This is a genomic window from Agrobacterium sp. FDAARGOS_525 (assembly GCF_003938925.1).
GTDB lineage: Bacteria > Pseudomonadota > Alphaproteobacteria > Rhizobiales > Rhizobiaceae > Agrobacterium > Agrobacterium pusense.
Genome location: NZ_RKIU01000003.1, coordinates 2162622 through 2391164, shown reverse-complemented (window position 1 = coordinate 2391164; position 228543 = coordinate 2162622). Strand labels below are relative to the sequence as shown.

Sequence of the window (228543 nt, the reverse complement as noted above, 5' to 3'; positions counted from 1 at the left end):
TCCGGCAGACCGTTGCAGGGCGCGTCGTTGATATAGACTTCGCCGGCGTCTGGATGTTCGAGAAGCCCGGCGAGATGCAACAGGGTGGATTTGCCGGTACCGGAGGGGGCAACCAGCGCCACCATCTCACCGCTCTTCAACTGGAAATCCGCCTTGCGCAGAATGGAAAGCGACGTCTCGCCCTGACCATAGGTTCTCTCGACGCCGGTAAGCCGCAGCACTGTTTTTTTTGCCATATTGCGAAGCGGTCCTTATTCGTAACGCAGGGCCTGCACCGGATCGAGCTTGGAAGCACGCCAGGCCGGGAAGATCGTTGCCAGGAAAGAGAGCGTCAGGGCCATGATGACGACGGTGATGGTTTCACCAACATCCATTTCGGCCGGAAGCTGGCTGAGGAAATAGAGCTGCGGATCAAACAGCACCGTTCCTGATATCCAGGAGAAGAACTGGCGGATGGATTCGACATTGAGGCAGACGATGACGCCAAGCGCCACGCCAGCGAAGGTGCCGACCGTGCCGATCGCCGCGCCGGTCATGAAAAAGATGCGCATGACGGCACCTGAGCTTGCGCCCATGGTGCGCAGAATGGCGATATCGCTGCCCTTGTCCTTTACCAGCATGATCAGGCCGGAAATGATGTTGAGCGCCGCCACAAGAACGATGAGGGTCAGGATCATGAACATCACGTTCCGCTCCACCTGCAGGGCGGAAAAGAAGGTCTGGTTCCGCTGCCGCCAGTCGACGATGTAGATCTGCCGTTCCGCCGCCTGCTCCACCAGCGGGCGGATGCCATCGACGTCGTCCGGGCGGCTGACATAAAGCTCAATGGACCCGACACGCCCTTCCGTATTGAAATAGAGCTGCGCCTCGGAGAGCGGCATGTAGATCATAGAGGCGTCATATTCGGACATGCCGATCTCAAAGACACCGGAAATCTTGTAGGATTTCACGCGGGGATTGACACCCATCGGCGTCACATCACCTTCCGGTGATATGAGGGTGATATCGTCACCAGCCGTTACACCCAGTTGCGATGCGAGCCTGGAACCGACGAGGACGCCGTCTCCGGCCATAAAGCCAACGAGATCGCCGGTCTTGATGTTGGTCGCTACTTCCTTGACCTTGTCGATGTCTTCCTGGCGCACGCCGCGCACCAGCGCGCCGGAGCCCGCGCCACCGCGGCCGGAGGCAAGCGTCTGGCCTTCCACCAGCGGCAAGGCCATGGTAACGCCGGGGACGGCGGCGAACTTCTTCGCCAGTTCATCGTAATTATTCAAGGGCTGGTCGATCGCATTAACGATCATGTGGCCGTTGATGCCAAGAATGCGGGAGATCAGTTCCGTGCGGAAACCGTTCATGACGGCCATGACGATGATGAGCGTCGCTACGCCCAGCATAATGCCGACAAAGGAAAAACCGGCAATGACGGAAATGAAGGCTTCCTTGCGCCGTGAGCGCAGGTAACGCCAGGCCACCATACGTTCAAAAGCGGAAAACGGCCGGGCGGTCTTTGCCCCGGCGGAAACAGCCGCACCCTTTTCAGCTTCGGCTTGTGCCATGTCGTCTCCCTGATCTCAAACTGCGAGGCCGGTCTTTTACGAAAACCGGCCCAAATTTCTGCGGCATCCACGCTACGAAACGAGAGCGGACTTCGGGTGAAGCCGCCACGCATTTCGCTCGCGCTTAGCCAAGCACCCTGTTCATCGCCGCCTCGATCGTCACGGTTTCCCGCTCGCCGGTCTTGCGCTCCTTGACCTCGACTTCGCCATTCGCGACGGAGCGCGGGCCGACGATGATCTGCAGCGGCACACCGATGAGGTCGGCGGTGGCGAATTTCTGGCCTGCACGGTCGTCCGTATCGTCGTAGAGAACATCCTTGCCGGCGTTGGAGAGCGAATAATACAGCTTTTCGCAAGCAGCATCGCAGGCCGCGTCTCCAGCCTTCATGTTGATGATCACGACGTCGAAAGGAGCGACCGAAGCCGGCCAGATGATTCCGTTCTCGTCATGCGATGCTTCAATGATGGCGGGAACAAGGCGTGTCGGGCCGATGCCATAGGAACCCATGTGGACAGGATGTTCCTTGCCATCCTTGCCCTGCACTTTCGCGCCCATCGGTTCGGAATATTTGGTGCCGAAATAGAAGATGTGGCCGACTTCGATGCCGCGTGCCGAAAGGCGCTCGCCCTCGGGAATGGCGTCATAGGCGGCTTCGTCGTGCATTTCAGAGGTGGCGGCGTAATCAGCCGTCCATTCGTCGAACACGCCCTGCAACGCTGCAACATCGTCGAAATCGGTGCTTTCAGCGGGAATGGCGCGATCCAGGAAGCTCTTGTGGCAGAAGACCTCGGATTCACCGGTGTCGGCCAGAATGATGAATTCATGGCTGTGATTGCCGCCGATCGGACCTGTATCGGCACGCATGGGAATAGCGCGCAGGCCGAGACGTTCGAACGTGCGCAGGTAAGCCACAAACATCTTGTTATAGGAATGGATCGCGTCTTCCTTGGTCAGGTCAAAGGAATAGGCGTCCTTCATCAGGAATTCGCGCGAGCGCATCGTGCCGAAGCGGGGACGCACCTCGTCGCGGAACTTCAACTGAATATGATAGAGGTTCAGCGGCAGGTTCTTGTAGGACTTCACATAGGAACGGAAGATGTCGGTGATCATCTCCTCATTGGTGGGGCCGTAGAGCATCTGGCGATCCTGGCGGTCCTTGATGCGCAGCATCTCCTTACCGTAGTCGTCGTAACGGCCGCTTTCCTGCCAGAGTTCCGCGGATTGCAGGGTCGGCATCAGAAGCTCGATGGCGCCGGAGCGGTTCTGTTCCTCGCGGATAATCTTGTTGACCTTGTCCAGCACACGCTTGCCCAGCGGCAGCCAGGAATAAATGCCAGCCGACTGCTGCCGGATCATGCCGGCGCGCAGCATGAGACGGTGAGAAACGATTTCCGCTTCCTTGGGGTTTTCCTTCAGGATGGGCATGAAATAACGGCTGAGACGCATGACGGCTTCCATTGATGCGGACGATAGCGCGCGAAGCTGCGGGAATCGCCCCGAATAGAGGGATATTGGCGCCGGATATAGCCGTTTCCGGGGCGGATGAAAACCCGCCATGAAAAGAGCGTTTAATGGGCATTTCGTTGTATTTTCGCGATAGCTAATTCGCGTCAAAACGCTTTGGCCGAAATATTATTCTGGATAGGGTGCGACAAAATGCACCACAGGGAATTTTTTGCCGACTGTAACAAATATGCAAAAAATGAGATGACAAGGCTGGGGGTTTGAGCTAGCTTTAGCTTACAAAAGAGGCAGGAAGTTTAAATTCTTGTCATTTTCGCGGTCAGTCTTGGGAGGATCAGATCTTAGGCGCGCTCGTTCGCAGCCCCGGTAACGGTTACAGATCACGCGAAAACTGGAAAACAAGGCTGAAAGGCCTTGTTTTTTTTTGCCCTGGCAAATTGCCCCGCTCGCTTCGTCATTCCGCAGAGCTCCGCGATGAATCGAGATCAGCAAGCTCCTGCTGTTTGCACGATAGATATGACATCCATATGACAGTGTTTGGCCGGATTGATGGCAGACTGCCCGATGCTTAGGCAGTTCCGGGGTTCGTTCTCGGGCCGACCCGTCAAGACGCGACTGGGGCGGATACCGCCCCGCTGTCTTTAGTCGAAAACGGGAATAATTCTCGGCAGATCATCAAGGCTGACACCGAACCACCAGGTTCCGCCATACCATAGGCCACAGATCAAAGCCGAGATCAGGGTCGTCCACAAAACGATCCGCCCGCCCTTGAAGCGGGAGGGTGCGCTGGCGACCGTGCCCAGTGCGACATCTCCGTCTTCATCCTGGGTGCGCAGGCCAATCGGCAACACGATGAAAAGCACCGTCCACCAGACGATGAAATAAACGGCGAAGGCCGAAAGAAGCGGCATGTGATCCTCCTGCGCAATGGGCTTCTTGTAACGCATTCATCCGCAGATCGGAATCACTTCTCCGCAAGAAATCCTAAAAGAAAAGAGAAGAGCCGCGCTTTGCGGCGCGGCTCAGAAATCAGAGAGGAAGAGACAGGGGGCCGGCCAATCGGCCGGACGGCCGGCTCAGACCTTGGTTACAAAAACCGTCACGATCGGCTTCTTGCCCCAGCTCTGGTTGGCGGCGGCGCGTACGGCGCGGCGCACGGCTTCACGCAGCAGTTCCAGATCCTTGCGGCGGGCGCGCGGAATGCTCTCGACGGCGCCGAGCACGGCGTCATAAAGCGTGTCCTCCATCGCCTCATCCTCATCATCGAATTCCGGCAGGCCGAAAGGCACGACATCGGGATCGCCGAGGAAGTCGTAACGGCTGTCCAGCACAACATTGACGGCGACGTGGCCGGCGAAGGAGAGCTTGCGGCGATTGCTGATGCCCATCTCGTCCATGTCACCGACGAGATTGCCGTCCTTGAAGACGCGGCCATGCGGCACGTCATCGATTACTTCCGCCGGGCCGGGTGCAAGGCGCAGAACGTTGCCGTTGCGCACCTTCGGCACCTGCGAAATGCCGGCCTGTTCGGCCAGTTCCTTCTGCGCCACCAGATGCGCCGCCTCGCCGTGCACAGGCACGACGATCTGCGGCTTCGTCCATTCATACATCTTCAGAAGCTCGTTACGGCGCGGATGGCCGGAGACGTGAACGAGCGCCTCATTGTCGGTGACGATGTGGACGCCCTGTTCGATCAGGCCGTTCTTGATATCGATGATCGCCTTTTCGTTGCCTGGGATGGCGCGCGACGAAAAGACGACCGTATCGCCCGAGGCGAGCGCCACATTGCGCATCTCATCGCGGGAAAGCTTGGCGAGTGCTGCGCGCGGTTCCCCCTGCGAACCCGTCAGGATCAGCACCACACGATCACGCGGAATATAACCGAATTCATCTTCAGCGAGGAACGGCTTGATGCCTTCCATAATGCCGAGGTCCTGCGACACGTTGACGACACGCTTCAGCGACGAGCCGAGCAGCAGCACTTCACGACCGGCAGCCTCAGCCGCCTGCGCGATCGAGCGGATACGCCCGACATTGGAGGAGAAGGTGGTAACGGCCACGCGGCCTTCGGCATTTTCGATGATCTGGCGCAGACCTTCCGAAACCTCATGCTCGGAAGGCGATACACCATCACGCACGGAGTTCGTGCTGTCGCACATCAGCGCCAGCACGCCCTCTTCACCGATGGCGCGGAAGCGGGCTTCATCCGTCAACGGCCCAAGTGAAGGCGCCTCATCGATCTTCCAGTCACCGGTATGGATGACATTACCGAGCGGTGTGCGGATGACCAGCGACATCGGTTCGGGAATGGAGTGATTGACGCCAACCGCTTCGATTTCGAAGGGGCCAACATTGATGCGGTCACCCGCCTTGAACGGCGTGATCGGAATTTCCGCGCGGCTGCCCTCATAAGCGCGCTTCGCCTCCAGCATGCCGGCGGTGAAGGCAGACGCATAGACCGGCACGTTGAGGCCGGGCCAGAGATCGTTCAGCGCACCATAGTGGTCCTCATGCGCGTGGGTGATGATGATGCCCTTGAGGTTCTTTTTCTGCGCCTCGATATAGCTGATATCGGGCAGCACGAGATCGACACCAGGCAGATCGAGACCGGCAAAGGTCACGCCGCAATCCACCATGATCCACTGGCGCTTGCTCGCCGGCCCGTAGCCGTAAAGCGCCAGATTCATGCCGATTTCACCCACGCCGCCAAGCGGCACAAAAACCAGTTCGTCCTGTTGAGCCATTGTTTTTCTTATCCATTCAAAAAAGCGCGCAGGACGGCATCACGCCGCGCCATGCCGCTGCTATCAGCATCGGACCTGTTGAACCATCTGATCGACCGGGCCGATGCGGAGCCGGTTTGTCACCCTGCATTTCATGAGCTGCAGGAAAGCTCCGACCTATGGGATCCGGTTCGGCGCGGGTTTTTTACCCGCACCGTGCACCTCATCCGAAAAACACATCGCCAGCGGCAATGGAGCGTCTTGCGCCCTCGTCCTCATCCAGCAGCAGATAACCATTATCATCAATTCCGACAAAACGCCCGCCGATCGAACGATCCGGAAAATTGACGGTGATATGTTCGCCAATGCCGCAGGCCGCTGCCCGCCAGCTGGCGATGATGGCGGATACGCCCCTGCCCTCATCCCATTCGCGCAGAACCTCGGCCGTTTCACGGAAGAGATGGGCAAACAGTTCCTCGGGCGAGCAAGACGCACCATGTTCCGACAGCATCGTAACGGGATAAAGCGGATTATCAGGTTTATGGGCGATATTGATACCAATGCCGATGACGATGGCGCGCCGGCCGTCAGGCAAAAGCTCGGCTTCCATCAGAATGCCGCAGGTCTTGCGGCGGCCGATCAGCACGTCATTTGGCCATTTGATTTCAAGCGCCTCACCGCCCGGCGGCAAAACCGCGCGAATGGCGCGATAGACCGCGAGCGCAAAAGCGAGCGGCAGGGAGCCGATGCGCTCCATCGGCGCAGGATCGATCAGAAGAAGGGAAGCGTAGAGATTGCCGGGCTCTGACACCCAGGGTCGCCCACGGCGGCCCCGGCCGCCGGTCTGGCGGACGGCGGTAACCCACAGGTTGCCGCCATCGCCCGCCCGCGCCCGCGCGAAACATTCCAGATTGGTCGATGGCGTTTCCGCCATCGCCTCGTGCCTGATATCGTCGATGGACATCCGGCCCGTATTCCTTCGTGTACTGCTCAAAAGAAGGTCTTCGCCGCAGCAGTGACCGCGTTGCCAAGTGCACCGCCGAAGACGATGAAGGCGACGGTGAAGAAGGCCGAAAGCGCATAAACCACTTTGAGTTCGCCCGACGGACGCTCGAACTTGTCCTTGGCTTCATCAAACCACATGACCTTGACGACGCGAATGTAATAATAGGCGCCGACAACCGAGCCGATCACACCGATAATGGCGAGCGGATAAAGCTTCGCTTCGATGGCGGCCAGGAACACGTAGTACTTGCCGAAGAAGCCGGCGAGCGGCGGAATGCCGGCAAGCGAGAACATCAGGATCGTCAGCACAACCGCCATGAAGGGATTGGAAGACGAAAGACCGGCGAGATCTTCGACATTCTCGACATTGCCGATTTCCTTGCGGCGCATGGCGAGGATGCAGGCGAAGGTGCCAAGCGTCATGACCATGTAGATGGCCATATAAAGGATAACGCCAGCAACACCAGCCTGCGTGCCAGCAGCAAGGCCGACCAGCGCATAACCCATGTGACCGATGGAGGAATAGGCCATCAGGCGCTTGATGTTCTTCTGGCCGATTGCGGCGAAGGAACCGAGCAGCATGGACGCGATGGAGATGAAGACGACGATCTGCTGCCAGTCGGCAAAGACCGGCTGGAAGGCCTCGATGACGATGCGGACGAGGATCGCCATCGCGCCGATCTTCGGTGCGGCCGAGAGGAAGGCCGTAACCGGGGTCGGCGCGCCTTCATAAACGTCCGGCGTCCACATGTGGAACGGAACGGCGGAAATCTTGAATGCCAGACCGGCCAGCACGAAGACCAGACCGAAAACGAGACCGAGCGAACGGGTTTCGGAGGCCAGAACCTGGGCGATTTCCGTGAAGCCGGTATTGCCGGTGAAGCCGTAGACCAGCGACATGCCGTAAAGCAGCATGCCGGAAGAGAGCGCACCGAGAACGAAGTATTTCAGGCCCGCTTCCGTGGAACGCAGGCTCTCGCGGTTGATGGCGCAGACGACATAAAGCGCCAGCGACTGCAGTTCCAGCGCCATGTAGAGCGAGATCAGGTTATTGGCCGAGATCATCAGCAGGATGCCGAGCGTCGCGAGAACCAGCAGCACCGGATATTCGAAACGGCCGATCGGTTCGAAGCGGCCCTGGCCAACGGCCAGGATCATGGCGGTGATGGAGCCGATCAGCGCCAGCACCTTCATGAAATTACCGAAGGCATCGGCGATGTAGACACCGCCGAAAGCCACGCCCGATGCCGGGGCAAAGATGATCCAGAGACCGACGACGAGCAGGAGGGCAACGGCAAGGCCGGTGACCGTCGTTGTCGACTTGTCGCCCGAGAAGACGCCAATCATGAGCAGCGCCAGCGCGCCGATCGCGAGGATCAGCTCGGGCGTCGCAATGTGCAGACTGGCAAAAAGGATTTCAGCGGTCATGTCCAACGGGTCCTGTCGTCAATTCATAGTGAGCGCAACATTTTGCGCCGCCTGCAATGCAGCCGTATAGTTGTTTACCAGAAGATCGACCGATGCGGCTGTCGCATCGAACACCGGAGCCGGATAGACGCCGAAGAAGATGGTCAGCACAACCAGCGGATAAAGGATGACCTTTTCGCGGGTCGAGAGATCGAGCAGGCTCTTCAGGCTTTCCTTCTCCAGCGCACCGAAGATCACGCGGCGATAAAGCCACAGCGCATAAGCGGCCGAGAGAATGACACCGGTGGCGGCAAACAGCGCAACCAGCGTGTTGGCGCGGAAGACACCGACCAGCGTCAGGAATTCACCGATGAAGCCTGATGTGCCGGGCAGACCTACATTGGCCATGGTGAAGATCATGAAGGCGACCGCATATTTCGGCATGTTGTTGACGAGACCGCCATAGGCCGCGATTTCGCGGGTATGCAGACGGTCATAAACAACGCCGACGCAGAGGAAGAGCGCGCCCGAGACGATACCGTGCGACAGCATCTGGAAGATCGCGCCCTGCACGCCCTGAACGTTGGCGGCGAAGATACCCATGGTCACGTAACCCATGTGGGCAACAGATGAGTAGGCAATCAGCTTCTTGATGTCGTCCTGCATCATCGCCACCAGCGAGGTGTAGATGATGGCGAGAACCGACAGCGTAAAGACGAAAGGTGCGAAATAGTCCGACGCCAGCGGGAACATCGACAGCGAGAAGCGGATGAAACCGTAACCGCCGAGCTTCAGCATGACGCCAGCCAGAATGACCGAACCTGCGGTCGGGGCCTGAACGTGGGCATCCGGCAGCCAGGTGTGCACCGGCCACATCGGCATCTTGACCGAGAAGGCGGCAAAACAGGCGAGCCACAGCCAGGTCTGCATGCCGGCCGGGAAGCCGTACTTCAGCAGTTCCGTCATATCGGTCGTGCCGGCCTGCCAGTACATGGCCATGATCGCGAGCATGGTCAGGACCGAGCCGAGCAGCGTGTAGAGGAAGAACTTGTAGGAGGCGTAAACGCGATCCTTGCCGCCCCACACGCCGATGATGATGAACATCGGGATCAGCGTCGCTTCGAAGAAGACGTAGAAGAGAACGGTATCCAGCGCCACGAAGACGCCGATCATGACAACTTCCAGCAGCAGGAAGGCGATCATGTATTCCTTGATGCGCTTCTCGACCGAATCCCAGCTTGCCAGCACGCAGAAAGGCATGAGGAAAGTGGTGAGGATAACGAAGAGCATGGAGATGCCATCGACGCCGAGATGATAGGCGGCGATGTTGCCGAACCATTCATGCTTCTCGACCATCTGGAAGCCGGGGTTCGAATTGTCGAAACCGATCCAGATGAACAGCGACACGATGAAAGTGAAAACGGTCGTCAGCAGCGAGACATTGAGAATGTTGCGGCGACCATAGGGGCCGTTCTCATTCGTCAGAAGCAGGAGCACCACGCCGACGAGCGGCAGAAAGGTGACCGTTGAAAGAATGGGCCAATCGGTCATCAGAGGGCACTCCCGAGCATCATCCAGGTGACAAGCGCCGCGATGCCGATCAGCATCGCAAAGGCATAATGATAGAGGTAACCGGATTGCAGGCGGACCATGCGGTTGGTCACGTCAACCACACGCGCTGCAATGCCGTTGGGTCCATAGTGGTCGATGACGGCGACGTCGCCCTTCTTCCACAGGAAGCGGCCGAGCGCCTTTGCGGAACGAACGAAGAGGAAGTCATAGAGTTCGTCGAAATACCACTTGTTGAGAAGGAACTGGTAGAGGCCACGATGGGTCTCGGCCAGACGCTTCGGCGTCTCCGGCGACTTGATGTACATGTACCAGGCGGTCACGAAACCAAGGGCCATGGCAAAGAACGGGCTCCATTTCACCCACAGCGGAACGTGGTGGAACTCTTCAAGGATTTCGTTTTCCGGGAGCGTAAAGAGAGCGCCCTTCCAGAATTCGGCATATTCGTGGCCGAAGAAGTAACCTTCGAAGGCAACACCGGCGAAGATCGCGCCAACGGTGAGGATGAAGAGCGGGATCAGCATGACCATCGGCGATTCATGCACATGGTGCATGACGTCGGCAGACGCACGCGGCTTGCCGAAGAAGGTCATGAAGGCCAGACGCCAGGAATAGAAGCTGGTGAACAGCGCGGCGATGACCAGCAGCGTGAAGGCGAAACCAGACAGAACCGAATGCGAGGCATAAGCGGATTCGATGATGACGTCCTTCGAAAAGAAGCCGGCAAAACCGATCATCGTTCCCGGGATACCAACGCCGGTCAGCGCCAGCGTGCCGACAGTCATGGTCCAGAAGGTGATGGGGATATGCTTGCGCAGACCGCCCATGTAACGCATGTCCTGCTCGCCATCGACGGCATGGATAACAGAGCCGGCGCACAAGAACAGCAGGGCCTTGAAGAAGGCGTGCGTGAAGAGGTGGAACACGGCAGCACCGTAAGCACCGACGCCGAGCGCCACGAACATGTAACCCAGCTGCGAGCAGGTCGAATAGGCGATAACGCGCTTGATGTCGTTCTGCACCAGACCGACGGTCGCCGCGAAGAAGGCGGTGATCGCGCCGATCAGCGTCACGACGGTCAAGGCATCATGCGAGAGTTCAAACAGCGGCGACATGCGGGCGACGAGGAAGACACCGGCAGTAACCATGGTTGCGGCATGAATGAGCGCCGAAACCGGGGTTGGGCCTTCCATCGCGTCCGGCAGCCAGGTGTGCAGCAGGAACTGCGCCGACTTACCCATGGCGCCCATGAAGAGCAGCAGGCAGACGCCCGTCATCGCATTGGCCTTGTCCAGCTGCATGCCGAACAGGTTGATGACGGTTTCGGTCGAGGCAGCGCCCTCAGCCGGCAGATAAGTGCCGGCGGCAGCAAAGATGGTTTCGAAGTTGATCGAGCCGAACAGCACGAAGACGCCGGAGATGCCGAGGATGAAGCCGAAGTCCCCGACGCGGTTGACGATGAAGGCCTTCATCGCAGCGGCAGAAGCGGACGGCTTCTTGAACCAGAAGCCGATCAGCAGATAGGACGCCAGACCCACGCCTTCCCAGCCGAAGAACATCTGCAGCAGGTTGTCGGAAGTCACCAGCATCAGCATTGCGAAGGTGAAAAGCGAGAGATAGGCGAAGAAGCGCGGACGATGCGGATCGTGGTGCATGTATCCGATCGAATAGAGGTGCACCAGCGTCGAGACGGTGTTGACCACGACGAACATGACGGCCGTCAGCGTGTCGATGCGGAACGCCCATTCGACGTCGATACCGCCCGACTGGATCCAGCGCAGCACGGTGACCTTGATCACCTCGCCCGGCTCGCCATGGGCGAGTGCGACATTGAAGAACACGATCCAGGACAGGATGGCAACCACGATCATCAGACCGGTGGTGACATATTCCGATGCCTTGGCGCCGATGGAGCGGCCGAAGAGGCCCGCAATCAGGAAGCCGATCAGTGGAAGAAAGACGATAGCCTTGTAGATCATAGCTTTATCAGCCCTTCATCATATTGACGTCTTCCACGGCGATCGATCCGCGGTTGCGGTAGAAGACAACGAGTATTGCAAGACCGATCGCCGCTTCAGCGGCTGCAACGGTCAGAATGAACAGGGCGAAGACCTGGCCGACGATATCGTTCAGGAATGCCGAGAAGGCCACCATGTTGATGTTGACCGCGAGCAAAATGAGTTCGATCGACATCAGGATGACGATGACGTTCTTCCGGTTGAGGAAGATGCCGAAGACGCCGATCGTAAAGAGGATCGCGCTGACCGTCAGGTAGTGGGAAAGACCGATTTCCATATTCTGTTTCCTTGGATCCGTTCGCGCCTCAGATGCCCTGGCCCGGCTTGACCTTGACCGTGGTAACCGCGGTCTTGGGGTCACGGCCGACCTGCGTGGCAATGTCCTGCCGCTTGATGTCGGTGCGATGACGCAGCGTCAGCACGATGGCGCCGATCATGGCCACAAGCAGCACGAGGCCGGCGAGCTGGAAGAAGTAGACGTAATTGGTATAGAGCACGTCACCGAGCGCGGCCGTATTGGTGCGTTCGGCAACCGGCGGGATCGGCATGGTGATGGACTTGGCCGCCTGCGGGTTGAGCACGCTGCCGCCCACGACGACGATCAGCTCAGCCGCAAGAATGACGCCGATCAGTGCGCCAACAGGCGCATATTGCAGCACGCCGGAGCGAAGCTCGGCGAAATCCACATCCAGCATCATGACGACGAAGAGGAAGAGCACCGCCACGGCGCCGACATAAACCACCAGCAGGATCATGCCGAGGAATTCGGCTCCCGTCAGCAGGAACAGCGCAGCTGCGTTGAAGAAGGTCAGGATCAGAAACAGCACCGAATGAACAGGGTTCTTCGATGCGATGACCATGAACGCAGACGCCACGGCGACGAAAGCGAATATATAAAAGAATACAGCGTGCAGACCCATTTTGGTGCCTTCTTGTCCTCATCGGGAGAAATGGCCGGAAGCCCCCTCGCCCGTTTCGTCCCCGCCGGCGAAAACCGCGCAGGCATTTTACTTTTCATCGCTCTCCGGGGTTGCTCCCCGGAAAGACGGTTGCACCTTAACGGTAAGGTGCATCCAGTGCGAGGTTGCGCGCGATTTCACGCTCCCAGCGGTCGCCATTGTCGAGAAGCTTCTGCTTGTCGAAATAAAGCTCTTCGCGGGTTTCCGTCGCGAATTCGAAGTTCGGGCCTTCAACGATGGCGTCCACCGGGCAGGCTTCCTGGCAGAAGCCGCAATAGATGCACTTCACCATGTCGATATCGTAACGCACCGTGCGGCGGGTGCCGTCGTTGCGACGCGGGCCGGCTTCGATGGTGATCGCCTGAGCAGGACAGATCGCTTCACACAGCTTGCAGGCGATGCAGCGTTCTTCACCGTTCGGGTAGCGGCGCAGAGCATGTTCACCACGGAAGCGGGGCGAGACCGGACCCTTCTCGAAAGGATAGTTGATCGTCGCCTTCTGCTTGAAGAAGTGACGCATGGTCAGGAAGATCGCGCCGACGAATTCCTTGAGGAACAGCGAGTTGACGGCTTGGGAGAGGCTTGCCATCTCAGTCTCCAGATCTTTGAGCGAGGAGTTCAGACATCAACCGGCCCACCCCGTCAGCTTCAATACGAATGCAACAATAACGACCATGGCGAGCGACAGCGGCAGGAACACTTTCCAGCCAAGGCGCATGAGCTGGTCATAGCGGTAACGAGGAACGAAGGCCTTCACCAGAGCGAACATGAAGAAGACCATGCAGCCCTTGATGGCGAACCAGACGATGCCCGGCACCCAGTTCAGGAACCATACATCGACGATCGGCAGCCAGCCGCCAAGGAACAGGATGGTCGTCAGGCAGCAGATCAGAACGATCGCAGCATATTCACCGAGCATGAACATCATGTACGGCGTGGAGCCATATTCCACCATGTGACCGGCAACCAGTTCCGATTCCGCTTCCGGAAGGTCGAAGGGCGGACGGTTGGTTTCGGCGAGACCCGAAATGAAGAACACGATGAACATCGGGAACAGCGACAGCCAGTGCCAGTCAAGGAACGATGCCGGCAGGCCGAGCATGGTGCCGAGGCCGGTACGCTGCGCCAGAACGATATCCGTGAGGTTCAGCGAACCAACGCAAAGCAGAACGGTAACGATGACGAGACCGATCGAGACTTCGTAGGACACCATCTGTGCCGCCGAACGCAGCGCGCCGAGGAACGGATATTTCGAGTTCGAAGCCCAGCCGCCCATAATGATGCCGTACACTTCAAGCGACGAGATCGCGAAGATGTAGAGAATGCCGACATTGATATTGGCGACGACCCAGCCTTCATTGAAGGGAATGACGGCATAGGTGGCGAGCGCCAGCGTCACGGCAACCAGCGGCGCCAGCAGGAAGACCGCCTTGTTGGCGCCGGCCGGAATGACGGGCTCCTTCAGGATGAACTTCAAGAGGTCAGCGAAGGACTGGAAAAGACCGAAGGGACCAACGACGTTCGGACCACGGCGCAGCTGTACGGCCGCCCAGACCTTGCGGTCTGCAAGCAGCAGGAAGGCGATGGCCACCAGAAGGCAAACGAGAAGCAGCAGGGACTGGCCGACCATGATCAGCGCGGGCCAGACGTAGCTCCAGAAAAACGATTCCATAATCCCCTACCCTTACTCTGCCGCAGCCTGGAAATTGTTGCGGGCCAATGCGGAGCACTCGGCCATGACGGCAGAGGCGCGCGCAATCGGGTTCGTCAAATAAAAGTCTTTTACCGGCGAAGCAAACGCCGACTTCACGAGCGAGCCGGTTTTAGCAGCCAGAGCCTCGATATCCGAAGCCTTGCCGGCAACGATCTCGTCGGTTTCCGCCAGATGCGGATGAGCGACGTAGAGCTGGCCGCGCAGGGCGGACAGCGAATCGAACGGCAGCTTCTTGCCGAGGACGTCGGACAGCGCACGCAGGATTGCCCAGTCTTCGCGGGCCTCGCCCGGTGCGAAACCGGCACGGTTGCCAAGCTGGACGCGGCCTTCGGTGTTGACCCAGATACCGGACTTCTCGGTATAGGCCGCACCCGGAAGGATGACGTCGGCGTTCATTGCACCCTGATCGCCATGGCTGCCGATATAGACGGTGAACTTCGCGCCCTTATTCGACAGGTCGAGTTCATCGGCGCCGAGCAGGAAGAGAACATCCATCGAGGCGACCATGTCTGCTGCAGCAACACCGCCCTCCCCCGGCACGAAGCCGATATCGAGACCACCAACGCGGGCAGCGGCAGTGTGCAGGACCGAGAAGCCATTCCACTCTTCGGTGACAGCGCCGACGGAGGTCGCGAGCTTGGCAGCGGCGGCAAGAACGGCAGCGCCATCAGCACGGGACAATGCGCCCTGACCGATGATGATCAGCGGATTCTTGGCGGACTTCAGCTTGTCAACGAAGCTGTGCGAACCATTGGCGAGATCGGACAGTGTTTCAGCGCCCGAGCCGAGATATTCGTAATTGTAACGCAGCTCACCGGCTTCACCGATCACACCGATCGGGAAACCGCCGCGACGCCAGCGCTTGCGGATGCGGGCGTTGAGGACAGCTGCTTCGTAACGCGGGTTGGAGCCAACGATCAGCAGGGCGTCCGCCTGTTCGATACCTTCGATGGTGGAATTGAACAGGTAGCTGGCGCGGCCGAGCGACGGGTCAAGCGCTGCGCCATCCTGGCGGCAATCAACATTGGCCGAGCCGAGCGAAGCGAGAAGCGACTTCAGCGCGAACATTTCTTCGACGGACGACAGATCGCCGGCAATCGCGCCGATCTTGTTGCCTGAGGTCGCAGCCACAGCCTGCTTGATCGCACCGAAGGCTTCGCCCCAGGTTGCGGGCTGCAGGCGCCCATCCTTGCGGACGTAAGGCCGGTCGAGGCGCTGAGTCTTCAGGCCATCCCAGATGAAGCGGCTCTTGTCGGAAATCCACTCTTCGTTAATGGCCTCGTTGACACGCGGCATGACACGCATGACTTCGCGGCCGCGGGTATCGATGCGGATGGCCGAACCGAGCGCATCCATCACGTCGATGGTTTCGGTCTTGTTCAGTTCCCACGGACGGGCCGTGAAGGCGAAAGGCTTGGAGGTGAGCGCGCCGACGGGGCAAAGGTCAACGACGTTACCCTGCAGCTCCGAGGTCATCGCCTGCTCGAGATAGGTGGTGATTTCGGCATCTTCGCCACGGCCGATGAGGCCGAGTTCGGCAATGCCAGCCACTTCCGTGGTGAAACGGACGCAGCGCGTGCAGTGAATGCAGCGGTTCATGACCGTCTTGACGAGCGGTCCGATATATTTGTCTTCAACCGCGCGCTTGTTTTCCGCATAACGCGAACCGGCGATACCGAAGGCCATGGCCTGGTCCTGCAGGTCGCATTCGCCGCCCTGGTCGCAGATCGGGCAATCCAGCGGATGGTTGATGAGCAGGAATTCCATCACGCCTTCGCGGGCCTTCTTGACCATCGGCGTGTTGGTGAAAACCTCAGGCAATTCGCCGTTCGGGCCGCCGCGAACGTCGCGCACGCCCATGGCGCAGGAAGCGGCCGGCTTCGGCGGTCCGCCCTTTACCTCGATGAGACACATGCGGCAGTTACCCGCGACCGACAAGCGCTCATGAAAACAAAAGCGCGGAACTTCGGCGCCAGCCTCCTCGCACGCCTGCAACAGCGTGAAATGATCCGGAACCTCGATCTCTTTACCGTCAACCTTGAGCTTTGACATGGTTCTACTTACGTCCTGTTGCCTGTTCGTCCCATGTCTCACACGGTCCGCAACAAATCCTTAATCACGACCGGCACTCTTAATCATCTGCCAGGCGCTTCATGGTGTCGCGAGGCCGGAAATTCCGGCTACGCTCGAAGCCTCAACGCTTATTCAGCGGCTTCCAGAACAGCGCCATCATCCATGGCCCTGTAGGTATATTGGTCGATGCGCTTTTCGATTTCCGGACGGAAATTGCGGATCAGCGCCTGTACCGGCCATGCTGCGGCGTCGCCGAGCGCACAGATGGTGTGGCCTTCGATCTGCTTCGTCACTTCAAACAGCATGTCGATTTCGCGCTTCTGCGCATTGCCCTTAACCATGCGCTCCAGCACGCGCCACATCCAGCCCGTGCCTTCACGGCATGGCGTGCACTGGCCGCAGCTTTCATGCTTGAAGAAGGCAGCGATGCGGGCAATCGCCTTGATGACGTCGGTGGACTTGTCCATGACGATCATGCCGCCTGTGCCGAAGGAGGATTTCACTTCGCGCATGCCGTCGAAATCCATGATGGCGTCCTTCATGTCCTCACCGCGAACGATGGGGCACGATGCGCCGCCGGGGATGACGCCGAGCAGATTGTCCCAGCCGCCGCGAATGCCACCGCAATGGTGTTCGATCAGTTCGCGGAAGGACAGGCCGAGCGCGTCTTCGAAAGTGCAGGGACGCTCGACATGGCCGGAGACCATGAACAACTTGGTGCCAACGTTGTTGGGACGGCCGATGGACGAGAACCAGGCAGCGCCGCGGCGCAGAATGGTCGGGGCAACCGCGATCGATTCAACGTTGTTGACGGTCGTCGGGCAGCCGTAAAGACCCATATTGGCCGGGAACGGCGGCTTCAGACGCGGCTGGCCCTTTTTGCCTTCAAGGCTTTCGAGCAGTGCCGTCTCTTCGCCGCAGATGTAAGCGCCCGCGCCGTGATGCACGTAGATGTCGAAATCCCAGCCATTCTTGTTGTTACCGCCGAGCAGACCGGCATCGTAACATTCGTCGATGGCCGCCTGAAGAGCCTCACGTTCGCGCATATATTCGCCGCGAACATAGATGTAAGCGGTGTGCGCGCCCATGGCGAAACCGGCGATCACGCAGCCTTCGATCAGCGTATGCGGATCGTTGCGCAGGATTTCGCGGTCCTTGCAGGTGCCGGGCTCGGATTCATCGGCGTTAACGACGAGATAATGAGGACGGCCGTCATTTTCCTTCGGCATGAAGGACCACTTGAGACCCGTCGGGAAGCCAGCGCCGCCGCGACCGCGAAGGCCCGAAGCCTTCATCTCGTTGATGATCCAGTCACGGCCCTTTTCGATGATCTGCTTGGTGCCGTCCCAGTGGCCGCGCGCCAGCACGCCTTTCAGGGACTTGTCCTTGAGGCCGTAGAGATTGGTAAAGATGCGATCCTGATCTTTTAACATGCTTCACCTCTTACCGCGGCTTCTTGCCGAAGACCCTGATATACTCGGCTTCGCCACCCTTGGCGAGCGCCTCGGCCTGCTTGACCCAGTCATCACGGCTGATACGGCCCTTGAAATTCAGATATCCATCGACCCAGTCGCATTCGGCCTGCTTCCAGCCGGCGATCTGCGCATAGGTGAAGATGCCGAGCTCGTTCAGCGTACCCTCAATCTTGGGGCCGACGCCGGAAATGAGCTTCAGGTCATCAGGGGCAGCTGGCTTTTCGATGCCTGCCGGACGATCCGCGGAATCCAGCGACGGCTTTGATGCTGCCGCTTCCTTGCCGACCGATTCCTTTTCGCCAGCCTTTGCGTTTTCAGCAGCAGCCTTGGGCTCGTTGGCCGGCGTCTTCAGCTTCGGATCGGTTTCCGGCGCATCCGTCTTCGGCTTGGCGGCGTTGGACGGGGGAACCTGTGCGGCATCCGCTGGCACTTCAGCCGGCTTGTCGAGATTGGAACGGTCAGGCTTGATCTCTTCCGTCAGGGTCGTCAGGCCGCCAACGGGGACGGACTGGTGACGGTCGATCTGGGGGCCGGTCTTGACGGTGTCGCCCTTGCCTGCCTCGAAAGCATCGATGATCTCTTCCAGACGCTCGGGCGTCAGGTCTTCATAGGCATCCTTGAAGATGATGACCATCGGCGCGTTGACGCAGGCGCCCTGACATTCCACCTCTTCCCAGGAAAGCGTGCCGCTCTCATTGGTGTGCAGCGGATCGTGATGGATCTTCTTGCGGCAGACATCCATCAGCGCTTCGGAGCCGCGCAGCATGCAGGGCGTGGTGCCGCAGACCTGAACGTGGGCACGCGTGCCGACCGGCTTCAGCTGGAACTGCGTATAGAAGGTCGCAACTTCAAGAACACGGATATAGGCCATGTCCAGCATGTCTGCGACTTTTTCGATGGCGGCGCGGGTAACCCAGCCATCCTGCTCCTGCGCACGCATGAGCAGCGGGATGACCGCTGATTGCTGGCGTCCCTCGGGGTATTTTTTGATCGTCTTTTCAGCCCATGCGGTGTTTTCCGCGTTGAAGGCAAAAGCCACGGGCTGGAACTGATCTTCGGCTAGTCGACGAACGGACATACTTCCTCACGCCTTTTCAGTTTAACGTCTCACACCGCGATCTCGCCACCGTGACGAATTCGCAGGCATAAGCCGCCTTGTCTTTTTGCATGAACACAATGAACTTGCTGCCATTGGGAACCGAGGCCTTGATCTCGTATCCCGACGACAGAAGCTGCTTGATGGTCGAAGAGCCGCCGCTCGACAGCGCTACAGCACCCTCGTCCGTTGCCGTCTGGGCAAGAACGGGTGCCGTCATCGCTGCGAGAAAAGCCGGTATGGCCAGCGGCAGACGCATCAGCGGTCGACCTCCCCGAACACGATGTCGAGAGAGCCGAGCACGGCTGTAACGTCGGCAAGCTGATGGCCCTTGCACAGAAAATCCATCGCCTGCAGATGGGCATAGCCCGGAGCGCGGATCTTGCAGCGGTAAGGCTTGTTGGAACCATCGGCAACCACATAGACGCCGAACTCGCCCTTTGGCGCTTCGACGGCGGCGTAAACTTCGCCAGCCGGAACGTGGTAACCTTCGGTGTAGAGCTTGAAGTGGTGGATCAGCGCTTCCATCGAACGCTTCATCTCACCGCGCTTGGGCGGAACCACCTTGCCATCCAGCGAGGAGACCGGGCCGATGCGGTGCTTGCCGGACAAAAGCTCGACGCACTGCTTCATGATCTTCACGGATTCGCGCATTTCCTGCATGCGGATCAGGTAACGATCATAGCAGTCGCCGTTCTTGCCAACAGGGATGTCGAATTCCAGATCGGAATAGCACTCATAAGGCTGCGAACGACGCAAATCCCAGGCAGCGCCGGAACCACGAACCATCACGCCCGTAAAGCCCCAGGCAAAGGCATCTTCCAGCGAGACGACGCCGATATCGACGTTACGCTGCTTATAGATGCGGTTATCCGTCAGGAGGCCCTCGATATTGTCGAGGACGGTGATGAAGGGATCGCACCACCTGCCGATATCGTCGACCAGTTCCGGCGGCAGGTCCTGGTGGACGCCGCCCGGGCGGAAATAGGCCGAGTGCATGCGCGCGCCACAGGCGCGCTCATAAAACACCATCAGCTTTTCGCGCTCTTCGAAGCCCCAGACCGGCGGCGTCATCGCGCCCACGTCCATGGCCTGCGTGGTCACGTTCATGATGTGCGAGAGGATGCGGCCGATTTCCGAATAGAGAACGCGGATCAGCTGGCCGCGCATCGGGATCTCGAGGCCGAGCAGCTTTTCGACGGCGAGCGCGAAAGCGTGCTCCTGGTTCATCGGCGCGACGTAGTCGAGACGATCGAAGTAAGGAACGGCCTGCAGATAGGTCTTCGTCTCGATCAGCTTTTCGGTTCCGCGATGCAGAAGACCGATATGCGGATCAACGCGCTCGACGATTTCGCCGTCCAGTTCCAGAACCAGACGCAGCACGCCGTGCGCGGAGGGATGTTCCGGACCGAAGTTGATCGTGAAGTTGCGGACGTTATGCTCAGTCATTCTAGTGCTCCGCCGAGGTGATCATGGCGATGAATTCGGGGCCGGTCATGTTCTGCGTGATCTCAGCGAAGGAATAGCTCGAAGGCTTTTCATCCGTGAAAATCTGCGACGCGAACCTGAAACTGGAAGGGTTGTCAAAAGCCTGCAGCGACACGGCAAAATGCTTGCCATCCTTGGAACGCCACATCAGCGTGCTGCCGCAATTCTTGCAGAAGCAGCGCTCGCCCCACTCCGACGAGGAATAGACGCCGAGGCTCTCTTCGTTTTCGACGGAGATATCAGCGCATTCGACAGCCAGAAACGCGCCGCCGGACCAGCGGCGGCACATGGAGCAATGGCAAACGCCGAATTCGCGGGCGCCGATGACGGCCTCAAGGCCGACGGCGCCGCAAAGACATTGCCCATGCTCTGTCGCGGAGACCTGGCTCATTGCTTGGCCTTTTCGTCGCCAGGAAGAACGTAATCGGTCCCTTCCCAAGGGGAAAGGAAGTCGAAGTTACGGAATTCCTGCTTCAGCTCGACCGGCTCATAAAGCACGCGCTTCAGAACGTCATCGTAACGCGCTTCAACAAACCCGGTAACCGGGAAATCCTTGCGCAGCGGGTGGCCTTCGAAACCGTAATCGGTGAGGATGCGGCGAAGGTCCGCATGGCCCTCAAACGGAATACCATACATGTCCCAGGCTTCACGCTCGAACCACTCCGCACCCATGTAGACGGAGGTCGCAGAAGGAACCCCCTCGTCCTCCTCCACCTGCAGCTTGACGCGGACGCGCAGATTCTGGCGCGGCGACAGCAGGTGATAAACGACATCGAAACGCTTTTCGCGCTGCGGCCAGTCAACGCCGCAGATATCGATGATATTGACGAATCCGCACTGCACATCGTCGCGCAGGAAAGTCAGAAGCGCGATTACGCTTTCAGGTGTCGTGTTCAGCGTCAGCTCGCCATAGGCGATATCGGCCGACACCACGAGTGAACCGCGCGCTTCCTTAACGTAAGCAGCAAGATCGTTGAGAGCTTCGCTCATTCTAAATCCGTCCTTTGCCCTTAGCGCTCGATCGTACCGGTACGCCGGATCTTTTTCTGCAGCAGAAGCACGCCGTAAAGCAGCGCTTCGGCCGTGGGGGGACAGCCCGGAACGTAGATATCCACCGGCACGACGCGATCGCAGCCGCGTACGACGGCGTAGGAATAATGGTAATAACCGCCGCCATTGGCGCAGGAACCCATGGAGATGACGTAACGCGGTTCCGGCATCTGGTCATAGACCTTACGCAGAGCCGGAGCCATCTTGTTGGTCAGCGTGCCGGCGACGATCATCACGTCCGACTGGCGCGGCGAGGCGCGCGGGGCGACACCGAAGCGCTCCATGTCGTAACGCGGACCGGAAGCCTGCATCAGGCCTTCGACGGCGCAGCAGGCAAGACCGAACTGCATCCACATCAGCGAGCCGGTACGGGCCCAGGTGATCAGTTCGTCTGTCGAGGTGACGAGGAAGCCCTTATCGGCCAGCTCGTCGTTGATTTCCGTGAAGTAGGCATCGTTGCTACCAACCGGCTTGCCGGTGGAGGGATCGATGATCCCCTTCGGCTGCGGCGCGACGAGCGTGCTGTTGTTCTGGCTCATGCCCATTCCAGCGCTCCCTTCTTCCACTCATAGATAAAGCCGATGGTGAGAACGAGGAGGAACACCATCATCGACCAGAAACCGAACCAGCCCATCTCACCGAAAGACACCGCCCATGGGAACAGGAACGCGACTTCGAGGTCAAAGATGATGAACAGAATCGACACCAGATAAAAGCGGATATCGAACTTCATGCGGGCATCGTCGAAGGCGTTGAAACCGCACTCGAAAGCAGAGAGCTTTTCCGGGTCCGGCGCCTTGTAAGCGACAGCGAAAGGCGCGATCAGAAGCGCCAGGCCGATGACAAGAGCGATACCGATGAATATTGCGATCGGAATGTAGGAACTGAGGAGTTCAGTCATGGTCTCTTCCCTGCCCGGCCGGGTGCCGGGCCTGCCTTTGTGACCTTAGTCTCAAAGAGCGGACAAATATGTTGCAACGCCAAAGTGGTTAGCGCAGCCGCGCCCTCTCTGCAAGAGTTTAGGCACCATTTCAAGACACCTGCCGCATTGATTGGCAACAATATTGCCGGAATTGACGCAAATTTGGGCCACATTTCCGACCTAAGCCCCTCAAATACAATAATAATCGATTGAAGGACGCAACCGCAAAAAAGTCACACGATTTTTACGCCCAAACGTTGGCGAAGTGACGATATCGGGAAATCGAAACTTGACTAATAAAAGCAGGAAAAATCCCGCGGGAAACGGCCGGAATCAGAGACCGGAATCGCTGAAGACAAAGCCGCGCAGACCGCGCATTGATTGTTCAGATGGAGACATTTCAAGAAGGAGAAATGGCGCGAGTGACGGGGCTCGAACCCGCGACCTCCGGCGTGACAGGCCGGCACTCTAACCGACTGAGCTACACCCGCGCTCCACAGACATTCATCTGCGTTTTTTCCGAGGAACAGGATGGCGCGAGTGACGGGGCTCGAACCCGCGACCTCCGGCGTGACAGGCCGGCACTCTAACCAACTGAGCTACACCCGCTTATCCTGACCGACAGAACCTTGGTTCCGCCGTACGAACCAGCCTCGGCTGTTCGTTGAGCGGCTAACTACGGCGTTCGTGCGGGGGTGTCAAGCAGGTTTCACGACAAAAGAATAAGCTTTTTCATTTTGATCAGGAAAAACCCTGGGGCCTTTTATCGACGCTCCGGCAAATGCCCTGTTTTGCGGGCTTTTCCCAACGAAAACAAAAAACTTGTCCACAGCCAGCCGCTTTATCAACGTCATTTCTACGGGCCGTCATGACGTCATTGGTTTCTGAATTTACCAAAAAGCCCGCAGTTCCCGGCTTTTTACCCCTCCCCTTCGGCGGAGGGAAAAACCTCCCCGAAAAAAAACAAAAAAACTTCACAAAAGCCCTTGCGGTTTTTTTCCGATCCGAATACATCACGGCCACCGACGCGGCGGACATGATCCGCAAGACGCGAAGGGCGATTAGCTCAGTTGGTAGAGCGCCTCGTTTACACCGAGGATGTCGGGAGTTCGAGTCTCTCATCGCCCACCATTCCTTCTCACAGTGATTTAAAGAACCCTTGCCGATTGCGGTTTGACCCGTACGCGGTTGCGCTTCACCATGTATGCTTGGCTTCGATGCGCAGCCCCTGCCCTCGGTGGCATGGAAGGGGCCATGGTCGCGCGCTACTGCGGTGTAGAATCACATTTCCCAGTTGCCGCGCCGTGCCAAACCGGGACTTTCGTTTCAGATTCGCACAGCCGCAGCCACCCCTGTTTCACCCCGCAACATACCGAAAAATAAGCAGATTTAGAATTTTTAAAGAGATTTCGGGCATTGTTTTCAGGCCGTTTCATGATGAGCGGTGGAACTGATGGATGAAACCATGTCACTCGACGCGTTTGTTACACTCGCGCTTATTGCGCTGCCTGTTTACATTTTTTTCCGCTGGGTCCAGCAGGATTCGGAGAAACCAGATATTTCCAAAAACAAGAATTCCATGGGGCGGTGATCCGGGCGCTGGAATCGCACCATTATCCCGGACGACCTCCGGAGAGAAATTTCGATCACCGATGCGAAGCGGCAATGCCTTTTGAGGGCTTGCATATGACGTATCGTATAAGCGCCCGGCATTCAGATCCATACCGCATTAAAAAAGCCGGGCTATGCCCGGCTTTTTCCGTTGCGGCGCTGTCGTGTGCAATCAGTTGATCGCCTTCATCTCGACCTTGAAGAACAGCGTCTCGCCGGAAGAATCATCGACGCCGTCATTATCTGTCACGGCATAGGCCGTTCCCGCCTTGTCGAAGGTGAAGCCTTCCAGCTTGTCGACGACATAGCCGTTGGTCTGGGCCTTGAGGTCCGGCAGGAAGTCATGGGCTTCCTGCTTTGTGACCAGCGGCAATTCGCCACCGATCTTGCCCGGCTTCAGGTCAGCAATCGCCACGCGGTAGAGCTTCTTGATCTTGGCCTTGTCACCGATCTGGTTGTCGCGCTCGACGATATAGACATTGTCGCCCTGTGCGGTGATTTCGGACAGGCCGACCCAACCGGCTTCAGTCTTATCGAGCGGGTAGCGCACGGCGCCCCATTCCTTGGACTTCGGATTATAGGAGACGAGCTTGACGAAGCCCTTCTCGTCGGTGCCCCATTCGCGCTGCACGGCCATCCACAGCGTCGCGTCATCGCCCTTGCCGATCATGGTAACGCCTTCGAAACCGAAGCGGGTATCGCCGGCGAGCAGTTCCTTTGGCAAGGCGATTTCGGCCTTGATTTCGCCCTTGGCATTGACGTTGTAGAGCGCATGCGGAACAAGCTTGGCGCTGTCGCCTTCGGAGGCCAGCCAGAACCCTCCCTTGCCATCCAGCGTGATGCCTTCGATGTCGAGTTTCTGCGCCGCAATGCCGTCGCGCTTGACACGCAGCACGTTGGTGATGGTGGCGGGCTTCTTGGTCGCGTCGATGGTGTAGATTGACGGCTGGTTACCATAGACCGAGTCGGACACGGCATAGAGGATGCCTGGCTTCTCGGCATCGCCTACCAGACCCGAAAGAGCGCCCCAGCCGATGGGCGCGCCATCGACAGTGGCGGATACCAGCTGCGGATAGGCCAGCTCGCCCTCGGCGCGTTCATAGATCATGACATGCGAGCGGGCGCCGCCGTCTTCCACCAGATCAGCCTCATTGGCCGTGACGAGGAGGTTGCGCGCGGGGATGGCGACAGCGCCTTCCGGCGAAATGCCTGAAGGCAGGAGCTGCGTTAGCTGCGGCTCTGCGCCGGTATCCTTATAAACAGCGGCAATGGAAGCGCGCTCGGCAAGCACGAAGAAGTACTTTTGACCATCGAAGGTCGCCGTTTCCAGACCCTCCGGCTCGATGCCCTTGGCCTTAGAGCGTTTTTCCGGATAGTGGCCAATGGCCGCTACCGCGTGCTCGAGCGAAGCGCCGGCTTCATAGAGAAGCTTGCCAGTCTTGTCGAAAATGGTGAAGCCGCGTGCACCGCCCTGCCAGTCGCCTTCATTGGCGATGACGATACGGTCATTGTCCAGCCACTTGACGGCGTCAGGTTCGCGCTTGCGGCCTTCCTGCTTGTCGGTGAATTTCAGCTGGCCATCGGTCTTGGTGTCGATGCCTTCCAGATTGACGGTGCCGGCAGAGAAATGCGTCTTCACCGTGCCGGTCTTGCCGTCGATGATGACGATATGGTTGTTTTCCTGCAGCGTCAGCGCGATCTCGCCATTGGCATTGATCGAAACGAATTCCGGTTCCGGATCTTCAGGGGAAATCTCGGCGAGACCGGTAACGTCGATCTTCTTCAGCGTCGCGCAGTCGGCAATGCCGTCCTTCAGGCCGACAGTGACGAGATAACCGGCTGGCATCTGCGGCAGAGCGCCTTCGTTCACCTCTTCATCACGTTCGTTTTCGATAGCGATGGCGGCAAAGGTTTTATCCGGAGACACTGCGACCGAATCCGGTTGACCGCCGAGATCACAGCTCGCCTCGATCTTCTTGGCAGCGATATCGACAGTCACGAGCTTGCCGGAGGGCTTGGCGCGGTTTTCCGAGGTATTGACGCCGGCGAGAACCTTGAGACCGGCCACGGCAACGGAGGTCGGCTCACCTTCCAGCAGCAATGCGCCGCCGGCCTTGGGAGCCTTGGCATCGGTGATGTCGATGAAGCCAATGCCCCCGAGCGGGCTGTCCGAATAGATCAGCGTCTTGCCGTCTTCGCTGGCGGTGATGATTTCAGCCGAGGTCACGGACTTGGCGTCCTTGTCCGCGGGCAGGTTCTTCGCTACCGGGAAAGAAGCAATGCGGTTAAAAACCGGCTCTGCGGCCGCCGGAAAGGCTGCAGATGTAAGCAGGGCCGCGGTCAAGGCCATCTGAGAAAATCGGAACGCCATTTTATCCCCCTCGGGTTCAGAAATATCCCAAGGCTTCTGCGTCACGGACATGACAGTGGCATGACACTTCATGGCCCGGAATCAAAAAGCCCGGCCGCAAAGGCCGGGCTTTCGTGTTTATTCGCATATTCCGTATATCGAAACGCCGTGTGTCCGGATGGAGGATACACAGGCACGCCCGACTTTCATTCCATACCATTCGGCATAAACGGCGCCGCCCGAAAGAACTTTCGAAAGGCACGCTCCTTAGACCGGTTGATGGCGTGAGCGCGTCAAAACATGCTTCCTCGTGAACCTGAAAAGCCGCCGCCCGCCGCGGGCGTTACGGCTTTCCGGAAACCTTACGAGTTGACGGCGTCCTTCAGGCCCTTGCCTGCGGAGAACTTCGGAACGTTGCGAGCCGGGATATCGACTTCAGCACCCGTGGAAGGGTTACGGCCCTTGGAGGCTTCACGACGGCTGACGGAGAAGCTGCCAAAGCCGGCGAGGCGGATATCGCCACCGTTCTTCAGTTCGCTCTGTACGGTTTCGAATACGGCATCAACAGCGGAAGCAGCATCTGCCTTCGTGAGACCAGCCTTTTCGGCAACAGCAGAGACGAGCTCGTTCTTGTTCATGTTTCCACCCCTTTCAATGGTTTGAAACGACTCAAATTAAGCCGGCGCAGAATACGTTCGTATCCGCGCGCAGCAACTCAAAAGCGCTGGAATCGCCTGAAAAACAAGGGGTCTGCGGCTTTTTTCACAAAAAAGGCCGACATTTCTGCCGGCCTTCCCCATAATCGTGCCAATTTCGCATCACTTGCGCCGACCTGAAGCCGTACCTTCGTCGTGAAGCCTAACGCATTGAATCTACGCAGGACCTGTCGCGAGCACCGATTCCGGCCCTCGCGACGACGCGTCTCAATGCGCGATGGTCTGGCTGCCGTCATCAACACCTTCGACCGTTGCGATCACCGGCGTCTCGATGCTGCCATCCCACTCGATGGGCTCCGGCTGGCGGATGAGGGCGTGCTTGATAACCTCGCCCATGCGCGACACCGGAATGATTTCCATCTCGTTCTTCACATTGTCCGGAATCTCCGCCAAATCCTTGGCGTTTTCTTCCGGGATCAGCACCTTCTTGATGCCGCCGCGAAGCGCTGCAAGCAGCTTTTCCTTCAGGCCACCGATCGGCAGAACGCGACCACGAAGCGTGATCTCGCCCGTCATCGCCACATCCTTCGAGACCGGAATACCGGTCATGATGGAGACGATCGCGGTTGCCATGGCGACACCGGCGGACGGACCATCCTTCGGGGTTGCCCCTTCCGGAACGTGCACGTGGATGTCGCTCTTGTCGAAGCGCGGCGGCTCGATGCCGAAGTCCACGGCGCGCGAACGGACATAGGATGCCGCCGCCGAAATGGATTCCTTCATCACTTCCTTGAGGTTGCCGGTAACCGTCATGCGGCCCTTGCCCGGCATCATCACCCCTTCGATGGTGAGCAGCTCACCGCCGACTTCCGTCCAGGCAAGACCCGTGACGACACCGACCTGATCCTCGCGCTCGGCCTCGCCGTGGCGGAACCGCGGAACGCCCAGATAATCCGGAACGTTTGCTGCGGTAACCTCAACAGACTTGACCTTACCCTTGATGATCTCGGTGACAGCCTTCCGCGCCAGCTTCATCAGCTCGCGTTCGAAGCTGCGCACGCCCGCCTCGCGGGTGTACTGCTGGATGACAACCATCAGGGCATCATCGGTGACCGAGAATTCTTCCGGACGCAGGGCATGTTCCTTGATCGCCTTGGGCAGCAGGTGACGCTTTGCGATTTCGCGCTTTTCGTCTTCCGTGTAACCGGCGATGCGGATCACTTCCATACGGTCCATCAGCGGGCCGGGAATGTTCAGCGTGTTGGCCGTGGTCACGAACATCACGTCGGACAGGTCGTATTCCACTTCCAGGTAGTGATCCATGAAGGTGGAGTTCTGTTCCGGATCGAGAACCTCGAGCAGCGCCGACGATGGATCGCCACGGAAATCCATGCCCATCTTGTCGATTTCGTCGAGCAGGAAGAGCGGGTTTGCCTTCTTGGCCTTCTTCATCGACTGGACGATCTTGCCCGGCATGGAGCCGATATAGGTGCGGCGGTGACCGCGGATTTCCGCTTCGTCACGAACACCACCCAGCGCCATGCGCACATACTCGCGGCCGGTCGCCTTGGCGATCGACTTGGCGAGCGAGGTCTTGCCGACGCCGGGCGGGCCGACGAGGCACAGGATCGGGCCACGGATCTTCGTCGCACGGGCCTGCACGGCCAGATACTCGACGATACGCTCCTTGACCTTGTCCAGACCGAAATGGTCCTGATCCAGAATCTTCTCGGCATTGTTGAGGTCCGCCTTGATCTTGGACTTCTTGCCCCAGGGCAGACCAAGCAGCCAGTCCAGATAATTGCGCACGACGGTCGCTTCCGCGGACATCGGGCTCATCTGGCGCAGCTTCTTCATTTCCGCTTCGGCCTTTTCCTTGGCCTCCTTGGAAAGCTTTGTCTTGGCGATGCGCTCTTCCAGCTCGGCCATCTCGTCACGGCCGTCCTCGCCGTCGCCGAGCTCCTTCTGGATCGCCTTCATCTGCTCGTTCAGGTAATATTCGCGCTGGGTCTTCTCCATCTGGCGCTTGACGCGCGAGCGGATGCGCTTTTCGACCTGAAGAACGGAAATCTCGCCTTCCATGAAGCCAAGCGCCTTTTCAAGCCGCTGCTTCACGCTGACGGTTTCCAGCATTTCCTGCTTTTCGGTGATCTTGATCGACAGGTGCGAAGCGACCGTGTCGGCGAGCTTCGAGTAATCATCGATCTGACCGGCAGCGCCGACAACCTCGGGCGAAATCTTCTTGTTGAGCTTCACATAGCTCTCGAATTCCGAAACGACCGAACGCGAGAGCGCCTCGATCTCGACCGGATCTTCGGCAGGCTCCTGCAAAGGCGTGGCCGAGGCTTCGTAGAAATCCTCGCGACCGGTGTAGCTGTCGATCTGGGCGCGGCCCTTGCCTTCCACCAGCACCTTCACGGTGCCATCGGGAAGCTTAAGAAGCTGCAGGACATTGGCGACCGTGCCAACCTTGTGGATGGCTTCAGGCGCCGGATCGTCGTCGCTGGCGTTGATCTGGGTAACAAGCATGATCTGCTTGTCGGAGCCCATGACTTCCTCGAGCGCACGGATGGATTTTTCCCGCCCGACGAACAGTGGAACGATCATATGCGGGAAAACGACAATGTCGCGCAGGGGAAGTACCGGATAGGTACCGCCAGATGCCGCAGACGTGATGTTCGTCATATCATTTCCTTTCCATGGTCCCTTTCGGGACACTTTGCCGAACGTCTTGGGGGCGTCCGGCATACTCATTTCTCGAGACTGAAAGTGGAGTTTCGAAACACCGATTTCAAGTCGTCGGAGCAGACGGCCTTACGCGACGGCAGGACCGTGAAATTCAACAAAACTCAGCGCTGGCTAATACTACCGACATTTCCGGTTATCCTCGAGGGCTCAGGAACCGGGTCGCCGACGAAATTCACATTTCCGTCATATCGCGCTGCAAATCAGTTGTAAGACTTTATCAGCAAAGCGCAATCCGCTCCAAACGCAAAATCGGGCTTCGTCAAGTTAGCCGCAAGTTTCGTAAGGCCCATCTAATAGAAAAGGCCCGCACGGATGCGGGCCTCAGATTTCATCAAACATCACAGCAGCCGATTACGCGGAGACGTTGGTCTTTTCTTCCTGACGGTCCGCATAGATGTAGAGCGGACGCGCAACGCCGCTGACGACGTCGTTGGAAATGACCACTTCGCGCACGCCCTCCAGCGTCGGCAGTTCGAACATGGTATCCAGCAGGATCTTTTCCATGATCGAGCGCAGGCCACGGGCACCGGTCTTGCGGGTGATCGCCTTGCGGGCGATTTCGCGCAGCGCGTCCTCGTGGAAGGTCAGCTCGACGTCTTCCATCTCGAACAGGCGCTGGTACTGCTTGACCAGAGCGTTCTTCGGCTCGGACAGGATCTGGATCAGCGCATCTTCATCCAGGTCTTCCAGCGTCGCCAGGACGGGCAGACGGCCGATGAATTCCGGAATGAGGCCGAACTTCACCAGATCTTCCGGCTCCAGCTCGCGCAGCACTTCGCCCACACGACGGTCGTCTTCCGCCTTGACGGTCGCACCGAAGCCGATCGAGGTCTTTTCGCCACGGGCCGAGATGATCTTGTCGAGGCCGGCAAAAGCGCCGCCGCAGATGAACAGGATGTTGGTCGTGTCCACCTGCAGGAATTCCTGCTGCGGATGCTTGCGGCCACCCTGCGGCGGAACGGAAGCGACCGTGCCTTCCATGATCTTCAGAAGCGCCTGCTGAACGCCCTCGCCCGACACATCGCGCGTGATGGACGGGTTGTCCGACTTGCGGGAAATCTTGTCGACTTCGTCGATATAGACGATGCCGCGCTGGGCGCGCTCGACATTGTAATCCGCCGCCTGCAACAGCTTCAGGATGATGTTTTCCACGTCCTCGCCGACATAACCGGCTTCGGTCAGCGTCGTTGCGTCCGCCATGGTGAAGGGAACGTCGATGATGCGGGCGAGCGTCTGGGCAAGATAGGTCTTGCCGCAGCCCGTCGGGCCGACGAGCATGATGTTCGACTTCGCCAGCTCGACATCGCCATTCTTGGAGGCGTGCGCGAGGCGCTTGTAGTGGTTGTGAACGGCCACGGACAGGATTTTCTTCGCCTGCTTCTGGCCGATGACGTATTCGTCGAGGATCTTGATGATGTCCTGCGGGGTGGGCACACCCTCGCGCGACTTCACCATAGACGTCTTGTTCTCCTCGCGGATGATGTCCATGCACAATTCGACGCATTCATCGCAGATGAATACCGTCGGTCCGGCAATGAGTTTCCGGACTTCGTGCTGGCTCTTGCCGCAGAATGAACAATAGAGTGTATTCTTAGAGTCGCCGCCGTTGCTGCCGCTGACTTTGCTCATATCTCTTTCCTTCCAGCACGCCGCAGGTCCGTCAAACGGATCGCGGTCAACTTACCGCCCGCAGATACGGCCGCCCTTGGGGTGCATTGCCGTATCCGCCTCGTTTCCCGGGGTACTAACCGTATCAGATACAGGAGCTGATAACCGGCGGCAACGAATTCCCCATTAAACCAAAGGCCGCGTCATAAAAAATCAACATAGCCTTTATATATACTAATATCGCTTTCTGTTCCGGTTGAAAGCCCCGAAATTACTTTTGCGGGGTCAAACAAACGTCAAAAAGCGTCGCGCCTCAATTCGCGACGGCGCCTTCGATTTCCTGGCGCGAGGTCAGAATCTTGTCGATCACGCCCCAGTCCTTCGCCTCGTCTGCATCCATGAAATGGTCGCGATCAAGGGTTTTTTCAACCTCTTCGAGCGTGCGGCCGGTATGCTTCACGTAGACTTCATTGAGGCGGCGCTTCATCTTGATGATGTCGCGGGCGTGGCGTTCGATATCCGAAGCCTGGCCCTGGAAGCCGCCCGATGGCTGGTGCACCATGATGCGTGCGTTGGGGGTGGCGAAACGCATTCCCTTTTCACCGGCAGCGAGAAGCAGCGAACCCATGGAGGCAGCCTGGCCGACGCAGAGCGTGGAGACCGCAGGGCGGATAAACTGCATCGTATCGTAGATCGCCATGCCGGCGGTCACGACGCCACCTGGCGAATTGATGTAGAGCGCAATTTCCTTCTTCGGGTTCTCGGCCTCGAGGAACAGCAGCTGCGCGCAGACGAGCGACGCCATCTGGTCTTCCACCGGGCCGGTGAGGAAAATGATGCGTTCCTTGAGAAGACGGGAAAATATGTCGTAGGAGCGTTCGCCGCGATTGGTCTGCTCAACGACCATCGGCACCAGAGCCATGGCGGTATCAACTGGATTTTTCATGTCCGTCCTTTGTCAACTCTGCCCGTTGCGGAAACCGCCCCGGAATCACTTCTAACCTTCATACTCCCTACATAGAGTGTCCCTGCCCCGTACTTCAAGACACGAAGCCGCATATCCTTAACGGCTCAACAGCGTTTGCAGGGCTTCGGACGCCGGCCGCGGCGGGCTTTTGCACCCGTTCGTCCCGGCCGCAGCCATTTGTCTCCCCGCCATCAATTTTTTACCAAGACTGGCGAGGACCAAAAAAATGTACTTCATGCACAGATATAACTTCTAACCGGCAAGAACTCGTTAGTATTTGCTGCTGATACTGAAAAACGAATTTCGGTTCCCATCGGCGAACAGCCCTATCCGGGCGAAATGGCAGCTCAACAATTCAGCGGGAATAACGCACGTCGTGCGAGCTTCTCCGCTTTTGCCGCATGATGGCGCAGATAGGATTTTGCAATGCTGGATGCAAAGACGAGCACGCTACTATGGGCGGCGGAGACGTTCACCCTTGCCGTGCTTTTGGGAACGCTGTGGCTGCACCGCCCTTCCCGCCGGCACAATCTCTATTTCGCCGCCGGCTTTCTCGCCACCGGCTTCGGCACCGTCATGGTGGCGTTTCGCGGAGATATTTCCAGTTTCCTGTCCATTCAGGTCGGCAACGCGCTGGCGCTTTCCGCCTTCGGCTTCTGGCTCGCGGGCCTCTTGTCCCTGGAGAAGCGCAAGCTCGCTGGCTGGATTGCCATTCCGGCCCTCCTGTGGATCGCCGGAATGTTCGTCCCACCCGTGCGAGAAAACATGGTGGCCCGGATCCTGCTTTATCACGCCAGTGCGGCCACGGGCTATTTCATGCTCGCCGGTGTGCTTCTGGCAAATGGCGAGCGCAGGTCGCGCAGCAGAAAAGTTCTGGCGACGATTCTGACCCTGCAGGCTTTTGCCGGCGCCGTCGTCGCCTCCATTGTCATCCCGGCCAATGCGGCTGCGCCCAACGCCATTCCGCTGACATCGGCGCTCGCTTTTTCCGGCATGCTCGGCTTCACGGCCATCATCATGATCAGCGCCAAGATCATCATGGAGGATACCGAGCTTCGTCTCCACCGGCTCGCCATGACCGATCACCTGACCGGTGTCCTTAACCGGCGTGGTCTGCTGGAGGAGTTCGACCGCATCAAGAAGCGCTCGCACGGCTCCAGCCGATATGTGGCGCTTGTTCTCTTCGACATCGACCATTTCAAGAAGATCAATGACAGATACGGCCACCAGTCCGGCGACGCCGTACTGGTGCATTTCTGTCAAATCGCGCAACGCGCGATCGGCGACCGCGGCCTTTTCGTGAGGATGGGCGGCGAGGAGTTCGCGCTGGTGGCGGAGGTCGAAAGCCCCTCCAGCACCGTCACGCTTGCCGAATCCATCCGTAACAATCTGCTTCTTTCGAAAATCACCTCACGCGGCGAACCCATCAAGGTGACGACCAGCGTCGGCATATCCGAAGCGATGATCAAGGACGCCGAGCTGAATGTGATGATGACCGAGGCCGACCGAGCGCTTTATGCCGCAAAGAAAGCCGGGCGCAATCGGACCGTAATCCACGTAAATTCGGCCAATGTCGTCGTGCCCGCCTCGGACCGTGACGAAAACCCTATGGATAACAATGCCGACCGGCAGGTCGCGGCGCTGAACCGGATATCCGCAATTGCCAGCCGGTGAAGGTGTAACCATTTGGTGACATATGAAGGAACGCCTGCCGCCCTTCCCAAAGCGCCAAGCGCGGAATAAACCATCAGCATGACAGCGACGTTTCCCTTTCTCAAAATCGATTCCGCCACCCGCCACGTTTCACTCGATGCGCGCGACCCGGCTTTTTACAACGATCCGAACCCCGTTTACGCCGCCCTGCACGCGCAATGTCCCACTTTCTACTGGGAAGAGCAGCGACAATGGTTTTTCACCTCTTATGACGATGTCAGCTCGCTGCTGCGCGACCGCCGGTTTGGACGACAGATCCTGCATGTGGCAAGTCGTGAAGAGATCGGCCTGCCAGAGCCGCTTGAGCATGTGAAGCATTTCGACCTGGCCGAGCAGCACTCGCTTCTGGAACTGGAGCCGCCGGAGCATACGCGGCTGCGCACGCTGATCAACCGCGCCTTCGTGTCACGGCATGTCGACAAGATGAAGCCGGAAATAGAGGAACTCGCCAACCGGCTGATTGACGCTTTCGAAGAGAAGGGCGAGACGGAACTGCTTTCCTCCTATGCCGATATCATCCCGGTAACGATGATCGCCCGGATGATCGGCATTCCCGAGGAAATGGGGCCGCAGCTGCTGAAGTGGTCGCATGCCTATGTCGGCATGTACATGTTCAAGCGCACACCGGAAGACGAGCTTCTGGCCGACAGGGCAGCGAAGGAATTTTCGGATTATGTGCGCAGCGTGATCGCCGAGCGGCGGGCCAAGCCTGAGGACGACCTGCTGAGCCACATGATCCATACCGAGCACAAGGGTCAATATCTGACTGACGACGAGCTGGTGTCCACCACCATCGTCCTGCTCAACGCGGGCCATGAAGCGACCGTTCATCAGATCGGCAATTCCGTGCGTATCATTCTGGAGAGCGGGATATCGCCGCAGACCTTGTTCAGCGACGAGGCCGCCACGGAACGCACGGTGGAGGAAACCCTGCGGATCTGCGCGCCGGTGCACATCTTCCAGCGATGGGTTCTGGAGCCGGTCGAGATTGACGGCGTGCAGTTCAAGCGCGGCGACAAGGTAAGCCTGATCCTGGCTGCGGCCAACCTCGATCCGTCAAAATTCCCTGATCCACTGACCTTCCGGCCGGAGCGCAACGAAGGCGCCAATGTCTCCTTCGGCGCCGGCATCCATTTCTGTATCGGCGCGCCATTGGCAAGACTGGAACTGAACCTTGCCCTGCCACTGCTTTTCAAACGCCTGCCGCGCCTGAAAATTGCCGAGCCGCCCAGGGTCAAGGATGTCTATCATTTCCATGGGCTGGAGCGGCTCGATCTCAGCTGGTAGCGTGCGCAGGCCTTAAATCTGGGCCAGACCGCCATCGACCGAAAGCTCGACGCCGGTGATGTAACTGGCCTTTGAAGAGGCCAGAAACAGAACGGCCTCAGCGATCTCGTCGGGGTCGGCCATCCGGCCGATCGGCGCGGCATCCTTCAGATAGGCCTCGAAACCGGCGATCTTTTCTTCATCGAGCTTCAGGCCGTTTTCCATGATCGGCGTGCGGGTCACGCCCGGGCTAACCGTATTGACGCGGATGCCCCGCGCCTTGAGGTCGTTGGCAAAACTGCGGGCGAATGAGCGAACGGCCGCCTTGGAAGCATTATAGGCGCTCAACCTCTCCAGGCCCTTGTTGCCGACGATCGACCCGGTGAGCACGATCGAGCCGCCATCGCGCAGGACCGGCAGCAATGTCTGCACGGTGTAGAAAACGCCCTTGACGTTGATGTCGAAAATCCGGTCGTACAGCGCCTCGTGGGTATCACCGAGGTCATTGTTCTCGGCGATGCCGGCATTGGCGACCAGCACGTCCACCTTCCGGCCATCGGCTTCAATGCGCGCCTTGAGCCGCTCCAGATCGGAGAGCTTGGCAACATCGGACGCGAAGCCGATCGCCCCCTGCCCGAGCCTGGCGACCGCTGCCTCGAGGTTGGCGGTATTGCGGCCCGTCACGTAAACGGCGGAGGCTCCGCCTTCCAGAGCCAATCTCGCGACGGAAAAGCCGATGCCAGTCGATCCACCGGTGACGACCACGACCTGCCCACTGAATAATCCAGACATTGCAAACTCCATGAATGTCGTAATTTCCGAATAACCATAATTCGGTATTTCGGTTTTATTGAAATATTGAAGCTTGTCAATCCATGTGCTAGAGGCGGTCCATGGCTCAGTTTTTTCATCCCGCACGCGAAGACATTTCGCTCACGGCCGTGCTCGCCGCTCTTGGCGAACCGGCACGCATGGGCATCATCCGAAAATTATGGGGCTCCGAGACCGGACAGAATTGTGGAGCCGCGGCACCCTGTCAGGACATGCCGCGTTCAACCCTGTCCAGCCATATGCGGATCCTGCGGGAGGCAGGCTTAATTCGAACCCACAAACAGGGTGTCGAGAATATCAGCGTCGTTCGTATCGACGATTTGGAAGCCCGTTTTCCCGGGCTCCTTCAATCCATCATTTCGTTCGACCAGCAATAGCGTGACCGAGCGGATTTCCGCCGTCACAGCCTGATGACATAGTCTTTTCGTGTTGTCTCCACGACTTCCCAGGTGCCGGTAAAGCCGGGCCGCAGCACAAGCCTGTCGCCCGGTCTGAGGTCACGCGGGGCCCCGCCATCCTCGGTCAGGATGGAATGGCCCTCGAGGATGCTGAAATATTCCCATTCGTCATAGACGACACGCCATTTTCCGGGTGTGGATTGCCAGATGCCGGCATAAATACCGCCCGGCGCTTCCTCCAGATTCCATGTGGTGAATTTGGGGTCGCCGGAGATCAATCGCTCCGGCGCTGGCGCACCATGCTCTGCTTCGAGGGAAGCATCTTCGAATGTCAGTAGGTTGCTCATCGCGACGCCGACCTCTCAGACTTTTGCAAGCGACTGTTCAAGATCGGCAATGATGTCGTTAACGTCCTCGATTCCGACGGACAGACGCACCACATCCGGACCGGCGCCAGCCGCCGCCTGCTGTTCCGGCGTCAGCTGGGCATGGGTGGTGGAAGCCGGGTGGATGACGAGCGAGCGCGTGTCACCGATATTGGCGAGATGGGAGAATAGCTGCAGCCCTTCGACCAGCGCCTTGCCGGCCGCATAACCGCCCTTGACGCCAAATGTAAAGACCGAACCCGCGCCCTTCGGCGAGTAACGCTGCTGGAGGGCGTGATTGTCGCTTTCCTCCAGGCCGGCATAATTCACCCAGCCGACCTTGGGATGTGCCTTAAGCCATTTGGCGACGGCAAGCGCATTGTCTGAATGGCGTTGAACGCGCAGCGGCAGGGTCTCAATTCCCGTGAGAATGAGGAAGGCGTTGAAGGGCGAAATCGCCGGGCCGAGATCGCGCAGGCCAAGCACGCGGCAGGCGATGGCAAAGGCGAAATTACCGAAAGTCTGGTGGAGCACGACGCCGGAATATTCGGGCCGGGGCTGTGACAGGGCCGGAAACCGGTCAGTTGCCGACCAGTCGAAGGTTCCGCCGTCAACGATGATGCCGCCCATGGAATTACCGTGGCCACCGAGGAATTTCGTCAGCGAATGCAGTACGATGTCTGCACCGTGTTCCAGCGGTCGCAGCAGATATGGGCTTGCCATCGTGTTGTCGACGATCAGCGGCAGGCCGTGCCTATGGGCAACTTCGGCTATTGCGGCGATATCCACAAAGGTGCCGCCTGGATTTGCAAGGCTTTCTATGAAGACGGCGCGTGTGCGCTCATCGATCTGCTGTTCGAAACTGGCGGGATCGGTGGCGTCGGCCCAGCGAACCTGCCAGTCGAAACCTTTGAAGGCGTGGCCGAACTGGTTGATCGATCCGCCGTAAAGCTGACGGGCGGCGATGAAATTGTCGCCGGACTGCAGCAGCGTATGAAAAACCAGCAATTGCGCGGCGTGGCCGGAGGCGACGGCAAGCGCTGCGGTACCACCCTCAAGCGCGGCCACACGCTCTTCCAGAACCGCCTGAGTGGGGTTCATGATGCGGGTGTAGATATTGCCGAACTCTTTCAGCCCAAACAGGGCGGCGGCATGATCCGCATCACGGAAAGCGTAGGCCGTCGTCTGATAGATGGGTGTCGCCCGTGCGCCGGTCGTAGGATCAGGCTGTGCGCCCGCATGGATGGCCAGCGTTGAAAAACCGGGATTGCTGCTCGGCATGGTGTTTCCTCCAATGGAATTCTGGAGGGATCATAATGCCTTGGCGCCAAATGATAAGCCCAATCCGTACCAACTATCGTGCGATATTGAGACGCGGATACTCAATTGCCGGGCAACGGTTCATCACCACGTCAATGCCATAAGCCTCGGCCTTGGCGGCGGCATTATCGTCCCGCACGGATAGCTGACCCCAGATCACCTTTGGGCGTTGCGGCAGCAAGATCGCCTCGTCGACAATCGCGGAAAGATATTCCGGCGCACGAAACACATCGATCATATCAACAGCCTCGGGAATATCGGCCAGCCGGGCATAGACCGCCTGTCCCAGTATCTCCTTGCCCGCCTGACCCGGATTGACCGGAAACACGCGATAGCCCTTGGACAGCAGGAAGCGCATGACGCCATGGCTCGGCCGATCCGGATTGGGCGAAGCTCCCAGCAGGGCGATGGTTTTGACATTCGTCAGGATTTTCCTGAGGTAATCCGCTTCGTAAGTATCATGCTGCATGTCAACTTATTCCTTTGGCATACCACCTGATCCAGAGAGGCGCAGGCGTCTGGAGCGTTGCTTTAATGCCCACCAGCCTCTCCTCTCCCGCATGGTTCCAGCGCCGGCAACCTTCACGCCGTTTCATGCGATGCCATTCTCATCTAGGACGCTCCGGTCGTCTCCGGAACCCCGAAAGCGCAAAAATTAATATCTCCGCCGGATCGGCACTCTGCAACCCCGTTTTCATCGACGCAAAATGATTTCACAAAATCGCGCACACACCGGATGTATTGAGTATTTTCATCCACTTTTCAAAAATTGCGCCGAACGGCCATCGAAACAGGCGGAAACAACATTAGCGTGCATTCCATGCGCTCTTCGTCTCCTGTTTGTTTTCATTCCGTTCACCGGTTATTTAGCCGCGACTAATTTTCAAAAAGTTATTTCGTAAACCAACCATTCTATAAGTCTGCAACGTTATAGTGGAGTTTCGATGGGAATTCTGAAATTTATTTTCATTGGTCATCATACGATTTTAGTCGCCCGCACGCTCATTTGAAACGCCAGGCGCAATACCAACAACTGGAATAAATGATGTGCTCGGTCATTTTTCAAGGAACTCCGCAGCGCGAGGCTGATCCGCACGCCGTGCGTCAGGCATTATTTTCCGGATTAAATCAGAAGCAGGAAAGCGTGTCTCATGCGCGATATTGGATCTCGTTTTTTCATGACGCATAGAAATCAAAAATTTGACGCGTGTCATAATCCATAAAAACAAAGCCGGTAGGCACCGGATTGGGGACGGCCTCGGCGAGGCAATTGAAAGCGTACACCTACCCGTCCGGAAAATGACTTCCAGTTTCTGAGGCCAATGCTGTAGATTGCCCGAAAAGCCCGCGAGCGAGTCTCTGACTGTGACATTCGACATTCTTATTCTGGTGCTTCTGGGCGCTATGCTGCATGCCGGATGGAATGCGCTGGTCAAATCCGGTTCCGATAAATCGCTGGACGCCTCGTTGATTGCGGCGGGGGCTGCAGCCTGTTCGCTGCCGTTTCTGCCTTTCCTGCCGTTTCCCTCGCCAGTCGCCATTCCCTTCCTGATCGCCTCAGCCGTCCTGCAATTCGCTTATTTCCGCCTTGTCGCCGCCGCCTATACGATCGGCGACATCGGCCTTGTCTATCCCGTCATGCGCGGCGTGGCACCCTTGATCGTGGCGGCGACGAGCAGCCTGTTCCTGAGCGAGATTTTGAGCCCGCTGGCGATTGCGGGCATCGGCGTCATCTCCGCGGGGATCCTGACGCTTGCTTTCGAGGCAAGGCGCGGGGGCGGAAAGGCGATCATGGTCGCCCTGCTCAACGCTTTCGTGATTGCATCCTACACCTTCGTCGACGGTGTCGGCGCAAGGCTTTCCGGCAACGCCATCTCATACACGCTCTGGATGTCTCTGCTGCCACCCGTGCTGCTGTTCGGTTTCGCGTTTTACCAGCGGGGCGCCGGCCCCGTCGTCCAGCATGTCCGGCGCAACTGGTGGCGTGGCCTTATCGGTGGCGGCGGCTCCATACTCTCCTATGGGCTGGCGCTTTACGCCATGACCAAAGCGCCTGTCGCCGTCGTCGCAGCACTCCGGGAAACCTCCATTCTTTTCGCGCTGGTGATATCAGTGGTGATCCTGAAAGAACGCGCCAGCATCTGGCGCTACCTTGCCGGAGGCATCATTGCAGCGGGCGTTCTGGTGATGCGGCTGGGGTAAAACGAGGTCAGATGATGGGGTAAAATAATACCCCATCATCAACCGTTTGTTTTTACTTGATTATTTTTGCGACCTCCAAAATCGATCATATTGACGCTTTCGTTCGCGCACCGTATAAGCGCGCCAGATCGGATTCCAGCCGGAATAGGGTCATTTGCGGTAGCCCTTATCGGCAACCAAACCAAGCAACAAGAAACGCCCGTATGCTCTTCATGAAGAGGATGACGGGTCCACGTTAGAAAGTGAAATTCATGTCTACTTTCGTTCAGAAGCCCGCTGAGGTGGAGAAGAAGTGGGTCATCATCGACGCCGAAGGCCTCGTTGTTGGTCGCCTCGCCACCATCGTTGCAACCCGCCTGCGCGGCAAGCACAAGGCTACCTACACCCCCCACGTTGATGATGGCGACAACGTCATCGTTATCAATGCGGAAAAGGTTGCCCTCACCGGCAAGAAGTATTCCGACAAGAAGTACTACTGGCACACCGGTCACCCGGGTGGCATCAAGGAGCGTACGGCTCGCCAGATCATCGAAGGCCGCTTCCCGGAGCGCGTCGTTGAAAAGGCCGTCGAGCGCATGATCCCGCGCGGTCCGCTCGGCCGTCGTCAGATGAAGAACCTGCGCGTTTACGCCGGTTCCAACCACCCGCACGAAGCACAGCAGCCGGTCGTTCTCGACGTTGCCGCGCTCAACAAGAAGAACGTAAGGAGCGCCTGATAATGGCCGATCTTTCCTCTCTGAAAGACCTCGCCCCGGCTTCGGAAGCTTCGGCTCCCGTGCATGTCCGCAAGGTTGATACTCTCGGCCGCTCCTACGCGACCGGCAAGCGCAAGAACGCCGTAGCCCGCGTATGGGTCAAGGCGGGTTCTGGCAAGATCATCATCAACGGCCGCGATTTCACCACGTATTTCGCACGTCCGGTTCTGCAGATGATCCTCCAGCAGCCGATCGTTGCCGCTGCCCGCACGGGTCAGTTCGACATCATCGCCACCGTTGCCGGTGGTGGTCTGTCCGGTCAGGCCGGCGCCGTTCGTCACGGTCTGTCCAAGGCCCTCACCTACTTCGAACCGGGCCTGCGCTCCGTTCTGAAGAAGGGTGGCTTCCTGACCCGCGACAGCCGCGTTGTCGAGCGTAAGAAGTACGGTAAGGCCAAGGCCCGCCGTTCGTTCCAGTTCTCGAAGCGCTAATCGCTTCCAGGAACGGTTCGTTCAGAACTTCGAAAGGCGGGGCTTCGGCTCCGCCTTTTTTCATGGCCTCCTCCCTTGTTTTTTCATCAGGAAGACAGCAACCTCGGCGCAAATCGCAATGGGTGATCAATGCCGGCCAAAACCATCGACCATGCCTTCACCGCAATGTCCCTGACATCGGCTGCCACGGACCCGACCCATGCCGGTGTCCTCTCCTTCATGCGGCGCAAATATACCAAGAACCTCAAGGGCGTTTCGACGGCGGTCTGGGGCATTCCCTTTGACGCCGCCACCTCCAACCGGCCAGGTGCGCGCTTCGGGCCGCAGGCGATCCGCCGCGCCTCGGCGATCTTTGATAATGATCCGCAATATCCTTTCGCGCGCGATCTCTTCGTCCATATGCCGACCATTGATTATGGCGACTGCCTGCTTGACTACGGCAACCACTGGAAAACGCCTGACACGATCGAAAAGGAAGCGCGCAGGATCATCTCCAAGACGGATTACCTGCTGACGCTCGGCGGCGATCATTTCATCACCTGGCCATTGCTGAAAGCGCATGTGGCCAAGCACGGCCCACTCGCGCTGGTGCAGTTCGACGCGCATCAGGATACATGGTTCGACGATGGCAAGCGCATCGACCACGGCTCCTTCGTGGCCCGCGCCGTGCGCGACGGGCTGATCGATGCCGACCGCTCGATCCAGATCGGCATCCGCACCCACGCGCCTGACGATTTCGGCATTCGGATTCTCCACGGTTACGAGGTGGAGGACATGCGGGCCAGCGATATCGCGTCGCTGATCGTCAAGCACACGGGCGGTATGCCCACCTATCTCACCTTCGATATCGATTGCCTCGATCCCGCCTTCGCGCCGGGAACCGGCACACCCGTCGCCGGCGGGCCGACCAGCGCTAAAATTCTCTCCGTTTTGCGTGGGCTTGGCCAGCTCGATATTCGCGGCTCCGACGTCGTGGAGGTGGCACCCGCCTACGACCATGCGGATATTACCGCCATTGCCGGAGCGACCGTTGCAATGTATATGCTTGGCCTGCGTGCCGAACGGCTGGCCAAGGCTGGCTGACAAAGACGACGGCACTTGCCAAACTGATTCCGACTACCCTCGCAACCCTCTGAAAAGTCAGGACAAGGACATGACAGCGAAGATCTTCATCGATGGCGAACACGGCACCACGGGTCTGCAGATCCGCACGCGCCTTGCCGGTCGCCGCGATATCGAGTTGCTGTCCATTCCGGAAGCCGAGCGCCGCAATGCGGCGATGCGCGAGGATATGCTCAATAGCGCCGACATTTCGATCCTCTGCCTGCCGGACGACGCGTCCCGGGAAGCGGTTTCCATGGTGGCTGGCAACAATAATGTCCGCATCATAGATACCTCCACCGCTTATCGCGTTCATCAGGACTGGGCTTACGGTTTTGCCGAAATGGATAAGGACCAGGGCGAGAAGGTTCGCTCTGCCCGCCTCGTCGCCAATCCCGGCTGCTATCCGACCGGTGCGATCGCCCTTATTCGCCCGCTGCGGGCCGCTGGCCTCCTGCCGGACGGTTATCCTGTCAGCGTCAATGCGGTCTCCGGCTATACTGGCGGCGGCAAGCAGATGATTGCGCAAATGGAAGACCAGAGCCGCGACGACGCCATCAGCGCCAATAATTTCCTTTATGGCCTGACGCTCAAGCACAAGCATGTGCCTGAAATGACCATTCACGGCCAGCTTGACCGCGCGCCGCTGTTTTCGCCCTCCGTCGGTCGCTTCCCGCAGGGCATGATCGTCCAGGTGCCGCTGTTCGCCGCCGACCTTAAGGAAGGCACTGATATCGAAACGATCCATGCGGCACTCACCGCCCATTACGCTGGACAGGATATCGTCAGCGTCGTGCCTCTGGCCGAGAGCAAGGGGTTGGCGCGTATCGATGCCGAGGAATTGGCTGGCAAGGATACGATGAAGCTCTTCGTCTTCGGCACCGAGGGCGGCGAGCATATCAACCTCGTCGCGTTACTCGACAATCTCGGCAAGGGTGCCTCCGGTGCTGCCGTGCAGAACATGGAACTGATGCTTTCCGCATGAGACGTTGCTCGTGACCATGACCACGCCCTCTTTTCCGGCCTCGTGGAATATCGAGGCCGTAAAGCAGATTGCGGATACGCCTGCCGGGGTGGTCTACGAGCTTGTGCGCGATGACGGTTCCCTTGCGGTCGCCAAGGTTCTGAAGAAGAAAGTATTGACGGACAGCCTTCGCGGCGCGGATTTCATCGAATGGCGCGCCGGGATCGGCTGCGTGGAGTTGCTTGACCGCTCCGATGATATTCTTCTGATGGAACATGCTGGCACGGAGACCCTGCGCGACGTGCTGTTCCGCGACGGTGACGACGATTCCACCACGGAAATCGCAGCGGAGGTCCTGCTTCGATATCACCAGCCGTCCGAGCAGCCGCCGCCCTCAAGTCTGCTGACGCTGCCTCTCTATTTCGAAAGTCTGTTCCGCAAGGCCGAACAGGATCGTTCCGACGGCATCGACAGCGCCTATATCGAGGCCGCCACGCTTGCGCAGGAACTGATCGGCCAGCAGCGGGATATCAAGCCGCTGCATGGCGATCTGCACCATGAGAATATCATGCGCAGCGATCGCGGCTGGATCATCATCGATCCCGCTGGCCTGATCGGCGATGCGGCGCTCGATGTCGCCAACATGTTCTCCAATCCGCTCGACCGTTTTGACCTCACCCGCAGCGAAGCGCGCATCGCCTCCATGGCGGCGATTTTTGCGAAGGCTCTCCAACGGGACGAACGGCTATTGCTGCAATATGCCTTTGCCTATGGCTGCCTTTCTGCCGCGTGGCATGAAGAGGACGAAAATGCGGAAGAACGCGACAACGAACTCGCTGTCGCGGCAACCATTAAGGCCGTCCTGAAACAGTTCTGAGCGAGTTCAGTCCCTGACTTCAACCGCAACTGGCGGCGGATATTCTCCAATGAATCCGCGCCAGTGGGCAACCGCAAAACCGAGCACGACCAGCGCCATGCCCTGATGGGCGAGCGCGACATGAATATCCACATGCATGAGCAGCGTGGTTACTCCCAGCGCCGCCTGAATGCAGACGAGCACGAAGAACAGCACCGAGCGGCGGGCGTGCGGCGTACCGGGCGAGGCGCGCGCCATCGATGCCATATGCCACAGCGTGGCGGCAAACAGCGTATAGGCGCCCAGGCGGTGAATGAACTGCACCGTCTTGGGGTTTTCGAAGAGGTTGATCCACCAGGGCTGCTGCAGGAAGAGATCGCCCGGCACCAGCGAACCATCCATCAGCGGCCACGTATTATAGGACAGGCCGGCATTCAACCCCGCCACCAACGCGCCGAGATAGATCTGGAAGAGACAGAGCACCGTCAACAGCGCGGCAAAGCCCCTGCCCGTCTTTTCGTCGGTGGCCTCGGGGGAATGATGGGACAGGCCGCGCAAAATCCACATGCAGCCCGCAAAGATGAGGCAGGCGATGGTCAGATGTGTGGCAAGACGATATTGCGAGACATCCGTGCGGTTGACGAGGCCGGAAGAGACCATCCACCAGCCGATGAAGCCCTGGAAGCCGCCAAGCGCCAGTAGACCGACCAGTGGTAGCCGGAGGCGCTTTTCGACGCGGCCTGTCAGCCAGAAGAAGGCGAGCGGCAAAGCGAAGATGAGGCCGATGGCGCGGGCAAGCAGGCGATGCGCCCATTCCCACCAGAAGATCGTCTTGAACTCGTCGAGCGACATGCCCTTGTTGATTTCCTGATATTGCGGAATGCGCTTGTAGAGCTGGAACTCCTCTTCCCACTCCGCAACGGAGAGCGGCGGTATCGCGCCATGGATCGGTTTCCATTCGGTAATCGACAGGCCGGATTCGGTCAGGCGGGTTGCGCCACCAACGAGCACCAGACAGAAGAGTGTGAAAAGCACGAGGCGCAGCCAGACGCGCAGCAGGCGGCGGTCCTTTTCCTGCTTCTGCAGGGCAGCCTGCACCACCATTTCCGCGGAACCATTGGCCATCGTCATGCCGCTCGAACTCATCTTTCAGTCTCCTTCATACAGCCATGTTGATTAGCCCCAACCGGCACCACAAAACAAGGCCTCAGGGTTTGCGGCATCCGGTCGCGGCGCTATAGTCATGCACCTGTTCAATCACGGAAGATTTCATGCACCCTCGCCTCAGATCGCTTATCGGCACCATCGTCATCATCTGCCTCGTCGTCGTTTACGCCGTGGTGGCGACGGCCATTGCATCGGCGGCGCTGGCGCAATCGCCCTGGTGGGTGCATCTCGCTTATTTCGTGCTGACAGGAATTTTGTGGATTTTGCCGGCGATGCTGATCATCAAATGGATGGCCGGGCCAAAAAGACAGGGCTAATGCGGGACCACCGCGTGACACCTTAAGGTCGCAATTTTATAAACCGATTGTTTGCCGCTCAAAGATATAGTCCGACCGAAACAACCGGAGAGAGTGGATGGCGGCTGAGGGGCCGGTCTTTACCAGCGACGAGCAAGCGCCGACCGCCGTGCAAAACGAGCGGCGGGGCGCTGACCGTCTGTCGGTCGATCTCGTCGATGACGCTTCCACCATCCATGTCGATTGGAAGCGGCTGGAAAACGATCCGCTCAACTCCCTGCATCAGGGTTTTGGGTGGTGCTCCATCTGGGCACAAACGCAGGACAGCGCGCTCCTGACGCTTCGCGGCCGGCAGGGCGGCAAGACGATCTTCCTGCTTCCGCTTGAAATCGTGTTGGAGGGTGGCATTCGCAAGGCGCGTTTCCCCGGCGGCCGTTTCAACAATATCAATACCGGGCTTTTCGACCCCTCCTTTGCCGAACAGGCCGGAGAGGAAATCGCGGCGGCGATTGCCCGCGAGGCGCGGAAGCTGCTGCATGGCCGGGCCGACATTCTGGCTTTGCAGAACATACCGCTGACGTGGCGCGGCAGGACCAACCCCCTGTCGCATCTAGCTTCGGTCGAAAACCAGAATCCGGCCTTCCAGCTTCCGTTGCTCGAAAGTTTCGAGGCCACGCTCCGGCAGGTCAATGCCAAGAGACGGCGGAAGAAATTCCGGATCCAGAGCCGGAGAACCGAGGAAATGGGCGGTTACAGCCATGTGATCGCGCATTCTCCACAGGAAAGATGTGAATTATTGCAGGCCTTCTTTCGGCAGAAAGCCGCCCGTTTTGCATCGCAGGGCATTCCGGATGTCTTTCGCGACCAATCGGTAAAAGATTTCTTTTACGACCTGGCCAATTTTCCCGAGACGGGCACAGACAGTCTGCTGGAGCTGCATGCCATTCGCCTGCACGGCGAGAACGAGGGCGTCATCGCCGCAATAGCCGGTCTTTCGCGCAAGCAGGACCACATCATCTGCCAGTTCGGTTCGATCGATGAATCCGTTTCAGAACTCAGCCCCGGGGAATTGCTGTTCTGGCTGATGATTGAAAGGGCGTGCCACCAAAGGGCTGCGATCTTCGATTTCGGGGTCGGCGACCAGCTCTACAAGCGCAGCTGGTGCCCGCTTTTCACCGTTCAGCACGATATATTCCTGCCGGTAACGGTGAAAGGTCGCGTCGCCGCAGCAGCCTATGTCGCGATCGCCCGAACGAAAAGCCTGATCAAATCCAATCCGGCTCTCTATGCGCTCATTCAGCGTTTCCGCGCCGGCCGGCCGACAGCAGCTTCGACAAGGGGTCTCGACTGAACAGCCGTTCAGGCCGCGCTCAGGTGGTCCGGCTTTCGCATGCCGGTCATCGGCAGAGCCTGCTCGTAGCCATGAGCAACCAGTTCTCCGAGCGTTTTCTCCAGCATCTCCCCGTCCTTGCCTGGAACCGAGACAATGATTTCTGCCGGCAGATTGCGCAGCATTTTTTCGAGGCTCGAAATCTGCACCGCTCCACACTCCACAAGCACCGTGTCGTAAGCGTCGGAAAGCGCACCGAGGATCATCGTCAGGCGGTCCAGAGCACGCATCGCCTCGCGGGGCTGCGCATTGCCGCGTGGAACGATATGCGCATCTGACAGACGGTCGCCGTGAATGGTTTCACCGAAGGCGGCCGCTCCTGCCAGAAGGTCCATGACGCCGGGAAGTCCGGCCTCGGGCGACATCAGCCGCGTCGGGCAGGCAGATGCCGTCATGTCGACGAGAACGACCGAACGCCCCATTTCAGACAATGCGCGCGCCAGCATGACGCTCGTGGTCGAACCGCTGTCACCGGCCGGAGATACAATGGCGGCGACGGGTTTGGCGAGCCGTGTGGACAGAAAGCCCGCCACGGCGTCGATCGAAAAGTCACTGGCGGCATCGGCATCCTCATCCACCACCGCCTCTTTCGCAGCCGCGACATCTTCTGCCGCCAATGCCGGCGGCATGGCAGTGGCTGCGGGCGGGTCACGCCGTTTCTCTTCTACGGCGACGGGCTGTTGTGCCGCAACCGGCATGGCGCGGACGCCCGGCGCCACATTTTCAGCAGGTGCCGACGCCGGCTGCTCAGGCGCATCCGTCGTCTCATCCGCTTCAACCGGCCCGCGTGCAGGTGGTGGCGGATCGGAAAGCGGTGGAACCTGACTTCTTCCGACCGGTTTCAGCGCCCTACCCGTAAAGAGTTCCACCAGCATGACGACAATGCAGGACAGCAGAAATGCTGCGAGCGTGACAACGATGGTGATGGCACCGGTTTTCGGGAAATAGGGTTCGCGTGGCTCAACTGCCGTCGAAATCACACGCGCATCGGCCGGCGTGGAATCTGCAGAGCCAGCCCTCGACGTCGCCTCGCGATAGCGGGCGAGATAGGTTTCCAGAAGCTGCCTCTGCGCGGATGCTTCCCGCTCCAGGTCGTTAAGGCCCACCTGCTGCTCACCGGCACGCACGCTTTCCGATTTCAGCACGTTCAGTTGCTGCACCAGTTGCCGCTCTCGAAGGCGTGAGACATTGGCCTCGTTTTCGAGACTTGCCAGCACCTTGCGGGTTTCTTCCTGAATTTGCCTTTCGATGCCATCGAGCTGGTTGCGCAGCGCCCTTATGCGGGGGTGGCCTTCCAGCAGCGAAGACGAAAGATCGGAAATCTGGCTGCGGATGTTGGTTTCGTTTTCCTTCAGCCTCTGGATGGTGGGAGAAGCGACGACATCGGGAAAGGTATCGAGAGGACGACCGCTGGCAAGCGCGTTGCGCACGCCTTCTGCGCGCGCCTCCGCATTGGCGCGCTCGCCGCGGATACGGCCGAGTTCCGTGGAGATGTCGCTCAGCTGACGTGTGGCGAGCGTCTCGCCCTGCCCGGCCGACAAGAGATCGGAGGAGGCACGATAATCCGCGACCTTCTTGTCCGCCTCCCGCACCTTTTCCCGCAGCGTGGCTATTTCCGGCTCAAGCCAGCGCGCTGCTTCCGTGCTAGTATCGAGCTTCGCGCCGCTTTGCAGCGCGAGATAGGCCTTCATCATCTCGGTCGGGATGGCTGCAGCGAGCTTCGGGTCCTCTGAAGAAAACTCGACCGTGATGACACGAGAACTCTCGACCTGATAGACCTGCAATTTCTCGCGGAACGCCTTCAGCACCCGCTCTTCAGGCAGAACCTGAAGTGGATCCTTCTTGACGCCGACGGCAACCAGCAGGCTCGAAACCAGCGAAGGATGCGCCTCCGGATCGAATTCCTCGAGTTCATAGAGCTTCATGTCCCTGGCGACCTGCTTGATGACGTCGACGGACTGCAGGATCTGCACCTGGCTGGATACTGTCAGTTCGTCCAGCACTGGCTCGGCCGGCGCGTTGGACTGCTGGGAAGCGCCAAAGGAAGCAGCACGGGATTCAATGAGCACGCGCGCCTCGCCCTTATAGGCGGGCGACATCATGCTGGAAACGACAAAGGCGCCGCCGCCGGCCAGCAGCGTTATGGCCGCGATTCTTCCCCGACGCCGCCATATGGCCGCGACGAGTTGCGCAAGATCAATATCCACATCCCTGTCGTCAATGCGATCGCCGTTCATACGGGCTCCGTAACCGAGATAAACCTCGGGCGCTCAAATAAAGATGGTCAATTTTCGCGAAGTTTAAGTCTTGCGGGTAACACAACCGTTAATCACCGAGACTCCGACGAAATAAAGCCGATATTACCAGGCCTGACGCCGCGCGTTTACCGTGCATTAACCCTAACAGAACGATAAGAATGATCAAAGTTCGACTCGGAGCCAGATGAGATGCCGCTCGCCGGATCACGACATGTCACCGCACTGACGTTTGCCGTTCTGACGGCCCTTTCCGGCTGTTCGGCCTATCAGCCTGCGCCGCGGTCATTCAATGAGGCCGCACTGCAACCCTATCACGTCGACAGCGGCGACAGACTGCGTATCAACGTGTTCGAACAGGCCGGGCTGACAAATACCTATACGGTCGATCAGGCGGGCTATGTCGCCTTCCCTCTCGTCGGCCAGGTGCCCGCGCGGGGCAAGACGCTGCCACAGCTGGAAGCCGCGATCGCGGCCAAGCTTCGGCAGGGATATCTGCGCGATCCCGATGTCACGATCGAGATAGATCGTTATCGCCCCGTCTTCATCATGGGCGAAGTGGGCCGTCCTGGCCAATATTCCTATGTGCCGGGCATGACGGTGCAGAACGCCATCGCCATTGCCGGCGGCTTCAGCCCGCGCGCCAATCAGGCAGATGTCGACGTCACCCGCAAGATAAACGCGGAAGTGATGACGGGCCGGATCGGTATAACCGCACCCATTCTTGCGGGTGATACCGTCTATGTGCGTGAACGATTCTTCTGAAGGGGCGCGGCGAACGTGTCGGACGACGGCCCTCCCCTGCGCATCATTCACTGTTTTCGCTCGCCGGTGGGCGGCGTTTTCCGCCATGTGCGTGATCTTATCGAAGAACATGTCAGGCAGGGCCACAAGGTTGGCATCGTCTGCGACAGTTCCACCGGCGGCGCGCATGAGGAGAGGCTTTTCGCGCAGATTGCGCCGATGCTGGAGCTCGGCCTGACGCGCCTGCCCATCCGGCGCTCCATTACCCCGGGCGACCTGCTGGCGCTTTGGAAATCCTACAAACACATCAAAAGTTTGCGGCCGGACATTCTGCACGGGCACAGCGCCAAGGGTGGCGCTTTGGCCCGGCTGATCGGCTCATTGCTGCGGGCGAACAGGTATCGCGTAGCCCGCCTCTATTCACCGCACGGCGGAAGCCTGCATTATGCCCGCAACACCCTGAAAGGACAGCTCTTCCTGCGGCTGGAGCGGTTTCAGGAACGGTTCACCGATGCGCTCTGTTTCGTCTGCAAGTTCGAGCAGGCGGCCTATGAAGCCAAGGTTGGCAAACCGCGCACCCGTACCGCGATGATCTATAACGGCGTACAGGAAAACGAGTTCGAGCCCGTCCCCGCGCAAGAGGGCGCGGCGCATTTTCTCTATATCGGCATGCTCCGCGACCTTAAGGGGCCTGACCTCTTCATCAAGGCCTTCGCGGAAATGGAGCGCGGCATCGGCCGGCCGATGTCCGGTGTCATCGTCGGCGACGGGCCGGACAGGGACAAATACGCGGCGATGATCGACAAGGCCGGTCTTTCCCGGCGCATTTCCATGCATGCCGCCATGCCCGCCAGACAGGCCTTCGCCCTGGCCACGACGGTGGTAGTCCCCTCGCGCGCGGAGGCCATGCCCTATATCGTGCTGGAAGCACTTGCGGCGGGGAAAACGGTCATCGCCTCCCATGTCGGCGGGATTCCCGAAGTCTTGGGAGAAGAAAGCGACGCGCTCGTCCCGGCCGGCGACGTCGAGGCGCTGGCGAGGGCCATGGCCAGGGATGCTGAAGATGCCGGTTGGGCGAAACGGATCATGCCCCACCCCGACAGCTTCAGGGCGAAGTTTTCGACGCCGGTCATGGCGGATGACATGATGAAGCTCTATCGCGACCTGCTGTTGCTCTAAAATCATTTCAAAAACACGATTTTTGATTGTATATTCCGTCATCCTCAAGAAACCCATCATAAACGTTTCTTAGCATGTTTCGGCTAGTTTCCAGATCGTGGAGCGCCGTGCGTCCGTCCGGATGCATCAGGCCCGCTCCACCACTTTGAAGTTGCGTATCGTCCGGTCGGAAATCGATGCCGATTTTCGCGCCGATGCGCTGGAGGGTGCGGACCAAGCAATGACCAAGGCTGACAAGGATAGACTGCAATTCGATCTGGCGTCGTTGCGCAAACAGATTTCCGAGCAAGAGGCCAACGGGCCTTCGACATCGGAAGCCGTCGTTCTCAACCCTCTCGCACGGCAGATTGCCAACCAGCTTCGCGGCGGCAATCACTCCCCGAACATGGTGATAGGCCAGTTGCGGCTTCTGGAATTCACCATGCTCGTGGTGATCGCCGCCATCATCAACGGCGTCGCCGCCGATCGGGGTATTGAGACCTTCTTGGCGGTTTTTGGCGGCGGCGTACTGGGGGCCGCGCTCTGCGTCTTTCTTCTTCAGGCCGGCGACTGTTATCAGTTGCCGACGCTACGCACGCCACTGTCGATGTTCGCTCGCATTCAGGGCGCGGTCTGCCTGTCCTTCGTTGGCACAGCCTGTTTCCTTCTCCTCTTTTTTCCCGATGCGCTGCATTCCTGGCAAGCCTTCGGCATCTGGTATGCAATTGCCGCGATCGCCATTTTCACCGGACGACTGATCCTTGGCTTCGCCATCCGCCACTGGGGCCGCAATGGCGTCATGGAACGCCGGGCGGTCATCGTCGGCGGTGGTGATGCTGCCAAGGATCTCATTCGCTCGCTCGAGCAGCAATCCGACAACGACATCCGCATCTGCGGCATTTTCGATGACCGGCAAAGCGCGCGCTCTCCCGACGTCGTCGCGGGTTACCCCAAGCTCGGCACTTTCGCCGAACTGGTGGAATTCGCCCGCCTGACCAAACTGGATATGCTGATCATTGCCCTGCCGTTAAGCGCCGAGGCACGCATTCTCCAGCTTTTGCGCAAGCTTTGGGTGCTCCCGGTCGATATCCGCATTGCGGCGCATGCCAACAAGCTGCGCTTTCGCCCGCGTGCCTATTCCCACGTCGGCAAGGTGCCGATGCTTGACGTTTTCGACAAACCGATCCGGGACTGGGATTCCGTCGCGAAGCGGCTGTTCGACATCACCTTCAGCCTCATCGGCATCGCCCTTCTGTGGCCGGTCATGGTGGGCGCGGCAATCGCCGTCAAAACGACGTCCAAGGGGCCTATCCTCTTCAAGCAGAAGCGCCATGGCTTCAACAATGAAACCATCAACGTCTGGAAGTTCCGGTCCATGTATACGGAACTCAGCGATCCGACCGCAAAAAAGGCCGTCACCAAGAACGATCCGCGCGTAACGCCCGTTGGCCGCTTTCTGCGCAAGTCCTCGATGGACGAGCTGCCGCAGCTTTTCAACGTTCTTCATGGCGACCTGTCGCTGGTCGGGCCCCGCCCGCACGCGGTTCATGCCCAGACCGGCGACCTGAAATATACCGAAGTGGTGGAGCATTATTTCGCAAGACACAAGGTCAAGCCCGGCGTAACCGGCTGGGCCCAGATCAATGGCTGGCGCGGAGAAATCGACCATGGCGACAAGATCAAGTTCCGCACCGAATATGATCTCTATTACATCGAGAACTGGTCGCTGTTTCTCGATCTCAAGATCCTGTTCCTGACGCCGATCCGGCTGCTCAAATCGGAAAACGCCTATTGACCCACACCGGTTACCAGCACGCCCCGGATTTCGATGCGCCTTTGGCTGCCATGCGGCTCATAGGTTCGTTCTTCATTGCCTTCGGCGTGTTTCTTTCCGGCTTCGTTATCTCCGAGCCAGCGCCCTATGAGCTGATGATGGTTGGGCAAGTGGCCCTGTGGTTTCTGCTTGGCCTGCGACTTTCACGCACCGTCGTCCTGCTGCTGTGCCTGTTGCTCGCCTTCAATATCGGCGGATATCTCTCGCTCACCACCATGGCCGACCTGGATGAGGGTCCGCTTTATCTCGCTGTTTCAACATTTCTGGCGCTGACTTCGGTGTTTTACGCGGCAATCATCGAGGACCGATACCAGCGGCTGCTTTTGATTTTCCGGGCGTGGCTGGCGGCGGCGGTGATCACCTCCCTGCTCGGCATCATCGGCTATTTTCACGCCATTCCGGGCTTCGAAGTCTTCACCCTTTACGATCGCGCCAAAGGCGCCTTTCAGGATCCGAACGTCTTCGGTCCCTTTCTGGTGACACCATCGCTTTATCTCATCTACGGCCTGCTGACCGGCAAGACGATGCACGCACCCTGGCGAATCCTCGGCCTGCTGATCCTGTCGCTTGGCGTGTTCCTGTCGTTTTCGCGTGCGGCCTGGGGGCTGTTTCTGTTTGCCACCGTACTGCTCGTCTTCGTCATGATGCTGAAGGAACGTACGGCGGCGTTTCGCCTGAAAATCCTCGTGCTGTTTCTCGTCGCCGCCGGACTGATGGTAGCGGCTGTCCTCATCGCGCTGCAGTTCAAACAGGTGGCCGATTTGTTCTCCAGCCGCGCCTCGGCCGTGCAATCTTATGATGGCGGCCATCTGGGACGGTTCGCCCGCCATTATCTCGGTTTCCTGCTGGCGATGGAACATCCGCTCGGTATCGGCCCGATGGTGTTCGACAATATCTTTCCCGCAGCCGAGCACAATATCTGGCTGAAAAGCCTGACGACACATGGCTGGTTCGGCTTCGTCATCTATCTCGTCCTGATCTGCTGGACCATCGCCGCCGGTTTCAGACATCTCTTGCGCCCGCGCCCGTGGCAGGCCTTCCTGATCATTTCGTGGGTGGCTTTTGTCGGGCATGTGATGATCGGTGCTGTCATCGATACCGACCACTGGCGACACTTCTTCCTGCTGCTCGGCATATTGTGGGGTTGCATGGCACTGGAAAAACGCGAAGGCCGGCGCCGGCGCGCGGTTGGCGCATAAACAGCTGACCTTACGGAACCTTCCACGATTTCATGCGTTTAGCCCCCGATTCTGATTGTCAAACGGGGAGACATCTTATGACGCAGACCAATAATCTCTATCTCATCATCGGCGCGCTGATTGTCGTCATCGCAGGCCTTGGCATTTACGTCTGGCATGAAGAAAGCAAGCCCAAGGGAATCGAGATGAATATCGGCCCGAATGGTGTTTCCGTTCAGGAAAACTGAGCCGCAAGCGTCGCGCAAAGTCCGACCATTAAACCGGGTGCGTTCCAGCCAAAAACGGCCGGAACGCACCCGGTCTTCTTATGAAAGAGGACAAATGGCAGGAATCGCAGATTCACGCCGCGCCGGCCCGGTACGGATGATGCGTATCTGGTCCGATCATGGACAACCCGCACAATGGTCTCCTCCATCGACCTTTCCACACGTCTCACCGCCACCAAACTGGCCCTCAAGGCCATCAGGGAACAGGAAGACAACTCCGCTGCGACTTCCACATCATCACGGACGACGCTCCTCAATTCCTATGGCATCGACACCACCACCTCCACCTCGTCCAGCAATACGCGGCTGACGCAGCTTCTGGCGCAATATGCGCAAACCTCGGGCAATGAGGCGGAGAGCGGTGATACGGACAAGACGGCCGCTTCCGGGGACATCACCCAGGCGGATTTCATGAAGGATCTGAAAGCGACGCTCGAAGAACTGTCCGGGGATCCCGCCAAGGCAGCGCAGGCCAAGGCGATGCTGGAAGCATTGGCTGCCGGCACGCTGACGGTGTCCAACCCGGCGGACGGCGTAAAGATCAAAGCGTGGGATGTGACAGACGACCCCAACACCGCCTCGAAACCCGCCACAGCGATCGCAACGGCGGGCTGGAGCGACTTCCTGAAGGATCATCTGAAACGCGATGGAGCGGCCTATGCAAAGGGCGCCAACGGGGCTTATATTGATGGTATTTCCGGCGACAACGCGTTTTTTGGCAGTGTCGGCAGCCGTTATTATTATCTCACCTGGCCGCAGGCTAAGGACGGCACACTCACCGTTTGACAGCAACGGCTGACGCAGAAGCGCTGCGACATCGATGATGCCGCAGCGTTGCTTTTATCCGTTTCAGGCAACCGGTGTAGCAGGCTGATGGCTCCCGCCCGAAAGTGCTTTCTGTAGTTCGGCTTCCTGCTCCGGCGAGAGCGATGTTTTGATAACCCTGCCGCGCAGCCCTTCCAGTTCCGCCAGAACCTTTTCCGGCTGCACCTTTCGGATCAATACGAAAAGAGCCGACGACCCGTTTGGAATGGTCTCGCCCAGGGATTTGATGAAATCGTCATCGATGCCGTAATCCGTGAGCGAGCCCGCAAGCGCGCCCGTTCCCGCGCCGATGGCACCGCCGATCGCAAATCCCGCCAGCGGGTTGAGGAACAGCAGGCCGACGAGGCCGCCCCACAGGCCACCGGACAGAAATCCGGAACTTGCACCGATCGCTGTCAGGTTGACGCTCTGCTTCATATGAACCTTGCCATTTTCATCGCGAACCACGACAACGGCATCTTCCAGATCGACCAGATACTCCTTCTTCAGGCTCGCAAGCTTCAGAAGGACCCGGTCGGCCTCTTCCGTTCCGTCAAAACCGACAACGACAAGTTCGGACATTGTTTGTCTCCCTGAGTTTCAATTCCGCTGCGAATGAACGTTAAAGATCGCGGCAGGTTCCGGCCATGATGAAAAGATGATGTGTCAGGTGTTTGACAGCCACGCAGCCGGCAAAACGCGGTGCTCCATTGATCCCATTCCCGCAGTCCACATCCTTTGTTCGTTTTTTTTAGAAAAGGCCATTTTCCGCTTGCGCCCTAACAGGCTTCTATATAAACGGCTTTCAGGTTCGGAGCGTAGCGCAGCCCGGTAGCGCACTTGACTGGGGGTCAAGGGGTCGTGGGTTCGAATCCCGCCGCTCCGACCATTAAATCAGATAGATAGCCAGTTCCCCCAGAGCTGGCTATATTTGTTTTAGCGCTCCAGTAGCGAGCGTTTTGCGCAGGTTTCAAACATCCTGTTCGGGTGTGCATTTATTCAAGCCTTGAAAACGAAGTGTGCTGAGATGGCAAAAAAAACGAAAATAGAACACTCGGAATTTTCAGGCGAGTTTGAAGACGAGGGTATCACTGTCCTTGTTGACATCTATCGGCCCGCGGGCACCCAGCAAGACTGGACCCTGGAAGTTATCAGCGAGCACGACGATGTCACCACGTGGGACGAACCTTTCGCAACCGATAAAGACGCATGGGAAGAATTCCTGGCTACCTGCGAAAAAGACGGTATTCGCAGCTTTCTGGATAGCGAGGATCCTTCGGTCCATTAACCCAACGGGCGACGCCGCGCTTGGGTTGGGTTAAAGCTCCTGTAGGACCCCAGGCCCACCGGCCCATTTTGCTTAGGTGCTCACCGGCAAATTCTACAAAAAAAGCGGGCGCGATATGCCGTCGCCCTCCGTCAAACGACGATGTGCATTGCCGTGTTGACTCTCTGCTAAAATTAGAACATTTAGTGAACAAAAGAGAGGTCACCTATACCATGTCCGACGCTAAAAAGATCACTCCCATACGGCCTGACGACATAGCGGGATACGTCATCCAGTGTCATGACGGTGATGCAAGGGCGGCCGTCGAGGCGCTACTCGGCGAAATCGAGCATTTGCAGGAGCAGCTGTCCCTTGCTGTCGCCATCATGGGAAAAGGATATACGCGCGGGTGGATGCCGGACATGGAGCGCGATTAGAAATCGCCTTATCCACAGCTGGTCTCCGATACCCATGACGCGGTCAAGTCGCACAGATTCCACGCTCCGATAAAAGCTTCCCCTGCCGACAGAGAGCCGAAGCGCGGGTGGACAATTCACAGAAGCATTACAGCCAATGGCGCTTCAGAAACGGGGCGTTATCAGTTACTTCCCGACCGGTCGAAGCCTTGCTCAATATTCATTGGAAGCGATGGCAAAGTCGTCAGTGATCGGCATATCCTCCACATTTTCCCAGGTCCGGTCCATGGCATAGGTTTGCGAGAGATAGGGAATGCCGATGTGGCCATAGCGAACCGAGAGCTGACTTTCTGCTTCCTTTTCTCCAAGACGCGCGACGCGACTGAGATAAAGCGCGGTCGCGAGGCCCGTCCTGTCCGCACCCGCCTTGCAATGAATGAGAATCGGTTTCGGCGCGTCGCGCATGATCGCGACCAGCTCGTTTACCTGGCTCATGTTGAGCTCCTGGCTCGCGGACATGCCAAAATCAATGTGATTCAATCCGAGTTTGCGCGAGGTCTCGACCTCATCCCGGTACCACGCCTGGGATTCATTTGACCCGCGCAGATTGATCACAGTCCTTATTCCGTGATCCTTGGTGTAGCGAACAAGTTGCTCGCTGCTCGGCTGGTTGGAGCGATAAAGCTGCCCGGCCATCACCTCGTGGAAGTTGCCGAGGAGTTGAAGGGCATAGAGATATCCGCCTGCCGCAAGCACGACGAGGCCCATGCCCCCAAAAGGAGCACTTCCAAAATCTTCGCATAATAAAACGGTTCCTGATTGGACAGGGGAACCGATACAGGTGGATTCTGACAGTAGGCTGAAAGTTATGCGACAGTATTATAAGAGTAGAACAATTGCTTTCGATCAACGCACGAAAACGTAAACCGCGTAGATGGCGATAAGTGCCGCCGCCGCCGCGGCCGTGATGGCGCCGAGGCGTTTTTCGATGAAATGGCGGACCGATTCACCGTATCTCTGCAGCAAACCGGCAAGGATGAAAAAGCGTGCGCCGCGCGTGACGACCGCCGACAGAATGAACAGGCCAAGGCTGATATTGGCCGCGCCCGACAGAATGGTAACCACCTTGATTGGCGGCAGGTGCGCAAGGCCAGATGTCACCAGCAGAAGAACGATGGTTTCATAATCCACCGAGTTCTTCAGATGCTCGAAGCTGTCGAGCTTGCCGTAAAATTCAAGAATGGGCCGGGCAATGCTCTCAAATGCATAATGACCGAGGAACCAGCCCGCTATGCCGCCCAGAACCGAGGCGACCGTGGCCACGAGCGCGTAAAACATCGCTTTTTTCGGCTTCGCCAATACCATGGGCAAAAAAAGCACGTCGGCGGGAACAACGAAAACGGAGCTTTCCACGAAAGCCACGATTGCCAGCCACCACACGGCGGTTTTGCGCGCGGCGAGCGCCATCGTCCAGGCATAGATGTTTTTCAGCATTTTCATGTCCCCGGGGAAGAATGGTCAGGAGGCAGACGGAGGCAAGACACAGGCGGAATTTCACCCGGTCAATCAACGGCAGGCGGCGGGTCCGGAAACCCTTCACGAAGCAGGATTAGAGACAACTCAAGAGAATGGCAAATGTTGGAAGATTTATTTTTGCATCGCGGAAAATGAAAAAGTCCCACGATTCCAATCCATACCGGAGACCGGTTGCTGCGATGCGAAATTTCATCTCTAGGTAGATGAACTCGCCTTTTTGCTGTAGAATAAGAGGTGGCGGGAAGAGGAGGAAGTTATCATGGACTATGTCAACTTCGTTACATCAATCAATCCGGTCATACTTGTCATTCTGCTGGTGGTTCTTCTTGCAGGTGCCTATAGCAACTGGGTTTCGCATTAGATCTTTCGGACGGCATGACCAAATGTGAAGAGGCCCGTTTCCATCTGTGATAGGCATCGGGCCGGAGGAATGGTATCAATCCCGGAGTTGAACAACTTCCGGGAAGCGGCATGTCGAACGAATTCGCATTCACTGATACGTCTGAAAAGCTCAGCACCACGCTTGAAAAGCTGATAGGAAAACTACAGGGCCAGACGATCACATTGCGCGAATTGATGGAAGCGATCGGTGAACAGGGCCTGCTGCTCATCTGTGCCATAGCCTCCCTGCCCTTTCTGATCCCGGTTTCCATTCCCGGAGTCAGTACCGTTTTCGGCGCCGCAATCATTCTCGTCAGTCTCGCGATCACGCTGAATCGCCTGCCATGGCTGCCGGCAAAAATTCTCGACCGGCAGATGGAAACGGCAAAGCTGGTCCCGGCGTTGCAAAAGGGTGTGGCGATCGTATCGAAGCTGGACCGCTTTATCCGTCCACGCGTTCCGGCGCTGACGACGGGCGTCATCGCCAACAGGATAAATGGCCTCGCCCTGATGACGGCGGGCGTGCTTCTGATGATGCCGCTCGGCTTCATTCCCTTTTCCAACACCCTGCCGGGCATTGCGATCCTGCTTTTCTCAGCGGGCATGATTCAGCGGGACGGCGTCACGGTGCTGGGCGGTTACCTCTTTCTGGGGCTGACGACGATTTATTTTGCTGCACTCGCCTATGCCGCCTTCTGGGCAGGCCAGGGCATCAGCAGCTCCATCGGGGCGTAGCAGGATTACTGTCGGTCCCGGTCGCGGGGCTCCCGCCGGTTCCGCCGCGATGCCCACCAGATCACCAGCCTTCGCCGCTGGCGACGAACAGCCGGCAGGTCGTGGGAAAGCACGACAAGGCCGACGGGAACCATCCAGAAACCCAGAATGGGCAAAAAGCCCAGCGTACCGCCCACGACCAGCGCCGAACCCGTTGCGATCCTGCCGACGCGCGAACGCGGCATGGCAAGGCTCCATTTTCCGAGATTGAGACGACCCGTTCTATGGTCGATTCCGAATTTCATTCCAATCCGCCCTTTAGCATCTGGCCTGTGGATAATTTTTTCAGCGTCGATAAGCCCGGAAAATCGGGACTCCGGAGGGATAAAACAAGAGGAATGCGTTTTTTTTGAAAAAAGCGCTTGGCAAATCGGAAAAGCATTTGTATTACCCCGCTCACACCGCGCCAAGCAGCGCACGTTCCCTGGTAGCTCAGCGGTAGAGCATTCGACTGTTAATCGACAGGTCGCCGGTTCGAATCCGGCCCGGGGAGCCATTTTTCTCAAAAGCGCGTCAGCCGAGCGAAGTGCAGCTGCAATTCGCCCGACGCGACCTGGAAGTTTTCGTGACTTCCTGCTGTGCGGCCGTCAGGCCATCAGCTTTTCTTGACCGCCCGTTTTGTTGCCTTCGTGGCGTTGGTCAATGCCGGTGGATCGCTGGCCGGAAAACTCTCCTCAAGGCTTTCGGTCAAATCGTCTTCCTTGTTCTTGTCCGTGGATTTCTGCTCTTTCTCCAGCGATTTTACCGCAGGAGATTTCATCTTTGTCGAATTGGCTTTTTTCGTGGGCGACTTTTTTGCAGGCCCCTTCTCCCCTGACGCGGTGGCGGAAGCGGACTTCTTCACGCCATTTCCGCTTTTGGGTTTTGCCGGTTCCGCCTCCGCGGAGATTTCCCGTTCCGCCTCGATCCAGTGTCTTTCATGATGCCCGTCGGGTCTTCCTTCCCTCTCCCATATTGCGCGCGCTTTTTCACGGATTGCGGCTTCGCGGTCGTGGCTCATAACGGACCTCCCTCTTTGCGTTGCACCAGCTTCAATTGTGCCATTGAAAAAACAAAAAAAGCCAGAGTTAGTTCCGCATCGACCTGCGACGAATGAGCATTTTGGCAAGAATGGGAACCGGCATCGGCTGCCGAGCGTTTGGCCTGCAGAAACCAGCAGGAGATCGCTTCATGAACACCCCGCAGAAGCCGAAAACCGAACCGCTTGATATTGAAGACGACGACGTTGCGCGTTTCGAGACAGACAGCGAGTTGAAAGACAAGGAAGGCGAGATTTATCCGGACGAGAGCATGAACCTGCGTGCACGCCGGCAGGCTGCAAGGCAGCACGAGGATGCTTTCATTGTCGCCACCGATCTGGAGGACGACGACCAGCGCGAGGCGGCGCCAGGCACGAGAGAACAGCCTTAAAAGGAAAAGGCGGGTCGAGGCCCGCCTTTATCAAGGGAATGCAGGGAATTTATCGCCGAACCGAAACGATGGCCTTGCGGTTGAAATTCGAGACCTGCACCCTTCCCGATTGGTTGCCGCCCAGGATTTGTGCGGTCTTGCCGCTCATGCTCTTTAGAATGCCAGCATGATATCCCCGGCCGTTGCGGATGACGACGACATCACCGGGCTTTGCCTGGCCAACCGGGACGGCATAACCGAAGGAACTCCAGGATTTCGCAAATCCGTAGGATTTGGGTGATTGCCGGCCGGCCTTGCTGGCTACGGCATGCAGGAAAAGGCCGCACCACGGCGTACTTCTCGGATTTGCCCCAAGAATGTTCTTCAGGCTCTTGTTGTTCTTGGACTCATGCAGCCCGGTGTATTTCTCAGCCTGGTTCAGCATGCCAGCTGAGGCCGGTGCCACGACTGTAAAAGACAAGGCAACGGATAGAATTAACGCGGATACTCTCAAACGTCTCGCCCTTATGTTAGCGGGCGTTCGTGTATTGTGACAATTTAGCGACAATTTGACGAGAAATTGGCAGAAATCAGACGCCTATTCATGCGGGCTGATCTGTTATTGCTTCAGAACAGGCTGCCCTGCGCATCATCCGCACGGCTACTGCCGGCATTTTCAAGGTCCAGCATCCGCAATTTGGTAGTGGTTCCGCCCGGTGCGGAGAAGCCGCCAAGCCTGCCACCTGCGGCAAGGACCCGGTGACACGGAATGATCAGCGGCACCGGATTTTTCGCCATTGCCTGGCCGACGTCACGTGCTCTCTCCATGCCAAGACCGAGTGTCTTCACGATGCCGCCATACGTCGTCGTGTTGCCCCAACCGATCTGTCGCGCACCGGCATAGACGTCGAGAAAAAATCGTTCCTGCCCGGCGAGATCAAGGTCCACGGCCTTAAAATCGATTGCCTCACCGCCGAAATAACGGGTGATCATCGCAATCACCTCACGTGTCCGCGTCTCGGGAACGGCGATGGAGGCGGACGGCAGGCGCTTCTGAAGGAGCTTTTCCGTTTCGCCGGCGTCCGCTCCCGGCAATTGCAGACGCACGATACCTCGCCCCGCCCATGCGAGGCCGCAGTGGCCAAGCGCCGTTGGAAAAACAATATAGCCGTAGTGGCTGCCCATCACCGTCACTCATTCGCCTTTTCGCCTGCACGATGCCATATCCCGCATTCGAAACAACCCGTTTCCTGCCGCACAACAAAAAAGGCCACCCGTTTTAGGCGGGTGGCCTTTCACACGTCAGTTCCAAAATCAGCTCAGGATGCGATTTTTTCCGGCTCCTCAACGAGGCAGCGCGCCTGCCGGCTGGCGGCGACGAAGGCCGTGCGGGCTATCTCTCCCGCCACGTCGCCCATGAGCGAGGCGCGGCACAGGCGAAGCGCCTGTTCGTGCGCCTTGTCTCCCCGCTCGGGCCACTCATGCTGGAGAAAATCGAAGGCTTCGTAAACGCCTGTGAAAATTCGAGGGGCACCGTTTTCAAGGGAGATGGTAACGGGCTTTTCCCACTTAACGTCATTCAGCAACATTGATTGCACTTCCATGCTCTATTAACCCGCGACAAACGCCGGCTCCTCCAGTTGGTTCCCTTCACCTGCGGTTTCAAGAGCGAAAAAATAACCCTCGAGAAACCATGTGCCCCATCTTTCCATTCTAGCCGATTTGCGGAACAAAGCGTTTCAACACTCGTTCAAACGGAAGTGAACCGGGCCCTCCCATGCAGACAAAAGCCTCTCCCGTCATCGTGTGGTTCCGCAAGGACCTGCGCCTTTCGGACAACCTCGCTTTGCTTGCGGCGGCCGACCATAAAGGTCCCGTCATCCCCGTCTATATCAGGGAAAAATGTTGCGGCGCGCTGGGGCGTGCGCAGGAATGGTGGCTTCACCACTCGCTCACTGCGCTTCATGCCGCGCTCAAGAAAACAGGCAGCCGCCTCGTGCTCGCCAGCGGCGACGCCGGGGAGGTTTTGCGCAGGCTGATCGCGGAAACCGGCGCAGACACCGTATTCTGGAACCGCCGCTATGATCCTGAAGGTATTTCGACCGACAAGACCTTAAAACGCGCGCTCCGGGATGAAGGCCTGACGGTACGGAGCTTTTCCGGACATCTGCTGCATGAGCCATCGAAGCTGCAGACCAAATCCGGTGGTCCCTACCGGGTCTATACACCGTTCTGGCGCGCCCTGGAGGGCGGCGAAGAGCCCCACGCGCCTGCGGATGCGCCAGACAGACTCAACGCGCCCAGGAACTGGCCAAGATCGGAAACGCTCGACGAATGGCAGCTGCTGCCCAAAAGGCCTGACTGGGCAAGGGAGTTTAGCGATATCTGGACGCCTGGCGAAGACGGGGCGCGAGAGAAGCTCTCCGATTTCATTGACGGCGCACTGAAAGGTTATGAAGAGGGCCGCGACCTGCCGGCGAAGGACGCGACTTCCCGGCTTTCACCGCACCTCGCATTAGGAGAAATCTCACCCGCCACCGTCTGGCATGCGACGAAGGGACTTTCCCGCCACATCGCCTCAAACGATATCAGCCGTTTTCGCAAGGAAATCGTCTGGCGGGAATTCTGCTATCACCTCCTGTTTCATTTTCCCGAGCTGGACGAAAAGAACTGGAACGACAGTTTCGACGCCTTCAGCTGGCGGGACGATGACAAGTCCTTCACGGCCTGGACGCGCGGCATGACCGGCTATCCGATCGTGGATGCCGGGATGCGGCAACTATGGCGCCACGGCACGATGCATAACCGCGTCCGCATGATCGTGGCGTCCTTCCTCATCAAGCATCTGCTGATCGATTGGCGCAAGGGTGAGAAATGGTTCCGCGATACGCTCGTGGACGCCGATCCGGCCTCCAATGCCGCCAACTGGCAGTGGGTGGCGGGTTCGGGAGCAGATGCCTCGCCATTTTTCCGCATCTTCAACCCTATCCTGCAAGGCGAAAAATTCGATGGGGACGGCGATTATGTCCGCCGTTTCGTACCGGAGCTTGCAAGGCTGGAGCGCAAATATATTCACAAACCATTCGAGGCCCCGAAAGAGGTGCTGACCAAAGCGGGCATCACGCTCGGGGAAACCTACCCGAACCCCATTGTTGACCATGGCAGGGCGCGGGAGAGAGCACTTGCTGCCTATGCCAGAGTGAAGAAGAAGACATAAAACTGGGTATCGGCAAAATTTTGCGTGGCGAAGCCGAAGCCGGGAAGATAATTTCTTGCCTTGAAGCGGTTGTAACGGGACATAACGGCACCTAATTTCCGCTCAGACAAGAAGGCTCAATCATGACCATTCACCCCTCTGCGCTCAGTGCCATCGGCAATACGCCGCTCATCCGTCTGAAAGCTGCTTCTGAAGCGACGGGGTGCGAAATCCTCGGCAAGGCGGAATTCCTTAATCCTGGCCAGTCCGTAAAGGATCGCGCCGCGCTCTACATCATCCGCGACGCCGAAAGGCGCGGACAATTGCGCCGGGGCGGCACCATCGTGGAAGGCACGGCGGGCAATACCGGCATCGGCCTTTCGCTGGTCGCCAATGCGCTCGGTTACAGGACGGTCATCGTCATTCCCGAAACGCAGAGCCAGGAAAAGAAGGACGCGCTGAAGCTTCTCGGCGCAAAGCTGGTCGAAGTCCCGGCAGCTCCCTACTCCAACCCGAACAATTACGTGAAAGTCTCCGGCCGGCTAGCGAGACAGCTTGCGGCGACGGATGAGAACGGCGCGATCTGGGCTAACCAGTTCGACAATATCGCCAACAGACAGGCTCATATCGAGACCACTGCTCCCGAAATATGGGACCAGACGGATGGCAAGGTCGACGGTTTCATCTGCGCGGTCGGCTCCGGCGGAACGCTGGCGGGTGTGGCGGACGGCCTTCGCGATTTCAATCCCGACATCAAGATCGGCCTTGCCGATCCCGAGGGAGCGGCCCTCTACGAATTCTATAAGAATGGCGTCCTGAAATCGGAAGGCACCTCCATCACGGAAGGCATCGGGCAAGGGCGCATCACCGCCAATCTCGAGGGTTTCACACCGGATTTCTCCTATCGCATTCCGGATGCGGAAGCGTTGCCCATCCTTTTCGATCTGGTAACGAAGGAAGGCCTGTGCCTCGGCGGCTCCACCGGCATCAATATCGCCGGCGCAATCCGGCTTGCCCGTGAGCTTGGTCCGGGGCATACAATCGTGACGATACTTTGCGACTACGGCAATCGTTATCAGTCGAAGCTCTTCAATCCAGAGTTCCTGCGGTCCAAGGGCCTTCCCGTTCCGCAGTGGCTGGCGACGAAAACCGATATTTCGGTTCCGTACGAAACCGTTTGAGGACATGCCGAAATGCCTGTGAATGCCCTGTTCCGTGACGATTTTTATCTTTCCACCGCAGAAGCGATCGTCACGGCGGTGCATGAGGACGGCGGCATCGAGTTCGACCAGACCTGTTTTTACGCCACCTCGGGCGGCCAGCCTGGCGATACCGGCTTTCTCGAGCGCGCTGATGGTTCGCGCATCGCGGTCGGCATTACAAAGCATGGCGCCGACAAGAGCGTCATCATCCATGTCCCGCTTGAGGATCAGCCGTCTCCTGAAGTCGGGGAAAAGCTGACGCTGCATGTGGACTGGCCGCGTCGTTACAAGTTGATGCGCATGCACACGGCCTGCCATCTGCTCTCCGTCGTCTGCCAATGGCCGATCACGGGAGCAGCCGTTGGTGAGGACGAGTCGCGTGTCGATTTCGACATGTCGGAGACCATTGACAAAGACGACGTAACCGCCAGGCTGATGGAACTGGTGAGAGCCAATCATCCCGTTTTCCTGCAATGGATCACGGACGAGGAGCTTCAGGCCAATCCCGGCATCGTCAAATCCAAGAACGTGCGCCCGCCAATGGGGCTCGGTCGGGTCAGCCTCGTCTGCATCGGCGAAAATTCCAGCATAGACAGCCAGCCCTGCGGCGGCACCCATGTATCCGAAACGCAGGAAGTAGGCGATATTCACATTGCCAAGATAGAAAAGAAGGGCAAGGAGAACAGGCGGTTCCGCATTCGTTTCGGCGCGCCTGAAGCTGTTGCCTGAGATCGGGAGAGACATCGTGAGCACGGATAAGAGCCGTTTCGTCGTTTCGGCGGACTGGGTTGAGAAACAGCTCGGCACGCCCGGGTTTCGCATCGTCGATGCCTCCTGGTATCTGCCGGCGCATAAGCGCAACGGCGCAGAAGAATATGCGGCAGGTCACCTTCCTGGCGCCGTGTTCTTCGATCAGGATAAAATCGCCGATCACACGACCGGCCTGCCGCACTCCCTGCCCTCGCCTGAATTTTTCGCGGAACAGGCCGGCGCGCTCGGCCTCAGCGAGACCGATACGATCGTGGTCTATGATGGTCCGGGCTTCTTTTCCGCACCCCGCGTCTGGTGGATGCTGCGGGTAATGGGCGTGCGCAAGGCCTATGTGCTGGATGGCGGCCTGGACGGCTGGAAGCGCGAAGGCCGGCCGCTGGAAACCGGCGCGCCGGAAATTAAGCCCACAACCTTCACACCCGATTTCAACGAAAAACGTGTGACCTCGCTTGGCACCATGCGCGGTATTGTCGACAGCGGCGAAAAGCAGATTGCAGATGCCCGCGGTGCCGGCCGCTTTACCGGCGAGGAAGCCGAGCCGCGTGCGGGCATGCGTTCGGGCCATATGCCCGGTGCACGCAGCCTGCCGGCGACAGCCTTTTCCGAAAACGGCCACTTCAAGGACCTTACGGCAATCCGCAAAATGGTGACCGATGCCGGCATCGATCTTACGAAGCCCGTCGTGACGAGCTGCGGTTCGGGTGTGACGGCGGCCGTCATTACCCTGGCGCTGGAATCGCTCGGTCATCAGGACAATTCTCTCTATGACGGCTCATGGTCGGAATGGGGCGGATTACAGGACACGCCGGTGGTTACCGGTCCGGCGGATGCGATCCCCACGCTGTCGCACGGCCCATTGAAGGCGCACGTGACGCAGCTCGAAATGACGGCACCGCCGAAGGTCAGCCTGCCGATCCCCGTCAACATCCAGACGGCGCTGATGCGGGTCAACAATATTCCCCTGCACTTTTACCGCTATCTGTACTGGCGGGTTGGAAAGCGATGGCATTGGCAAAAGCGCATGCGCATGAGCGATGCTGAACTTTCCGCCATCCTACGCGATCCGAAAAACAGCGTTACGGTTCTTTATATGAACGGTGCACCCGCCGGTTTCTTCGAGCTGAACAAGACAAGCGACGAGGTGACAGAGATTTCTTATTTCGGGCTGCTCGAAGAAGCGATCGGCGCTGGTGTCGGCAAGTGGTTCCTGTTGCAGGCGCTTTACGCCGCCTGGCAGGACAATCCGCAGCGGGTGACGGTGACGACCAACACGCTCGACCATCCGCGCGCCTTGCAGCTCTACCAGATGATGGGCTTTTCGCCCGTGGGCACCTATGAGGCCTGGGTGGAGCCGTTGGCCGATACGGAGCTCCTGGAGATATCGCTACGCAATTGAGGGGTAGCGGTTTACGCGCCTTATCATCCCGTGTCGTTCACGGGAGGGATGGTAAAAAGGGACGCGGCCCTCACGCTTTGTCGATAATTAGATGTGTCGCGCCCTCGCCCGCCACCGCTCCCGTGCAGCGGTAACCGAGGGCGGCAAATCCATGCCTTCGAATAATTGCTCGCCGCGCCCGAGAAAAACCGGCGCCAGCGCCAGATGCATCTCATCTATCAGGCGCGCCGTCACATATTGCCGGATAGTGGAAACCCCGCCGCCGATGCGGACATCCCTGCCATTTGCCGCCGCCAGCGCCATGTCGAGCGCCGCCTCGATGCCGTCGGTCACGAAATGGAAGACAGTACCGCCCTGCATCGTGAAGGACGGTCGCGCGTGATGCGTCAGGACGAAGACTGGAACATGATAAGGCGGCTCGTCGCCCCACCAACCTTTCCAGTTTTCATCCGGCCACGCGCCGCGCACCGGCCCGAACATGTTGCGGCCTAAAATCCATGCTCCGATATTTTCAAAGCTCTTTTCGGAAAAATCCTCGTCGGTGCCGGTCGAGCCGCCGTCTTTACCGAACATGCGGTGAAAGGTGCGGGTCTTGAAGGCCCATTGGTGCAACTCTTCACCCTTCACACCCAGCGGGTTCTGCAGACTTTGATCTGGTCCTGCCCCATATCCGTCAAGCGAGATGGCGAAATTGCGAACGACAACCTTCGGCACGGCACTCTCCTCCATCATGAGGAGGCCAGGCTATCCGCGACTGCAACCCTGGCCTCAGATTTCCCGTTCCAGATTAACCGCGGCAGTCGGGATCTGCCCGCCGGCTGCGCCCTTGTCTTCGGTGACCGTGTTCAATAGATGATCGGCAATGAGTTCCGCCTGGAACTTGCCGAGTTCATAACAATAGGTGATCTCGCGCTTTTCCGCCGACCAGTAGACATCCGGGCGACCGCAGGACTTGGCCGTCAGCTTCACGTCCCCTTTCAGGCCATAACCGCCAAAGCTGCGGCTGATGAGATCGAGGACCTTCGATTCCTTGATCATGATGGCATAGGGTTCAAGTTCCGGATCGCGCGACGGCACGTAGCTGACGGAGAACCTGGAAGGCGTCTGACTACGGTGGGGCGCGAGAAAATTCTCCCAGGCCGAAGCGACCGCCGGATAGGCCGCGGCGCATTTGTCAAATTCGGCATTGGGAAGCCCCATCATGGCGGCGAGATCGCCATAACCGTCCTTGTCGCGGCCCACCATCAGGCAGGCCATGTTGCGGTCGCGGCTCCTGTCGGGCACCAACGCGGAGAAGACAGGGGCTTCGTGCTCAGGAAGCGTCTCCGCCTCACGTGCGAGATACCAGCTGTCGGTGGCGTTCACGAGCGCGGTGTCAAGCCATTCTTCATTGGCCTGCAGGATCAGCGTTCCTGCCAGTTGGTCGGCCGGGGCCTGTACACTTCCCGTGTCCGCCGTGCCGAAATCCGAGATCAGCATGCGCGCGCCCTCATGGTAGAGCGAAAAAATCGCGTTGCCGATGACGAAATTGACCGCCTGCTGGAGCTGATCGTCGGACAGGCCGTCGAGACCGGAGGCGACCTGCGCCTCAGCATCAATCGGAGCCGTCAACGATACGAAAGCCAGCGGAACGGCGGCCAGAAAACGACGGAACATAAAATCAGACCTTCCGGGAACGAGGAGCGTCACTGATTCCCGAACCTAACGAGTCACGCAATGGGCTGGTTGCATCAGCTGTCAAGAATCGGGTGGATAGCAGCGCGTTTCGGGACCATAGCTGCAAAGAAGCAACGCCGATCCCAGCCAGAAGAGGCCGCCATGACCAATATCGTTTTCACCGCAATGCCGGCTAAGGACGCCGAGGATTTCCGCGCGGGCGCCGCCGATGCCTATGGCAATCGACCGGAAACAGCCGTGTCTCCCGGCGGCATGCCGTGTCGCCACTGCCTCGACCAGATCGGCGCGGGTGAAGTCATGCTCGTACTCGCCTACCGGCCGTTTCCCTCGCTGCAGCCCTACGCCGAGACGGGGCCGGTCTTCCTGCATGCCGAAGCCTGCGATCGTTATCCACTGACAGATCTCCTTCCGCCGATGCTGGACAGCCCCGACTATATCGTGCGCGGATATGGCGACGATGACCGTATTGTCTATGGCACGGGTGCGGTAACGGCCACCGGCGAGATCGTCTCGCGGGCGCGGGCACTTCTGGGGCGCGAAGACGTCGCCTATGTCCACGTCCGTTCCGCACGAAACAATTGTTACCAATGCCGTATCGCCAAAGCATAATCACAGCATTGTCTAGAATTTTAACCGAACGGCTAAACGGGTTTCAAACTTTTACAGGTTAATCTGCACCCATCGGAAACAATTGATTTGAGTAGCAAAATGACAAACAACCTCAATATGGCGACCCGGACCGCGCCTCGCAGCAAGACAAGGATCTTTGCGACTGTGCATTATTTCAGCCAGTCGACCAGAGGACGTGTCGTCGATCTGTCGGCAACCGGAATGGCGCTCGAGCTGGACGGGCCTTTCGCTGCCGCCAAGGGTAGCCGGGTCAAGGTGCAGAGTGAGGATCTGGGCTTCATCGAGGGCGTCGTGCAGTGGCAGCACATGAACCGTCTTGGCCTGCAGCTCAAGCTTTCCACCAACACGCTGGCGCAGCTCTCTTCCTACTTCCGTTTCTTCCACGAAGACGTGAAACCGACACTGGCCCGCTGATCCGGAGCATTACAATGCGCGGAACAAATGACGCGCATTTTCCAGTGCGGCGGAACCTGCGCCGCACGTTACTGACAAAAAATTTATCAAACGGTTGAAAACCGGCCCATCTGTCATGGGCCTGTCATTTTGGTGATGGACTCCTCTGCGATTGCTTCTACCCTGTCGTTTTTAAAGACAGAGCAAGCTTCATCCGAAGGAGTTCCCATGTCGTCGCTTCTCGCCCTCCACCCCATTACCCGGCGCTCGCTTCTGGGTGGCATTGCAGCCACTTCGGCGCTCGTGATGTTGCACCCTTTTGCTGCGCGTGCGGCGGCCAACCAGGCGCATCTGCGCATCATGGAAACGACCGACATCCATGTTCATGTCTTTCCCTATGATTATTACGCCGACAAGCCGAACGACACGATGGGTCTGGCGCGCACCGCCTCGATCATAGACACCATCCGCGCCGAAGCCGGGAACTCGATGCTGGTGGATAACGGCGACTTCCTGCAGGGCAACCCGCTCGGCGACTATATCGCCTATGAGCGCGGCATGAAGGCCGGCGACAAGCACCCTGTCATCAATGCCATGAACGTGTTGGGTTACGATTGCGGCACGCTCGGCAACCATGAATTCAACTATGGCCTCGACTATATGTCGAACACGCTTGCGGGCGCCGGTTTCCCCTATGTGTGCGCCAACCTCACCAAGGGGCAGCTGGCTTCCGATCCGAAGAACGACGAGCTGTTCTTCAAGCCCTATGTCATTCTGGAAAAACAGATCCGCGATGGCGGCGGCGTCACCAGCCCGGTCAAGGTCGGCATCATCGGTTTCGTGCCGCCTCAGATCATGATGTGGGACTCCAAGAATCTCGAGGGCAAGGCGCAGACGCGTGACATCGTCGAGGCGGCGAAAGCCTGGGTGCCTGTCATGAAGGAGGAAGGCGCGGATATCATCATCGCCCTTTCCCATTCCGGCATTGACGGCAAGGGCCAGACCGAGCGCATGGAAAACGCATCGCTATATCTCGCAGCCGTTGAAGGCATTGATGCGATCTTCACCGGCCACCAGCACCTCGTTTTCCCCGGTCCGAAGACTTGGGACGGCATCGAGGGTGCGGATGCGGTCAAGGGTACGCTGATGGGCAAGCCGGCGGTCATGGCCGGCTTCTGGGGCTCACATATGGGCCTTATCGACCTGCTGCTTGAAAAGGATGGCAAGAGCTGGAAGATCGTCGACTTCACCTCAGAAGCCCGCCCGATCTACCATCGCGATGAAAATCGCAAGGTCGTTGCTGACTATACCGACAAGCCGGAGGTTCTCGCCGCAGCCAAGGTGGATCATGAAGCGGCCCTTGCCTATGTGCGCCGCCCGGTCGGCAAGACATCCGCGCCGCTCTATTCCTATTTCGCGCTGGTGGCAGACGATCCGTCCGTGCAGATCGTCTCCAACGCCCAGACCTGGTACATCAAGGACATGCTGAAGGAAGGGCAGTATAAGGATCTGCCCGTGCTTTCGGCAGCAGCACCGTTCAAATCGGGCGGTCGTGGCGGCGCGGATTATTACACCGATGTCCCCGCCGGTGACATCGCCATCAAGAACGTCGCCGATCTCTATCTTTATCCCAACACGGTGCAGGCAGTGCTGATCAACGGGGCGCAGGTGAAGAACTGGCTGGAAATGTCCGCCGGCATGTTCAATACGGTTGAGGCCGGTGCCAAGGATGCGCCACTGCTCAACCCAGACTTCCCGTCCTATAATTTCGACGTGATCGATGGCGTGACTTATCAGATCGACATTTCCAAACCGGCGAAATTTGACAAGGACGGCAAGGCGGTCAACCCGGACAGCAACCGCATCGTCAATCTGCAGTTCAATGGCAAGCCGATCGATCCCGAACAGAAATTCGTGGTTGCGACCAATAATTACCGTGCAAGCGGCGGCGGCAAATTCCCCGATATCGCCGGCGACAAGGTGATCTTCGTCGCGCCCGATACAAACCGCGACGTGATCGTGCGCTATATCATCGATCAGGGCACCATCAACCCGTCCGCGGATGCCAACTGGTCCTTTGCACCGGTGGAAAACACCACCGCCGTCTTCGAGACCGGGCCCAAGGGACGCCATTACGCAGCCGACATCAAGGGCGCCAGGATCGAGGATGCCGGCGACGGCGCGGAAGGTTTCGCGAAGTTCCGCCTGATTCTTTAACGACCGTGCCCTCCCGGCGACCTGTCGCCGGGAGGTATTTTCCTAGTCGCGCCCAGCCAACGCGCGTAACAGCATCGGCAGTTCCTGCGGCGGCTTCTGTTCGATACGCCGATAGTCGCTGCCGTCACGGTTACGGCGGATGAGTCTCAGGCCAACCATGTCGCGCCTCAGCATGGCCGCATCCCCGAACAGGTGCAGGCTATCCAGAAAGCTGCTGAATTCCCGCTCGGAAAAACTCTGCCCGGCGGGAATTTTTGCCCAGAGATACCAGAGGCACAGTTCCTGATGCGACCGGCGGGCCGGCCATTGCATCAGCCGGCCGGCGGCATCAAAGACACGAACGGTCTTCAGCACCCTGCCCCCATTGACGGCTGGCAGCAGCTCAGGCTGAGCGGTTGCGCTTTCGGCGGAAGAGATGCAGTCAGCGCGCAGATGCTGGAAATTTCGAAAACCGGCGGCCCGGCTCAGAAGATTGAGCATCTCCACATGGCTCGGCTGGCGGTCCAGCCTGCCGATCTGCTCGCGCACGGATTTGGCAAATGTCGAGAGATCGGCGATATCAATGGAAAGGATCGAACGTGGCATGACTTACCCTCAAGTGCCATTCCGAAAAGGTGTCGCTGATCGCCGGCTTCCGACAAGGCACGGGATAAGTGCTGTCAAACCATAAATATGCAGGTTTAGCTTCCCATGCGGGACGGCGATGCCTCGGTGAACTGCAGACCGTGATTAGGTATAGGCAGGCGATCCGCCCACGTCAATTGGCCTCTGCGGCATAGCGCCTAGGTTGCCGCGCGTTTCCTCTCCCAGCCGGGGCGAAGAAGCAGGCCCGGCCGGTCCACATATAATTAGCCAATATCACTCAGCGGCGACAGCAATGGACCTCTGTTTGCTGGCAGCAAGCATACCATTGAAATCCTTATGATTCGGGCAGGCGGACAGGCGCTGCTGAAAAGCCTCGGCGAGCCATTGCCCCGCCGGGCCCGCAGGCGAATCCACCCGTCGCAGTGCAAACAGCGGATATTCCCCCTGCTCATAGGCCTCGAGTTCGAGCGCCTTGAGGCTGCCATTGGTAAGATCGTTGCGGACGATCGATGCGGGCAGACCGCCCCAGCCGAGACCGCCCTTGATAAGCTGGTATTTGGTGGCGATGTCGCTGACCCGCCATGTCTTGTAGGAGAGAACATTGAAATCGCGGCCCTTGGTCAGGCCGGAGGCATCGGTGACGACAAGCTGAACCTCCTCGCGCACGTCGGCGAGAACCAGCGGGCGTTCGATCTGCGCCAGCGGGTGATCCGACGCGACGACCGGCAGCATGAAGGAATGGCCCACCTTTTCGACGACGAGCTCATCATCCTGGCGCAGCATCGCCCCACCAATGCCGATGCCTGCCTTGCGGGAGAGCACCATGTCCATGACCATGCCCAGCTCGCCAACATTGAGGCTGAGGGCTACGGTTGGGAACTGCGTGCGAAAATCCCGCAGCACAGCCACCACAGCCTCCGCCGGCACCATGGTGCTGATAGCTACAGAAAGTTCCGCTTCCAGCCCCTGTTTCAGCCCCTTGGCGCGGGCACGCATTTCCTGCAGGCCAGCGACGATGCGCCTTGCATCCTCCAGCATGGCGCGCCCTTCGTCCGTCAGCTTCGGCTGGCGCACCCCGTTGCGCTCGAAAAGCGTAACCTCAAGCTGCGCTTCGAGATTGGCGATGGTGTAACTGACCACCGACTGCGCACGATTGAGCGCCCGCGATGCGGCGGAAAAACTGCCGGTCTCGGCAACCGTCAAGAATACCTGCAATTGATCGAGCGTTGGGTTCGCGTCCATGTCCCATCCATTTCATCGATAGATTGCTTCCACATTATCACAGTTTTCTTGATGGCAGTAATTTTTCATATAGAGCGCAAAGGCAGGGCATCGTGCTCTCCCGCCCTCCCAAGGCGCCCGTCAATTCATCGCATATGCAAGGAAAAGACCATGTCCAACATTCTTCTCATCACCTCCAGCCCGCGCGGCGACGAATCGGTTTCGAACAAGTTCGCCGGTGAGCTCGCCAGCAAGCTGAAGGCCAAGTCGGCTTCCAACACCCTTGTCCACCGCGATCTCGCAGCTGACCCGATCCCGCATCTCGACACCGTCAAGACAGCCGCAATCCGCAAGGCACCCGATCAGCGCACGGCTGAAGAAGCGGTTGCAGCCGATTATTCCGACAAGCTCGTTGCAGAGCTTCTGGCCGCCGACACCGTCGTCATCGGCACCGGCCTCATCAACTTCAACATCTATTCCGGCCTGAAGTCGTGGATCGACAACGTCGCCCGCGCTGGCCAGACCTTCAAATACACCGAAACCGGCCCGGTCGGTCTCGCCACTGGCAAGAAGGTGTACATCGTCCTGGCGGCTGCCGGCGTTTACTCCGAAGGCCCGGCCGTTTCGATGAACCATGCCGTTCCCTATCTGAAGACCGTTCTCGGCTTCATGGGCATGACCGATGTGGAAGTGATCTACGTCGAGGGTCTGGCTTTCGGCCCCGAAGCCGTCGAGAAGGCTGTAGCGGCTGCCGAAGCCAAGGTGGAAGAACTGGCACAGGCCGCCTGAGGCATTCATTCAAAGGCAATCCCGGCATGACTGCCGGGTATTGACCGAGCTCCGTTCCGTAACGGCCGTGGACCCTGTCCCGGCCGTTATTCTTTGCCACGTAGGCCACGCACCTGATTCAGATAACAAAGCACAGAAATACTGCCCGTCCCTGAAGGCCGTAGCGTTCAGGCACTCAATGCAGCCGTCATCATTTTCCTGGGAAGAGAGATGAGCCGTTCTGATCGATAATCAGCTTCGCCTTGCGGATGGTGAACTCCACCGCATCATCGAGGCTGGTGAAGACGTCGGCCCGCACGAATTCATGCACCAGCACCTCGTCACCGGCCTTTTTTTCAATACGGCCAGCCAGGCGGAACTGGCCACCTTCCTTTATCGGGGTCGCATAGATCAGATAGTCGCCATGCGCATGCGGTTCTGCCTGCGCCGTCTTCTGCGGGGCGTCGGAAGACGGCTGGCCGGAGCCGAAGGCCGAGAGGATTTTGGAAAAAAACGATGCCATGGCTTGCACTCCCTCAATTCGTGTCACGTTTGAAGGGCGGATGACACCCGCCCTTCCCTGCCTCTTCCGATCAGATGATCAGGTTTGACAGGATGTCATTTTCGGTGATGTCCTCATAACCGAGACCGGCCGCTTCGAAGCGCTCCAGCAGGCCGGCGAAGTTCTCCTTCGCGCTGGTTTCGATGCCGATAAGGATCGAGCCGAAGTTGCGGGCCGATTTCTTCAGATATTCGAAACGGGCGATATCATCATCCGGGCCAAGCAGGTTGAGGAAATCACGAAGCGCACCGGGACGCTGCGGCAGGCGCAGGATGAAGTATTTCTTCACGCCCGTGTAACGCATGGCGCGCTCCTTCACATCCGGCAGGCGCTCGAAATCGAAATTGCCGCCGGAAACCACGGCGACGACCGTTTTGCCTTCCAGCTTTTCGCGGCCGAGCTTTTCTAGCGCGGCGATCGAGAGCGCGCCTGCGGGCTCCAGCACCACGCCTTCGAGATTCAGCATCTCGATGATCGTCACGCAGATGGCATTTTCCGGGATGAGCTGGACCTGATCGGCCGGGAAATCCTTCAGCGCCTTGAAGTTGAGGTCGCCGATGCGGGCGACGGCGGCGCCATCGACAAAATTATCGATCTTGTTCAGCGTCACCGGTTCGCCACGTTCGAGGCTTTTCTTCAGGCTCGGTGCGCCTTCCGGCTCGCAGAACACGAAGTTTTCCTTGCGGACCGTCCCGGCCAAAAATCCGGACAGGCCAGCCGAAAGACCGCCACCGCCGACAGGCATCACGACGATGTCAGGCTTAGTGCCATCCGGGAGCTGGTCCATGATCTCGGCGGCAACCGTCGCCTGGCCCTCGATGATATCCTCATGGTCGAACGGCGGCACCATGTAGCCGTCATTGTCCTGCACGTGCTGGCGGGCAGCAGCGTAACACTGGTCGAATATATCGCCCACCAGACGGATGGAGATGAACTCGCCGCCGAAGATGCGGGTCTTTTCGATCTTCTGCTGCGGTGTGGTCACCGGCATGAAAACAACGCCATGAACGCCGAAATGGCGGCAGGCGAAAGCAAAGCCCTGGGCGTGGTTTCCAGCCGAAGCACAGACGAAAATCTTGCCCTTGCCGGCCTTGGCCACCGCCTTGCGAAGAAAATTGAATGCGCCTCTAATCTTGTAGGAACGAACCGGGGACAGATCCTCACGCTTCAGCCAAATCGACGCGCCATACCGACGGCTGAGATGTTCATTCAACTGCAGCGGCGTTTCCGGGAATATTTCCCGCACTTCCCGCCGCGCTGCTTCCACAAGCTGCTTGTCCACGATAGTCAATCCATTGAAATTCATAATGGCACCCGCTATGCCATAGGAAGGCGTCCGAGACAAAGACTCATTTCAGCGCGGCCACGAACTCCGGGTTTCATTTCTTGAACAGTAACCTTCTGCGCTCGGTCATATATGTAGCGTCCATCTTCGGGCTCTATCTCGCCACGGCCATGTTCCTGCCCGCACTGACGGATCTTTATTACGGCAATGACGACTGGATGGTGTTCGCGCTTTCCGGCTTCATGTGTGGCGGGTTCGCGCTTGCCTGCGCGCTCGCCACGCGCGGGCCGATCGCTTCGTTCAACAAGCGTTTCGGCTTTTTGCTCGTCAACCTGCTCTGGCTGGTGTTTTCCATCGTCGGTGCAGTGCCGCTTTATCTGTCCGAACTCAACCTGACGCCGGGCCAGGCGCTTTTCGAGTCCGTCTCAGCCATCACGACGACCGGATCCACCGCCATTTCGGGTCTCGACAATGCGCCGCAGGGTATTCTCCTGTGGCGGTCGCTACTGTGCTGGCTCGGCGGCATCGGTATTGTCGCACTCGGCCTCTTCATCCTGCCGCTGCTGCGCGTCGGCGGCATGACCTTCTTCCGCATGGAATCCTCCGACACCGGCAACGACCGCCCCTTCGCCCGGCTGGCAAGCTTCACCCGGGCTTTCGTGGCGATCTACATCGTCATGACGCTCGCCTGTACCATCGCTTATGATTTTGCCGGCATGTCGCATTTCGATGCGCTGAACCATGCCATGTCGACGGTTGCGACGGGCGGCTTCTCCACCCATGACGCGTCCTTCGCCTATTTCAACAATACGGCCCTGCTGTGGATCGCCACCATCTTCCTCATCTTCGGCAGCCTGCCGTTCTCGGTCATGATCCTGCTCGCCGTGCGGCGCCGGCTGGAGACGCTGCGCGACCCGCAGATCGCCGTCTTCCTCGGCTACCTCTGTGCGATCTCGGTTGCCGTTGGTGTCTACCACCATTTCAGGAACGGCGTGCCGCTGGATGATGCGCTCAGCCACTCCTTCTTCAACATGACCTCCATCCTGTCGACCGGCGGCTTTGCCAGCGATGACTACACGCTGTGGGGGCCCTTCGTCGTCGTCGTCGCCTTTTTCGCCACTTTCATGGGCGGCTGCTCGGGCTCGACGGCCGGCGGCATCAAGGCCTATCGTTTTCTGATCATCTTCAACGTGGCGCGGGCCGGGCTCAAGAAGCTGATCTATCCGAACGCCGTCTATTCCGTGCGCTACGGCCAGCAGGTGGTCGATCCGGAAACCATCCGCACCATCTTTCTCTTCATCAGCTGTTTCATCGCACTTTGGATTGCCGGCAGTCTGGCCATGAGCCTGATGGGCTATGATTTCCTCACCGCCACCTCGGCTGTGGCGACCTCGCTTGCCAATGTCGGCCCCGGCATCGGCCCGATCATCGGCCCGGCAGGCAATTTCTCCACGATAAGCGAACCGGCGCTCTATCTCCTGTCGATCCTTATGCTGCTGGGGCGTCTGGAAATCCTGACGGTTCTGGTGCTGCTGATGCCGATTTTTTGGAAGAGCTGAAATCACTGGCTTTGGGCGAATAAAGCGCTTGACCTTCCCACGTTGGAATAGTCCAGGCTCTCCCTGTTACGAATTCCCAATCACGGAGAACCGCCTATGTGCACCGCTCACCAGCATCACCCGGAAACCACTGCCGCACCTGTCAATGCCGACCTTTCTTTCCACGTTGAAGACATGACCTGCGGGCACTGCGCCGGTGTGATCAAGGGTGCGATCGAGAAGACCGTTCCCGGCGCTGCCGTACATGCCGATCCGGCAAGCCGCACAGTCGTGGTTGGCGGCATCTCCGATGCGGCACGTATCGCAGAAATCATCACCGCGGCTGGGTACACGCCGGAAGCACGCGCCTGATCAGACGAGATACGGCGGCGCTTTCATACAGCCGCCGCCGGATCGCACTGCTGCCCCGCTTCGCGCTGAATTGTGTGACGGGTTTGGACGGCATCCATCCCTCTCTCCTCCCGGACGGCAAACGCCCTCTCCCTTTCAATCAAGGGTGACGGAGGAGGTTTTCCCAGCTTAATGAAACGAATCCGCCCTCCTCCGTCGTTCCGGCACAGGGCCGCAATGACGGCGGAGAGGTTCAGGGGCCTTCTCATAAAAGAGACCCGGCTCTTGCGAACCGGGCCACACCTCGTCAGCAACGTCACATTGGCTTATTTCACCGCCAGATCCTTGGTCATGATGAAGTAGTTGATCGGATGCGGCTTGAAGTTCTCGACCTTGTCCGAATAGGCATCGAAAGCCGTCTCGTGGATGAGGTAGACGGTGACCGCTTCATCGTAAACCCTCTTCGCCGCCTCGGCATAGATGGCGTAACGCTTGGCCGGCTCGGCCACCGCATAGGCCGATTTGATCAGCTTGTCCGTCTCTTCGCTGCAATAATGCGAGATGTTGTAACCGCCTGTGCAGGTGTAGTCGGCGTTCAGGAAACCGATCGGCTCTGCAACGTCAGTGGCGTAACCGCGCGACAGAAGAACCATGTCGAAGTTGCCGGACAGGAGATCGGGCTCGATCGCTGTGTAATCGGCAACGCGAACATCGACCTTGATGCCGATTTCCTGCAACTGGGCCTGGATAACAGCGGCAACATCCTTGAGTTCGGTTCTTTCCGTGTAGGCGAGAAGCGTCAACTTCAGGCTGCCGGGAGCAACTCCGGCCTCTTTCAGCAGAGCCTTTGCCTTCTCCAGGTCATAAGCGGGTGTGACGTCTTGCGGCGCCCACGGCTCACCCGGTGCGAAGGGCATCGTTGCGGGCTTTACCACGCCTTCATAGATGCTGTCGGCAATACCGGCGGTATCGATGGCAGCCCGGATCGCCTGCCGAACCTTGATATCCTTGAAAGGCGCCTTTGAATTATTGAGCAGCATTTCGGTGATCCGCGGCACGGTGATCGGCGCAACCTTGACGCCCTTGGCCGCTTCAACGGTCTTCACCGTCCAGGGCGGGATCATGCGCGAAATCTGCACTTCACCGCTTCTTATCTGGGTGGCGCGCGTATCGGCGTCCGGGATGAAGTTCACGCGGCCGCCCGAAAGCTTCGGCATACCGGCCCAATAGTCATGGTTTGCGGTCAGCTCCATATACTGGTTGGCATCGACCTTGGTAATCTTGAAGGGTCCGGTGCAGGTTCCGATCGGATCGACCTTGCCATCCTTATAGGCTGAAGGCGCGAGGATCGACGTTGCCGGACTTCCCATTTGCGCCGGCAGCAGCACCGATGGCTCGATGGTCGTGATCTTCACGATATCGTCACCATCGGCATCAACAGCGGCGATCAGCTTGGGCGAGAAGGCGCGCGCCGGAACAGGCGCTTTCAGAAGATTGGTGAGTGCATTGACCGCGGCTGCGGCATTGAGCGGCTCACCATTCTGGAATTTCACACCCTTGCGCAGCTTGAATTCCCAGACCTTCGGCGCGGTCTGCGTCCAGGATTCGGCAAGGCCAGGCTCCAGTGTCGCGTCATAACCGACACGAACCAGACTTTCGAAACATCCCGCCCGCGAGCCGAGATAGGCATCGTCGGAAGCCATCTGCCAGCCGGTCTTGACGCCGGTATAATCGTCATAGGTGATCGTTCCGGCTGTCGCCGCATGTGCCCCGAATGAGACAACAACGGCGCACGTCGCCAAAAGTGCGTGCTTCATCATAGAAGATTCCCCTTTTATTTTTGATGACAACGCTCACATCTCTTACATTTTCTCGAAAATTCGCTTATTCCATAAAATTACAACAATAATACCCTATGGATATCTTTCGATTATCCATTCGAATATCATCTATTTTACGTTTTATACTCGGAATCTTATTCCGATATTAAGCTTCAAACACACAATTCATCTGTTTTTACAGCACCAGAGAACTGTAGCTGCGTCGTCCTTCAACCCAGTTCCTGCCAGCGGTGGCAACGCGCGAAATGCTCGCCGGAAACGCCTTCCAGAACGGGTTCTACCTCTCCGCATATTGCGGTCGCGTATTTGCAGCGCGTGTGGAATTTGCATCCGTCGGGAGGATTGAGAGGGCTCGGCAGATCACCGTCCAGGAGCATTTCCGGTGCATACAACCCCGTCTCGTCCAGCATCGACGATGCAATGAGGGCCTTGGTGTAGGGATGCTTCGGCGCCCGGAAATGCTCTTCACGGTCAGCGATTTCGACGACGCGCCCGAGATACATTACCGCGATGCGATCGCACAGATAACGCACCACACGCAGGTCATGGGAAATCATCAGAACCGTCAAACCGTGGCGACGCTTCATGTCCATCAGGAGGTTCAGTATCTGCGTGCGCATGGAGGCGTCGAGTGCCGATGTCGGCTCATCGCAAACGAGGAAACTCGGATTGAGAAGAAGTGCGCGCCCTATGACGACGCGCTGCAGTTGCCCGCCGGAACACTGGCTGGGATAACGATCGTAAAATGAGGCATCAAGACCGACCTCCTCCAGCATCCGGAAAACCCGCGTCGCGCGTTCCTCGCGAGAGCCGATGCCGTGCTGGGCAAGCGGTGCTTCCATGCTTTGCCCGATGCGCATACGGGGATCGAGTGCCGAATAGGGATCCTGAAACACCAGTTGCACGACCCGACGCATCCGCCGAAGCTCTTCGCCCTGGATTTGCAGTATATTATGATTACCGATGCTGACCTCGCCTTTCGTCGCGTTCGTCAGCCGCGTTATCAATCCGGCGACGGTGCTTTTGCCGCAGCCGGATTCGCCGACGAGGCCCAGAACCTCGCCTTCGCCGATCGTCAGCGACACGTCGTCAACGGATTTCACCACCCGGTGACCAAAGCCTGATATGGGGTAATATTTGCAAAGATTTTTGGCAATCACATAGGGTCGGCTGTCGCTGCCGGCCGATGGCGTGGCCTGTTTCATCGTTGGCGATAACATCGTCACCTCCTTCAGCACATTGCGTGGCCAGCATGATCATGGTTGACCTGCTCGTCACCGACTGCCCAGCACCGGGCCTTGCGTCCTTCCGGCAGGGCATTCAGATTCGGTTCAGCTGCCATGCAGCGGCTGCCCATGCCGGCGGATTTGGCGAGCGAGCAGCGCGGGTGAAACCGGCAGCCGCAGGACATGTCGTGGGCCTGCGAACTGGAGCCGGGGATTGTCAACAACTGCCCCTCGCCGTCAGTGGTCAGAAGCGAGCAGCTGATGAGTGCCTTGGTATAGGGATGCTGCGGCGCCTTGAGAATCGCCTGGGTGGGCCCTTCCTCCACGATGCGGCCGGCATACATGACCGCGATCCGGTCCGCGAATGCGGCAACAACCGAAAGATCATGGGTGATGAGCAGCGTGGCCAGCCGGCGCTTGCGGCGCTCGTCATCAAGCAGGCGCAATATCTGTGCCTGAACGGTGACATCGAGCGCTGTCGTCGGCTCGTCGGCGATCAGCAGTTGCGGATTGCCCGAAAGTGCCGCGGCGATCATGACACGTTGCGCCATGCCGCCGGAAAGTTCGTGCGCGAAGCATTGCGCCCGTGCAGACGGATCGGGAATACCGACATCGGACAGAAGGCCGACGACCCGATTGAGAGCGGCGTGCCGGCTCATCTTGCGATGGACCCATAGCGGTTCGGCAACCTGCGTCCTCACCCGGCTGGTGGGATCCAGCATGGCCTGTGGCTGCTGAAACAGCATACCGATATCTGCGCCGCGCAACGCGTCGAGTTCGGCGGATGACAGGGCGAGAATATCACGCCCGGCAAAGGAAATTCGGCCGGAGTTGATTTCCGCACCCTGTGGCAGGAGCCGCATCAGCGATAGCGCCGTCATGCTCTTGCCGGATCCGGACTCGCCGACGAGAGCGACAACTTCCCCGGCATTGACGGAAAGCGTCAGCCCGGAGATGACGAATTTCCGGCCATGTTGCGCCGGCACCGAAACGTGCAGGTCCTCAATTTCCAGAAGCGGTGCGCATTCGGAAGACATGGCCGTACTGGCATGCGTGTGTCCTTCGATATTCATAAGAGTTCCCCTTATTTTTATTGAATCGGAGGCATTTACGGATTTTCATGCGGCTTCAGACGATATTACTCTCCTTCATTGTTCGTGGCGTCATCTATGTTTGACGGCAGTCAAATCGACCATTGCCCCTTCGCGGGCGTCAATGACCGCTCGTTTTCTTGGTTTCAAGGTTGAGGCCATGGCCGATCCAGGTCACGCTGAGCGCCGCCAGGAAAATCGCCAGACCCGGTGCGATAACCAGAACGGGCATGCGTTCGGCGTAGGCCTGCGCATCGGACAACATCAGCGCCCAGTCGGCGGCCGGCGGTTGTACGCCGAGCCCCAGAAATGACAGTCCGCCCACCGTGATCAGCTTGTGGCCGAACCGCAGGAACGCGACAGCGGCAATGGGCCAGATCGTGTTGGGAATAATATGCCGGAAGATGATGAAGCTCCGCGTACATCCAAGCACCTCTGCCGCGCGGATATATTCACGGGAATTGATCGAAAGCGTCAGTCCCCGTGCCAGCCGTGCGAAAGGCGTCCAGCCAACGATGGTCAGCGAGGCGATCAGTGTGCCGTATCCGGGCCCGAAGATGGCGACGAGGAAAATCGCGATCACGACATCTGGTATGGCTATGAGCAGGTCCACGATGCGCATCAAAATCTGATCGACTATGCCGCGGCTGCGGCCGCTGACGATGCCGATCAAGGCTCCTATCACGACCGAGAGAATGACGGTGATCGCGGCGATGGTAACCGTGAAACGGCCGCCTATGAGCAGACGGCTGAGCACATCACGCCCCAGATGGTCCGTTCCGAGCCAATGGGCGGCGCTCGGCGCGTTCAGCCGCAGGCGAAGGTTCTGCTGCGCCGGATTATAAGGCGAAATCCACGGCGCAATGATAAGCAGCAGGATGATGGCGAGAAAGATCGCCGATCCCGCATAGAAGGTCCAGTGCCGCCGGCGAATGAAATCCATGAACCGGTTGAGTGTCGAGGGGCGTCTGGGCGCGGTCATCGTCATGGCGGCAGCCTGTGGAAAGTGACTAATGGTCATGGCGACCTCGCATTGCCGGATTGATCAGGACATAGAAGCTGTCGGCCAGGGTATTGATCAGGATGGAAAGAGCGACGATGCAGATGAAGCCGCCCTGCAGCATCGGGATGTCGCGGTTGACCACCGCATCGTAGAGAAGCCGACCCATTCCGGGGATGGCGAAGATCACCTCCACCACCACCGATCCGCCCAGCAGGCCCGCAAGCCACAGGGCAAAAAACGTGACTACCGGAAGCGAGCCGTTGCGGATGCCGTGCCGCATGACCGTGCCATGCATGCCCAGCCCGCGGCTGCGCGCCGCCGTGATATAAGGGGCGCGTAAAACTTCGGCCATCGCCGCGCGCGTCACCTGCGTGAAATAGGCGAGCGGTCGCAGGGTCAGCGTCAGCGCAGGAAGGACCAGCGAACGCCAGCTGTCCCATCCCGCGGAGGGCAGCCAGCCAAGATAGAGGGCAAAGACGAGCGCAGACATGGGCGCGAACCAGTATTCGGGCGTGGCGACGAAGGTCTGGATCATCAGCGTCGCGAAATTGTCCAGCCTTCCGCCGGGACGCATTGCGGCAAGCGTGCCGAGCGGCAGGGCAACGGCCACCGCTATTGCCAGCGCCGTCAGCGCCAGTGTCACCGACACGCCGAGGGAACGCAAAAGCTCACCGGCGACGGGTTGGCTGCTGGTGAAGGAGAAGCCAAGGTCACCGCGTAACGCGTTCGACAGCCAGGCGAAATATTGCACATAGAGCGGACGGTCGAGCCCGAGGCTGGTTCTCAGCGCTTCAACGGCGTGTGGATCAAGCGCCGTATCACGCATGCGCGAAAACAGGATGGTACGGGCCGGATCGCCACCGGCCATATAGGGCAAAAGAAACGCGATGACGGAGACGATCGCCAACATCAGGCACAGGATAAGGAAGCGCTGTAATATCTGTATCCACATGGCTGGTCTCCTTCACCGCATTGGCATTTTTACCGCAATCGACGACGTCCACGATTGGAACGGCCGCTCATTTCGCAAGGCGCTGTAGTTCCGCTACCGGGCCGGACGTGCCCTTCAACATGCCCGACCGTTTCGGCACCACCGCCGCCGGGACGAAATCGGGATCTTCCGATTGCGCCAGATCCTGAATGATCGGACACTCCGGCTCGCCATTATCGGGGCAGTAGGTCGCCAGATGGCGGAGCGTATCGGCCATGTCGCGAAGCGTTTGCATCTTGGCTTCGAGATCGACGACGTGTTCCATGACGATGCGTTTGACGTCGCAGGAGGCGCCGCCGGGATCACGCCACAAGGTCATGAGCTGCCTTATCTTTTCGATTGAAAAACCGAGGTCGCGGCCGCGCCTTATAAAGCGCAGTGTTTCCAGATCATTGGCGGTATAGACCCGGTAGCCGGAATCGGTGCGGCTCGCCGATTTGATCAGGCCGATCGTCTCGTAATGTCTGATCATCTTTGCAGAAACGCCGGATGCGGTAGCGGCTGTGCCGATGTTCATGGATCCTGCTCCTATCTTTCCGAGGTGGACAACAGATCTGCATCACTGTCGGAGAGCGCGTCAGCGCCATTCAGCCAGCCGATCACCACGTCGCTTAATGGTATGGCTCGGCATGCAAGCGTCAGGCCATCTGCTTTCTCTTCCTCAGTCAGCGAAAAAGGCGTGTGCTTGAGAAGGTCGACCTCACCGGAGACCAGCCTCGACTTGCAGGCCCCACAGCGGCCCATGCGACAGCCGTGCGGGTAAGCGATGCCTGCTGCCAGGGCGGCCTGAAGGACAGTCTCGCCCTCCGCCACCGCGATGCTGCGGTCGATCTGCGGCAAGTGGATGGTCCGGGGGAGTGCCATTGTGTCCCCTTCTATTCCGCTGCTGCGAGCTGCAAGCCCGCGGGTCTGTCCGTGAGCGGCGCACGGAAACTTTTCAGGCGCAGCGCGTTTGTCAGGACGAAGACGCTGGAAAGTGCCATTGCGCCGGCAGCAAGGACGGGTGACAGCAACACGCCGTTGACAGGATACAATATTCCGGCCGCCACGGGAACGAGCGCGGCGTTGTAAGCGAAGGCCCAGAACAGGTTCTGGCCGATATTGCGGATCGTGGCCTTGGACAGGGCGATGGCATTGGCCACACCGCGCAGATCGCCCGACATCAGCACCACATCGGCGCTCTCAATCGCGACATCCGTGCCCGTTCCGATGGCGAGGCCGACATCGGCTGCCGCAAGCGCCGGTGCATCGTTGATGCCATCGCCTACGAAGGCGACCCGGCGCCCACCGGTGGCAAGCCTTTTGACGGCTTCCACCTTGCCGTCCGGCAGCACTTCCGCCACCACCTCGTCAATGCCGAGGCGACGGGCGATGGCCTCTGCGGTGCGGCGATTGTCACCCGTGATCATCGTGACCTTGAGGCCGAGCGCATGCAGCGCCGCGATCGCCTCCGGGGTCGTCTGCTTCACCGGATCAGCCACTGCGATAATCGCGGCCAGCCTGCCGTCGACTGCAGCATAAAGCGGCGACTGCCCTTCCCTGCCCAGCCGGTCTGCTTCATGCGCAAACATCGCGGTATCGTAACCGAGCTTCGCCATGAACCGGTCCGCGCCCGCTTCAACCCTGCGCCCTTCAACCACCGCCCCCACGCCAAAACCCGGCGTTGCCTCGAAACCTTCCGCATCGGCAAGCGCCAGGCCGCCATGTTTCGCGGCTTCGACGATCGCCTCCGCAATCGGGTGTTCGGATCGGGTTTCGAGGGATGCGACAAGGCGCAGCACCTCATCGGCACCGAAGCCCTCGGTCGTTGTAAAATGCACCAGTTTCGGCCTGCCGAGCGTCAACGTGCCGGTCTTGTCGACGGCGATCACCTCGGCATCGCGGAGCGTCTGCAACGCATCGCCGCGCCGGAACAGCACGCCCATCTCGGCGGCGCGGCCAGTGCCGACCATGATCGAGGTAGGCGTGGCAAGGCCCATGGCACAGGGACAGGCGATGATGAGAACCGCAACCGCATTGACGAGCGCGAAGGTCAGAGCCGGATCCGGCCCGAAGACGAACCACACAAGGAAGGTGGCGGCTGCGGCCAGCATCACCGCCGGCACGAACCAGTTGGTGACCTTGTCGACCAGCGCCTGAATGGGCAGCTTGTCGGCCTGTGCGTCCTCGACCATGCGGATGATCTGGGCGATCAGCGTATCGGCCCCCACCTTGGTGGCGCGGAAGGTGAAAGAGCCGTTGCGGTTCACCGTACCGCCCACGACCTCGGAACCCGCCGTTTTCGTAACCGGCACGGGTTCGCCGGTTATCATCGATTCATCGACATAGGACGAGCCACTGAGGATCACGCCATCGACCGGCACTTTCTCGCCAGGACGGACAATGATCACATCACCGGCGCGCACATCCTGCAACGGCACATCCACGGTTTCACCGTCGCGCAACACCCGCGCCGACTTGGCCTGCAACCCGAGCAATCGCTTTATCGCCTCGCTGGTGCGGCCTTTGGCGCGCGCTTCAAGGAACCGGCCAAGGAGGATGAGCGTGACGATGACAGCAGCGGCCTCGTAATAGACATTCGCCGTGCCGCGCGGCAATATTTCGGGCAGGAAGGTTGCGACAACCGAAAATCCCCAGGCGGCGGCGGTGCCCAACACGACAAGCGAGTTCATATCCGGCGCGAGCCGCAGAAGTGCGGGTATGCCCTTTTTGAAGAAACGCAGACCCGGTCCAAAGAGTACCAGCGTCGTCAGAACGAATTGCAGATACCAGCTTTCCCGCATGCCGACCGTTTCCATCACGATGTCGTGGATCGCGGGGACAAGATGCGACCCCATTTCCAGAACGAAGACTGGCAGGGTCAAAGCAGCGGCCACGGCCAGGTTGATTTTCAGGCTGCGCAACTCCACGGCGCGTCGGTCCTGCTCCACTTCGCCGGCGCTGTCGGCGACGATTTCCTTCGCCGTGTAACCCGCCCGTCTGATCGCCTCCCCCAAGGTGGCGGTAGAGGCGGCATTGCCGGCGACGCGGATGGCGGCGCGCTCGGTCGCCAGGTTGACGCTCGCTTCCGAAACACCGGAAACAGCCTTCAGGGCCTTTTCAACACGGCCCACACAGGAGGCGCATGTCATACCCTCAATATCAAGCTCTATGGTTTTTTCTTCTACGCCATAGCCGGCATTCCGCACCGCCGCGATCACGGCCGGCACGTCGGGCGATCCGGAAAAAGAGATGTCAGCGCGTTCCGTCGCAAGATTGACCGAAGCCTTGAGAACCCCGGGCACCCTGGCGATCGCCTTTTCAACGCGGCCGACGCAGGAGGCGCATGTCATGCCATCGATCGCAATCTGATGGCTCGCCCGGATCTCCATTTGTGACATGCGTATGACCCCTCTTTTCTCATTTAAAAAAAAGATAGGGCTTCCCATCGTGGCAAGGTCAATAGGTTCTTTCGGGTGTTTTCAACGGAAAAATGCCGCCTGCGTGATCAAGCACACTTTTAAGGCAATCCTGCAGATCTCAGCGCCGCCCGTGCTGAAAACCTTGAAAATTCGGCATAAAATCCTTCCAGACGCCGGGAAACCGCAGGGAAGCAAAAAAGAAAATTTAATCGGTGGTATGGTGCGGACGGCGGGACTTGAACCCGCAAGACCAATGGTCGGCAGATTTTAAGTCTGCTGCGTCTACCGATTTCGCCACGTCCGCATTGCGGCGCCATGAACCGCTCGGGGTCAAGTCGCTGCAAATATGCTGTCATCGTTCAGGTGGCCGGCGCAAAGGCCGATCTTAAACGCGACTGCGCCTCATCTACACAGTCCGGGCCGTTTCGGTCAACGGGGCCTCAGCCACACCAGGACTGATTTTTTCCCGAGAGCGGATGGGCCAGACCTTCGCGCACAAGCTGATCGGCGAAGGAGACGCCTGAACGCGAAAGGCGTGTCCGTTCCGTAGCTTGCCCGCCCGCAGCACCGGTAGATGCGACATCGAAGGCGCCGGCGTTCAGCATTTCGCGAAGCCTGACTTTCGCAATGAAACCGCGCTGGCGTTCTTCCATGCAGCGCGCCCGGTCGATCTGCGGAACCTCGATGCCGGCGAGCTGCATTTTGACGCCCTTCATCCAGAAGGTGTTGCCATCGGCCACACAATTGTTGAGGCCGGAGCGGCCGCAAAAGGCAAAAGTTCCGCTTTTTTCGCCGAGCGAGACCTTTTCGACTGACGGGCGGGTTTCCGGCAGGATAGCTGCGACCTTGTTCTGAGAGGCCGTGGGTGGCATGGCGACGGGGCGTGGCGGAACCGGTGCGTTGCCGGGCAGGACGGGGGCAGCAGGGCGCATGGCCGCGACTTTCTCGGAGGTAACCGCCTCGCGCTTGGCCGCCGTCGTGACTTTAGGAGCGTTGGCTGCCGAAGACGTCGCCTTCGCAACAGCCCGCTGCGGCAAAAGACTATCGCGATGTTCGTAGGCCTGAATGCCGCCGGCAACCACACCCAGCATCAGCACCCAGGGCCAAACGCTACCGCCACTCGATTTCTTCGCCGTGCGGCGTCGCGCTGTCGATTTTCGGTTGCTCACGGTCGGACTCCTTTTTACGGAGCCGCATTATCGGCCAAAGGGGTTTCTGAAAGGTTGGCGTCCCGAAACAGCTGTGGAAAAGGTTTAGCGAACCTGATCCAGCAGGCGCTTGCATTCGAGCAGATCAAACAGGGCCTCCTGCAAAAGCGCCTGGTCATCCTTGCCAATGCCGGACTTGCCCACCGATATTTCAGCGTCGCTGCCGCCACCGCCAAAACCGAAAAACCGGCCGCTTGGCTTCGCCTTCGGACGGCCGACGACCTCATCGCCATCGGTATCGATAACCCGCGGCTCGTTGACTTCCTTTTCGCCGCTCGCCGCCATGATGGCTTCCATGGTCGCGAGATCACCGGAGGCAATGGCAGCCACGAAGCGGTTGCCATTGGCTTTCAGCAGCTTTTGCACGCCCTTGATAGTGTAGCCGTGGTCATAAAGAAGATGGCGTATGCCTTTCAGCAGGTCGATGTCATCAGGGCGGTAATAACGGCGGCCCCCGCCCCGTTTCATCGGCTTGATCTGCGGAAAGCGCGTTTCCCAGAAACGCAGCACATGCTGCGGCAGGTTCAGCTCATCCGCCACTTCACTGATCGTCCGAAACGCGTCGGGGCTTTTATCCAAATTTCCACTCCCATCCGAACCGGAGCGCCATGCATCCGGCCGGACACTGAACGAGAACGCTTTTCACCCGCCGGCCCGCATATCACGCAAGGTCAGGTCCGACCTTCGCGCCAACACCGGTTGCGGCAGGATACAAATCACTAAAATTGATTATGATGTGAGTCGACCGGATTTCAACGGCTTGCGCGTTGAAATTCAAGCATGTTCACAGGAAGAATGGGAAAAAGGGCTTACGGAGGCGCAAAACCGCGCCATGGCGCTGCTTCGCGCGCAGGCTTAGGTACCGGACTTCTGGCCCTTCTGCTTGGCTTTACGAGCGGTATGCGCTTTCAGAATGCGCTGCTTCAACACATTCGAAGCCTTGAAGGTCATGACGCGACGTGGGGAAATCGGAACTTCCTCCCCCGTCTTCGGGTTGCGGCCAATGCGCTCGTTCTTTTCCCTGATCTGAAACGTCGCGAAAGAGGAGAGCTTGACGACTTCACCGCGGGTGATCGCATTGCATATTTCGTCGATAATCGTTTCGACCAGCTCAGCGGATTCGGTGCGGGACAGCCCGACTTTACGAAACACAGATTCTGCAAGATCTGCGCGTGTCACTGTCTTCCCGGCCATTTTTCCCCACAAACCGTGTCTGAATTCTTCTCTAGGAGACGCCGAGATTATTTCCCTTGTGGCGGCCGGTCAAGGGACTGTTCCAGATTCATTTGCGGCTTTCGGCAATCGCTGCAAGGGCTTAGAGCAACTGATACGGTTTTGACACAGGCCGAGCCGTCAAGACGCGCCTTATCGGGGCGTGAGCGCGAAAATCACAGCGGATTTCGCTTCACCGCCCCGGCAAACGCTGAAATCGCGCCTTTACCAGCGCAGCAACACCGCACCCCAGGTGAAACCGCCGCCCATGGCCTCCAGCATGACAAGATCGCCCTTCTTGATGCGGCCATCGCCTGCGGCAACGGCAAGCGCCAGCGGAATGGAGGCCGCGGAGGTATTGCCATGCTGATCGACGGTAATGACGACCTTTTCCGGGTCGATGTTGAGCTTTTTCGCCGATCCGTCGATGATGCGCTTGTTGGCCTGATGCGGAACGAGCCAGTCCAGATCGTCTGCCGTGGTGCCCGTGGCTTCGAATGCCTGTTCAATCACGTCGGTGATCATGCCGACGGCGTGTTTGAACACTTCACGGCCTTCCATGCGCAGATGACCGACCGTGCCCGTTGTTGAGGGCCCGCCATCGACATAGAGCTTTTCCTTGTGCGAACCGTCGGAACGCAGCTGCGCCGTCAGGATACCGCGATCGGCAGAGGTACCCTCGCCTTCCCCAGCTTCCAGAACAAGCGCGCCGGCGCCATCGCCGAAGAGAACGCAGGTGGTGCGGTCCTTCCAGTCAAGAATGCGCGAAAAGGTCTCGGAGCCGATTACAAGAACGCGCTTGGCCATGCCGCCGCGAATATAAAGGTCGGCGGTAGAGACGGCATAGACAAAGCCGGAGCAGACAGCCTGCATGTCGAAGGCGAAGCCGTGGGTCATGCCGAGGCGGTTCTGGATGTTCACTGCCGTCGCGGGGAAAGTGTTATCCGGCGTCGAGGTGGCGAGGATGATGAGATCGATATCGTCGGGCGTCAGACCGGCATTGTCGAGAGCCGCACGCGCCGCCGCTTCGCCGAGAGACGCGGTGGTTTCACCTTCGCCGGCGATGTAGCGCTGCTTGATGCCGGTTCGCTGCACGATCCATTCGTCGGACGTCTCCACGACGCCTTCGATTTCACTGTTGGTCATCACACGCTTCGGCAGCGCTGCCCCGAAACCACGAACTATAGAGCGGATCATTCCGTTATTCCTCGTCAGCCACGAGTGCTTCGGGCGCCGGGGGCGGAAGCCGTCTTGCGTGGTAAATCTTGAGATCGTTTTCTATCTTGGCCGTCAGGCCGTTATGAACCATGTCGTAGCCGACATCGACGGCGGAAGCAAAACCGATGGCATCCGTACCGCCATGGCTCTTGATGACAATGCCGTTCAGGCCGAGAAACACGCCGCCATTGACCTTGCGCGGATCCATCTTTTCACGCAGCACGTCGAAGGCGCTCTTTGCGAGAACATAACCGATCTTGGCGAAGAAGCTGCGGGAGATCGCCTCACGCAGCAACGTGCTGATCTGGCGGGCGGTGCCTTCGGCCGCTTTCAGCGCGATATTGCCTGTGAAACCTTCGGTCACCACGACATCAACCGTGCCCTTGCCGATATCGTCACCCTCAACGAAACCGCGATAATCGATGGTGCCGAGATCTGCCTCGCGGATCAGCCGTCCGGCCTCGCGAACCTCTTCCTGACCCTTCACCTCCTCGACGCCGACATTGAGCAGGCCGACCGTCGGACGGTCGATATCGAAGAGCGCGCGCGCCATGGCGCCGCCCATCAGGGCGAAATCCAGAAGCTGCTGTGAGTCGGCGCCGATCGTCGCGCCTATGTCGAGCACGATGCTTTCGCCCTTCAGTGTCGGCCAGATACCGGCGATTGCCGGGCGCTCCACCCGCGCCATGGTGCGCAGACAGAATTTCGCCATGGCCATCAACGCACCGGTATTGCCCGCGGAAACGGCGACGTCAGCCTCGCCGAGTTTCACGGCCTCGATGGCGCGCCACATGCTGGAGACGTAGCGGCCGCGGCGCAGCGCCTGACTGGGCTTCTCGTCCATGCTGACAGAGACTTCACAATCGTGAAAGACCGACTTTTCCCGAAGTGCGGGATATTGTGCCAGAATGGGGTCGCATTTGCTCTTCTGCCCGTAGAGCAGAAAAGTTACATCGTTGTGCCGTTCGAGCGCCTTGGCGGCACCCGGGATGGCAACATCTGGGCCGAAATCGCCGCCCATGACGTCAATTGCAATTCTGATCACTCGTCCCTTATCCTTACTTGCCGCCAATCAAGCGGATTTTGCGCGAAAATACCTTTTCCGGCCTTCGTTACAATAAAATTATTTCAGCCCGGCTGGGCCATTCAGTCTTTTTTCCAATCTTTCAGCACGGCAAAGGGCGATGGCCGCTTCTCTTCTTCAGGTTCTTTTTCGGCCGTTTCGGGGAACGCCGCATCCGGTTTGCGCGGATAGGGATCGATGGCAAGGGCGGCAAATTCGGCAACGACAGCGCCGACATCGATGCTGTCGCCGGTGAACTGATCGGGAATGTCGGGACCATCGGGATCGAGCACGATTTCGCCTTCTTCGTTCGTGACCATCCGCGCCAGTTTCGAACCTTCCGGCACGAAAATCTGCTCGACAGTCTCGTCGATCTTGCTCGACACCGGCTCCAGCGTCACGACGCAGGACTGGGTCACGGCCGCATGCACCTCGCCTTTTACCTTCACGCCATCCTTCTTCCAGCGGGATACCTGCAGCTCTGCCTTCAGATATTCGACGGAAACCACGTCCCAGAATTTCGCCAGCGCCTTGAGCTCCTCGGCATCGGCTTCGAGACCAATCCTGACGGGATTGGCGGAAATATGGCCTACCTTCACGGGATAGGAGAAAGGCAGGTCGTCATTTGCGGCGTGTCGCGCGTTCATGTGAACCTCATCGTCCAGGCAAGGGCAGCGTCAGGCTTCCGGTTGCAATTGTTTCTTCGGAACAGGCGGCAAGGACGGAAGAAGCCTCCATCATCCAGCCCGCCAGCCCATCCAGCGCCGGCGCGTTCTCGTTTGCCTGCGGATATATATTGCGCCGGAGTGCCGCGGCAAGGGCCGCAAGGTCGGACGTATCCAGCGCCGCCGCGTAGGATTCGAGACGGCCATAAAACATGCCGGCGAATTTCTTCATGCGTTTTGGCACGCCCTGATCGCCAATGCCAAGCTCACGGATGGAGTGATCAAGGTCCTGAAAGAAGGCGTCGACAATCTCCTGGGCAATCTCCTGCCCGCTGACACCGGAGGATTTGGTGCGGCGGAAATAGAGAATCATCATGACTGACAGCATCTCGAAACGGCCCATTACAGTGTCCGGTACCCCGAGATCGAGATAAAATTCGGGTGTGCGGGCTGCTGCCGTCAAGGTCGCATATTGCCTGTCAACTATGGCGCGATTGTTGTTTTTCTTCTTGAACAGCCCGAATATCATCGTTTTTTTTCCGAACGGGACGGGTGAATGCGCTTACCGCCCATCGCACTTGTTGCATGATCGTCAAAGCTGGTTTACCGAAGCATCCACGAATTGCAATGCTGTCGCGGTCACGTTCGTCTTTGCGCTGAAACAGTCGAAGAGAACCGGAGGAGTTCCAAAAGGCCGGGAAAGCATTGAATTTGGGGGGTGATCGGGATTTTCCGTCCCCGGATTGACACAATCATGTGCACAGACACTGTGCACCACGCAATGCCGGAAGGTGCCATTCATGATCGCAGTCGGGGAAAAGCAGTTGAGCAAGCAGAAATCCGCAAGTCACGGCAAAATTCTGAGCAAGACCGCCATCGCAATCGTGCTCGCATCCAGCCTGCTTTCCGCCTGCACCAGCACGACAGATGTATTCCATAACGGCTATGTCATGGACGAGCAGTCGCTCCAGCTGATCCCGGAAGGCTCGAGCCGTGAGCAGGTTCTCCTGACCATGGGCACGCCCTCCACGACCGCGACCTTCGGCAATGAAGTGTTCTATTACATCTCGCAGAAGCGTGTGCGCCGTGCGGCCTTCATGAAGCCGTCGCTGGTCGAACAGAACATTCTCGCCATTTATTTCAACAAGGACGGCGTCATCGAGCGCAAGGCCAACTACACGCTGCAGGACGGCAAGGTCTTCGACACGATTTCGCGCACCACGCCGACAGGCGGCAAGGACCTCACCTTCCTGCAGCAGCTGCTTTCCGGCGGCACCTCGGGCGCCAATATCGCCAAGAGCATTCTCGGCCAGGGCGGCAATACGCCCTGACCTCAGCAGGAACGGAAAATTCAAGGGCCCGGGGATCGCTCCCCGGGCCTTTTCAATTTGTCGAAACGGTAGCCTTCAGTGGGCGAGAACCGCCAGCAGCAGCAGCGCCACGATATTGGTAATCTTGATGGCCGGGTTGACCGCCGGACCCGCGGTATCCTTATAGGGATCGCCAACGGTATCACCCGTCACCGACGCCTTGTGCGCCTCCGAACCCTTGACGTGGCGCACGCCATCCTTGTCGACGAAACCGTCTTCGAAGCTCTTCTTGGCGTTATCCCACGCACCACCACCAGACGTCATGGAAATCGCCACGAAGAGGCCGTTGATGATGACACCGAGCAGTGATGCGCCGAGTGCGGCAAAGGCCGAGGCCTTGGAACCGGAAATCAGCAGCACACCGAAATAGACCAAGAGTGGCGCCAGAACCGGCAGAAGCGACGGGATGACCATTTCCCTGATCGCCGCCCTGGTGAGCAGGTCCACGGCCTTGCCGTAGTCAGGCTTTTCCGTGCCGGCCATGATGCCGGGTTTTTCGCGGAACTGGCGACGGACTTCCTCAACGATGGCGCCTGCCGCCTTGCCCACCGCCGTCATGGCAATGCCGCCGAAGAGATAAGGAATGAGGCCGCCGAACAGCAGGCCGGCAACCACGTAAGGGTTGGCGAGGCTGAAGGAAATCTCGCCTATATCCTTGAAGTAGGGATAGGTGTCGCCGTTGGCTGCGAAATAGGAAAGGTCGTTGGCATAGGCGGCAAACAGAACCAGCGCGCCGAGACCGGCTGAGCCGATGGCATAACCCTTGGTCACGGCTTTCGTGGTATTGCCGACGGCATCCAGCGCGTCTGTCGCCTTGCGAACGTCTGGATCAAGACCAGCCATTTCAGCAATGCCGCCGGCATTGTCCGTGACCGGCCCGAAGGCATCGAGCGCGACGATCATACCGGCGAGACCAAGCATGGCGGTAACGGCAATACCGGTGCCGAACAGGCCACCGAGCTGGTAGGTGCCGATGATGCCGCCGACGATGACGATGGCCGGCAATGCGGTCGATTCGAGCGAAACGGCAAGCCCCTGGATGACGTTGGTGCCGTGGCCCGTCACCGAGGCCTGGGCGATGGAATTGACCGGGCGCTTGTTGGTGCCGGTATAATATTCGGTAATGACGACGATCAGCGCCGTCACGACGAGACCGACAAGGCCGCACAGGAAGAGATTGGTGCCGGTGATTTCCGTGCCGGCCACCGTGCCCACCGTCCCCCAGCCGATCGTCGCATAAGTGGCGACGGCAAGACCCGCGACGGAGAAGATACCGGTGGCGATCAGGCCCTTGTAGAGCGCGCCCATGATGGAATTGTTGGTGCCGAGCTTCACGAAGAAGGTGCCGGCAATCGAGGTCAGGATGCAGGCGCCGCAGATCGCCAGCGGATAGACCATTGCGCTTTCGAGTATCGGCGTTCCCGCAAAGAAGATCGCGGCGAGAACCATGGTGGCCACCACCGAAACGGCATAGGTCTCGAAAAGATCGGCCGCCATGCCGGCGCAGTCACCGACGTTGTCGCCGACATTGTCGGCGATGGTTGCGGGGTTGCGCGGGTCATCCTCAGGAATGCCCGCCTCGACCTTGCCGACGAGATCGCCGCCGACATCGGCGCCCTTTGTGAAGATGCCGCCGCCGAGACGTGCGAAGATGGAGATCAGGGAAGCGCCGAATCCGAGCGACACCAGCGCATCGATCACTTCCCGCGAGCCGGGCGCATGGCCCATCACCGAGGTGAGGATGAAATAGTAGATGGATACGCCGAGCAGCGCGAGGCCCGCCACCAGCATGCCGGTGATGGCGCCTGATTTGAACGCGATGTCGAGTCCGGCGGACAGGCTGTGCGACGCGGCCTGCGCCGTACGCAGATTGGCCCTGACGGACACATGCATGCCGACGAAACCGGCAACACCTGAAAGGACAGCGCCGATGATGAAACCGATCGCGGCCATGGATGACAGGAGATACCAGGCCAGAACGGCGACGATCAGGCCGACGATGGCGATGGTGAGATATTGGCGGGTGAGATAAGCTTGCGCACCTTCACGGATATAACCTGCTATTTCACGCATGCGCTCGTTGCCCTGATCGGCATCGAGGACGCTCTTGGTTGCCCATACCGCGTAAACCACGGACAGGACACCGCATAAAATGACTATGGGTATTACGGTCATGCGCACTTACCTCCCAAAAGGCCGGGCCTCACTCCCACCCCGGCGTGGCGAAACCATGTGCAGCGGGACGCGGACGGCCTGTCCGAAGTCCCCTATTGGGCATTTGTTCCCCTCCCAAGGAAAAATGTCCTCGACGGGAGATTGCGTTGGCGCGACGTCTCGCGTCAAGCCCACAAATTTGCCTGAAACTTGAAAGGCGTAGCGCCGACTATGCGACTGAGGCCGCTTTTCTGCGTCCCGTGAAGATGAGCGACAGCACCAGCAGGAGGCAAAGCCCTGAAACGGGCCAGATGACGAGGTTCATGACCGACCAGCCCCATGCCGTGAAGACCTTGCCGGAGGAGAAGGATGACAGGGCAACCGTGCCGAACAGCACGATATCGTGAAACCCCTGCACCTTGTCCGCTTCATGCGGGCGGTAACTTGACGTGATGATGGCGGTCGCGCCGATGAAACCGAAATTCCAGCCAAGCCCGAGCAGAATCAGCGCCGTCCAGAAATTCCACAATTCGATGCCCATGTGGGCGACGATGGCACAGGCCATCAGCACGATGAGGCCGGAAGCGACAATCTTTTCCGCGCCGAACCGGGAAATCAGCATCCCGGTGAAGAAACTCGGGCCGAACATCGCAAGGACGTGCCACTGGATGCCGAGCGTGGCGAGTTCGGTCGGGAAACCGCAGCCGACCACCATGGCAAGCGGTGCGCCGGTCATCATGAAGGTCATCAGCGCATAAGAGCCGATGCCGCAGATCATGCCGGTGACGAAACGCTGCGTGCGGACGATTTCAGAAAGCGGCCTTGCCGATTCAACATGGGTGGCGGCCTTGGGATCGGGCAACTTCAAAAACGCCAGAATGGCGATCGAAACGAGCCCCAATGGCACGAGCGCCATGAAAGCGCCGGCAAAGGTGACCGGCGCCAGCAGGTCCTTGCCGAAGATGGCGAGCTGCGGCCCGACAATGGCGGAGATGATACCGCCCGCAAGTATCCAGGAGATAGCCTTGGGTTTGTAGAAGGACGGCGATGCGTCGGCTGCGGCAAATCGGATCTTCTGCGTAAAGCCGCCGGAAATGCCGATCAGCAGCAGGCCGACGGCAAAAAGCCAGAAATCCGACCGGAAGAGCGCGACCGCAGCAACTCCGCCGCCGATCGAGCACATCAGTGCGCCGACCATGAAGCCAGCCTTGCGGCCGAGGAAACGGGATGCGGCCGCCACGCAGATCGCGCCAAGCGCCACACCGATATTAAACCCGGTAAGCGGTGCGGTCGCCAGCGACTTGTCGGCGCCAAGCAGTTGGTACCCTGCGAGCGCGCCGACGGAAAAGCTCATGGGCGCGGCCGATCCCATGATCGCCTGCGCCATGGTGAGGAGGAAGACGTTGCGCTTCGCCTCGTCCAGTTGACCTTCAAGTCCGGGGACGGAAACGGCGCTCATCTCTTCCTCATCTGCTTTTAGTTCAGCGTTTTGCCTCGCCGCGCACCTGCTTGGCAATGCGGTCAAGAACCGCATTCACCAGCTTCGGCTCGTCATGCTCGAAGAAAGCGCGGGCGATTTCAACATATTCCGTGACAATGACGGCGACCGGCACGTCCTTGCGCTCGAGAATCTCGAAAGTTCCTGCACGCAGGATAGCGCGGACAGTGGCATCGAGTCGCGACAGCGGCCAGTCTTCTAGAAGGGCGGAGCGCACCAGCGGGTCGATCTTCGTCTGGTCACGCACGACGCCCGAGACGATCGAACGGAACCACGACGGGTCGGCCTTGAGATAGGTATCGCCATCGACTTCCTGGCCGAGACGATGCGCTTCATATTCAGCGACGACTTCCATAACGCCGGTTCCGCCGACATCCATCTGATAAAGCGCCTGCACGGCCGCAAGGCGGGCTGCGCCGCGCTGATTGGCGGGCTTTACCGAAGGCTGGCGCGGTTCACCGCCATTTTCCACATTAGACATGCGTTCAGCCACCCAGTTTTTTCTTCAACTCGATCATCGTGAGCGCCGCACGGGCAGCGAAACCACCCTTGTCCTTGTCGGAGCGGCGCACGCGCGCCCAGGCCTGCTCGTCGTTCTCGACGGTGAGGATGCCGTTGCCGATCGGCAGCGATTCGCTGACGGCCAGATCCATCAGGGCGCGGGAAGATTCGTTGGCGACGATATCGAAGTGATAGGTCTCACCACGAATGACCATGCCGAGTGCGACAAAACCGTCATATTCGGTGCCGTCATTGTCGGCGCCATCAAGCGCCATGGCGATGGCGGCCGGGATTTCGAGCGCGCCGGGAACGGTGATGACGTCATAGGTGGCGCCGGCTTCATCGAGCGCGAACTTCGCGCCTTCGAGAAGAGCGTCGGCCATATCATCGTAAAAACGTGCTTCCACGATAAGAAGATGGGGTTTGGACATGTGAGGGTTCCTGGGGATTTTCCCGAAAAGCTTGACGCCGGATCACACCGGCATTTGCGGCGGTCAAACCACGGCTGGCCGTTTTTGGCAAGTAATTTCATGTGTCGGCGGCGCAATCGGCCGCGTTTGCAGGGCATTTGGCCGGGTTTTGCGCTCCCGGTGAATCAGGTTTTCTGAAAGGCAAGATGGACGCCGAGCCCCATCAGCACCGTTCCGGCAGCGCGGCGGGCAAACACCTGCACCGCGCTGGAACGCTTCAAGCGCCCGATCATCGCGCCCGTAAGAAGCACGCCGACGAGATCGGCGGAGGAGAAAATGAAATTGACGGCGATGCCAAGGATCAGGAACTGCAGCCAGACGGGAAAGGCGGCGGCCGGATCGACGAATTGCGGCAGGAAAGCCAGAAAGAACAGCGCTGTCTTCGGGTTGAGTATATCAACGATGATGCTGTCGATGAAGGCGCGGCGTGCCGATTTCGGCTCGATGGTCAGATTGACCGCCTCGCCTTCCATCTTGCTGCGCAACATCGAGAAGCCGAGCCAGACGAGATAAAGCGCGCCACAGAGCTTCACGGCGAGATAGAGCCACGGAACCGCCTGAAACAACACCGAGAGACCGGCCGCAGAGGCGAAGATGTGGACATAGCAGCCGACATGGATGCCGAGCACTGCCATCAACCCGGCAAACCGGCCGCGCGCCATGGTCTGCGCCGCCGCGTAAAGCATGGCCGGACCGGGGATATAGGCGAACAGGGCGGTGGTTATGAAAAAGGCGGTCAGCAGTTCGAAGGAAGGCATGATGTATTTCCCCTACCCCGTTTGGCTCGCGGTCGATTTCAAACGGCCAAAAAGTCCTATAGCGTTTCCAGCTTCATCGGAAGCGGGTGCTTGAGAACAACTGCTATAGGCCGCGATTTCAGGTGTTGGCCACTCCCCTTTTCGTCATTCCGGCCTTGAGCCGGAATCAGTCGACGCGCGTCTGCGCGGCGGGAAAAGTTCTTTCAGCCCAAAGACTTGAGCTGACTGGATTCCGGCTCGAGGCCCGAATGACGGAGGAGGCGTCGGTGCGTCCTCCTCTCCAAAGCATCGTCACATTACGCCGAGGGGAATTCCGCAAGCCGCGCGGCGTAACGCGCCATGGTGTCGACCTCGAAATTGACGAAATCGCCCGGCTGGCGCTCACCCCAGGTGGTGACGGAAAGCGTGTGGCGGATCAACAGCACGTCGAAATCGGTGCCATCAACGGCGTTCACGGTGAGCGATGTGCCGTCGAGCGCCACGGAGCCCTTGGGGGCAACGAATTTCGCCAGATGTTCCGGCGCGCGCAGGCGGATACGCACCGCCTCGCCTTCCGGCTCAACCGACAGGATTTCCGCCTTGCCGTCCACATGGCCGGAGACGATATGACCGCCAAGCTCATCGCCGATCTTGAGCGCCCGCTCCAGATTGACGTGCGTGCCCTTTTGCCAGCTGGCGATCGTCGTCAGGCGCAGCGCCTCTTCCCAGGCCTCGACCTCGTACCAACGCTCATTGCTGCCGTCTTCCGGCAGTCTCGTCACCGTCAGGCAGACGCCGCCATGGGAGATGGACGCGCCCATATCGATGGTCTTGGGGTCGTAATTTGTAGCCACCCGCAGACGCACGCCTTCGGCCAGAGCTTCCAGCTCGGAAACGGTTCCGACGTCGGTGACAATTCCGGTAAACATCAAATCGGCCTTTCATAATTGAAGCAGCGATCCGGCCCGTAGGCGGTTTCACTGATCAGAGCATAGTCGCCCTTGATGTCGGCACGGCTGAGCGGCGTTTCAATGCCGCCCTTGCCGATCACGACGGGGCTTTCAAACAGCATGATACGATCCACCAATCCAGCTTCAAGGAATGATTTTGCGGCAAAAGCGCCGCCTTCAACCAGAAGTTCCGACATGCCGCTTTCGGCAAGGATGTGGAGGAGGTTTTCGAGCGTAGGGGCTTCGAGGATTTCGACGCCGGCGTTGGTCAGGAGTTGGCGGCGGAGGTCGAGGTTACCCCCCTCTGCCCTGCCGGGTATCTCCCCCTCAACGGGGGAGATCGGCAAGGGGCTGTCCGCTCGGTCAAATTGCGCCCTAGACGCACCCTCTCCAGCCGTCGATGCAGGGCGAAGCAGCGCTCCATCGATCTCCCCCCTTGAGGGGGAGATGCCCGGCAGGGCAGAGGGGGGTAAAGCGGCAACCATCACCGGAACTTCCCGCGCAGTCCGCACCAGTTTCGACGCCAATGGCAATTCAAACTGCCGATCCAGCACGATCCGCACAGGCGAGCGGTTTTCCAGACCGGCAATGCGCACGGTCAGCTCAGGATCATCCGCGATAGCGGTCCTGATACCAACGAGAATGCAGTCGCAGCGCGCCCGAAGTTGGTGCACTGCATGGCGTGACTCAGGGCCGGTAATGGCAATCTGCCCCTCACCTTGCCTGCCGATCATTCCGTCAGCAGAAACCGCAAGCTTCAGAATCACATGCGGGCGTTTTTTCACCTGTCTTGTGAGGTAACCGGCGAGCGCCCGTTGGGCTTCGGCACGCAGCAGACCGGTTTCCACCACGATACCAGCATCGCGCAATATCTGATAACCACGGCCGGAGACGCGCTCGTCCGGATCGTCCACCGCGACCACGACACGGGCAACGCCATATTCCACAAGCGCGTTGGCGCAGGGCGGGGTTTTACCCCAGTGTGAACAGGGTTCGAGCGTCACGTAGGCGGTCGCGCCGCGTGCCGTCTCTCCGGCCAGTTCCAGCGCCTGGCGTTCGGCATGGGGGCGTCCGCCGATGGCGGTCACGGCTTCGGCGATGATTTGTCCGTCCTTGACGAGAACACAGCCGACCGAGGGGTTGGTCAGCGTCTGGCCCTGGTGGCGAAGCGAAACCTCGATGGCCCGCGCCATGAACCTTTCGTCATCGGCACGGCTCATCACGTCTATGCTCCAGCGTCGGTATCGCGCGCGATCTTGGCGTTGATTTCGGCAATCACGTTCTCGAAATCCTCGGCATGGCTAAAATCGCGATAGACCGAAGCATAACGAACGAAGGCGACGTCATCGAGGCTTTTCAGTGCTTCCAAAACCTGAAGGCCGATTTCTTCCGAGGGGATTTCCGTCTCGCCGGAGCTTTCGAGGCGACGGGCGATACCCGACACGGCGCGTTCGATCCGGTCACGATCGACCGGTCGCTTGCGCAGCGCGATCTCGAACGAGCGCACCAGCTTTTCGCGGTCGAAAGGAAGCTTGCGGCCGCTTTTCTTGATGACCATCAGCTCGCGCAGTTGCACGCGCTCATAGGTCGTAAAGCGGCCGCCGCAATCCGGGCAGATGCGCCGCCGGCGGATGGAGGTGTTGTCCTCCGCCGGACGCGAGTCCTTGACCTGTGTGTCTTCGGAACCGCAGAATGGGCAGCGCATCGTCTTCTTTCCTTACATGTACGGATACATCGGGAAACGGTCCGTCAGGCCGACGACCTTTTCACGCACCGCAGCCTCGACGGAGGCATTGCCTTCATCCGAATTGGCGACCTTAAGACCATCGAGAACCTCAACGATCAGCTTGCCGATTTCGCGGAATTCCGCTTCCTTGAAACCGCGCGTCGTGCCGGCCGGCGTGCCGAGACGGACACCAGAGGTAACGAAGGGCTTTTCCGGGTCGAAGGGAATGCCGTTCTTGTTGCAGGTGATGTAGGCGCGACCAAGGGCTGCCTCCGCACGCTTGCCGGTGGCGTTCTTCTTGCGAAGGTCGACCAGCATCAGGTGGTTGTCGGTGCCGCCGGAAACGACATCAAGACCGCCTTCAACCAGGGTTTCGGCCAGCGCCTTGGCGTTCTTCACGACCTGTGCGGCATAGTCCTTGAACTCGGGCTTCAGCGCTTCACCGAAGGCAACAGCCTTGGCGGCGATGACGTGCATCAGCGGGCCGCCCTGCAGGCCGGGGAAGACGGCGGAGTTGAACTTCTTCGCCAGATCCTCGTCGTTGGTGAGGATCATGCCGCCACGCGGGCCGCGCAGGGACTTGTGCGTCGTCGTGGTCGCGACGTGGCAGTGCGGGAATGGCGACGGGTGCTGGTCACCAGCCACTAGACCGGCGATGTGAGCCATGTCGACCATGAGGTAAGCGCCGACTTCGTCAGCGATTTCGCGGAAGCGCTTCCAGTCCCACACGCGCGAATAGGCGGTGCCGCCGGCGAGAATGAGCTTCGGCTTATGTTCTTTGGCCTTGCGCTCCACTTCGTCCATATCGAGCAGGTTATCGCCTTCGCGCACGCCGTAGGACACGACGTTGAACCACTTGCCGGACATGTTGACCGGGGAACCATGCGTCAGGTGACCTCCCGAATTCAGATCGAGACCCATGAAGGTGTCGCCCGGCTGCAGCAGCGCGAGGAACACGGCCTGGTTCATCTGCGAGCCGGAATTCGGCTGAACGTTGGCGAAGTTGACGCCGAACAGCTTCTTGGCGCGTTCGATGGCGAGTTCTTCAGCAATGTCGACGAACTGGCAGCCGCCGTAATAACGCTTGCCCGGATAACCTTCCGCATATTTGTTCGTCATGATCGAACCCTGTGCTTCGAGCACGGCACGGGAGACGATGTTTTCCGAGGCAATCAGTTCGATCTCGTGGCGCTGGCGGCCCAGTTCCTTCTCGATCGCGCCGAAAATTTCCGGATCGACATCGGCAAGCGGACTGGAGAAGAAAGCATCTGTGTTCGACATGGTGAAGGCTCCTGAAACAGTAATGCGATGGCGTCTTAGCGCCCTGCCCGAACAAGAGCAATACGGAGAGCGAGATTTGCCCGTCAAACTGCGACGTCGCGACGAAAAGTGGCAGTTGTTTTTATGAAAGCAGCGATGAGAGGAGAAAAAGCCGCACGCAGCGGGAGGATCAGACTTGTGAGGAAAGGCGACAAGCTTTGCTCCCGTCATGCCGGACTAGATCCGGCATCCAGCCACGGCGCGTCTGCGCCGTGAAAGGACTCTCTCGCGATCAAGGACTTGATCGCACTGGACCCCGGATCAGGTCCGGGGTGACGGCGTATGAGGCTACGCCGTACTCGGCGAAGCGCGGCCTTCATTCGTGATAAGAAACTGACAGCAATGCCCGATCAGTTGCGCGGCAGCAGATCGTCGTCCACGGCACCGGCAGGCTGTTCCATGCCCGCCGTCGTGTTCAGCGCCAGTTCGGCATTGCCGTCCTTGCCGTAGATATCGTCGCGGAACTGAACCACGCCGTCCTTCGCCGACCATGCGGTGATGTAGACGAAGTAGACGGGCACTTCCTGTGCGAGCTTGATCGGCGTGTTGACGCGCGAGGCGATGACGCGTTCCATTTCCTGGCGCGACCAGCCGGGCGTGTCGCGCAGCAGCCATGACGTCAGGTCGCGCACGTTCTGCACGCGGACGCAACCGGAGGACTCGAAGCGCATCAGCTTGTTGAACAGGCCCTGCTGCGGCGTGTCGTGCATGTATTCGTTGTTCGGATTGTGGAAGTTGATCTTCGTCGAGGACATGGCGTTGATCTTGCCGGGGTCCTGGCGAAACATCAGGTTCGGCGCTTTCGGCGCGAACCAGTCGACCGTGGTCGGCGAGACTTCCTGTCCCTTGCCGTCGATAAGGCGGATATTGTTCCGCTCCAGATAGGTCGGGTCCTTCTGCATCAGCGGCACGATGTCCTTTTCGACGATCGAGCGCGGTGCGGTCCAATAGGGGTTGAGGATGACTTCGTAAATCTTCGAATTGATAACGTGCGTCGGACGGCTGGCGCGGCCGACAACGGCAGTGTTGCGCAGCACGACGCGTTCGTTTTCAACGGCTTCAATGGCGGCGGCCGGAATGTTCACCATCAGGTGACGCTGACCGAGATCGCCGGACATGGACTGGATGCGCACGAGGTTGGTCTGCAGCTGCGCGAGACGGATCTGCGCGGACACATTGAGAGCCTTGGTGGTATATTCGCCGCTGACGCCGTCAGCCGGAAGGCCATGACGGGCCTGGAAACGCTTCAGCGCGCCATCGACATAGGAGTCGAAGGCGCTGGAAATGCCGGCTTCACGCGGCAGGTCGCCCGATACCATCAGTCGCTGGCGCAGTGCCTGAACGGAGGGATCGGAGACGCCGATCTGCAGACGCTGCTGCGACGCCGGAACTTCCGGCCAGCCGCCATTCTGCACGATCTGCTGATATTGCATGATCGCCTGCTGCATATAGACGGGGGCTTCGCGGCCGAGGACCGGATTGTTGGAAACGACGCCCACAGCCGAACGCGACGTATTGGCGTCGAACTGGTCATCCCAGTTGCCGCGGCGCGAGGAACCCATGAGATCGTTAAGCGCGTCCTGCGCCAAGGCCGGCGCAGCGAGCGCGGCGACACCAGCGGAAACGGCCGAGCGCAGAAGCGTGCGGCGCGATACGGAATTGGAAACGGATGTCTTTGTCATTCTACCTACCAGCCACTCTATTCGGCATTCTCTATAATGCCTAAATCAATATGATTAACAAACACGTACAACGTGCCTGCCGGCCTGGAATACTCGACACCCATCGCCTGGGCGCTATTGTCTGGCAGAACGGTCGGGACTTGCCGCGACAGCAGGAGAAACAGCCGGCTCCTCAAGCTTTGCGGGTCCCATATCAATATGGCCAATTCGTGTCACGGGCCATTTCTCACGAAGCTGTGTATGCCCCACAAAACAGGGTTCCTACGAGCTTTGCAGGTTGGGCTTGACATGAAGAAACGGCAGAGATGTAGCCGCCGAATCCGCAGGCCGGGAGCAAGAATGCCCCCGGCCTAAACAGTGAAACCGTCGCGGCATTACAGGCGGTAAGCGATCGAGTCGTTCCAGAAGCGATCGAGGCGCTGCAGCAGCTTGTTCATTTCGGAGAACTCACCGGTGCCGATGCCGCCGACCTTTTCGATCGAGCCGACGTGGCGTTCATAAAGGCGGGCAACCGTTTCGGCGATTTCCTGGCCCTTTTCGGTCAGGCTGATGCGAACCGAGCGGCGATCGACGCGAGAGCGCTGGTGGTTGATGAGACCAAGGTCGACCAGCTTCTTGACGTTGTAGGAAACGTTTGAGCCGAGATAATAACCACGCGAACGAAGCTCGCCGGCGGTCAGTTCAGAATTGCCGATGTTGAACAGCAGCAGGGCCTGAACGGCGTTGACGTCATCGCGACCCTGGCGGTCGAACTCATCCTTGATGACATCGAGGAGACGGCGGTGGAGACGTTCCACCAGATGCAGCGACTCCATGTAGAGCGAGCGGATGGTATCTTCATGTGCATCGGCAACAACGGCCTGGGGCTTAACTTTGCTATTGATCATGACTGCCTCACTGTTTTGTTTGGCGGTGTGTTTGTTTGTCTCCCGCCTTGAGTGAGAACCTAATCAATGCGCATAAAATTCTACTTAAAAGCTACGATTAACAAATGGTTACCTGCATTTTGCCTGGAGGCCCCAACTTGTGGCGAAGCGGGAATGCCTGACAGGCGATCGTTATAAATCAATGGGTTAGATATGAAATTCGGCCGCAAATCAGGCCGAATTGCTTTATTCTTATGGTAAATCAATTCTTGCCCGTTCTTCATTCTGCCGCTGATCCAGCCAGAAAGCGACCAGGAATAGTATATAAATGGTTGCCACGAGACCGTGCATGACGGGCACCAGCGTGTTGGCGCCGAAGATGTGGGGCCACACCTTGTACATCGCGATCTGCGTGCCCGCGCCCATCACCCACATGACAGCGCCCCAGGAGGCGCCGAGCCAAAGGCCGAGGGCGGCGACCGGGAAAATGACGGCAAGCGCGCTGCCGGCCACACGCCAGGGCAGGTTCAGCATATCGAACCTGCCGTGACCGCCCAGAGAATAGCCCGTCAGCATTGCCCAATATTGCAGCCCGAACCAGAAACACGAAACCGCGACCAGCCTCATGAAGACCAGAAACAGGATTTCAGTGAGCGGGCGCTTCGGCAGAGGTTGAGAATCAGGTTCCATGGCCGGAAGATACGGTCTCGACGAACGGGCGACCAGCCCATACTGAATTCCGCCGCCTGCCTTGTCAAAGCATCATCGTCATTGCCGGACGGCAATGAGGGAAGATTGTCGCATTCGCATGCGCCGCGCTTCATGGTATGCAGCCTTCCAAATTTGATCGAAGGACATTCTGACATGCAGGACAAAACCCACCTGGTCGACGAAATCACCGGCCATCGCCGCATGCGTCGCAATCGCAAGGCGGATTGGACGCGCCGTCTGGTACAGGAAAGCCGCCTCACTGTGGACGACCTGATCTGGCCGGTCTTCATCGTGCCGGGCAGCAATATTCTGGAGCCCATTCCGGCGATGCCTGGCGTCAACCGTATGAGCATCGACAGACTGGTCGAAGCGGCGAAGGAAGCCGCCGATCTCGGCATTCCGGCAATCGCCACCTTCCCGAATGTCGAGATGGAATTGCGGGACGAGACCGGCTCGAACGCGCTTGAGGCCAATAACCTCATCAATCAGGCGACTGCCGCCGTCAAGAAAGCCGTTCCCAATATTGGCATGATCACCGACGTGGCGCTCGACCCATTCACCAGCCACGGGCATGACGGCATTCTGCGCGGCAACGAGATCGTCAACGATGAGACCGTGGAACAGGTCGTCAAGGCGGCGATCCTGCAGGCGGAAGCCGGATCGGACATTATTTCTCCTTCTGAGATGATGGACGGCCGTATCGGCGCCATCCGCCGCGGCCTTGATGCGGCCGGGCACCAGAATGTCGGGATCATGGCCTATGCGACAAAGTTCTCATCCGGCTATTACGGCCCCTATCGCGAGGCGATTTCCACCGCCGGCCTGCTGAAGGGCGACAAGGCAAGCTACTACATCAGCCCTGCCAACGGCATGGAGGCCATCCGCGACGCGGCGCTCGATGTGGAAGAAGGCGCGGACATGCTGATGGTCAAGCCCGGCCTGCCCTATCTCGACATCTGCTGGCGGCTGAAGGAGAATTTCGGCCTGCCGACCTTTGCCTATCAGGTCTCCGGCGAATATACCCAGATCAAGGCTGCGGCGATGAACGGCTGGATCGACGGCGAGCGGGTGATGATGGAAACGCTTCTCTGTTTCAAGCGTGCAGGTTGCGACGGCATTCTGACTTATTTCGCCATCGAAGCCGCACGCAAACTCAACAGGGGCTAAGGCCAGCGCTTATTGTATTCGGTGGTTCCTTACCCATATTGTTGCTGACACGGCACTCATGCCGAGCTGTCAGTTCTTTCAGGAGAAAACGACCGATGAGCCTCGACCAGAACCCCACCTATGCCGCACCGGATGACTGGCGCGCCTATAGCGGCGTCCTGAGCCGGCGGGTCTTCGCGTTCCTGATCGATTACGCAATCGTTCTCCTCCTGTGCATCCCGGCCGCCGTGATTGTCTTCTTTCTTGGCGTGATCACGCTGGGTCTCGGCTTCTTCCTCTACCCGGCGCTGTTCGTCATTGTGGCAGTACTCTATTTTGGCATGACGCTCGGAGGCCCGTCGCAGGCGACCCCCGGTATGCGGGCGATGGGGATTGCGATGGCGCGCATGGACGGGCGGCGAATCGATTTCCTGCTGTCCACCGTTCACATCGTGCTTTTCTGGATCATCAACTCGGTTTTGACGCCGCTGATCCTGCTTGCCGGCCTGTTTACGGAGCGCTCGCGCCTCGTTCACGACTTCCTGCTCGGCACCGTCATCGTCAGAACACGCTAATATTACGGAAAGCCACGGAAACGTGGCTTTCACCCCGCCAAATACCTCATCCCGCAGTTGACGTTTTCCGTCATTTTGCCATTCTGTGACATTATGCATGTCGCTTGAAGCGCCGCCGTCAGCCCCGTGAAATCGCGGCGCGCTTTATAACAGACGCAGGAGGCGATCACGGTTCGATGAACACGCAGGCGACGCCCTCTCCACAATTCTATCTTACGGCGCCGGCCACCTGCCCCTATCTGCCGAACCAGATGGAGCGGAAGGTCTTCACCCATCTGGTTGGCCCGCGCGCCTCGGAAATGAACGACCTTCTGACCCAGGGCGGTTTCAGGCGCTCGCAGAACATCGCTTATCGTCCGGCCTGCGAAAACTGCCGCGCCTGCGTTTCCGTGCGGATCCTGACCGAGCAGTTTCAACCGACGAAATCGATGCGACGCGTTCTTGCCGCCAACAAAGATGTCGTCGCCACGGTGCATGCGGCCGAACCCTCCACCGAACAATTCGCCCTGTTTCGCCGCTACCTCGACCACCGCCACCAGTCTGGCGGCATGTCCGACATGTCGGCTCTGGATTATGCGATCATGGTGGAAGACACACATGTGAACACCCGCATCATCGAATACCGCGTCCGCGAGCCCGGCTCCGGCATCGATTCCAGCAAACGCGGCGAGCTTCTGGCCGTGGCGCTCAGCGACGTGATGAGCGACGGCCTGTCGATGGTCTATTCCTTCTTCAATCCGGAACTCGAGAAGCGCTCGCTTGGCACCTACATGATCATCGATCATATCACCCGCACCCACGCGCTCGGCCTGCCACACGTCTATCTCGGCTATTGGGTCGATGGCTCCGAAAAGATGGGCTATAAGACCCGCTACCACCCGCAGGAGCATCTGACGCCGCGCGGGTGGGAGGTTTATACGCCGGAAGATAAGTAACCCGCGTTTGGAAGTGTCATACCGAGAACCTCCGGAAATCGTACATTGTGTACGAATTTCAGCCATGTTATAACCACTGTTATAACAGGAGTTACTACCATGAACATTACGATCCGCAAAATCGGCAATTCCGAAGGCATCCTCATTCCGAAGGAAGTTCTGGATCGCATGGGTCTCAAGGCCGGCGACGCGCTGGAACTCAGAGAAACTGCCGGCAATATCGAACTCATTCCCGAGCATGCGGAAATGAGAGAACAGCTTGAAGCCGCCCGGCGTGGTATGAAAAAATACCATAAAGCTCTGAGAGAACTCGCTAAGTGAGCAATATAAAGTGGCTCTCCCGTGTCGCCATCGAAGTTATACATCAAGAGCAATTAGCCGAACATGGTGGCTTGCCGGGCCTTAAGGATGAAAACGCACTCGAGGCAGCTTTGGCGCGTCCATTGCACAAAGCTGCCTATGGAGAAGAGGAACCGCTGAAAATCGCCGCCGCTTATCTTTACGGTATAGCGCGCAACCATCCCTTTTCCGACGGTAACAAACGGACCGCTTTTCTTGCCGCCTACACCTTCCTTTTTATCAACCGACTTGAAGTCGTTGCCGAACAAGCGGAGATCGTGGCTTTTGTTCTTGATGTCGCGGCAGGTGAGATCGATGAGGACGGCGCATATCTGTTCCTCAAGGACCACGTCATCCCACTCGAATAGACAGAAACGCCGCACATCTTTCCGATGCGCGGCGCTTCATCGATAACCTGTCAATACCAGGCGGCTTTACCCACCAAATTTCCCGCTGCGCGGAAAGCCCTTCGGCACGGTGCGGCCTGCCGTTGCACGGTCGGCCAACCATTCGCGCAGTTCTTCACCCACCTTGTTGAAGAGACGCCCGGCCGTGTCGGACCAAGACAAGCCTTCGGCAAGCGCGAAACATTTCACATCCACGACGCCGCCATCCTTGTAACGCTGCAGGCGCACGCCCTTGCCGCGCGACATTTCCGGGACCTGAGCCAGCGGGAACGCCAGGAGCTTGCGGTTTTCGCCGACGACCGCGACGTGGTCGCCGGTAACGGGAACCGCCAGCTTGGCCTCATCGGGCATGGATACGTTCATGATCTGCTTGCCCTTGCGGGTATTCGCGACCATTTCGCTTTCCGCCACGACGAAGCCGTTCCCGGCCGTCGAAACGAGCAGCAGCTTGCGCGACGGATCATGCACGAAGGCGGTGAGGACATCCTGATCGTTTTCCATATCGACCATGATGCGGATCGGCTCGCCATGGCCGCGTCCGCCCGGCAGCTTGTCGGCGCCGAGCGTATAGGCCTTGCCGCCCGTCGTCAGCAGCAGGAGCTTGTCGGTCGTCTGCGCCGGGAAGGCAAGCTTTGGACCGTCGCCTTCCTTGAAGGTCAGGGTCGAGGTGTCGGACATGTGACCCTTCAGCGCCCGGATCCAGCCCTTCTGCGAGATAACGATGGTGACCGGTTCCTTCTCGATCATCGCCTGCTGAATGGCCTCGATATCGGCATCCGGAGCGTCGGCAAACTGCGTGCGACGGCGGCCGAGTTCGGTCGCCTTGGCATATTTCTTTTTGACCTCGCCGATTTCCCAGGCGATGGTCTGCCACTGTTTGTCATCAGAGGCGATCAGCGCTTCGATCTCGGCCTTCTCATTCGTCAGTTCGTCGAATTCCTTGCGGATTTCGAATTCCTCGAGCTTGCGCAGGTTGCGCAGCCGCATGTTGAGGATGGATTCGGCCTGCAGGTCCGTCAGCGACCATTTCGCCATCATCACCTGTTTCGGCTCATCCTCCTCGCGGATGATGCGGATCACCTCATCAAGATTAAGATAAGCGACGAGCAGGCCGCCCAGAATTTCCAGTCTGCGATCAATTGCCGCCAGACGATGGCGCGAGCGGCGGACCAGCACGTCCTTGCGGTGCGCCAGCCACTCCGTCAGCACCTCGTTCAGCGCCATCACCTTCGGCACCTTGCCGAGCGACAGCACGTTCATGTTGAGCGGCAGGCGGCTTTCAAGATCGGAGAGACGGAAGAGCGATTCCATCAACAGCGTCGCATCGACGGTGCGGCTCTTTGGCACCAGAACGATACGCACATCCTCGGCGGATTCGTCTCTGACATCCTCCAGAAGCGGCAGCTTGCGGGCAATCAGCAGCTCGGCGATTTTCTCGATCAGCCGCGATTTCTGCACCTGGAACGGAATTTCGGTGATGACGATCTGATAACCGCCACGGCCCAGATCTTCCGTTTCCCACTTGGCGCGCACGCGGAAACCGCCACGTCCCGTCTTGTAGGCATCGAGAATATTCTCGCGGCTTTCAACGATCACGCCGCCGGTCGGCAGGTCGGGACCGGGAATGAATTCCACCAGCTTTTCAACGGTCGCATCGGGATGCTTGATGAGGTAAAGCGCCGCGTCACACAGTTCATGCGCATTGTGCGGCGGGATCGACGTCGCCATGCCCACAGCGATGCCGGAAGCACCATTCGCCAGCAGATTGGGGAAAGCGCCGGGCAATACCACGGGCTCGGAATTGGATTCGTCATAGGTGTCGCGGAAATCGACCGCGTCTTCCCCGATACCCTCCAGCAGAAGCTCGGCCACCGCCGTCATCTTGCTTTCGGTGTAACGCATGGCGGCGGGGCTATCACCGTCAATGTTACCGAAGTTCCCCTGCCCGTCGACCAGCGGATAACGCAGCGAGAAATCCTGCGCCAGACGCGCCAGCGCATCATAGATCGCCTGGTCGCCGTGAGGGTGATAGTTACCCATCACCTCACCGACAATCTTGGCACATTTGCGGAAGGCGGAATTGGGTCTCAGGCCCATTTCGCTCATCGCATAGACAATGCGGCGATGGACCGGCTTCAGGCCGTCGCGAACATCCGGCAGCGCACGATGCATGATCGTGGACAAGGCGTAAGCGAGGTAGCGCTCTTCGAGCGCTGCCTTCAAATCGACCGGATGAATATTATCGTCTCCGCCGGACGGAGGTACAAGATTTTTTCCCATGGTGCTTGACTAGCGGAAATGGCGATTCCCGGCAAGAAACACAGGGGTCGCGGCTGTGGATGAAACCATCCCTTCCATGCGGTTTTTTGTTAACCGCGCTGCAAATGCCGCAATGCCGCCGTCATGGGAATCGATCTAAATACCCTAGACCTTTGATTATCAGCGAATATAAGTATCACCATTAGCATTAAGGCTCGGTTTGCAGCCGTACGTTGAGGGAAGAAACATCATGAGACTGAAATCCACCCGGCAGGTTCTTTTTGCGAGCGCCGCGCTTCTTGCCCTTTCCGCGCCGGCTTTCGCGCTGGATGGTGGGGATGTGCTGAAGAAGATCAATGCGGCCTATGCCGCGCAGGGCGGTCAAATTGATGCAGGCTCCGTCGCCGTCAACGGCTCGACGGTGACGCTGAACGACGTGACCCTCAGTGCCGCTGCCGACCCGGCCAAGAAAATCCCGGTTGGCAATATCACGCTTGATGGCGTCGAGGAAAACAACGGCGGCTACAAGATCAAGAACGCCCGCTTCGACAATATCGACTACAAGCAGGACAAGGTCGAGATCAAGGCCAGCGACATCTACATGTCCGGCCTCGTCATCCCCGCTGATGCCACCACCGGCACGGTCGATGCGCTGATGTTCTACGACGAAGCCCATAGCGGCCCGATTACTGTTTCCGTCGACGGCAAGCAGGCTTTCTCGCTTGAGGAAACCAGCGCGACGATGTCGGTCAGCGACGACAAGAACTCGATCGGCTTTGACCTCGACGCCTCCGGCTTCAAGGCCGACCTCAGCGACGTCACCGACCCCGCCACCAAGGATGCAATCGAAAAACTGAAGCTGCAGGCGCTTTCCGGCGACATGACCATGAGCGGCAGCTGGGAAGTGGCTTCCGGGACTGTCGATGTCGAGGAATACGCGATCGACCTCGATGATGTCGGCCGCCTGAACATGTCGTTCGGTTTTTCCGGCTATACGCTCGCCTTCATCAAGTCGATGCAGGAAACGGTGAAGGCGCAGGCTGCCAACCCGAACAAGGAACAGGCAGACCAGGCCGCGAGCCTTGCCATGCTCGGCCTGATGCAGCAACTCTCCTTCGTCAACGCCGAGATCAGCTTCGAAGACGCCAGCATCACCAAGCGCGCGATCGATTATGCAGCGAACCAGCAGGGTATGACGGGCGACCAGCTTGCACAGACCATCAAGGGCATGGCGCCGATCATGATGGCCTCGCTCAACGTTCCCGAATTGCAGAACATGGTGTCGGCGGCGATCAACACCTATATCGACGATCCGAAGAACTTCTCGATCACGGCAGCGCCGGAAAAGCCGGTCCCCTTCCCCATGATCATGGGCGCTGCCATGGGCGCGCCGAACACCCTGCCAAAAATGCTCGGCGTCACGGTGACGGCAAACGAATAAGACCACATACGCAAAACGCAGAGGCCCCGGTCATCGAACCGGGGCTTTTCTTTTGGGCAACTCTCTACGGTGGAGACGGCGTCATATCTCCTGCACGGGGAGTAGAGTTGACCGGTAAAAGCTAGAGTTTCAGCCGCTCGCGAAAGAAGACCAGCGCTACGGTGACACCGGTCGCGACACCCACGATCACGTCGATGAAGCGGACAAGGCCGGCAACCTGCGGCCCCATGAGGAGCACGAGCATGGCGGAAGCACCAGCCTGTATCGGTACGACTGGCGGCAGGCCGAACATGGAGGCGAGGATCATGGCGATGAAGGTCGCCGAGGCCAGCCTGATTTCGGCGAAATCATGCGGAACCAGGAGGGCTATTTCCCCGACGAGAATGCCGACGGTGACGCCCACCATCAAGCCGAGGCCCTGACGAACATGGCTTGGAATTCCCGGCGCCAGACAGATGAGCGCGCTGATCGCCGCGAAGACGGGTTGCGGATGGCCTAGCCAGCGATGCGCGACCCAGAACGCAAAAGCGGCCGCAAGTGCGGCCGCCAATGCACGGGTGAAGGCTGCGCGAACACGGTCGAGCAGCGTCTTCAACACGATCAGTCTTTCTTGGACGGAACGACGCGCAGCGCCAGTTCGCGAAGCTGCGTCGGCGTTGCCGGCGACGGCGCGTTCATCAGGAGGTCCTGCGCCTGCTGGTTCATCGGGAACAGCGTGATTTCGCGCAGGTTCTTCGCACCGACCAGCAGCATGACCACACGGTCGATACCGAAAGCGCAACCGCCATGCGGAGGCGCGCCATACTGGAAGGCGCGGTAGAGACCGCCGAAGCGCTCTTCAACGTCGGTCTGCGACAGGCCAACCTTTTCGAAAGCCTTGACCATCAACTCGGGCGACTGGTTACGGATCGAACCGGAGGCGATTTCGAAGCCGTTGCAGACGGCGTCATACTGGAAGGCCTTGATGGAGAGCGGGTCCTGCCCTTCCAGCGCTTCCAGACCACCCTGCGGCATGGAGAAGGGGTTGTGGGCGAAGTCGATCTTCTTTTCTTCTTCGTTGTATTCGAAGAAGGGGAAGTCGACGATCCAGCACATTTCGAAGCGGTCGCGATCGATCAGGTTCAGTTCATCGGCAGCGCGGGTGCGCGCCTCACCGGCAAACTTGTAGAACTTGGCGGGATCACCGGCGACGAAGAAGCAGGCATCACCTGCCTCGAGGCCGAGCTGCTGACGCAACGCCTCGGTGCGTTCCTCGCCAATGTTCTTGGCGAGCGGACCGGAACCGCCGACCTTGCCGTCTTCTTCCTTCCAGAAGATGTAACCGAGGCCGGGCTGACCCTGAGACTGCGCCCAGGCGTTCATGCGGTCGCAGAATGCGCGCGAACCGCCGGTCTTGGCCGGAATTGCCCAGACCTGAACCTTCGGGTTGGAGGCGATCATGTTCGCGAAGACCTTGAAACCCGAACCATCGAAATGCTCGGTCACGGCCTGCATGACGATCGGGTTGCGCAGGTCCGGCTTGTCGGAGCCGTATTTGCGGATCGCTTCATCATAGGGAATGCGCGGCCACTCTTTGGTGACAGGCTTGCCTTCGGCAAACTTTTCGAAGACGGCAGTCATCATCGGCTCCATCGTGGTCCAGACATCTTCCTGGGTCACGAAGCTCATTTCGACGTCGAGCTGGTAGAATTCGCCCGGCAGGCGGTCGGCGCGCGGGTCTTCATCGCGGAAGCACGGCGCGATCTGGAAGTAACGGTCGAAACCCGCCACCATCAGAAGCTGCTTGTACTGCTGCGGCGCCTGCGGCAGCGCGAAGAACTTGCCCTCATGAATACGCGACGGCACGAGGAAGTCGCGTGCACCTTCCGGCGAGGAGGCCGTGAGGATCGGCGTCGTATATTCGGCAAAGCCGGCATCGGCCATGCCGGTGCGCATGGCGGAGATGATCTGCGTGCGCTTGACAATGTTCTTGTGCAGCGTTTCGCGGCGCAGGTCGAGGAAGCGGTACTTCAGGCGAACGTCTTCCGGATAGTCAGGCTCACCGAAGACCGGCAGCGGCAGTTCCTTGGCGACGCCGAGAACCTCGATCTCCTGAGCGTAAAGTTCGATCTCGCCGGTCGCCATGCCCTTGTTGACGGTGTCTTCCGAACGCGCCTTGACGAGGCCGTCGATGCGGATGACCCATTCGCCGCGCACGGTTTCCGCAACCTTGAAAGCCGGGCTGTCGGGATCGGCAACCACCTGGGTGATGCCGTAATGGTCGCGAAGGTCGATGAAGAGAACGCCGCCATGATCTCGCACGCGATGAACCCAACCGGAAAGGCGAACGGTTTCGCCGACGTCGGACTTGCGGAGAGCGGCACAGGTGTGGCTGCGGTAACGATGCATTTTTTTATCCTGGAACGTGTCGTGGGCCCGTTGGAGGCCAGATGGGCGGCACTGTCGAAATTTGCCGGAAAAGCGCATGGCCAGCCTGATTTGTCAAGGCAAAGCGCAACAATGTCGCCTTCAGCCTGTCCTTTCCCCCGCCTTGGCTTTAGATAGTGCATATTCAGCCCGCCAAACCGAGTCGGCCCGCAATGAGCCAGATCAGACCCCTCATCCCGCTTCTCGTCACCGCCGGCATCCTGATCGGCGGCAACGGCCTGCAGGGAACCTATATTGCCCTGCGCGGCATCTCCGAAGGTTTTTCCGCCAGCACCATCGGCGTCATCAGCGCCGCCTACAGCATCGGATTCGCACTCGGCTGCATTTCGGTGACGCGGCTTCTGCGAAAGATCGGCCATATCAGAACATTTGCCACCATGGCAGCGGTCGCCTCGGCCGCTTCCATCGCCATGCCGCTCATCATCCACCCGCTATTCTGGATGCTGATGCGTTTCGTCATCGGCATTGCCGTCGCCTGTCTTTTTGCGGCCATCGAAAGCTGGATCAATGCCCAGGTGACGAATTCCAATCGCGCGCGCACGCTTTCCATCTATCGTTTCGTCGATCTCGGCTCCGTGACGCTGGCGCAATATGTCATTGCCGTGATGGGTGTCGAAGGCCCGGTGGTGTTTTCGCTGATCGCGATAGCGCTCGTGCTGTCTCTGGTGCCGATCTCGCTTGCCGACAAATCCAACCCTGCCCCGCCGAAGCAGATTCCCTTCGACCTTTTCGCCGTCTGGCGCATTTCCCCGCTTGCCGTCGTCGGTTGCGTGGCAGTCGGCCTCAGCATGGCGGCCTTCCGCAACATTGGCCCGATCTATGCCGAACAGATCGGCTTTTCCGTTACCGCCATCGCCACCTTCATGAGTGCGGGCATTATTGGCGGTGTGGTGCTGCAATATCCGCTTGGCGTTTATTCCGACCGTTATGAGCGGCGCATCATCATTCTCGCCACCACGGCCGCCTCTGTCATCGTCGGGCTGTTTCTCGCTTTCTTCGCCGGCACGGACGAGTGGAGCAATATCATCGGCGTCTTCATCTTCGGCGCCTTCGCCCTGCCGCTTTATTCGCTGAGTTCGGCGCATGGCAACGACCACGCCAGGGAAGGCGAACATGCGATGATGTCAGCCGGACTGCTGTTCTTCTGGTCGGTGGGCGCAACCGTGGGGCCGCTTCTCGCCTCCGTCCTGATCGATCAGTTCGGTCCGAAGGCGCTGTTCAGCTATACCGCCGCGATCCAGATCGTTTTCATCGCCTACACCATATATCGGCTGCAGGTGCGCGAGGGCGTTCCGCTTGAGGAGAGGAACTGGCGGTTCAGTTCGCTGTTGCGCACCTCGGCCTATTTCCAGAAGCTCGCCGCACCCACACCACCTAAAAAGAATGGGTCGGAGCCCAATCCGCCGGAGAAAAACGATCGTTAGGCCTTCAAAAACGGGCTTTGTATTGACATGCGCCCGGCAAAGGGAAAGTAAGACGGATAATTTTCACGAGTGGCCATTTGCAATGATTGAAACGACTGCCGCCCTCGCCGAGGCCTGCACGGAACTGGCGAAATCGGAATTCATCACCATCGACACCGAATTTTTGCGGGAAACCACCTTCTGGCCGGAACTCTGCCTCGTGCAGATGGCAAGCCCGACTCTCGAGGTGCTGGTCGATCCGCTGGCGAAGGGCCTCGATCTTACGCCGCTTTTCGAGTTGATGGCCAATCCCGACGTCGTGAAGGTTTTCCACGCGGCGCGACAGGACATCGAAATCATCTACCATCTCGGCGGGCTTATTCCGCATCCGATCTTCGACACGCAGGTCGCCGCCATGGTCTGCGGTTTCGGCGATTCGATCTCCTACGACCAGCTGGTGCAGAAGATCAAAAACGTGCAGATCGACAAATCCTCCCGTTTCACCGACTGGAGCCGCCGCCCGCTGACCGAAAAGCAGCTGGATTACGCGCTGGCCGACGTGACCCATCTGCGGGATGTCTATCTCTCGCTGAAAGCCCAGCTCGAGCGTGAAGGCCGCTCGCTGTGGCTGACCGAAGAGATGGATATTCTCGAGTCTCGCGACACGTATGACATGCATCCCGACGATGCCTGGCTGCGGCTGAAATCGCGCCTGCGCAAGCCGACCGAGCTTGCCATCCTCAAATTCATCGCCGCCTGGCGCGAGCGGGAGGCGCGCTCCCGCAACGTGCCTCGCTCGCGCGTGCTGAAAGACGATGCGATCTTCGAAATCGCCCAGCAGCAGCCAAAGGATGCCGAGGCGCTGTCGCGGCTTCGCACCATTCCCAAGGGCTGGGAACGCTCCGCGTCCGGCAACGCCATCGTCGAGACGGTGAATGCGGCGCTGGCGCTGCCGAAAGAAGAAATGCCGAAGGCACCGCGTCACAGCCACGCGCCGGAAGGTTCGGGCGCTGCCGTGGAACTGTTGAAGGTTCTGCTGAAGCTGACGGCTGATAAGCACGGCGTCGCCGCCAAGGTCATCGCCAATAGCGACGATCTGGACAAGATTGCCGCCGAGGGCGAAAAGGCAACGGTGGCGGCACTGACCGGTTGGCGGCGGGAGCTTTTCGGCAATGTGGCGCTGAAGCTCATCAATGGTGAGGTCGCCCTGCGTTTTGCCGGCAAGAAGGTCGAAGCTGTAGAGGTTGCGGCGAACGAGTCGTAACCCTCGCTCTTTCCGCGACCTTCTCATACCGCGTATCGCCTCATTCGCTAGCGCTGCATCTGAATGGCGCTGGCCGAACACCCGAATCGCCGACAGCGCGTCGGGCGACAAAATCGGTGAAGCCATCGACTATACGATATCAACTTAGGCGGGGTGCGGGCCCCGTCCGTTGCGGCAACCGGGCAACAGGCTTTCCGATCCTTTATGCAACCTTACCGATTGCTCACTTTTTCCAGCGCTTTTTCCACATTAATGTCGCATATGACCTGAACAGAAGCTTTGCCCGCAAGGAGCGACGGGCCTGCCCTTCCCGAGATCAAGAATCGACATGAGAAAATTGCTGCCCATTCTGGATTACGTGGTGCTCTTCGTTGCCGTGGCCGGCAGCGGCGTGGCCTACGCCTTCCTGGAATATGGCGGTGGCGCGCTCATCGGCGCGACCTATGCGCTGTTTGCCTGCGCGCCAATCCTCGCCTTCGAGCGCGGTTACATCATGCCCGGCCTGTCGCGGCAGGTCAGCGCCCTGCCGACACCGGTTTACATTGCCGTCGGTCTTGTCATCTATGCCGTTCTCGTCTTCTGCGGCTTCGGGCTGGGCGGCACGATCCTGTGGCTGAGCGGCATCTTTCCCGGCACCTGGAAACGCGCCGTTCATGCCGAAGTACAGACGCTGGTCTTCACGCTCATCGTCTGCGGCATCATCGTCTTCATCATGCGTGTGCGTGAACTTCTTGGCCGCGATATCTTCATCGACCTCATTCTCGGGCGCTATCGCAGACCGGTGAGCGAAGACCGCGTCTTCATCTTCATAGACCTTGTAGGCTCAACCTCCTTCGCCGAAACCCATGGCGACCTGAAGGCACAGGAATTTCTGGGCGAAATCTTCGCGAGCTATGCCGCACCGGTCAGGAAACACGGCGGCGTCATCGACGATTACATCGGCGACGCCGCGATCATCACCTGGCCATACCATAGGGCGATACGGCGCGCGGCCTGCGTGCGCTGCGTTTTCGATATTCAGGCGACCATCGAGGAAAAGCGCGACATGTGGCTTTCCCGCTTCGGTGAAGTGCCGCGCCTGCGCTTCGCCATTCATGGCGGACCCGTCATCACTGCGGAAATCGGCGTAGACCATCACAAGATCACCTATTTCGGCGATACGGTGAACACGACCTCCAGACTCGAATCGCTGAGCAAGATGCTCGGCCATCCCGTGCTGATTTCCGCCGACCTCGCCCATCAGCTGGTGCTTCCCAAGGGCGTGCGCAGCGAATATCTCGGCGAGCACGCGGTCAAGGGCCGTGGTCAGACGCTCGGTGTCTGCACGCTCAGCCAGTATCAGGCCCCCGCCGCTTAGGGCGGAGCAACGTCGCCGTCACCTTTGCCAGCGGCCGCCGTCATCAAAATTCATCAAAGCTTCAAACGGCAATCACCTCTCTGTCATGTGCTGCCCCTATCGCGTCAATCCTGTCTTCAACAGGTACTGAGAGGGGTCTCAACATGAAGCACGTTCTTTTCGCCTCTTGCGCGGTTCTCGCGCTCGCTTCCGCATCGCAGGCAGCGGAAAAGGAGTTTCCGGCAAAGCTGGTTTCACATGCCATTCTGCCGGCCAACACCATCATCGCCGCGCCTGCCGATGCGCCGGCACATCTCAAGACCTCCGCCAAATTCACCACAGCCGACCGCAAGCGCGCCGAAGGCCTCGGCACCGTGCCCGGCAAGGACGGCGTGCGGCTGACGGGCCTTTCCATGCCGTTCAACGGCCAGCCCATGCAGGGCTTTTCCGGCATCAAGGCCATGCCGGACGGCAGCTTCTGGAGCCTTTCCGACAACGGTTTCGGCTCCAAGCTCAATTCGAGCGACGCCATGCTGATGCTTCACCATCTGAAGTTCGACTGGGAAGCCGACAAGGTCAATGCGCTTGAAACCGTGTTTCTCTCCGACCCTGACATGAAATCGCCCTTCCCCATCGTTCTGGAAGGCACGGAAAAGCGCTACCTGACGGGCGCCGATTTCGATGTCGAATCCATTCAGCCTGTTGCCGACGGTTTCTGGGTGGGTGAGGAATTCGGTCCTTACATCCTGAAATTCACCCGCGACGGCAAGCTGACCGATGTGATCTCCACCAAGGCCGGCGATATCGAGGTGAAGTCTCCCGACCATCCGGCTCTCGCACTGCCTGGCAACCCGACTCAGAAAATGCCCGCTTTCAACCTGAAACGCTCCGGGGGTTATGAAGGCATGGCGCTCTCCAAGGACGGCTCAAAGCTCTACGGCCTTCTCGAAGGACCGCTTTATATGGCGGACGGGCAGGTAGAAAAGACCGAAGACGGCGCGACCGCGCTGCGCATCATCGAACGGGACACCGCCAGGAAAGAGTGGACCGGTCGCAGCTGGCTTTATCCGCTGGCGGAAGGCGGCGAGGCGATCGGTGACTTCAACATGCTGGACGAGACCACTGCCCTCGTCATCGAACGCGACAACGGCGCCGGCACGGCCGACAAGGCCTGCGCCGACCCGAAGGCTCCCACCGCGGACTGCTTCGCCCGCCCAGCCAAGGTCAAGCGCATCTACAAGATCGAATTCAACGACGCCAATGTCGGCAAGGCCGCCCGCAAGATCGGCTACATCGACCTGATGAAGATCTCCGACCCTGATAACAAGAAGCGCCAGGGCGGCGGCAATGGTTTTTACGACATGCCTTTCGTCACCATCGAGAATGTCGACCGCGTCGATGCCACGCATATCATCGTCGGCAATGACAACAACCTGCCTTTCTCTGCCGGGCGGGCGCTGGACAAGGCTGATGACAACGAATTCGTTCTGCTTGAGGTCAAGGACCTGCTCGAGGCGAAGTGAGGCCACGGCTGCCGTCATTTGCATTGACGGTCACCAATGATCCGGACGGAGCGCCGGCAGACACGAACGTCTGCGCGGCGTTCCTTTCCGATTTTCCGGCCGCGACAGAAACATGCTTGCGGAAAAGAAGACGTTTCATGCAGGACCATGCCGAAAGACTGTACTACGCCCTGAAGAGAAGCTGGTCGGGCGAGACCAGCGGCCTCTGGTCGCGCGAAAATCCAGCCAGGGGGCAAGGAAGCGTCACTGCCCTGGTGGTTCAGGACATTTTCGGCGGCGAAATTGCGAAAACCGCTGTCAGCGGCGCGCAACACTTCTACAATATCATTGATGGCGTCCGCTGGGATTTCACCTTCACCCAATTCGATCTGCCGGTGGGTTATCAGGATCATCCCGCCAATCGGACGGAAGTCATGGCGACGATAACGCCGCTGCAATATGCCTATCTCAGCGCCTGCATTCGAAAGGCACTCGGCCACGGCTGAACGGCTTGCAAAAAGGACAGCCCATTGCTGTTCGATCCGCACGGCATGGAGGTCAACCGGCGCGCTACACTTCAAGACCAAGATTTATGTTTCCCGCAAAGCGGACACAATCCACGCGATGATATTGCTTGGCGAAATGGTTGTACCCACAGGAGAGACATTTAATGAGCGAGAGTTGTCCGGTTCTGACACCGGCAGAACGGCAGGTTCAGGATATATTGGAACGCAACGAAGCGGCGATGATGGCGAGTGTTCATGCAGCGGTTGAGCGCGCCAGCAAAGAAGTCGCCGAAGCATTCGAGGCGGCCGGGTCAGACATGCAGCCACCACCCCGGGATTATTTTGCCGCGGTCGCGCATCAACAGCTCTTTTTGTTGTTATGCGGGGCCGACCCGCAGACCTTCGAGGGCGGCGACCCAGAAATCGCCGGTCATATCATTCGGAATGCTCAAAACATAACGGAGCACTACTGGAAACGATAATGCGCCCGAATGTCGCCGGCAGGTGACGCCGATCTGTAAGGAGAGAATGTCACACGAAGCAAGAGACGTGTTCTGTACTTGACAGGGTATGCCGGTCACGGATGGAATGCTCCGCCGTCTCGCGTCATAGGGCCTTCATCATGCCCGGTTAAGCAGGCGCAAAATCGGGAGACTGCAATGGATTCGACCGCACAGATCAAGCGCCCTAAGCTCGCAGAGACCGTCATTCATGCAACAGCCAGCGTAAGAGACTCGAGCATCGGCAGATGCTGCGAGATTTTGGCCGATACCTCGCTGCATAATGTTGAGCTCGGAGACTACTCTTATCTTGGTCCCCGCTGCATGGTGGGGGATGCGATCATCGGGAAGTTCTGCGCCATCGCCGCGGAGGTCAGGATAGGCGCTCCCAACCATCCGATGGACCGGCCATCCATGCACCGTTTCAGCTACTGCCCTGAATATTACTCTGCCGATGCGGTGCGCGACGATGCCTTTTTCGCGCAGCGGAAGCAGGATCGCGCCGTTATCGGTCACGATGTCTGGATCGGACACGGGGTCATCGTCCTGCCGGGCGTCAAGGTGGGAGACGGCGCGGTGCTGGCCGCCGGCGCCGTGGTGACCAGGGACGTGCCGCCCTATACCATCGTCGGCGGCGTACCTGCAAAAATCATTCGCGAGCGCTTTTCACGATCAATTGCGCAGAAGCTTACCGCTATTGCCTGGTGGGACTGGCCCTTCGAGACGATCATGGCGCGGCTTGGCGACTTTCAGTCAAACGATATCGAAGCGTTCTGCGAGCGCTGGTCCTAGCACGGGGCCAATGTCGTTTCTGTCGTGAACAGAAACTCCGCCGCTCCTTATTCGAACACGAAGGCCAGCCGCTTGCCCGTCAGCTTCGCCAGTTGCTGCAAACGTCCGTCCAGCCGCTCGCCGGCAAAATCGCAATAATCATGCGGCACCACAAATTCCAGATCGAGATCCGGATTATCTGTCTTGCGGAATTTCAGGTGATCCACGACACCCGGCATGGAGGCTGAAAAAAGATATACGACGCGCAGCAGGCCGCCCAGCAGTTTGGCGAGTTCCTGCAGACGCTCCCCCGCCATGGCGGCAAGCGGCTCGGTGGTGCCGTTGTCGTTCAGGCCTTCAAAGCGGTAATAATTGGCAAGTGCAATATAGGCGCGCCCGGGATGGGTGATCGCCACGAAGGACGAGTGGGCGATGATATTGAGCGCCTGCAGACCGCGGTAATCGGGATGCGCGCGCCAGCTGATGTCGGCCAGCAGGCAGGCGGCCTGCCGATAGCGGCTTTCCTCTTCCGTCTCGTCAATGCCGAAAACCGGGAAGGTGCGACCGCTCCAGTCCGCCAGTTCTCGCGCATGCTCCGGAGAACGGGCGCGCAGAATGGCAAGTTCGTCGGCGGCAACCAGCAGCGGATCGGATTCGCGCTCCGCCTCCGTCAGCAGCGAATAAAGGTAACCCTCGCGTACGCCCTGTGCGGAAAAAGCGATCCTGGCCGGCTTCATCATCTTCAGAACTTCGCGCATGGCGATGGCACCGAATGGCAGGAGCGAGCGGCGGTTCTTGGAGACCGCCTGCCAGGCGGGATCCTTGCTATCCCGGGAGACGATGACCTCCTCGAGGAAATTCAGCATTTCCTCCAGCGGCAATTCATAGCCCTGCATCATGTGCAGGGGATAACCGGATATCTCCATATGCAACTTGGCGATATTTCGCCAGGTGCCGCCGACGGCGTAAAAGGTGCGCCCCTCACCCGCCGCCAGAAGTTTGGCGAAGGATTTGACGTGCTTTCTGGCAATGGTCGCCGCTTTTTCCAGCGAGCCGTCCGATTGCTCCGAAAGCCGCAGACCGCCAAGCGGCAGGGTGATGCCTTCGCCGCAGCTCTTGCCCTTGATGTCGATCAGTTCCAGCGAGCCGCCACCGAGGTCGCCGGCGATGCCATCAGGATCATGGAAACCGCTGATCACGCCATAGGCCGAATAAAGCGCTTCCTTCTCACCCGACAGAACCTCGATCTCGCAGCCGAGGATGGCTTCGGCCTCACGAATGAAATCGGGACCATTTTCCGCTTCTCGGGCCGCGGCCGTGGCCAGCACATAAAGCTGCTGCGCCTGCGCCTGCTCGGAGAGGGCGTGAAAACGCCTGAGCGCCAGGAGCGCGCGGCTCACACCTTCCTCATGCATGCGCCCCGTCAGCGCCAAACCTTTGCCAAGCCCGCAAAGCACCTTTTCGTTGAACAGCACCGCAGGCGCGCGGGAAAGACCTTCATATACGACAAGACGAACGGAGTTCGAGCCAATATCTATGACGGAAACGGGGGCAAGGCCGGTCAGCCGCCCCTGTGCTTCTGATCGAGTCATTCAGCCTGTTTCTTGCGGGACGAAATCAACCCGGCAATCAATTTGGGCGCACTGGATTTCAGGGCTTCACCACGTCCGGAAAGGCTGGGATTGGTCATGAAATAGTGCTGCGCGTTGAACGGTTCTTCGCCTTTACGCACCTCGATGCGCCTCGACGTTCCGTCCGCAAGTATCTCGTAGCTCTGCTGGTTGTCAATGAGATTGCCCAGCATAATCTGTGAAAGAACCTGCTCATGCACGGTGGGATTGGTCAGCGGCACCAGCGTTTCCACGCGGCGGTCGAGATTGCGCGGCATCATGTCGGCGGAGCCGATATAGACCAGCGCCTTGTCCGACGGCAGGCCGAAACCATTGCCGAAGCAGAAGATGCGGCTGTGCTCCAGGAAGCGGCCGACGATGGATTTGACGCGGATATTGTCCGACAGGCCGGGCACCTGCGGGCGCAGGCAGCAGATGCCGCGCACGACGAGGTCCACCTCAACACCGGCGGCGCTGGCATGGTAGAGCGCATCGATGATCTCCGGATCGACAAGCGAATTCATCTTCATCCAGATTGCCGCCGGCGCGCCGCGCTTGGCGTGCTCGATTTCCTCGTGAATATGCTTGAGGATGCGCGCGCGTAGCGTATAGGGCGAGACGGCCAGCTTCATGCCCTCCTCCGGTTCGCCGTAACCCGTGATGAAGTTGAAGATATTCGCCATATCGTGGGCGATCTTCGGGTTGCAGGTGAAGAAGGACAGGTCGGTATAGATCTTCGCCGTGATCGGGTGATAGTTGCCCGTGCCAAGGTGGCAGTAGGTCCTGAGCTTGCCATCCTCGCGGCGCACCACCATCGACATCTTGGCGTGGGTCTTGAGTTCGATGAAGCCGAACACGACCTGCACGCCGGCGCGCTCCAGATCGCGCGCCCAGCGGATGTTTGCTTCCTCGTCGAAACGCGCTTTGAGCTCGACCAGCGCGGTGACGGATTTACCTGCTTCCGCGGCGTCGATCAGCGCGCGAACGATCGGGCTGTCGTTGGAGGTGCGGTAAAGCGTCTGCTTGATGGCGAGTACTTCGGGATCGCGCGCAGCCTGCAGGAGGAACTGCACCACCACGTCGAAGCTTTCATAGGGATGGTGAACCACCATGTCCTTTTCGCGGATAGCAGCGAGGCAATCGCCGGCATGTTCACGAACGCGCTCCGGGAAACGGGCATTGTAGGGCTCGAATTTCAGGTCGTCGCGCGGGGCGCGCACGATTTCCGAGATAGTGTTGAGCGCGAGAAGACCGGGCAGAACGGCAACGCGATTATCCGGCACACCGAGTTCATGCACCACGAACTGCCTGAGCGACTGCGGCATTTCGCTGTCGGTCTCGATGCGGATGACGGAACCGCGGCGGCGGCGTTTCAGCGCGCTTTCAAAGAAGCGCACCAGATCTTCGGCCTCTTCCTCCACCTCGATATCGCTATCGCGGATGATGCGGAACGTGCCGGAACCGCGAACGGTATAGCCGGGATAGAGCCGGTGAATGAACAGACCGACCACATCCTCGAGCGTGATGTAGCGGATGGCGTTCTTTTCATCCGGCAGACGCACGAAGCGGTCGAGCGCCGGCGGCAGGCGCAAAAGCGCCGTCATCGGCTCGCGGCCGTTGACGCTGTCCAACTGCAGGCCCATGGAAAAGCCGAGATTGGGAATGAAGGGGAACGGGTGCGCCGGATCGATGGAGAGCGGCGTCAGCACCGGGAACATGCGTTCCTCAAACTCGGTTTCCAGCCAGTTGCGATCCTCATCCGAAAGCGCAGCCGGGCGTACGATGTAGATTTCTTCCTTGGCAAGATATTGCTGCAGAACGGCAAGCGAGGCCTGCTGCTCCATCTGCAGGTTGTCGATTTCCTTCAGAATATCTTCGAGCTGTTCTGCCGGAGTCTTGCCGTCCGGGGTCCTGACGGTGATCTTCTGGCGCACCTGACCTTCGAGGCCGGCGACGCGAACCATGAAGAACTCATCGAGATTGGCCGCCGAGATGGACAGGAAACGCAGCCGCTCCAGCAGCGGGTGATCGGTGTTCAGCGTTTCCTCAAGGACACGGCGGTTGAACTGGAGCCAGGAGAATTCGCGGTTGATGAAACGCGCGGGGCTATCCCAGAGGTTCTCGCCCTCAGTCTGCGGCTGAACCTTGTTGAAATCTTCCTGCGCGACAGCGTCCATGCCCTGTTCCATCCCCTGACCAATTTCCAATCCGTGATCCTGCTGCATCCCGCGATCGTCCTTCTTGCCCGTATAACAGTTTGACGACGGAACTGTGACAGTCAATCGTCGTCCGGTCCGTTATGTCTCTCGGCATTGTCCATCGCGTTGAGGACTTCCGCCACCAGTGGGCGGGTGATCCTCGTTCCGCGCGAAAGCGCCAGCCTGTCGATCCGCTCTACGATCGTCTGCGCCGTATCGAGCGAACGTTCCATTCTGTTGACGATGTAGCCTATAAGTTTGTCATCCATGTAAAGCTGCCGGTCAGCGAAGAGCTTCACCAGCACCTGCGCCAGCAACGCCTCGTCCGGTTCACCCGTTTCCACTACCGTCACGGCCTTGAGGCGCGAGCGCAGATCCGGCAGCGTGACGGGCCAGGCCGACGGCCATTGCCGGCTGGTCATCAGAAGCGTCGTGCCATTCTGGCGTACGCTGTTGATGACATGGAAGAGTTCGGTATCGTCAAAACCACGCCGATCGGCGTCCTCGAACAGCACCGCCCCCCTTTCGGCCGCGCGCGCGGCATCCGCGCCCGCTTGCGGATGAATCTCGCGGGCCTCGCTGATATTTTTCCAGATATTGGCAAGGTGCGATTTTCCGGAACCGGGCGGCCCTGCCAGCACGACCACCGGCGAGGGCCAGTGCGGCCATGCGTCAACGAGGCTGACGGCGGCCTCCAGCGAAGCCGACACGAGGAGATCCTCCCGGCCGGAGGCGGACGGATGCGAAAATGCGAGCGGCAGCTGCTCGGCCTTCGACCGGGCGTTGTCGGTTTTGATTGGGTCAGTCATTGTCAGCTCTGAGAGTCAACCTTGCCGGAGGACGTTTCCCTTTCTTCCAGGGTGAGGTTGGCTTCCCAGGGAAGGTTGGCGGCGTGCCCGTGGTAAAGATCGCTTTCAAGATACCGCGACAAGGCGAAGCGGACAAGCACGCCGACCGCCGCCGCAGCCGGCACCGCGACGAGAAGCCCGACGAAGCCGAAAAGCGCGCCGAAAGCGAAGAGGGCAAACATCAGCCAGACAGGATGCAGGCCGACGCTGCTGCCGACAAGTTTCGGCTGCAGGATGTTGCCTTCGATGAACTGGCCGGAAAAGAACACGACCAGGGTCAGTACGACATAGAGATAATCCGGCCAGAACTGCACGATGGCGACGCCAACCGCCAGGATCAGGCCGACCATGGAGCCGATATAGGGAATGAAGCTGATGAGGCCCGAAAAAAGGCCGATCAAAAGGCCGAAATTCAGCCCGACCAGCGACAGGCCGACGGCGTAATAAACCCCGAGAATGAGGCAGAGCGAGCCCTGCCCACGCACGAAACCGGCAATGGTCTTGTCCATGTCGCGGGCGATCTGGCGCACCGTGTGCACGTAATCGCGCGGTATCCAGCTGTCGACCTTGTCGATCATCCGGTCCCAGTCAAGCAACAGGTAAAAGGCGACGACGGGGGTGACCACCAGGAGCGACACGACATCGACCAGCGATTTCCCGGAATTCCATATCTGCGTCAGCAATGTGCCGATGAAACCCGCACCTTCGGTGAGGAGTTTCGAGAAGTTCTCCTTTACCGCGTCGATCTGGCTGCTCACCCAATCCGGCAGGAGATTGGTATCGGCGCCGGCGATCAGCTGCTGCAGCGACGAGATATATTGCGGGATGCGCGTGATGAATTCCGAGGCCTGGGCGGCAATGAGCGGAATGATGATGATGAGCGACAGCGCGAAGACCAGCACGAAGGAGATGAGAATGACGACTGTGGCCATCAGCCGGCTGAGGCCGCGCCTCTCCAGCCAATCGGCCACCGGATCGAGAAAATAGGCTAGCGCCATGCCAGCCACGAAAGGCAGGAGAATGGAGCTGAAGACCATCAGGAAGAGGATAAAGACGGCAAGCACGCCGATCCAGAAAAACACCTGCCGGCGCAGGCTGGTACCGCTTACATGGGGTTGCATCCGTTCATCCTTCTGTCACCGCATCGTCGTCCCGCATCATGGAGATAGGATGGGCGTGGGCACATGGTCAAGACTGCGTCGGCAAAGGGATAAGGGGGGCTGAAAAAGCCGGCAACGCAGAATATCCGGTCCCACCTTCGCCGCATTGCGGCAAATGCTGCCGAGAGCGGCCATCGCGGAACGTCAAAGCCGTTAAAAACCGGAGGTTTTGCCACTCAAACCCTTGCATCAGGCCCCGTCCCGTGCGAATGGCGACGCCAAAGGAACCAGCGGAGACGAGAGCCATGAGCCAGTCGGGCAAGAACGGTCTTACCTATAGTGACGCAGGGGTGGATATCGACGCCGGCAATCTGATGGTCGAGAAGATCAAACCGGCGGTGCGTTCCACGCGACGTCCCGGCGCGGACGGCGAAATCGGCGGCTTCGGCGGCCTGTTCGATCTGAAAGCCGCTGGCTTCACCGACCCGGTTCTGGTGGCCGCCAATGACGGCGTCGGCACCAAGCTGAAGATCGCCATCGACGCAAACTATCACGACACCGTCGGTATCGATCTCGTCGCCATGTGCGTCAACGATCTCGTGGTTCAAGGTGCAGAACCGCTGTTCTTCCTCGATTATTTTGCCACCGGCAAGCTCGATCCCGACCAGGGCGCTGCGATCGTTTCCGGCATCGCCGCCGGCTGCCGCGAATCCGGTTGCGCGCTGATCGGCGGCGAAACCGCTGAAATGCCGGGAATGTACTCAGATGGTGATTACGACCTCGCGGGCTTTGCCGTGGGCGCGGCCGAACGCGGCCAGCTTCTGCCCGCCGGCGACATTTCCGAGGGCGACGTCATTCTTGGCCTGTCCTCATCCGGCGTCCACTCCAACGGCTTCTCGCTGGTGCGCAAGATCGTATCGATCTCCGGGCTCGACTGGGATGCACCCGCTCCCTTCGCCGATGACAAGAAGCTGGGCGAAGCGCTGCTGACTCCAACCCGCATCTATGTGAAGCCGCTCCTGAAGGCGATCCGCGAGACCGGTGCGCTGAAGGCACTGGCGCATATTACCGGCGGCGGTTTCCCGGAGAATATTCCGCGCGTTCTGCCCAAACATCTCGCCGCCGAGATCGATCTCGAAGCGATAGAGGTTCCCGCCGTCTTCTCCTGGCTTGCGAAAACCGGTGGTGTCGAAGCAAAGGAAATGCTGCGCACCTTCAATTGCGGCGTCGGCATGATCGTCGTGGTTTCGGCTGAAAATGCCGAAAAGGTCACCGAAGTTCTGACGGCCCAAGGCGAGACCGTCTTCCCGCTCGGCCGCATGGTCGCCCGTGAAGAAGGCGCGCATGGCACGATCTACAAGGGCGCCCTCGCCCTATGATGCCCGCCGCCCTGTCGTCCGGCCGCAAACGTGTCGTCGTTTTCATCTCCGGCAGCGGCTCCAACATGGTGTCGCTGGTAAAGGCCTGCCAGACGGCGGATTTTCCGGCGGAAATCGCCTGCGTGATCTCGGACAAGGCAACTGCCGGCGGGCTGGAAAAGGCACGGGGTTTCGGCATTCCGACCCTCGTCTTCGAACGCAGGACCTATGCGAGCAAGACGGAACATGAGGGCGCCATTCTGGCCGCTCTTGGGGAGATTGCGCCTGACATCATCTGTCTCGCCGGCTATATGCGGCTGATCTCGGGGGATTTCATTGCCCCCTATGAAGGCCGCATCATCAATATCCACCCTTCCCTGCTGCCGCTTTTCCCCGGTTTGCATACGCATCAGCGTGCCATCGACAGCGGCATGAAGATTTCCGGCTGCACGGTCCATTTCGTCACCGAAGGCATGGATGAGGGCCCGACGATTGCGCAGGGGGCTGTGCCGGTTCTTTCCGACGACACGGCAGATACCCTGGCTGCGCGGATCCTCACCGTCGAGCACCAGCTCTATCCACTGGCGCTGAAATTACTCGCCGAAGGCAAGGTACGGATGGAAGGCGGAAAAGCCGTTTTCGACAAGAGCGAAAGTAAAACCGAGTATTCCATCCTTGTCTCTGCCTCGTGATGTAGCTATTCCTAAAGTACATAGATAAATCAGAATTGGTATCTTCGGTGAAATAAACCGATCATTTACCATAATCGTCTTTAATGACCGCAACGGCCTCTACTTCAGGCCCTCCGGACGTTCAGGAGCGATTATGCGATTTTCGAGATTTCCCCTGCCGCTTTCTGCGGCTTTACTGATGGGTACCTGCCTGCCACTGGCCGCCGAACAAAACGGCATTACGGCTTCACTGGATGCCGGCGTTCTCAATCTCCGGGCGACGGAAACTGTTCATCTCGGTGGCCGCAAGGTGAGCGAACTGGAATGGGAAACGAAAAACGCCGTGGCGTTGCGCGGCTCGCTCGGCCTTGAACTAGCGCCCGGCTGGCGCGTCAAGGCGGAAGGCCGCATCGGTTTTGAAGGCGATGGCTACATGACCGACTACGACTGGGTATGGCCCTTTTCGAAAGACAGCTCCAAGGAGAATTGGAGCGATCGCTCCCAGCATGATGACACACGGCTCGACCATTATTTTTCGGGAGGCCTCGAACTCAATCGCACATTGCTGGAGGATCCGCAGCAATATCTCAGCGCGGGCGTCGGTTTTCGCTACACCGATGTGCAATGGTCGGCCTATGGCGGCAACGCCGTTTACAGTGTTTTCTCCCGCCGCGATTTCTCAGGCAAATTCAAGGATGGCCTCAAGGGAATCACCTATCGCCAACAGATACCGGTTTTCTACGGCAACCTGACGGGCGGCCAGAGATTCGGCAACTGGTCGCTCAATCTCGGTCTCGAAGGTGGCGCCATGGTCTACGCCAAGGCGACTGACGATCACTGGCTGCGCGACATGCGCTTCACTGACAAATTCGACGTTGCCGGCATGTTCGGGGTGAAGGCAGGCGTTGCCTATGACGTGACGGAAAACGCCTCGATCTACCTCGACGGCGCTTACGACTATACCAGCCTCGGGCGCGGGAACACGCATTATAGCGGCGCGGGCGCCGGAAGCCTGTCGTCGGAGAAGAACGCTGGTGGCGGCGACTTACAGTCGATTTTCGTGGGTGCCGGCGTCAGAGGGCGATTTTAGCGTCGATGGCCGTATCCGTGGGTTAGTTCACTGGATATGCTCAAGCCGCCCCGCCTTTAAAGCCGGTCGCGATTCAACATCGCCCATTGCAGCAGAATGATCGTCTTCGAATCCGTAATTTCACCCGAGGCGATCATTCCGAAGGCTTCGTCGAGACCGTAGGTCAGAACCTCGATATCTTCGCCTTCATCCTCCAGTCCGCCACCGCTGCCGGCCTGCACGTCGAGATCGATGCGGGCGACGAAGAGACTGACCTTTTCCGTCAGCGTGCCAGGGCTGGCATACATGTCGAAGAGGTATTCAACTTTTTCGACGGCGTAACCGGATTCCTCCATCGCCTCGCGGCGGATTGCATCAGCGGCATCGTCGCCATCGAGAAGCCCTGCCGGAACTTCGATAATGAAGTTCGGGTCGCCGTTGACGAAGGCGGCGGGGCGAAACTGGCGTACCATTACCACGCTGTCGCGTTTCGGGTCATAAAGGAGAATGGCGGCGGCGAGGCCGTGATCATGGACCTCCCTCACAATACGGATCGTCTTGCCGTCAGGCATGCGCTGGTCAAAAACGAGCTTCTGCAGATGCACGAAGCCCTTCCAGACGGTTTCCTTTTCCACCAGCCGGATCCGGTCAGTCCCGGCAGCGGGCGACTTTAAGAGCGACACGTTCATAGGAGTCTCCGAAAGATGATGAAATCTCAGGCGGTCAGGGAGGCGCGGTTCAACGCCGCCCATTGCAGCAGCATGATCGTCTTGCCATCGCAGATCTCGCCCGTCTCGATCATCTTCATGGCGTCGTCCAGCGGGATTTCCACGACCTCGATATCCTCGTCCTCATGGGCCGCACCGCCGCCTTCTTCGACACGATCCGAAGATTCGACAATCGCGGCGAAGAAATGAATGATCTCGGTGACAGAACCGGGCGACATGAACGATTTGAACAGGAACCGCACGTCCCTCACGACGTAGCCCGTTTCTTCCGTCACCTCGCGGCGAATGGCTTCGGCCGGGTTATCGCCGTCCAGCAGGCCGGCCGGGGCTTCGAGGAGCCAGCCGTGATGACCGTTCACATGGGCCGGCATGCGAAACTGCCGTACCAGGACAACCGTCTGGCGTCGTGGATCAAACAGCAGGATCGTCGCGCCGTTGCCACGGTCATAGGCTTCGCGCCTGATGACTTTCGTTTCGCCACGGGAATTGGTGTAATTGTAGGTTACGTTGCGGAGGTGATACCAGTTCTTTGAAAGCGTTTCGTCTTTCAGAATTTCAATTTTCACGTTGTCGAACTTCGTCATTCAAAATCTTCCGTCAGCTTTTGCGCAGCCAAACCTTGTTGTCGTGAAATGCCGCGCCGCCATAGGGAGCGACGGCGTCGGCACCGGTCAGCACGTTGATGCCCTCGCCGTCCAGATGCGCCTTGTTCGGCCATAGCCCTTCGGCAATGAGCACTCCCGGCCTAGCACCTTCCACGATTTTCGCGTGGAGCCGGACCTCGCCTCGCCCGTTGCCGATGCGGACGATATCGCCATCAGAAATGCCGTTGATGGCGGCATCCTCAGGACAGATCATCAGTTCCGGGCGCCCTTCCTTCTGCACGGAGGTTTTGGTTTCCGCGAAAGTGGAATTCAGGAAGTTGCGCGCCGGCGATGTCGCCAGTCGGAAGGGATGGTCAGCATCCGCAACCTCGATGACATCGACCTGATCCGGGAATTTCGGAAATTCCGACACCGGCCCCATCACGCCGATGTTCTTCGGCGGCTTGTTGGGAGAAGGCCCCGTTGCCCAATCGGGGCTGAAACGGAACTTCCCGTCACCGTAACCGAAGCCTTCAAGATAATGCGCGACCTCGAACGGTGGCTGCGCATCGATCCATTTCTCTTCGGCGAGCGTATCGAAGTCGCCCCAGCCACTGACTTTCAGCATATGATCGACATGATCGCGCGCTGAAAGGCCAAAGCCCGGCATGTGGTCGATCCCGAGACGCTTTGCCAGCTCCTCGATGACGAAGAGGTTGGTACGCACCGTTTCGGGCGGCTCCACCAGTTTAGGACCAAGCAAGATGTGATTCTGGCCGCCGGCGCGGTAAATGTCGTCATGTTCGAGGAACATGGTGGCGGGCAGCACGATATCGGCAAGCTCGGCCGTTTCCGTCATGAATTGCTCATGCACGGCGACGAAGAGATCATCGCGCAGGAAGCCCTGCTTCACCAGCCTCTGTTCGGGAGCGACATTGACCGGATTGGTGTTCTGGATGAGCAGCGCCGTCACCGGACCGCCATGGCGCAGCGCTTCGGCGTTCCCCGTCAGCACGCGGCCGATCTGCGACTGGTCGAGCTGGCGCACGTCGGGGTCGGCATAGGCCGTGCCCATGAGCTCCGCCTTGTTGAGCCGGAAGATGTCGCCATTATTGTGGAACGCGCCGCCGCCCTCATATTGCCAGGAACCGAGCACCGTGGCGATCGAAAGCGCTGCATGCATGGCGACCGCGCCGTTGCGCTGTCGGGCAAACCCATATCCGAGCCGGAAGAAGGTCTTTTTCGTGACGCCAACCAGCCTCGCGAAATCCTCGATCTCGTCGACCGAAAGGCCCGTGATCTCTGATGCCCACTGCGGCGTCTTCGTCTTCAAATGCGCCTCGAGCCCGGCCGGGTCGTCGGCGAAGCGCGCCATGTAACCACGGTCGGCGTAACCGTCGCGGAAGGCGATGTGCATCACGGCGCAGGCCAGCGCCGCATCCGTGCCGGGTCGGACGACGAGGCGCATATCCGCCTGTTTCATGGTCGGATTGTCATAGATGTCGACCACGACGATCTTCGCGCCGCGTTCCTTGCGGGCCTTGACCGCATGGGTCATGACATTGACCTGCGTGGCGACCGCATTGGTGCCCCAGATGACGACGACATCGGCCTTGCCGATCTCGCGCGGATCGGGGCCGCGCAAGGCGCCCGTGCCCATCACATAGCCGGTCCAGGCCATGTTGGTGCAAATCGAGCCGAAGAAGCCCGAATATTTCTTGGCGTGGCGCAGCCGCTCGATGGAGTCGCGCTGCACCTGCCCCATGGTGCCCGCATAGAAATAAGGCCAGATGGCCTCCGCGCCGTGCCGGGCTTCTGCCTTCACAAAAGCGTCGGCGACCTCGTCCAGCGCCGCTTCCCAGGAAATTTCCTGCCAGTCACCCGCCCCTTTTGCGCCCTTGCGGCGCTTCGGGGTCAGCAGACGACCGGGATGATAGATGCGCTCGGAATACCGCGCCACCTTGGCGCAGATCACGCCGGCGGTGTAGGTGTTGGCATTGGCGCCGCGCACACGACCGATGCGGCCATCGGCATTGATATCGACCTCCAGCGCGCACGCGCTCGGACAGTCATGCGGGCAGACCGTGTGTCCGATACGGACTTCGGCCTTCAGGGCGGCTTTTTCAGCGGAAATCGGGGTCGCAACGTTCATGTCTTTTGTATATTGCATCAACGATGCGGCAAAAAGGCCGAAGTGACGTCCATCAAGAATATTCATCCTGACCATTCATCCGGATAAACGGCAAGCGAGACACATCCATGAACTACCGCCACATTTATCACGCCGGCAATTTCGCGGATGTCCTCAAACATGCCGTTCTCGCCCGCCTCGTGCGTTACCTGCAGAACAAGGACAAGGCCTTTCGGGTACTGGACACCCATGCCGGCATCGGTCTTTACGACCTGACCTCTGAAGAGGCGCAGAAAACCGGCGAATGGCAGACCGGCATCGGAAAGCTGATGGAGGGTGATCTGCCCGACCCTATCGCCGAGCTGCTGGAACCCTATCTTGCCGCAGTAAAGGAACTCAATCCTGAAGGCGGTGTCAAATTCTACCCCGGCTCACCGAAACTCGCGCGTATGCTGTTTCGCCCGCAGGACCGGCTTTCGGCCATGGAACTGCACCCGGATGACAGCCGCGCGCTCGCGCGGCTATTCGAAGGTGACTATCAGGTGCGGGTGACCGAGCTCGATGGCTGGCTGTCGCTTGGCGCGCATCTGCCGCCGAAAGAAAAACGCGGCCTCATCCTCGTTGATCCGCCATTCGAGCGGGAGAATGAATATCAGCGCCTGGCCGATGGCCTGAACAAGGCCTATCGCCGCTTTTCCACCGGCACCTATTGCCTGTGGTATCCGCTCAAGAAAGGCGCGCCGATCAAGGATTTCCACGAGCGGCTGCAATCCTTCGAGATTCCGAAGATGCTATGCGCGGAACTTTCCGTCAGGAGCGACCGGCTGGATGGGCTGAGCGGCTCCGGCCTCATCATCGTCAATCCGCCCTACACGCTGAAAGAAGAGCTGCACACGTTGCTGCCTTACCTCAAGACAAGGCTGGCGCAGGACAGGTTTGCCTCGCAACGCGCCTTCTGGCTGCGCGGCGAGGAAAAGCCGGAAGACGGCTGAGTTACCTCAACCCTTCCCTTTTCTGCGCCGCGGCCAGCTGTGATCTTTCGAAGAAGAGGATCACGAACAGCGCCATGATGAAGGGGATGATGAGGTAAAACAGGCGGAAGACCAGGAGCGCCGCGATGACATCGGCCGGGTTCATGTCCGGCAGGCCTGTAACGAAGACGAGTTCCAGCACGCCCAATCCGCCCGGCGCATGCGAAATGAGCGCTGCGGAAAACGACACCAGAAATATGCCGAGAATAACCATATAGCCGGGATTGCCGGCTTCCGGCAGCGCGAAATAGATGATGCCCGCCGCGCCGATCAGCTCGATGGGGCCAATGACCAGTTGCTGCGCCACAAGCTTCGGCGCCGGGTATGGCAACACGAAGGAGCCGATCTTCAGAGGCTTCAGCCTGAGCAGGCTGCCGAGAACATAAAGGCTGACGAAAAAGAGCAGCACGACGCCTGTCGTGGTCGAGGCTTCGACCGGCAGTATGCCCGTGAACCGTTCAGTGATGTCAGGCTCGTAAAGCAGCACCAGTCCGATGAGCATGATCGTGCCGATGAGGAAGGTGAAAGAGCAGAGGCCGACGAGAACGCCCACTTCCGCCACACTTAGTCCCTTCGACGTATACGCCCGATATCGCACCACGGCGCCCGAAAACACCGACGCGCCGACATTGTGGGACAGCGCGTAGGTGGTGAAGGAGGTGAGCGTGATGAAGAGCCAGTTCACCTTGCGGCCAAGATGCTGCAACGCGATGCGGTCATAACCGGCAAGCGCCGCATAGGCCAGCAGGGTGGAGAGACCCGAACACAACCAGTCCCGCACCCGAATGGCCTTCAGGCTGTCCCAGAGATCATCAAGCGACAGGCCGCGCAATTCGTGAAAGAGCAACCAGGCGGAAAAGCCGATCGTCGCAAAGCCAACGACGGGCCAGATATATTTCTTGAATTTCATGCGGTCATGCCCGCCTATTTCCTCCAGCTTCACCCCAGCCTGTTCCGTCTTTTGCGGAGATTCGTTCGACTCTATTCGTTATGCGGCGAAGCTTTCAACCTTTTCATCAAAGATTGGCGGTTTGCCCCGTTCACAAGTTGATGTAAGACCGGATCGTCGCCTGCCGGCGATATGAGGTCGTCCATTTTCCGGGGAACGTACACGGAATGAAGCGTTATGCCGGTTTCATCGCCCTGGGCCTTCTGTCGCTCGGCGCCTTATGGTTCGCGCAGCAAAATCCGGCCCCAACCACACCGGCCGACCGGCAGACACAACCCCAATCGCAGACCGCCGGCAATTCCTGGCCGGATGCTCCAGGGCGCGTGGTTTCTCAAGCGAAGCCGGATAAGAGGCCTCCGCCGCGCGGAAGCGGCTTCGATTTTTATGTGCTCTCGCTTTCATGGTCACCGGCATTCTGCGCCAGTTCCGAAGGCTCGGGCAACCGACAGCAGTGCGGCAGCGACAGGCGTTACGGATTCGTGGTGCACGGGCTATGGCCGCAGAACGAAAACGGCTATCCCGAATTCTGCCGAAGCGACGAGCCTGAGCGCGTGCCGGACGCGATCGGCCGCACCATGTTCGACATCATGCCCTCCATGGGCCTGATCGGCCATCAGTGGCGCAAACACGGCTCCTGTTCCGGCCTGTCGCAGCGAGACTATTTCTCGGCGACGCGGGCCGCCTTCGAGGCCATCCGGCTGCCGGAAAGAATCGCTTCCGGCGCCGAAACAGCCGCGCTTTCCGCCGATGCGATAGAAACCGCCTTTACCGATGCCAATCCCGGCCTGTCGAAACGCGGCATTTCCATCAGCTGCGACGGCAAGCGCCTCGAAGAAGTGCGCATCTGCCTTAACCGGGACATGACATTCCGCGATTGCCCGGAGCTTGACCGCAAGGGCTGCCGCGCGAGTTCAACCGAAATCATCCCCATTCGCTGATCAACCCACAGGGACCCAACCATGGAACTGCTCTATTCGCCCGCCTCCCCCTACTCCGCCAAGGTGCGCATGGCGGCCCGTCATCTCGACATCGACATAACCTCCGTTCGCGTTGACACCAACGCCGAGCCGGCCACGCTGATGGACAATAATCCGCTGGGAAAGATTCCGGTGCTGCTGCTTGATGATGGCGGATCGGTCTACGACAGCGTGGCCATCATGCATTATCTCGACCGTCTTTCAGGCGGCAAACTCTACCCCAAAAAGAGCGGCAAGCGCACGGATGTGGAAATTCTGGAGGCACTGTGCGACGGCATCATGGATTGCCTGCTGGCCATCGTCTACGAGCGCCGTTTCCGACCGGAAGAGAAAATTCACCAGCCCTGGATCGACAAGCAGTGGAGCAAGGTGGTGCGCGGGCTCGACCATCTCAACGCCAACCTGCCGAAGACCGGCAAGAAGCTGCACGGCGGCCATTTCGCGCTGGCTGCGATGATCGGTTATCTAGACCTGCGTTTTGCGGGCGAGTGGACCGAAGGACGCGATGCGCTGGCGGCGTGGCCGGAAACCTTCGGCAAGCGTTTCGAGGCCTATACGGAAATGAAGGCCGCCGCCTGACGTGACCGCGCAGAACACCCGGCTTTTGGCCGGGCGTTCAACGGCAAATCACAGACACAAAAAAGCCGGGGCATGACCCCGGCTTTTCTTTGACCGATCCGGAAAGGATCAGAACTTGACGCCGATACCGGCCTTGACCGAGTGGTCGTCATAACCGCGCGAGAAGGCGTCGTTGCCGAGCGTATAGTCCTTCTTCTGGTAATCGCTGTAGCGATATTCCAGACGGGCGGTGATATTGTCGGTCACCATGGCTTCCACACCGGCACCAACCGTGTAACCGAGAGCCGTGGCGCTGTCCTTGTTGACGCCGTCACGAACCTTGTTGTCGGAGACAGCAAGACCGGCCGTACCATAGAGCAGGAACGGGTTCATGTCGTAACCAACGCGGCCACGCAGCGAGCCGTTGACGCCCTGCTTGCCTTCGACCGAGCGACCTGCAACCGTACCGGCGGAACCGCGCTCGTCACCCATGTTGACGTCAGCTTCGGCACCGTAAACGATCTGGCCATTCTGCCAGTTGTAACCGCCGTACAGACCGCCGCCGGCGCCCTTGGCGTCACGGCCGTCGTTGCTGGAGCTGAAACGGCCCCAATCGTAGTTGACGGTACCACCGAGGTAAGCGCCGGACCAGTCCTTGACCGGTGCTGGCTGGTCGTAGGAAACCGGTGCCTGCGGCACTTCGTTTACGGCGTCAGCGGCGTGAGCAGCCGAAAAGCCAGCGGCGGCCATGGTCGAAGCCATAAGAGTTGCTACGAAAATACGCATGTTATTCTCCTTTCAGGACCGCTCTGCACTCAAAACATTGTTTTCAGACGCGGCATAATTCGTCGGGTTGATCGCCCCTCTGGAAACCAAATTTGATGGGAGAATGCGGAGATCAAAGAGCCAAAATGTGAATTGTTTGGGGCAGACGCGTGACTAGAATTAGACGTTGCCTAATTGCCACAAGGGTTTTATTAACCCTAACAGAAGGCTAAACAAAAATAGATCGCCTTTAAACTTCGTTATATTAAAATTAAACCGAAATTGCATTGTGAATAAAAAATCGCCCAATTCTTTTCGGGCCGAGTGACAGCTTGCGATTTGCATTTATATCCAGCAAATAGGGCGTGTAAGAGCAAATGCAGGTCCGCTGTGAAAGAAGATATACCGAAGACAGTCTTGATTACCGGGGCCGCGCGGCGGCTTGGGCGCGCTATCGCCACCGATCTGGCCAGCCACGGCTTTGCGATCGCGGTCCATGCCAATGAATCGATCGCGCAGGCGGAGGAATTCGCTAACGAAATAAGGCAGAAAGGTGGCAGGGCTGCAGCCGTTCAGGCGGACCTGACACAATCAGCCCCGACAGCGGCGCTCATCGAAAAGGCGACTTCCGCCCTCGGCCCCATCGGCGTCGTCGTCAACAATGCGTCTGTTTTTCTCGGCGACACGGCGGAAGCGCCTGACCCTGATATCTTCGATGCGCATTTTGCCGTTCATGTGCGGGCGCCTTCCCTCATCGCCGCCGCCTTTGTCGAACAATTGCCCGCCGATAAATCCGGGCTGATCGTCAATATCATCGACCAGCGTGTGCTTGCGCTCACGCCACGCTTTTATTCCTACACCCTTTCGAAATCAGCGCTTTGGACCGCCACACGGACGATGGCGCAGAGCTTCGCGCCGCGCGTCAGGGTGAATGCCATCGGGCCTGGGCCCACCTTCAAAAGCGAAAGACAGGCGCCCGAGGACTTTCAGGCGCAGATCGACGGCCTTATATTAAAGCGTGGTCCTGCGCCGGACGAGTTCGGGCGGACGATTCGCTTTCTTTACGACACGCCGTCGGTCACCGGACAAATGATCGCGCTCGACGGCGGCCAGCACCTTGGCTGGGAAACCCCTGACGTGGCGGAGATACCTGAATGAACGGAAAGAAGCTGCCTGATGGCGGTATTCTCTTCGATGACACCGACGACGAAGATGACGATGCAAGCCTTGCCGCAACGGAAACGGCCGAGGCTCCGCGCGACGTCGCCGGCATGGACTGGAATGCGGGATGGAAGAACGAATCCGGCCTGAAGGGCATGGACCTCATTGGCGAATTCGTCAAACACCTGCCCAATGCGCCGGGTGTCTATCGCATGTTCAACGAGGCGGGCGACGTGCTTTACGTCGGCAAGGCACGCTCGTTGAAGAAGCGCGTCGGCAATTATGCGCAGGGCCGCGTGCATTCCAACCGCATCGCCCAAATGGTGCGTCACACCACGCACATGGAATTCGTCACCACCCGCACGGAGACCGAAGCGCTTCTTCTGGAAGCGAATCTAATCAAGCGCTTGCGGCCGCGATTTAACGTACTTCTGCGCGACGACAAGTCCTTCCCCTATATTCTCATCACCGCCGACAACCGTGCCCCAGCGATCTTCAAGCACCGGGGAGCAAGGGCGCGCAAGGGCGACTATTTCGGACCCTTCGCGTCCGCCGGCGCGGTTGGCCGCACGATCAATTCGCTGCAGCGCGCCTTCCTGATACGCACCTGCACAGACAGTGTGTTCGAAACCCGCACCCGTCCCTGTCTTCTGTACCAGATCAAGCGCTGTTCCGGGCCCTGTACGCATGAGATCAGCGACGAGGGCTACGCGGAGCTGGTCAAGGAAGCCAAGGATTTCCTGTCCGGCAAGAGCCAGAGCGTCAAGACCGCAATTGCGCGACAAATGAACGAGGCTTCCGAAGACCTCGATTTCGAGCGCGCCGCCATCTATCGCGACCGGCTGGCGGCACTTTCGCACGTACAGAGCCACCAGGGCATCAACCCCGCCGGCATTGAAGAGGCGGATGTCTTCGCCATCCACCACGAAGGCGGCATTTCCTGCATTCAGGTGTTCTTTTTCCGCACCGGCCAGAACTGGGGCAACCGCGCCTATTTCCCCAAGGCCGATCCGTCCCTGCCCGGCTCGGAAATTCTCAACGCGTTTCTGGCGCAGTTCTACGACGACAAGCCGGTGCCGAAACAGATCCTGCTTTCCGAAACGGTGGAGGAACAGGAACTGCTGGCGGCCGCCCTCGGGGAGAAAGCCGGGCACAAGGTCACGATCAGCGTACCGCAGCGCGGCGAAAAGAAGGACATTACCGATCACGTGCTTGCCAACGCCCGCGAGGCGCACGGCCGCAAGCTCGCGGAAACATCGTCTCAGGCGCGGCTGCTGAAGGGCTTTGCCGAGACTTTCGGCCTTGCCTACGTGCCTCGGCGGATCGAAATCTACGATAACTCGCACATCATGGGCACCAATGCGGTCGGCGGCATGGTGGTGGCGGGGCCGGAAGGTTTCGTGAAGAACCAGTATCGCAAGTTCAATATCAAATCGACCGACATCACGCCGGGCGACGATTTCGGCATGATGCGGGAGGTGATGACCCGCCGCTTCTCACGCCTGCTGAAAGAAGAAGGAAAGCCGGATCGCGAGCGCATACCGACAGCAGAAGAAGCTGCCGACATGCCCTTCCCCGCCTGGCCGGACGTGATCCTGATCGATGGTGGTCAGGGGCAGATGACGGCGGTGCGGGCCATCCTCGACGAACTCGGCATTCGCGACTGCGTGACCGCCATCGGCGTCGCCAAAGGCATGGACCGCGAGGCGGGCCGTGAACGTTTCTTCGCGGACGGGCGCAGCGATTTTTCCCTGCCGCCACGTGATCCCGTGCTCTACTTCATTCAGCGCATGCGTGACGAGGCGCACCGTTTCGCGATCGGATCGCACCGGGCCCGGCGCAAGAAGGAAATGGTGCGCAATCCGCTGGACGAAATCTCGGGAATCGGACCGGGGCGCAAACGTTCGTTGCTGCAGCATTTTGGAACCGCCAAGGCGGTTTCCCGCGCGGGCCTCAATGACCTGATGGCCGTCACCGGCATTTCCGAGACGGTGGCGCGGCAAATTTACAATCACTTCCACGAGAGCGGCAGCGATTGACGCAGAACGGCGGGGCTGACCTGCTAAAAAAACATAATCACGTGTTGACGCTATGCCCTAGCGGCGGCATCAAGGCAGCTGATCTCAGACTGACAGGTTTCCCCATGGCTTCGCGCGCATACAGCATTCCCAACCTCCTCACCTATGGCCGGATTCTCGCTGTTCCGGTCATTGTCCTTTGCTTTTACGTTGAAGGAAAACTGGAGAGTTCGGATTTTGCGCGCTGGACGGCACTGTGGCTGTTCATCATCGCCTCGCTGACCGATTTTCTTGACGGTTATCTGGCACGCATCTGGAACCAGACTTCGAATATCGGCCGCATGCTGGACCCGATCGCTGACAAGCTGCTGGTCGCATCCGTCCTGCTTCTGATGGCGGCCGACGGCACCATTGCCGGCTGGTCGCTCTGGGCGGCCATCACCATTCTCTGCCGTGAAATTCTTGTTTCCGGCCTGCGCGAATATCTGGCGGCGCTGAAGGTCAGCGTTCCCGTCACCCGCATCGCCAAATGGAAGACCACCATCCAGATGGTCGCCATCGCTTTCCTGCTCGCGGGTCCTGCTGGCGACAAGGTTCTGCCATACACGACCGAGATGGGCATCACGCTTCTCTGGCTGGCCGCAGCGCTCACCATGTATACCGGTTATGATTACTTCAAGGCTGGCCTCAAGCACATCGTGGACGAAGAATGATGACACGGATCGTTTATTTCGCCTGGGTTCGCGAGAAGATCGGCACGGATGAAGAGGAGCTGGACCTCCCTTCCTCCATCACTACGGCCGGCGAGCTGATTGCCTGGCTTGCGACACGCGGTGAAAATTACGAGGCTGCCTTCGAATTTCCCAATGTCATCCGCGTTGCGGTCAATCAGGAACACGTCGAGCATGATGAAAGCATCGTCGGCGCGCGCGAGATCGGCATATTCCCACCGATGACGGGGGGATGAGCGAATGCAGCCGACCGTCCGTGTCCAGGCAGAGGATTTCGACGCTGCGGAAGAAACCCGCCGGCTGACGGAAGGTGACAGGAGCATCGGCGCGGTTGTCGCCTTCACCGGGCTCTGCCGGGATGATGGCGGCACGCTCGCGGCGCTGGAACTGGAACATTATCCCGGCATGGCGGAAGCGGAAATGACGCGCATCGCCAAGCTCGCGATGGAACGCTTCGGCCTGCTTGGCCTCACTGCCATCCATCGCCACGGCAAGATCGCCACGGGCGAAAATATCGTCCTCGTCATCGCCGCTTCATCGCATCGACAGGCGGCCTTCGATGGCGCGAATTTCGTGATGGACTACTTGAAGACATCTGCGCCGTTCTGGAAAAAGGAACATGGCAAGGATGGAACGGCGGGCGAGTGGGTTGCGGCAAAGACAACCGACGATACGGCCAGGGAAAAGTGGCGATAATGCCTTGTTCTTCCCGCATGGTCCGGTGGAAGCGGGCACCGCTTTCGTCAATGCCCTAAGGCGCTTCAACCCTGCTGCGCATGATAACCAGCCAGCCGACCAGCATCGCGAGAACCATCGCATCCCGCCAGGCGGCCGGTCCGTAACCGACCCAGAAAGTTTCCGCAAAACCGACGGCGGCGGCCCCCAGCCCACAGATAAGCGGACTGGTATAACCGCCTGCCGCAGAAATCAGCACCACCTTCAGGCCAAAGACCAGACCGGCCCCGAAATCCATGGTGCCGTAATAAAATGTGGCCAGCACGCCCGCGATGGCGGCGACGAGACCCGCCGCGCAATAGGACATGAGAAATATCCGGCCTGCATTTACCCCGCACAAGGCTGCAGCAAAAGCATCGTCCGACACTGCCTTCCAGCGCCTGCCGAAAGCGGAGCGGCCAAGATAAAACGATCCGGCGAGAATGAGCAGGCTGAAGGCCATCGTATTCAGCATTTGCATCGGCGTCAGCGTCACGGCGAAGCCGCTATCGGCCCAGAAACGTATCGGCTCCGACAAAAGCGGCGGGAGCCATAATTGCCGTGTATCGGCGGCCAGCCTTGCACTTTCCGTCAGCGCTATCAACACCCCGATGGAAGCGACCGTCACCGCGTTGGGAGAGGCTTTCGCTAACGGCCGCATCACCACCCTGCCGATGAAACCCGCCGCCCACAGCCCGCCGAACAGGCCCGCCCCTGCCCCCAGCGCCAATGTCGCCGGCAGAACAAGCCACAGGCGGTTCCAGCCGAAATCGGCAAAAAGCAGGCAGGTCTGGCCAGCAAAGGCGAATATGGCGCCATAAGTGACATCGGCGCGTCTGGTGACTGAAAAGGCGATGGCATAACCAAAGGCCAGAACCGCATAAAGCGCGGCGACCGGCACGGCATTCAGCAATTGTTGCAGGAAATAAGCCAAGTGCGTCCTCCCGCTGTGATTATAACTATTAAAACCTGTTTTGATAGTTATAATGTGCGGCATGACCTTTCGCTGGACAGAACATCGTTTTGCGGGCGGCGCATTGGCGCTGGATGTTGCCAATAGCGTGATCCTGCGTTCAGACGCCGCTAGATCGGTAGACCGCTTCGCCGTGGCCGGGCAGATCGCCACCTTTGCCGAAGCGGCGACACGGCTTGGTGCGGAGCGAGAAAGATTTCCCGCCCTCGTCGCGCCCGACGAAGAGAGACGGCCGGTTCTTTTCGATCTGCGCGAGGCAATCGACGATTATTTTCGCTCGTCCATCGCCGATGGCGGCGAGGACGACGGGAAACTGGCGCAGTTTCTCTTCGCTTGCGGCGCCGCCCTGCGCATGTTCCCGAAGGCAGAACATCTCGCCAATGCCACCGCCCACTCCGCACTGTCGCTGCTTGCGGACGAACCACGGCAGCGGTTGAGGATCTGCGGCAATTGCGGCTGGCTGTTCATCGACCGCAGCAAGAACAGAAGCCGGATCTGGTGCGATATGGCGGTGTGCGGCAACCGGCAAAAAGCCAGCCGGCACTATCACCGCACGAAGGAGACGCGGTCATGAAAAGAACCGGCCTGCCATTGCTGGCAATGGTGGCGATACTCACCCTTTCCGGCTGTCAGCGCGAAGAACCGCGCGAGGTGGCAAAGGTTTCCGGCCGCATGTTCGTCTTCAACTATCGCGTGGCCATTGCCACCTATCTGGTGACGCTGCAGCGTATTGCCCCCATTCGCGACGGCAGCAGCGTTGAAGCAACATTCGAAAACCCTCGCGGAGGGCCCGACCTCACCACCCGCGAGAAGATTTTTCCGAAGGACGAAAAGATCACCGTTCAGAGCCCGCCGGTCGAATGTGTGAAGCAGGATCGGCCCTACAGGGTCACCGTCCGCATCAAAGGGCCGGATGGCGATATTCTGCAGACGATCGAGACCACCATCCGCTCCGATACCGACCAGTCAGCTCTCCCCGCCAAGCCGCTGGTCGTCGGCCCGCTCTATACGCCCAATCCGGAGGTGTTTAAACCTGACGGAACGATTGATATGCGGCCGGCTCAGGGGTGCCCGGTGTCGTAGGGACTGACGGAGCGAGTGCAACCTCTCCTTGTCCCTGTGCTTGTCACAGGAATGATGATGAAGGCGGGTGCGGCGTCCCCTTATCGCAACAAAAAACAAAAAAAACGGAGCCTTTCGGCTCCGCTTCTTCGAGTCTTTTCAGCGGCTTCGAGCAATCGCCTGATAGAGCGATTCAAGCCGTTGAGACTTTGAATCAGCCGACGATTTCGGTTTCGGCGAACCAGTAGGCGATTTCCTGAGCGGCGGTTTCCGGAGCGTCGGAACCGTGAACGGAGTTTTCGCCGATGGAAAGCGCGAAGGTCTTGCGGATGGTGCCTTCAGCGGCCTGGGCCGGGTTGGTGGCGCCCATGATTTCGCGGTTCTTGAGGATGGCGTTTTCGCCTTCCAGAACCTGAACGATGGTCGGGCCGGAAGTCATGCCTTCAACGAGTTCGCCGAAGAAGGGGCGCTCCTTGTGGACGGCGTAGAAGCCTTCGGCTTCGCGCTTGCTCATCCAGACGCGCTTGGAGGCGACGACGCGCAGGCCGTTGTCTTCAAATACCTTGGTGATCGCGCCCGTGAGGTTACGCTTGGTTGCGTCCGGCTTGATCATCGAAAATGTGCGTTCAATCGCCATGTGTCCGTTTCCTTTTCCTTCAGAGAAAGTGGGCGGTCTTTACCCGCCCAAAGGCCCGAAAACAAGGGGGATCAATGAGATTGCGGCACTGACGGCAGACATTTCACGCCGCTGTCACACTGCGACCCCTTGCATCGTAAAGATCGAGGCACCCTTCGAACCAGTCGCGCACAGGGTCATTATCTGAAAACAGATCAGCACCGGTGGTGATCCTCGCCCATTGCAGCGCGCCAAAAACGATGTAATCCGAAAAAAGCGGGGACGTGCCGCCGATGAAGGGCTGAAAACTCAGCATCCGGCGGATGGGAGCGAGCAAAGCAGGAAAGGCGGCGATCTCGTCTTCGCGGTTGGCGACGACATCCTCGAGCGGGCGGCCAAGCGCCCTTGTCCGGCTTTCGCGAAAATAACGACGATCCGGCTCATCCAGCATATTGTGGATATCCAGCACGGCGATACGGACGATGGCCGGATGCAGCTGGGTTTGGGACCAGCTTTCGACAAAGCGCGCCATGGCCTTGCCGCCTTCCCCATCGAACAATGACGGCCGCTCCGGGTAGGCCTCGTCCAGATAAAGGGCAATCTCGAAACTGTCGCTCACCAGCCGGTCGCCGTCCCGCAGGATCGGCACCGTCTTCGAAAAACCATCCTCCACGGTCGGGATGACGGTGAAGGGCAACGGACGCTCTTCGAAATCCAGTCCCTTATGCGCCAACGAAAACACGGTTTTCCAGCAATGGGGGGAAAATGGCCTGGAGACATCGCTTCCGCAGAGCGAATAGAGGGTTCGGGAATTCGTCATGGGCTGCACCTTCTCTGCAATAGCGACCAAGCGATATAAAATCGGCGGGAGCCGGAAATCAAATCAGCATTTGTCATGTTATCAATCAAAGGACGTTTGAAAGGTTCCGTTCGCCACGGGCCGAAATAAAACCTGGAGGTGATGAATTTCGCTCGCAGGTTTAGCCAATTTTAAGCCGTCTCGCCTATGATTTGGCCATTCCGAAAACGGTTATTTCGTTCGATTGATAAGACCATCGATACTGGAGCTGACAGCGATGACATCTGCTGGCGATAAAAAACGCGAACAGGCGAGAAGTAGTCTTGTCCTTACCAAGGTCGCGCAGTTCATCGCCAGGATGAATATTGCACCATTGCCGCGCAATTACGAATTGATCTATGAAATATTGTCGGGCCATAACCCGGCCATGGGCCGAGACATCCTGGCGCTCGGTAATGCGCCGCAACAGCACGAGATCGATCTGGTTGGCCAGAGGCACAATTTGCCCGGCTTCTCCCGCATCGAAGCGGAACAGATGGCCAGCGAGGCCTTTGAAACGCTGAAACAGATTTCCGCACGGCTGGAAGCTGGCCAGAAACGCACGGAAGCCTTCATCGGACGCCTTGGCGAAGACGAAACTGTTGGGTCCCCGGCCACCGACCGCGTCGCCCGATTGCTGGACGACATCCACGAGGAACAGACCAGCTTAAGGCATTTCATCTCCATGGGGCTGATGAAAATACATGACGTCGAAAGGCGACGCGCCGAACTGCAGGCCGGTTCCCTGCGCGACGTGCTGACGGCGCTGCCCAACCGGGCGGCTTTCCTCGAAAAACTCGGAGAGCTTTTTGCCGGAGACAGGGCCGCCTCCGCGACATCGCTGATGCTCCTCAATATCGACCATTTCCGCGAGATCAACGCCAAATACGGCCCCGCCGCCGGAGACAAAGCCCTGCGGCGGCTTGCTGGGCTCTTTCGCAAGACGATCAAGAAGGATGATTTTGTCGCCCGCATCGGCGGCAACGAATTTGCTTTCCTGTTTGCAGGCGTTGCGCAAAACACGGCTGAGGCGATCGCTGAACGTCTGCGGCAAAGCGTCGAAGCCTTGCGCTTCGTGACGAGTGAGGGCGGCGGCGAGCATCTGACGGTTTCAATCGGCGTCGCCTCAGTGGACGGCACGGCAACGCCCGCGGAATTCTTCAGCCAGGCTGAATTGGCCCTGCTTTGCGCCCGGTGCGGCACCCGCAACTGCGTCGTCGGTTATTGCAGGGACCTCGCGCAGCACAATCGCGACAGCTATCTCGCGCAGTTGGGTTGCTAGGACATTTCGGCAAGCCTTCAGGATGGGCTTATATCCGGAAAACGAGCTGCCATCCCGCGCCTTGTCCCCGTTTGCCGCCTCTTCATTTCCGACCTCATAACTGCCGCGGTGTGGCGTGCCTGCTCTTGCCTTGGTCACACAGTTCGGCCAAAACGACGCCATGATTACGATTACCGATCTTTCGGCCCGCATCGCCGGGCGTCTGCTCCTTGACCACGCCAGCGTGACGCTTCCCGCCGGTGTGAAGGCGGGCCTCGTCGGCCGCAACGGTGCCGGCAAATCCACCCTTTTCCGCATCATCACCGGCGATCTCGCGGCAGAGGGCGGTTCGGTGACCATTCCGAAACAGGCCCGCATCGGCCAGGTGGCGCAGGAAGCGCCGGGCACGGAGGAATCTCTCATCTCCATCGTGCTTTCCGCTGACAAGGAGCGCAGCGCGCTTTTGGCGGAGGCGGAGACCGCAACCGATCCGCATCGTATCGCAGAGATCCAGATGCGGCTTGTCGATATCGATGCCCATTCGGCGGAAGCGCGTGCATCGAGCATTCTTGCCGGTCTCGGTTTCGATCATGAAGCGCAGCTCCGCCCCGCCTCCTCCTTTTCAGGCGGCTGGCGCATGCGTGTGGCGCTCGCCTCGGTGCTGTTTGCCGAGCCCGATCTGCTGCTGCTCGATGAGCCGACCAACTATCTCGACCTTGAGGGCACGCTGTGGCTGGAAGAATATATCCGCCGATATCCGCACACTGTTATCATCATCAGCCATGATCGCGATCTGCTGAACAACGCCGTCAATTCCATCGTGCATCTCGACCAGAAGAAGCTGGCCTTTTATCGCGGCGGCTACGATCAGTTCGAGCGGCAGAAGGCCGAGGCCGACGAATTGCAGATGAAAGCCAAGGCGAAAAACGACGCCGCGCGCAAACACCTGCAGAGCTTCATCGACCGTTTCCGCGCCAAGGCCACCAAGGCCCGTCAGGCGCAGAGCCGCATCAAGGCCCTGGAGCGCATGGGCACCGTCGCCGCCGTGATCGAAGATCATGTGCAGCCGATCACGTTTCCTGAGCCGGAAAAACAGCCGGCCTCGCCGATCGTTGCCATCAATGGCGGCGCGGTCGGCTATGAACCGGGCAAGTCCATTCTGAAACACCTCAACCTGCGCATCGACAATGATGACCGCATTGCGCTGCTCGGCTCCAACGGCAACGGCAAATCCACTTTTGCGAAGTTCATTTCCGGCCGTCTCGCCCCGCAGGCGGGGGATCTTCGCGTCGCGCCCGGCCTCAAGATCGGCTTCTTCGCGCAGCATCAGCTCGACGATCTGGTGCCGGATGAAACTCCGGTCGAACATGTGCGCAAGCTGATGCCGCTTGCACCGGAGGCGCAGGTGCGGTCACGCGTGGCGCAGATGGGGCTTGCGACGGAAAAGATGGCGACGGCTGCCAAAGACCTTTCCGGTGGCGAAAAGGCTCGCCTGCTGATGGGCCTTGCGGCCTTCCACGCACCCAACCTCTTGATCCTCGACGAACCGACCAACCATCTCGATATCGACAGCCGCCGGGCGCTGATCGAGGCGCTGAATGATTATAATGGCGCGGTGATCCTCATTTCCCACGACCGCCATCTTATTGAGGCGACCGTTGACCGGCTGTGGTTGGTGGCCGACGGGACGGTCAAGACGTTCGAAGGCGACATGGAGGAATATCGCGATCTCGTCGTTTCCTCCGGTAAAAAGAAGGACGACAAGAGCGACGCCGTTGCCGATCAGGCTTCCAAGGCCGATCAGCGCAAGGCAAGCGCGGAAAAGCGTGCCCAACTCGCGCCGTTGAAGAAAAAGATCAACGAAATCGAATCCCTGACGGCAAAGCTTGAGGAACTGGTTCAGACGCTCGACACCGAACTGGCCGACCCGGCACTATATGAAAAAGCCCCTGCCAAAGCCGCTCAGAAAGTCAAGGAGCGTGGCGAAGCCGCTGCCAGGCTATCGGATGCGGAAGAGCAATGGCTGATGCTATCCAGTGAATACGAGGAAGCAATGGCCGGCTGATGCGCAACGGCACAGGAGCGGCGGCCTCTTGCGAAGCCGCCGTATCGCATTGACGAAACTTACTTCGCGCCGATCGTGTTCAGACCTTCACGCGCACATTCGGCATCGATTGCACCCGACGGCGCGCCTCCAACGCCAATACCGCCGACGAGCGCGTCGCCGATCTTGATCGGCAGCCCGCCTGCCTGAATGACCATGCGCTCATCCATGTTGCGGAGGCCATCATTGGCGGGCTTGGATGCGATGAATTCGGCAATCTCGCCAATATCACGGCCGAGCGATGCGGCAGCGAATGCCTTGCCGGTGGCGCTGGAGACCGTGTGCGGACCCGAACCATCTGCTTTCAGGACCGTCTTTACGGCGCCGTCGCGGGCGACGATGGCAACGGTGACAGCGTTGCCCTTGGCCGAGCAGGCCTGAAGTGCTGCACTGGCAGCCTTTTCCGCCAATTCGAGTGGCAGGTAAGGTGCAGTCGGCAGCGTCTGCGCCGGGGCGACCGAAGGAGCGAGCAGAGTGGAAACAACGAGAAGGTTGCGGATCATGAAAAGGTCCTCTTGCTTGATGAGGACTGCAGTTTAAGCGGATGGCGTTGAGCCGCGAATCCGTAAGACTTTCCGGCTGCTCGGTAGTTCTACCGATCCGCACCCGCTTCCAGCCAAAGCCTTGTCATTTCCGCCTGCGAGGTTGTGCCGAGCTTCAGGCCAATGGCGGCGCGATGGCTGTCCACCGTGCGTGGCGACAGACCAAGTCCGTCTGCAATCTGGCGCGAAGTAAAACCGAGCGCGATGCGTTCAAGTATCTCCCGCTCCCGCGCGGTCAGCAGCGACAGGAGCGCCAAATTCTCCGCCTGCAGCGCTTTTGCGTCAAGCGTGCGGGCCAATATCCGGTGCGCTTTCTGGATCGCATCGATGAGATCCTGTTCGTCGACCGGCTTGGAGAGAAAATCCACCGCCCCATTATGGAAGGCCCGGCGGCAGGCTTCGATGTTGCCGTGACCGGAAATGATGATGACCGGCCAGTCTATCCCCTCTTCCGTCAGTTTCTCCTGCAATTTCAATCCGGTTATGGCGGGCATGCGGATATCGAGGATCAGGCAGCCCGGCTCGAGGGCGGCAAGCTGGCTGAGAAACGCCACGGGATCAGCAAAGCCCTTCGCCTTCATGCCGACGGTGGAGAGAAGCAGGATGAGCGCCTTGCGCACGGCGTCATCGTCATCAACCAGATAGACGGGCAGCGTCATGGGTCCCGTGCCTCCGGTGCAAGCGGAAGGACAACCCGGAAATGGGCACCATTCTCACTCGCGACGTATCGGATTTCACCGCTGGCGCGTTCCACCAGCCTTTGGCTGAGGGCAAGCCCCAGCCCCATTCCGTTGTTTTTCGTGGTGGTGAAAGGTGTGAACAACCGGTCGCGCAGCTCGGGCGCTACGCCGGGGCCGTTATCGGCAACATCGAGAACGGCGAAATCACCGTTCCGGCTCAATCTTGCCGTGATCGCACGTCTGCCTTCAATGGCAGTGAGTGCGTCAAGCGCGTTGCGCAGTAAATTGAACATGACCTGTTCTATTTCGACGGGATCGACCCGCACCGGAAGCGGCACTTCCGGCATCGCGATATCAATGCTGGCCTCATGCCGGGCGGCTTCGCCGGCAAGCAGCGCATCGACATTGCGCAGGGCGGCGCGCAGGTCATGCGCCGCGACCGGCTGGCGGTGCGGCAGCGACCAGTTGCGGAACCGGTCGAGCATATTCGCGGCGCACCGCGCCTGATCGATCATATCCTCGAGAGCACCGGAAAGAGCCGTGACATCCTGACGGGCAAGCAGCCGCCTCCCCGCCTGCGCCTGCGCCAATATCGCCGTCAGGGGCTGGGTAAGCTCGTGGGCAAGGCCGCTTGCCATTTCTCCTAGAGCGTTAACCCGCGAGGCGTGGGTCAGTCTCGCTTCCATGCCGCTCAGTTCGGCGCGTCTTTCGGCGGCGCGCATGCGCGTCCTCTGTCTTGTCATGACAATACAGAGCAAGAAAACGACGCTTGCGCCAGCCACGCCCGCCAGCAGGGCGCGGCCGGGCAAAAGGTCCCGCCAGGTGATTGCGAGCACGACCTCCAGCGTGAGAGGCTGGCTGGCGCTGCTGAGCTGCCGGACATATTGCGGCGCTTCCGGCATCGTGGGTGGGCCGAGAAGGACTGTTCCGCCAGGCATTTTAAGACGGATCACCGCCTGTTTTTCCGACCAGAACGCAGCGTCGGACGCGAGAAGCCGCCCGGCATCGACGGCAAGCACCAGCACCTTCGAGGCCGACCCGCTATTGGGGCTGCGCTTGACGATCATGTAATGGCCGGGTCTGAGATCGCTCGCCACCAGAGCCGGCCGGCCGGTAAAGACCGATGCCGCCTCGCGGATCGTCGCTGCCAGCTCGCTCTCCAGCGGCCGTGTGCCGACAACAGGCCCCGCCTCGTTGAGGGAAACCAGCTGGACCTCGTCAATACGCGGGTAAAATTGCAGAATGGGTGCCGCGACATCGAGCAGGAGGCGATAATCCGCCCCCTGCTGCGCCTGCGCCACCGCCGAAAGCGCCGTTACATGGGCATCATGCTGATCGGCCCGGCGGGATGCCTCAGCCTGCAACGCATCGCTCTGCCGTCCCAATTCGCCGAGCAGGCTGACATATTGATAAGCCGCCAGTGCGGACACGACGGCTGCCATAAGCAGTGCCCAGACCAGAAACAACTTGAGAAACGGCCGCCCCGTCAGCGGCCACGGCCCGTCTGCCATGCGTCGGCTGCCTGAAAGGGAATGGGCGGTGGCATCAAGTGAGCGGCCGGCCGCAGCAGCGCCCCTGGCCGCTTCGTTCGGTCGGCGCTCGACCGGCGTTCCGGGCATGTCGTTCCATGCATCGTTTTTTTCAAGCATCGGCTCGCCCGCATGACCGACCGAGCGGATCATGACATTCGTTCAACAGGTGACTTTTCTCAGCACAGACAGTGAAAACATTCAATCCGGCCCCAGCCGAATTTACTGCTGATCCATCATTGGCGCGGGAAGATGTGAGCGGTGCCCTTGGCGCTAGGCACACGCCCTGCGGGACTGCAGCCGTGCGAGCGGCACGGCGGGAGAATAAAGATAACCCTGCCCGAAGCGAATGCCCATCTGCATGAGAAGCCTGCTCTGCTCCTCGGTTTCTATACCTTCCGTCACCAGCTTAGCGCCATAACGCTCCGCGCTCTCGAAGGCGAGCGCAATGGCCTCCCGGAACCGCGATTGATCCAGCCTCGACGTCATCCAGTGATCGATCTTGACCTCTTCGAACGGGAACCGCGCCAGCAAAGTGAGCGCGGCATAACCGGTCCCGAAATCATCGAGCGCCAGTCGCACGCCGGCGGCGAACAGCGCATCGAAATTCTGCTGCACGACGTCGTTGGTCGGAATCCTGCTCATCTCCGTCACTTCGATCGCCAGGCGATGCGCCGGCACCGCCATTTCCTGCAGCAGCGCCACGACCCGGTCAGCAAAGCGCACGGTTGCAAAGGACGAAGCGGAAATATTCACCGCGAGATGAAAATCCGCATCGAAATCATGCAGATCACGAAGGTCGTGCACCACGGCTTCGATCGTCGACCATTCGAATTCCGCCAGCAATCGATGACGTTCGGCGATCTCCAGCACATAATAGGGCGAAAGCGCCTGCCCCCGCGCATCGACCGCGCGCAGCAACGCCTCAGCACCGATCATGCGGCGATTGCGCATTTCGAACTTCGGCTGATAGCAAATGGGCGGCCTGCCGGATTTGATCCAGTTGACGAGCATCTGCCGCACCGTCTCGTCCCGTGTCGCCTTCTCGGCAAACGAAAAGGGGAAAATCTGCACGGGATGATCGCTTCCCTTGAGCGCCAGGCTGAGATGTCTGAAGAACGAGGCCACGTTCTGCCGGGAAAGCCTGTCCAGACTTGCAGCGCCTATTTTGAGATGCGGCACCGGCCCCGCTTCCGCCGAGCGGCAAAAGGTGCTCAACCCCTCATGCAGATGCATCATGAGTTTCGTACCTTCGGACTTCTCCAGCGAAATCTCCCGCATGACAACTGCAAGTATCGTATCACCGAACATGAAGCTGCAAGGTGCATGGGCGCTGCACAGCAGGCCGTATTCCCCATCGCAGATTTCCCGCGCCAGCCTGGGCCAGAAAATATCGCTCCAGTCCTCCCCCTCGCAGGCGGCGACATCGGCAATATTGACGATCTCGATCAGAACGAGGGCGTGCGAAACGGCCGGCTCCTGCCGCATGACCGTTTCCATATGGTCCTTGAGGGCGCGCCTGTTGGGCAGTCCGGTCAATGAATCCGTCCGCGCCGCCACCTCGCGTTTCTTTGCCTCGTCGCGCGCGCGCGCCTCGCTGCGCAGCAGGATGAACAGGCAGACGATCATCGGCAGGCCAACGGCGACAGCTCCCAGCGTTCGGCGGCCTATTGCGCTCAAGAACAGCGTCTGGTCGATCAGACCAAACACGAAGGAGATTGTGATGGCAAGCAGCGCGGCCATGAATCTGACGGCGAAGACGGTGAGAATATCCCGAGTTCCCAGATCGGCAAGGCGTCGGTCGCGCATCCAGCCATACATGATGATGCCGCAGGCCGAAATAACGACCATGTCCTGCAGAGCCGCAAAAAACAGCACGGGGCCGCCGAACACGAAACGCCCGGCTGCGACGAGGGACAGGCTGATAAGCCCGCCCTGCCATGAGCCCAGCACCCCCGCGAGAAACAGCAGATCGGAGCGGATGTAAGGCTTGGAGGGCAGCTTGATGAATTCGGAAACAAGCAGCGTCAGCAGAAAACCTGTCATTCCGAAGACGAGGCCATAGTAGATTTTATAGCGGGGATCCTCGAGGGCGATGTTCCGCCGCAGAAGGATCAGCACGGACACCATGCCAACCACCGCGGCCGCCTGAAGCAGCAGGAATGGAAGTTCGGCAGCGGACGCTGCCGCTTGTGCGGCGATCAATTCCATCATCTGCATTCCCCGATTATTATATGTTCTTGCCCCGGAATTCCGGTGGCCGGTCTTCAACAATCCCGCTTGCGCGGGGCAGAATTTATGGCGCCGCCAAGCCATCGGCCCTATCCGGACATCATGGCCTCGACCCCGTACAGCTCCGCCGGCATTCCCATATGCCCGGAGGCCAGCACCAGCCGGTCGCGGCCCTGGCGCTTTGCCTCGTAAAGCGCCATATCGGCCCGGTTCACCATCTCGTATATGATTTCCCTGCCGTCGCCGGAAACGGCAATGCCGAGGCTGACCGTGACGATTTTCTGTCTGTCTGGACGGTTGAGATGGGGGATGGCCTCGTCGATTACGGCCAGTCTCAGTCTTTCGCCAATGGCAAGCGCAGCGGAAGCGGTACAATCGGCAAGCAGAACGACAAATTCTTCCCCACCGTAACGGGCTATGAAACTTCTGTCGCCATCGTCCCTGCGCAGGGCGCCACGCAGCCTGCCGGCAATCCTGCGCAGGCAGTCATCGCCGGCGACGTGGCCTTCTGCGTCATTGTAGTTCTTGAAATAATCGACATCGAGAAGGATGAGCGCCCGCGGCCGGCCGCTACCGACCGATGCCTCGTTCGCCGCCTCGTCGAAGCTGCGGCGATTGCGAATTCCGGTGAGCTGGTCGGTATTGGAAAGCTGCTGAAGCTCGTGATTTGCACTTTGAATCCGCTGCAGCAGGGTCTTCTCACGCAGAGAGGCCAGATAGTCCTTTCTTTCCACCTGCTCGATGCGGTAGGCCGCAAACAGCGAGACGGCGCTGATGCCAGCGGAACACATGATGGCCGGTAGCTTGGCCACCTCGCTCGTGACCGTGACATATTCCATGCCGACGATGAAAACCGCCATGCAGCCAACCGTGCCCATGACCGCAAGCGGAAACGGTTTGCGATGTATCGTATTCATATAAAGGACGACGGTGACGATACCCACGTAATATTCGCTCGCCGACGAGGTTTGCGCATTGGCATAGATGAACATGATCGAGGCGACGACCAACATGCAACCCAGCCCGTGCAGGACCTCATGCGCCACGCCGTCCGGCCGCATCCTGATCGCATAATTTCGGGCGGGGAAATAAAGAAAGAGAAGCGGTGTGATGATCATCAGGCGGACTGTCAGATCCAACCAGATGATTTCCGGCACCAGACTGATGTCCACGAATACGTAGAGATTGTAGAGGATGACGCCGAAGATCAATCCGTATGTATTGAATTGCCGGCTGCTTTCGTTGACTTTCTGAACGAAGCCAGACAGACGGTCAGCCTTGAATAAAACCACCACGACCCGCTCTTTAAAATATACTCAAGTTAAAAATACATAAAACTCCAACAAAATCAGAATATACCTAAAAAATTGAATTAAGACAGCCCGGCCATCGAAAACATCACTGAAAATCACAAAGAAATATTTTCATGATCAAGCATTACACGATCGATAATGTGTATCGAAAATTTCGGTGAAGTCATCGTCTGGAAAAGACGCGTCGCGCCGAAACGATCACCTTGCTCCTGCGGGCGTTTCTGCTAAAAACCTGTAAAAATCACACTTTATCTTAGGCAGCACTCACACACGGGTTCCACTTCATGTCAGCCACCAAGCTTGCCATCGTCGGCGTCGGAAAAATCGTTCGCGACCAGCATCTTCCCGCCATTGCAGGCAATCCGGATTTTGAATTGATCTGCACCGCAAGCCGCCATGGCACGGTGGATGGCGTCGCATCCTACGGCACCATCGAGGCGATGCTCGAGGCCGTACCCGATATCAACGCCGTCTCCCTGTGCATGCCGCCGCAATATCGTTATGAGGCAGCCTATGCGGCACTGAATGCCGGCAAGCACGTCTTCCTCGAAAAGCCGCCGGGCGCGACGCTTTCGGAGGTACAGGACCTCGTCCGCCTCGCGGATTCTAAAGGCCTGTCACTGTTTGCAAGCTGGCATTCGCGTTATGCACCTGGCGTGGAGGCTGCCAAGGCGTTTCTAGCCTCCACGACGATCAACAGCGTTCATGTGATCTGGAAAGAAGATGTGCGCCACTGGCATCCGAACCAGGAATGGATCTGGCAGGCGGGTGGTCTCGGCGTGTTCGATCCCGGCATCAATGCGCTTTCCATCATCACCCATATCCTGCCGCGCGCGCTGTTCCTGACCAGGGCGACGCTTGAATTCCCGGAAAACCGCGACGCGCCGATCGCGGCCGACCTGCATTTCTCCGACGTGACGAAAATGCCCGTCCATGCCGAATTCGACTGGCGTCAGACCGGCAAGCAGAGCTGGGACATCGTGGCCGAGACCGCCGCGGGGCGGATGGTGCTTTCGGAAGGCGGGGCGAAGCTTTCGATCAATGGTGAGGAAAAACTATCCCAGCCGGAACGGGAATATCCGGCCCTTTACGAGCGCTTCGCCGAGATCATCAGGTCAGGCCGCTCGGACGTCGATCTTGCGCCGCTGACCCATGTGGCCGATGCTTTCCTGCTCGGCCGCCACAAATTCGTGGATTCTTTCTACGACTGAGCAGCGAAACGCTTCTCAAGGCAATCTTTCAGAGGGCGCGGCTGACAAACCGGTCGCGCCCCGATTTTTTGGCCTGATACAGGGCTTCATCGACGCTCCGCAGCAGCGTCGCGCGATCCGCGCCCGCCTGCGGCGCGATGGCGCCGCCGATGCTGAGGCGCGCAAGCACGCTCTCACCCTCCACATGAAACGGTTGCCGAAACGCGTGGAGCAGTTTTTCCGCAAGGCCACTGATGAGCGTGGATGAATCCGGACGCGGCACGAATATTGCGAATTCGTCGCCCCCCATGCGCACCACCACGTCATCTTCTCTTACAGCATCGCGGATTCGGGTGGATGCCTCGACCAGCACCCTGTCTCCTGCCGCATGGCCAAGCGTGTCATTGATGGTCTTGAAGCCGTCGAGATCGAGATAGAGAACACCGAAAGTGTCTTTCTCGCAAAGCGCGGCGCCAAGTTCCAGATCAACGATCGCGTCCAGAGCCTTGCGATTATAAAAGCCCGTCAGCGGATCGGTCATGGCCGCATCGCGCAGTTCCCGGGCGGCAAGGCTCATGGTGAAGTTCGCTTTCTGCAATCTCAAAAGCGCGCCCGCGAGTGTCGCAAAATACTGGAGATTATCGACCTCCGCAGCGGTGTACTCCCGAACGTGCGGGTCAAGCAGACAAAAAGTCCCGACCACCAGACCGGGTTCGAGTTCGATCGGGGCGCCCGCGTAGGACCGCAGGTCGGGCGCGCCCCTTACATAAGGCAAAGAGCCGAATTCAGGATGAGCGCTCAGATCCGTAACAGTCAGAATATTCTGCGTGACGACCACACGGTCGCAGATCGCAATGTCACGGGGGCATTCCTGGAACTGCAGCCCCGCCTGCTCGGCAATGTGGAGCCAGTCCTCATCCAGAATATGCACGGCCGCGCGTGCCACCCCGAATACGCCCTGCGCCAGTTGCGAGATCGCCTTCAATTCAGCGGTTTCCGCATTCTTGAAAGCCACAACGGACCGCACTGCTACCAGTCGTTCCAGCTCCAGATCCGGTCGTGGCATCATCTGTCCCATCGCATATCCCCTCTGTCTGCTGATAACGCGTCTGAAAGCGTACATGTTGCATGCGTTCATAAAACAACCGCCACGGGCGACACCACATGCGATTTCTTACCGGCCATTTTCCCGTTGCAAAGGTAGTCAGACGGGGGACGGGTCATGCCTTTTTCTGCCAGCGCCCTTCCGGCGATTGCTGCCAGTAGGTCAGCGAATGCCCCTCCGGTTTCAGCCTTTTCCAGTGGTTTCGCGCCATTTCGGTTTGGTAGGCATCGTATCCGTCGAACATGAAGACGATGCGTTCATAAGCCTCCACTGCCGGGGGCTCGGCGCCATCGACGAGAAAACGAACACTCGCTGCGTTGGCGTTCCCGTCCGATGCCGTCAGGAGAATCGGCTGGTTTTGCGGTACTGGCGAAGTGTCGGTGGCGTGCGGAAGGAAGCTGTCGTCGCGGAACGTCCAGAGATGCGTGTCGAGGAAGTCCCGGCGCTCCTCGCCCACTGTCTGGACCGCGACCTTCCAGCCGCGTTCCAGCGATTTCTCGAGCAAGGGCGGCAGCGCGTCCTCCAGCTTCGATTCCGTCAGGTGATAGAACAGAATTTCAGTCATGCGCTGGCGTGCCGCTCCGCTCGTCTCAATCTTCGTAATGGGCGCGAACGAGTTCGTTCAGAAGACGCACGCCGTAACCCGATCCCCAGGACTGGTTGATCTCGGTCAGCGGCGAGCCCATGGCTGTCCCGGCGATATCGAGATGCGCCCACGGTGTTTCACCCACGAAGCGCTTGAGGAACTGCGCAGCGGTGACGGAGCCCGCCAGGCGGCCCGAGCTGTTTTTCATGTCGGCAAATTTGGAATCGATGATCTTGTCGTAATCCTTGTGGAGCGGCATGCGCCACAGTTTTTCAGCCGTCACCTCGCCGGCCTGCGAAAGCCGCGTTGCCAGTTCATCGTCGTTGGAGAACAATCCGGCCTGCAGATTGCCGAGCGCCACGGTGATCGCGCCCGTCAGTGTTGCGAGATTGATCATGAATTTCGGATTGAAACGCTCCTTGGTGTACCAGAGCGCATCGGCCAGAACCAGCCGGCCTTCGGCGTCGGTATTGATGATCTCGATGGTCTGGCCGGACATGGAAGTCACGATGTCGCCGGGGCGCTGGGCGTTGCCATCAGGCATGTTCTCGACAAGGCCGATGACACCGATAACGTTTGCCTTGGCCTTGCGGGCCGCAAGCGCATGCATCAAGCCGGTTACGGCTGCAGCACCACCCATGTCACCCTTCATGTCTTCCATGTTGAGGCCGGGCTTCAGCGAAATGCCGCCGGTATCGAAAACGACCCCCTTGCCGACAAAGGCAACGGGTTCATCCTTTTTGGAGCCGCCGTTCCATTGCATGACCGCAAGCCGCGGCGGACGGGCCGAACCCTGCGCCACGCCGAGAAGGGCATTCATGCCAAGCTTCTTCAGTTCCTTTTCGCCAAGGACCTCCACCTCGACGCCGAGCTTGCGCAACTCTTCCGCCTTTTCGGCGAATTCGACCGGGCCGAGAACGTTCGGAGGGAGGTTGACGAGATCGCGCGCCAGTATAACGCCGCCCGCAACCGCCTCGGAGACGGCAAAAGCCTTTTCCGCATCCTGATGGGCGGCCGTGACGATGATGATCTCCACCTTCTTCGGCGTCTTTTCGTCCTCGGACTTTTTCTTGGTCTTGTATGCATCGAAGCTGTAGGCGCGCAGCAGAAGACCAAGCGCGAAATCCGCCGCCGCCTGAGCGCCAACCTCTACGCCCGGCGCATCGAGATAGACAACGACCTTGTCCGCCTTCTTGAAATGGGCAGCCGCCGTACCGCCGGCACGCAGCCAGTCATGGGCGACCAGCTTCGACGGCTTTCCGATTCCGATGACCAGCAGCCGGTCGGCAGCGGAACCCTGCGGCGCGATAACATCGAGCGTCGTCATGGATTTTGCGGAAAAGCCCGCGATCTTCGCCGCCCTTTCGATCACACCACCCGGATCGGCTTCGGAAGCACCGGCGACGGCCTTCGCATCACCCGAGGCCTGCAGCATCACGGTCAGGGCATTTTCCAGCGAGGCGGAATTGGCGAAAGATATATCGAATTTGGCGGACATGTTTTCCTGCTCTTCTTCTACGACTTGCACGATGCGCATGATCATGGCCTTTTCGGCCCCGGGCGCAACCCCGCATTCTTTAAAGCCCCACAGCCGTTAAAGGAAATGCATTTTTAGTGAATGCGAACTCACGTTATGAAACCGACAGCTTGTTCCACAAAAAGACACAGGCGGCGGAAAAATTGTCGCGCAAAACATATTTGTGAGCCTGCCGGAATAGCCAATTGCAAACGATGCGATTAGATAGGCGGAAACTCGGCGAGCGATCGCAGGGAAAAACAATGTCGAACAGGGCCGTATGAAGCTTCTCGAGAACTATATCCTGCGGCGGACAACGCAGATGTTTCTGGTCGCGCTGTTGCCGGTGCTGGCCATCATCTGGACCATCCAGGTTCTCCAGAGAATCAATCTCGTGACCGATACGGGCCAGTCGATGGGTTCCTTCATGGCGCTCGCGACGATGATCCTGCCGACGCTCATTCCCGTCGTGCTGCCTTTCGCGCTCGTCATCGGCATCACCCAGATTTTCACGACGATGAACAATGATTCCGAGCTCGCGATCATCGATGCGGCCGGATCTCCGCGTTCGATCATGTATCGCCCGGTTCTCATTCTGGCCGCCGTCCTGAGCGCGCTTTCCTTCACCATCACCAATTTCGTCGAGCCGCCTGCCCGCAGTTCGGCGCGACAGATGGTGGCTGCGGCCTATGCCGACCTTCTCTCCTCCGTGATCGAGGAGAAGACGTTCCGTACCATCCAGGACGGCCTTTACGTGCAGATTGCCCAACGGCAGGGCCGTATTCTCAAGGGACTGTTCGTTGCCGACCGCCGCGATCCGAATTTCGATCTCATTTATTATGCCAAGGAAGGCATGATCGACGAAAGCGGTACGTCGCTCACCATGCGCGACGGCGAGGTGCAGCAGAAGACGCCTGACGGCAAGGTCTCGATCGTCAAGTTCCTGTCCTATGCCTTCGACCTTTCGACCATGTCGGAAAAGCAGGATTCGGAGCCTTCGCTCTCTCCGGGCGACGCCAGCCTCGGTTTCCTTCTCTCGCCCGATGAAAACAATGCGAGCTACAAGCGCTCGCCGGAGACGTTCCGCAGCGAATTGCACAAGCGACTGTCGGACTGGATGTTCGCCTTTTCTTTTGCGCTGATATCGCTGGTCATCGCCGCCGACGCCCGTTCGCACCGCGAGGCGCGCATGCATCCGATGGTCGCGGCGCTGGTGACGGCTTTCGTGCTTCGCTGGCTCGGTTTTTACGTTACGAACCAGGTGAAGCAGAGCGCAGCCTTCATTCCTCTGGTCTATGCCGTTCCGGGCCTCAGCGGTGCTGCGGCCGCCTTCGTGCTGATCACCGGCCGTAAACCGAAAATGCCGAGGATGGTAACCGATGCGGCGGGCCGGTTGCGCCGTCTCTTCTCCAGCCGGCTGGCGCGCAATTCGGGGAGCGGCAACGCATGATCTTCAACACGCTCGCCCGGTACTTCCTGAAACGATATCTCATCACGGCCATCTGGTTCGTGATCGGCGTATCCTCGATCATTTACCTTGCCGACTTCAGCGAAACGGCGCGGCGCATGTCCGGCCTGCCCGGCTATTCCGTTCCGGCCGCGCTTGGCCTGACAGCGCTTCGCCTGCCGTTGATCCTGCAGCAGACCATACCATTCATTGCGCTGTTCGTCGGCATGACGACGCTGATCTCGCTCAACCGGCGCTACGAACTGGTCGTGACGCGCGCCGCCGGCATTTCCGCCTGGCAGTTCATTCTCCCCTTCGTGCTCGGCGCGGTCCTCATCGGCATCCTGTCGGTCACTGTCCTGAACCCCATCGCAGCGTGGGGCCAGAACAAGTCGCTCGCCATGGAGGCCGGTCTGCGCAACGAAGCGGGCGGCGGACGCCAGCAGCAGATCATTCCGTGGATGCGCCAGTCGAGCGGCGGCCAGGATACGATCATCGGCGCCAAGAGCTTCGAAGACAACGGAACGATGCTTCTCGACGTGGTTCTCATCGACCTCGACAAGGACGGAAACATCGTCTCACGGAAGGATGCGAAGTCGGCTAAATTGGAAGATGGTTACTGGCTTCTTAACGGCGTTTCTGAAACGCGGGCCGGACATGTGCCAGTTCGGCAAGAGAGCATGCAGATCAGTACCAATCTGAGACGGGAATTTGTCCAAGAGCGCATGACGCAGACGGAAACCGTTGCTTTCTTTGACCTTTCTCACAAGATCGAAGTTGCAAAGTCCTTTGGACTATCTTCAAAGGCGCTTGAGACGCAGTATCATTTCCTGCTATCGACGCCCCTGCTTCTGGTTGCGATGACCTTGATCGCCGCGACCGTTTCATTAAAGTTCAGCCGCTTCGCCCAGTCGCGCTCCGTGATTCTGGGTGGAATCGTTTCCGGCTTCGTGCTTTATGTAGTAACCGTGCTCGTAAGGGCATTCGGGAGTGGTGGTGTTGTCCCTCCCACCGTCGCGGTCTGGGTTCCAGTCATCGTGGCGTTGGCTTTGGGGGCAACCATTCTGCTTCATCAGGAGGACGGCTAAGTGGCGGTAATTGACCGCGGGAATATCAGGCGGCTTTGGACGGCCCTTCTGACAGGTGCCGCTGTGTGCGCGTATTTGGCATCCAGCCCGGTCGCTTTCGGCCAGGATGGTTTGCTTGCGTCGGCAAGCCAAGACGATTCGAAACTCCTGCTTACAGCAAATGAACTGACCTATAACCGCGATTCCCAGCGCGTCATCGCGAAGGGCGTGGTTCGCATGAAATATTCGGGCTACCGTATGGTGGCCCAGCAAGTGGAATATAACCAGCAGACCGGTCGCGTGGTCGCCCATGGCAACATCGAGCTGATCGAGCCGGGCGGCAACAAGATCTATGCCGACGAGATGGACGTGACCGACGACTTCGGTCAGGGCTTCGTCAACGCATTGCGCGTCGAGACCACGGACAATACCCGTATTGCCGGGGAAAGCGCCGAGCGCCTTGAAGGCGACCTGATGGTCCTCAACAACGGTGTCTACACCGCGTGTCTGCCCTGCGCCGAGCGCCCGGAAAAGGCGCCGCTGTGGCAGGTAAAGGCCGAGCGCGTCATTCAGGACGGCAAGACCCATACGGTGCGGCTGGAAAAAGCACGTCTGCAGCTTTTCGGCCATTCGATCGCCTATATCCCGTTCCTGACGGTGCCGGACAATACGGTGAAGCGGAAGTCGGGCTTCCTGTTCCCGCAGATGAGCATGACCAACAAGCTCGGCTTCGGTATCGGTGTCCCCTATTTCCAGGTTCTTTCCGATACGTCCGACCTCACGGTCACACCGACCTACTACACAAAACAGGGCCTGCTTCTTCAGGCCGAGTTGCGCCAGCGTTTCGAAACCGGCATGCACACGCTGACGATCGCCGGCATCAGCCAGCAGTCCTCGGATACGTTCATTGCCGGAACGAGTGACGCGCTGAACGATCAGCGTGGCATGGTTGCCAGCAAGGGCGATTTCAGCATCAACCCGCGCTGGGCCTTCGGCTGGGACGCCATGGTGCAGTCGGATAACAATTTTTCGCGTACCTACAGCCTGAAAGGCTACAAGAACGACGTCCAGACCAATCAGATTTATCTGACAGGCACTGGCGAACGTAACAGCTTCGACGCCCGCGGTTATTACTTCAACGTTCAGGACACGGATAATTCAGAGCTCAAGGAACGTAAGCAGGCGATCGTTCATCCGGTCGTTGACTATCGTTACTTCCTGCCGGATCCGATCTATGGCGGCGAGCTCTCGCTGACCACGAACTTCACGAGCATCAGCCGTTCGACGCAGGATTCCTACGCGATGGGCGGCTTCCCGCGCTTCAACGGTCTGGAAGGCTCTTACACGCGCTGGACCACGGAAGCGGAATGGAAGCGCACCATCACGATGGATAGCGGTCTTCAGATCACGCCTATCCTCGCGGCGCGCGGCGACGCGTTGTGGACCGACATGACTGCGGCAAGCTTCACCTCCGGCGGCACATCCTATGCCTATGAAGGCATGATCCATGACGATGCCGCCTTGCGCGGCATGGTCACCGGTGGCCTTGAGGTGCGTTATCCCTGGCTGTTCACGGCTCTCAACAGCAGCCACGTGATCGAGCCCATCGCGCAGATTTTCGTGCGGCCGAACGAGCAATATTCCGGTCGTTTCCCGAACGAGGACTCACAAGCCTTTGTGTTCGACGCCACAAACCTGTTTGAGCGCGACAAATTTTCGGGCTTCGACCGGATCGAAGGCGGCACACGAGCCAATCTCGGCTTCCGTTACAACGGTACTTTCGACAATGGTTACGGTGTTCGCGCCATTGCTGGCCAGTCCTTCCATCTCGCTGGCGATAATTCCTTCGCCTCCTATGATCTTCTGAATGTCGGCGCCGATTCCGGCCTCGAATCCGATCGTTCGGATTATGTCGCCATGGCTGCATTCGATGCACCCATCGGTCTTTCGCTGTCCTCGAGCCTGCGTCTCGACAAGGACAATTTCGAAATCAACCGGTCTGAAACGGGCATCAGCTATTCGGATCGCCGCATCAACGGCAGGCTCAGCTATACGCAGGTCAAGGCGCAGCCGAAATACGGCTATAACGAAGACCGCGATATCATCCAGGCATCCGGTTCACTGCGCATGGACGATAACTGGTCGCTGTTCGGCTCGATCAACTACGATCTGAACGGCAAGTTTGCCGCCGAACGCCGGATTGGTATCGCCTATCAGGATGAATGCACGATCTTGACGGTCAGCTATTCCGACGAAGGCAACATCAACTCCAGCCGCCAGGCCGCCAATGACTGGTCGATCAACGCCCGTCTTGCCTTCCGTACCCTTGGCGATATCAGCGTCGGCTCCGCGAACGAAGACTGGAACGACATGGATATTGGCTGGAAGCCGAACAATTACTGAGTTTAAAGGCGGGCCGCACAGCATTGTGGCCTGCCTTTTTGCTATCAGACCAGTAGTAGTCACGGTTTTGCCGCAACAACGCGCCAGTGTCGACCCGGCATGACAGTATCGGGTTTCTTTCAACAAACCGACACATTGCCGTTTTGCGGATCACGATGATATATACGTGGCAAATTCGCGGTGCGGATGCACATGTGCAGGTCTGAAAGGCGGGGGAAGGCAAAATCCCTGTTACCAGACGAACAGATTGGCGGGACAGGGCAACAGGACCCTGCCTGACGAAAGGGAGAAGGATATGATGAATTTCGGAAAGTCGGCTTTGCGTGGCGCTGCTTTTGCCTTTGCGATATTCGCCGTTCCCATGGCCATCGTGCCTTATGCCGGTCAGGCCTTTGCCGATAACACCGTGAAGATCGTCGTCAACAAGACCCCGATCACCAATGACGACATTTCCAAGCGTGTCGCCTTCCTGAAGTTGCAGCGCCAGTCCGGCAACCTCAATGAAAAGGCGCGTGAGCAGCTTGTCGATGAAGCGCTGAAGCGCGAAGAAATCGCCCGCGTCAAAATGTCGGTCAGTACGGAAGATGTCGATGCTGCCTTCGCGCGATTTGCCGGCAACAACAAGATGAAGCCGGAGCAGTTGACGAAGGTGCTGGCGCAGGCGGGTGTTGGCGCGGACCACTTCAAGGCCTTCATCGCCGTTCAGATGAGCTGGCCGCGCCTTGTGAACGCCCGTTATGGCGCGCGCGGCAAGATGTCAACGCAGGATCTGGTCACCCGCCTGAAGGAGCGAGGCGACAAACCGGTCACCACGGAATATTTCCTGCAGCAGATTATCTTCGTTATCCCGGAAGCAAAGCGCAACGCCATCACCGGCAAGCGCAAGGCTGAGGCTGAAGCCTCGCGCAAACGTTATCCCGGCTGCGACCAGGCGATGAGCTTTGCCGCGACCATGCGTGATGTGGCAATCAAGGACCTCGGCCGCATTCTGGCGCCTGAGTTGCCGGAAGACTGGAAGGCTCTGGTAGAAAAGACCAAGGAAGGCGGCACCACCGGCACACGCGTGACCGAAAAGGGCGTCGAATATCTGGCCATCTGCAAGCAGCGCCAGGTTTCCGACGACTATGCGGCGGAAATGGTGTTCAAGTCCGAAGACCTGATGAAGGCCAAGGAAGGCGAAAACCCGAACGAAAAGAAGTACATGGATGAGCTGCGCAAGAAGGCGCAGATCGTCAACACCTGATATTGATACAAGAGCCGGGTCTTTCCGTGACATATGCATCCCTGCCGCTTGCCCTGACACAGGGAGATCCAGCCGGTATCGGCCCCGATATCGCCATTACCGCCTGGGCGAAGCGCCGGGAAAACGGTGTGTCCCCCTTCATCTTCATCGGCGACCCCGATGTGGTGGCAAGCCGCGCGGCGCTGATCGGCGTGCCGCTCAATATCGAGACCTGCGATGCGGACAGTGCCGTTGGCCTTTTCGAAAACGCGTTTCCGATCTTACCTCTTCCCGTCGGCTTCGACGTGCAGGCGGGGCAACCGCATGTCGGCGCTGCCCATGCCACGATCAAGGCCATCGAAACCGCCGTTTCGCTGACGGTCGAGGGAAAGGCTGCGGCCGTTGTCACCAATCCCATCGCGAAATCGGTGCTTTACGAGGCTGGCTTCGGTTTCCCCGGTCACACGGAGTTTCTGGCTGATCTCGCCTTCCGCCAGACCGGTGAACAAGTCACGCCTGTCATGATGATCGCCGGCCCCAAGGTCCGTGTCGTGCCGGTGACGATCCATATTCCCGTGAAAGATGTGCCGGCCGCGCTGACGGAAGAATTGATCGTCACGACCTGCCGGATCATCGATGCCGATCTGCGACGGAAATTCGGCATCGAGGCTCCGCGTCTGGCGGTTGCCGGGCTGAACCCGCACGCGGGTGAAGACGGCGCACTCGGCACGGAGGATCGCGATATCGTTCACCCCGCGACCATGCGGCTGCGCAAGGATGGGATCGATGCGTTCGGTCCCCTGCCCGCCGACACCATGTTCCACGATGCCGCCCGCAAGCGTTATGACGTGGCAGTGTGCATGTATCACGATCAGGCGCTCATTCCCGCCAAGGCGCTGGGCTTCGACGATTCGGTCAACGTCACACTCGGGCTGCCCTTCATCCGCACCTCGCCAGACCATGGCACTGCCTTTGGTATTGCCGGCCAGGGCATCGCCAATGAGGCGAGCCTCGTGGCGGCACTCAAGATGGCGGCGGACATTTCCCTCCGCAGCCGGGCCGGCGCATAATGGCGGCCATCGACGGACTACCACCGCTACGGGACGTCATCCAGCGCCACGGGCTCGACGCGAAGAAATCGCTCGGACAGAACTTCCTGTTCGACCTCAACCTTACCCAGAAGATCGCCAGAACGGCGGGACCGCTCGAAGGCGTGACTGTCATTGAGGTCGGGCCCGGTCCCGGCGGCCTCACCCGCGCTATTCTTTCGCTCGGGGCGAAAAAGGTCATCGCCGTCGAACGGGACAGTCGCTGCCTGCCGGCACTGGCGGAAATCGAGGCGCATTACCCCGGACGGCTTGAGGTCATAGAGGGAGACGCCCTGCAGACCGATTTCGAGGCTCTGGTCCCCGTCGGCGAGCCGGTGCGCATCATCGCCAACCTGCCTTACAATGTCGGCACGCAATTGCTGGTCAATTGGCTTCTGCCGAAGCAATGGCCGCCCTTCTGGCTCTCCATGACGCTGATGTTCCAGAAGGAAGTCGGGCAGCGCATCGTGGCGGAAGAAGGCGACAACCATTATGGCCGCCTTGGCGTTCTCGCCGGCTGGCGTACGGTTGCCGAAATGGCCTTCGATGTCCCGCCACAGGCCTTCAGCCCGCCACCGAAGGTAACCTCCACCGTCGTGCATCTGCTGCCGAAGGACAAGCCGCTGCCCTGCGACGTCGCCAAGCTCGAAAAAGTGACCGAAGCCGCCTTCGGTCAGCGCCGCAAGATGTTGCGCCAGAGCGTGAAAAGCCTTGGCGGCGAGGCGCTGCTTGAAAAGGCTGGGATAGACCCGACGCGGCGGGCGGAGACGTTATCGGTCGAAGAGTTCGTTACGTTGGCGAACTGCCTGTAATATCTGGCAGATGTTCGCCGTTCCGAACGGAAGCAACGGTTCCTGGACACCTGCGAATGGAGGAGCAAGTGCGTGGAGAATGCCGGTTTTCACTATAAGCTTGATACTCCCGCTGAAACGCCGGATTGCGCTGTCATCTTGCTGCATGGATCGGGACGAACGGAAGACGACCTCATTTCTTTTGGCCGCGCCGTCTTTCCCAAGGGTGCGTTATATGCGCCGAGGGGCGCGGTTCCCTGGGAGAATGGTTTCGCATTTTTTCGCAGAAAACCCGACAGAGAACTCGATATCGACGATCTGAAACATCAGGCAACCAGACTGTGCGGCTTCGTTGCCTTTGTATGTCAGCAGACGGCGCAAGAACCCCTTCTCGTCGGATACTCGAACGGCGCGATCGTCGCGGCTGAAACCATGTGCCAGGCGCATCATCTGTCGAAAGGCGCCATCCTGCTTCGTCCGTTGTCTCCGAGAAAAGACCAGCCTCTTCCGAACCTCGCGGGGTACCCCGTACTTCTGCTTGCAGGCGTCAACGACGACCGGCGTCACCCCTCCGACGCTCCGCATTTGGCCGAGCAACTGGTCTCAGCCGGCGCTGATGCCGTGCTCGAAACGATCAATACAGGTCATGGCTGGGCGGAAGACGCGGCGGACGAGCGATTGTCACGGCGATGGCTGGCGCGCGGACTCATCGCATAAATCAGAGCTTCGGCTCTTCCTCCAGCAAAGCCCGCACGAAATCGAACATGCCATGGCGGCGGTCTCGGCGGACGCGTTCGGCTTTGACGATTGCTTCGACGGCCTCGAAAGCGGCCTGAAGGTCGTCATTGAGGATGACGTAGTCATAGTCGCGCCAGTGCTCGATTTCGGCGCGGGAATTGAGGAGCCGGGTCTTGATCACCTCTTCGGTGTCTTCGGCGCGGCGGTGCAGGCGCGATTGCAGTTCGGTCATGGTCGGCGGCAGGATGAAGATCGAGACCACGTCTGCCTTCATCTTGTCCTGCAACTGCTCGGCACCCTGCCAGTCGATGTCGAACAGCATGTCGCGGCCGGCGGCCATGGCATCTTCCACCGGCTCGCGCGGCGTGCCGTAGAAATTGCCGTGAACCTCGGCCCATTCCAGCAATTCCTCATTATCACGCATGCGCTCGAAATCGCGCTTGGAGATGAAGTGGTAGTGAATGCCCTCGATCTCGCTCTGCCGTCGAGCGCGTGTGGTGACGCTGACGGAAAGGCTGATATTCTTGTCTTTCTCAAGCAGGTTGCGCGCGATCGTGGATTTGCCCGCGCCGGAAGGCGAAGAAATCACCAGCATCAGCCCCCTGCGGGCGATCGTGACGGGAGAAATATTCACCGGGGCCATGCGTCTACTCCAGATTTTGGACCTGCTCGCGGAACTGGTCGATAACCACTTTCAGCTCTATACCTGCTGCGGTTACCGCACTGGCGTTCGATTTGGAACAGATTGTATTCGACTCACGGTTAAATTCCTGTGCAAGAAAATCAAGCTTGCGGCCAGCCGGACCGCCATTGGCCAAAAGCTCCCGAGAGGCCTGCACATGGGCATGCAGCCGATCGATCTCTTCGCGCAGATCCGCCTTGGTGGCGATCAGCGCCGCCTCGGCATGAAGGCGGTCACGATCAAGCCCGTGCATGCCATCGCCAATCAGCGCAATCTGCTGAGCAAGCCTCGCCGCGATCTGCTCCGGGTGACGGGAGGGATCGCTTTCAATGATGTTGACAAGCTGCTCGATCCGGTCGATATGACCGGAAAGGATGGCGAACAGAGATGCCCCTTCCCGCTCGCGCATGTCCTTCAGCTTTTCGACTGCAACAGCGAAGCCAGCCAGCACATCGCCGTTGCGCGCAGCCAGCGCCTCCGCATCGTCTTCCGCCTCGCGAAAATCGACCAGACCGCGCAACGTAAGCAGCGTATCGAAGCTCAATGGCTTGTTGTCGACGACATCGCCCAGTTCCTTCTTGAGCGCCAGAACCGCGGCGAGAGCATCGCGATTGATGACAGCCTCGAGCCGGTTCTCGGCAACTGAGAGCGCCAGTCCCGCCTGGATATTGCCGCGGGAAAGATGCGCCCCCGCGATTTCCCTCAGCCCGGTTTCCAAGGCTTCCAGACCGGCAGGCAGACGCAGGCGCAGATCCAGCCCCTTGCCGTTTACCGAGCGTAATTCCCACGCCCAGCGGTAGCGGCCGGTGGTGCCTTCGCTGCGCGCGAAGCCGGTCATCGATTGCAACGTCATATATGGAATCCCCCCGTCACGCCGCACAAAACCGGGCCTTGTGGTCACAAGGCCCGGCCGTGATTTATCAGTTAGTTATTGGCCGGTTTTTCCGCCTCTGCACCACCAGGCTGACCATCCACGACAACTTCGGGATTTGCTCCGGCAGCCGCCTTTTCGGCCTCGATTTTGCGCCACCGGCGCACATTGGCATTGTGCTCATCCAGCGTCTTTGCGAACACATGACCGCCCGTACCATCGGCCACGAAATAAAGATCATCCGTGCGCCATGGGTTGGCAACCGCCTCCAGTGCGGCCCGGCCGGGATTGGCGATGGGCGATGGCGGCAGGCCCTTGATCACGTAAGTGTTGAACGGCGTCTGTTTCTGGAGATCCGATTGATAAATCGGCCTATCCGAAGGTTTGCCGTCGCCGCCGAACAGACCATAGATGATCGTCGGGTCGGATTGCAGACGCATGCCCTTTTTCAGGCGGTTGTAGAAGACCGAGGCAACATGGGCGCGCTCGTCATCCTTGCCGGTTTCCTTTTCGACGATCGAGGCCAGCGTCACGAACTCCTCGACGGTCTTGATCGGCAGGTCGGGATCACGCCGTTCCCAGATCATGTCGATCAGCTTGTCCTGCGCCGCGCTCATCTGATTGATGATTTCTTCGCGCTTGGTGCCACGGGTGAAGCGGTAAGTATCCGGACGCAGACTACCCTCCGGTGGCAAGGTGGCGGGAAGTTCACCATCCAGAACCTCGTCGGCAGCAAGGCGGGCGAACATCTGCTTGACCGTCAACCCTTCAGGCAGCGACACGGAATAAAGGATCGACTTGCCCGATTCCAGCAGCATCAGGATGTCCTTCATCGATGCGCCGGCCTTGATCTCATATTCGCCGGTCTTCAACGTCTGGTCCTTTTGCAGATAGCTGCCGGCCATCAGACGGAAAACGCGTGCGTTGGAAATGATGTCGTTGCGCTCGAGATTATTGGCGATCTCAATGAGACCGGCACCATTACGCACGGTGAAATGTGTATTCGTTTCAAGCGGCCCTGGCTCCTGAAACGCATTGATCATGTAATAAAAGGCGGCGATCGCCAGGACGCAAACGGCAACGGCAAGCGTCATCAGGAAGTTCAGGAAGATGACAAGCTGGCCATGGGCCTTGCGGGAGCGCTTCGGCGGTGCCGGCACCTTTTCCGGCCGCAAGGCTTCCGTCGGGGATTTCGGAATGATCGGACCGCGATTGCCTTCGCCCGCGCCGTTTTGTCCGTATGGTCCCTGGCTGTTCTGGTTCGTGTCGCTCACCGTCGGTCCTTTTCAGTTCGGCGTTGTCAGCGCTTTTTGCGCAGGTAATGCGGCAAAAACAGGTTCGGAATGGCTTCCTGCACCACATAAAGACACCGTGAAGCCTTCTTGTTCTGCCTCACGAATATCACCTCGAACAAAGCCGATGGGGGAAAGATACCTGTGGTCCGAAATCGAGCAGACCGGCAAACTCTCCCAATCAATGACTACAATATCGGCGCGAAAACCGGAATGGCTTTCGCAAGCCGAACCACGTTCTTCTAAGGAAAGAACATTCTTTTAAAGCGTCCGGCAGGAGAGCGCCGCACCGCCGGGGACGGTATGCGGCGCGGACGCCATCGCGACGGCCACAGCCGCCGCGACTTACGCTTCGTAACGGCGCAGCACGAGGGAGGCGTTTGTGCCACCGAAGCCGAAGGAATTCGAAAGCGCCACATTGACCTGCCGCTTGCGCGCCTTGTGCGGCACAAGATCGATCTTGGTCTCGACATCGGGATTGTCGAGATTCAGCGTCGGCGGAACGATGTTGTCGCGGATTGCAAGCGTAGCGAAGATCGCCTCTATGGCGCCCGCCGCACCGAGCAGATGGCCGGTGGCCGACTTGGTGGAAGACATGGAAATCTTCGAGGCCGATTCGCCGACAAGACGCTCGACAGCTCCAAGCTCAATGGTATCGGCCATGGTGGATGTGCCGTGGGCATTGATATAGTCGATATCGTCAGGCGTCAGGCCCGCCCGCTTCAGCGCCATCGACATGCAGCGGTAGGCGCCTTCGCCATCTTCGGACGGTGCCGTGATGTGATAGGCATCACCAGAAAGGCCGTAACCGACCACTTCCGCATAGATCTTCGCGCCGCGCGCCTTGGCGTGCTCCAGCTCTTCCAGAACGACGATGCCAGCACCCTCACCCATGACGAAACCATCGCGGTCGCGGTCATAAGGGCGCGAGGCTTTTTCCGGGTGGTCATTGTGCTGGGTGGAAAGGGCCTTGCAGGCCGCAAAACCGGCAAGCGCGATGCGGCAGACCGGCGATTCGGCACCACCGGCGACCATGACATCGGCATCGCCGAGGGCGATCAACCGGGCGGCGTCGCCGATAGCGTGCGCGCCGGTCGAGCAGGCCGTCACCACGGCATGGTTCGGTCCGCGCAGCTTGTGGCGGATGGAAACCTGGCCGGATACGAGATTGATCAGGCGGCCGGGAATGAAAAACGGGGAAATGCGACGCGGGCCCTTGTCGCGCAGCGTATAACCGGCCTCGACGATGCCTTCCAGACCACCGATGCCGGAGCCGATCAGAACGCCGGTTGCGATCTGGTCTTCGTCGGTTTCAGGATGCCAGTCTGCATCAGCAAGCGCCATGTCGGCGGCAGCCATGCCATACAGGATGAAGGGATCGATCTTGCGCTGTTCCTTGGGTTCCATCCAGTCATCGGCATTGAAGGTGCCGTTGGAACCATCGCCCACGGGAATGCGGCAGGCGATCTTTGCAGGAAGGTCTTCGACTTCGAATTCAGTCACGAGACGGGCGCCGTTCTGGCCGGCCAACAGCCGTTCCCAGGTCACTTCCGTTCCACATCCAAGAGGAGATACCATGCCGGTACCGGTGATAACGACACGCCTCATCGCCAATGCTCCGCCCTTATCCAAATCATCGGTCTTCTGCGACATCGGGCACCACGGGGTGTTCACGCAATGGCGCAGCATTTCAAAATCACGGCATGAGAATCGCGGCTACCGTTCCGGGCCGTAACCTCATGCATCGCCGGAAACGAGCACCTGTCGGAGCACGTGCCACCGGCCGATAAAACATTGGCCCGGACAAGCCGGGCCAAGACGGGAGGATATTGCACCTCCCCATGCGGGTCGATCAGGCCTGGGCCTTCTCGATGAACTTGACAGCGTCGCCGACGGTCAGGATCGAATCCGCAGCGTCGTCGGGAATTTCAACGCCGAATTCTTCTTCGAAAGCCATGACCAGTTCAACGGTATCGAGCGAATCAGCGCCCAGATCGTCAATGAAGCTGGCGCCTTCAACAACCTTGTCGGCGTCAACGCCAAGATGATCAATTACAATTTTCTTTACGCGTTCTGCGATATCGCTCATGTCGGTTTCCTCGACCTTTATTTTGAAGGGAATGCCTCGCGGCACCCTGCCCTGTTAGAAGCCCTCATGCGCCGTTCAAATCCGGCACTGCGGGCAAACCCGTTCAACCCGGTCCAAGCTAGACATCGTCACGCAAAATCGCAACGGCTTCCTGTCTCTCCGGGACGACTGTTCACAGTCTTGGCCCGCTTAACATGGTTTCAATCGGTCGAAAAGCCTGAAAACGCGCTAAGCACAGCGTATGACAGGCAATTTCGCCGAAAACCGGTCAGCGCGGCCTTGCGGCGCCAGCTACCCAAGAAGGTGCTTAAACAGCGCCGCAATCCTTTTCATGACGGACTTGCGTGTCGTCAGATCATCGCCATGCCGCCGTTGACGTGCAGGGTCTGGCCGGTCATGTAGGCCGCCTCGTTGGAAGCGAGATAAAGCACGGCAGAGGCGACTTCGGCACCCGTGCCCATGCGCTTCATGGGAATGGCGCCCATGATGGCGTCTTTCTGCTTGTCGTTGAGCTTGCCGGTCATCGCGCTTTCGATGAAGCCCGGGGCTACGCAGTTGACGGTAACGTTGCGGGTGGCGATTTCCTGCGCCAGCGACTTGGAAAAGCCGATCATGCCGGCCTTGGAGGCGCAATAGTTCGCCTGGCCGGGATTGCCGGTAACGCCGACGATGGAGGTTATGTTGATGATGCGGCCAAAACGGCGGCGCATCATCGGATGCGTCAGCTCGCGCGTCAGGCGGAACATCGCCGTCAGGTTCACTTCGATGACGTTATCCCAATCCTCGTCGCTCATGCGAACGAACAGGCCATCCTTGGTGATGCCGGCGTTGTTGACGAGGATATCGACGCCTTCCAGCTCGGCTTCAGCCTTTTCACCGAGCGCTTTGACTTCAGCGCGGTCGGCAAGGTTGGCCGGGAAAATCTTGACGCGGTCGCCAAGTTCCGTCGCCAGCGCCTCGAGCTTTTCAACGCGGGTGCCGTGCAGGCCGACAGTTGCGCCCTGTTTGTGCAGAAGGCGGGCGATTTCTTCGCCAATGCCGCCGGTCGCGCCGGTTACGAGGGCCTTGCGGCCTGTCAGATCAAACATGTCCTATTCCTTCTTTAGAGCTTCGGACTGAAAATGTTGAGCGTTGTTGCGCCCTGAGGAATGCGGCTGCGGGAGAAATCCCGCCTCAGCCGATAAGCGTGGCGAGAAGCTGATCGATATCGGCAGCACCGTTGACGGCAACGCCATTCACCGTCTTGTCGATACGGCGGGCAAGGCCCGTCAGCACCTTGCCGGAACCGATTTCGTAAAGCTGGGTCACGTTGTTGGCGGCAAACCATTCCACCGTCTCGCGCCAGCGCACCTGGCCCGTCACCTGCTCGACCAGCAGGCCGGCGATCTCATTGGCGTCGGAAACGGGGGCGGCACGCACATTGGCGATGACAGGAACGACCGGATTGTGCTTTTCGACTTTGGCCAGCGCCTCGCGCATGGCTTCCGCCGCCGGCGCCATCAGCGCGGAGTGGAAGGGAGCGGAGACCGGCAGCATGATGGCGCGCTTGGCACCCTTTTCGGAAGCGATTGCCGCTGCCTTTTCGACAGCCGCCTTGCTGCCTGATATAACCAGCTGGCCACCGCCATTGTCGTTGGCGATCTGGCACACGCCGAGAATGCCAGCCTCGTCGCAAATGGCGGAAACGGCATCGTGCTCAAGCCCGATGATTGCGGCCATCGCGCCCTCACCCACCGGCACGGCGGCCTGCATGGCATTGCCGCGGATGCGCAGAAGACGGGCGGTATCGGCAACCGAGAAAGTACCGGCGGCACAGAGCGCCGAATATTCGCCGAGGGAGTGGCCCGCGACATAAGAAACGGTATCGGACAGTTTTAATCCGCGCGCCTCAAGAACGCGCATGACCGCAATCGAGACGGCCATGAGGGCCGGCTGGGCATTGGCCGTCAGCGTCAGCGTCTCTTCAGGGCCGTTCCACATGATGTCGGAAAGCTTCTGGTCGAGCGCTTCGTCGACTTCCTGAAACACGGCGCGTGCTTCCGGATAGGTATCCGCCAGCTCCTTGCCCATGCCAACAGCCTGGCTTCCCTGACCGGGAAATGTGAATGCAATACCCATGGGATGTCGTCCTTCTTGTCTGGCCTTGCCTTTATTCTTGTCGACTTCCATTCACATTCCCGCCAGCGAAGTCAAGGCTTGAGGCCGCCTGCCGGCCCGGTGTGAGGGGTTTTGTCGTGCTGTTTTCCCCTTTCTTTTCATCATATTTTTTCTTGCACTGCGGCAATTCCCCATTACTTTCACACCACCTTCCAAACTATCTGGCCAAGCACCGGGACATTTCCATGAAACAGAGACTATTGGGCCGCACGGATATTTCCGTGTCTGAAATCTGCCTCGGCACCATGACATGGGGCACACAGAATACCGAAGCCGAAGCGCATGCGCAGATGGATTACGCCGTCGAGAACGGCGTGAATTTCTTCGATACGGCAGAGCTTTACCCCACCACGCCCGTTTCCGCGGAGACCCAGGGCCGGACGGAAGATTATATCGGCTCGTGGTTTGAAAAGACCGGAAAGCGCGATCAGGTCGTGCTCGCGACCAAGGTTGCCGGCTCAGGACGCGATTACATTCGTGGCGGTCGCGATATCGACGCAGCCGCAATCCGTGAGGCTGTCGATACCAGCCTCCAGCGCCTCAAGACCGACTATATAGACCTCTACCAAATCCACTGGCCGAATCGCGGCACCTATCATTTCCGAGGCGCATGGAGCTTTGACGCTTCCGGTCAGGACACGGCGCGCACGCTTGCCGAAATCACCGAAAAGCTGGAAACGCTCGGCGAACTGGTAAAGGCCGGAAAAATCCGCGCCATTGGCCTTTCCAACGAAAGCGCCTGGGGCACGCAAAAATATATCGACATCGCCGAAGCCAAGGGCCTCCCGCGCGTCGCCACGATCCAGAACGAATATAACATGCTCTATCGCAGCTTCGATCTGGACATGGCGGAAGTCGCCCACCATGAAGATGTCGGCCTGCTCGCCTATTCACCGCTGGCAGCAGGGCTGCTGACCGGCAAATACCAGAACGGCGCTCGTCCCGCCGGTTCACGCGGAACCATCAACAAGGATCTCGGTGGCCGCCTGCAGCCGCTTCAGGAAGCACCGGTAAAGGCCTATCTGGAGCTTGCCGCCGCGCATGGTATCGACCCCGCAAAGCTCGCCATTGCCTTCTGCCTGACGCGCCCCTTCATGGCCTCCGTCATCATCGGCGCCACCACGATGGAGCAGCTGAAGGTTGATATTGCGGCAGCGGATGTCACTCTTTCCGAGGACGTGCTGAAGGGCATCGCAGCCATTCACCGGCAATATCCAATGCCGATCTGATGATCGAACGGCGCGCTTTTTCGCCTCTGCCCTTGCATTCCGGGCAAAAATCCGTATAAGCGCACTGTTCACAACACCCGGTCCAATTGGCTGGTGGCTGAACGGAGGGCTGGTTCCGGTGACGGAACAGCAGGAACCATAAGGTTTTTCCGGCCTCCCGTGTCTCCGCTCTCGACCGTCTCGAACAACGCTTTTCTTGCTTTAAGGCTCACGCCTTTTCAGGAGCAGTCGTTGAGGCTTAGCGCCGTTGCCGGGTGAAGGACGAAACGCAAGAAAGGCAAAGCTTAAATGGCTCTTTACGAACACATCTTCCTTGCCCGGCAGGATATTTCTGCCCAGCAGGTCGACGCACTTGTCGAGCAGTACAAGGGCGTTATCGAATCGTTCGGCGGCAAAGTCGGACGCATCGAGAACTGGGGTCTGAAGTCCCTCACCTACCGCATCAAGAAGAACCGCAAGGCTCACTACGCTCTCATGGACATCGACGCTCCGGCGGCCGCCATCCATGAAGTCGAGCGCCAGATGCGCATCAACGAAGACGTTCTTCGCTACATGACCATCGCCGTCGAAGCCCACGAAGAAGGCCCGTCCGCGATGATGCAGAAGCGCGACCGTGACGACCGTCCGCGCCGCGATGGCGACCGTCCGGACCGTGGCCCGCGTGAAGATCGTGGTCCCCGCGAAGACCGTCCGCGCCGTCCGCGCGAAGACCGTGCATAAGGAGAATTGACCAATGGCTGACGCATCCTCTTCCCAGGCACGCCGCCCGTTCCACCGCCGTCGCAAGACGTGCCCCTTCTCCGGCGCCAACGCTCCGAAGATCGACTACAAGGACGTACGTCTCCTGCAGCGCTACATTTCCGAGCGTGGCAAGATCGTTCCTTCCCGCATCACGGCCGTTTCCCAGAAGAAGCAGCGCGAACTCGCCCAGGCGATCAAGCGCGCCCGTTTCCTCGGCCTGCTGCCCTACGTTGTAGCTTAATGAATTGAAGCGAGGCTGCGTTTAGCGCGGCCTCGCTTTTCCAGATCCTTCCGCGTTGGGCGCGGATCGATACTCTAAATCCCATGTTGGGGATGAGGCTCTCACGAGCGATCCTCTAACTGCTTAGTTTCAGCAGGACAGCGAAGTGCAAAAGTTGAACCAGACAGTGCTGATCTCCGGCGTTCTCGCCGGCATATGCGCCGCGTTTTTAACGCTTGGCGCAACGGCACAGTCGTCCTTTTCCTTCCTGCTCTATGCCGGTTCCGCCATGCCGATCCTGATCGCAGGCATGGGCTGGGGTAATCGCGCCGCCATCGTCGCCATCATCACCACCGCCATCATCGGTGCGCTGGTCATGTCACCGCTGTTTGCACTGACCATCGCGATCTTCACGCTGATCCCGGCGGGCTGGCTTTCGCATCTCGCCAATCTGGCGCGCCCGGCTTCCGAAATCGGCGGCCCGGATGATCTGCTTGCCTGGTATCCGCTCTCCGGCATCGTACTGCACCTGTGCATTCTGGTTTCGGTCGCCGTCGTCATTCTTGGCTGGATGATCGGTTACGGCCCTGATCTGGTCGCGCGCATGGTCGATATCATGATGACCTCGGTGCAGAACCGCGAACCGCTGTTCGAACCCAATGCCGAAGCGCTCGCCCAGACGAAATCGCTGCTGGTGCTGATGCTTCCCATTGTTCAGGGTGGTCTCTGGGTCATCCTTCTGTTTGGGGCCTATTATTTCGCGACCCGGCTGGTCGGCTCTTTCGGCAAGGGCCTGCGCCCGCGTGAGGACATTCCCTCGGCACTGCGCATGCATCGCAACGCGATCTTCATTTTTCTGGCCGGCATTCTCGCCATGTTCCTTGGCGGCGTGGCGGCCATGATCGGCGCGGTCATCTGCGGCACCTTTGGCGCGGGCTTCCTGATGGCGGGTTATGCCTCGCTGCACAAGCGCGCCCGCGGCAAGGACTGGCGCCTGCCCGTACTCATTCTCGCATATCTCTCGGCGGTCTTTGTCTTTCCGCTGTTCATCATTCTCGTGTTCGGCCTCAGCGACGTGCGCAACACGATCTCCCTGACGCCGGCGCGGAAAACCGACACTACGAACGAAACCAAACCATAGAAAGGATCAAGAAGATGGACGTTATTCTTCTCGAACGCATCAACAAGCTCGGCCAGATGGGCGAAACCGTCAAGGTTCGCGACGGCTATGCCCGTAACTTCCTGCTGCCGCAGGGCAAAGCGCTGCGCGCCAACGCCGCCAACAAGACCCGTTTCGAAACCGAGCGCGCAACGCTCGAAGCTCGTAACCTCGAGCGCAAGTCGGAAGCCCAGAAGGTTGCCGAAGCACTCGAAGGCAAGTCCTTCATCGTTGTCCGTTCGGCTGGCGAAACCGGTCAGCTGTACGGTTCTGTTGCTGCCCGCGACGTCGTTGAAATCCTGGCTGCCGAAGGCTTCAACATCGGCCGCAACCAGGTTGAGCTGAACACGCCGATCAAGACCATCGGCCTGCACAACGTTACCCTGCACCTGCACGCCGAAGTCGAGCTGCAGGTCGAGCTGAACGTTGCCCGTTCGGCTGAAGAAGCAGAGCGTCAGGCCAAGGGCGAAAGCCTCACCTCCGCTGACGCCATCTACGGCGTTGACGAAGACGCGCTGCGTCCGGAAGACTTCTTCGATCCGGAAGCTGACCGCGACGGCGACGACGAGTAAGATCTGGCCTAACGGTCAAAGGAAAACCCCGGATGGCGACATCCGGGGTTTTTTGTTTGCGTGGTCTGAGTTTGCAGAGGGGTTATCCCTCCGCAAACTCAACGCCAGACTACCTCGCCGCCGTCTCCGCCCCATCGGGCGCCTTGCTCTTGTCCACATGCACCACCACAGACATGCCCGGCGAAAGTTCTGCCGCCAGCGGCTGATCCGCGTCGATGGTGATGCGCACACCGAGACGCTGGGCGATTTTCACGAAATTGCCGGTCGCATTGTCGGGCTTGATAACGGCGAATTCCGAACCCGTGGCGGGCGAAAAACGCTCCACATGGCCGGTCAGCTTCCGGCGATGCAGCGCATCGACGGAAATCGTCACAGGTTGGCCGACCTGCATGCCCGCAAGCTGGGTCTCCTTGAAATTGGCGATAACCCAGACATCATGCGGCACAACGGCCATCAGCTGCGTGCCGGCGGTGACATATTGGCCAGTGCGCACGCCGATTTCGCCGAGCCTGCCATCCACGGGCGCACGGATTTCGGTATTGGCGAGGTCGATCCGGGCAAGCTCGACGGCCGCTTCGGCATTTGCGACCGCAGCCTGCAGCGAACTGCGGTTAACGATGATGGTCTGCAGATCCTGCCGTGAAACCTCAAGGGCGGCTTTCGCCTGCGAGAGCGATGCCCGCGCCTTTTCCAGTGCGGCATGGGCTTCTTCCTGAAGGCTGGAAGTTCCCACGCCGCTTTTTATGAGATTATCCTGCCGGTCGGATGCCAGTTGAGCCTGTTTCAGCGAGGCTTCGGCGCTGTCGACCGCGGCCTGGCTGGAAAGAATATGGGCGTTGGCTGCATTTTCCTGCTGGCGGGAATTATCGAGAGCCGCCTTTTGCGTACCGAGCGTTGCTTCCGCCTGCGCCTGTTTCTGGCGATAGATGCGGTCATCAATCTTCGCCAGCAAAGCACCCTGCTTCACCTCCTGATAATCCTTCACCGGCACATCCACGACATATCCGCTGACCTGCGGGCTCATGGTCGTGACGTAACCGCGCACGAAGGCGTTGTCGGTCATTTCCACGGTGGAGAGAAAGGGCGGCAGCCGCCAGGCGTAAAGCACGAGCGCAACACCGGCGAAACCGCCGAGCAGCACGAGAATGGAAACGGGAGTAAAAAACTTCTTCAACATTTTGGCACTCTTGGAACGTTCAAGACTGGGGGGCCGGTGCGGCATCGATATCCTCCCGGAAAAGGAAGGGGCGGATGCGCAACCATGCGAGGTGGATCAAAAGCGCGGCCAGCGCCAACGCGGAAACGACGGAGATGAGCAGGAACGTGTCATTATAGGCAAGCACATAGGCTTCCCGGCTGACCTGCTGGCCAAGCAGCGACAACCCCTCCGCCTTCAGCAATGCCGGATCGGTGATGACATGGCTGTAAGCACCGGAAAGCTGGGAGACACGCTGGGCAACGAGAGGGTTGGTGAGCAGGATGTTCTCCACCAGCACATTGGAGTGGAATTTCTCCCGCAGCGTTACGAAACTGCCGAGCAGCCCCGTCATCAGCATGGAACCGGTGATCTGCGTAAACAGGAAGATGGTGATGAAGTTCACCAGATAAGGCGCACCCCGGGCCAGTGCTGCGCCGAAACCCTTCGCCATGACAGGCGGCAGGAACATGGCCGCACCGAAGGCGATCATCATCTGGCTGAGATACATCTGTTCGGGGCGGGTGAGGTTCGTCGACTGGCTGTCCATAAAGGAACCAGCCGCGATCAGTGTCAGCGCAATGACATGGGCGGTTTCGACATATTTCGTCAACATCAGCCATGCGCAGGCCGCCCCGCCAAGAATGGTGGCAAGCAGCACGAGGGCATAAAGCATGGTGGTCTGGTCGTTGAGCAAGCCAAGCTGCTGATAGAAGCTGACCGCGGTGGAGGATTGTTCCGACGAGACCGCCCGGTAGACAAGCAGGACGGCAATGGCGTGCAGGTTGGTTTTGGAGAAAATCCAGCGCAGGTCGAGCAACGGGTTCTTACGCGGCAATTCGATGAAAGCCATCAGTGTCAGAAGCGCGATGGATGTCGCCAGCAGCGCGCCAAGCCACCAGGTTTCGAACCACCAGTAGAACCGGCCGAGCGTCAGCATGACTGCAAGGCAACCGAGACCGCCCGCAAACAGGAGATAGCTGAGGATATCCATACGCTCGATCACCTTCGCACGCGGCGGCGGTGTGACCTTGAGGACGTAAATCATGGCGAAGGAAATCAGCGCAAAACCGACCTCCATCGAATAAAGGGCATTCCAGCCATCGATCGCCAGCAGCGAGGGTGACACCATGCGCGCAAGCGGCGCCGACAACAGCGTACCTGTCAGTGCAATGCTGAATCCCAGCGAGAATTTTCGCGCGGGCGGAAAGGCCTCAAGAATATAGAGAAAGCCGAGCGAGGAAATCGGCGCGGCGGCCATGCCGCTGACGAAGCGGATGACGATGGCCGAATGCAGGTCCGTCACGAAGAGGTTGAGGCAGGAAGCAACCACGAAGGCGATGATCGAAAGTTCGGCGAAGGGCCGCAGGCCATATTGCGCGCGCACCTTGAACAAGGCGATGGAAAAGGTGGCATAGGGCGCCATATAGGCAGCGGATAACCAGGCGACCTCGGCCACCGTCGCCGAAAACTCGCCCTGCAGCTGGTAGATATTGGCCATGACGAGGTTCATGCCGAGGCCCTGCGTAATGAAAAACGACAGGCCTGCAAAAATGAAACACAGCCGCAGCCACAATGGCCGCTCCACCGGCTGAGGTGCAGCTGCGGCAGACGGAGCCTGCGTGCCGCTGCCGGCGCCGGCGTCCGGTGATTGAGCCGGGCCCGTCGTTTCTATGGGGCCATTGGCGGGCCTGTCCTTTTCGGCGGCGTCCGACGCTGCCGTTAGCGGTAAAGAGGTGCTCACGATTGCGCCCTCCCCGCTGCAAGATTTTGCAGATTGGCCGAAAGCCGCCGCATGACATCCAGCGCCATTGCCAGCTCCTGCGAGGAGATATCGGCGGCGATTTCCGAACGCAGCGACTTTGCCATTTCCTGCACCGTCTGCGAGGTTTCTTCGCCCTCCGCCGTCATGTGAATACGTTTGGCACGCCGGTCGTTCTCATCGGATCGGCGTTCGATGAGGTTCTGCTTCTCCATGCCATCAAGCACCCGCACCAGTGTCGGTGTCTCAATTTCCATTTCCTCCGCGAGCTCCGTCTGCGTCAACGGTCCGCGCCGCGAGAGCGCGAAAAGTGCACGCGCACGCGCCAGCGTCAGCCCGCTTTCCCCTACCCGCGCATCGAAAAACGCGCGCAGTTTGCGGGTGAAAGCGGAAACTTCATCGAGAAGCTGTTCCTTGTCGGTCTCGCGGGACATGTCAGCAAGCCTTATAATTAGTACACTACTTATTTTCTGCCTATTTATTCGTAAGGCTGACGATTTTCAAGTTTCTTTCGTGCCGGGTCTGCCATGCGGTAAACTCATGGCGGCGAATCACGTTGCCGGGAAATTTCCCGCTTTGTCCCCATCCCGCCTGTGGATTGCTGGGGACAACTGAAGATGTGATCTGACTTCGCTCAGCGGACGTCGGCCTGCCATGGAGTGTTGCAACAATATCATTGACTGCAATGGCACAGAAAGCCAAACCCGAGGTGTAAGAACAGGCAAAGGGAGATCGCGCAAACCATGAACGACGCTGTGAGAAAGATCACCCCCGCGCAACCGGCGGAACCGCATTACCGCGAAGCGCCGAACAATATCGAGGCCGAACAGGCGCTGCTCGGCGCCATCCTCGTCAATAACGACGCCTATTACCGCGTATCGGACTTCTTGAAGCCCGTGCACCTCTACGAACCGCTGCACCGCAAGATTTTCGAGGTGGCAGGCGATATCATCCGCATGGGCAAGACCGCCAATCCGGTGACGATCAAGACCTTCCTGCCGGCCGACGACAAGATCGGCGACCTGACGGTGGCGCAGTATCTCGCGCGCCTGGCGGCAGAAGCCGTGTCGATCATCAACGCGGAAGATTACGGCCGGGCGATCTATGATCTGGCGCTGCGCCGCGCGCTGATCCAGATCGGCGAGGATGTCGTCAACATCGCCTATGACGCGCCCTTGGACATGCCGCCGCAGGCACAGATCGAAGACACCGAACGGCGCCTGTTCGAACTGGCGGAAACCGGCCGTTACGACGGCGGCTTCCAGTCGTTCAACGACGCGGTGGCGCTGGCGATCGACATGGCGGGCGCAGCCTTCGAGCGCGACGGTAACCTCTCCGGCATCTCAACCGGCATCCACTCGCTTGACGCCCGCATGGGTGGCTTGCAGCGTTCCGACCTTATCGTGCTTGCCGGTCGTCCGGGTATGGGCAAGACCTCGCTTGCGACCAACATCGCCTACAATATCGCCGCGTCCTATGAGCAGGAAGTGCAGCCGGACGGCTCGTTCAAGGCGAAAAATGGCGGCGTTGTCGGTTTCTACTCGCTCGAAATGTCCTCCGAACAGCTGGCAACGCGTATCATTTCAGAGCAGACCGAAGTTTCCTCGTCGAAAATCCGTCGCGGTGACATCACCGAGGCCGATTTCGAAAAACTCGTCGCCTGCTCACAGATGATGCAGAAGGTGCCGCTTTACATCGACCAGACCGGTGGTATCTCGATTGCCCAGCTTTCCGCGCGCGCCCGCCGCCTGAAGCGCCAGCGCGGCCTCGATGTTCTAGTGGTCGACTACGTTCAGCTGATGACCGGCTCCGGCAAGAGCGGCGAAAACCGCGTGCAGGAAATCACCCAGATCACCACGGGCCTGAAGGCGTTGGGCAAGGAACTCAATGTTCCGATCATCGCGCTGTCACAGCTCTCCCGTGCGGTGGAAAGCCGCGAAGACAAGCGCCCGCAGCTTTCCGACCTGCGTGAATCAGGTTCCATCGAGCAGGACGCCGACGTGGTGCTGTTCGTGTTCCGCGAGGAATATTACGTCAAGAACATGGAGCCGCGCGATCCTGCCGATCCGAAATATGCCGAGTGGGAAGCGCTGTTCGACAAGGTAAAAGGCACGGCTGACGTCATCATCGCCAAGCAGCGTCACGGACCGACCGGCACCGTGAAGCTTGCCTTCCAGTCCGAATTCACCCGCTTTACGGACTTGGCCGATCCGAGCTTCAGCCAATACGAAGAACATTGAGGCGAGGCAGCCTTCTATCAATAACGCCCCGTCCTGTTTCAGGGATGGGGCGGAGTCTTTTCAACGGCTTGGAACTGATCCCTCAGAACCCGATTCATCGATTATCCCTTTAGGCAATGTAATGACCTGATCGCCGGCGCGAATGCTGCTCTGGCGGTGGGTGATGGCAATGATGGTGATATCGCTGTCGATCCGTCTCAGCTGTTCCATGATTTCCCGCTCCGTCTCCTCGTCCAGCGCCGAGCTTGCCTCATCGAGCAGCAGAATGGCCGGTTCGCCGTAGAGCGCACGGGCAAGGGCAACCCGCTGGCGCTCGCCGCCGGAAAGCTTCAGCCCCCTTTCACCGACAATCGTATCGAAACCCTCCGGCATCGCCTCAATCCTGTCGAGGATGGCGGCCCGCTCGGCGGAGCGGCGCAGTTTTTCCTCATCCAGCGCCCGCCCGAGCACGATATTGCTGCGCAACGTATCGTTCAGCAATTGCACCTCCTGCGGAACGATACCCGCCGCGGCGAACCAGTCGTCCCGGCCGATGGCTGTGAGATCGGCGCCATCGACAGTGATGCGCCCGGATTGCGGCACCACGGTTTTCTGCAAAAGCCGGAAGAGTGTCGATTTGCCGGAGCCGGTCTCGCCGGTAATGAAGGTCAGACGTCCTGGCGTTGCGGTGAAAGAGACGCCTTCAACGCCGCGACCGTTTTCGTAGCGAAAGCCCACCTGATGAAACTCTATCACTCTGCCCGACAGCCGCAACGGGCGTGTATCCGCAGACTCCTCCTGCTCTTCTGGCTCATTCCACATGCGGGCATAGGGCGCGAATTGGGCGAAGGATCGTAGCGCCTCACTGATGGATTGCCCGATCAGTTCGAAAGGCATGTTGAGCTGAAGCAGAAGCGTGTTGAAGAGAACGATATCGCCGATCGAGAGCTCTCCGGTCTCGTAGCGCGGCAGAAGGAGATAAAAGCCTATGATCATCTGCACGGCCAGAGCGAGGGAGATGGTAAAGACAAAACCAATACGGCGCAGGGAATAAAGCCGCCAGTTCCGGTAGATCGAGCCCGCATTCTCCGCAAAGCGACGCTTCATCCACGCCGTGCTGCCCGTGTGCCGCAAGGGCTCGATCATGCTGATGGCGTTTCCAACAAAAACCGGCATTCTGCTGTCCGGCTTCGATGGCCTTTTCCAGAAATGGCGAGGTCAGCCGGTTCGAGGCAAGGGTGAGCGCGATGAAGGCCGCACCATAGAGAATGACGATGGCCACCAGATCCGCACTGAGGACCGCCCCCAGCAACAGGGTGCTGAACAGAAACGTGGCGAGGCCCGGAACGAAATAGATAAGACCGATCTGCATGATTGCAGATGCGGCCGAAGCGCCCCTTGTCTGTGCGGCCTGAATTTCCGCCGGGTTGTGATCATTGAAGAATGACGCGTTTTTATGGACAATGCGCTCGAAGAAGCGCGTCGTAGCCACATATTCCAGCCGTTCCGAATGGATGACCGACATATATTGCGTGGAGCGCTGAATGGCCGTCGCCAATGCCGTCAGGCCGGCATAAAACGAAAATCCAAGCATCCACTGCCGCGGAGCGTCCGGCAGATCGTCGATCAGGCGGGAAAACACATAAGGACCGGCGGAAGCGAGAAGAGACCCGCACAGGATCGTCAGCAGCAAAAACGTGATCGACGGCCATGAGGACTTCAGGTCTTCGGCATAAATCCTGGAAAGCGGCTCGAATGCAACTTCACGAATGCCCGTCATCTCTCTCTCCCGCCGGCCGCTGCGTGACAAATGCCACAGGCCATTGGATAGCCGCCAGATGCCACCTCCTCAACCCCGTCTCAGGGGCTGAGATCTGGATTTGATAGGATGCTGAGACGATATTCTAACGGGCCGGCGCTTCCTGCGGCCCTTTGGAGAGAGTCTTTTCAGCCGGTTGAGGGGATCGCTTCACAAACCGATTCCGCGCAGCAGCGCCACGGCCGCCACGCCGACTGTTGCCGCCGGCAGAAGGCTGAGGCGCAGCGCCGCAACCGCGGTGATTGCGCAGGCGATGGTTTCCGCCGGCCCGCTGGCGAGCGCCGTCGGCGTCACCACGGCCATCAGGACGGCGGGCGGCACTACGCCGAGGGCCTTTTTAAGGCGCGCGGTCAGGGTAAACCGACTGACAAGCAACAGGCCGCCGAGGCGTGTTGCGACGGTTGCCGCCATCATGGCGAGAATCGTCAGCAGCGTATTCGGGTCGAGCGTCATGCCGGCTGCTCCGCCTGTTTCTCGTGGCCGAAGGCCGCGACGGCGAGGCCCGCGAGCGCACCGGCGGCGATATACCAGGCTCCGGGCACCAGCGCATGGGTGAGACAGGCGGCGGAAGCGCTTGCCAGAAGCACCAAGCCGGTTTCCCGGCCCTTCCAGAACCCCATGAGCAGCACGATAAAGACGGCGGGAAAGGCGAAATCCAGCCCGATGACCGACATGTCGCCCATGACCGAACCCAGCAAAGCACCGGTGAGGGTGGCCAGGTTCCAGACGATATAGATCGACAATGCAGCGCCGGTGAAGAAACCTGCCGTTAGCCTGTTTGCAATGACACGAAACTCCGACAACGCCCAGGATTCATCCGTCAGCACCAGCATGGCCGCATATTTCCGCCAGCCCCGGAAATCGTCCAGCTTGCCGGCGATGGAAGCGCTCATCAGCACGTGGCGCAGATTGACGAGCAGCGCCGCAAAGCCGAGCGCGCTCCAGCTAGCCGGATGGGTCCATAAGTCCATCGCCACGAATTGCGAGCCGCCGGCGAAGACCAGCAGCGACATCAGCGAGGCTTCGAGCGGCGACAGGCCCTTGCCGATGGCGACCGCGCCAAACACGACGCCGATCGGCACCATGGCCACGAGCAATGGCGCGGCGGCCCGTAATCCCGCGACGAATTCCGTCCTTTTGTCCCATATTGACATCGCTTTCTCCCTTTCAGGAGAGCGATTACGCGTAAGACATCCACCGGTCTTGTACGAAAGTGACGTCACACAGGAATGCGTGTGCCGGCATCACCCCATGCGAAACTGGCCCGGGGTAATGCCGGTGCGCGCCTTGAAATGCCGGGTGAAATGCGCCTGGTCCGCAAAACCGCACATCGCCGCCACCTCGGCCGGCATCTCGCCGGCGCGCAGAAGCCGACGCGCCCTGCGGATGCGGACGTCAGTCAGATAGGCGTGCGGGGTGATGTGGAACTCTTTCCTGAAAGCACGGATAAGGTGCGCGCGGCTGAGACCGGCAATGGAAGCCAGTTCCTCAAGGCCGATATCGGTCTCGTAATTGTCGGAAAGATAGTCGCGGGCGGTGTAAACCGCCGTTTTCTCGCGCGTTTCGACCGGCAGGATAATGGCGCTGCCATGCCTGCCGAAAAGGGCGGCGAGAACCGAGAACATGCCCTCATCAGCCTCGAGGGCACCGGATTTCTCCTCCAGACGCCGGTGCGCCATCTGAAAGGCGGCCGCCATCTGCGGATCGCGCGGCAGAAACTTCGGGAATGACGGCGTACCGTGGAAGGCCCTGCCCGTCACATCCTCGATGATATCGCGCAGCAGTGCGGTGTCGGGATAGATCATCCGGTAACGGTAACCGCCGCCGCCTGGTGCACCATCGTGAATCTCGTCCGGATTGATGAGATAGAGATGCCCTGGCCCTGTCTGTTCGGTGGTGCCCTGAATGGTGGAAATCTGCGAGCCGCTTTCGATGGCGCCTATCGAAAACGTGTCATGGGCGTGGGGCGAATATTCATGGGTGAGAAACGTAGCACTCAGGCATTCCATGCCGCCAAAATGTCCGTCCCGCCAGAAACGCGTGGTTTCCGTCGTGGCGACGGGCATGAAATCGAGGGCCTGTTCCTGCGAAACATTGTGCATGAGCGAAGTTTAGAGCATTCGATCCTTACCGTCTTGAACAAAAGTGCTAGGGTCTGGCCGGTTCCAAAATCAACCGGACGCATGGCATGACAGACGACTTCGAGGATACATTCGCTGAAACCGAAACCGACGCTTTCGAACACGCGCCACTGCGGCTGACCGTCGATCTCGGTGCGCTGGCCGATAATTGGCGGGACATGAGGAGACGCTCCGGTAAGGCGCGGACAGCGGCCGTCGTGAAGGCCGATGCCTATGGCCTCGGCATCGAGGATTGCGGCGCAGCGCTCTACCATGCCGGCGCGCGCGACTTCTTCGTGGCAACGGTTGCCGAGGGTGAGACCCTGCGTTCCTATGCACCTGAAGCACGCATCTTCGTCCTGTCAGGCATCTGGCAGGGCCAGGAACGGCAGGTCTTCGACAATGATCTGGTGCCGGTTCTCGCCTCCGAGGAGCAACTTTCCTTCTGGATGGCGACGGTGGCCGAGCGTGGCGATCACCCCTGCGCACTGCATGTGGACACCGGCTTCAACCGTCTCGGACTGCCGCTCGACGATGCGCTGTTTCTGGCCGACGACGTGACCCGGCCGGCAAGTTTTGACCCGGTTCTGGTGCTGTCCCATCTCGCCTGTGCCGACACGCCCTCCTCGCCGATGAACAGGGCGCAGCTCGAATCATTCCGGACGGTTAGCACTGCTTTCGAAGGTATCGAATCAAGCCTCTCGGCTTCCGCCGGTATCTTTCTCGGCCCGGATTATCATTTCGACCTTACCCGTCCCGGCATATCGCTCTATGGCGGAGAGGCGGTCAACGACGTTGCAAATCCCATGCGGCCGGTCGCCAAAGCCGAAGCGCGCATCATCCAGATCCGCGATGCGGGCGAAGGCCAGACCGTCAGTTATGGCGGCACCTTTCTGCTGAAACGCGCAAGCCGCCTCGCCATCGCGACTGTCGGTTACGCGGACGGATACCAGCGTTCGCTGTCCGGTTCCGGCATTCCGCTGCGCGAAATGGGCCATGGCGGCGCATACGGTGTCGTCAACGGCTACAAGGTGCCGGTTGCTGGCCGCGTCACCATGGACCTCACCATCTTCGACGTGACGGATGTTCCGGCCAATGCCATTCGAACCGGAGACTATGTCGAGCTTTTCGGTCCCAATGTGCCCGTAGACGAGACTGCACGGGCGGCAGGAACGATCGGCTATGAGATGTTGACAGGACTTGGTCTGCGATATGAGCGGCAATATCTGATGGCGGATGACTGAGACGCGCCTTTAGCGCTTGGAAAGCTCACGCGACCTGTGTTAAAAGAGAACAAAAGGAGATCGAAATGCCCGAAATCCATTTGAGCGAGCAGGACGAGAAGTTCATCGAGGAGCAGGTGGCGGCTGGAGTCTATAGCGATGCGGATGCAGTGATTTCTGCTGGACTTCGTTTGCTGGGCAGCGATGAGGGAAAGAAAGCGGCACTCAAGCTGCTATTGCAGGAAGGAATTGATGATGCTGACGCCGGCCGTGTTCACAGCTATCGGTCGCGAGATGCTTTCCTGAGCGACATCAAGAACCTGTCCGCGCAACAAAAAACGGGGACCGATCATTAATATCCGGACCGTTATCCGGACCGTTATCTGGACCACGCGGGCAAGGCAGGACGTCGCTGAAGATCACGCCTATATCGCAGTGGAAAATCCGGCCGCGGCCGACCGTCTCGCGCTTGAAATTTTTGACAAGGTCGAATCGCTAGCGGCGCTCGGCCTGTCCGGCGTCTCACGAAGCAGCTATGGAACAGGGCTTCGCAGCATTGCCTATCGGGACCGCGTGATTTTCTTCCGCGTCAACGAGAATGAGCTTACGGTCCTGCGCGTCCTCCACGGCCACCAAGACATCTCCGCAGATCATTTCAAACAAGAAGAAAACTGACATAGATGGCCAAAGCCAAAACTCAATTCGTGTGCCAGAACTGCGGCACGGTTCATACCCGATGGGCGGGAAAATGCGAAGGCTGCGGCGAGTGGAATACCATCGTCGAGGAAGACCCGATGGGCGGCATCGGATCCGGCCCGGGCAAGGCTCCCAAGAAGGGCCGACCCGTGACGCTCACCTCACTATCAGGTGAAATCGAAGAAGCCCCCCGCATCCCAACCGGCATCAGCGAACTTGATCGGGCGACCGGCGGCGGTTTCGTGCGCGGTTCCGCCGTTCTGATCGGTGGGGATCCCGGTATCGGCAAATCGACGCTTCTCATGCAGGCGGCTGCCGCCCTTTCGCGGCGCCGCCATCGCATCATCTATGTCTCCGGCGAAGAGGCGGTGGCGCAGGTGCGTCTGCGTGCGCAACGTCTGGGGGCTGCGGAAACCGATGTGCTTCTGGCGGCGGAAACCAATGTCGAGGATATTCTGGCGACGATTTCCGAAGGCAAGCGGCCCGATCTCGTCATCATCGATTCCATCCAGACATTGTGGAGCGATACCGCCGATTCCGCCCCCGGCACGGTGACACAGGTGCGCACCGGCGTGCAGGCGATGATCCGTTTCGCCAAGCAGACAGGCGCGACCATGGTGCTTGTCGGCCATGTCACCAAGGAAGGCCAGATCGCTGGCCCGCGCGTGGTGGAGCACATGGTCGATGCCGTCCTTTATTTCGAAGGTGACCGCGGCCACCATTACCGCATTCTTCGAACCGTCAAGAACCGCTTCGGGCCGACCGATGAAATCGGCGTGTTCGAAATGTCGGATCGCGGCCTCAGGGAAGTGTCCAATCCATCCGAACTGTTTCTGGGAGAACGCAACGAAAAATCACCGGGCGCTGCGGTTTTTGCCGGCATCGAGGGGACACGCCCCGTGCTCGTTGAAGTGCAGGCGCTGGTCGCGCCCACCTCGCTCGGTACACCGCGCCGCGCGGTGGTCGGCTGGGATTCGTCGCGACTCGCCATGATTCTCGCGGTACTGGAGGCCCATTGCGGCGTGAAGCTCGGTCAGCACGATGTCTATCTCAACGTCGCCGGAGGCTACCGGATTTCCGAGCCGGCCGCCGATATGGCTATTGCTTCTGCGCTGGTTTCCTCGCTTGCCGGTCTTGCCCTGCCCGCCGATTGCGTCTATTTCGGCGAAATCAGCCTGTCGGGCGCGGTGCGCCCGGTCTCGCATACGGGCCAGCGATTGAAAGAAGCTGAAAAACTCGGCTTTTCCGCCGCACTTCTGCCTTCTGCTTCGGCTGAATTGCCGAAAGGCGGCAAGGGGCGCTGGACGGAAATCGAAAGCCTTCCGGACCTCGTGGCCCGCATCGCCGGCTCCGGCAACCGGTTCAAACAGGTTGAGGACGACGAATATTGATCCTTTCGCCAAAGGAAACAGTGGTGTAAGAGGATCGCAAAATTGGCAAGGCAGCGCCTGACAGGGCGTCGCACCTCCGGAGTTGGTATATGCCCATTACAATTTTCGACGGCATCGTCATCGCCGTTGTTCTTTTCTCCGCCATTCTCGCGATGGTCCGCGGTTTTTCCCGCGAAATCCTGTCGATTGCGAGCTGGGCCGGTTCGGTCGCCGCCGCCTATTATCTTTATCCGGTCCTGCTGCCCTATGCGCGCAACTATACCGATGACGACAAGATCGCCATTGCCGGTTCCGCAGGCGTCGTTTTCCTCGTCTCGCTGATCGTGATTTCCTTCATCACCTCGCGTATTGCCGATTTCATCATCGACAGCCGCATCGGCGCACTGGACCGTACGCTGGGCTTCCTGTTCGGCGCGGCGCGCGGCATTCTGCTTCTAGTGGTTGCGGTCGCCTTCTGGAACTGGCTGGTGGATGTGAAGACGCAGCCGGAATGGGTGACGCAGGCGAAGTCCAAGCCCTTCCTCGACGGGCTGGTGGGCAAGCTGGAGGCGGTTCTGCCTGACGATATCGAGCCGCAGATTCGCGCTCGCATCCTTGGAAAACCGCAGGAACAGACGACCACGCAGGCGCCTGCCGAAGATGTGCCGGCAACAAATCCGCCGGCAACGAATAATTGACACAGTGTCGCGTCTTGCAATGCATGCAAGGCGCGCTATTTGTGCTAAATATCAAGCACGACACAGACGGACCGACCGGGGGAAATACTCACCGGAATGGTCTTTCTTTTTTCTCGGTAGAGAGCAAGGGCAAGCCGGATGATTGAGCCGCTTTCGCATTCCACATTCCATGGGACCACTTTCAAGGAAGAGATCGACGGCGATACGCTGCATGAAGAATGCGGCGTTTTCGGCATTCTCGGCCATGCCGACGCCTCGGCGCTGACCGCGCTTGGCCTGCATGCGCTGCAGCATCGCGGCCAGGAAGCAGCCGGCATCGTCTCCTTCGACGGCAAGCGCTTCCATCAGGAACGCCATATGGGCCTCGTCGGCGATCATTATACCGATCCCGCAACGCTTGCCCGCCTGCCCGGCTCCATCGCCATCGGCCACACCCGTTATTCCACCACCGGCGAAGTGGCGATGCGCAACGTACAGCCGCTGTTTGCCGAACTGGAAGAAGGCGGTATTTCGATTGCCCATAACGGCAACTTCACCAACGGCCTGACGCTGCGCCGCCAGATCATTGCGACGGGCGCCATCTGTCAGTCGACCTCGGATACCGAAGTCGTGCTGCACCTCATCGCCCGCTCCCGTCATTCCTCCACCGCCGACCGTTTCATCGATGCCATCAGGCAGATGGAAGGCGGTTACTCGATGCTGGCGATGACCCGCACCAAGCTGATTGCCGCGCGTGACCCGATCGGTATCCGCCCGCTGGTCATGGGCGAGCTGGACGGCAAGCCTATCTTCTGCTCGGAGACCTGTGCTCTCGATATCATCGGCGCGAAATTCGTGCGCGACGTTGAAAACGGCGAAGTCATCATCTGCGAGATCCAGCCTGACGGTTCGATCACCATCGATGCGCGCAAGCCCTCGAAACCGCAGCCCGAGCGTCTCTGCCTGTTCGAATATGTCTATTTCGCCCGCCCCGATTCCGTCGTTGGCGGCCGCAACGTCTACACGACGCGCAAGAACATGGGCATGAACCTTGCCAAGGAAGCGCCGCTCGACGCCGACGTCGTGGTTCCGGTTCCCGATGGCGGCACGCCGGCAGCGCTCGGTTTTGCGCAGGAGAGCGGCATTCCCTTCGAATACGGTATCATCCGCAACCATTATGTCGGCCGCACCTTCATCGAGCCGACCCAGCAGATCCGCGCCTTCGGTGTCAAGCTCAAGCATTCCGCCAATCGGGCGATGATCGAAGGCAAGCGCGTGGTGCTGGTGGATGATTCCATCGTGCGCGGCACGACCTCGGTCAAGATCGTGCAGATGATCCGCGAGGCTGGCGCCAAGGAAGTGCATATCCGCGTCGCCAGCCCGATGATCTTCCATCCGGATTTCTATGGCATCGACACGCCTGATGCCGACAAGCTGCTGGCGAACCAGTATGCGGATGTCGAGGCGATGGCGAAATATATCGGCGCCGATTCGCTGGCGTTCCTGTCGATAGACGGGCTTTATCGCGCGGTGGGCGGTGAAAACCGCAATCCGGCGCGGCCGCAGTTCACCGACCACTATTTCACCGGCGATTATCCGACCCGCCTCCTCGACAAGAACGGCGAGGCGATGGGCAGCAAGATTTCCATGCTGGCCAGCAACGGCTGATAATCCCGACAAAACAAGCGGCCACCGGTCTCCGGCGGCCGCTTTTTTCTTGCCTTTTATCAGCCCGAGAGCTGCGGCAATTTAATTGCTTGCAGCAGGCGGCTGCGGCTTCGTACAAGGAAGCGCAATCATTTCGGGGGAGACCATGACTATCGATCTCAAGGGCCGCATCGCTCTCGTCACCGGCGCGTCGCGCGGCATCGGCTATTTCACCGCGCTGGAGCTGGCCAAGGCCGGCGCGCATGTCATCGCCTGCGCCCGAACGGTGGGCGGCCTTGAGGAACTGGACGACGCCATCAAGGCCGTCGGCGGCACCGCGACGCTGGTTCCCTTCGATCTCTCCGACATGAAAGCCATCGATGCGCTGGGCGCCAATATCTACGAGCGCTGGGGCAAGCTGGATATTCTGGTCGCCAATGCCGGTGTCCTCGGCGTCATCTCGCCGGTCGGCCATATCGAGGCAAAGGTTTTCGAAAGGGTCATGACCATCAACGTCACCGCCACCTGGCGGCTGATCCGCTCGGTCGAGCCGCTGCTTCTCAAATCTGACGCCGGTCGGGCATTGATCCTGTCCTCGGGTGCCGCTCATAGCTGTCGTCCCTTCTGGGGCGTCTACTCCACCTCCAAGGCAGCTGTGGAAGCACTTGCCCGCACCTGGGCGGCGGAGACGCAGAAGAGCGCGCTTCGCGTCAACAGCATCAATCCCGGCGCCACGCGCACGGCAATGCGCGCGCAGGCCATGCCCGGCGAAGATCCCGCCACCGTGCCGCATCCGTCAGAGGTGGCCGCTGCCATCCTGCCGCTTGCTTCGCCCGATCTCAAAGAGACCGGCAAGCTCTTCCTGGTCCGGGAAAACCGGTTCGTGGATTACCGTCCGCCGGAGTGATGCCGGTCGGCGGGTCAGCCAACGTCACGAGAGAAACGCTTGACCGCGCATGACCGCCGCGCCATAACGCAAGTCATGAAAACGACGATTTGCACCTGCTGCTGAAATAATTTTGCTGGTTCGCCACCGGCCGGCTCGTTTTCGTCTCCCGCAAGGTCTTACAGACAAACGGCCCGGTCAGGACAACTGACTGCCTTTAGGGAATTGCCGCATGTCCTTGCGCCTGAAACTTCACAACACGCTGACCCGCGAAAAGGCGGAATTTGCGCCCATCGATCCTGAAAACGTGCGCATGTATGTCTGCGGCCCGACGGTCTATGATTTCGCCCATATCGGCAACGCGCGACCCGTCATCGTGTTCGATGTTCTCTTCCGGCTGCTGCGCCATGTCTATGGCGAAAATCACGTCACCTATGCCCGCAACATCACTGACGTTGATGACAAGATCAATGCGCGGGCGCTGCGGGACTATCCGCATCTGCCGCTCAACGATGCCATCCACGCCGTGACGGAAAAGACGGCTGACCAGTTCCATGCGGACGTCGCGGCGCTGGGCTGCCTTCAGCCAAGTGTCGAACCGCGCGCGACCGACAATATCGCACAGATGATCGACATCATCGAGAAACTGATCGCACGCGGCCACGCCTATGTGGCCGGTGGCGAGGTCTTGTTCGACACTCGCTCCATGGCCGATTACGGGCAGCTTTCGAAGCGTCCGCTGGACGAGCAGCAGGCGGGCGCGCGCGTGGCGGTGGATGCCCACAAGAAGAACCCCGGCGATTTCGTGCTGTGGAAGCTTTCCTCCCACAACGAGCCCGGCTGGGAAAGCCCTTGGGGCCGCGGCCGTCCCGGCTGGCATATCGAATGCTCGGCTATGTCCGGCCGCTACCTCGGTGACGTTTTCGACATTCACGGCGGCGGGCTCGACCTCATCTTTCCACATCACGAGAACGAAATCGCCCAGTCCCGTTGCGCACACGGCACGCATGTCATGGCGAACGTGTGGATGCATAACGGCTTTGTGCAGGTGGAAGGCCGCAAGATGTCGAAGTCCGAGGGCAACTTCGTGACGATCTATGAATTGCTGCACACGGAGAAATTCGGCGGCCGGAAATGGCCGGGCGAGGTTCTGCGTCTTGCGATGCTGATGACGCATTATAGAGAGCCGATCGATTTTTCGGTAAAGCGTCTGGAAGAGGCCGAACGCCTGCTCGCCAAATGGCCGGCGGCGGAAGCCTCCGATGCCGCGCCGGATGAAACCGTGCTCGAGGCGCTTGCCGACGATCTCAACACCGTTGCGGCCGTGCAGGCGCTGCATGCATCGGCACACGCGGCCAATGTGAACCCATCCAAGCTGCCGGCCTTCGCGGCGAGTGCTGCCCTCTTGGGCGTGCTGCCGAAGACAACTGAAATGGACGAGGCCATCGTTTCGGCGGTCAACGCTCTGGTGGAATTGCGTCTGGAAATGCTGAAGGCGAAGAACTTTGCAGAGGCCGATCGGTTGCGCGATGAGCTTTCGGAGAAGGGCATTCAGTTGAAGGATGGCAAGGACAAGGAGACCGGGGAGCGGACGACGACCTGGGAGTTGAAGCGGTAGGGCTTGCGTCCAGCGCTTGAGGCTGCGGCTTGCGGTTTACCCCCCTCTGCCCTGCCGGGCATCTCCCCCACAGGTGGGGAGATCGACTCGTTGTTAGGCCCCGCATTTCTCTTCGGTCGAAATGGAGCGACGCAGGCGCGTCATGCCGATCTCCCTCCTTGTGGGGGAGATGCCCGGCAGGGCAGAGGGGGGTATCCTCGCCCACCACAATACGCTTGCGATTTTAAGTTCCCTCAACCAATCTAAGGCGAGGCACTAAACGGCGAGCCAGATCATGCCGCATGCAGATGTAGACCCAATGCATCGCAAATACGCGAAGCAGATGCGGAAAGTAATGACGGATGCCGAGCTGAAACTCTGGAACGCAATTCGCGCCCATCGCCTTGGAGGCTTGAGTTTCCGCAGACAAATGCCGATTGCCGGTTTTATCGTCGATTTCGCCTGTTCCGATCATCGACTTATTATCGAGATCGATGGCTCTCAACATACATCCGAGGCAGCATTACACTACGATCATGAAAGAACCGCGCGGCTTGAAAAAGACGGCTGGACCATCCTCCGCTTCTGGAACCATGACGTCCTCACAGACTTAGATAATGTCTGTCTCCACATTATCAGAACGATCCGGGAGGACCGAAGATGACCACATATACCGGCGGATGCCAATGCGGCGCGGTCCGTTTTCGCGCCACTGGCAACCTGAAAGACAGTTCCATCTGCCATTGCCGCATGTGCCAGAAGGCTTTCGGGGCTTATTACGCGCCACTGGTTTCAGTTCGCAATGTGGAGTTCACATGGACGCGCGGCGAGCCGAAACGCTTCCAGTCCTCCAGCGTCGTGAAGCGCGGCTTTTGCCCCGAATGCGGCACGCCGCTAACCTATGAGGCCCCGGATGGCATTGCGGTGGCGGCCGGCGCCTTCGACGATCCCGCCGCGCTGCCGCCAACCATCCAGTGGGGCGTGGAACGGAAGATCGGTTTTGTCGACAACCTCCACACCCTGCCCGCCGTTGCGACCGAGGACGACCTGACGCAGGTCGACTACCTTGCCAATCTCGTTTCCTATCAACACCCCGACCACGACACCGAAAACTGGCCACCGGAGAACAGACAATGAGCGAAACGGGTTTTTCCGGCGGCTGCCAGTGCGGCGCCGTGCGGTTCCATGCGGGCAAGCTCGGCAGGGCCTCCATCTGCCACTGCCGCATGTGCCAGAAACATTTCGGCAATTTCTTTGGCGCACTTGTGACTGCCGATCAGGCACATCTGACCTGGACACGCGGCCAGCCTGCCCTCTTCCGCTCGTCGCAGAAAATCCATCGCGGTTTCTGCAACAAGTGCGGCACACCGCTGACCTATCATTATCCCGGCGGCGTGGAGATCGCGATCGGCGCTTTCGACCATCCCGAGAAGATAGAGCCGCAGGTGCAGGTGAACATCCACAAGCGTATGCCGTGGATCGAGCAGCTCTTCGCCAAACCGGCAGTCGAACAGGGCGTCGATGAGGCCGAGATCACCTCCTACCAACATCCGGATCATGACACGGCCGAACGGCCGCCTGAGGAACGATAAAACATGACTGAAGAACTGCGCGGCTTTTATCCAGAGATCGAACCCTTCGAGACCGGCATGCTCGACGTGGGTGACGGCCACACGATCTATTGGGAGCGGGTGGGCACACGCGGCGCTAAGCCGGCGGTCTTCCTGCACGGGGGCCCGGGCGGCGGGGTAAATCCCACCCATCGCCGGGTATTCGATCCCGATCTTTACGATGTCATCCTGTTCGATCAGCGCGGCTGCGGTCGCTCCACGCCACACGCGGAACTCGAAGCCAACACCACATGGCATCTGGTTGCCGATATTGAACGGCTGCGTGAACTCTGCGGCTTCGAGAAATGGCTGGTGTTCGGCGGCTCCTGGGGTTCGACGCTGGCGCTCGCCTATGCCGAAACCCATCCGGACCGCGTCAGCGAACTGGTCCTGCGCGGTATCTACACCGTCACCCGGCCGGAACTCGACTGGTACTACCAGTTCGGCGTCTCTGAAATCTATCCGGATCAATGGGAAAAATTCATCGCACCCATTCCCGAATCCGAACGCGGCGAGATGATGCAGGCCTATAATCGCTATCTCACAGGCACTGACGAAACGAAGAAGCTGGAATGCGCGAAAGCATGGAGCCAATGGGAGGGCGCGACCATTGCACTCGTCACCGATCCCGACCGCGTCGAGGATTTCGGTGAAGACAAATACGCGATTGCCTTCGCCCGCATCGAAAACCACTTCTTCGTTAATGGCGGCTGGCTTGAGGAAGGACAATTGCTGCGCGATGCCGGCAAGCTCAGGAATATTCCCGGTGTCATCGTGCATGGACGTTACGATATGCCCTGCCCGCTGAAATATGCCTGGCAGCTCGCCAAGGCCTGGCCGGACGCGGATTTCCACATTATCGAGGCCGCGGGACATGCGATGAGCGAGCCCGGCATTCTCGATCAACTGATCCGCGCCAACGACCGTTTTGCCGGGAAATAGTATTTATTTCAGCACGTTGTGGCGGCAGGATAAGATGATGATTCACGCAGGGGTTTCCTGCGGGGATCATCTACCCGGCGCTGATCAGCACGTTTGAAAGGCAAAGCGCCTGTTATTCATGCAGTTTTTCTCATGAACCCTTCACGGAAATGAATTGGCCGCCATTGTGCCGATCCGTTATAAAACGCCATCCGAACAATTGGCGGTACTCCCATGGCACTCGACAAAACGCTTCCAGCCCAAGAGGGCGGCGACAGCGCGCGCGGTTTTGCTTTCGCGCTTTCCGCATATCTTTTGTGGGGTTTCCTGCCCTTCTACATGAAGGCGGTTGCACATATTTCACCGATCGAGGTCATCGTGCATCGCGTCGTCTGGTCGGTGCCGATCGCAGCGGTGGTGCTGATCGTGCTCGGGCGTACGGCTGAAATCCGTACGGCGCTGAGGAGTCCGAAGATGCTTGCGATGGCGAGTCTTACGGCTGCGCTCATCAGCATCAACTGGGGCGTCTACATCTGGTCGATCGGCGCAGGCCGCGCACTTGATGCCGCGCTCGGCTATTTCATCAATCCGCTGTTCAGCATCTTCCTCGGTGCCGTACTGCTGAAGGAAAAACTCTATCCGGCGCAGATCGCCGCCATCAGCCTCGTGGCGGTTGCGGTGGCCATCCTAACCTGGCATGCGGGCAGCCTGCCATGGGTTTCCATAGCGCTCACCGTTTCCTGGGGCTTTTACGCCTTTTTCCGCAAAACCCTGCCCATAGGCGCGACGCAGGGCTTCCTGCTGGAAGTCATGCTGCTGTCTATTCCCGCCGTGCTGGTCATGATCTGGCTTGCGTTCAGCGGACAGGCGCATTTCATGGGCGGCAATTCCGCCGATACCTGGCTTCTGGCGGCAAGCGGTCTCATCACCGCCGTTCCCCTCATTCTCTATGGCAATGGTGCGAAACTGCTGAAGCTCTCCACCATCGGCATCATGCAATATATCGCGCCGACGATGATCTTCCTGATAGCCATTTTCATCTTCAAGGAACCGTTCGACATGGTGCGTCTGGCGGCTTTCGCAATGATCTGGGTGGCGCTTGCGATCTACACCGGCTCAAGCCTGCTGCGGCTCAAGCGATGACCAAATCCTTTCTCACTCCTGCTCCCTGAACAGGAGTGAGGTAGCCAGGCGTCAGTAATCCACCAGCAATTGCGGGTTTCCCTCATAGCCGAAGCGCGGCTTGACACCGAGGAGGCCCGCCGTCTGGGCGATGATCTCGCGCGTCATGGGGGCCGCTGTCGAGGCTGCCGTGCGGCCGCCGTTCACGCCGGTCCTTGGCGCATCGATCATGGTCAGCACGACATATTTCGGCTTGTGCATGGGAAAACCGGCCACGAAGGCGTTGAAATTGATGTCCTTGGCGTAACGGCCATTGATCACCTTGTCTGCCGTCCCCGTCTTGCCGCCGACATGAAACCCCTCCACCTGTGCGCCACGGCCGGAACCCTTGATGCCGTTCCAGTTGAACAGGTAACGTATGTCGGCGCTCGTCCTGTCGTTGATGACGCTGCGCGCAAGCGATGCCGCAGTCTCTTTCGAACGCGGCAGAAAGGTCGGAGAGATCAGGCTTCCGCCATTGATAAGGGCTGCAGCGGCCACCGCCGTCTGCAACGGAGTGGTAGCAACGCCATGGCCGAAGGAGATGGTGACGGAATTGATTTTCTTCCAGTTTCTCGGCTGGGTCGGCGTGGCAACGCCGGGCATTTCCGTGTCCATTCTGGTCAGCAGACCAAGCTTCGTCAGGAATTGTTGATGGCCCTCGACACCGACCCTGTCAGCCACCGCAGCCGTGCCGATATTCGATGAAAATTGAAACACTTCCGGAATGGAGAGCGGCCGGTTTCTTCCCTTGAAATCCCTGATGGTGAAGCCGCCCATGCGGATCGGCCGCGACGCATCCACCACCGAATTGAGCGTAATCGCCCCGGCATCCAGACCCATGGCGAGCGTGAAGCTCTTGAATGTGGAGCCCATCTCGAAGGTGGCGTTGCTCATCCTGTTGAACCAGCCTTTTTCATACTCCTTGTCGACGCTGCCATCGGCGAGGGTGCGGGAAGGTTCGTTCGGATCGTAATCCGGGACGGAAGCCATGGCCAGCACTTCGCCCGTCTCCACATCGAGGATCACCGAACCGGCGGCTTCGGCCTGATAGGCACTTTTCGCCTTCACGACCACGTCGCGAACGATGTTCTGTACCCTGAGATCGATGGACAGCCGCACCGGTTCCAGTGGCGTGCCGCTGGCAAGACCCACAGCGCGCAGATCGGCCAGCCCCTGCTGGTCCAGGTAACGCTCCATGCCGGCGAGACCCTGATTGTCGACATTGACGTGGCCGATAATATGCGAAGCGGTTGGGCCGCCCGGATAAAACCGCCGTTTTTCCGGGCGGAAACCGATACCCGGTATGCCGAGATTGAGAATATCCGCCTGCTGCCGCGGTGTCAGCTGGCGTCGCAACCACTGGAAGCCTGTATCCGAACGCAATCTACGATGCGTCTCGCGCCAGTCCAGATTGGGAATGACGGTCGCGAGTTTTTCCACCACCTCGTCCGGATCGACGATCCTGCGCGGATCCGCATAAAGCGATACCATGTTGAGATCGGTCGCCAGAAGCGTGCCGTTGCGGTCGATGATGTCAGGCCGTGAGGCGATGGCGTTGACGCCGGAATTGATCCATGCGGTGGAAACGGGTTCGGCGAGCCCATATTGAACGAGGCGCGCCGCGGCAACGCCATAGATCGCAATGAAGACGGCGATGACGATCGCAAGCCGCGTCTTTGCCTCCGCCCGGCGGCGGGCGACCGAACCGAACACGACCTCCCTGCCCCGCAGCGGGTTTCTCTTGATAATGAAATGCGTCCGGCTCTTCAGCCGCATCACGAAAGCAATCATTGCCGATGACACCCACCCGAGGCGGCGGAGCAAAATTCCGCGATAACCAACGCCTGGGAAACGGTGACACAGGATCAGTCGCCGGGCCACGAAAAGGACGGGCGGAAGGATGCCGCCGTTAAATCTACATTAATATACATTTAAAATTGTAACGAGCCGCCCGAGCGGCCGTTAACAATCGCCGGGCCTACAGGCGCGAAATCACCGAAGGGTCGCCTTCAGGGTTCTGCTGGGCCAGCGCGCGGTCGATGATGGCGGGGACGATGTCCTTCACCTCGTCAATGATGAGCGGATTGAGAAGATGCGCACGGTGGATGAAGCCCTGGTCGCGCATATGTTGCACGAGTTCTAGCATCGGGTTCCAGAAACCGTTGATATTGGCAAAGACCATTGGCTTCGCGTGACGGCCGAGCTGCGCCCAGGTCATGATCTCCACGATCTCTTCCAGCGTGCCGACACCGCCCGGCAGGGTGACGAAAGCATCCGAGCGCTCGAACATCATGTGTTTGCGCTCGTGCATGTCCTTGGTGATGACAAGCTCGTTCAATTGTCCGAGAGAATGGCGTGTTGCCTCCATGTCGACCAGAAATTCCGGTATGATGCCCGTCACTTCGCCGCCATTGGAAAGAACGCCGCTGGCAACTGCGCCCATGATGCCCTTGGTGCCACCACCATAAACCAGGCGAATGCCGTTTTCGGCAATGGATTTCCCAAGCGCACGGCCTGCTTCCATGTGGGCGGGATCACGTCCGGGCTGGGAGCCGCAATAAACGCAGATGGATCGAATCGCTGTATTTTTGTCCGTCATGAAGGGAAGGAACTATGTGCAATGCGGCACGTCAAGAAAATTTGGGAAATCCCTTGCAAATATGGCCTTTTGGCCACTCACCGCTTGTCTGGCGCTAGGTAAGACGCTAGCAATCTCAACTCGTGTGAAAAGCTTGAATTATCCGGAGCACCCAGGATGAAAAACAATAAAGCCGGTTTGCTGGCGCTGATCGTGTTGGGGATTGCATCCCTGCTCATGATCTTTTTCGTCCTGCCGCGGATTTCAAACGACGGCAAGCCGATCGGCGACGCCATCAACGAGGCGGGCAACGCCGTGAAGAACAGCGTGGAAATGGGCGCCGACAAGGCGGGCGACATCCTGTCCGATGCGGCAGAAGAAACCGCCAATATCGCCGACAAGGTCGGCCGTCTGGCGGCTTCCGCCACACAGTCGATCAAGGATCTGACCACGCTTTTCGCCGACAGCAAGGTCCCCTCCGACGCCGATTTCGCAGCGGCGCGCAAGAAGGTCGAGACCTCGCTCAAGGAACTGACGAATATCGAAATTCCCGAGTCGCTGGATGAAACGACGTCGCGGCTCATCACCACGGCCCGCACCGCCGCCGAGCGCACCACGGCCTTCCTGCGCGGCCTGCCTGACAATGCGGCGGCAGCGGCGGCGCAGGTGCGTCGTCTCGCGGGCGTCTTCGCCGGCACCGACGATGGCGCGCCCGAAGCGGCGAAGCCGGCGGCGGCGCCAGCCGATGCCACGCAGACCTCTTCCGGCGCGCCGACTTTCGACGTCCTGCGCGTCGAGCCTGATGGTTCGGCGGTTGTTGCCGGCAAGGCGCAGCCGGGTGCGAAACTTGAAATCCTGAGCAACGGCAAGGTCGTCGCCCAGACAACGATCGACGGCTCCGGCGATTTCGCAGCCGTTTTCGACAATCCCCTGCCGCCCGGCGACCATGAACTGGTGCTGCGTTCGACCGATACCGCCGGCAAGGCGACGCAGTCTGAGGAAGTGGCGACGGTTTCCGTTCCGGAAGGCAAGGCCGGCGAGCTTCTGGCCATGGTTTCAAAGCCCGGCAAGGCAAGCCGGGTCCTCGCCATGCCGGAGGCGGCCCCTCCGTCGCTTCAGCCGCAAACGCCATCACAACAGCCTGCGGCAACGGCTGCGACCAACGCCAATGCGGCCTCCGTACCGCTTGCCGGCGCTGCCGCCGCTCCGTTGACGTCGAGCGTCCAGGTCACTGCCGTCGAGTTCGAGGGATCGAAGATTTTCGTCGCGGGTTCCGCGCCCGCCGGTTCGATGGTTCGCGCGCTGGTCGATGACAGGGAAATCGGCAAGGCCACGACGGAAGCCTCCGGGCATTTTGTCATCGAAGGCGACGTCGATCTCGCCGTTGGCAGCCACATCATCACCGTCGAGGAGCTGAATGCCGACGGCACCGCGAAAGTGCGCGTGCGCGTTCCGTTCGAAAGGCCGCAGACCGACCAGGCAACCGTCGCGATGCAGACGCCGTCTGCTTCTTCGTCAGCGGCAACGACTGCAGTGCCGGCCGAAAACCAGAGCACGGCAAGCGACCGCGCCGCTTTCGAAAAGCTGCGCACCGATGTCGCCAAGGCCTTCGGCATCCTCTCCAATCTCTACAGGGACCAGCCGACACCGGCACTCGATCAGGCAATAGCCGGCCGCTCTGCCGTGGTGATTGCGCTGAAATCGCTTTCGGAGTTCCGCACCGCGGCAGCCACCGAGCCGGACTTCACAGCCTTCGCCGGCGACATCGCCGCCAAGGCGCGCCAGCTGCTGACATCGGTCGAAGCCTGGCCGAATGACGTGGCGGCAATCGGCAAGGGGCTGGCTTCGCTGGCCAGCAGGCTTGCCGAACTCCACATCACCGCGCCGCCCGCTCCCACGCCACAGGCGCCAGCCGGTCCGCAGACCTTCGAGCAGGCGCCGCTGGCCGAAAGCCAGAACAGCGTCATCATCCGCCGTGGCGACACGCTGTGGCAGATTTCGCGCCGCGTCTATGGTCAGGGCGTCCGTTATACCACGATCTATCTCGCCAATGAGGACCAGATCAAAAACCCTGACCTGATCGAGCCCGGCCAGATTTTCGGCGTGCCGAAAGAGGCCCTGCCGAATGCGGAAGAACTTCACCGCAAGCGGCTGAAAGGTGGCTCTTGAGCAACTGAACCGTTGCGGTAAATCCGCAACGATCCTATCTGTGACGCGCGCGGCGGCTTGACCAAAGCCGCCGTCATGCTGTCGGCTTCCGGCAGTGACCGGAGAGTATGATGGCCACGAAGAAAAAAACCATTTCTGCGGATTCCAGCAATCCCACCCAGACGCTGATCAATCTCTGGCCCTATATGTGGCCGGAGGGGCGGTGGGATCTGAAGATGCGGGTGGTCTGGGCCACCGTATACCTTGTTGTCGCCAAGCTGGTCCTCATCTCCGTCCCCTATTTCTTCAAATGGGCGACGGACGCGCTGAATGGCAAGCTCGATATGGCGGGGCTGGTCCCGGCCTTCCTGCTGGGCGCGGTCGCCCTTGTCATCGCCTATAATCTGACGCGGCTGATACAGGTCGGGCTTAACCAGCTGCGCGATTCGCTTTTTGCCAGCGTCGGTCAGCACGCGGTCCGCCAGCTGGCCTACAGAACATTCGTACACATGCACCGGCTTTCGCTGCGCTTCCATCTGGAGCGCAAGACCGGCGGGCTCTCGCGGGTTATCGAGCGTGGCACCAAGGGCATCGAAACCATTGTCCGCTTCACCATCCTCAACACCGCACCGACCTTCATCGAATTCCTGCTGACGGCAATCATCTTCTGGGCGTCCTACGGCTTTTCCTACGTTCTCGTCACGGTCATCACCGTCTGGGCCTATATCTGGTTCACTGTCCGGGCCAGCAACTGGCGAATCTCCATCCGCCGCGCGATGAACGACAGCGACACCGATGCCAATACCAAGGCAATCGACTCGCTGCTGAATTTCGAGACCGTCAAATATTTCGGCAATGAAGAGATGGAGGCGCAGCGCTTCGATGTCGCAATGGCGCGTTACGAAAAATCGGCGATCTCGATCTGGACCTCGCTCGGCTGGCTGAACTTCGGCCAGGGTGTGATTTTCGGCCTTGGCTCCACCGTCATGATGGTGATGTCGGCGCTTGCCGTGCAGCGCGGCGAACAGACGATCGGTGATTTCGTCTTCATCAATGCACTTTTGCTGCAGCTTTCCGTGCCGCTCAATTTCATCGGTTTCGTCTATCGCGAAATCCGCCAGGGCCTCGCCGATATCGAGCAGATGTTCGAGCTTCTGGAAGTGGAAGCCGAGGTTACCGACAGGCCGGGTGCGACGCCGCTCGCCGCCGGTCCCGGCGCGATCTCGTTCCGCGACGTGCATTTTGCCTATGATGCCGAGAGACCGATCCTGAAGGGCATTTCCTTCGACGTGCCGGCGGGCAAGACAGTCGCCATTGTCGGGCCTTCGGGTGCAGGAAAATCAACGATCTCGCGGCTGCTCTACCGTTTCTACGATATCCAGGAAGGGGCGATCACGATTGACGGACAGGATGTCCGCGACGTGACGCAAAAGAGCCTCCGTTCCGTCATCGGCATGGTTCCGCAGGATACGGTGCTGTTCAACGATACACTGGCCTACAATATCCGTTACGGCCGCCCTTCGGCGAATGACGAAGACATCACGGCGGCAGCGGATGCAGCCCAGATCAGCGCCTTCATCGGAAAGCTTCCGGATGGCTACGCCACCATGGTCGGGGAGCGCGGGCTGAAGCTCTCCGGTGGCGAAAAGCAGCGTGTGGCGATTGCCCGGACGATCCTCAAGGCACCGCCGATCCTGATCCTCGACGAGGCGACCTCGGCGCTCGATACGCATACGGAGCAGGAAATCCAGAGCGCGCTTGATATCGTTTCGAAAAACCGCACCACACTGGTCATCGCCCACCGGCTCTCGACGGTGATCGGCGCAGATGAAATCATCGTGCTGAAGGAAGGGCTGATCGCGGAGCGCGGCACGCATACATCCCTGATGGCCCAGAACGGTCTTTACGCCTCGATGTGGAGCCGCCAGCGCGAAGCTATCCGGGCCGAAGAGATGCTGCGCCATGTTCGCGAAACCGACGATCTCGGTGTCGTGGACCGCGGCGAACCAGCGCATTGAGGCGCATAAACGCCTGATAACGGCCCCCGCATGGCAAGGGGACCATTGCCGGGCGGTCCGTTTGGCTGTAACCAGCTAGGCAAAATTTGTCGCACGTCCGTATGGATCATGTCGTATCACGACCACATATAGACGCGACAGACAAAACCGGAGCAAGGAACCATATGAATCTGTTCGACACCATTCGCAACACCATCGTACCGATCCACAAGGAAGGTTATGTCTTCGTAGCCGCTTTCTTCGTGGCATCGCTGGTGCTCGGCTGGATCGCCGAACCGCTGTTCTGGGTCGGCCTGGTGCTGACGGCCTGGTGCGCCTATTTCTTCCGCGATCCCGAGCGCGTGACGCCGCAGGATGACGACCTGATCATCAGCCCCGCCGATGGCAGGGTTTCCGCCGTACAGACCGTCATCCCGCCGCTGGAACTGGAGCTGGGCAAGGAGCCGATGGTGCGTATCTCGGTGTTCATGAACGTCTTCAACTGCCACGTGAACCGTTCGCCGGTCCGCGGCCGCATCGTCAATGTTGCCTACCGTCCCGGCCTGTTTCTCAATGCCGAGGTGGACAAGGCTTCCGAGGACAATGAGCGCAACGGCCTCGTCATCGAAACGTCGCATGGCAAGGTCGGCGTGGTGCAGATCGCCGGCATGGTCGCTCGGCGCATCGTCTGCTGGGTCAAGCCAAACGAGCCCGTCGATGCCGGCGAGCGTTTCGGCCTTATCCGCTTCGGCTCGCGCCTTGACATCTTCCTCCCGGAAGGCTTCCAGCCGCGTGTATCCGTGGGTCAGACGGCAATCGCCGGCGAGACCGTGCTGGCAGAGTTCGGTTCCGCCAAGGGTCCGCTCCTCAGCCGCCGCGGCTGATGACGATCAGGAAAGACATGCGCCATGGAAACGCCGATCGCCGAACCGCCGCAGAACGGAAAACATGAGGGCAGAAAGGATAGCGGCCGCGGGCCGCGCCTGAGAGAAATTCCCTTTCGCCTGCTTGTTCCCAATCTCATCACCGTTCTGGCCATCTGCGCCGGCCTCAGCGGCGTGCGGCTGGCCATCGAAGGGCGTTTCGAACTCGCCGTTGGCATGGTGCTGCTCGCGGCCTTCCTCGACGGCATAGACGGGCGCATCGCCCGCATGATGAAAGCGACGTCCAAATTCGGCGAACAGATGGATAGTCTGGCCGATATCGTCAATTTCGGTGTCGCGCCCGCGCTGGTGGTCTATGCCTATCTTCTCGATCAGGCACGGTCGATCGGTTGGATCGCCGCCCTCATCTATGTCATCGCCGCGGGTCTGCGCCTGGCGCGCTTCAACGTGATGATCGAACGGCCGGTCAAGGCGCCATGGCAGAACGAGTTTTTCGTCGGCGTCCCTGCCCCGATGGGTGCCATGCTGGTGCTGCTGCCGGTCTATCTCGGCTTCCTCGGCGTCGAGCCGGACAAGCCATTCGCTTATGTCGCTGCCGCCTATACCGTGCTGATCGGTTATCTCCTTATCAGCCGCCTCCCGGTCTGGTCGGGAAAATCAGGCACAAGCCGTATCCGCCGCGATCTCGTGCTGCCGATGATCCTCGTCGTCGTTCTCTATGTGGCCATGCTGATGAGCTTCACATGGGAGGTGCTGGTTCTCACCGTTGCCGCCTATCTCGTCTTCATTCCCATCAGCGCGCGGCTCTGGCACCGCCGATACGGTACGCTTACGATCGAAGAGGACGCGCATGACGACGGAAATGGCGGCAATGGCCTCGATCGCAGCATTTAAAACCGCAGGTATCATTTTTCTTGCTTCACCTATCTGCGCCGTGGCGCAAAATGTCGCACCCTGAACGGCCGGCTTCGCGTTTTCCGCCTCGAATCCGTCAAGATTAGCCGCGAAAGAAGGGGCTCACACGCATCGCAACGGCGTTTGGCGTGAATTGTGGAGAGAGAAAATGACGAACGAGACGAAGGCACAGCCGCAGGCAAAGCCGGACCTCAAAAGCCACTACCGCCCGCTCGGACTGAAGGCCGTCGCGGCCGCAGCGCTGATGTTGAAGCGCAAGCCCGCAGCCAAAACCGCTTGAAAATAAACGATTTTTCTTAAATCGGACAGGTCGGCGCCTGATAGGTCAGCTGACCGAAGACGGTCAATCCGGGATAACCGAGCACAACACGGCGCTATGAATGGCGCCGTTTTCTTTTGCTACCGTCATGCGCCATTCCGGCCAGGACCATGGAGCCGATCCGTTATAGTGTAACGTGACTGCAACAAAACCATGCTAAAGTATTCGACTTCCACGAGACGACTGTACGGACAGTCTCGCATCAATTACTGAGAAATTACAAATTTTCTACTTTAGAGATTCATTCCTTTGCGGTTACCAAGATTTTCAATACCGTGACGTGCGGTGGCGAAAGAATGAAGTTTCGTGGAGACATCATGAAGACGGCCATGGGGGGCTTGGGCGGCATGCAGGATAAAATCCTTCTGATTGAAGATTCCGTTGCTCTGTCCATGCTGCTGAAGACGCGCCTTTCGGAAGAGACGCAGGCCGAGGTGATCCACTGCGACAGCATGGCCGCGGCCGATACCCTGCTGCGCGCCCATGATTTCACGCTGGCGCTGACGGGTCTCAATCTTCCCGACGCTCCGAAGGGTGAAATTCTGGCGCTGCTCTCCGAACGCAAAGTGCCCGCCATCGTCTTCACCGCGACAGTGGATGAGGAGGCCCGCAAGCGTTATGCCGAGAAGAAGATCATCGACTATATCGTCAAGGACGGTCACCGCACCGTCGACGCGGTGGTCAAAACCGTCGACAGGATTCTGACCAACAGGCAGTTTTCCGTTCTGGTGGTCGATGATGCGCGGACCGCCCGCTCCGGCCTCGTGGAAATTCTGGAACGGCAGAACTTCAAGGTCAGCGAGGCGCATTCGGGCAATCGCGCGCTGGAAATCCTGGCGCAGGACCCGTCCATCCAGCTCGTCATCACCGATTATCACATGCCCGATATGGACGGCTACGAACTTACGCGCCGCATTCGCGACAGCCGCTCCTCGGAGGATCTGCGCGTGATCGGCATATCATCCTCCACGGACCGGCTGCTTTCAGCAAGCTTCCTGAAGGCGGGCGCGTCGGATTTCGTCTATCGCCCCTTCGTGCCGGAAGAGTTGCAGTGCCGTATCGACAACAACATAGAAACGCTGAAACAGCTCAAGCGCCTGCGCGAACTGGCCGAGCGCGATCATCTGACAGGCTTGCCGAACCGCCGCTCCTTCTTCGAGCGCACCCGTGCACTCATGGACGTTATCAATGACAATGACGAAAATGGCGCCGTCGCCATCCTCGACATCGATCACTTCAAGAAGATCAACGACACGCTGGGGCACGATGCGGGCGACCGGGCTCTAAAAAAGCTGGCGGAGCTTCTGCATGACAAGTGCGACGCGCACCGCCACATTCCCGCCCGTCTGGGCGGCGAGGAATTCGCGGTCTTCCTGCGCGGCCTGGATGCCCACGCCGCCTATGCATTCTGCGAAGAATTACGCGCCCATGTGGAAAAAAGCGGCCGACAATTGAGCGGCAGCAGCCTCGCACTGACGATTTCGCTCGGCGTCGTAGAGATCGAGAAGGGCGAGCCCTTCGACAACCAGTTGAATGCCGCCGATCAGCTGCTCTATCTCGCCAAGGCGAACGGCCGCAACCGCGTCTATTCCGATATCATGATCCAGGAAGGTTTGCAGAAGATCGGGCGGAACGGCTGAGTTCCTTCCGGAACTGAGGCATGGGGAGCGAGCGGATGAGGCTTGTTCTTCTCCCCGCCGGGGAGAAGCCCGCGGCAGCGGGATGAGGGGCAAGTCCACCGTATATCTCTGCCGTAGCCCCTCATCCGACCCGTCGGCCACCTTCTCCCCCTCGGGGAGAAGAATTGGCGGCAATGTCAGAGCTTAGATAACCAGCCTCACACGCTGCGCAAAGACGTCAAAACAGCGACATCTGCCCCTCGTCCTTCGCCGGTTTGATCTTTGCCAGCGGCACGCTTTCCGGCACTGGCTCGATGAGATCGGCGCCGACATTGGCGACCTTGTTGACCTTGTCCGAGACGGGAATCATCTCAAAGAAATCATCCTGAACCGGCCGCATCAGATCGGCGACCTCGCGTGGTTCCTGGGTCTTGCAGTCGAGCCAACGGCTGAAATCCTCAGGCGCGATGACAACGGGCATGCGGTCGTGAATGCGCCCGATGGCGGCATTGGCGGCCGTGGTGAGGATAACGCCGGTATCGACCTCCGAACCATCGGCCGAAGACCATGTCTCCATGAGACCGGCGAAGGCGACGATGCCGCCTTTCTTCGGGCGAATGAAATAGGGCTGGGGTTTGCCGCCCTCTTCCTTCGGCGGACGTCGCCATTCATAAAAGCCGGTCGCAGGCACGAGCACACGGCGATGGCGCATGGCGGCGCGGAAGGAGGCCTTGCCGATTGCCGTTTCCGAACGCGCGTTGATGAGCAGCGGAAAATCCTTCGGGTCCTTGACCCATCCGGGCAGGAAACCCCACCGAACCAGCACTGCCCGGCGATTGGGCAGGTTGCTGCCGCGCTCCTGCCGTTCACCCTCCATGACAATCAGTATCGGCTGCGTGGGCGCGATATTGAAGCGGGCGGGGAAATCCTCTAGCCCGATCAGGTCAAGATAATCGGCAATCTCTTCCGGCGTCGCTTTCAGGACGAAACGTCCGCACATATGTTTCTCCTCAACCCCGCGGCCCGAACAGGATGATGGTGGCCCCTGCGAGACAGACGGCGCCGCCGGCGATATCCCATTTGTCCGGCGCGTGGCCCTCGACGCCCCAGAGCCACAAAAGCGAAGCGGCAATATAGATGCCGCCATAAGCGGCATACGCCCTGCCTGCGGCCTCCGCTGGCACCAGCGTCAGGAGCCAGGCAAAGGCGGCCAGCGACAACATGCCCGGCAACAATATCCACGCCGTTCTGCCAAGTTTCAGCCAGGCCCAGAAGGAAAAACAGCCGGCAATTTCGGCAAGAGCCGCCAACGCATAGATAAGATAGATCTTCATTCCACCGTCTTCTGCCTGCACAATCGAACCGATTCTGGACTATAACATCGGCGCAGAAACCGGAATCGATTTTTCCAGACCGTCCGACCGAGACACGCGAAACCTTACATGACCGTTCGTATCAAGCCCCGCCTCGCCTCCTCCGCCATCGTCAGAAATGGCGACCGGCTTTTGCTCGTGCGCCGCATCAATCCGCCCTCGAAGGACATGTTCGCCTTTCCCGGCGGACGGGCCGAGGAAGGCGAAACGCCGGCCGAGACGGCGCTACGTGAACTGCACGAGGAAACCGGCATTGTCGCACGCCATCCGCAACTTTTCGCGACCTACGATCTTCCCTCGCACGATGCAAATGGGACCCTGACGAGCCATTTTTTGCTCTCCGTCTTCACCGTGGAAACGGATGCCGATCCGCTTGTGACCGTCGGTGATGACGCAGCGGACGCAGGCTGGTACACGCTTGCGGAAATCCGCCGGCTGCCGGCCCCAGAAAGCGTGGTGGATTGCGCCGAGCGGCTGCTAGCATGATTGCCAGCAGGGCAGAATCGCGATTATCTAGACCCGTCCGCCCGCCGGATGTTCACGAGTATGTGTGGGGCAGAATAAAATTTTGATACGACCAACCATTTTCCTGTCTCTTTTCCTGACCATGCTGCCGACCGGGCAAAACGGCGCCGTTTACGCGCAGCCTTCCAAGGCAGCATCCGAGGCACGTCCTGCGGAAACGGCACCTCCCAAACCCGCGCCCTATGACGACAAGCTGGCACGGCTGTCGGAAATATTGGGTGCGGTGCAATATCTGAGAACGCTGTGCCCTTCTTCCGGACCGGAGGACTGGCGCAAATCGATGGGCGACCTTCTGGCTGCGGACACGGCCAACGAACCCGAACGACGTCAGCGCATGACGGCTGCATTCAACCGTGGATACCGCTCCTTTGCGGCCATCCACACCAGTTGCACACGCGCCGCCATCATGGCAGAAGAGAACTACCGTAACGAAGGGGCAACACTCGCTCAGGAAATCGCGTCCAGGTTCGGAAATTAGAGGATTATTAACCTCTTTTCGCCGCAGCCCGTGCCGTTTTGATAAAAGGCTGCTAGTGTTGTTAACAGGGTGGTAAGGACTTGCCCGCCCTGTCGAGGATGAAAAATGCAGACAAGCCGTAACGAAATCGACGATATGATCGTGCATGAAAAGATGCAGGTCGCTCTGGAACACCAGAACGAGGCATGGGCTGACGGCATGGCCGACGGCATCGAGCCGGAGATCATCGCCGATGCTGCAATCGCTCTGGCCATGCGCGAAACCATCCGGATCCACGGCGAGGCTGGCGCGGAAGCAATGCTGGAATCGCTGCGTCAGCGCATGCTTCAAGGCGAATTTTCTCCGCAGCGGGTGATACAGTAAAGCCGGGGTCTATCATGTCTTGCCTGAGCAAGGGGCTTTTGCGCTCTTCCGCCCTGCTATCCATCGTGCTCGCTCTGACCGCCGGGTCGATTGGCCTGCCGGGCCAAGCCTTTGCGCTTTCCGAGCTGAAGCCGGCCCAGAACAACGAAGGCGAGCCACAGGCTCAGAAGGGCGAACAGCCTGAGCAGACCGCGCCCGCCGAGCCGGACGAAATCGAGGGCGATTCGGAAGGCATTCCCCTGCCCGACCCTCTGGTCGACCGATCTGCCGCCCAGACGAACCAGCAATCGTCCAAGCCGGACAATACCCCCGAAATGTCAGTGGTCATCGAACACGATATTTCCAAGGCACCGGAAGCCGTACGCAAGCTGCGCCAACAGATCATCGACGCGGCAGCGACGGGCGATATTGAAAAGTTGCGGCCATTCATCGCTGCCGGCCAGAAAGAATTCCGCATCGACGGCAATGACGGCGAAGACCCGATCGCAGCACTGAAAAGCTATTCAGGAGATACCGACGGGCTGGAAGTGCTGGCGATCATCATCGACCTCCTGTCGACCGGTTACGCCCATATTGATGCCGGCACGCCGGACGAAGCCTATGTTTTCCCCTATTTCGCCGGAAAGCCGCTCAACACGCTGACGCCGCCGGAAAAAGTGGAGCTGCTGCGCATCATCACCGCCGGCGACCTAGCGGATATGCAGGAATACGGCAATTACAGCTTCTATCGCATCGGCATCTCGCCTGATGGCAAGTGGAAGTTCTTCACCGCCGGCGATTGATCCTATCCCGGCGCTTGCCGTTCTTTTGCAAAAATCCTAACTGTGCGGAATGAGCGTCCGGCACCGGTACATGTGCTGTTGCCCAGACGCATAGTCTCTACGAACCGAACGGTGACGCCATGCCTTCCGCTTTTCTTGCCGACCGCCGCCTGATCCGGGTTTCCGGCACCGGCGCCGAGGAGTTTCTGAACAATCTCATTACCACCGATGTGGAGCATCTGCCTGTAGGGGAAGCCCGCGCCAGCGCCCTTCTGACCCCTCAGGGCAAGATTCTGTTCGATTTCCTCATCGCGCGCGACGGAACGGACTATCTCATCGAGATCACCGCTTCCGAACAGGAAGCGCTGTTGCGCCGCCTGACGATGTACAAGCTGCGCGCTCCCGTCGATCTGAAAGCGGAAGCCGCCGAAGGTGTGAGCGTTTTCTGGGGAGAACAGGCACCTCAGCCGGCGTTAAGGGACGGCCGTTTCGCCAAGGCGGGTCTCGATCTATTCCGCATTCCGGGCGCAACTGCCGCTGGCGACGCAGCCGTCTATGATGTGCTGCGTGTCGAATACGGCATTGCCGAAGCTGGCCGCGACTATGCGCTGCAGGATGCTTTTCCGCATGACGTGCTGATGGATGTGAACGACGGGGTGTCATTCAAGAAGGGCTGCTTTGTCGGCCAGGAAGTTGTATCGCGCATGAAACATCGCGGCACGGCAAGGCGGCGCGTTGTCCTTGTTTCAGCGCAGGACGCCCTCCCCGGCAGCGGCGTGGACATTACCGCACAGGGCAAATCCGTCGGCACGCTCGGCACCGTGTGCGGCAACAAGGCACTCGCCATCGCGCGCATCGACCGCATTGCCGCGGCGCTCGCGTCCGGCACGCCGCTTCTCGCGGAAACTGTTCCCGTCGCCGTTGCCCTGCCCGCCTGGAGCGGTCTTTCCTTCCCGGCGGCCGATCCGGCGGCACAGGCGGAGGAATAGAGGTGGCCTCCGTCAAAGGCCCGCGCGCCTGGCAGCGCATGCTGTCCGGACGGCGGCTCGATCTGCTCGACCCTTCGCCGCTCGACGTGGAAATCGCCGATATTGCCCATGGGCTTGCCCGCGTTGCCCGCTGGAACGGCCAGACGCGTGGCGACCACGCCTTTTCAGTCGCTCAGCACTGCCTCATCGTCGAGACGATCTTCTGCCGCATGTGCACGGCCGCGACCCCCGATGAAATGCAGATGGCGCTTCTGCACGATGCGCCGGAATATGTGATCGGCGACATGATCTCTCCGTTCAAATCCGTGGTCGGCGGCGGTTACAAGACGGTAGAAAAGCGGCTTGAGGCCGCCGTGCATCTGCGCTTCGGCCTGCCGCCGCATGCATCGCGCGAGTTGAAGGACCGCATCAAGAAGGCCGACACGGTCGCCGCCTTTTTCGAGGCGACGGAGCTTGCCGGTTTTTCCACGGCCGAGGCGCAAAAATTTTTCGGCCTGCCACGCGGTATTACCCGCGACATGTTCGACATCACGCCGCTTCCCTCCACGGAAGCGCAAAAGCTGTTCATCCAGCGTTTTGAGGCCATCGAGGCCATGCGCGGGACGAACCCCGGGGGTGCCAAATGACGGCCATCGTGGTTTCACCGCTCGGACGGATCGCGGAAATGGCCGTGAAGCACAAGGCCCGGGAAATGGTGACATTGATCGCCAGGGAGCAGACATTTCACCGCCCCGCGGTCATTGCCGCCGAACGGCATCTGACGCTTGCGATGAACGACATCTCCTTCAAGGGCACCGGCAATCTTATAGCCCCTGACGATGCGCATGTGCTGAAGCTCATCGAGTTCGCGCATGAATGGGATCAGACGGCTCCGTTGCTTATCCATTGCTGGATGGGCGTTTCGCGCTCGCCTGCGGCTGCCGTCATCGCCGCGCTCAGTCTTTACCCTGATCAGGATGAGACTGAACTTGCGCTGCGTCTGCGCGCCGCCTCGCCCTATGCCACTCCGAATGCCCGCATCATCGCCATCGGCGACCGGCTGCTCGGCCGGAAGGGTCGTCTGGAGGCGGCTATCAAGGCGATAGGAAGGGGCGCGGACACCGACGGCAATGTGCCTTTCGTGCTGCCACTTCGCAGTTGACAACCGGTTTTGGCGGAACCCCTTCGGAACGCAGTCGTTACCAACCCTGAACGCAAATAAAATCACGGGACGATTCATGGAACAACAGGCAACGGATATCATTGTCGCATCGCAAGCGGCCGTAAGACAGGCGAGCGCACTGGCGGTGCAATATTCCTTTTCGGTGATCGGTGCACTTCTGCTGTTAATCGTCGGCTGGCTGGCCGCTGCCTTTCTTCAACGCTGGGCCTTTCAGGGCCTGTCGCGCATTCGCGGCTTCGATGCGACGCTCGCCGGATTCTTCGCGGGCGCCATTCGTTATGTCGTCCTCATTCTCGTCATCGTGATGGTGCTGGGCCAATTCGGGGTGCAGACGGCCTCCATTCTGGCGGCCCTCGGCGCCGCCGGTCTTGCCATTGGCCTCGCGCTGCAGGGAACGCTGCAGAACATTGCCGCCGGCATCATGCTGCTGGTGCTGCGTCCCTTCCGGGTCGGGGAATATATCGAAACCAGCAGCGTCAGCGGGACGATCATCGAGATCGGGCTGTTTGCGACCGAGCTGAAGACCAGCGACGGCCTTTACCGTCTGGCGCCCAACTCGACGCTCTGGAACGTGCCGATCACCAATTTCAGCCGCTTTCCTTCTCGCCGACACGAATTGAGCCTGACGGTGAAAAACGATGAGAATCTCGCCGCTGCGCAGGACATGCTGATGAATGTCGTACGCTCGGAAAGCCGGGTGCTGCTTGACCCAGCCCCTGTCACCTTTGTCGATTCTGTGAGCGCCGACAGCGCCACCGTCAAGTTGCGTTACTGGGTGCGTAGCGACAGCTATTTCGCGACGACCCGCGATGTGACGAAAGCGATGAAACTCGCGTTCGACGAGCGTAAGGCGGAAGTGAGCGCACAGCCGGCCTGAGACGTCACCCCCATTTTGCTGCAAGCGCGATGGCTGCAAGAGCCGTCGCGCTTTTTCGTTGCCTCGCCCTGTAGCGCACTTGCATCCGGCTGATGCGATCTCTATAGCTTCATACGTAATGTTATTACGTAACTTGTCTTAGGAGAGAGCCGAAACAATGCAGAAGACAATCACCCGCCTCACCGGCGCTGTCGCACTTGGTTCCATGCTGTTGGCGGCGACCACGGCAATGGCTGCCGGTGGCGACAAATCCGCAGCCCACAGCCATGAGCACGGGCACGATCACGGCCATCAGATGACCGAAGCTGAAAAGCAGATCTACAAGGGTTATTTCGAGGATGCCCAGGTGAAACCACGCACACTTTCCGATTGGGAAGGCGACTGGCAATCCGTTTATCCCTACCTGCTGAACGGCTCGCTCGATCCCGTCATGGCGGAAAAGGCGGCTCATGGCGACAAGACGGCCGCCGAATACCGCGCCTACTACGAGGTCGGCTACAAGACTGACGTGAACCGTATCGTCATCAAGAGCGACAGCGTGGCGTTTTATAAAGATGGCAAACCCGCTGAAGGCACCTATGTCAGCGACGGCCACGAAATCCTGACCTACAAGAAGGGCAATCGTGGGGTCCGCTACATCTTCAAGAAAACCGGCGGCGATGAGGCCGCACCGCAATTCATTCAGTTCAGCGATCACTCCATCGCCCCGGTCAAGGCCGGCCATTACCATCTCTATTGGGGCAACGACCGCAAGGCATTACTGGACGAAGTGACCAATTGGCCAACGTATTATCCGTTCCTGATGGACGGCGCCGATATCGTAAAGGAAATGGCGGCGCATTGAACTATAGCAGGCTCGCGGCTTTCCGGAGCGTGAGGAATGCCGAGCAAACACGTCTTTCGCCTTCTCCCCGCCGGGGAGAAGGTCGCGGCAGCGGGTTGAGGAGGCAAGCTCTCCGCATATCTCTGCCGTCGCCCCCTGATCTGGCCCTTCGGGCCACCGTTTCCCTGGGGGAAGAAGAAAGATTCACTGCCCCATGGTGGAGCGATGCGCCCAGCCCGTCATGCGCTTTTCGAGCCAGGCCATGATGGCATACATGACGATGCCTTCCACCGCGAGCATCAGCAGGCCGGCAAAGACCAGCGGCACATTGAACTGGCTCTGCGCCGAACTCATCATGTTGCCGAGGCCATAATTGGAGGCGACGGTTTCCGAGACGACCGAGCCGACGAAGGCGAGCGTGATGGCGATTTTGAGCGAGCCGAAGAAATAGGGCATGGACCGCGGAATTCCGACCTTCAACATGATGTCCATCTTCTTGGCACCGAGTGCCCGCAGCACGTCTTCGGTTTCCGGCTCGATGGTGGCAAGCCCGGTCGCCACATTAACGACGATCGGGAAGAAGGAGATCAAAAAGGCGGTCAGAACGGCGGGAACCGTGCCGATGCCGAACCAGATGACGAGGATGGGCACCAGCGCCACCTTGGGGATGGCGTTGAAACCGATCATCAGCGGATAAAGCCCGGCATAGATGGTTTTCGACCAGCCAATGAACAGGCCAATAGCAAGACCGGCGACCACGGCAAGGGCAAAGCCCAGCGTCGTCGTATAAAGTGTCTGCAGCGAGTTTTTCCAGATCGGCGACCAATATTGCATGATGGCCTGGCCCACCCTTACCGGGGATGGCAGGATCGTGGGCGGCATTTTCAGCGCATGGACGAGCAGTTCCCACACCACGAAGAGCGCCAGCGTATAAAGCCAGGGAGCGGCTTTCACCCAGTTGACGCGGGCAATCAGCGGCTTCGGCGGTTCGGCCGCCACGGTGCTTTCCACGATCGCGCTCATGCCGCCACCCTCGCCTGCGCGATTTCGCCATGCAGTTCCTGCACCATGTCGTTAAAACCCTTGTCATACATGATGTCGAGCTGGCGCGGGCGTGCAAATGGCACGCGGTGTTCGGCGAGCACCCGGCCCGGCCTCGCACTCATCACGAAAATCTTGTCGGCCAGAAATGTCGCCTCGCGCAGATCGTGGGTCACCAGGATGATAGTGACGCGCTGCGCGGCGTGCAGGTCGCGTATGACGCACCACAATTCCTCGCGGGTGAAGGCATCGAGCGCACCGAAAGGTTCGTCCAGCATCAGCAGTTCCGGTTCGTGAATCAGCGCACGGCAAAGATTGGCGCGCTGCTGCATGCCGCCGGAAAGCTGCCACGGATACTTCGAGCCAAAACCTTTCAGGCCGACGATTTCCAGAAGGCGCTCGGCTTTCGCGACATATTCCGCCTTGTGGGCGCGCAGACGACGGCGATGTTTTTCGACGATCTCCAGTGGCAGCAGGATATTTTCGAGCGTCGTGCGCCAGGGCAGCATCGTCGGGTTCTGAAACGCCATGCCGACAATGGAAACCGGCTCCGTGACCTGCCGTCCGGCGACGATGACATTGCCCTTCTGCGGAATATGCAGCCCCGTCACCAGTTTCATCAGGGTCGACTTACCGCAGCCAGACGGGCCGACCACGGCCGCGAATTCACCCTTGTCGACCGTCAGGTTCAAGCCGGAGACGGCCAGCGTGCCGGCCGACCCGCCGTAGCGCATGTCGACATTATCTATTTCCACGAGATGTGACATCGCGATCCCCATTTTCAGGCTGGAACGGGCGCTTATGGCCTTCGTTACTCCCGCCGCAATTCCTTAGGCTGCCGGCCATACCCGGCGTTGCCGCTTGTTTCTTCTCCCCGAGGGGGGGAAGGTGGCCCGAAGGGGCGGATGAGGGGGAAACGTCAGCGGTAGACCGAGAGCTTGCCTCCTCATCCCGCTACCGCGGACTTCTCCCCGGCGGGGAGAAGAAACCTGCGGCACCCACTCATTTTACCCATCAGGGAAGCATGCGTTCTGCCTTGGCCGGCAGGTAGGTCGCGTCGAAGACCTGCTCCGCCTTGACGTTGCCCTTCAGGCCCATGGACACCTTGAGCGTCTCCAGCGAGGCGGCAAGCCGGCTTGGCTCGACGCCGCCCATGCCGTTTTCCACCACATAGGGCGTCTTGATGTTCATGCTGTTGGCCATGTTCAGGCGTTCAAGCTCAATGGCGCTGTCGAGTGTCTCGTTGCGCTTGAGAACAGCAGCCACGCCCTCTTCGGGGTTCTTGACGGAATCAGCAAAGCCCTTGGCCAGCGCTTTCAGGAAACCTTTCACCGCTTCAGGGTTTTTCTCAGCGAAATCAGTGTTTACCAGCACTGCATTGCCATAGAGATGCAAGCCGTGCTCGGCCATCAGAATGGTCGAGATATCATCGTCACCGATGCCCTGCTTCTTGAGATTGAGGATCACCGAAAAGGCAAAACCGAAAACGGCATCGACATCACCCTTGGCGAGCATCGGCTCACGCACCGGGAAACCGATCGATTCGATCTTGATCTTGCTGTCATCGAGACCGGCGACCTGCTTGAAAGCCGGCCATTGCGCAAAAGCGCCATCCGGCGGCGGGGCGCCGAGCTTCTTGCCTTCCAGCGATTCGGGATCGCCGGTGACGCCAAGCGACTTGCGGCCAACAACGGCAAAAGTGGGCCGCTCATAAACCATATAGACGGCCTTGACCTTCTGGCTCGGATCCTCATCGAGGAACTTCATCACCGAGTTGATGTCGCCGAAACCCATCTGGTAAGCGCCGGTCGCGACACGCGGAATGGCTTCGACCGAGCCGTTGCCGCTGTCGATGGTGACGTCGAGGCCCTCGGCCTTGAAGTACCCCTTGTCGAGTGCCAGCAGGAAACCGGCGGCCGGACCTTCGAACTTCCAGTCGAGCGTGAATTTCACCGGCGTTTCTGCCCGCGCCTCCCCCGCTGGCAGCGAAAAGCCGGCGGATACACCGATGGCGCTAATGGCCAGAGCTCTGGTCAACAACCTGCGCGTTAAAATCATCTGTTCCCCCTGATGGTTTTGTTGGATTGGTTGCATAAGACCCAATTCCGACCTCCAAGGCAAGACAAAATTGCATACAAAATAGCCGTTATTTTGTATGCTTATTTTATATGCACAATTACTCGCGAGCCAGGCAAAAAGCCGGCATTCTGCACATCGCGCATGCAACGAAGCGAGAGCAGCATCGTTCACGCAGAGAACACAGCGTTCTCATTTGCCGGGGTTGCGGATCAGGGGCAGCGTGAGACAAATAGGCCACGAACAGCAGGCGGCTACAGCGGGGGCAAGATGAATTCTGCACTGGGCATACACCACATCACGATGATCACCCGAAAGGTGCAGGCGAATGTGGATTTTTACGCCGGCTTTCTGGGCATGCGGCTGGCCAAACGCACGGCGGGCTTCGAAGACGCCATGCAGCTTCATCTGCTCTACGGCGATGATATCGCCTCGCCCGGTTCCCTGCTGACTTTTCTGGTGTGGGAGGATGGTGGCCAAGGCCGTGTGGGTTATGGCCAGACACTGGAAATTTCCGTGGCGATCGATCCTGCCGCGATCGGCTTCTGGCTGACGCGGGCGCTGAAATTCGGCATCCGGGCGGAAGGTCCCTCCGACGAATTCGGCGAGCCCGTCATTCGGCTGAAAGACCCTGACGGCCTGATCGTCAAGCTGGTCGGCACTCAGGCGTTTGACGACGCCACGCCGCACGTGACGAAAGACATTACCGAAGATGACGCCATTCGCCGCATCTACGGTGCAACCGTGCTGAGCGAAGTGCCGGAAGAAACCGTGGCTTTTCTCGAAAAACACTTCGGATATAGGCAGGTAAGCCAGACGGGCGCAATTCGCCGGCTCGTTTCCGGTAGCGGCGACATTATCGATGTGCGCGACGCCACGGGCTTCTGGTCCAGCGCGCCGGGCACCGGCACGGTTGATCACATAGCCTTCCGCGCAAAAGACATGGATGAGTTGAACTCGGTTCTAACCGGGCTGAAATCACTGAACTCCAGCACCACCAACGCCCATGACCGTAAATATTTCCATTCGCTCTACGTCCGCGAACCGGGCGGGGTATTGATCGAAATGGCAACCGACGGGCCGGGTATGACGGTGGACGAACCGCTGGAATCGCTCGGCGAAAAACTGTTCATCCCGCCGCTCTTCATGAAGGATGAGGCGGACGTGCGTGTCGCCCTGCCGCAATTTGCGATGCCTGGCGAAGAGCGCATCGTCTATCGCGACCTGCCCTTCGTACACCGTTTCTACACGCCCGAAGAGCCTGATGGCAGCACCATGATTCTGCTGCACGGTTCCGGCGGAAGTGAAACAAGCCTGATGCCGCTGGCGCACCGGGCAGCACCGGGCGCAACGCTTCTCGGCGTCCGCGGCCGCAGTACGGAAGAAGGGATTGCCCGGTGGTTCCGGCGTTATCCCGATTTCAGCTTCGACCAGAAGGATATCGTCTCGGAAGCGGAAGCCTTCGCCGCATTCGTGGAAGGGGCAATCCGCTCCTATGGGCTCGATCGTTCGAAACTGCGGTTTATCGGCCATTCCAATGGGGCGAACTTCTATGCGGCCTTTGCCGCGCTTTATCCGGAGCTTGCCGGGGACGCCCTGCTGTACCGCCCGATGCCTGTTCTCGAAACATGGCCGGAGAGTGATCTTTCCGGCCGCAGCTTCCTGCTTGTTGCGGGAGAACGCGACAAATACCGCGACGGGGCGAGCGTGCTGCATGACAGGCTTGCGGCAAACGGCGCAAGGGTTGAGGTGGAAACGCTGGAGGACGGGCACGAACTCGGACTCACGGATATCGAAGTGGCGCGGCGCTGGCTGGCGTATGTTCCCTGATTTTCGGGGGATGCGCATGAGGCGAGCGGATGCCGCCCATTTCTTCTCGCCCAGGGGAGAAAGTGGTCTGAAGGGTCGGTTGAGGGGGCAAGCTCTCGGTTTATTTCTACCCTCGCCCCCTCATCCCACTGCCGCAGACTTCTCCCCTCGGGACCCGTTGCAAAATTCCGCGGTTGTGATTCACTCGGTCGAGGATGGCGGGCGAGGTTACGATGTCGGTGCGAGACAACAGGCAGTTCAGTTTTGTCGAGGCTTTGATGCCGCAGGCGAAGGGTTCCGGTCGGCTGGAGCGCTTGTCGGGCGTTGTGAAGTGGTATCGGTTCGAAAAGCTTCTGTCGCGTCTTCGTGATGAGAAGAGCGCCGGTCGCCCGGCCTATGAACCGCTGGTGATGTTCAAGGCCCTGCTGTTGCAGTCACTCTATGGGCTTTCCGACATGGAGCTCGAGGAGGCGCTTGGCGACCGGCTGTCGTTCAAGCGTTTCGTCGGCCTTACGCTTGAGGAGGCCGTTCCGGATCATTCCACGCTTTGCCGTTTCCGTAACCTTTTGATTGGCGAAGGTCTGCTGGAGAGGTTGTTTGGAGAACTCGACCGGCAGCTCGATGCCGCGGGCCTGATCCTGCGGCGCGGCACGATGCTGGATGCGACGATCATCGAAACGACGGCGTCGCGGCCACCCAGGGGCGCAATGGTGACTTCGACGCGGCCGCTGGATTTGCAGATGGGCGCAAACCGGAAGAGCCGGATCATTATGGTGCTGCCGGGAGCGATGAGCGGACAATCGATCCGGATGCCCGCTTTGTCCGGCATAAGGGCAAGCACGGCTCGGCCTATGGCTACAAGGCGCATGTCGGTGTCGATGAAGGGTCTGGCCTGATCCGCAGGATTATCACCACGCCTGCCAATGTGAACGATACGGTCGTCGCCGATCGGCTGATCGTCGGCGACGAGGCCTGCGTTCTGGCAGATGGGGCGTATCATACCCATGCGCGGGAGAAAGCCTTGAAGGCGAAAGGCATCAAGCCGCGGCTGATGCGCCGTCCGAACCGGCATCACCGCGTTCTGTCGCCCCGGCTTGCCCGGCTTAACCTGTTGATATCGAAACGGCGGGCGGCCGTCGAAACGACGTTTGCCACACTCAAGAACCGCATGGGGCTTGACGTGATCCGCTACCGTGGGCTGATCAAGGCCAGGGCGCAGGTGCTACTGGCAGCCATGGCCTTCAACATGCGCCGCTGGGTGACTTTGACAACACCTGCAAGGCTCCACTGCGCCTGAAAACCACCGAAAACATCCCCAACCCACCCAAAACCCGCC

At 59.3% G+C, this 228543-nt stretch carries 221 protein-coding genes, 6 tRNA genes and 3 pseudogenes (1 of these 230 cut by a window edge); 108 read left to right on the top strand and 122 right to left on the bottom strand.

The annotated features are described in order from the left end of the window. The 24 genes from EGT36_RS13110 to EGT36_RS12990 all read right to left on the bottom strand — a co-directional run. Positions 1 to 236 carry the beginning of an ABC transporter ATP-binding protein gene (locus tag EGT36_RS13110; RefSeq protein WP_004441345.1) on the bottom strand. It extends 448 nt beyond the left edge of the window, so only the first 236 of its 684 coding nucleotides appear in the window; its start codon is at positions 234 to 236; its stop codon lies off the left edge, out of view. Positions 237 to 251: 15 nt separating this feature from the next. Further along, positions 252 to 1559 carry a lipoprotein-releasing ABC transporter permease subunit gene (locus EGT36_RS13105; protein ID WP_037089082.1) on the bottom strand — a complete coding sequence of 436 codons (1308 nt, stop codon included), beginning with the start codon at positions 1557 to 1559 and terminating at the stop codon, positions 252 to 254. A gap of 124 nt (positions 1560 to 1683) precedes the next feature. Beyond that, the gene (gene proS, locus EGT36_RS13100; RefSeq protein ID WP_037089248.1) at positions 1684 to 3006 is read right to left on the bottom strand and encodes a proline--tRNA ligase; all 1323 of its coding nucleotides are present in this window, start codon (positions 3004 to 3006) and stop codon (positions 1684 to 1686) included. Between the two features lie 659 nt (positions 3007 to 3665). Further along, a complete protein-coding gene (locus EGT36_RS13090) occupies positions 3666 to 3971 on the bottom strand; it encodes a DUF1467 family protein (protein WP_006697998.1) in 306 nt (101 codons plus the stop codon). Positions 3972 to 4100: 129 nt separating this feature from the next. Then, positions 4101 to 5768 (bottom strand): ribonuclease J, encoded by a 1668-nt coding sequence (locus tag EGT36_RS13085; protein ID WP_035207842.1) that lies wholly within the window; start codon positions 5766 to 5768, stop codon positions 4101 to 4103. A 202-nt stretch (positions 5769 to 5970) separates the two neighbouring features. Further along, positions 5971 to 6711: a biotin--[acetyl-CoA-carboxylase] ligase gene (locus EGT36_RS13080; protein WP_037089081.1), complete on the bottom strand. Its 741-nt coding sequence runs from the start codon at positions 6709 to 6711 to the stop codon at positions 5971 to 5973. Between the two features lie 26 nt (positions 6712 to 6737). Next, entirely contained in the window at positions 6738 to 8180 is a 1443-nt protein-coding gene (gene nuoN / locus EGT36_RS13075; RefSeq protein WP_125270452.1) for an NADH-quinone oxidoreductase subunit NuoN, read from the bottom strand. An 18-nt stretch (positions 8181 to 8198) separates the two neighbouring features. Further along, the gene (locus EGT36_RS13070) at positions 8199 to 9710 is read right to left on the bottom strand and encodes an NADH-quinone oxidoreductase subunit M (RefSeq protein WP_004441333.1); all 1512 of its coding nucleotides are present in this window, start codon (positions 9708 to 9710) and stop codon (positions 8199 to 8201) included. Further along, the gene (gene nuoL / locus EGT36_RS13065) at positions 9710 to 11707 is read right to left on the bottom strand and encodes an NADH-quinone oxidoreductase subunit L (RefSeq protein WP_004441331.1); all 1998 of its coding nucleotides are present in this window, start codon (positions 11705 to 11707) and stop codon (positions 9710 to 9712) included. Before nuoL ends, EGT36_RS13070 begins: the two co-directional genes overlap by 1 nt. Before the next feature lie 7 nt (positions 11708 to 11714). Next, positions 11715 to 12023: an NADH-quinone oxidoreductase subunit NuoK gene (gene nuoK / locus EGT36_RS13060; RefSeq protein ID WP_003521516.1), complete on the bottom strand. Its 309-nt coding sequence runs from the start codon at positions 12021 to 12023 to the stop codon at positions 11715 to 11717. A gap of 28 nt (positions 12024 to 12051) precedes the next feature. After that, positions 12052 to 12666, bottom strand: coding sequence for an NADH-quinone oxidoreductase subunit J (locus EGT36_RS13055; protein ID WP_004441329.1), 615 nt, complete (start codon positions 12664 to 12666; stop codon positions 12052 to 12054). A gap of 136 nt (positions 12667 to 12802) precedes the next feature. Next, the gene (nuoI, locus tag EGT36_RS13050; RefSeq protein ID WP_004441327.1) at positions 12803 to 13294 is read right to left on the bottom strand and encodes an NADH-quinone oxidoreductase subunit NuoI; all 492 of its coding nucleotides are present in this window, start codon (positions 13292 to 13294) and stop codon (positions 12803 to 12805) included. Positions 13295 to 13330: 36 nt separating this feature from the next. Next, positions 13331 to 14377, bottom strand: a complete 1047-nt coding sequence (gene nuoH, locus EGT36_RS13045) for an NADH-quinone oxidoreductase subunit NuoH (protein WP_004441324.1) — start codon at positions 14375 to 14377, stop codon at positions 13331 to 13333. A gap of 12 nt (positions 14378 to 14389) precedes the next feature. Next, entirely contained in the window at positions 14390 to 16471 is a 2082-nt protein-coding gene (gene nuoG, locus EGT36_RS13040) for an NADH-quinone oxidoreductase subunit NuoG (protein WP_125270451.1), read from the bottom strand. A gap of 149 nt (positions 16472 to 16620) precedes the next feature. Beyond that, positions 16621 to 17925: an NADH-quinone oxidoreductase subunit NuoF gene (gene nuoF / locus EGT36_RS13035; protein WP_004441321.1), complete on the bottom strand. Its 1305-nt coding sequence runs from the start codon at positions 17923 to 17925 to the stop codon at positions 16621 to 16623. Between the two features lie 10 nt (positions 17926 to 17935). Then, entirely contained in the window at positions 17936 to 19045 is a 1110-nt protein-coding gene (locus tag EGT36_RS13030) for an NADH-quinone oxidoreductase subunit E (RefSeq protein WP_037089078.1), read from the bottom strand. Between the two features lie 16 nt (positions 19046 to 19061). Next, positions 19062 to 19322, bottom strand: coding sequence for a hypothetical protein (locus EGT36_RS13025; RefSeq protein ID WP_006697991.1), 261 nt, complete (start codon positions 19320 to 19322; stop codon positions 19062 to 19064). Continuing rightward, the gene (locus EGT36_RS13020; protein WP_037089075.1) at positions 19322 to 20512 is read right to left on the bottom strand and encodes an NADH-quinone oxidoreductase subunit D; all 1191 of its coding nucleotides are present in this window, start codon (positions 20510 to 20512) and stop codon (positions 19322 to 19324) included. The genes EGT36_RS13025 and EGT36_RS13020 overlap by 1 nt, the downstream gene beginning before the upstream one ends. 1 nt (position 20513) lies before the next feature. Beyond that, positions 20514 to 20942 carry a GFA family protein gene (locus EGT36_RS13015; RefSeq protein ID WP_004441314.1) on the bottom strand — a complete coding sequence of 143 codons (429 nt, stop codon included), beginning with the start codon at positions 20940 to 20942 and terminating at the stop codon, positions 20514 to 20516. Next, positions 20939 to 21541, bottom strand: a complete 603-nt coding sequence (locus EGT36_RS13010; protein WP_125270450.1) for an NADH-quinone oxidoreductase subunit C — start codon at positions 21539 to 21541, stop codon at positions 20939 to 20941. Before EGT36_RS13010 ends, EGT36_RS13015 begins: the two co-directional genes overlap by 4 nt. Before the next feature lie 20 nt (positions 21542 to 21561). Further along, positions 21562 to 22146 carry a NuoB/complex I 20 kDa subunit family protein gene (locus EGT36_RS13005; protein WP_003496467.1) on the bottom strand — a complete coding sequence of 195 codons (585 nt, stop codon included), beginning with the start codon at positions 22144 to 22146 and terminating at the stop codon, positions 21562 to 21564. Next, positions 22137 to 22502, bottom strand: a complete 366-nt coding sequence (locus tag EGT36_RS13000) for an NADH-quinone oxidoreductase subunit A (protein WP_003496469.1) — start codon at positions 22500 to 22502, stop codon at positions 22137 to 22139. The genes EGT36_RS13005 and EGT36_RS13000 overlap by 10 nt, the downstream gene beginning before the upstream one ends. 435 nt (positions 22503 to 22937) lie before the next feature. Further along, a tRNA-Asp gene (locus tag EGT36_RS12995) sits at positions 22938 to 23014 on the bottom strand. Positions 23015 to 23055: 41 nt separating this feature from the next. Beyond that, positions 23056 to 23132: transfer RNA gene (locus EGT36_RS12990), tRNA-Asp, on the bottom strand. Between the two features lie 446 nt (positions 23133 to 23578). On the opposite strand from EGT36_RS12990, the gene EGT36_RS12985 reads away from it, so the two are divergent. Together EGT36_RS12985 and EGT36_RS30505 are read left to right on the top strand one after the other, a co-directional pair. After that, positions 23579 to 23654: transfer RNA gene (locus EGT36_RS12985), tRNA-Val, on the top strand. Positions 23655 to 23976: 322 nt separating this feature from the next. Beyond that, positions 23977 to 24114: a hypothetical protein gene (locus EGT36_RS30505; RefSeq protein WP_006697989.1), complete on the top strand. Its 138-nt coding sequence runs from the start codon at positions 23977 to 23979 to the stop codon at positions 24112 to 24114. 192 nt (positions 24115 to 24306) lie between these two features. On the opposite strand, the gene EGT36_RS12980 is transcribed toward EGT36_RS30505, so the two are convergent. The 5 genes from EGT36_RS12980 to clpP form a co-directional block, all read right to left on the bottom strand. Continuing rightward, complete coding sequence (locus EGT36_RS12980) at positions 24307 to 26505, bottom strand: esterase-like activity of phytase family protein (protein WP_052114176.1); 2199 nt, start codon at positions 26503 to 26505, stop codon at positions 24307 to 24309. A 341-nt stretch (positions 26506 to 26846) separates the two neighbouring features. Continuing rightward, positions 26847 to 27122, bottom strand: a complete 276-nt coding sequence (gene hupB, locus EGT36_RS12975) for a DNA-binding protein HupB (protein ID WP_003502360.1) — start codon at positions 27120 to 27122, stop codon at positions 26847 to 26849. A 285-nt stretch (positions 27123 to 27407) separates the two neighbouring features. Beyond that, positions 27408 to 29825: an endopeptidase La gene (gene lon / locus EGT36_RS12970; RefSeq protein WP_004441301.1), complete on the bottom strand. Its 2418-nt coding sequence runs from the start codon at positions 29823 to 29825 to the stop codon at positions 27408 to 27410. Positions 29826 to 30239: 414 nt separating this feature from the next. Beyond that, positions 30240 to 31517, bottom strand: a complete 1278-nt coding sequence (clpX, locus tag EGT36_RS12960; protein ID WP_003521528.1) for an ATP-dependent Clp protease ATP-binding subunit ClpX — start codon at positions 31515 to 31517, stop codon at positions 30240 to 30242. A gap of 292 nt (positions 31518 to 31809) precedes the next feature. Further along, positions 31810 to 32442 carry an ATP-dependent Clp endopeptidase proteolytic subunit ClpP gene (gene clpP / locus EGT36_RS12955; RefSeq protein WP_004441299.1) on the bottom strand — a complete coding sequence of 211 codons (633 nt, stop codon included), beginning with the start codon at positions 32440 to 32442 and terminating at the stop codon, positions 31810 to 31812. Between the two features lie 447 nt (positions 32443 to 32889). Here clpP and EGT36_RS12950 point away from each other — a divergent pair, with 447 nt between their 5' ends. Together EGT36_RS12950 and EGT36_RS12945 are read left to right on the top strand one after the other, a co-directional pair. Beyond that, on the top strand, positions 32890 to 34137 hold the full coding sequence (locus EGT36_RS12950; RefSeq protein WP_037089064.1) for a GGDEF domain-containing protein: 1248 nt from the start codon (positions 32890 to 32892) through the stop codon (positions 34135 to 34137). A gap of 78 nt (positions 34138 to 34215) precedes the next feature. Beyond that, positions 34216 to 35463 (top strand): cytochrome P450, encoded by a 1248-nt coding sequence (locus EGT36_RS12945; protein ID WP_037089062.1) that lies wholly within the window; start codon positions 34216 to 34218, stop codon positions 35461 to 35463. 12 nt (positions 35464 to 35475) lie between these two features. On the opposite strand, the gene EGT36_RS12940 is transcribed toward EGT36_RS12945, so the two are convergent. Continuing rightward, on the bottom strand, positions 35476 to 36246 hold the full coding sequence (locus EGT36_RS12940) for an SDR family NAD(P)-dependent oxidoreductase (RefSeq protein WP_162471989.1): 771 nt from the start codon (positions 36244 to 36246) through the stop codon (positions 35476 to 35478). An 89-nt stretch (positions 36247 to 36335) separates the two neighbouring features. On the opposite strand from EGT36_RS12940, the gene EGT36_RS12935 reads away from it, so the two are divergent. Continuing rightward, on the top strand, positions 36336 to 36650 hold the full coding sequence (locus EGT36_RS12935) for an ArsR/SmtB family transcription factor (protein ID WP_037089060.1): 315 nt from the start codon (positions 36336 to 36338) through the stop codon (positions 36648 to 36650). A gap of 23 nt (positions 36651 to 36673) precedes the next feature. Here the strand turns inward: EGT36_RS12935 and EGT36_RS12930 are convergent, their stop codons facing one another. The 3 genes from EGT36_RS12930 to EGT36_RS12920 form a co-directional block, all read right to left on the bottom strand. Continuing rightward, on the bottom strand, positions 36674 to 37018 hold the full coding sequence (locus EGT36_RS12930) for a cupin domain-containing protein (RefSeq protein WP_037089057.1): 345 nt from the start codon (positions 37016 to 37018) through the stop codon (positions 36674 to 36676). 15 nt (positions 37019 to 37033) lie between these two features. Continuing rightward, entirely contained in the window at positions 37034 to 38317 is a 1284-nt protein-coding gene (locus EGT36_RS12925; protein WP_037089054.1) for an O-acetylhomoserine aminocarboxypropyltransferase, read from the bottom strand. A 73-nt stretch (positions 38318 to 38390) separates the two neighbouring features. Beyond that, positions 38391 to 38825, bottom strand: a complete 435-nt coding sequence (locus EGT36_RS12920) for a CoA-binding protein (protein ID WP_022556028.1) — start codon at positions 38823 to 38825, stop codon at positions 38391 to 38393. An 896-nt stretch (positions 38826 to 39721) separates the two neighbouring features. On the opposite strand from EGT36_RS12920, the gene EGT36_RS12915 reads away from it, so the two are divergent. The 6 genes from EGT36_RS12915 (at position 39722) to EGT36_RS12890 (ending at position 44686) form a co-directional block, all read left to right on the top strand. After that, a complete protein-coding gene (locus EGT36_RS12915) occupies positions 39722 to 40558 on the top strand; it encodes an EamA family transporter (RefSeq protein WP_004441289.1) in 837 nt (278 codons plus the stop codon). Between the two features lie 251 nt (positions 40559 to 40809). Next, positions 40810 to 41274 (top strand): 50S ribosomal protein L13, encoded by a 465-nt coding sequence (gene rplM, locus EGT36_RS12910; RefSeq protein ID WP_004441288.1) that lies wholly within the window; start codon positions 40810 to 40812, stop codon positions 41272 to 41274. 2 nt (positions 41275 to 41276) lie between these two features. Further along, entirely contained in the window at positions 41277 to 41744 is a 468-nt protein-coding gene (gene rpsI / locus EGT36_RS12905; protein ID WP_003521540.1) for a 30S ribosomal protein S9, read from the top strand. 129 nt (positions 41745 to 41873) lie between these two features. After that, complete coding sequence (speB, locus tag EGT36_RS12900) at positions 41874 to 42827, top strand: agmatinase (protein WP_022556026.1); 954 nt, start codon at positions 41874 to 41876, stop codon at positions 42825 to 42827. Positions 42828 to 42897: 70 nt separating this feature from the next. Next, entirely contained in the window at positions 42898 to 43830 is a 933-nt protein-coding gene (gene argC, locus EGT36_RS12895) for an N-acetyl-gamma-glutamyl-phosphate reductase (RefSeq protein WP_004441284.1), read from the top strand. A 10-nt stretch (positions 43831 to 43840) separates the two neighbouring features. After that, positions 43841 to 44686, top strand: a complete 846-nt coding sequence (locus tag EGT36_RS12890; RefSeq protein WP_086133883.1) for an aminoglycoside phosphotransferase family protein — start codon at positions 43841 to 43843, stop codon at positions 44684 to 44686. Between the two features lie 6 nt (positions 44687 to 44692). On the opposite strand, the gene EGT36_RS12885 is transcribed toward EGT36_RS12890, so the two are convergent. Continuing rightward, positions 44693 to 45796 carry a COX15/CtaA family protein gene (locus tag EGT36_RS12885; protein WP_169692051.1) on the bottom strand — a complete coding sequence of 368 codons (1104 nt, stop codon included), beginning with the start codon at positions 45794 to 45796 and terminating at the stop codon, positions 44693 to 44695. 140 nt (positions 45797 to 45936) lie between these two features. On the opposite strand from EGT36_RS12885, the gene EGT36_RS12880 reads away from it, so the two are divergent. Together EGT36_RS12880 and uppA are read left to right on the top strand one after the other, a co-directional pair. Then, positions 45937 to 46149, top strand: coding sequence for a DUF2842 domain-containing protein (locus tag EGT36_RS12880; protein ID WP_004441278.1), 213 nt, complete (start codon positions 45937 to 45939; stop codon positions 46147 to 46149). A gap of 97 nt (positions 46150 to 46246) precedes the next feature. Then, entirely contained in the window at positions 46247 to 47479 is a 1233-nt protein-coding gene (gene uppA, locus EGT36_RS12875; protein ID WP_037089046.1) for a polysaccharide biosynthesis GNAT family N-acetyltransferase UppA, read from the top strand. An 8-nt stretch (positions 47480 to 47487) separates the two neighbouring features. On the opposite strand, the gene uppB is transcribed toward uppA, so the two are convergent. Beyond that, the gene (gene uppB, locus EGT36_RS12870; protein WP_125270449.1) at positions 47488 to 49755 is read right to left on the bottom strand and encodes a polysaccharide biosynthesis protein UppB; all 2268 of its coding nucleotides are present in this window, start codon (positions 49753 to 49755) and stop codon (positions 47488 to 47490) included. 210 nt (positions 49756 to 49965) lie between these two features. Between uppB and uppC the strand changes: the two genes are divergently transcribed. From uppC to EGT36_RS12840, 6 genes are all read left to right on the top strand, one after another. Continuing rightward, positions 49966 to 50538, top strand: coding sequence for a polysaccharide export protein UppC (uppC, locus tag EGT36_RS12865; protein WP_004441270.1), 573 nt, complete (start codon positions 49966 to 49968; stop codon positions 50536 to 50538). Between the two features lie 15 nt (positions 50539 to 50553). Next, positions 50554 to 51696, top strand: a complete 1143-nt coding sequence (gene uppD / locus EGT36_RS12860; RefSeq protein ID WP_035207901.1) for a polysaccharide biosynthesis type 4 glycosyltransferase UppD — start codon at positions 50554 to 50556, stop codon at positions 51694 to 51696. Between the two features lie 220 nt (positions 51697 to 51916). Beyond that, complete coding sequence (uppE, locus tag EGT36_RS12855) at positions 51917 to 53470, top strand: polysaccharide biosynthesis glycosyltransferase UppE (protein ID WP_004441267.1); 1554 nt, start codon at positions 51917 to 51919, stop codon at positions 53468 to 53470. Further along, on the top strand, positions 53467 to 54708 hold the full coding sequence (uppF, locus tag EGT36_RS12850) for a polysaccharide biosynthesis O-antigen ligase family protein UppF (RefSeq protein ID WP_037089043.1): 1242 nt from the start codon (positions 53467 to 53469) through the stop codon (positions 54706 to 54708). Before uppE ends, uppF begins: the two co-directional genes overlap by 4 nt. Positions 54709 to 54785: 77 nt before the next feature. Beyond that, positions 54786 to 54935, top strand: coding sequence for a hypothetical protein (locus EGT36_RS12845; RefSeq protein WP_003521552.1), 150 nt, complete (start codon positions 54786 to 54788; stop codon positions 54933 to 54935). Positions 54936 to 55109: 174 nt separating this feature from the next. Next, complete coding sequence (locus EGT36_RS12840) at positions 55110 to 55760, top strand: hypothetical protein (RefSeq protein WP_052114174.1); 651 nt, start codon at positions 55110 to 55112, stop codon at positions 55758 to 55760. Positions 55761 to 55823: 63 nt separating this feature from the next. Here the strand turns inward: EGT36_RS12840 and EGT36_RS12835 are convergent, their stop codons facing one another. Continuing rightward, a complete protein-coding gene (locus EGT36_RS12835; RefSeq protein WP_037089038.1) occupies positions 55824 to 56360 on the bottom strand; it encodes a DUF1269 domain-containing protein in 537 nt (178 codons plus the stop codon). A 230-nt stretch (positions 56361 to 56590) separates the two neighbouring features. On the opposite strand from EGT36_RS12835, the gene EGT36_RS12830 reads away from it, so the two are divergent. The 3 genes from EGT36_RS12830 to EGT36_RS12820 all read left to right on the top strand — a co-directional run bounded on the left by EGT36_RS12830 (position 56591) and on the right by EGT36_RS12820 (position 57482). Beyond that, positions 56591 to 56667: transfer RNA gene (locus tag EGT36_RS12830), tRNA-Pro, on the top strand. Positions 56668 to 56805: 138 nt separating this feature from the next. After that, positions 56806 to 57066, top strand: coding sequence for a hypothetical protein (locus EGT36_RS12825; protein WP_037089037.1), 261 nt, complete (start codon positions 56806 to 56808; stop codon positions 57064 to 57066). Between the two features lie 212 nt (positions 57067 to 57278). After that, entirely contained in the window at positions 57279 to 57482 is a 204-nt protein-coding gene (locus EGT36_RS12820) for a hypothetical protein (RefSeq protein WP_125270448.1), read from the top strand. 192 nt (positions 57483 to 57674) lie between these two features. Here EGT36_RS12820 and EGT36_RS12815 read toward each other — a convergent pair whose 3' ends face one another. After that, a complete protein-coding gene (locus EGT36_RS12815; RefSeq protein ID WP_125270447.1) occupies positions 57675 to 58229 on the bottom strand; it encodes a dual specificity protein phosphatase family protein in 555 nt (184 codons plus the stop codon). Positions 58230 to 58367: 138 nt separating this feature from the next. Further along, positions 58368 to 58955 carry a YqaA family protein gene (locus EGT36_RS12810; RefSeq protein ID WP_004441250.1) on the bottom strand — a complete coding sequence of 196 codons (588 nt, stop codon included), beginning with the start codon at positions 58953 to 58955 and terminating at the stop codon, positions 58368 to 58370. Between the two features lie 513 nt (positions 58956 to 59468). On the opposite strand from EGT36_RS12810, the gene EGT36_RS12805 reads away from it, so the two are divergent. Continuing rightward, a complete protein-coding gene (locus tag EGT36_RS12805) occupies positions 59469 to 60113 on the top strand; it encodes an exopolysaccharide biosynthesis protein (protein ID WP_037089036.1) in 645 nt (214 codons plus the stop codon). A gap of 5 nt (positions 60114 to 60118) precedes the next feature. On the opposite strand, the gene EGT36_RS12800 is transcribed toward EGT36_RS12805, so the two are convergent. Continuing rightward, on the bottom strand, positions 60119 to 60397 hold the full coding sequence (locus EGT36_RS12800) for a hypothetical protein (RefSeq protein WP_006697967.1): 279 nt from the start codon (positions 60395 to 60397) through the stop codon (positions 60119 to 60121). 176 nt (positions 60398 to 60573) lie between these two features. Here EGT36_RS12800 and EGT36_RS12795 point away from each other — a divergent pair. After that, positions 60574 to 60648: transfer RNA gene (locus EGT36_RS12795), tRNA-Asn, on the top strand. 99 nt (positions 60649 to 60747) lie between these two features. Here EGT36_RS12795 and EGT36_RS12790 read toward each other — a convergent pair. Next, positions 60748 to 61152 (bottom strand): DUF2934 domain-containing protein, encoded by a 405-nt coding sequence (locus tag EGT36_RS12790; protein WP_037089035.1) that lies wholly within the window; start codon positions 61150 to 61152, stop codon positions 60748 to 60750. Positions 61153 to 61322: 170 nt separating this feature from the next. On the opposite strand from EGT36_RS12790, the gene EGT36_RS12785 reads away from it, so the two are divergent. Continuing rightward, the gene (locus EGT36_RS12785; RefSeq protein WP_004441242.1) at positions 61323 to 61562 is read left to right on the top strand and encodes a hypothetical protein; all 240 of its coding nucleotides are present in this window, start codon (positions 61323 to 61325) and stop codon (positions 61560 to 61562) included. A 49-nt stretch (positions 61563 to 61611) separates the two neighbouring features. Here EGT36_RS12785 and EGT36_RS12780 read toward each other — a convergent pair whose 3' ends face one another. The 3 genes from EGT36_RS12780 to EGT36_RS12770 all read right to left on the bottom strand — a co-directional run bounded on the left by EGT36_RS12780 (position 61612) and on the right by EGT36_RS12770 (position 63130). Beyond that, positions 61612 to 62055 (bottom strand): TIGR02594 family protein, encoded by a 444-nt coding sequence (locus tag EGT36_RS12780; RefSeq protein WP_004441240.1) that lies wholly within the window; start codon positions 62053 to 62055, stop codon positions 61612 to 61614. Positions 62056 to 62168: 113 nt separating this feature from the next. After that, a complete protein-coding gene (locus EGT36_RS12775) occupies positions 62169 to 62726 on the bottom strand; it encodes a methylated-DNA--[protein]-cysteine S-methyltransferase (RefSeq protein WP_037089034.1) in 558 nt (185 codons plus the stop codon). A 134-nt stretch (positions 62727 to 62860) separates the two neighbouring features. After that, positions 62861 to 63130: a DUF982 domain-containing protein gene (locus EGT36_RS12770; protein WP_006697962.1), complete on the bottom strand. Its 270-nt coding sequence runs from the start codon at positions 63128 to 63130 to the stop codon at positions 62861 to 62863. Positions 63131 to 63318: 188 nt separating this feature from the next. On the opposite strand from EGT36_RS12770, the gene EGT36_RS12765 reads away from it, so the two are divergent. The 4 genes from EGT36_RS12765 (at position 63319) to sseA (ending at position 68106) form a co-directional block, all read left to right on the top strand. Beyond that, positions 63319 to 64758, top strand: coding sequence for a cryptochrome/photolyase family protein (locus EGT36_RS12765; RefSeq protein WP_037089033.1), 1440 nt, complete (start codon positions 63319 to 63321; stop codon positions 64756 to 64758). Positions 64759 to 64880: 122 nt separating this feature from the next. Beyond that, complete coding sequence (locus EGT36_RS12760; protein ID WP_006697960.1) at positions 64881 to 65918, top strand: cysteine synthase A; 1038 nt, start codon at positions 64881 to 64883, stop codon at positions 65916 to 65918. A gap of 12 nt (positions 65919 to 65930) precedes the next feature. Then, on the top strand, positions 65931 to 66668 hold the full coding sequence (locus tag EGT36_RS12755) for an alanyl-tRNA editing protein (RefSeq protein ID WP_125270446.1): 738 nt from the start codon (positions 65931 to 65933) through the stop codon (positions 66666 to 66668). Between the two features lie 16 nt (positions 66669 to 66684). Then, complete coding sequence (sseA, locus tag EGT36_RS12750; protein ID WP_125270445.1) at positions 66685 to 68106, top strand: 3-mercaptopyruvate sulfurtransferase; 1422 nt, start codon at positions 66685 to 66687, stop codon at positions 68104 to 68106. Between the two features lie 70 nt (positions 68107 to 68176). Here the strand turns inward: sseA and EGT36_RS12745 are convergent. Both EGT36_RS12745 and EGT36_RS12740 read right to left on the bottom strand, forming a co-directional pair. Continuing rightward, a pseudogene (locus EGT36_RS12745) lies at positions 68177 to 68820 on the bottom strand (dihydrofolate reductase family protein). A 54-nt stretch (positions 68821 to 68874) separates the two neighbouring features. Next, entirely contained in the window at positions 68875 to 69762 is an 888-nt protein-coding gene (locus EGT36_RS12740; protein WP_037089030.1) for a DUF4344 domain-containing metallopeptidase, read from the bottom strand. 162 nt (positions 69763 to 69924) lie between these two features. Here EGT36_RS12740 and EGT36_RS12735 point away from each other — a divergent pair, with 162 nt between their 5' ends. The 3 genes from EGT36_RS12735 (at position 69925) to EGT36_RS12725 (ending at position 73023) form a co-directional block, all read left to right on the top strand. Further along, positions 69925 to 70392, top strand: coding sequence for a DUF1203 domain-containing protein (locus EGT36_RS12735; RefSeq protein ID WP_037089028.1), 468 nt, complete (start codon positions 69925 to 69927; stop codon positions 70390 to 70392). A 99-nt stretch (positions 70393 to 70491) separates the two neighbouring features. Next, on the top strand, positions 70492 to 70827 hold the full coding sequence (locus EGT36_RS12730) for a PilZ domain-containing protein (protein ID WP_004441225.1): 336 nt from the start codon (positions 70492 to 70494) through the stop codon (positions 70825 to 70827). A 207-nt stretch (positions 70828 to 71034) separates the two neighbouring features. Continuing rightward, positions 71035 to 73023 carry a bifunctional 2',3'-cyclic-nucleotide 2'-phosphodiesterase/3'-nucleotidase gene (locus EGT36_RS12725; RefSeq protein WP_037089026.1) on the top strand — a complete coding sequence of 663 codons (1989 nt, stop codon included), beginning with the start codon at positions 71035 to 71037 and terminating at the stop codon, positions 73021 to 73023. A gap of 42 nt (positions 73024 to 73065) precedes the next feature. Here the strand turns inward: EGT36_RS12725 and EGT36_RS12720 are convergent, their stop codons facing one another. Together EGT36_RS12720 and EGT36_RS12715 are read right to left on the bottom strand one after the other, a co-directional pair. Further along, positions 73066 to 73608 (bottom strand): DUF2087 domain-containing protein, encoded by a 543-nt coding sequence (locus EGT36_RS12720; RefSeq protein ID WP_125270444.1) that lies wholly within the window; start codon positions 73606 to 73608, stop codon positions 73066 to 73068. 273 nt (positions 73609 to 73881) lie between these two features. Beyond that, a complete protein-coding gene (locus EGT36_RS12715) occupies positions 73882 to 74850 on the bottom strand; it encodes a LysR family transcriptional regulator (protein WP_006697950.1) in 969 nt (322 codons plus the stop codon). Between the two features lie 150 nt (positions 74851 to 75000). Here EGT36_RS12715 and EGT36_RS12710 point away from each other — a divergent pair, with 150 nt between their 5' ends. Next, the gene (locus tag EGT36_RS12710; RefSeq protein ID WP_006697949.1) at positions 75001 to 75618 is read left to right on the top strand and encodes an FMN-dependent NADH-azoreductase; all 618 of its coding nucleotides are present in this window, start codon (positions 75001 to 75003) and stop codon (positions 75616 to 75618) included. Between the two features lie 190 nt (positions 75619 to 75808). Here EGT36_RS12710 and EGT36_RS12705 read toward each other — a convergent pair whose 3' ends face one another. Further along, positions 75809 to 76120: an HlyU family transcriptional regulator gene (locus tag EGT36_RS12705; RefSeq protein ID WP_004441218.1), complete on the bottom strand. Its 312-nt coding sequence runs from the start codon at positions 76118 to 76120 to the stop codon at positions 75809 to 75811. A 70-nt stretch (positions 76121 to 76190) separates the two neighbouring features. Beyond that, the gene (ilvA, locus tag EGT36_RS12700; RefSeq protein WP_004441216.1) at positions 76191 to 77465 is read right to left on the bottom strand and encodes a threonine ammonia-lyase; all 1275 of its coding nucleotides are present in this window, start codon (positions 77463 to 77465) and stop codon (positions 76191 to 76193) included. Between the two features lie 80 nt (positions 77466 to 77545). Between ilvA and EGT36_RS12695 the strand changes: the two genes are divergently transcribed. Together EGT36_RS12695 and EGT36_RS12690 are read left to right on the top strand one after the other, a co-directional pair. After that, positions 77546 to 79003, top strand: coding sequence for a TrkH family potassium uptake protein (locus EGT36_RS12695; protein WP_035207806.1), 1458 nt, complete (start codon positions 77546 to 77548; stop codon positions 79001 to 79003). 96 nt (positions 79004 to 79099) lie between these two features. Beyond that, positions 79100 to 79354, top strand: a complete 255-nt coding sequence (locus tag EGT36_RS12690; RefSeq protein ID WP_004441212.1) for a heavy-metal-associated domain-containing protein — start codon at positions 79100 to 79102, stop codon at positions 79352 to 79354. A gap of 305 nt (positions 79355 to 79659) precedes the next feature. On the opposite strand, the gene EGT36_RS12685 is transcribed toward EGT36_RS12690, so the two are convergent. From EGT36_RS12685 to EGT36_RS12610, 16 genes and pseudogenes are all read right to left on the bottom strand, one after another. Then, positions 79660 to 81153 (bottom strand): ABC transporter substrate-binding protein, encoded by a 1494-nt coding sequence (locus EGT36_RS12685; protein WP_004441211.1) that lies wholly within the window; start codon positions 81151 to 81153, stop codon positions 79660 to 79662. Between the two features lie 230 nt (positions 81154 to 81383). Continuing rightward, positions 81384 to 82394, bottom strand: a complete 1011-nt coding sequence (locus EGT36_RS12680; protein ID WP_125270443.1) for an ABC transporter ATP-binding protein — start codon at positions 82392 to 82394, stop codon at positions 81384 to 81386. A gap of 11 nt (positions 82395 to 82405) precedes the next feature. Next, entirely contained in the window at positions 82406 to 83473 is a 1068-nt protein-coding gene (locus EGT36_RS12675; protein ID WP_037089019.1) for an ABC transporter ATP-binding protein, read from the bottom strand. A gap of 139 nt (positions 83474 to 83612) precedes the next feature. Then, the gene (locus EGT36_RS12670; protein WP_051634363.1) at positions 83613 to 84512 is read right to left on the bottom strand and encodes an ABC transporter permease; all 900 of its coding nucleotides are present in this window, start codon (positions 84510 to 84512) and stop codon (positions 83613 to 83615) included. Further along, positions 84502 to 85446: an ABC transporter permease gene (locus EGT36_RS12665; protein WP_004441204.1), complete on the bottom strand. Its 945-nt coding sequence runs from the start codon at positions 85444 to 85446 to the stop codon at positions 84502 to 84504. Before EGT36_RS12665 ends, EGT36_RS12670 begins: the two co-directional genes overlap by 11 nt. A 67-nt stretch (positions 85447 to 85513) precedes the next feature. Next, positions 85514 to 86002, bottom strand: coding sequence for a Cu(I)-responsive transcriptional regulator (gene cueR / locus EGT36_RS12660; RefSeq protein ID WP_006697945.1), 489 nt, complete (start codon positions 86000 to 86002; stop codon positions 85514 to 85516). A 47-nt stretch (positions 86003 to 86049) separates the two neighbouring features. After that, positions 86050 to 86349: pseudogene (locus tag EGT36_RS12655) on the bottom strand (2Fe-2S iron-sulfur cluster-binding protein); the annotation flags it as partial. Positions 86350 to 86360: 11 nt separating this feature from the next. Continuing rightward, positions 86361 to 88865, bottom strand: a complete 2505-nt coding sequence (locus EGT36_RS12650) for a heavy metal translocating P-type ATPase (protein ID WP_169692018.1) — start codon at positions 88863 to 88865, stop codon at positions 86361 to 86363. 239 nt (positions 88866 to 89104) lie between these two features. Continuing rightward, a tRNA-Leu gene (locus tag EGT36_RS12645) sits at positions 89105 to 89190 on the bottom strand. Between the two features lie 136 nt (positions 89191 to 89326). Next, positions 89327 to 90055, bottom strand: a complete 729-nt coding sequence (locus EGT36_RS12640; protein WP_037089014.1) for a thermonuclease family protein — start codon at positions 90053 to 90055, stop codon at positions 89327 to 89329. An 84-nt stretch (positions 90056 to 90139) separates the two neighbouring features. Next, a complete protein-coding gene (locus EGT36_RS12635) occupies positions 90140 to 90673 on the bottom strand; it encodes a MerR family transcriptional regulator (RefSeq protein WP_004441196.1) in 534 nt (177 codons plus the stop codon). 276 nt (positions 90674 to 90949) lie between these two features. Then, a complete protein-coding gene (locus tag EGT36_RS12630) occupies positions 90950 to 91288 on the bottom strand; it encodes an integration host factor subunit alpha (RefSeq protein ID WP_006697942.1) in 339 nt (112 codons plus the stop codon). A gap of 243 nt (positions 91289 to 91531) precedes the next feature. After that, positions 91532 to 92503 (bottom strand): beta-ketoacyl-ACP synthase III, encoded by a 972-nt coding sequence (locus EGT36_RS12625; RefSeq protein ID WP_006697941.1) that lies wholly within the window; start codon positions 92501 to 92503, stop codon positions 91532 to 91534. A 4-nt stretch (positions 92504 to 92507) separates the two neighbouring features. Next, entirely contained in the window at positions 92508 to 93569 is a 1062-nt protein-coding gene (gene plsX / locus EGT36_RS12620) for a phosphate acyltransferase PlsX (RefSeq protein WP_004441191.1), read from the bottom strand. Positions 93570 to 93670: 101 nt separating this feature from the next. Then, complete coding sequence (locus EGT36_RS12615; RefSeq protein ID WP_006697939.1) at positions 93671 to 94234, bottom strand: YceD family protein; 564 nt, start codon at positions 94232 to 94234, stop codon at positions 93671 to 93673. Positions 94235 to 94241: 7 nt separating this feature from the next. Further along, on the bottom strand, positions 94242 to 94781 hold the full coding sequence (locus EGT36_RS12610) for a ubiquinol-cytochrome C chaperone family protein (protein WP_004441188.1): 540 nt from the start codon (positions 94779 to 94781) through the stop codon (positions 94242 to 94244). A gap of 271 nt (positions 94782 to 95052) precedes the next feature. Between EGT36_RS12610 and EGT36_RS12605 the strand changes: the two genes are divergently transcribed. Beyond that, on the top strand, positions 95053 to 95583 hold the full coding sequence (locus tag EGT36_RS12605) for an outer membrane protein assembly factor BamE (RefSeq protein WP_004441184.1): 531 nt from the start codon (positions 95053 to 95055) through the stop codon (positions 95581 to 95583). Positions 95584 to 95658: 75 nt separating this feature from the next. Here the strand turns inward: EGT36_RS12605 and EGT36_RS12600 are convergent, their stop codons facing one another. The 12 genes from EGT36_RS12600 to EGT36_RS12545 form a co-directional block, all read right to left on the bottom strand. After that, the gene (locus EGT36_RS12600; protein ID WP_037089006.1) at positions 95659 to 97797 is read right to left on the bottom strand and encodes a sodium-translocating pyrophosphatase; all 2139 of its coding nucleotides are present in this window, start codon (positions 97795 to 97797) and stop codon (positions 95659 to 95661) included. A 208-nt stretch (positions 97798 to 98005) separates the two neighbouring features. Next, the gene (locus EGT36_RS12595) at positions 98006 to 99235 is read right to left on the bottom strand and encodes an MFS transporter (protein ID WP_037089005.1); all 1230 of its coding nucleotides are present in this window, start codon (positions 99233 to 99235) and stop codon (positions 98006 to 98008) included. 22 nt (positions 99236 to 99257) lie between these two features. Next, the gene (gene nusB, locus EGT36_RS12590; protein ID WP_004441180.1) at positions 99258 to 99755 is read right to left on the bottom strand and encodes a transcription antitermination factor NusB; all 498 of its coding nucleotides are present in this window, start codon (positions 99753 to 99755) and stop codon (positions 99258 to 99260) included. A 4-nt stretch (positions 99756 to 99759) separates the two neighbouring features. Then, a complete protein-coding gene (gene ribH, locus EGT36_RS12585) occupies positions 99760 to 100206 on the bottom strand; it encodes a 6,7-dimethyl-8-ribityllumazine synthase (RefSeq protein WP_004441178.1) in 447 nt (148 codons plus the stop codon). 164 nt (positions 100207 to 100370) lie between these two features. Then, positions 100371 to 101003: a LysE family translocator gene (locus EGT36_RS12580; RefSeq protein ID WP_125270442.1), complete on the bottom strand. Its 633-nt coding sequence runs from the start codon at positions 101001 to 101003 to the stop codon at positions 100371 to 100373. 296 nt (positions 101004 to 101299) lie between these two features. Continuing rightward, the gene (locus tag EGT36_RS12575; protein WP_037089001.1) at positions 101300 to 101911 is read right to left on the bottom strand and encodes a riboflavin synthase; all 612 of its coding nucleotides are present in this window, start codon (positions 101909 to 101911) and stop codon (positions 101300 to 101302) included. Beyond that, positions 101911 to 103155: a bifunctional diaminohydroxyphosphoribosylaminopyrimidine deaminase/5-amino-6-(5-phosphoribosylamino)uracil reductase RibD gene (gene ribD, locus EGT36_RS12570; protein WP_037088999.1), complete on the bottom strand. Its 1245-nt coding sequence runs from the start codon at positions 103153 to 103155 to the stop codon at positions 101911 to 101913. The genes EGT36_RS12575 and ribD overlap by 1 nt, the downstream gene beginning before the upstream one ends. A 2-nt stretch (positions 103156 to 103157) precedes the next feature. Then, entirely contained in the window at positions 103158 to 103637 is a 480-nt protein-coding gene (nrdR, locus tag EGT36_RS12565) for a transcriptional regulator NrdR (protein WP_003512508.1), read from the bottom strand. A 12-nt stretch (positions 103638 to 103649) separates the two neighbouring features. Further along, positions 103650 to 104939: a serine hydroxymethyltransferase gene (gene glyA, locus EGT36_RS12560; protein WP_004441171.1), complete on the bottom strand. Its 1290-nt coding sequence runs from the start codon at positions 104937 to 104939 to the stop codon at positions 103650 to 103652. A gap of 389 nt (positions 104940 to 105328) precedes the next feature. Next, positions 105329 to 106660, bottom strand: a complete 1332-nt coding sequence (locus EGT36_RS12555; RefSeq protein WP_004441170.1) for a L,D-transpeptidase family protein — start codon at positions 106658 to 106660, stop codon at positions 105329 to 105331. Positions 106661 to 107034: 374 nt separating this feature from the next. Next, positions 107035 to 107544, bottom strand: a complete 510-nt coding sequence (gene ldtR / locus EGT36_RS12550; protein ID WP_026363448.1) for a transcriptional regulator LdtR — start codon at positions 107542 to 107544, stop codon at positions 107035 to 107037. Between the two features lie 234 nt (positions 107545 to 107778). Then, on the bottom strand, positions 107779 to 108216 hold the full coding sequence (locus EGT36_RS12545; protein ID WP_006700200.1) for a DUF6163 family protein: 438 nt from the start codon (positions 108214 to 108216) through the stop codon (positions 107779 to 107781). A gap of 174 nt (positions 108217 to 108390) precedes the next feature. On the opposite strand from EGT36_RS12545, the gene hemB reads away from it, so the two are divergent. The 5 genes from hemB to EGT36_RS12520 all read left to right on the top strand — a co-directional run bounded on the left by hemB (position 108391) and on the right by EGT36_RS12520 (position 111600). Continuing rightward, the gene (hemB, locus tag EGT36_RS12540; RefSeq protein ID WP_022555980.1) at positions 108391 to 109404 is read left to right on the top strand and encodes a porphobilinogen synthase; all 1014 of its coding nucleotides are present in this window, start codon (positions 108391 to 108393) and stop codon (positions 109402 to 109404) included. Positions 109405 to 109499: 95 nt separating this feature from the next. Then, the gene (locus tag EGT36_RS12535) at positions 109500 to 109958 is read left to right on the top strand and encodes an RDD family protein (RefSeq protein WP_022555979.1); all 459 of its coding nucleotides are present in this window, start codon (positions 109500 to 109502) and stop codon (positions 109956 to 109958) included. Positions 109959 to 110134: 176 nt separating this feature from the next. Next, positions 110135 to 110893 (top strand): arginyltransferase, encoded by a 759-nt coding sequence (locus EGT36_RS12530; RefSeq protein WP_006700197.1) that lies wholly within the window; start codon positions 110135 to 110137, stop codon positions 110891 to 110893. Between the two features lie 99 nt (positions 110894 to 110992). Next, positions 110993 to 111214, top strand: coding sequence for an AbrB/MazE/SpoVT family DNA-binding domain-containing protein (locus tag EGT36_RS12525; protein WP_004441162.1), 222 nt, complete (start codon positions 110993 to 110995; stop codon positions 111212 to 111214). After that, positions 111211 to 111600: a type II toxin-antitoxin system death-on-curing family toxin gene (locus EGT36_RS12520; RefSeq protein ID WP_037088993.1), complete on the top strand. Its 390-nt coding sequence runs from the start codon at positions 111211 to 111213 to the stop codon at positions 111598 to 111600. The genes EGT36_RS12525 and EGT36_RS12520 overlap by 4 nt, the downstream gene beginning before the upstream one ends. A gap of 66 nt (positions 111601 to 111666) precedes the next feature. Here EGT36_RS12520 and parC read toward each other — a convergent pair whose 3' ends face one another. Continuing rightward, entirely contained in the window at positions 111667 to 113919 is a 2253-nt protein-coding gene (gene parC, locus EGT36_RS12515; RefSeq protein WP_037088992.1) for a DNA topoisomerase IV subunit A, read from the bottom strand. A 229-nt stretch (positions 113920 to 114148) separates the two neighbouring features. Between parC and EGT36_RS12510 the strand changes: the two genes are divergently transcribed. After that, entirely contained in the window at positions 114149 to 115339 is a 1191-nt protein-coding gene (locus tag EGT36_RS12510; RefSeq protein WP_037088991.1) for an aq_1923 C-terminal domain, read from the top strand. A 121-nt stretch (positions 115340 to 115460) separates the two neighbouring features. Here EGT36_RS12510 and EGT36_RS12505 read toward each other — a convergent pair whose 3' ends face one another. Together EGT36_RS12505 and aspS are read right to left on the bottom strand one after the other, a co-directional pair. Beyond that, positions 115461 to 115937, bottom strand: a complete 477-nt coding sequence (locus EGT36_RS12505) for an FUSC family protein (RefSeq protein WP_022555974.1) — start codon at positions 115935 to 115937, stop codon at positions 115461 to 115463. A gap of 2 nt (positions 115938 to 115939) precedes the next feature. Further along, on the bottom strand, positions 115940 to 117727 hold the full coding sequence (gene aspS, locus EGT36_RS12500; RefSeq protein ID WP_004441151.1) for an aspartate--tRNA ligase: 1788 nt from the start codon (positions 117725 to 117727) through the stop codon (positions 115940 to 115942). Between the two features lie 191 nt (positions 117728 to 117918). On the opposite strand from aspS, the gene EGT36_RS12495 reads away from it, so the two are divergent. The 7 genes from EGT36_RS12495 to EGT36_RS12465 all read left to right on the top strand — a co-directional run bounded on the left by EGT36_RS12495 (position 117919) and on the right by EGT36_RS12465 (position 125069). After that, positions 117919 to 119190 (top strand): MFS transporter, encoded by a 1272-nt coding sequence (locus EGT36_RS12495; protein WP_037088989.1) that lies wholly within the window; start codon positions 117919 to 117921, stop codon positions 119188 to 119190. Positions 119191 to 119272: 82 nt separating this feature from the next. Then, the gene (rnd, locus tag EGT36_RS12490; protein ID WP_037088987.1) at positions 119273 to 120433 is read left to right on the top strand and encodes a ribonuclease D; all 1161 of its coding nucleotides are present in this window, start codon (positions 119273 to 119275) and stop codon (positions 120431 to 120433) included. 328 nt (positions 120434 to 120761) lie between these two features. Then, positions 120762 to 121790: an adenylate/guanylate cyclase domain-containing protein gene (locus EGT36_RS12485; RefSeq protein WP_004441145.1), complete on the top strand. Its 1029-nt coding sequence runs from the start codon at positions 120762 to 120764 to the stop codon at positions 121788 to 121790. Positions 121791 to 121933: 143 nt separating this feature from the next. Then, a complete protein-coding gene (locus EGT36_RS12480) occupies positions 121934 to 123292 on the top strand; it encodes an esterase-like activity of phytase family protein (protein WP_037088984.1) in 1359 nt (452 codons plus the stop codon). A 137-nt stretch (positions 123293 to 123429) separates the two neighbouring features. Next, positions 123430 to 123777, top strand: coding sequence for a YunG family protein (locus EGT36_RS12475; RefSeq protein ID WP_004441141.1), 348 nt, complete (start codon positions 123430 to 123432; stop codon positions 123775 to 123777). Positions 123778 to 123941: 164 nt separating this feature from the next. After that, positions 123942 to 124259: a hypothetical protein gene (locus EGT36_RS12470; RefSeq protein ID WP_037088981.1), complete on the top strand. Its 318-nt coding sequence runs from the start codon at positions 123942 to 123944 to the stop codon at positions 124257 to 124259. Between the two features lie 177 nt (positions 124260 to 124436). Beyond that, a complete protein-coding gene (locus EGT36_RS12465) occupies positions 124437 to 125069 on the top strand; it encodes a DapH/DapD/GlmU-related protein (protein ID WP_004441138.1) in 633 nt (210 codons plus the stop codon). A 47-nt stretch (positions 125070 to 125116) separates the two neighbouring features. Here EGT36_RS12465 and ppx read toward each other — a convergent pair whose 3' ends face one another. The 4 genes from ppx to EGT36_RS12445 form a co-directional block, all read right to left on the bottom strand. Continuing rightward, positions 125117 to 126640, bottom strand: coding sequence for an exopolyphosphatase (gene ppx / locus EGT36_RS12460; RefSeq protein ID WP_004441136.1), 1524 nt, complete (start codon positions 126638 to 126640; stop codon positions 125117 to 125119). After that, on the bottom strand, positions 126637 to 128835 hold the full coding sequence (locus EGT36_RS12455; RefSeq protein ID WP_034496238.1) for an RNA degradosome polyphosphate kinase: 2199 nt from the start codon (positions 128833 to 128835) through the stop codon (positions 126637 to 126639). Before EGT36_RS12455 ends, ppx begins: the two co-directional genes overlap by 4 nt. Positions 128836 to 128936: 101 nt before the next feature. After that, on the bottom strand, positions 128937 to 129665 hold the full coding sequence (gene hdaA, locus EGT36_RS12450) for a DnaA regulatory inactivator HdaA (RefSeq protein ID WP_004441132.1): 729 nt from the start codon (positions 129663 to 129665) through the stop codon (positions 128937 to 128939). A gap of 2 nt (positions 129666 to 129667) precedes the next feature. Further along, positions 129668 to 130825: an AI-2E family transporter gene (locus EGT36_RS12445; RefSeq protein WP_004441130.1), complete on the bottom strand. Its 1158-nt coding sequence runs from the start codon at positions 130823 to 130825 to the stop codon at positions 129668 to 129670. A gap of 284 nt (positions 130826 to 131109) precedes the next feature. Here EGT36_RS12445 and purM point away from each other — a divergent pair, with 284 nt between their 5' ends. The 3 genes from purM to EGT36_RS12430 all read left to right on the top strand — a co-directional run bounded on the left by purM (position 131110) and on the right by EGT36_RS12430 (position 133923). Beyond that, positions 131110 to 132183: a phosphoribosylformylglycinamidine cyclo-ligase gene (gene purM / locus EGT36_RS12440; protein WP_035207698.1), complete on the top strand. Its 1074-nt coding sequence runs from the start codon at positions 131110 to 131112 to the stop codon at positions 132181 to 132183. After that, entirely contained in the window at positions 132180 to 132854 is a 675-nt protein-coding gene (purN, locus tag EGT36_RS12435) for a phosphoribosylglycinamide formyltransferase (protein WP_037088980.1), read from the top strand. The genes purM and purN overlap by 4 nt, the downstream gene beginning before the upstream one ends. Positions 132855 to 132987: 133 nt before the next feature. Then, positions 132988 to 133923, top strand: coding sequence for an omptin family outer membrane protease (locus tag EGT36_RS12430; protein ID WP_037088978.1), 936 nt, complete (start codon positions 132988 to 132990; stop codon positions 133921 to 133923). 56 nt (positions 133924 to 133979) lie between these two features. On the opposite strand, the gene EGT36_RS12425 is transcribed toward EGT36_RS12430, so the two are convergent. Genes EGT36_RS12425 through EGT36_RS12415 form a run of 3 tightly spaced genes read right to left on the bottom strand, consistent with a single transcriptional unit; the run spans position 133980 to position 137432 of the window. Continuing rightward, entirely contained in the window at positions 133980 to 134591 is a 612-nt protein-coding gene (locus EGT36_RS12425) for an NUDIX domain-containing protein (RefSeq protein ID WP_125270441.1), read from the bottom strand. 26 nt (positions 134592 to 134617) lie between these two features. After that, positions 134618 to 135214: an NUDIX domain-containing protein gene (locus tag EGT36_RS12420; protein WP_037088975.1), complete on the bottom strand. Its 597-nt coding sequence runs from the start codon at positions 135212 to 135214 to the stop codon at positions 134618 to 134620. Between the two features lie 13 nt (positions 135215 to 135227). Continuing rightward, on the bottom strand, positions 135228 to 137432 hold the full coding sequence (locus EGT36_RS12415; RefSeq protein ID WP_037088974.1) for a molybdopterin-containing oxidoreductase family protein: 2205 nt from the start codon (positions 137430 to 137432) through the stop codon (positions 135228 to 135230). Between the two features lie 41 nt (positions 137433 to 137473). Between EGT36_RS12415 and EGT36_RS12410 the strand changes: the two genes are divergently transcribed. Continuing rightward, positions 137474 to 138337 (top strand): 23S rRNA (adenine(2030)-N(6))-methyltransferase RlmJ, encoded by an 864-nt coding sequence (locus EGT36_RS12410; RefSeq protein WP_006700183.1) that lies wholly within the window; start codon positions 137474 to 137476, stop codon positions 138335 to 138337. 1 nt (position 138338) lies between these two features. Here the strand turns inward: EGT36_RS12410 and EGT36_RS12405 are convergent, their stop codons facing one another. Continuing rightward, positions 138339 to 139286 (bottom strand): lysylphosphatidylglycerol synthase domain-containing protein, encoded by a 948-nt coding sequence (locus EGT36_RS12405; RefSeq protein WP_004441121.1) that lies wholly within the window; start codon positions 139284 to 139286, stop codon positions 138339 to 138341. Between the two features lie 206 nt (positions 139287 to 139492). Between EGT36_RS12405 and EGT36_RS12400 the strand changes: the two genes are divergently transcribed. Together EGT36_RS12400 and EGT36_RS12395 are read left to right on the top strand one after the other, a co-directional pair. Continuing rightward, positions 139493 to 140263, top strand: a complete 771-nt coding sequence (locus tag EGT36_RS12400; protein ID WP_037088973.1) for a ribonuclease T2 family protein — start codon at positions 139493 to 139495, stop codon at positions 140261 to 140263. Between the two features lie 21 nt (positions 140264 to 140284). Continuing rightward, entirely contained in the window at positions 140285 to 140881 is a 597-nt protein-coding gene (locus EGT36_RS12395; RefSeq protein WP_037088972.1) for a glutathione S-transferase, read from the top strand. Positions 140882 to 140989: 108 nt separating this feature from the next. On the opposite strand, the gene EGT36_RS12390 is transcribed toward EGT36_RS12395, so the two are convergent. Next, positions 140990 to 141646: an outer membrane protein gene (locus tag EGT36_RS12390; RefSeq protein ID WP_004441118.1), complete on the bottom strand. Its 657-nt coding sequence runs from the start codon at positions 141644 to 141646 to the stop codon at positions 140990 to 140992. 369 nt (positions 141647 to 142015) lie between these two features. On the opposite strand from EGT36_RS12390, the gene EGT36_RS12385 reads away from it, so the two are divergent. From EGT36_RS12385 to EGT36_RS12365, 5 genes are all read left to right on the top strand, one after another. Then, positions 142016 to 142783, top strand: coding sequence for an SDR family oxidoreductase (locus EGT36_RS12385; RefSeq protein WP_037088971.1), 768 nt, complete (start codon positions 142016 to 142018; stop codon positions 142781 to 142783). After that, on the top strand, positions 142780 to 144825 hold the full coding sequence (gene uvrC / locus EGT36_RS12380) for an excinuclease ABC subunit UvrC (RefSeq protein ID WP_022555955.1): 2046 nt from the start codon (positions 142780 to 142782) through the stop codon (positions 144823 to 144825). Before EGT36_RS12385 ends, uvrC begins: the two co-directional genes overlap by 4 nt. A gap of 104 nt (positions 144826 to 144929) precedes the next feature. Then, a complete protein-coding gene (pgsA, locus tag EGT36_RS12375) occupies positions 144930 to 145517 on the top strand; it encodes a CDP-diacylglycerol--glycerol-3-phosphate 3-phosphatidyltransferase (protein ID WP_004441114.1) in 588 nt (195 codons plus the stop codon). Further along, the gene (moaD, locus tag EGT36_RS12370; protein WP_006700176.1) at positions 145517 to 145771 is read left to right on the top strand and encodes a molybdopterin converting factor subunit 1; all 255 of its coding nucleotides are present in this window, start codon (positions 145517 to 145519) and stop codon (positions 145769 to 145771) included. The genes pgsA and moaD overlap by 1 nt, the downstream gene beginning before the upstream one ends. A gap of 4 nt (positions 145772 to 145775) precedes the next feature. After that, positions 145776 to 146231, top strand: a complete 456-nt coding sequence (locus EGT36_RS12365) for a molybdenum cofactor biosynthesis protein MoaE (RefSeq protein WP_022555953.1) — start codon at positions 145776 to 145778, stop codon at positions 146229 to 146231. A 55-nt stretch (positions 146232 to 146286) separates the two neighbouring features. Here the strand turns inward: EGT36_RS12365 and EGT36_RS12360 are convergent, their stop codons facing one another. Next, positions 146287 to 147183, bottom strand: a complete 897-nt coding sequence (locus EGT36_RS12360; protein WP_125270440.1) for a branched-chain amino acid ABC transporter permease — start codon at positions 147181 to 147183, stop codon at positions 146287 to 146289. Positions 147184 to 147235: 52 nt separating this feature from the next. Here EGT36_RS12360 and EGT36_RS12355 point away from each other — a divergent pair, with 52 nt between their 5' ends. Both EGT36_RS12355 and EGT36_RS12350 read left to right on the top strand, forming a co-directional pair. After that, positions 147236 to 147796, top strand: a complete 561-nt coding sequence (locus EGT36_RS12355) for a CGNR zinc finger domain-containing protein (protein ID WP_169692017.1) — start codon at positions 147236 to 147238, stop codon at positions 147794 to 147796. Further along, positions 147793 to 148305 carry a hypothetical protein gene (locus tag EGT36_RS12350; RefSeq protein ID WP_037088968.1) on the top strand — a complete coding sequence of 171 codons (513 nt, stop codon included), beginning with the start codon at positions 147793 to 147795 and terminating at the stop codon, positions 148303 to 148305. Before EGT36_RS12355 ends, EGT36_RS12350 begins: the two co-directional genes overlap by 4 nt. A 193-nt stretch (positions 148306 to 148498) precedes the next feature. Here the strand turns inward: EGT36_RS12350 and ndk are convergent, their stop codons facing one another. Further along, positions 148499 to 148921 carry a nucleoside-diphosphate kinase gene (gene ndk, locus EGT36_RS12345; protein ID WP_003496769.1) on the bottom strand — a complete coding sequence of 141 codons (423 nt, stop codon included), beginning with the start codon at positions 148919 to 148921 and terminating at the stop codon, positions 148499 to 148501. Between the two features lie 103 nt (positions 148922 to 149024). Continuing rightward, positions 149025 to 149720: a glutathione S-transferase family protein gene (locus tag EGT36_RS12340; protein ID WP_004441100.1), complete on the bottom strand. Its 696-nt coding sequence runs from the start codon at positions 149718 to 149720 to the stop codon at positions 149025 to 149027. A gap of 256 nt (positions 149721 to 149976) precedes the next feature. Between EGT36_RS12340 and EGT36_RS12335 the strand changes: the two genes are divergently transcribed. Together EGT36_RS12335 and abc-f are read left to right on the top strand one after the other, a co-directional pair. Beyond that, entirely contained in the window at positions 149977 to 151020 is a 1044-nt protein-coding gene (locus tag EGT36_RS12335) for a GGDEF domain-containing protein (protein WP_037088966.1), read from the top strand. A gap of 160 nt (positions 151021 to 151180) precedes the next feature. After that, complete coding sequence (gene abc-f / locus EGT36_RS12330) at positions 151181 to 153064, top strand: ribosomal protection-like ABC-F family protein (RefSeq protein WP_037088965.1); 1884 nt, start codon at positions 151181 to 151183, stop codon at positions 153062 to 153064. A 59-nt stretch (positions 153065 to 153123) separates the two neighbouring features. Here the strand turns inward: abc-f and EGT36_RS12325 are convergent, their stop codons facing one another. The 5 genes from EGT36_RS12325 to EGT36_RS12305 all read right to left on the bottom strand — a co-directional run bounded on the left by EGT36_RS12325 (position 153124) and on the right by EGT36_RS12305 (position 159381). Beyond that, positions 153124 to 153606 carry a GlcG/HbpS family heme-binding protein gene (locus EGT36_RS12325; RefSeq protein ID WP_125270439.1) on the bottom strand — a complete coding sequence of 161 codons (483 nt, stop codon included), beginning with the start codon at positions 153604 to 153606 and terminating at the stop codon, positions 153124 to 153126. Positions 153607 to 153695: 89 nt separating this feature from the next. After that, positions 153696 to 154304, bottom strand: a complete 609-nt coding sequence (locus tag EGT36_RS12320) for a response regulator transcription factor (RefSeq protein ID WP_037088963.1) — start codon at positions 154302 to 154304, stop codon at positions 153696 to 153698. Then, positions 154301 to 156007, bottom strand: a complete 1707-nt coding sequence (locus EGT36_RS12315) for a sensor histidine kinase (RefSeq protein ID WP_125270438.1) — start codon at positions 156005 to 156007, stop codon at positions 154301 to 154303. Before EGT36_RS12315 ends, EGT36_RS12320 begins: the two co-directional genes overlap by 4 nt. 120 nt (positions 156008 to 156127) lie before the next feature. Continuing rightward, a complete protein-coding gene (locus tag EGT36_RS12310; protein WP_037089231.1) occupies positions 156128 to 158068 on the bottom strand; it encodes an EAL domain-containing protein in 1941 nt (646 codons plus the stop codon). Between the two features lie 107 nt (positions 158069 to 158175). Next, positions 158176 to 159381, bottom strand: a complete 1206-nt coding sequence (locus tag EGT36_RS12305; RefSeq protein WP_235775129.1) for a GGDEF domain-containing protein — start codon at positions 159379 to 159381, stop codon at positions 158176 to 158178. A gap of 302 nt (positions 159382 to 159683) precedes the next feature. Here EGT36_RS12305 and EGT36_RS12300 point away from each other — a divergent pair, with 302 nt between their 5' ends. Continuing rightward, the gene (locus EGT36_RS12300; protein WP_037088961.1) at positions 159684 to 160610 is read left to right on the top strand and encodes a Gfo/Idh/MocA family protein; all 927 of its coding nucleotides are present in this window, start codon (positions 159684 to 159686) and stop codon (positions 160608 to 160610) included. A gap of 28 nt (positions 160611 to 160638) precedes the next feature. On the opposite strand, the gene EGT36_RS12295 is transcribed toward EGT36_RS12300, so the two are convergent. The 3 genes from EGT36_RS12295 to EGT36_RS12285 form a co-directional block, all read right to left on the bottom strand. Next, entirely contained in the window at positions 160639 to 161667 is a 1029-nt protein-coding gene (locus EGT36_RS12295; RefSeq protein WP_037088959.1) for a GGDEF domain-containing protein, read from the bottom strand. Between the two features lie 142 nt (positions 161668 to 161809). Further along, a complete protein-coding gene (locus EGT36_RS12290; protein WP_125270437.1) occupies positions 161810 to 162259 on the bottom strand; it encodes a DNA polymerase III subunit chi in 450 nt (149 codons plus the stop codon). 25 nt (positions 162260 to 162284) lie between these two features. After that, the gene (locus EGT36_RS12285) at positions 162285 to 163778 is read right to left on the bottom strand and encodes a leucyl aminopeptidase (protein WP_125270589.1); all 1494 of its coding nucleotides are present in this window, start codon (positions 163776 to 163778) and stop codon (positions 162285 to 162287) included. A 298-nt stretch (positions 163779 to 164076) separates the two neighbouring features. Here EGT36_RS12285 and EGT36_RS12280 point away from each other — a divergent pair, with 298 nt between their 5' ends. From EGT36_RS12280 to EGT36_RS12250, 7 genes are all read left to right on the top strand, one after another. Beyond that, a complete protein-coding gene (locus EGT36_RS12280) occupies positions 164077 to 165246 on the top strand; it encodes an LptF/LptG family permease (RefSeq protein WP_004441075.1) in 1170 nt (389 codons plus the stop codon). Next, positions 165243 to 166331, top strand: coding sequence for an LPS export ABC transporter permease LptG (gene lptG, locus EGT36_RS12275; RefSeq protein WP_004441073.1), 1089 nt, complete (start codon positions 165243 to 165245; stop codon positions 166329 to 166331). The genes EGT36_RS12280 and lptG overlap by 4 nt, the downstream gene beginning before the upstream one ends. Further along, positions 166332 to 168713: an LPS-assembly protein LptD gene (locus EGT36_RS12270; protein WP_022555938.1), complete on the top strand. Its 2382-nt coding sequence runs from the start codon at positions 166332 to 166334 to the stop codon at positions 168711 to 168713. It abuts the gene before it with no gap. Between the two features lie 295 nt (positions 168714 to 169008). Further along, entirely contained in the window at positions 169009 to 169956 is a 948-nt protein-coding gene (locus EGT36_RS12265) for a SurA N-terminal domain-containing protein (RefSeq protein WP_037088958.1), read from the top strand. 26 nt (positions 169957 to 169982) lie between these two features. Continuing rightward, positions 169983 to 171005 carry a 4-hydroxythreonine-4-phosphate dehydrogenase PdxA gene (gene pdxA, locus EGT36_RS12260; RefSeq protein WP_037089223.1) on the top strand — a complete coding sequence of 341 codons (1023 nt, stop codon included), beginning with the start codon at positions 169983 to 169985 and terminating at the stop codon, positions 171003 to 171005. Continuing rightward, on the top strand, positions 171005 to 171835 hold the full coding sequence (rsmA, locus tag EGT36_RS12255; protein WP_004441067.1) for a 16S rRNA (adenine(1518)-N(6)/adenine(1519)-N(6))-dimethyltransferase RsmA: 831 nt from the start codon (positions 171005 to 171007) through the stop codon (positions 171833 to 171835). The genes pdxA and rsmA overlap by 1 nt, the downstream gene beginning before the upstream one ends. A 72-nt stretch (positions 171836 to 171907) precedes the next feature. Continuing rightward, complete coding sequence (locus EGT36_RS12250; protein ID WP_037088957.1) at positions 171908 to 172531, top strand: alpha/beta hydrolase; 624 nt, start codon at positions 171908 to 171910, stop codon at positions 172529 to 172531. A gap of 1 nt (position 172532) precedes the next feature. On the opposite strand, the gene gmk is transcribed toward EGT36_RS12250, so the two are convergent. The 7 genes from gmk to fabD form a co-directional block, all read right to left on the bottom strand. Next, the gene (gene gmk, locus EGT36_RS12245; protein WP_004441063.1) at positions 172533 to 173195 is read right to left on the bottom strand and encodes a guanylate kinase; all 663 of its coding nucleotides are present in this window, start codon (positions 173193 to 173195) and stop codon (positions 172533 to 172535) included. Between the two features lie 4 nt (positions 173196 to 173199). Then, positions 173200 to 174087 (bottom strand): YicC/YloC family endoribonuclease, encoded by an 888-nt coding sequence (locus EGT36_RS12240; RefSeq protein ID WP_037088956.1) that lies wholly within the window; start codon positions 174085 to 174087, stop codon positions 173200 to 173202. A 71-nt stretch (positions 174088 to 174158) separates the two neighbouring features. Beyond that, complete coding sequence (gene mltG / locus EGT36_RS12235; protein ID WP_004441060.1) at positions 174159 to 175379, bottom strand: endolytic transglycosylase MltG; 1221 nt, start codon at positions 175377 to 175379, stop codon at positions 174159 to 174161. A gap of 363 nt (positions 175380 to 175742) precedes the next feature. Then, the gene (gene fabF, locus EGT36_RS12230) at positions 175743 to 177005 is read right to left on the bottom strand and encodes a beta-ketoacyl-ACP synthase II (RefSeq protein WP_037089220.1); all 1263 of its coding nucleotides are present in this window, start codon (positions 177003 to 177005) and stop codon (positions 175743 to 175745) included. Between the two features lie 244 nt (positions 177006 to 177249). Next, complete coding sequence (locus EGT36_RS12225) at positions 177250 to 177486, bottom strand: acyl carrier protein (protein WP_003502080.1); 237 nt, start codon at positions 177484 to 177486, stop codon at positions 177250 to 177252. A 350-nt stretch (positions 177487 to 177836) separates the two neighbouring features. Continuing rightward, positions 177837 to 178574 (bottom strand): 3-oxoacyl-[acyl-carrier-protein] reductase, encoded by a 738-nt coding sequence (fabG, locus tag EGT36_RS12220; RefSeq protein WP_037088954.1) that lies wholly within the window; start codon positions 178572 to 178574, stop codon positions 177837 to 177839. Positions 178575 to 178659: 85 nt separating this feature from the next. Next, a complete protein-coding gene (gene fabD / locus EGT36_RS12215) occupies positions 178660 to 179604 on the bottom strand; it encodes an ACP S-malonyltransferase (RefSeq protein WP_037089218.1) in 945 nt (314 codons plus the stop codon). A 224-nt stretch (positions 179605 to 179828) separates the two neighbouring features. On the opposite strand from fabD, the gene EGT36_RS12210 reads away from it, so the two are divergent. The 5 genes from EGT36_RS12210 to rplI all read left to right on the top strand — a co-directional run bounded on the left by EGT36_RS12210 (position 179829) and on the right by rplI (position 183564). Further along, positions 179829 to 180872, top strand: coding sequence for an aldo/keto reductase (locus tag EGT36_RS12210; protein ID WP_037088953.1), 1044 nt, complete (start codon positions 179829 to 179831; stop codon positions 180870 to 180872). 288 nt (positions 180873 to 181160) lie between these two features. Further along, positions 181161 to 181592, top strand: coding sequence for a 30S ribosomal protein S6 (rpsF, locus tag EGT36_RS12200; RefSeq protein ID WP_004441041.1), 432 nt, complete (start codon positions 181161 to 181163; stop codon positions 181590 to 181592). Positions 181593 to 181605: 13 nt separating this feature from the next. Beyond that, on the top strand, positions 181606 to 181854 hold the full coding sequence (gene rpsR / locus EGT36_RS12195; RefSeq protein ID WP_003502063.1) for a 30S ribosomal protein S18: 249 nt from the start codon (positions 181606 to 181608) through the stop codon (positions 181852 to 181854). A gap of 145 nt (positions 181855 to 181999) precedes the next feature. Continuing rightward, positions 182000 to 182974: a DUF2232 domain-containing protein gene (locus EGT36_RS12190; protein ID WP_125270436.1), complete on the top strand. Its 975-nt coding sequence runs from the start codon at positions 182000 to 182002 to the stop codon at positions 182972 to 182974. 14 nt (positions 182975 to 182988) lie between these two features. After that, entirely contained in the window at positions 182989 to 183564 is a 576-nt protein-coding gene (gene rplI / locus EGT36_RS12185) for a 50S ribosomal protein L9 (protein ID WP_004441037.1), read from the top strand. Between the two features lie 109 nt (positions 183565 to 183673). Here the strand turns inward: rplI and EGT36_RS12180 are convergent, their stop codons facing one another. The 3 genes from EGT36_RS12180 to EGT36_RS12170 are packed head-to-tail and all read right to left on the bottom strand — an operon-like array spanning position 183674 to position 186955. Next, on the bottom strand, positions 183674 to 184741 hold the full coding sequence (locus tag EGT36_RS12180) for an HlyD family secretion protein (protein ID WP_037089216.1): 1068 nt from the start codon (positions 184739 to 184741) through the stop codon (positions 183674 to 183676). Between the two features lie 19 nt (positions 184742 to 184760). Next, positions 184761 to 186503 (bottom strand): MFS transporter, encoded by a 1743-nt coding sequence (locus EGT36_RS12175; protein WP_022555929.1) that lies wholly within the window; start codon positions 186501 to 186503, stop codon positions 184761 to 184763. Continuing rightward, positions 186500 to 186955, bottom strand: a complete 456-nt coding sequence (locus EGT36_RS12170) for a MarR family winged helix-turn-helix transcriptional regulator (protein WP_004441032.1) — start codon at positions 186953 to 186955, stop codon at positions 186500 to 186502. The genes EGT36_RS12175 and EGT36_RS12170 overlap by 4 nt, the downstream gene beginning before the upstream one ends. 309 nt (positions 186956 to 187264) lie before the next feature. On the opposite strand from EGT36_RS12170, the gene EGT36_RS12165 reads away from it, so the two are divergent. Continuing rightward, positions 187265 to 188761: a replicative DNA helicase gene (locus EGT36_RS12165; protein WP_004441029.1), complete on the top strand. Its 1497-nt coding sequence runs from the start codon at positions 187265 to 187267 to the stop codon at positions 188759 to 188761. A 60-nt stretch (positions 188762 to 188821) separates the two neighbouring features. On the opposite strand, the gene EGT36_RS31020 is transcribed toward EGT36_RS12165, so the two are convergent. From EGT36_RS31020 to EGT36_RS12145, 5 genes are all read right to left on the bottom strand, one after another. Continuing rightward, positions 188822 to 189562: an ATP-binding cassette domain-containing protein gene (locus EGT36_RS31020; RefSeq protein ID WP_286084060.1), complete on the bottom strand. Its 741-nt coding sequence runs from the start codon at positions 189560 to 189562 to the stop codon at positions 188822 to 188824. Positions 189563 to 189602: 40 nt separating this feature from the next. Further along, positions 189603 to 190520: an ABC transporter transmembrane domain-containing protein gene (locus EGT36_RS31015; RefSeq protein ID WP_286083923.1), complete on the bottom strand. Its 918-nt coding sequence runs from the start codon at positions 190518 to 190520 to the stop codon at positions 189603 to 189605. 189 nt (positions 190521 to 190709) lie between these two features. Then, on the bottom strand, positions 190710 to 191012 hold the full coding sequence (locus EGT36_RS12155; RefSeq protein WP_037088948.1) for an AzlD family protein: 303 nt from the start codon (positions 191010 to 191012) through the stop codon (positions 190710 to 190712). After that, entirely contained in the window at positions 191009 to 191713 is a 705-nt protein-coding gene (locus tag EGT36_RS12150) for an AzlC family ABC transporter permease (protein ID WP_037088947.1), read from the bottom strand. Before EGT36_RS12150 ends, EGT36_RS12155 begins: the two co-directional genes overlap by 4 nt. 90 nt (positions 191714 to 191803) lie before the next feature. After that, positions 191804 to 192661, bottom strand: coding sequence for an AraC family transcriptional regulator (locus EGT36_RS12145; protein WP_037088945.1), 858 nt, complete (start codon positions 192659 to 192661; stop codon positions 191804 to 191806). A gap of 86 nt (positions 192662 to 192747) precedes the next feature. On the opposite strand from EGT36_RS12145, the gene alr reads away from it, so the two are divergent. From alr to rarD, 13 genes are all read left to right on the top strand, one after another. Continuing rightward, complete coding sequence (gene alr / locus EGT36_RS12140) at positions 192748 to 193923, top strand: alanine racemase (RefSeq protein ID WP_037088944.1); 1176 nt, start codon at positions 192748 to 192750, stop codon at positions 193921 to 193923. A 65-nt stretch (positions 193924 to 193988) separates the two neighbouring features. Then, complete coding sequence (locus tag EGT36_RS12135) at positions 193989 to 194258, top strand: type II toxin-antitoxin system ParD family antitoxin (RefSeq protein ID WP_006700150.1); 270 nt, start codon at positions 193989 to 193991, stop codon at positions 194256 to 194258. Continuing rightward, a complete protein-coding gene (locus tag EGT36_RS12130) occupies positions 194251 to 194577 on the top strand; it encodes a type II toxin-antitoxin system RelE/ParE family toxin (RefSeq protein ID WP_353505579.1) in 327 nt (108 codons plus the stop codon). The genes EGT36_RS12135 and EGT36_RS12130 overlap by 8 nt, the downstream gene beginning before the upstream one ends. A gap of 5 nt (positions 194578 to 194582) precedes the next feature. Then, positions 194583 to 195989, top strand: coding sequence for a DNA repair protein RadA (gene radA, locus EGT36_RS12125; protein WP_037088942.1), 1407 nt, complete (start codon positions 194583 to 194585; stop codon positions 195987 to 195989). 89 nt (positions 195990 to 196078) lie between these two features. After that, the gene (locus EGT36_RS12120; RefSeq protein ID WP_004441017.1) at positions 196079 to 196666 is read left to right on the top strand and encodes a CvpA family protein; all 588 of its coding nucleotides are present in this window, start codon (positions 196079 to 196081) and stop codon (positions 196664 to 196666) included. Positions 196667 to 196804: 138 nt separating this feature from the next. After that, positions 196805 to 198313: an amidophosphoribosyltransferase gene (gene purF, locus EGT36_RS12115; RefSeq protein WP_037088941.1), complete on the top strand. Its 1509-nt coding sequence runs from the start codon at positions 196805 to 196807 to the stop codon at positions 198311 to 198313. 145 nt (positions 198314 to 198458) lie between these two features. Beyond that, positions 198459 to 199199, top strand: coding sequence for an SDR family NAD(P)-dependent oxidoreductase (locus tag EGT36_RS12110; RefSeq protein ID WP_004441013.1), 741 nt, complete (start codon positions 198459 to 198461; stop codon positions 199197 to 199199). A 211-nt stretch (positions 199200 to 199410) separates the two neighbouring features. Continuing rightward, positions 199411 to 200796 (top strand): cysteine--tRNA ligase, encoded by a 1386-nt coding sequence (gene cysS / locus EGT36_RS12105; protein WP_037088939.1) that lies wholly within the window; start codon positions 199411 to 199413, stop codon positions 200794 to 200796. A 274-nt stretch (positions 200797 to 201070) separates the two neighbouring features. Next, entirely contained in the window at positions 201071 to 201439 is a 369-nt protein-coding gene (locus EGT36_RS12100; protein ID WP_172965644.1) for an endonuclease domain-containing protein, read from the top strand. Then, positions 201436 to 201912 (top strand): GFA family protein, encoded by a 477-nt coding sequence (locus EGT36_RS12095; protein WP_037088938.1) that lies wholly within the window; start codon positions 201436 to 201438, stop codon positions 201910 to 201912. The genes EGT36_RS12100 and EGT36_RS12095 overlap by 4 nt, the downstream gene beginning before the upstream one ends. Next, a complete protein-coding gene (locus EGT36_RS12090) occupies positions 201909 to 202367 on the top strand; it encodes a GFA family protein (RefSeq protein WP_125270435.1) in 459 nt (152 codons plus the stop codon). The genes EGT36_RS12095 and EGT36_RS12090 overlap by 4 nt, the downstream gene beginning before the upstream one ends. 3 nt (positions 202368 to 202370) lie before the next feature. Further along, complete coding sequence (pip, locus tag EGT36_RS12085) at positions 202371 to 203327, top strand: prolyl aminopeptidase (protein ID WP_006700141.1); 957 nt, start codon at positions 202371 to 202373, stop codon at positions 203325 to 203327. Positions 203328 to 203540: 213 nt separating this feature from the next. After that, positions 203541 to 204449 carry an EamA family transporter RarD gene (rarD, locus tag EGT36_RS12080; RefSeq protein WP_022555918.1) on the top strand — a complete coding sequence of 303 codons (909 nt, stop codon included), beginning with the start codon at positions 203541 to 203543 and terminating at the stop codon, positions 204447 to 204449. A 51-nt stretch (positions 204450 to 204500) separates the two neighbouring features. Here the strand turns inward: rarD and EGT36_RS12075 are convergent, their stop codons facing one another. Both EGT36_RS12075 and EGT36_RS12070 read right to left on the bottom strand, forming a co-directional pair. Continuing rightward, on the bottom strand, positions 204501 to 206261 hold the full coding sequence (locus EGT36_RS12075; protein WP_037088935.1) for a peptidoglycan D,D-transpeptidase FtsI family protein: 1761 nt from the start codon (positions 206259 to 206261) through the stop codon (positions 204501 to 204503). Positions 206262 to 206448: 187 nt separating this feature from the next. After that, on the bottom strand, positions 206449 to 207069 hold the full coding sequence (locus EGT36_RS12070; protein ID WP_006700139.1) for an LOG family protein: 621 nt from the start codon (positions 207067 to 207069) through the stop codon (positions 206449 to 206451). A 156-nt stretch (positions 207070 to 207225) separates the two neighbouring features. Between EGT36_RS12070 and EGT36_RS12065 the strand changes: the two genes are divergently transcribed. The 6 genes from EGT36_RS12065 (at position 207226) to EGT36_RS12045 (ending at position 214951) form a co-directional block, all read left to right on the top strand. Further along, a complete protein-coding gene (locus EGT36_RS12065; protein WP_037088934.1) occupies positions 207226 to 209217 on the top strand; it encodes a LysM peptidoglycan-binding domain-containing protein in 1992 nt (663 codons plus the stop codon). Positions 209218 to 209327: 110 nt separating this feature from the next. After that, positions 209328 to 211214: an ABCB family ABC transporter ATP-binding protein/permease gene (locus tag EGT36_RS12060; protein ID WP_037088933.1), complete on the top strand. Its 1887-nt coding sequence runs from the start codon at positions 209328 to 209330 to the stop codon at positions 211212 to 211214. 101 nt (positions 211215 to 211315) lie between these two features. Next, positions 211316 to 212077 carry a phosphatidylserine decarboxylase gene (locus EGT36_RS12055; RefSeq protein ID WP_153775372.1) on the top strand — a complete coding sequence of 254 codons (762 nt, stop codon included), beginning with the start codon at positions 211316 to 211318 and terminating at the stop codon, positions 212075 to 212077. A 24-nt stretch (positions 212078 to 212101) separates the two neighbouring features. Next, complete coding sequence (gene pssA, locus EGT36_RS12050) at positions 212102 to 212971, top strand: CDP-diacylglycerol--serine O-phosphatidyltransferase (protein ID WP_004440987.1); 870 nt, start codon at positions 212102 to 212104, stop codon at positions 212969 to 212971. Positions 212972 to 213140: 169 nt separating this feature from the next. After that, a complete protein-coding gene (locus tag EGT36_RS31010; protein ID WP_004440985.1) occupies positions 213141 to 213272 on the top strand; it encodes a hypothetical protein in 132 nt (43 codons plus the stop codon). A gap of 386 nt (positions 213273 to 213658) precedes the next feature. Further along, complete coding sequence (locus EGT36_RS12045; protein ID WP_034496256.1) at positions 213659 to 214951, top strand: GGDEF domain-containing response regulator; 1293 nt, start codon at positions 213659 to 213661, stop codon at positions 214949 to 214951. Between the two features lie 217 nt (positions 214952 to 215168). Here EGT36_RS12045 and EGT36_RS12040 read toward each other — a convergent pair whose 3' ends face one another. Beyond that, entirely contained in the window at positions 215169 to 215930 is a 762-nt protein-coding gene (locus EGT36_RS12040; protein ID WP_045534179.1) for an SOS response-associated peptidase, read from the bottom strand. A 10-nt stretch (positions 215931 to 215940) separates the two neighbouring features. Then, positions 215941 to 216264, bottom strand: a complete 324-nt coding sequence (locus tag EGT36_RS12035; RefSeq protein WP_006699408.1) for a YnfA family protein — start codon at positions 216262 to 216264, stop codon at positions 215941 to 215943. Between the two features lie 108 nt (positions 216265 to 216372). On the opposite strand from EGT36_RS12035, the gene EGT36_RS12030 reads away from it, so the two are divergent. From EGT36_RS12030 to EGT36_RS11990, 9 genes are all read left to right on the top strand, one after another. Beyond that, positions 216373 to 216789 (top strand): NUDIX hydrolase, encoded by a 417-nt coding sequence (locus tag EGT36_RS12030; protein WP_037088931.1) that lies wholly within the window; start codon positions 216373 to 216375, stop codon positions 216787 to 216789. A gap of 82 nt (positions 216790 to 216871) precedes the next feature. Further along, complete coding sequence (locus tag EGT36_RS12025) at positions 216872 to 217306, top strand: TIGR02301 family protein (RefSeq protein ID WP_037088929.1); 435 nt, start codon at positions 216872 to 216874, stop codon at positions 217304 to 217306. Positions 217307 to 217411: 105 nt separating this feature from the next. After that, a complete protein-coding gene (locus EGT36_RS12020; protein WP_003501987.1) occupies positions 217412 to 217669 on the top strand; it encodes a hypothetical protein in 258 nt (85 codons plus the stop codon). Positions 217670 to 217683: 14 nt separating this feature from the next. Next, positions 217684 to 218451 carry a hypothetical protein gene (locus EGT36_RS12015; RefSeq protein WP_004440964.1) on the top strand — a complete coding sequence of 256 codons (768 nt, stop codon included), beginning with the start codon at positions 217684 to 217686 and terminating at the stop codon, positions 218449 to 218451. Positions 218452 to 218570: 119 nt separating this feature from the next. Further along, positions 218571 to 219419 carry a CAF17-like 4Fe-4S cluster assembly/insertion protein YgfZ gene (gene ygfZ, locus EGT36_RS12010; RefSeq protein WP_037088926.1) on the top strand — a complete coding sequence of 283 codons (849 nt, stop codon included), beginning with the start codon at positions 218571 to 218573 and terminating at the stop codon, positions 219417 to 219419. A 2-nt stretch (positions 219420 to 219421) separates the two neighbouring features. Next, positions 219422 to 220045 carry a YfbR-like 5'-deoxynucleotidase gene (locus EGT36_RS12005; protein WP_006699404.1) on the top strand — a complete coding sequence of 208 codons (624 nt, stop codon included), beginning with the start codon at positions 219422 to 219424 and terminating at the stop codon, positions 220043 to 220045. Next, positions 220042 to 220560 carry a tyrosine phosphatase family protein gene (locus EGT36_RS12000; RefSeq protein WP_004440958.1) on the top strand — a complete coding sequence of 173 codons (519 nt, stop codon included), beginning with the start codon at positions 220042 to 220044 and terminating at the stop codon, positions 220558 to 220560. The genes EGT36_RS12005 and EGT36_RS12000 overlap by 4 nt, the downstream gene beginning before the upstream one ends. A 76-nt stretch (positions 220561 to 220636) precedes the next feature. Next, positions 220637 to 221458, top strand: coding sequence for a mechanosensitive ion channel family protein (locus tag EGT36_RS11995; protein ID WP_004440955.1), 822 nt, complete (start codon positions 220637 to 220639; stop codon positions 221456 to 221458). A 157-nt stretch (positions 221459 to 221615) separates the two neighbouring features. After that, complete coding sequence (locus tag EGT36_RS11990; protein WP_004440952.1) at positions 221616 to 222302, top strand: ZinT family metal-binding protein; 687 nt, start codon at positions 221616 to 221618, stop codon at positions 222300 to 222302. A gap of 183 nt (positions 222303 to 222485) precedes the next feature. Here EGT36_RS11990 and EGT36_RS11985 read toward each other — a convergent pair whose 3' ends face one another. The 3 genes from EGT36_RS11985 to EGT36_RS11975 all read right to left on the bottom strand — a co-directional run bounded on the left by EGT36_RS11985 (position 222486) and on the right by EGT36_RS11975 (position 225380). Further along, positions 222486 to 223304, bottom strand: coding sequence for an ABC transporter permease (locus EGT36_RS11985; RefSeq protein WP_037088925.1), 819 nt, complete (start codon positions 223302 to 223304; stop codon positions 222486 to 222488). After that, positions 223301 to 224089, bottom strand: a complete 789-nt coding sequence (locus tag EGT36_RS11980; RefSeq protein ID WP_004440947.1) for an ABC transporter ATP-binding protein — start codon at positions 224087 to 224089, stop codon at positions 223301 to 223303. Before EGT36_RS11980 ends, EGT36_RS11985 begins: the two co-directional genes overlap by 4 nt. A 247-nt stretch (positions 224090 to 224336) precedes the next feature. After that, on the bottom strand, positions 224337 to 225380 hold the full coding sequence (locus EGT36_RS11975; protein WP_037088924.1) for an ABC transporter substrate-binding protein: 1044 nt from the start codon (positions 225378 to 225380) through the stop codon (positions 224337 to 224339). Between the two features lie 288 nt (positions 225381 to 225668). Between EGT36_RS11975 and EGT36_RS11970 the strand changes: the two genes are divergently transcribed. Further along, positions 225669 to 227228 (top strand): VOC family protein, encoded by a 1560-nt coding sequence (locus EGT36_RS11970; RefSeq protein WP_037088922.1) that lies wholly within the window; start codon positions 225669 to 225671, stop codon positions 227226 to 227228. Positions 227229 to 227422: 194 nt separating this feature from the next. Then, positions 227423 to 228504 (top strand): annotated as a pseudogene (locus tag EGT36_RS11965) (IS5 family transposase). Positions 228505 to 228543 lie beyond the last annotated feature (39 nt).

Coding starts and splice junctions, on each gene's coding strand:
- ndk (WP_003496769.1), bottom strand. CDS start 148,921: ATGGCGATTGAACGCACATTTTCGATGATCAAGCCGGACGCAACCAAG.
- EGT36_RS12725 (WP_037089026.1), top strand. CDS start 71,035: ATGTCGTCGCTTCTCGCCCTCCACCCCATTACCCGGCGCTCGCTTCTG.
- uppB (WP_125270449.1), bottom strand. CDS start 49,755: ATGAACGGCGATCGCATTGACGACAGGGATGTGGATATTGATCTTGCG.
- fabF (WP_037089220.1), bottom strand. CDS start 177,005: ATGAGGCGTGTCGTTATCACCGGTACCGGCATGGTATCTCCTCTTGGA.
- purN (WP_037088980.1), top strand. CDS start 132,180: ATGATGCCCGCCGCCCTGTCGTCCGGCCGCAAACGTGTCGTCGTTTTC.
- nuoG (WP_125270451.1), bottom strand. CDS start 16,471: ATGTCAAAGCTCAAGGTTGACGGTAAAGAGATCGAGGTTCCGGATCAT.
- EGT36_RS12770 (WP_006697962.1), bottom strand. CDS start 63,130: ATGTTGCTGAATGACGTTAAGTGGGAAAAGCCCGTTACCATCTCCCTT.
- EGT36_RS12120 (WP_004441017.1), top strand. CDS start 196,079: ATGCCCATTACAATTTTCGACGGCATCGTCATCGCCGTTGTTCTTTTC.
- EGT36_RS11995 (WP_004440955.1), top strand. CDS start 220,637: ATGGAACAACAGGCAACGGATATCATTGTCGCATCGCAAGCGGCCGTA.
- hemB (WP_022555980.1), top strand. CDS start 108,391: ATGCAGGACAAAACCCACCTGGTCGACGAAATCACCGGCCATCGCCGC.
- clpX (WP_003521528.1), bottom strand. CDS start 31,517: ATGAGCAAAGTCAGCGGCAGCAACGGCGGCGACTCTAAGAATACACTC.
- EGT36_RS12630 (WP_006697942.1), bottom strand. CDS start 91,288: ATGGCCGGGAAGACAGTGACACGCGCAGATCTTGCAGAATCTGTGTTT.
- EGT36_RS12525 (WP_004441162.1), top strand. CDS start 110,993: ATGAACATTACGATCCGCAAAATCGGCAATTCCGAAGGCATCCTCATT.
- EGT36_RS12715 (WP_006697950.1), bottom strand. CDS start 74,850: ATGGACGCGAACCCAACGCTCGATCAATTGCAGGTATTCTTGACGGTT.
- EGT36_RS12365 (WP_022555953.1), top strand. CDS start 145,776: ATGCAGCCGACCGTCCGTGTCCAGGCAGAGGATTTCGACGCTGCGGAA.
- EGT36_RS12785 (WP_004441242.1), top strand. CDS start 61,323: ATGAACACCCCGCAGAAGCCGAAAACCGAACCGCTTGATATTGAAGAC.
- EGT36_RS12475 (WP_004441141.1), top strand. CDS start 123,430: ATGCAGGACCATGCCGAAAGACTGTACTACGCCCTGAAGAGAAGCTGG.
- nuoL (WP_004441331.1), bottom strand. CDS start 11,707: ATGATCTACAAGGCTATCGTCTTTCTTCCACTGATCGGCTTCCTGATT.
- EGT36_RS12530 (WP_006700197.1), top strand. CDS start 110,135: ATGAACACGCAGGCGACGCCCTCTCCACAATTCTATCTTACGGCGCCG.
- abc-f (WP_037088965.1), top strand. CDS start 151,181: ATGATTACGATTACCGATCTTTCGGCCCGCATCGCCGGGCGTCTGCTC.
- EGT36_RS12800 (WP_006697967.1), bottom strand. CDS start 60,397: ATGAAATTCGGAATCGACCATAGAACGGGTCGTCTCAATCTCGGAAAA.
- EGT36_RS12935 (WP_037089060.1), top strand. CDS start 36,336: ATGGCTCAGTTTTTTCATCCCGCACGCGAAGACATTTCGCTCACGGCC.
- EGT36_RS12240 (WP_037088956.1), bottom strand. CDS start 174,087: ATGACGTTGCAATCGATGACCGGCTTCGCGCGCAGCGAAGGCACCACC.
- EGT36_RS12300 (WP_037088961.1), top strand. CDS start 159,684: ATGTCAGCCACCAAGCTTGCCATCGTCGGCGTCGGAAAAATCGTTCGC.
- EGT36_RS12675 (WP_037089019.1), bottom strand. CDS start 83,473: ATGAATATCGAAGGACACACGCATGCCAGTACGGCCATGTCTTCCGAA.
- EGT36_RS12100 (WP_172965644.1), top strand. CDS start 201,071: ATGCCGCATGCAGATGTAGACCCAATGCATCGCAAATACGCGAAGCAG.
- EGT36_RS12710 (WP_006697949.1), top strand. CDS start 75,001: ATGTCCAACATTCTTCTCATCACCTCCAGCCCGCGCGGCGACGAATCG.
- EGT36_RS12410 (WP_006700183.1), top strand. CDS start 137,474: ATGAACTACCGCCACATTTATCACGCCGGCAATTTCGCGGATGTCCTC.
- EGT36_RS12055 (WP_153775372.1), top strand. CDS start 211,316: ATGGATCATGTCGTATCACGACCACATATAGACGCGACAGACAAAACC.
- EGT36_RS12290 (WP_125270437.1), bottom strand. CDS start 162,259: ATGACTGAAATTCTGTTCTATCACCTGACGGAATCGAAGCTGGAGGAC.
- EGT36_RS13090 (WP_006697998.1), bottom strand. CDS start 3,971: ATGCGTTACAAGAAGCCCATTGCGCAGGAGGATCACATGCCGCTTCTT.
- ppx (WP_004441136.1), bottom strand. CDS start 126,640: ATGACTCGATCAGAAGCACAGGGGCGGCTGACCGGCCTTGCCCCCGTT.
- EGT36_RS12310 (WP_037089231.1), bottom strand. CDS start 158,068: ATGATGGAATTGATCGCCGCACAAGCGGCAGCGTCCGCTGCCGAACTT.
- EGT36_RS12020 (WP_003501987.1), top strand. CDS start 217,412: ATGCAGACAAGCCGTAACGAAATCGACGATATGATCGTGCATGAAAAG.
- rplM (WP_004441288.1), top strand. CDS start 40,810: ATGTCTACTTTCGTTCAGAAGCCCGCTGAGGTGGAGAAGAAGTGGGTC.
- EGT36_RS12470 (WP_037088981.1), top strand. CDS start 123,942: ATGAGCGAGAGTTGTCCGGTTCTGACACCGGCAGAACGGCAGGTTCAG.
- EGT36_RS12040 (WP_045534179.1), bottom strand. CDS start 215,930: ATGTGCGGACGTTTCGTCCTGAAAGCGACGCCGGAAGAGATTGCCGAT.
- uppE (WP_004441267.1), top strand. CDS start 51,917: ATGACCAAGGCTGACAAGGATAGACTGCAATTCGATCTGGCGTCGTTG.
- EGT36_RS13070 (WP_004441333.1), bottom strand. CDS start 9,710: ATGACCGATTGGCCCATTCTTTCAACGGTCACCTTTCTGCCGCTCGTC.
- EGT36_RS12165 (WP_004441029.1), top strand. CDS start 187,265: ATGAACGACGCTGTGAGAAAGATCACCCCCGCGCAACCGGCGGAACCG.
- EGT36_RS12545 (WP_006700200.1), bottom strand. CDS start 108,216: ATGGAACCTGATTCTCAACCTCTGCCGAAGCGCCCGCTCACTGAAATC.
- EGT36_RS13030 (WP_037089078.1), bottom strand. CDS start 19,045: ATGTCCGTTCGTCGACTAGCCGAAGATCAGTTCCAGCCCGTGGCTTTT.
- EGT36_RS12845 (WP_003521552.1), top strand. CDS start 54,786: ATGACGCAGACCAATAATCTCTATCTCATCATCGGCGCGCTGATTGTC.
- EGT36_RS12680 (WP_125270443.1), bottom strand. CDS start 82,394: ATGTTATCGCCAACGATGAAACAGGCCACGCCATCGGCCGGCAGCGAC.
- EGT36_RS12000 (WP_004440958.1), top strand. CDS start 220,042: ATGACGGCCATCGTGGTTTCACCGCTCGGACGGATCGCGGAAATGGCC.
- nuoN (WP_125270452.1), bottom strand. CDS start 8,180: ATGACCGCTGAAATCCTTTTTGCCAGTCTGCACATTGCGACGCCCGAG.
- argC (WP_004441284.1), top strand. CDS start 42,898: ATGACAGCGAAGATCTTCATCGATGGCGAACACGGCACCACGGGTCTG.
- EGT36_RS12320 (WP_037088963.1), bottom strand. CDS start 154,304: ATGACGCTGCCCGTCTATCTGGTTGATGACGATGACGCCGTGCGCAAG.
- EGT36_RS12810 (WP_004441250.1), bottom strand. CDS start 58,955: ATGCTGAAAAACATCTATGCCTGGACGATGGCGCTCGCCGCGCGCAAA.
- EGT36_RS12060 (WP_037088933.1), top strand. CDS start 209,328: ATGGCCACGAAGAAAAAAACCATTTCTGCGGATTCCAGCAATCCCACC.
- ilvA (WP_004441216.1), bottom strand. CDS start 77,465: ATGAATTTCAATGGATTGACTATCGTGGACAAGCAGCTTGTGGAAGCA.
- aspS (WP_004441151.1), bottom strand. CDS start 117,727: ATGCATCGTTACCGCAGCCACACCTGTGCCGCTCTCCGCAAGTCCGAC.
- EGT36_RS12575 (WP_037089001.1), bottom strand. CDS start 101,911: ATGTTTACCGGAATTGTCACCGACGTCGGAACCGTTTCCGAGCTGGAA.
- uvrC (WP_022555955.1), top strand. CDS start 142,780: ATGAACGGAAAGAAGCTGCCTGATGGCGGTATTCTCTTCGATGACACC.
- rpsF (WP_004441041.1), top strand. CDS start 181,161: ATGGCTCTTTACGAACACATCTTCCTTGCCCGGCAGGATATTTCTGCC.
- EGT36_RS12720 (WP_125270444.1), bottom strand. CDS start 73,608: ATGCCACGTTCGATCCTTTCCATTGATATCGCCGATCTCTCGACATTT.
- EGT36_RS12065 (WP_037088934.1), top strand. CDS start 207,226: ATGAAAAACAATAAAGCCGGTTTGCTGGCGCTGATCGTGTTGGGGATT.
- EGT36_RS11985 (WP_037088925.1), bottom strand. CDS start 223,304: ATGAGCGCGATCGTGGAAAGCACCGTGGCGGCCGAACCGCCGAAGCCG.
- rpsI (WP_003521540.1), top strand. CDS start 41,277: ATGGCCGATCTTTCCTCTCTGAAAGACCTCGCCCCGGCTTCGGAAGCT.
- ygfZ (WP_037088926.1), top strand. CDS start 218,571: ATGCCTTCCGCTTTTCTTGCCGACCGCCGCCTGATCCGGGTTTCCGGC.
- EGT36_RS12705 (WP_004441218.1), bottom strand. CDS start 76,120: ATGGCATCGTTTTTTTCCAAAATCCTCTCGGCCTTCGGCTCCGGCCAG.
- EGT36_RS12325 (WP_125270439.1), bottom strand. CDS start 153,606: ATGATCCGCAACCTTCTCGTTGTTTCCACTCTGCTCGCTCCTTCGGTC.
- EGT36_RS12730 (WP_004441225.1), top strand. CDS start 70,492: ATGACAAACAACCTCAATATGGCGACCCGGACCGCGCCTCGCAGCAAG.
- pssA (WP_004440987.1), top strand. CDS start 212,102: ATGGAAACGCCGATCGCCGAACCGCCGCAGAACGGAAAACATGAGGGC.
- pgsA (WP_004441114.1), top strand. CDS start 144,930: ATGGCTTCGCGCGCATACAGCATTCCCAACCTCCTCACCTATGGCCGG.
- EGT36_RS12735 (WP_037089028.1), top strand. CDS start 69,925: ATGACCAATATCGTTTTCACCGCAATGCCGGCTAAGGACGCCGAGGAT.
- EGT36_RS12835 (WP_037089038.1), bottom strand. CDS start 56,360: ATGTCCGAACTTGTCGTTGTCGGTTTTGACGGAACGGAAGAGGCCGAC.
- EGT36_RS12920 (WP_022556028.1), bottom strand. CDS start 38,825: ATGCAGCATGATACTTACGAAGCGGATTACCTCAGGAAAATCCTGACG.
- radA (WP_037088942.1), top strand. CDS start 194,583: ATGGCCAAAGCCAAAACTCAATTCGTGTGCCAGAACTGCGGCACGGTT.
- EGT36_RS12600 (WP_037089006.1), bottom strand. CDS start 97,797: ATGACCGTAATACCCATAGTCATTTTATGCGGTGTCCTGTCCGTGGTT.
- EGT36_RS13020 (WP_037089075.1), bottom strand. CDS start 20,512: ATGACTGAGCATAACGTCCGCAACTTCACGATCAACTTCGGTCCGGAA.
- EGT36_RS12625 (WP_006697941.1), bottom strand. CDS start 92,503: ATGATCCGCTCTATAGTTCGTGGTTTCGGGGCAGCGCTGCCGAAGCGT.
- EGT36_RS12390 (WP_004441118.1), bottom strand. CDS start 141,646: ATGCGTATTTTCGTAGCAACTCTTATGGCTTCGACCATGGCCGCCGCT.
- EGT36_RS12430 (WP_037088978.1), top strand. CDS start 132,988: ATGCGATTTTCGAGATTTCCCCTGCCGCTTTCTGCGGCTTTACTGATG.
- rpsR (WP_003502063.1), top strand. CDS start 181,606: ATGGCTGACGCATCCTCTTCCCAGGCACGCCGCCCGTTCCACCGCCGT.
- EGT36_RS12145 (WP_037088945.1), bottom strand. CDS start 192,661: ATGCACAATGTTTCGCAGGAACAGGCCCTCGATTTCATGCCCGTCGCC.
- moaD (WP_006700176.1), top strand. CDS start 145,517: ATGACACGGATCGTTTATTTCGCCTGGGTTCGCGAGAAGATCGGCACG.
- EGT36_RS12775 (WP_037089034.1), bottom strand. CDS start 62,726: ATGGGCAGCCACTACGGCTATATTGTTTTTCCAACGGCGCTTGGCCAC.
- EGT36_RS12980 (WP_052114176.1), bottom strand. CDS start 26,505: ATGGCGTTCCGATTTTCTCAGATGGCCTTGACCGCGGCCCTGCTTACA.
- clpP (WP_004441299.1), bottom strand. CDS start 32,442: ATGAAAAATCCAGTTGATACCGCCATGGCTCTGGTGCCGATGGTCGTT.
- cysS (WP_037088939.1), top strand. CDS start 199,411: ATGTCCTTGCGCCTGAAACTTCACAACACGCTGACCCGCGAAAAGGCG.
- EGT36_RS12880 (WP_004441278.1), top strand. CDS start 45,937: ATGCACCCTCGCCTCAGATCGCTTATCGGCACCATCGTCATCATCTGC.
- EGT36_RS13010 (WP_125270450.1), bottom strand. CDS start 21,541: ATGAGCGAAGCTCTCAACGATCTTGCTGCTTACGTTAAGGAAGCGCGC.
- purM (WP_035207698.1), top strand. CDS start 131,110: ATGAGCCAGTCGGGCAAGAACGGTCTTACCTATAGTGACGCAGGGGTG.
- rarD (WP_022555918.1), top strand. CDS start 203,541: ATGGCACTCGACAAAACGCTTCCAGCCCAAGAGGGCGGCGACAGCGCG.
- EGT36_RS12825 (WP_037089037.1), top strand. CDS start 56,806: ATGGCAAAAAAAACGAAAATAGAACACTCGGAATTTTCAGGCGAGTTT.
- EGT36_RS12090 (WP_125270435.1), top strand. CDS start 201,909: ATGAGCGAAACGGGTTTTTCCGGCGGCTGCCAGTGCGGCGCCGTGCGG.
- EGT36_RS12690 (WP_004441212.1), top strand. CDS start 79,100: ATGTGCACCGCTCACCAGCATCACCCGGAAACCACTGCCGCACCTGTC.
- EGT36_RS12495 (WP_037088989.1), top strand. CDS start 117,919: ATGAGCCAGATCAGACCCCTCATCCCGCTTCTCGTCACCGCCGGCATC.
- EGT36_RS11970 (WP_037088922.1), top strand. CDS start 225,669: ATGAATTCTGCACTGGGCATACACCACATCACGATGATCACCCGAAAG.
- alr (WP_037088944.1), top strand. CDS start 192,748: ATGACAGACGACTTCGAGGATACATTCGCTGAAACCGAAACCGACGCT.
- EGT36_RS12425 (WP_125270441.1), bottom strand. CDS start 134,591: ATGAACGTGTCGCTCTTAAAGTCGCCCGCTGCCGGGACTGACCGGATC.
- EGT36_RS12210 (WP_037088953.1), top strand. CDS start 179,829: ATGAAACAGAGACTATTGGGCCGCACGGATATTTCCGTGTCTGAAATC.
- EGT36_RS12445 (WP_004441130.1), bottom strand. CDS start 130,825: ATGCAACCCCATGTAAGCGGTACCAGCCTGCGCCGGCAGGTGTTTTTC.
- EGT36_RS12415 (WP_037088974.1), bottom strand. CDS start 137,432: ATGAATATTCTTGATGGACGTCACTTCGGCCTTTTTGCCGCATCGTTG.
- pip (WP_006700141.1), top strand. CDS start 202,371: ATGACTGAAGAACTGCGCGGCTTTTATCCAGAGATCGAACCCTTCGAG.
- EGT36_RS12035 (WP_006699408.1), bottom strand. CDS start 216,264: ATGAAGATCTATCTTATCTATGCGTTGGCGGCTCTTGCCGAAATTGCC.
- EGT36_RS12155 (WP_037088948.1), bottom strand. CDS start 191,012: ATGACGCTCGACCCGAATACGCTGCTGACGATTCTCGCCATGATGGCG.
- EGT36_RS12295 (WP_037088959.1), bottom strand. CDS start 161,667: ATGGGACAGATGATGCCACGACCGGATCTGGAGCTGGAACGACTGGTA.
- EGT36_RS12950 (WP_037089064.1), top strand. CDS start 32,890: ATGCTGGATGCAAAGACGAGCACGCTACTATGGGCGGCGGAGACGTTC.
- EGT36_RS12110 (WP_004441013.1), top strand. CDS start 198,459: ATGACTATCGATCTCAAGGGCCGCATCGCTCTCGTCACCGGCGCGTCG.
- EGT36_RS13005 (WP_003496467.1), bottom strand. CDS start 22,146: ATGGGCATGAGCCAGAACAACAGCACGCTCGTCGCGCCGCAGCCGAAG.
- EGT36_RS12740 (WP_037089030.1), bottom strand. CDS start 69,762: ATGTTCCGTCGTTTTCTGGCCGCCGTTCCGCTGGCTTTCGTATCGTTG.
- EGT36_RS12340 (WP_004441100.1), bottom strand. CDS start 149,720: ATGACGAATTCCCGAACCCTCTATTCGCTCTGCGGAAGCGATGTCTCC.
- EGT36_RS12070 (WP_006700139.1), bottom strand. CDS start 207,069: ATGACGGACAAAAATACAGCGATTCGATCCATCTGCGTTTATTGCGGC.
- EGT36_RS13055 (WP_004441329.1), bottom strand. CDS start 12,666: ATGGGTCTGCACGCTGTATTCTTTTATATATTCGCTTTCGTCGCCGTG.
- EGT36_RS12095 (WP_037088938.1), top strand. CDS start 201,436: ATGACCACATATACCGGCGGATGCCAATGCGGCGCGGTCCGTTTTCGC.
- nuoH (WP_004441324.1), bottom strand. CDS start 14,377: ATGGAATCGTTTTTCTGGAGCTACGTCTGGCCCGCGCTGATCATGGTC.
- speB (WP_022556026.1), top strand. CDS start 41,874: ATGCCGGCCAAAACCATCGACCATGCCTTCACCGCAATGTCCCTGACA.
- EGT36_RS12015 (WP_004440964.1), top strand. CDS start 217,684: ATGTCTTGCCTGAGCAAGGGGCTTTTGCGCTCTTCCGCCCTGCTATCC.
- EGT36_RS12555 (WP_004441170.1), bottom strand. CDS start 106,660: ATGACAAAGACATCCGTTTCCAATTCCGTATCGCGCCGCACGCTTCTG.
- EGT36_RS12395 (WP_037088972.1), top strand. CDS start 140,285: ATGGAACTGCTCTATTCGCCCGCCTCCCCCTACTCCGCCAAGGTGCGC.
- nusB (WP_004441180.1), bottom strand. CDS start 99,755: ATGTCTAATGTGGAAAATGGCGGTGAACCGCGCCAGCCTTCGGTAAAG.
- EGT36_RS12315 (WP_125270438.1), bottom strand. CDS start 156,007: ATGATCCGCTCGGTCGGTCATGCGGGCGAGCCGATGCTTGAAAAAAAC.
- hdaA (WP_004441132.1), bottom strand. CDS start 129,665: ATGACTGACCCAATCAAAACCGACAACGCCCGGTCGAAGGCCGAGCAG.
- lptG (WP_004441073.1), top strand. CDS start 165,243: ATGATCTTCAACACGCTCGCCCGGTACTTCCTGAAACGATATCTCATC.
- EGT36_RS13000 (WP_003496469.1), bottom strand. CDS start 22,502: ATGACTGAACTCCTCAGTTCCTACATTCCGATCGCAATATTCATCGGT.
- uppC (WP_004441270.1), top strand. CDS start 49,966: ATGCCGCTCGCCGGATCACGACATGTCACCGCACTGACGTTTGCCGTT.
- EGT36_RS12455 (WP_034496238.1), bottom strand. CDS start 128,835: ATGGACGCTGTCGCGCAGGAAGATTTCAACAAGGTTCAGCCGCAGACT.
- EGT36_RS12180 (WP_037089216.1), bottom strand. CDS start 184,741: ATGTTGAAGAAGTTTTTTACTCCCGTTTCCATTCTCGTGCTGCTCGGC.
- EGT36_RS12930 (WP_037089057.1), bottom strand. CDS start 37,018: ATGAGCAACCTACTGACATTCGAAGATGCTTCCCTCGAAGCAGAGCAT.
- EGT36_RS12170 (WP_004441032.1), bottom strand. CDS start 186,955: ATGTCCCGCGAGACCGACAAGGAACAGCTTCTCGATGAAGTTTCCGCT.
- EGT36_RS12925 (WP_037089054.1), bottom strand. CDS start 38,317: ATGCCGAGCAGCAATCCCGGTTTTTCAACGCTGGCCATCCATGCGGGC.
- fabG (WP_037088954.1), bottom strand. CDS start 178,574: ATGTTTGATCTGACAGGCCGCAAGGCCCTCGTAACCGGCGCGACCGGC.
- EGT36_RS12940 (WP_162471989.1), bottom strand. CDS start 36,246: ATGGAGTTTGCAATGTCTGGATTATTCAGTGGGCAGGTCGTGGTCGTC.
- purF (WP_037088941.1), top strand. CDS start 196,805: ATGATTGAGCCGCTTTCGCATTCCACATTCCATGGGACCACTTTCAAG.
- EGT36_RS12605 (WP_004441184.1), top strand. CDS start 95,053: ATGATCGCAGTCGGGGAAAAGCAGTTGAGCAAGCAGAAATCCGCAAGT.
- EGT36_RS12820 (WP_125270448.1), top strand. CDS start 57,279: ATGTCCGACGCTAAAAAGATCACTCCCATACGGCCTGACGACATAGCG.
- uppA (WP_037089046.1), top strand. CDS start 46,247: ATGGCGGCTGAGGGGCCGGTCTTTACCAGCGACGAGCAAGCGCCGACC.
- EGT36_RS12670 (WP_051634363.1), bottom strand. CDS start 84,512: ATGACCATTAGTCACTTTCCACAGGCTGCCGCCATGACGATGACCGCG.
- EGT36_RS12135 (WP_006700150.1), top strand. CDS start 193,989: ATGCCCGAAATCCATTTGAGCGAGCAGGACGAGAAGTTCATCGAGGAG.
- EGT36_RS12595 (WP_037089005.1), bottom strand. CDS start 99,235: ATGAGCGCCGTTTCCGTCCCCGGACTTGAAGGTCAACTGGACGAGGCG.
- EGT36_RS12650 (WP_169692018.1), bottom strand. CDS start 88,865: ATGTCACAAATGGAGATCCGGGCGAGCCATCAGATTGCGATCGATGGC.
- parC (WP_037088992.1), bottom strand. CDS start 113,919: ATGGGAAAAAATCTTGTACCTCCGTCCGGCGGAGACGATAATATTCAT.
- EGT36_RS13015 (WP_004441314.1), bottom strand. CDS start 20,942: ATGAGCCAGGTCTCCGCGACAGAGCATGGGCAATGTCTTTGCGGCGCC.
- EGT36_RS12610 (WP_004441188.1), bottom strand. CDS start 94,781: ATGATATTCGGGCTGTTCAAGAAGAAAAACAACAATCGCGCCATAGTT.
- EGT36_RS12510 (WP_037088991.1), top strand. CDS start 114,149: ATGAGACTGAAATCCACCCGGCAGGTTCTTTTTGCGAGCGCCGCGCTT.
- EGT36_RS12685 (WP_004441211.1), bottom strand. CDS start 81,153: ATGATGAAGCACGCACTTTTGGCGACGTGCGCCGTTGTTGTCTCATTC.
- EGT36_RS12945 (WP_037089062.1), top strand. CDS start 34,216: ATGACAGCGACGTTTCCCTTTCTCAAAATCGATTCCGCCACCCGCCAC.
- nuoF (WP_004441321.1), bottom strand. CDS start 17,925: ATGTTAAAAGATCAGGATCGCATCTTTACCAATCTCTACGGCCTCAAG.
- EGT36_RS12665 (WP_004441204.1), bottom strand. CDS start 85,446: ATGTGGATACAGATATTACAGCGCTTCCTTATCCTGTGCCTGATGTTG.
- EGT36_RS13080 (WP_037089081.1), bottom strand. CDS start 6,711: ATGTCCATCGACGATATCAGGCACGAGGCGATGGCGGAAACGCCATCG.
- glyA (WP_004441171.1), bottom strand. CDS start 104,939: ATGTCGAACACAGATGCTTTCTTCTCCAGTCCGCTTGCCGATGTCGAT.
- EGT36_RS12075 (WP_037088935.1), bottom strand. CDS start 206,261: ATGATTGCTTTCGTGATGCGGCTGAAGAGCCGGACGCATTTCATTATC.
- EGT36_RS12535 (WP_022555979.1), top strand. CDS start 109,500: ATGAGCCTCGACCAGAACCCCACCTATGCCGCACCGGATGACTGGCGC.
- rnd (WP_037088987.1), top strand. CDS start 119,273: ATGATTGAAACGACTGCCGCCCTCGCCGAGGCCTGCACGGAACTGGCG.
- EGT36_RS12580 (WP_125270442.1), bottom strand. CDS start 101,003: ATGCCTTCCTTCGAACTGCTGACCGCCTTTTTCATAACCACCGCCCTG.
- EGT36_RS13105 (WP_037089082.1), bottom strand. CDS start 1,559: ATGGCACAAGCCGAAGCTGAAAAGGGTGCGGCTGTTTCCGCCGGGGCA.
- fabD (WP_037089218.1), bottom strand. CDS start 179,604: ATGGGTATTGCATTCACATTTCCCGGTCAGGGAAGCCAGGCTGTTGGC.
- EGT36_RS30505 (WP_006697989.1), top strand. CDS start 23,977: ATGGATGAAACCATGTCACTCGACGCGTTTGTTACACTCGCGCTTATT.
- EGT36_RS12285 (WP_125270589.1), bottom strand. CDS start 163,778: ATGTCCGCCAAATTCGATATATCTTTCGCCAATTCCGCCTCGCTGGAA.
- EGT36_RS13085 (WP_035207842.1), bottom strand. CDS start 5,768: ATGGCTCAACAGGACGAACTGGTTTTTGTGCCGCTTGGCGGCGTGGGT.
- EGT36_RS12355 (WP_169692017.1), top strand. CDS start 147,236: ATGTGCGGCATGACCTTTCGCTGGACAGAACATCGTTTTGCGGGCGGC.
- EGT36_RS11975 (WP_037088924.1), bottom strand. CDS start 225,380: ATGATTTTAACGCGCAGGTTGTTGACCAGAGCTCTGGCCATTAGCGCC.
- EGT36_RS12805 (WP_037089036.1), top strand. CDS start 59,469: ATGTCGAACGAATTCGCATTCACTGATACGTCTGAAAAGCTCAGCACC.
- EGT36_RS12400 (WP_037088973.1), top strand. CDS start 139,493: ATGAAGCGTTATGCCGGTTTCATCGCCCTGGGCCTTCTGTCGCTCGGC.
- EGT36_RS12420 (WP_037088975.1), bottom strand. CDS start 135,214: ATGACGAAGTTCGACAACGTGAAAATTGAAATTCTGAAAGACGAAACG.
- EGT36_RS12335 (WP_037088966.1), top strand. CDS start 149,977: ATGACATCTGCTGGCGATAAAAAACGCGAACAGGCGAGAAGTAGTCTT.
- EGT36_RS12265 (WP_037088958.1), top strand. CDS start 169,009: ATGATGAATTTCGGAAAGTCGGCTTTGCGTGGCGCTGCTTTTGCCTTT.
- cueR (WP_006697945.1), bottom strand. CDS start 86,002: ATGAACATCGGCACAGCCGCTACCGCATCCGGCGTTTCTGCAAAGATG.
- hupB (WP_003502360.1), bottom strand. CDS start 27,122: ATGAACAAGAACGAGCTCGTCTCTGCTGTTGCCGAAAAGGCTGGTCTC.
- EGT36_RS12350 (WP_037088968.1), top strand. CDS start 147,793: ATGAAAAGAACCGGCCTGCCATTGCTGGCAATGGTGGCGATACTCACC.
- EGT36_RS12755 (WP_125270446.1), top strand. CDS start 65,931: ATGCCTGTGAATGCCCTGTTCCGTGACGATTTTTATCTTTCCACCGCA.
- EGT36_RS12150 (WP_037088947.1), bottom strand. CDS start 191,713: ATGTCAATATGGGACAAAAGGACGGAATTCGTCGCGGGATTACGGGCC.
- EGT36_RS11990 (WP_004440952.1), top strand. CDS start 221,616: ATGCAGAAGACAATCACCCGCCTCACCGGCGCTGTCGCACTTGGTTCC.
- EGT36_RS11980 (WP_004440947.1), bottom strand. CDS start 224,089: ATGTCACATCTCGTGGAAATAGATAATGTCGACATGCGCTACGGCGGG.
- rplI (WP_004441037.1), top strand. CDS start 182,989: ATGGACGTTATTCTTCTCGAACGCATCAACAAGCTCGGCCAGATGGGC.
- EGT36_RS12225 (WP_003502080.1), bottom strand. CDS start 177,486: ATGAGCGATATCGCAGAACGCGTAAAGAAAATTGTAATTGATCATCTT.
- EGT36_RS12405 (WP_004441121.1), bottom strand. CDS start 139,286: ATGAAATTCAAGAAATATATCTGGCCCGTCGTTGGCTTTGCGACGATC.
- EGT36_RS12840 (WP_052114174.1), top strand. CDS start 55,110: ATGGTCTCCTCCATCGACCTTTCCACACGTCTCACCGCCACCAAACTG.
- EGT36_RS12885 (WP_169692051.1), bottom strand. CDS start 45,796: ATGACGATGGCCAATGGTTCCGCGGAAATGGTGGTGCAGGCTGCCCTG.
- EGT36_RS12790 (WP_037089035.1), bottom strand. CDS start 61,152: ATGAGCCACGACCGCGAAGCCGCAATCCGTGAAAAAGCGCGCGCAATA.
- nuoK (WP_003521516.1), bottom strand. CDS start 12,023: ATGGAAATCGGTCTTTCCCACTACCTGACGGTCAGCGCGATCCTCTTT.
- EGT36_RS13025 (WP_006697991.1), bottom strand. CDS start 19,322: ATGCGTCTGCCGCTGGCCATACCGGCTTTTCTCGCAGCGATGACGGCA.
- gmk (WP_004441063.1), bottom strand. CDS start 173,195: ATGGCCCCGGTGAATATTTCTCCCGTCACGATCGCCCGCAGGGGGCTG.
- nuoI (WP_004441327.1), bottom strand. CDS start 13,294: ATGGCAAGCCTCTCCCAAGCCGTCAACTCGCTGTTCCTCAAGGAATTC.
- EGT36_RS12280 (WP_004441075.1), top strand. CDS start 164,077: ATGAAGCTTCTCGAGAACTATATCCTGCGGCGGACAACGCAGATGTTT.
- EGT36_RS12765 (WP_037089033.1), top strand. CDS start 63,319: ATGCAGACAAAAGCCTCTCCCGTCATCGTGTGGTTCCGCAAGGACCTG.
- EGT36_RS12760 (WP_006697960.1), top strand. CDS start 64,881: ATGACCATTCACCCCTCTGCGCTCAGTGCCATCGGCAATACGCCGCTC.
- nrdR (WP_003512508.1), bottom strand. CDS start 103,637: ATGCGCTGCCCATTCTGCGGTTCCGAAGACACACAGGTCAAGGACTCG.
- EGT36_RS31020 (WP_286084060.1), bottom strand. CDS start 189,562: ATGTGGAATGAGCCAGAAGAGCAGGAGGAGTCTGCGGATACACGCCCG.
- EGT36_RS12485 (WP_004441145.1), top strand. CDS start 120,762: ATGAGAAAATTGCTGCCCATTCTGGATTACGTGGTGCTCTTCGTTGCC.
- EGT36_RS31015 (WP_286083923.1), bottom strand. CDS start 190,520: ATGACGGGCATTCGTGAAGTTGCATTCGAGCCGCTTTCCAGGATTTAT.
- lon (WP_004441301.1), bottom strand. CDS start 29,825: ATGACGAACATCACGTCTGCGGCATCTGGCGGTACCTATCCGGTACTT.
- EGT36_RS12045 (WP_034496256.1), top strand. CDS start 213,659: ATGCAGGATAAAATCCTTCTGATTGAAGATTCCGTTGCTCTGTCCATG.
- rsmA (WP_004441067.1), top strand. CDS start 171,005: ATGGCGGCCATCGACGGACTACCACCGCTACGGGACGTCATCCAGCGC.
- EGT36_RS12030 (WP_037088931.1), top strand. CDS start 216,373: ATGACCGTTCGTATCAAGCCCCGCCTCGCCTCCTCCGCCATCGTCAGA.
- ribH (WP_004441178.1), bottom strand. CDS start 100,206: ATGTCCAAACCCCATCTTCTTATCGTGGAAGCACGTTTTTACGATGAT.
- EGT36_RS12815 (WP_125270447.1), bottom strand. CDS start 58,229: ATGGGCCTCGTCGTGCTTGCGGCAGGCGGATATCTCTATGCCCTTCAA.
- EGT36_RS12465 (WP_004441138.1), top strand. CDS start 124,437: ATGGATTCGACCGCACAGATCAAGCGCCCTAAGCTCGCAGAGACCGTC.
- EGT36_RS31010 (WP_004440985.1), top strand. CDS start 213,141: ATGACGAACGAGACGAAGGCACAGCCGCAGGCAAAGCCGGACCTCAAA.
- EGT36_RS12480 (WP_037088984.1), top strand. CDS start 121,934: ATGAAGCACGTTCTTTTCGCCTCTTGCGCGGTTCTCGCGCTCGCTTCC.
- EGT36_RS12615 (WP_006697939.1), bottom strand. CDS start 94,234: ATGAACGCGCGACACGCCGCAAATGACGACCTGCCTTTCTCCTATCCC.
- proS (WP_037089248.1), bottom strand. CDS start 3,006: ATGCGTCTCAGCCGTTATTTCATGCCCATCCTGAAGGAAAACCCCAAG.